The organism is Rummeliibacillus stabekisii (genome assembly GCF_007988965.1).
Classification (GTDB): Bacteria; Bacillota; Bacilli; order Bacillales_A; family Planococcaceae; genus Rummeliibacillus; species Rummeliibacillus stabekisii.
In genome coordinates this window covers 115,343-346,028 of sequence record NZ_BJVD01000002.1, presented here as the reverse complement: position 1 = coordinate 346,028, position 230,686 = coordinate 115,343, and the positions used below count along the sequence as shown (strand labels likewise).

The 230,686-nt window shown below is 38.1% G+C and carries 233 protein-coding genes, 1 tRNA gene, 3 riboswitches and 3 other annotated features (2 of these 240 cut by a window edge); of the genes, 174 read left to right on the top strand and 60 right to left on the bottom strand.

The window, feature by feature from the left end:
• Together RST01_RS07460 and RST01_RS07455 are read left to right on the top strand one after the other, a co-directional pair.
• Positions 1-247, top strand: partial view of an aldehyde dehydrogenase family protein gene (locus RST01_RS07460; RefSeq protein ID WP_147195722.1) — the final stretch only. 1,232 nt of this gene lie to the left of the window's left edge; only the last 247 of its 1,479 coding nucleotides appear in the window; its start codon lies beyond the left edge, outside the window; the stop codon is at positions 245-247.
• Between the two features lie 15 nt (positions 248-262).
• Positions 263-1,435 (top strand): saccharopine dehydrogenase family protein, encoded by a 1,173-nt coding sequence (locus RST01_RS07455; protein WP_066791524.1) that lies wholly within the window; start codon positions 263-265, stop codon positions 1,433-1,435.
• 159 nt (positions 1,436-1,594) lie between these two features.
• Here the strand turns inward: RST01_RS07455 and RST01_RS07450 are convergent, their stop codons facing one another.
• Positions 1,595-2,941, bottom strand: coding sequence for a polysaccharide deacetylase family protein (locus tag RST01_RS07450; RefSeq protein ID WP_147195608.1), 1,347 nt, complete (start codon positions 2,939-2,941; stop codon positions 1,595-1,597).
• A gap of 134 nt (positions 2,942-3,075) precedes the next feature.
• Between RST01_RS07450 and RST01_RS07445 the strand changes: the two genes are divergently transcribed.
• Complete coding sequence (locus tag RST01_RS07445; protein WP_066792061.1) at positions 3,076-3,816, top strand: threonine/serine exporter family protein; 741 nt, start codon at positions 3,076-3,078, stop codon at positions 3,814-3,816.
• Positions 3,817-3,828: 12 nt separating this feature from the next.
• Positions 3,829-4,290, top strand: a complete 462-nt coding sequence (locus RST01_RS07440) for a threonine/serine exporter family protein (protein ID WP_147195605.1) — start codon at positions 3,829-3,831, stop codon at positions 4,288-4,290.
• 99 nt (positions 4,291-4,389) lie between these two features.
• On the opposite strand, the gene RST01_RS07435 is transcribed toward RST01_RS07440, so the two are convergent.
• Positions 4,390-6,396 carry a sensor domain-containing protein gene (locus RST01_RS07435; protein ID WP_147195603.1) on the bottom strand — a complete coding sequence of 669 codons (2,007 nt, stop codon included), beginning with the start codon at positions 6,394-6,396 and terminating at the stop codon, positions 4,390-4,392.
• Positions 6,397-6,749: 353 nt separating this feature from the next.
• On the opposite strand from RST01_RS07435, the gene RST01_RS07430 reads away from it, so the two are divergent.
• The 4 genes from RST01_RS07430 to RST01_RS15970 all read left to right on the top strand — a co-directional run bounded on the left by RST01_RS07430 (position 6,750) and on the right by RST01_RS15970 (position 11,445).
• Positions 6,750-8,480: an ABC transporter ATP-binding protein gene (locus tag RST01_RS07430; protein WP_147195600.1), complete on the top strand. Its 1,731-nt coding sequence runs from the start codon at positions 6,750-6,752 to the stop codon at positions 8,478-8,480.
• Positions 8,473-10,296 (top strand): ABC transporter ATP-binding protein, encoded by a 1,824-nt coding sequence (locus RST01_RS07425; protein WP_147195598.1) that lies wholly within the window; start codon positions 8,473-8,475, stop codon positions 10,294-10,296. The genes RST01_RS07430 and RST01_RS07425 overlap by 8 nt, the downstream gene beginning before the upstream one ends.
• 15 nt (positions 10,297-10,311) lie before the next feature.
• On the top strand, positions 10,312-11,178 hold the full coding sequence (locus RST01_RS07420; protein ID WP_147195595.1) for a GNAT family N-acetyltransferase: 867 nt from the start codon (positions 10,312-10,314) through the stop codon (positions 11,176-11,178).
• Between the two features lie 129 nt (positions 11,179-11,307).
• Positions 11,308-11,445 (top strand): hypothetical protein, encoded by a 138-nt coding sequence (locus RST01_RS15970; RefSeq protein ID WP_158512613.1) that lies wholly within the window; start codon positions 11,308-11,310, stop codon positions 11,443-11,445.
• Positions 11,446-11,570: 125 nt separating this feature from the next.
• Here RST01_RS15970 and helD read toward each other — a convergent pair whose 3' ends face one another.
• Complete coding sequence (helD, locus tag RST01_RS07415) at positions 11,571-13,793, bottom strand: RNA polymerase recycling motor HelD (protein WP_184117558.1); 2,223 nt, start codon at positions 13,791-13,793, stop codon at positions 11,571-11,573.
• A gap of 89 nt (positions 13,794-13,882) precedes the next feature.
• Here helD and RST01_RS07410 point away from each other — a divergent pair, with 89 nt between their 5' ends.
• On the top strand, positions 13,883-14,638 hold the full coding sequence (locus tag RST01_RS07410) for a glycerophosphodiester phosphodiesterase family protein (RefSeq protein ID WP_147195593.1): 756 nt from the start codon (positions 13,883-13,885) through the stop codon (positions 14,636-14,638).
• 17 nt (positions 14,639-14,655) lie between these two features.
• Here the strand turns inward: RST01_RS07410 and RST01_RS07405 are convergent, their stop codons facing one another.
• Positions 14,656-15,678 (bottom strand): DUF2804 domain-containing protein, encoded by a 1,023-nt coding sequence (locus tag RST01_RS07405; protein WP_066791546.1) that lies wholly within the window; start codon positions 15,676-15,678, stop codon positions 14,656-14,658.
• A 177-nt stretch (positions 15,679-15,855) separates the two neighbouring features.
• Here RST01_RS07405 and RST01_RS07400 point away from each other — a divergent pair, with 177 nt between their 5' ends.
• The gene (locus tag RST01_RS07400) at positions 15,856-16,335 is read left to right on the top strand and encodes an amidase domain-containing protein (RefSeq protein WP_066791548.1); all 480 of its coding nucleotides are present in this window, start codon (positions 15,856-15,858) and stop codon (positions 16,333-16,335) included.
• A 118-nt stretch (positions 16,336-16,453) separates the two neighbouring features.
• Positions 16,454-17,023: a nitroreductase family protein gene (locus tag RST01_RS07395; protein WP_066791550.1), complete on the top strand. Its 570-nt coding sequence runs from the start codon at positions 16,454-16,456 to the stop codon at positions 17,021-17,023.
• A 45-nt stretch (positions 17,024-17,068) separates the two neighbouring features.
• Here RST01_RS07395 and RST01_RS07390 read toward each other — a convergent pair whose 3' ends face one another.
• A complete protein-coding gene (locus tag RST01_RS07390; RefSeq protein ID WP_371859439.1) occupies positions 17,069-18,451 on the bottom strand; it encodes a dipeptidase in 1,383 nt (460 codons plus the stop codon).
• Positions 18,452-18,597: 146 nt separating this feature from the next.
• Between RST01_RS07390 and RST01_RS07385 the strand changes: the two genes are divergently transcribed.
• Positions 18,598-19,833 carry a hemolysin family protein gene (locus tag RST01_RS07385; RefSeq protein WP_147195589.1) on the top strand — a complete coding sequence of 412 codons (1,236 nt, stop codon included), beginning with the start codon at positions 18,598-18,600 and terminating at the stop codon, positions 19,831-19,833.
• A 157-nt stretch (positions 19,834-19,990) separates the two neighbouring features.
• On the top strand, positions 19,991-20,536 hold the full coding sequence (locus RST01_RS07380) for an RNA polymerase sigma factor (protein ID WP_066791557.1): 546 nt from the start codon (positions 19,991-19,993) through the stop codon (positions 20,534-20,536).
• 45 nt (positions 20,537-20,581) lie between these two features.
• Here RST01_RS07380 and RST01_RS07375 read toward each other — a convergent pair whose 3' ends face one another.
• Together RST01_RS07375 and spx are read right to left on the bottom strand one after the other, a co-directional pair.
• Entirely contained in the window at positions 20,582-21,007 is a 426-nt protein-coding gene (locus tag RST01_RS07375) for a MarR family winged helix-turn-helix transcriptional regulator (protein ID WP_066791559.1), read from the bottom strand.
• Positions 21,008-21,031: 24 nt separating this feature from the next.
• Complete coding sequence (spx, locus tag RST01_RS07370) at positions 21,032-21,436, bottom strand: transcriptional regulator Spx (RefSeq protein WP_066791561.1); 405 nt, start codon at positions 21,434-21,436, stop codon at positions 21,032-21,034.
• 316 nt (positions 21,437-21,752) lie between these two features.
• Here spx and RST01_RS15965 point away from each other — a divergent pair, with 316 nt between their 5' ends.
• A complete protein-coding gene (locus RST01_RS15965; protein WP_184117534.1) occupies positions 21,753-21,923 on the top strand; it encodes a hypothetical protein in 171 nt (56 codons plus the stop codon).
• Between the two features lie 121 nt (positions 21,924-22,044).
• Here the strand turns inward: RST01_RS15965 and RST01_RS07365 are convergent, their stop codons facing one another.
• The 5 genes from RST01_RS07365 to RST01_RS07345 all read right to left on the bottom strand — a co-directional run bounded on the left by RST01_RS07365 (position 22,045) and on the right by RST01_RS07345 (position 26,328).
• Positions 22,045-22,311 carry a hypothetical protein gene (locus tag RST01_RS07365; RefSeq protein WP_147195587.1) on the bottom strand — a complete coding sequence of 89 codons (267 nt, stop codon included), beginning with the start codon at positions 22,309-22,311 and terminating at the stop codon, positions 22,045-22,047.
• Between the two features lie 162 nt (positions 22,312-22,473).
• The gene (locus RST01_RS07360; protein WP_147195585.1) at positions 22,474-23,139 is read right to left on the bottom strand and encodes an O-methyltransferase; all 666 of its coding nucleotides are present in this window, start codon (positions 23,137-23,139) and stop codon (positions 22,474-22,476) included.
• 244 nt (positions 23,140-23,383) lie between these two features.
• Positions 23,384-24,943: a ribosomal protection-like ABC-F family protein gene (gene abc-f / locus RST01_RS07355; RefSeq protein WP_147195583.1), complete on the bottom strand. Its 1,560-nt coding sequence runs from the start codon at positions 24,941-24,943 to the stop codon at positions 23,384-23,386.
• An 81-nt stretch (positions 24,944-25,024) separates the two neighbouring features.
• Entirely contained in the window at positions 25,025-25,216 is a 192-nt protein-coding gene (locus tag RST01_RS07350) for an SE1832 family protein (RefSeq protein WP_066791567.1), read from the bottom strand.
• Between the two features lie 35 nt (positions 25,217-25,251).
• Complete coding sequence (locus tag RST01_RS07345; protein WP_147195581.1) at positions 25,252-26,328, bottom strand: PseG/SpsG family protein; 1,077 nt, start codon at positions 26,326-26,328, stop codon at positions 25,252-25,254.
• A gap of 274 nt (positions 26,329-26,602) precedes the next feature.
• On the opposite strand from RST01_RS07345, the gene RST01_RS07340 reads away from it, so the two are divergent.
• Positions 26,603-27,166 carry an NADPH-dependent FMN reductase gene (locus RST01_RS07340; RefSeq protein WP_147195579.1) on the top strand — a complete coding sequence of 188 codons (564 nt, stop codon included), beginning with the start codon at positions 26,603-26,605 and terminating at the stop codon, positions 27,164-27,166.
• Positions 27,167-27,205: 39 nt separating this feature from the next.
• Here the strand turns inward: RST01_RS07340 and RST01_RS07335 are convergent, their stop codons facing one another.
• Positions 27,206-29,392 carry a DNA topoisomerase III gene (locus RST01_RS07335; RefSeq protein ID WP_147195577.1) on the bottom strand — a complete coding sequence of 729 codons (2,187 nt, stop codon included), beginning with the start codon at positions 29,390-29,392 and terminating at the stop codon, positions 27,206-27,208.
• A gap of 125 nt (positions 29,393-29,517) precedes the next feature.
• Here RST01_RS07335 and RST01_RS07330 point away from each other — a divergent pair, with 125 nt between their 5' ends.
• Complete coding sequence (locus RST01_RS07330) at positions 29,518-30,090, top strand: metallophosphoesterase family protein (protein WP_147195575.1); 573 nt, start codon at positions 29,518-29,520, stop codon at positions 30,088-30,090.
• 115 nt (positions 30,091-30,205) lie between these two features.
• Here RST01_RS07330 and RST01_RS07325 read toward each other — a convergent pair whose 3' ends face one another.
• Complete coding sequence (locus RST01_RS07325) at positions 30,206-30,475, bottom strand: 2TM domain-containing protein (protein WP_147195573.1); 270 nt, start codon at positions 30,473-30,475, stop codon at positions 30,206-30,208.
• Between the two features lie 278 nt (positions 30,476-30,753).
• On the opposite strand from RST01_RS07325, the gene RST01_RS07320 reads away from it, so the two are divergent.
• The 6 genes from RST01_RS07320 to RST01_RS07290 all read left to right on the top strand — a co-directional run bounded on the left by RST01_RS07320 (position 30,754) and on the right by RST01_RS07290 (position 35,134).
• Positions 30,754-31,317 (top strand): GNAT family N-acetyltransferase, encoded by a 564-nt coding sequence (locus RST01_RS07320; RefSeq protein WP_147195571.1) that lies wholly within the window; start codon positions 30,754-30,756, stop codon positions 31,315-31,317.
• Positions 31,318-31,357: 40 nt separating this feature from the next.
• Complete coding sequence (locus tag RST01_RS07315; RefSeq protein ID WP_244946668.1) at positions 31,358-32,110, top strand: hypothetical protein; 753 nt, start codon at positions 31,358-31,360, stop codon at positions 32,108-32,110.
• 303 nt (positions 32,111-32,413) lie between these two features.
• Positions 32,414-33,247 (top strand): alpha/beta fold hydrolase, encoded by an 834-nt coding sequence (locus RST01_RS07305; protein WP_147195567.1) that lies wholly within the window; start codon positions 32,414-32,416, stop codon positions 33,245-33,247.
• Positions 33,216-33,740: a shikimate kinase gene (locus tag RST01_RS07300; RefSeq protein ID WP_147195565.1), complete on the top strand. Its 525-nt coding sequence runs from the start codon at positions 33,216-33,218 to the stop codon at positions 33,738-33,740. The genes RST01_RS07305 and RST01_RS07300 overlap by 32 nt, the downstream gene beginning before the upstream one ends.
• 50 nt (positions 33,741-33,790) lie before the next feature.
• The gene (locus tag RST01_RS07295; protein ID WP_147195564.1) at positions 33,791-34,069 is read left to right on the top strand and encodes a hypothetical protein; all 279 of its coding nucleotides are present in this window, start codon (positions 33,791-33,793) and stop codon (positions 34,067-34,069) included.
• Between the two features lie 33 nt (positions 34,070-34,102).
• Positions 34,103-35,134: a S66 family peptidase gene (locus RST01_RS07290; RefSeq protein WP_147195562.1), complete on the top strand. Its 1,032-nt coding sequence runs from the start codon at positions 34,103-34,105 to the stop codon at positions 35,132-35,134.
• Between the two features lie 59 nt (positions 35,135-35,193).
• Here the strand turns inward: RST01_RS07290 and RST01_RS07285 are convergent, their stop codons facing one another.
• The 3 genes from RST01_RS07285 to RST01_RS07275 all read right to left on the bottom strand — a co-directional run bounded on the left by RST01_RS07285 (position 35,194) and on the right by RST01_RS07275 (position 36,717).
• The gene (locus RST01_RS07285; protein ID WP_184117533.1) at positions 35,194-35,745 is read right to left on the bottom strand and encodes a putative glycolipid-binding domain-containing protein; all 552 of its coding nucleotides are present in this window, start codon (positions 35,743-35,745) and stop codon (positions 35,194-35,196) included.
• Between the two features lie 104 nt (positions 35,746-35,849).
• Complete coding sequence (locus RST01_RS07280) at positions 35,850-36,047, bottom strand: DUF4083 family protein (RefSeq protein WP_147195558.1); 198 nt, start codon at positions 36,045-36,047, stop codon at positions 35,850-35,852.
• A gap of 88 nt (positions 36,048-36,135) precedes the next feature.
• Positions 36,136-36,717 (bottom strand): LOG family protein, encoded by a 582-nt coding sequence (locus RST01_RS07275; protein ID WP_147195556.1) that lies wholly within the window; start codon positions 36,715-36,717, stop codon positions 36,136-36,138.
• Positions 36,718-36,799: 82 nt separating this feature from the next.
• Here RST01_RS07275 and RST01_RS07270 point away from each other — a divergent pair, with 82 nt between their 5' ends.
• Positions 36,800-37,123, top strand: coding sequence for a MazG nucleotide pyrophosphohydrolase domain-containing protein (locus RST01_RS07270; protein WP_147195554.1), 324 nt, complete (start codon positions 36,800-36,802; stop codon positions 37,121-37,123).
• 76 nt (positions 37,124-37,199) lie between these two features.
• On the opposite strand, the gene RST01_RS07265 is transcribed toward RST01_RS07270, so the two are convergent.
• From RST01_RS07265 to RST01_RS07255, 3 genes are all read right to left on the bottom strand, one after another.
• Positions 37,200-37,649 (bottom strand): GNAT family N-acetyltransferase, encoded by a 450-nt coding sequence (locus RST01_RS07265; protein WP_147195552.1) that lies wholly within the window; start codon positions 37,647-37,649, stop codon positions 37,200-37,202.
• Between the two features lie 67 nt (positions 37,650-37,716).
• A complete protein-coding gene (locus RST01_RS07260; protein WP_147195550.1) occupies positions 37,717-38,436 on the bottom strand; it encodes a class I SAM-dependent methyltransferase in 720 nt (239 codons plus the stop codon).
• Positions 38,437-38,479: 43 nt separating this feature from the next.
• Positions 38,480-39,388: a DMT family transporter gene (locus RST01_RS07255; protein ID WP_147195548.1), complete on the bottom strand. Its 909-nt coding sequence runs from the start codon at positions 39,386-39,388 to the stop codon at positions 38,480-38,482.
• Positions 39,389-39,485: 97 nt separating this feature from the next.
• Here RST01_RS07255 and RST01_RS07250 point away from each other — a divergent pair, with 97 nt between their 5' ends.
• The 10 genes from RST01_RS07250 to RST01_RS07210 all read left to right on the top strand — a co-directional run bounded on the left by RST01_RS07250 (position 39,486) and on the right by RST01_RS07210 (position 48,630).
• Complete coding sequence (locus tag RST01_RS07250; protein WP_244946667.1) at positions 39,486-40,955, top strand: amidase family protein; 1,470 nt, start codon at positions 39,486-39,488, stop codon at positions 40,953-40,955.
• Between the two features lie 86 nt (positions 40,956-41,041).
• Positions 41,042-41,665: a YhfM domain-containing protein gene (locus tag RST01_RS07245; RefSeq protein ID WP_147195546.1), complete on the top strand. Its 624-nt coding sequence runs from the start codon at positions 41,042-41,044 to the stop codon at positions 41,663-41,665.
• 284 nt (positions 41,666-41,949) lie between these two features.
• Positions 41,950-42,576, top strand: a complete 627-nt coding sequence (locus RST01_RS07240) for a DUF7010 family protein (RefSeq protein ID WP_147195544.1) — start codon at positions 41,950-41,952, stop codon at positions 42,574-42,576.
• A gap of 278 nt (positions 42,577-42,854) precedes the next feature.
• Complete coding sequence (locus RST01_RS15960; RefSeq protein ID WP_184117532.1) at positions 42,855-43,031, top strand: hypothetical protein; 177 nt, start codon at positions 42,855-42,857, stop codon at positions 43,029-43,031.
• A 255-nt stretch (positions 43,032-43,286) separates the two neighbouring features.
• Complete coding sequence (gene ybaK, locus RST01_RS07235) at positions 43,287-43,769, top strand: Cys-tRNA(Pro) deacylase (RefSeq protein ID WP_147195542.1); 483 nt, start codon at positions 43,287-43,289, stop codon at positions 43,767-43,769.
• A 10-nt stretch (positions 43,770-43,779) separates the two neighbouring features.
• The gene (locus tag RST01_RS07230) at positions 43,780-44,499 is read left to right on the top strand and encodes a YczE/YyaS/YitT family protein (RefSeq protein ID WP_147195540.1); all 720 of its coding nucleotides are present in this window, start codon (positions 43,780-43,782) and stop codon (positions 44,497-44,499) included.
• A gap of 68 nt (positions 44,500-44,567) precedes the next feature.
• Positions 44,568-45,767 (top strand): glycine C-acetyltransferase, encoded by a 1,200-nt coding sequence (locus RST01_RS07225; RefSeq protein WP_184117531.1) that lies wholly within the window; start codon positions 44,568-44,570, stop codon positions 45,765-45,767.
• Positions 45,768-45,932: 165 nt separating this feature from the next.
• Positions 45,933-46,721, top strand: a complete 789-nt coding sequence (locus tag RST01_RS07220; RefSeq protein ID WP_147195536.1) for a carbon-nitrogen family hydrolase — start codon at positions 45,933-45,935, stop codon at positions 46,719-46,721.
• A gap of 253 nt (positions 46,722-46,974) precedes the next feature.
• Positions 46,975-48,231 carry a Y-family DNA polymerase gene (locus RST01_RS07215; RefSeq protein WP_147195712.1) on the top strand — a complete coding sequence of 419 codons (1,257 nt, stop codon included), beginning with the start codon at positions 46,975-46,977 and terminating at the stop codon, positions 48,229-48,231.
• 60 nt (positions 48,232-48,291) lie between these two features.
• Positions 48,292-48,630 (top strand): YolD-like family protein, encoded by a 339-nt coding sequence (locus RST01_RS07210; RefSeq protein ID WP_184117530.1) that lies wholly within the window; start codon positions 48,292-48,294, stop codon positions 48,628-48,630.
• 217 nt (positions 48,631-48,847) lie between these two features.
• Here RST01_RS07210 and RST01_RS07205 read toward each other — a convergent pair whose 3' ends face one another.
• A complete protein-coding gene (locus RST01_RS07205; RefSeq protein ID WP_147195532.1) occupies positions 48,848-49,483 on the bottom strand; it encodes a hypothetical protein in 636 nt (211 codons plus the stop codon).
• A gap of 239 nt (positions 49,484-49,722) precedes the next feature.
• On the opposite strand from RST01_RS07205, the gene RST01_RS07200 reads away from it, so the two are divergent.
• The 3 genes from RST01_RS07200 to RST01_RS07190 all read left to right on the top strand — a co-directional run bounded on the left by RST01_RS07200 (position 49,723) and on the right by RST01_RS07190 (position 53,001).
• Positions 49,723-50,661: an L-threonine 3-dehydrogenase gene (locus RST01_RS07200; protein WP_147195530.1), complete on the top strand. Its 939-nt coding sequence runs from the start codon at positions 49,723-49,725 to the stop codon at positions 50,659-50,661.
• 219 nt (positions 50,662-50,880) lie between these two features.
• Positions 50,881-51,819 carry a DNA/RNA non-specific endonuclease gene (locus RST01_RS07195; protein ID WP_147195528.1) on the top strand — a complete coding sequence of 313 codons (939 nt, stop codon included), beginning with the start codon at positions 50,881-50,883 and terminating at the stop codon, positions 51,817-51,819.
• A gap of 372 nt (positions 51,820-52,191) precedes the next feature.
• Positions 52,192-53,001 carry a hypothetical protein gene (locus RST01_RS07190; RefSeq protein ID WP_147195526.1) on the top strand — a complete coding sequence of 270 codons (810 nt, stop codon included), beginning with the start codon at positions 52,192-52,194 and terminating at the stop codon, positions 52,999-53,001.
• 219 nt (positions 53,002-53,220) lie between these two features.
• On the opposite strand, the gene RST01_RS07185 is transcribed toward RST01_RS07190, so the two are convergent.
• A complete protein-coding gene (locus RST01_RS07185; protein ID WP_147195524.1) occupies positions 53,221-53,922 on the bottom strand; it encodes a DUF421 domain-containing protein in 702 nt (233 codons plus the stop codon).
• Positions 53,923-54,120: 198 nt separating this feature from the next.
• On the opposite strand from RST01_RS07185, the gene RST01_RS07180 reads away from it, so the two are divergent.
• Positions 54,121-54,714: a DUF6241 domain-containing protein gene (locus tag RST01_RS07180; protein ID WP_147195522.1), complete on the top strand. Its 594-nt coding sequence runs from the start codon at positions 54,121-54,123 to the stop codon at positions 54,712-54,714.
• A gap of 115 nt (positions 54,715-54,829) precedes the next feature.
• Here RST01_RS07180 and RST01_RS07175 read toward each other — a convergent pair whose 3' ends face one another.
• On the bottom strand, positions 54,830-55,153 hold the full coding sequence (locus RST01_RS07175; RefSeq protein WP_066791620.1) for a YflT domain-containing protein: 324 nt from the start codon (positions 55,151-55,153) through the stop codon (positions 54,830-54,832).
• A 180-nt stretch (positions 55,154-55,333) separates the two neighbouring features.
• On the opposite strand from RST01_RS07175, the gene RST01_RS07170 reads away from it, so the two are divergent.
• On the top strand, positions 55,334-56,941 hold the full coding sequence (locus tag RST01_RS07170) for a long-chain fatty acid--CoA ligase (RefSeq protein ID WP_147195710.1): 1,608 nt from the start codon (positions 55,334-55,336) through the stop codon (positions 56,939-56,941).
• A gap of 328 nt (positions 56,942-57,269) precedes the next feature.
• A complete protein-coding gene (locus RST01_RS07165; protein ID WP_147195520.1) occupies positions 57,270-57,620 on the top strand; it encodes a VOC family protein in 351 nt (116 codons plus the stop codon).
• A gap of 142 nt (positions 57,621-57,762) precedes the next feature.
• Here the strand turns inward: RST01_RS07165 and RST01_RS07160 are convergent, their stop codons facing one another.
• Positions 57,763-58,251: a QueT transporter family protein gene (locus tag RST01_RS07160; protein WP_066791621.1), complete on the bottom strand. Its 489-nt coding sequence runs from the start codon at positions 58,249-58,251 to the stop codon at positions 57,763-57,765.
• A gap of 7 nt (positions 58,252-58,258) precedes the next feature.
• Positions 58,259-58,303: riboswitch (PreQ1 riboswitch) on the bottom strand.
• 139 nt (positions 58,304-58,442) lie between these two features.
• Between RST01_RS07160 and RST01_RS07155 the strand changes: the two genes are divergently transcribed.
• The 10 genes from RST01_RS07155 to RST01_RS07120 all read left to right on the top strand — a co-directional run bounded on the left by RST01_RS07155 (position 58,443) and on the right by RST01_RS07120 (position 66,454).
• Positions 58,443-58,940 (top strand): hypothetical protein, encoded by a 498-nt coding sequence (locus tag RST01_RS07155; protein ID WP_147195519.1) that lies wholly within the window; start codon positions 58,443-58,445, stop codon positions 58,938-58,940.
• Between the two features lie 49 nt (positions 58,941-58,989).
• The gene (locus RST01_RS07150; RefSeq protein WP_147195516.1) at positions 58,990-59,904 is read left to right on the top strand and encodes an N-acetylglucosamine kinase; all 915 of its coding nucleotides are present in this window, start codon (positions 58,990-58,992) and stop codon (positions 59,902-59,904) included.
• Positions 59,905-60,046: 142 nt separating this feature from the next.
• Complete coding sequence (locus RST01_RS07145; RefSeq protein ID WP_147195514.1) at positions 60,047-60,928, top strand: GNAT family N-acetyltransferase; 882 nt, start codon at positions 60,047-60,049, stop codon at positions 60,926-60,928.
• A gap of 234 nt (positions 60,929-61,162) precedes the next feature.
• Positions 61,163-61,300, top strand: coding sequence for an RAxF-45 family protein (locus RST01_RS15955; RefSeq protein WP_173668500.1), 138 nt, complete (start codon positions 61,163-61,165; stop codon positions 61,298-61,300).
• Between the two features lie 81 nt (positions 61,301-61,381).
• Positions 61,382-62,998, top strand: a complete 1,617-nt coding sequence (gene abc-f / locus RST01_RS07140) for a ribosomal protection-like ABC-F family protein (protein ID WP_147195512.1) — start codon at positions 61,382-61,384, stop codon at positions 62,996-62,998.
• 76 nt (positions 62,999-63,074) lie between these two features.
• Positions 63,075-63,239, top strand: coding sequence for a hypothetical protein (locus tag RST01_RS15950; protein WP_186806989.1), 165 nt, complete (start codon positions 63,075-63,077; stop codon positions 63,237-63,239).
• A gap of 70 nt (positions 63,240-63,309) precedes the next feature.
• On the top strand, positions 63,310-63,750 hold the full coding sequence (locus RST01_RS07135; protein ID WP_147195510.1) for a DUF4279 domain-containing protein: 441 nt from the start codon (positions 63,310-63,312) through the stop codon (positions 63,748-63,750).
• A 39-nt stretch (positions 63,751-63,789) separates the two neighbouring features.
• Positions 63,790-64,053: a binding site (T-box leader), on the top strand.
• A gap of 62 nt (positions 64,054-64,115) precedes the next feature.
• Positions 64,116-65,315, top strand: a complete 1,200-nt coding sequence (locus tag RST01_RS07130) for an MFS transporter (protein WP_147195509.1) — start codon at positions 64,116-64,118, stop codon at positions 65,313-65,315.
• 285 nt (positions 65,316-65,600) lie between these two features.
• Complete coding sequence (locus RST01_RS07125) at positions 65,601-66,155, top strand: GrpB family protein (RefSeq protein ID WP_147195507.1); 555 nt, start codon at positions 65,601-65,603, stop codon at positions 66,153-66,155.
• Positions 66,156-66,184: 29 nt separating this feature from the next.
• Positions 66,185-66,454 (top strand): hypothetical protein, encoded by a 270-nt coding sequence (locus tag RST01_RS07120; RefSeq protein WP_147195505.1) that lies wholly within the window; start codon positions 66,185-66,187, stop codon positions 66,452-66,454.
• Between the two features lie 35 nt (positions 66,455-66,489).
• Here RST01_RS07120 and RST01_RS07115 read toward each other — a convergent pair whose 3' ends face one another.
• The 3 genes from RST01_RS07115 to RST01_RS07105 form a co-directional block, all read right to left on the bottom strand.
• Positions 66,490-66,936 carry a hypothetical protein gene (locus RST01_RS07115; RefSeq protein ID WP_147195502.1) on the bottom strand — a complete coding sequence of 149 codons (447 nt, stop codon included), beginning with the start codon at positions 66,934-66,936 and terminating at the stop codon, positions 66,490-66,492.
• Positions 66,937-67,066: 130 nt separating this feature from the next.
• Positions 67,067-67,759, bottom strand: a complete 693-nt coding sequence (gene bshB2 / locus RST01_RS07110; RefSeq protein WP_147195501.1) for a bacillithiol biosynthesis deacetylase BshB2 — start codon at positions 67,757-67,759, stop codon at positions 67,067-67,069.
• A gap of 26 nt (positions 67,760-67,785) precedes the next feature.
• Positions 67,786-68,139: a YojF family protein gene (locus tag RST01_RS07105; RefSeq protein ID WP_066791641.1), complete on the bottom strand. Its 354-nt coding sequence runs from the start codon at positions 68,137-68,139 to the stop codon at positions 67,786-67,788.
• Between the two features lie 189 nt (positions 68,140-68,328).
• Between RST01_RS07105 and RST01_RS07100 the strand changes: the two genes are divergently transcribed.
• Positions 68,329-69,774 (top strand): magnesium transporter CorA family protein, encoded by a 1,446-nt coding sequence (locus RST01_RS07100; RefSeq protein ID WP_147195499.1) that lies wholly within the window; start codon positions 68,329-68,331, stop codon positions 69,772-69,774.
• Positions 69,775-69,857: 83 nt separating this feature from the next.
• On the opposite strand, the gene thiD is transcribed toward RST01_RS07100, so the two are convergent.
• Positions 69,858-70,691, bottom strand: coding sequence for a bifunctional hydroxymethylpyrimidine kinase/phosphomethylpyrimidine kinase (gene thiD / locus RST01_RS07095; protein ID WP_147195497.1), 834 nt, complete (start codon positions 70,689-70,691; stop codon positions 69,858-69,860).
• Positions 70,692-70,968: 277 nt separating this feature from the next.
• Here thiD and RST01_RS07090 point away from each other — a divergent pair, with 277 nt between their 5' ends.
• From RST01_RS07090 to RST01_RS07075, 4 genes are all read left to right on the top strand, one after another.
• Positions 70,969-71,706, top strand: coding sequence for a DUF4230 domain-containing protein (locus RST01_RS07090; protein WP_066791646.1), 738 nt, complete (start codon positions 70,969-70,971; stop codon positions 71,704-71,706).
• Between the two features lie 4 nt (positions 71,707-71,710).
• Positions 71,711-72,394 (top strand): uracil-DNA glycosylase, encoded by a 684-nt coding sequence (locus RST01_RS07085; RefSeq protein ID WP_147195493.1) that lies wholly within the window; start codon positions 71,711-71,713, stop codon positions 72,392-72,394.
• A 78-nt stretch (positions 72,395-72,472) separates the two neighbouring features.
• A complete protein-coding gene (locus tag RST01_RS07080) occupies positions 72,473-72,760 on the top strand; it encodes a YwdI family protein (RefSeq protein ID WP_147195491.1) in 288 nt (95 codons plus the stop codon).
• A gap of 18 nt (positions 72,761-72,778) precedes the next feature.
• Positions 72,779-73,159 carry a DUF423 domain-containing protein gene (locus tag RST01_RS07075; RefSeq protein WP_066791652.1) on the top strand — a complete coding sequence of 127 codons (381 nt, stop codon included), beginning with the start codon at positions 72,779-72,781 and terminating at the stop codon, positions 73,157-73,159.
• A gap of 73 nt (positions 73,160-73,232) precedes the next feature.
• Here the strand turns inward: RST01_RS07075 and gerQ are convergent, their stop codons facing one another.
• Both gerQ and RST01_RS07065 read right to left on the bottom strand, forming a co-directional pair.
• The gene (gerQ, locus tag RST01_RS07070) at positions 73,233-73,613 is read right to left on the bottom strand and encodes a spore coat protein GerQ (protein ID WP_066791654.1); all 381 of its coding nucleotides are present in this window, start codon (positions 73,611-73,613) and stop codon (positions 73,233-73,235) included.
• Positions 73,614-73,633: 20 nt separating this feature from the next.
• Positions 73,634-74,053, bottom strand: coding sequence for a cell wall hydrolase (locus RST01_RS07065; RefSeq protein WP_066791656.1), 420 nt, complete (start codon positions 74,051-74,053; stop codon positions 73,634-73,636).
• Between the two features lie 260 nt (positions 74,054-74,313).
• Here RST01_RS07065 and RST01_RS07060 point away from each other — a divergent pair, with 260 nt between their 5' ends.
• Positions 74,314-75,078: an HAD-IIB family hydrolase gene (locus tag RST01_RS07060; RefSeq protein ID WP_147195489.1), complete on the top strand. Its 765-nt coding sequence runs from the start codon at positions 74,314-74,316 to the stop codon at positions 75,076-75,078.
• Between the two features lie 43 nt (positions 75,079-75,121).
• On the opposite strand, the gene hemQ is transcribed toward RST01_RS07060, so the two are convergent.
• The gene (gene hemQ / locus RST01_RS07055) at positions 75,122-75,892 is read right to left on the bottom strand and encodes a hydrogen peroxide-dependent heme synthase (protein ID WP_147195487.1); all 771 of its coding nucleotides are present in this window, start codon (positions 75,890-75,892) and stop codon (positions 75,122-75,124) included.
• A gap of 238 nt (positions 75,893-76,130) precedes the next feature.
• On the opposite strand from hemQ, the gene lipL reads away from it, so the two are divergent.
• A complete protein-coding gene (gene lipL, locus RST01_RS07050; RefSeq protein ID WP_147195485.1) occupies positions 76,131-76,967 on the top strand; it encodes an octanoyl-[GcvH]:protein N-octanoyltransferase in 837 nt (278 codons plus the stop codon).
• 215 nt (positions 76,968-77,182) lie between these two features.
• Here the strand turns inward: lipL and RST01_RS07045 are convergent, their stop codons facing one another.
• Positions 77,183-77,827 carry an RsfA family transcriptional regulator gene (locus RST01_RS07045; protein ID WP_066791663.1) on the bottom strand — a complete coding sequence of 215 codons (645 nt, stop codon included), beginning with the start codon at positions 77,825-77,827 and terminating at the stop codon, positions 77,183-77,185.
• A 270-nt stretch (positions 77,828-78,097) separates the two neighbouring features.
• Between RST01_RS07045 and RST01_RS07040 the strand changes: the two genes are divergently transcribed.
• The 3 genes from RST01_RS07040 to RST01_RS07030 all read left to right on the top strand — a co-directional run bounded on the left by RST01_RS07040 (position 78,098) and on the right by RST01_RS07030 (position 80,290).
• On the top strand, positions 78,098-78,352 hold the full coding sequence (locus RST01_RS07040; RefSeq protein ID WP_066791665.1) for a YuzB family protein: 255 nt from the start codon (positions 78,098-78,100) through the stop codon (positions 78,350-78,352).
• 105 nt (positions 78,353-78,457) lie between these two features.
• Positions 78,458-79,756, top strand: a complete 1,299-nt coding sequence (locus RST01_RS07035; RefSeq protein ID WP_147195483.1) for an HD domain-containing protein — start codon at positions 78,458-78,460, stop codon at positions 79,754-79,756.
• A gap of 21 nt (positions 79,757-79,777) precedes the next feature.
• Complete coding sequence (locus RST01_RS07030) at positions 79,778-80,290, top strand: YwgA family protein (protein WP_147195481.1); 513 nt, start codon at positions 79,778-79,780, stop codon at positions 80,288-80,290.
• A 287-nt stretch (positions 80,291-80,577) separates the two neighbouring features.
• On the opposite strand, the gene thmT is transcribed toward RST01_RS07030, so the two are convergent.
• Positions 80,578-80,763, bottom strand: coding sequence for a 2-hydroxymuconate tautomerase (gene thmT, locus RST01_RS07025; protein ID WP_066791671.1), 186 nt, complete (start codon positions 80,761-80,763; stop codon positions 80,578-80,580).
• Positions 80,764-80,829: 66 nt separating this feature from the next.
• On the opposite strand from thmT, the gene RST01_RS07020 reads away from it, so the two are divergent.
• Positions 80,830-81,345, top strand: a complete 516-nt coding sequence (locus RST01_RS07020) for a YwhD family protein (protein WP_147195479.1) — start codon at positions 80,830-80,832, stop codon at positions 81,343-81,345.
• 246 nt (positions 81,346-81,591) lie between these two features.
• Here RST01_RS07020 and RST01_RS07015 read toward each other — a convergent pair whose 3' ends face one another.
• Both RST01_RS07015 and RST01_RS07010 read right to left on the bottom strand, forming a co-directional pair.
• Entirely contained in the window at positions 81,592-83,646 is a 2,055-nt protein-coding gene (locus RST01_RS07015) for a transglycosylase domain-containing protein (protein ID WP_066791676.1), read from the bottom strand.
• 144 nt (positions 83,647-83,790) lie between these two features.
• Positions 83,791-84,897 (bottom strand): GGDEF domain-containing protein, encoded by a 1,107-nt coding sequence (locus RST01_RS07010; RefSeq protein WP_147195477.1) that lies wholly within the window; start codon positions 84,895-84,897, stop codon positions 83,791-83,793.
• A gap of 252 nt (positions 84,898-85,149) precedes the next feature.
• Between RST01_RS07010 and RST01_RS07005 the strand changes: the two genes are divergently transcribed.
• From RST01_RS07005 to pyrG, 24 genes are all read left to right on the top strand, one after another.
• On the top strand, positions 85,150-85,590 hold the full coding sequence (locus RST01_RS07005; protein WP_066791681.1) for a YwiB family protein: 441 nt from the start codon (positions 85,150-85,152) through the stop codon (positions 85,588-85,590).
• Positions 85,587-87,254, top strand: a complete 1,668-nt coding sequence (gene argS / locus RST01_RS07000) for an arginine--tRNA ligase (protein ID WP_147195475.1) — start codon at positions 85,587-85,589, stop codon at positions 87,252-87,254. Before RST01_RS07005 ends, argS begins: the two co-directional genes overlap by 4 nt.
• Positions 87,255-87,411: 157 nt before the next feature.
• Positions 87,412-87,596: riboswitch (cobalamin riboswitch) on the top strand.
• A 157-nt stretch (positions 87,597-87,753) separates the two neighbouring features.
• Positions 87,754-88,716: an ABC transporter substrate-binding protein gene (locus tag RST01_RS06995; protein WP_147195473.1), complete on the top strand. Its 963-nt coding sequence runs from the start codon at positions 87,754-87,756 to the stop codon at positions 88,714-88,716.
• Positions 88,717-89,703, top strand: a complete 987-nt coding sequence (locus RST01_RS06990; protein ID WP_244946666.1) for a FecCD family ABC transporter permease — start codon at positions 88,717-88,719, stop codon at positions 89,701-89,703. It abuts the gene before it with no gap.
• A gap of 10 nt (positions 89,704-89,713) precedes the next feature.
• The gene (locus RST01_RS06985; protein WP_147195471.1) at positions 89,714-91,189 is read left to right on the top strand and encodes an adenosylcobinamide amidohydrolase; all 1,476 of its coding nucleotides are present in this window, start codon (positions 89,714-89,716) and stop codon (positions 91,187-91,189) included.
• A complete protein-coding gene (gene cbiB / locus RST01_RS06980; protein WP_147195469.1) occupies positions 91,190-92,146 on the top strand; it encodes an adenosylcobinamide-phosphate synthase CbiB in 957 nt (318 codons plus the stop codon). It begins immediately after the preceding gene.
• The gene (locus tag RST01_RS06975; protein ID WP_147195467.1) at positions 92,133-93,221 is read left to right on the top strand and encodes a pyridoxal phosphate-dependent aminotransferase; all 1,089 of its coding nucleotides are present in this window, start codon (positions 92,133-92,135) and stop codon (positions 93,219-93,221) included. The genes cbiB and RST01_RS06975 overlap by 14 nt, the downstream gene beginning before the upstream one ends.
• A complete protein-coding gene (locus RST01_RS06970) occupies positions 93,194-93,772 on the top strand; it encodes a bifunctional adenosylcobinamide kinase/adenosylcobinamide-phosphate guanylyltransferase (protein WP_147195465.1) in 579 nt (192 codons plus the stop codon). The genes RST01_RS06975 and RST01_RS06970 overlap by 28 nt, the downstream gene beginning before the upstream one ends.
• Before the next feature lie 13 nt (positions 93,773-93,785).
• Positions 93,786-94,550 carry an adenosylcobinamide-GDP ribazoletransferase gene (cobS, locus tag RST01_RS06965; RefSeq protein ID WP_147195463.1) on the top strand — a complete coding sequence of 255 codons (765 nt, stop codon included), beginning with the start codon at positions 93,786-93,788 and terminating at the stop codon, positions 94,548-94,550.
• Positions 94,523-95,122: a histidine phosphatase family protein gene (locus RST01_RS06960; protein ID WP_147195461.1), complete on the top strand. Its 600-nt coding sequence runs from the start codon at positions 94,523-94,525 to the stop codon at positions 95,120-95,122. Before cobS ends, RST01_RS06960 begins: the two co-directional genes overlap by 28 nt.
• Positions 95,074-95,472, top strand: a complete 399-nt coding sequence (locus RST01_RS06955; RefSeq protein ID WP_147195460.1) for a bifunctional adenosylcobinamide kinase/adenosylcobinamide-phosphate guanylyltransferase — start codon at positions 95,074-95,076, stop codon at positions 95,470-95,472. The genes RST01_RS06960 and RST01_RS06955 overlap by 49 nt, the downstream gene beginning before the upstream one ends.
• 17 nt (positions 95,473-95,489) lie before the next feature.
• Positions 95,490-96,080: a cob(I)yrinic acid a,c-diamide adenosyltransferase gene (locus tag RST01_RS06950; RefSeq protein WP_066791697.1), complete on the top strand. Its 591-nt coding sequence runs from the start codon at positions 95,490-95,492 to the stop codon at positions 96,078-96,080.
• Between the two features lie 5 nt (positions 96,081-96,085).
• Complete coding sequence (locus tag RST01_RS06945; RefSeq protein ID WP_147195458.1) at positions 96,086-96,574, top strand: ECF transporter S component; 489 nt, start codon at positions 96,086-96,088, stop codon at positions 96,572-96,574.
• Positions 96,571-97,257 carry a hypothetical protein gene (locus RST01_RS06940; protein ID WP_147195456.1) on the top strand — a complete coding sequence of 229 codons (687 nt, stop codon included), beginning with the start codon at positions 96,571-96,573 and terminating at the stop codon, positions 97,255-97,257. Before RST01_RS06945 ends, RST01_RS06940 begins: the two co-directional genes overlap by 4 nt.
• Before the next feature lie 290 nt (positions 97,258-97,547).
• Positions 97,548-99,695: a (Fe-S)-binding protein gene (locus RST01_RS06935; protein WP_147195454.1), complete on the top strand. Its 2,148-nt coding sequence runs from the start codon at positions 97,548-97,550 to the stop codon at positions 99,693-99,695.
• 188 nt (positions 99,696-99,883) lie between these two features.
• Positions 99,884-101,089 carry an acetyl-CoA C-acetyltransferase gene (locus RST01_RS06930; RefSeq protein ID WP_147195453.1) on the top strand — a complete coding sequence of 402 codons (1,206 nt, stop codon included), beginning with the start codon at positions 99,884-99,886 and terminating at the stop codon, positions 101,087-101,089.
• Position 101,090: 1 nt separating this feature from the next.
• Positions 101,091-101,942 (top strand): 3-hydroxybutyryl-CoA dehydrogenase, encoded by an 852-nt coding sequence (locus RST01_RS06925; RefSeq protein WP_147195451.1) that lies wholly within the window; start codon positions 101,091-101,093, stop codon positions 101,940-101,942.
• A 492-nt stretch (positions 101,943-102,434) separates the two neighbouring features.
• Positions 102,435-103,568, top strand: coding sequence for an acyl-CoA dehydrogenase (locus tag RST01_RS06920; protein WP_147195449.1), 1,134 nt, complete (start codon positions 102,435-102,437; stop codon positions 103,566-103,568).
• A gap of 59 nt (positions 103,569-103,627) precedes the next feature.
• Positions 103,628-104,764, top strand: a complete 1,137-nt coding sequence (locus tag RST01_RS06915; protein WP_147195446.1) for an acyl-CoA dehydrogenase — start codon at positions 103,628-103,630, stop codon at positions 104,762-104,764.
• 3 nt (positions 104,765-104,767) lie between these two features.
• Positions 104,768-105,394 carry a TetR/AcrR family transcriptional regulator gene (locus tag RST01_RS06910; protein ID WP_147195444.1) on the top strand — a complete coding sequence of 209 codons (627 nt, stop codon included), beginning with the start codon at positions 104,768-104,770 and terminating at the stop codon, positions 105,392-105,394.
• Between the two features lie 117 nt (positions 105,395-105,511).
• Positions 105,512-108,760: a fused isobutyryl-CoA mutase/GTPase IcmF gene (icmF, locus tag RST01_RS06905; RefSeq protein ID WP_147195442.1), complete on the top strand. Its 3,249-nt coding sequence runs from the start codon at positions 105,512-105,514 to the stop codon at positions 108,758-108,760.
• A 189-nt stretch (positions 108,761-108,949) separates the two neighbouring features.
• Positions 108,950-109,108, top strand: a complete 159-nt coding sequence (locus RST01_RS15945; protein ID WP_184117529.1) for a hypothetical protein — start codon at positions 108,950-108,952, stop codon at positions 109,106-109,108.
• Between the two features lie 213 nt (positions 109,109-109,321).
• Complete coding sequence (gene rpoE / locus RST01_RS06900) at positions 109,322-109,921, top strand: DNA-directed RNA polymerase subunit delta (protein ID WP_244946665.1); 600 nt, start codon at positions 109,322-109,324, stop codon at positions 109,919-109,921.
• Between the two features lie 162 nt (positions 109,922-110,083).
• Positions 110,084-111,676, top strand: coding sequence for a CTP synthase (pyrG, locus tag RST01_RS06895; RefSeq protein WP_066791718.1), 1,593 nt, complete (start codon positions 110,084-110,086; stop codon positions 111,674-111,676).
• A gap of 97 nt (positions 111,677-111,773) precedes the next feature.
• Here the strand turns inward: pyrG and RST01_RS06890 are convergent, their stop codons facing one another.
• The gene (locus RST01_RS06890; RefSeq protein ID WP_147195440.1) at positions 111,774-112,292 is read right to left on the bottom strand and encodes a DUF2529 family protein; all 519 of its coding nucleotides are present in this window, start codon (positions 112,290-112,292) and stop codon (positions 111,774-111,776) included.
• 796 nt (positions 112,293-113,088) lie between these two features.
• On the opposite strand from RST01_RS06890, the gene RST01_RS06885 reads away from it, so the two are divergent.
• The 40 genes from RST01_RS06885 to RST01_RS06690 all read left to right on the top strand — a co-directional run bounded on the left by RST01_RS06885 (position 113,089) and on the right by RST01_RS06690 (position 148,922).
• A complete protein-coding gene (locus tag RST01_RS06885) occupies positions 113,089-113,445 on the top strand; it encodes a response regulator (protein ID WP_147195437.1) in 357 nt (118 codons plus the stop codon).
• A gap of 107 nt (positions 113,446-113,552) precedes the next feature.
• Positions 113,553-114,407 carry a class II fructose-bisphosphate aldolase gene (locus RST01_RS06880; RefSeq protein WP_147195435.1) on the top strand — a complete coding sequence of 285 codons (855 nt, stop codon included), beginning with the start codon at positions 113,553-113,555 and terminating at the stop codon, positions 114,405-114,407.
• Positions 114,408-114,495: 88 nt separating this feature from the next.
• Complete coding sequence (fsa, locus tag RST01_RS06875; protein WP_147195433.1) at positions 114,496-115,143, top strand: fructose-6-phosphate aldolase; 648 nt, start codon at positions 114,496-114,498, stop codon at positions 115,141-115,143.
• Between the two features lie 14 nt (positions 115,144-115,157).
• The gene (murA, locus tag RST01_RS06870; RefSeq protein ID WP_066791726.1) at positions 115,158-116,450 is read left to right on the top strand and encodes a UDP-N-acetylglucosamine 1-carboxyvinyltransferase; all 1,293 of its coding nucleotides are present in this window, start codon (positions 115,158-115,160) and stop codon (positions 116,448-116,450) included.
• 93 nt (positions 116,451-116,543) lie between these two features.
• Positions 116,544-117,512 carry a class II fructose-bisphosphatase gene (gene glpX, locus RST01_RS06865; protein ID WP_066791728.1) on the top strand — a complete coding sequence of 323 codons (969 nt, stop codon included), beginning with the start codon at positions 116,544-116,546 and terminating at the stop codon, positions 117,510-117,512.
• A 359-nt stretch (positions 117,513-117,871) separates the two neighbouring features.
• A complete protein-coding gene (gene rho / locus RST01_RS06860) occupies positions 117,872-119,155 on the top strand; it encodes a transcription termination factor Rho (protein ID WP_066791729.1) in 1,284 nt (427 codons plus the stop codon).
• 163 nt (positions 119,156-119,318) lie between these two features.
• A complete protein-coding gene (rpmE, locus tag RST01_RS06855; protein ID WP_147195431.1) occupies positions 119,319-119,519 on the top strand; it encodes a 50S ribosomal protein L31 in 201 nt (66 codons plus the stop codon).
• A 304-nt stretch (positions 119,520-119,823) separates the two neighbouring features.
• Positions 119,824-120,417 (top strand): thymidine kinase, encoded by a 594-nt coding sequence (locus RST01_RS06850; protein WP_147195429.1) that lies wholly within the window; start codon positions 119,824-119,826, stop codon positions 120,415-120,417.
• A gap of 469 nt (positions 120,418-120,886) precedes the next feature.
• Complete coding sequence (gene prfA, locus RST01_RS06845; RefSeq protein ID WP_147195427.1) at positions 120,887-121,966, top strand: peptide chain release factor 1; 1,080 nt, start codon at positions 120,887-120,889, stop codon at positions 121,964-121,966.
• Positions 121,950-122,816 (top strand): peptide chain release factor N(5)-glutamine methyltransferase, encoded by an 867-nt coding sequence (gene prmC / locus RST01_RS06840; protein ID WP_147195425.1) that lies wholly within the window; start codon positions 121,950-121,952, stop codon positions 122,814-122,816. The genes prfA and prmC overlap by 17 nt, the downstream gene beginning before the upstream one ends.
• 45 nt (positions 122,817-122,861) lie before the next feature.
• Positions 122,862-123,470, top strand: a complete 609-nt coding sequence (locus RST01_RS06835; RefSeq protein ID WP_184117528.1) for a stage II sporulation protein R — start codon at positions 122,862-122,864, stop codon at positions 123,468-123,470.
• 108 nt (positions 123,471-123,578) lie between these two features.
• On the top strand, positions 123,579-124,613 hold the full coding sequence (locus RST01_RS06830) for an L-threonylcarbamoyladenylate synthase (protein WP_147195421.1): 1,035 nt from the start codon (positions 123,579-123,581) through the stop codon (positions 124,611-124,613).
• Positions 124,614-125,041: 428 nt separating this feature from the next.
• A complete protein-coding gene (locus RST01_RS06825) occupies positions 125,042-125,539 on the top strand; it encodes a manganese efflux pump (protein ID WP_147195419.1) in 498 nt (165 codons plus the stop codon).
• Between the two features lie 100 nt (positions 125,540-125,639).
• Positions 125,640-126,032, top strand: coding sequence for a low molecular weight protein arginine phosphatase (locus tag RST01_RS06820; RefSeq protein ID WP_244946664.1), 393 nt, complete (start codon positions 125,640-125,642; stop codon positions 126,030-126,032).
• Between the two features lie 3 nt (positions 126,033-126,035).
• Positions 126,036-127,328: a methyl-accepting chemotaxis protein gene (locus tag RST01_RS06815; RefSeq protein WP_147195415.1), complete on the top strand. Its 1,293-nt coding sequence runs from the start codon at positions 126,036-126,038 to the stop codon at positions 127,326-127,328.
• Between the two features lie 256 nt (positions 127,329-127,584).
• On the top strand, positions 127,585-128,028 hold the full coding sequence (rpiB, locus tag RST01_RS06810) for a ribose 5-phosphate isomerase B (RefSeq protein WP_147195413.1): 444 nt from the start codon (positions 127,585-127,587) through the stop codon (positions 128,026-128,028).
• A 23-nt stretch (positions 128,029-128,051) separates the two neighbouring features.
• Entirely contained in the window at positions 128,052-128,594 is a 543-nt protein-coding gene (locus tag RST01_RS06805) for a TIGR01440 family protein (RefSeq protein WP_147195412.1), read from the top strand.
• 28 nt (positions 128,595-128,622) lie between these two features.
• Positions 128,623-129,885 (top strand): serine hydroxymethyltransferase, encoded by a 1,263-nt coding sequence (glyA, locus tag RST01_RS06800; protein ID WP_066791741.1) that lies wholly within the window; start codon positions 128,623-128,625, stop codon positions 129,883-129,885.
• A gap of 419 nt (positions 129,886-130,304) precedes the next feature.
• Positions 130,305-130,934 carry a uracil phosphoribosyltransferase gene (gene upp / locus RST01_RS06795; protein WP_066791742.1) on the top strand — a complete coding sequence of 210 codons (630 nt, stop codon included), beginning with the start codon at positions 130,305-130,307 and terminating at the stop codon, positions 130,932-130,934.
• 23 nt (positions 130,935-130,957) lie between these two features.
• Positions 130,958-132,076, top strand: a complete 1,119-nt coding sequence (gene wecB, locus RST01_RS06790; protein WP_147195410.1) for a non-hydrolyzing UDP-N-acetylglucosamine 2-epimerase — start codon at positions 130,958-130,960, stop codon at positions 132,074-132,076.
• A 653-nt stretch (positions 132,077-132,729) separates the two neighbouring features.
• Positions 132,730-133,101 carry an ATP synthase subunit I gene (locus tag RST01_RS06785; RefSeq protein ID WP_066791744.1) on the top strand — a complete coding sequence of 124 codons (372 nt, stop codon included), beginning with the start codon at positions 132,730-132,732 and terminating at the stop codon, positions 133,099-133,101.
• 28 nt (positions 133,102-133,129) lie between these two features.
• Positions 133,130-133,843 (top strand): F0F1 ATP synthase subunit A, encoded by a 714-nt coding sequence (atpB, locus tag RST01_RS06780; protein WP_147195408.1) that lies wholly within the window; start codon positions 133,130-133,132, stop codon positions 133,841-133,843.
• Positions 133,844-133,920: 77 nt separating this feature from the next.
• Positions 133,921-134,136, top strand: coding sequence for a F0F1 ATP synthase subunit C (gene atpE / locus RST01_RS06775; RefSeq protein WP_147195406.1), 216 nt, complete (start codon positions 133,921-133,923; stop codon positions 134,134-134,136).
• A gap of 162 nt (positions 134,137-134,298) precedes the next feature.
• The gene (atpF, locus tag RST01_RS06770) at positions 134,299-134,823 is read left to right on the top strand and encodes a F0F1 ATP synthase subunit B (RefSeq protein WP_147195405.1); all 525 of its coding nucleotides are present in this window, start codon (positions 134,299-134,301) and stop codon (positions 134,821-134,823) included.
• The gene (locus RST01_RS06765; RefSeq protein WP_147195403.1) at positions 134,820-135,356 is read left to right on the top strand and encodes a F0F1 ATP synthase subunit delta; all 537 of its coding nucleotides are present in this window, start codon (positions 134,820-134,822) and stop codon (positions 135,354-135,356) included. Before atpF ends, RST01_RS06765 begins: the two co-directional genes overlap by 4 nt.
• A gap of 28 nt (positions 135,357-135,384) precedes the next feature.
• Positions 135,385-136,905, top strand: coding sequence for a F0F1 ATP synthase subunit alpha (atpA, locus tag RST01_RS06760; protein WP_066791749.1), 1,521 nt, complete (start codon positions 135,385-135,387; stop codon positions 136,903-136,905).
• 51 nt (positions 136,906-136,956) lie between these two features.
• Positions 136,957-137,817 (top strand): ATP synthase F1 subunit gamma, encoded by an 861-nt coding sequence (gene atpG / locus RST01_RS06755; protein ID WP_147195401.1) that lies wholly within the window; start codon positions 136,957-136,959, stop codon positions 137,815-137,817.
• A 47-nt stretch (positions 137,818-137,864) separates the two neighbouring features.
• A complete protein-coding gene (atpD, locus tag RST01_RS06750) occupies positions 137,865-139,280 on the top strand; it encodes a F0F1 ATP synthase subunit beta (protein WP_066791751.1) in 1,416 nt (471 codons plus the stop codon).
• Between the two features lie 24 nt (positions 139,281-139,304).
• Positions 139,305-139,709: a F0F1 ATP synthase subunit epsilon gene (locus RST01_RS06745; protein ID WP_147195399.1), complete on the top strand. Its 405-nt coding sequence runs from the start codon at positions 139,305-139,307 to the stop codon at positions 139,707-139,709.
• Between the two features lie 204 nt (positions 139,710-139,913).
• Positions 139,914-140,159, top strand: a complete 246-nt coding sequence (locus RST01_RS06740; protein WP_066791753.1) for a DUF1146 family protein — start codon at positions 139,914-139,916, stop codon at positions 140,157-140,159.
• 443 nt (positions 140,160-140,602) lie between these two features.
• Entirely contained in the window at positions 140,603-141,904 is a 1,302-nt protein-coding gene (gene murA / locus RST01_RS06735; RefSeq protein WP_147195397.1) for a UDP-N-acetylglucosamine 1-carboxyvinyltransferase, read from the top strand.
• A 687-nt stretch (positions 141,905-142,591) separates the two neighbouring features.
• Complete coding sequence (gene spoIID, locus RST01_RS06730) at positions 142,592-143,611, top strand: stage II sporulation protein D (protein WP_147195396.1); 1,020 nt, start codon at positions 142,592-142,594, stop codon at positions 143,609-143,611.
• 10 nt (positions 143,612-143,621) lie between these two features.
• Positions 143,622-144,281 (top strand): M23 family metallopeptidase, encoded by a 660-nt coding sequence (locus RST01_RS06725; protein WP_147195395.1) that lies wholly within the window; start codon positions 143,622-143,624, stop codon positions 144,279-144,281.
• 84 nt (positions 144,282-144,365) lie between these two features.
• Positions 144,366-144,647: a sporulation transcriptional regulator SpoIIID gene (locus RST01_RS06720; RefSeq protein ID WP_066791757.1), complete on the top strand. Its 282-nt coding sequence runs from the start codon at positions 144,366-144,368 to the stop codon at positions 144,645-144,647.
• A 155-nt stretch (positions 144,648-144,802) separates the two neighbouring features.
• Positions 144,803-145,801 carry a rod shape-determining protein gene (locus RST01_RS06715; protein WP_147195393.1) on the top strand — a complete coding sequence of 333 codons (999 nt, stop codon included), beginning with the start codon at positions 144,803-144,805 and terminating at the stop codon, positions 145,799-145,801.
• Positions 145,802-145,933: 132 nt separating this feature from the next.
• Positions 145,934-146,773, top strand: coding sequence for a flagellar hook-basal body protein (locus RST01_RS06710; protein ID WP_147195391.1), 840 nt, complete (start codon positions 145,934-145,936; stop codon positions 146,771-146,773).
• 24 nt (positions 146,774-146,797) lie between these two features.
• Positions 146,798-147,631, top strand: coding sequence for a flagellar hook-basal body protein (locus tag RST01_RS06705; RefSeq protein WP_147195389.1), 834 nt, complete (start codon positions 146,798-146,800; stop codon positions 147,629-147,631).
• A gap of 18 nt (positions 147,632-147,649) precedes the next feature.
• Positions 147,650-147,940, top strand: a complete 291-nt coding sequence (locus RST01_RS06700; protein WP_066791761.1) for a DNA-directed RNA polymerase subunit beta — start codon at positions 147,650-147,652, stop codon at positions 147,938-147,940.
• Positions 147,941-147,968: 28 nt separating this feature from the next.
• Positions 147,969-148,409 (top strand): 3-hydroxyacyl-ACP dehydratase FabZ, encoded by a 441-nt coding sequence (gene fabZ, locus RST01_RS06695; RefSeq protein ID WP_066791762.1) that lies wholly within the window; start codon positions 147,969-147,971, stop codon positions 148,407-148,409.
• Between the two features lie 123 nt (positions 148,410-148,532).
• Positions 148,533-148,922 carry a hypothetical protein gene (locus tag RST01_RS06690; RefSeq protein ID WP_147195387.1) on the top strand — a complete coding sequence of 130 codons (390 nt, stop codon included), beginning with the start codon at positions 148,533-148,535 and terminating at the stop codon, positions 148,920-148,922.
• 64 nt (positions 148,923-148,986) lie between these two features.
• Here RST01_RS06690 and RST01_RS06685 read toward each other — a convergent pair whose 3' ends face one another.
• Positions 148,987-149,421, bottom strand: coding sequence for a YwpF family protein (locus tag RST01_RS06685; RefSeq protein WP_307723578.1), 435 nt, complete (start codon positions 149,419-149,421; stop codon positions 148,987-148,989).
• Between the two features lie 298 nt (positions 149,422-149,719).
• On the opposite strand from RST01_RS06685, the gene RST01_RS06680 reads away from it, so the two are divergent.
• Positions 149,720-150,145, top strand: a complete 426-nt coding sequence (locus RST01_RS06680; RefSeq protein WP_147195385.1) for a single-stranded DNA-binding protein — start codon at positions 149,720-149,722, stop codon at positions 150,143-150,145.
• Positions 150,146-150,413: 268 nt separating this feature from the next.
• Here the strand turns inward: RST01_RS06680 and RST01_RS06675 are convergent, their stop codons facing one another.
• Both RST01_RS06675 and RST01_RS06670 read right to left on the bottom strand, forming a co-directional pair.
• Entirely contained in the window at positions 150,414-153,188 is a 2,775-nt protein-coding gene (locus RST01_RS06675; protein WP_147195382.1) for a DEAD/DEAH box helicase, read from the bottom strand.
• Positions 153,185-154,756: an SWIM zinc finger family protein gene (locus RST01_RS06670; protein WP_147195380.1), complete on the bottom strand. Its 1,572-nt coding sequence runs from the start codon at positions 154,754-154,756 to the stop codon at positions 153,185-153,187. The genes RST01_RS06675 and RST01_RS06670 overlap by 4 nt, the downstream gene beginning before the upstream one ends.
• 212 nt (positions 154,757-154,968) lie before the next feature.
• Between RST01_RS06670 and RST01_RS06665 the strand changes: the two genes are divergently transcribed.
• Entirely contained in the window at positions 154,969-155,436 is a 468-nt protein-coding gene (locus tag RST01_RS06665; RefSeq protein WP_066791767.1) for an IDEAL domain-containing protein, read from the top strand.
• Positions 155,437-155,871: 435 nt separating this feature from the next.
• Here RST01_RS06665 and RST01_RS16270 read toward each other — a convergent pair whose 3' ends face one another.
• The gene (locus RST01_RS16270) at positions 155,872-156,057 is read right to left on the bottom strand and encodes a sporulation histidine kinase inhibitor Sda (protein WP_066791768.1); all 186 of its coding nucleotides are present in this window, start codon (positions 156,055-156,057) and stop codon (positions 155,872-155,874) included.
• Between the two features lie 762 nt (positions 156,058-156,819).
• Between RST01_RS16270 and RST01_RS06655 the strand changes: the two genes are divergently transcribed.
• From RST01_RS06655 to RST01_RS06635, 5 genes are all read left to right on the top strand, one after another.
• Positions 156,820-157,533: an IspD/TarI family cytidylyltransferase gene (locus RST01_RS06655; RefSeq protein WP_066791769.1), complete on the top strand. Its 714-nt coding sequence runs from the start codon at positions 156,820-156,822 to the stop codon at positions 157,531-157,533.
• The gene (locus tag RST01_RS06650) at positions 157,530-158,555 is read left to right on the top strand and encodes a ribitol-5-phosphate dehydrogenase (RefSeq protein WP_147195379.1); all 1,026 of its coding nucleotides are present in this window, start codon (positions 157,530-157,532) and stop codon (positions 158,553-158,555) included. The genes RST01_RS06655 and RST01_RS06650 overlap by 4 nt, the downstream gene beginning before the upstream one ends.
• Before the next feature lie 2 nt (positions 158,556-158,557).
• Positions 158,558-159,706: a CDP-glycerol glycerophosphotransferase family protein gene (locus RST01_RS06645; RefSeq protein ID WP_244946663.1), complete on the top strand. Its 1,149-nt coding sequence runs from the start codon at positions 158,558-158,560 to the stop codon at positions 159,704-159,706.
• 142 nt (positions 159,707-159,848) lie between these two features.
• Positions 159,849-161,006 (top strand): aminotransferase class I/II-fold pyridoxal phosphate-dependent enzyme, encoded by a 1,158-nt coding sequence (locus tag RST01_RS06640; RefSeq protein ID WP_147195377.1) that lies wholly within the window; start codon positions 159,849-159,851, stop codon positions 161,004-161,006.
• Between the two features lie 224 nt (positions 161,007-161,230).
• On the top strand, positions 161,231-161,869 hold the full coding sequence (locus RST01_RS06635; RefSeq protein ID WP_147195376.1) for a LysE family translocator: 639 nt from the start codon (positions 161,231-161,233) through the stop codon (positions 161,867-161,869).
• Positions 161,870-161,921: 52 nt separating this feature from the next.
• Here RST01_RS06635 and RST01_RS06630 read toward each other — a convergent pair whose 3' ends face one another.
• Entirely contained in the window at positions 161,922-162,341 is a 420-nt protein-coding gene (locus tag RST01_RS06630) for a MarR family winged helix-turn-helix transcriptional regulator (RefSeq protein WP_147195374.1), read from the bottom strand.
• Positions 162,342-162,443: 102 nt separating this feature from the next.
• Between RST01_RS06630 and RST01_RS06625 the strand changes: the two genes are divergently transcribed.
• Positions 162,444-163,430, top strand: a complete 987-nt coding sequence (locus tag RST01_RS06625; RefSeq protein WP_147195372.1) for a YhdH/YhfP family quinone oxidoreductase — start codon at positions 162,444-162,446, stop codon at positions 163,428-163,430.
• 215 nt (positions 163,431-163,645) lie between these two features.
• On the opposite strand, the gene RST01_RS06620 is transcribed toward RST01_RS06625, so the two are convergent.
• Entirely contained in the window at positions 163,646-164,110 is a 465-nt protein-coding gene (locus RST01_RS06620; protein WP_147195371.1) for an SAM-dependent methyltransferase, read from the bottom strand.
• 185 nt (positions 164,111-164,295) lie between these two features.
• Here RST01_RS06620 and RST01_RS06615 point away from each other — a divergent pair, with 185 nt between their 5' ends.
• The 4 genes from RST01_RS06615 to RST01_RS06600 all read left to right on the top strand — a co-directional run bounded on the left by RST01_RS06615 (position 164,296) and on the right by RST01_RS06600 (position 168,799).
• Positions 164,296-165,390, top strand: coding sequence for a glycosyltransferase family 2 protein (locus RST01_RS06615; protein WP_147195369.1), 1,095 nt, complete (start codon positions 164,296-164,298; stop codon positions 165,388-165,390).
• A 170-nt stretch (positions 165,391-165,560) separates the two neighbouring features.
• A complete protein-coding gene (locus RST01_RS06610; RefSeq protein ID WP_147195367.1) occupies positions 165,561-166,739 on the top strand; it encodes a CDP-glycerol glycerophosphotransferase family protein in 1,179 nt (392 codons plus the stop codon).
• Between the two features lie 34 nt (positions 166,740-166,773).
• Entirely contained in the window at positions 166,774-168,168 is a 1,395-nt protein-coding gene (locus tag RST01_RS06605; protein WP_147195365.1) for a polysaccharide pyruvyl transferase family protein, read from the top strand.
• A gap of 259 nt (positions 168,169-168,427) precedes the next feature.
• A complete protein-coding gene (locus RST01_RS06600; protein WP_147195363.1) occupies positions 168,428-168,799 on the top strand; it encodes a hypothetical protein in 372 nt (123 codons plus the stop codon).
• 223 nt (positions 168,800-169,022) lie between these two features.
• Here RST01_RS06600 and tagD read toward each other — a convergent pair whose 3' ends face one another.
• Together tagD and RST01_RS06590 are read right to left on the bottom strand one after the other, a co-directional pair.
• Positions 169,023-169,412: a glycerol-3-phosphate cytidylyltransferase gene (gene tagD / locus RST01_RS06595; RefSeq protein WP_066791779.1), complete on the bottom strand. Its 390-nt coding sequence runs from the start codon at positions 169,410-169,412 to the stop codon at positions 169,023-169,025.
• Positions 169,413-169,437: 25 nt separating this feature from the next.
• Positions 169,438-170,595: a CDP-glycerol glycerophosphotransferase family protein gene (locus RST01_RS06590; RefSeq protein ID WP_147195361.1), complete on the bottom strand. Its 1,158-nt coding sequence runs from the start codon at positions 170,593-170,595 to the stop codon at positions 169,438-169,440.
• Positions 170,596-171,002: 407 nt separating this feature from the next.
• Here RST01_RS06590 and RST01_RS06585 point away from each other — a divergent pair, with 407 nt between their 5' ends.
• The 5 genes from RST01_RS06585 (at position 171,003) to RST01_RS06565 (ending at position 178,399) form a co-directional block, all read left to right on the top strand.
• Positions 171,003-171,824: an ABC transporter permease gene (locus tag RST01_RS06585; RefSeq protein ID WP_147195359.1), complete on the top strand. Its 822-nt coding sequence runs from the start codon at positions 171,003-171,005 to the stop codon at positions 171,822-171,824.
• A gap of 24 nt (positions 171,825-171,848) precedes the next feature.
• Positions 171,849-172,646 (top strand): teichoic acids export ABC transporter ATP-binding subunit TagH, encoded by a 798-nt coding sequence (tagH, locus tag RST01_RS06580; RefSeq protein WP_066791782.1) that lies wholly within the window; start codon positions 171,849-171,851, stop codon positions 172,644-172,646.
• Between the two features lie 60 nt (positions 172,647-172,706).
• Entirely contained in the window at positions 172,707-174,254 is a 1,548-nt protein-coding gene (locus tag RST01_RS06575) for a glycosyltransferase (RefSeq protein WP_147195357.1), read from the top strand.
• 249 nt (positions 174,255-174,503) lie between these two features.
• Positions 174,504-176,066, top strand: a complete 1,563-nt coding sequence (locus RST01_RS06570; RefSeq protein ID WP_147195355.1) for a glucosaminidase domain-containing protein — start codon at positions 174,504-174,506, stop codon at positions 176,064-176,066.
• Positions 176,067-176,191: 125 nt separating this feature from the next.
• On the top strand, positions 176,192-178,399 hold the full coding sequence (locus RST01_RS06565) for a glucosaminidase domain-containing protein (RefSeq protein ID WP_184117527.1): 2,208 nt from the start codon (positions 176,192-176,194) through the stop codon (positions 178,397-178,399).
• Between the two features lie 67 nt (positions 178,400-178,466).
• On the opposite strand, the gene RST01_RS06560 is transcribed toward RST01_RS06565, so the two are convergent.
• From RST01_RS06560 to thrS, 3 genes are all read right to left on the bottom strand, one after another.
• Positions 178,467-178,952 (bottom strand): tetratricopeptide repeat protein, encoded by a 486-nt coding sequence (locus RST01_RS06560; RefSeq protein WP_147195701.1) that lies wholly within the window; start codon positions 178,950-178,952, stop codon positions 178,467-178,469.
• Between the two features lie 252 nt (positions 178,953-179,204).
• Positions 179,205-180,155, bottom strand: coding sequence for a nuclease-related domain-containing protein (locus RST01_RS06555; RefSeq protein WP_184117526.1), 951 nt, complete (start codon positions 180,153-180,155; stop codon positions 179,205-179,207).
• Positions 180,156-180,601: 446 nt separating this feature from the next.
• Complete coding sequence (thrS, locus tag RST01_RS06550) at positions 180,602-182,515, bottom strand: threonine--tRNA ligase (RefSeq protein ID WP_147195699.1); 1,914 nt, start codon at positions 182,513-182,515, stop codon at positions 180,602-180,604.
• 49 nt (positions 182,516-182,564) lie between these two features.
• Positions 182,565-182,789, bottom strand: a binding site (T-box leader).
• A 56-nt stretch (positions 182,790-182,845) separates the two neighbouring features.
• Positions 182,846-183,068, bottom strand: a binding site (T-box leader).
• Between the two features lie 194 nt (positions 183,069-183,262).
• On the opposite strand from thrS, the gene RST01_RS06545 reads away from it, so the two are divergent.
• The 11 genes from RST01_RS06545 (at position 183,263) to RST01_RS06495 (ending at position 192,166) form a co-directional block, all read left to right on the top strand.
• Positions 183,263-184,258 carry an LLM class flavin-dependent oxidoreductase gene (locus RST01_RS06545; protein ID WP_147195349.1) on the top strand — a complete coding sequence of 332 codons (996 nt, stop codon included), beginning with the start codon at positions 183,263-183,265 and terminating at the stop codon, positions 184,256-184,258.
• Between the two features lie 197 nt (positions 184,259-184,455).
• A complete protein-coding gene (locus RST01_RS06540) occupies positions 184,456-185,412 on the top strand; it encodes a S8 family peptidase (protein WP_147195347.1) in 957 nt (318 codons plus the stop codon).
• A complete protein-coding gene (locus RST01_RS06535) occupies positions 185,409-185,594 on the top strand; it encodes a hypothetical protein (RefSeq protein ID WP_147195345.1) in 186 nt (61 codons plus the stop codon). The genes RST01_RS06540 and RST01_RS06535 overlap by 4 nt, the downstream gene beginning before the upstream one ends.
• A gap of 150 nt (positions 185,595-185,744) precedes the next feature.
• The gene (locus RST01_RS06530; RefSeq protein ID WP_147195343.1) at positions 185,745-186,362 is read left to right on the top strand and encodes a sigma-70 family RNA polymerase sigma factor; all 618 of its coding nucleotides are present in this window, start codon (positions 185,745-185,747) and stop codon (positions 186,360-186,362) included.
• On the top strand, positions 186,359-186,517 hold the full coding sequence (locus tag RST01_RS06525) for a YvrJ family protein (protein ID WP_084246991.1): 159 nt from the start codon (positions 186,359-186,361) through the stop codon (positions 186,515-186,517). Before RST01_RS06530 ends, RST01_RS06525 begins: the two co-directional genes overlap by 4 nt.
• 3 nt (positions 186,518-186,520) lie before the next feature.
• Positions 186,521-186,766 carry a helix-turn-helix domain-containing protein gene (locus RST01_RS06520; protein WP_066791792.1) on the top strand — a complete coding sequence of 82 codons (246 nt, stop codon included), beginning with the start codon at positions 186,521-186,523 and terminating at the stop codon, positions 186,764-186,766.
• 57 nt (positions 186,767-186,823) lie between these two features.
• Positions 186,824-187,069, top strand: coding sequence for a glutaredoxin family protein (locus RST01_RS06515; protein WP_147195340.1), 246 nt, complete (start codon positions 186,824-186,826; stop codon positions 187,067-187,069).
• 121 nt (positions 187,070-187,190) lie between these two features.
• Complete coding sequence (locus RST01_RS06510; protein ID WP_147195338.1) at positions 187,191-189,212, top strand: hypothetical protein; 2,022 nt, start codon at positions 187,191-187,193, stop codon at positions 189,210-189,212.
• Positions 189,213-189,356: 144 nt separating this feature from the next.
• A complete protein-coding gene (locus RST01_RS06505; protein WP_147195336.1) occupies positions 189,357-189,770 on the top strand; it encodes a hypothetical protein in 414 nt (137 codons plus the stop codon).
• Between the two features lie 85 nt (positions 189,771-189,855).
• The gene (locus RST01_RS06500; RefSeq protein ID WP_147195334.1) at positions 189,856-190,701 is read left to right on the top strand and encodes an ABC transporter ATP-binding protein; all 846 of its coding nucleotides are present in this window, start codon (positions 189,856-189,858) and stop codon (positions 190,699-190,701) included.
• 706 nt (positions 190,702-191,407) lie between these two features.
• Positions 191,408-192,166, top strand: a complete 759-nt coding sequence (locus RST01_RS06495; protein ID WP_147195332.1) for a phospholipase A2 family protein — start codon at positions 191,408-191,410, stop codon at positions 192,164-192,166.
• Positions 192,167-192,366: 200 nt separating this feature from the next.
• On the opposite strand, the gene RST01_RS06490 is transcribed toward RST01_RS06495, so the two are convergent.
• Positions 192,367-192,816 carry a hypothetical protein gene (locus tag RST01_RS06490; protein WP_147195330.1) on the bottom strand — a complete coding sequence of 150 codons (450 nt, stop codon included), beginning with the start codon at positions 192,814-192,816 and terminating at the stop codon, positions 192,367-192,369.
• 243 nt (positions 192,817-193,059) lie between these two features.
• Between RST01_RS06490 and RST01_RS06485 the strand changes: the two genes are divergently transcribed.
• Positions 193,060-193,131 (top strand) — tRNA-Cys (locus tag RST01_RS06485).
• 206 nt (positions 193,132-193,337) lie between these two features.
• On the opposite strand, the gene RST01_RS06480 is transcribed toward RST01_RS06485, so the two are convergent.
• Positions 193,338-193,730, bottom strand: a complete 393-nt coding sequence (locus tag RST01_RS06480) for a hypothetical protein (protein WP_147195328.1) — start codon at positions 193,728-193,730, stop codon at positions 193,338-193,340.
• A gap of 341 nt (positions 193,731-194,071) precedes the next feature.
• Here RST01_RS06480 and RST01_RS06475 point away from each other — a divergent pair, with 341 nt between their 5' ends.
• From RST01_RS06475 to RST01_RS15940, 8 genes are all read left to right on the top strand, one after another.
• Positions 194,072-194,599: a YceI family protein gene (locus RST01_RS06475; protein WP_147195327.1), complete on the top strand. Its 528-nt coding sequence runs from the start codon at positions 194,072-194,074 to the stop codon at positions 194,597-194,599.
• 126 nt (positions 194,600-194,725) lie between these two features.
• Complete coding sequence (locus RST01_RS06470) at positions 194,726-195,709, top strand: ring-cleaving dioxygenase (protein WP_147195325.1); 984 nt, start codon at positions 194,726-194,728, stop codon at positions 195,707-195,709.
• Between the two features lie 12 nt (positions 195,710-195,721).
• Positions 195,722-196,315 carry an NADPH-dependent FMN reductase gene (locus tag RST01_RS06465; RefSeq protein WP_147195324.1) on the top strand — a complete coding sequence of 198 codons (594 nt, stop codon included), beginning with the start codon at positions 195,722-195,724 and terminating at the stop codon, positions 196,313-196,315.
• 137 nt (positions 196,316-196,452) lie between these two features.
• Positions 196,453-197,073 (top strand): nitroreductase family protein, encoded by a 621-nt coding sequence (locus RST01_RS06460; protein ID WP_147195322.1) that lies wholly within the window; start codon positions 196,453-196,455, stop codon positions 197,071-197,073.
• 21 nt (positions 197,074-197,094) lie between these two features.
• On the top strand, positions 197,095-198,033 hold the full coding sequence (locus RST01_RS06455; protein WP_147195320.1) for a ring-cleaving dioxygenase: 939 nt from the start codon (positions 197,095-197,097) through the stop codon (positions 198,031-198,033).
• A 23-nt stretch (positions 198,034-198,056) separates the two neighbouring features.
• On the top strand, positions 198,057-198,665 hold the full coding sequence (locus RST01_RS06450) for a flavin reductase family protein (RefSeq protein ID WP_147195319.1): 609 nt from the start codon (positions 198,057-198,059) through the stop codon (positions 198,663-198,665).
• Positions 198,666-198,705: 40 nt separating this feature from the next.
• On the top strand, positions 198,706-199,311 hold the full coding sequence (locus tag RST01_RS06445) for an alpha/beta hydrolase (protein ID WP_147195317.1): 606 nt from the start codon (positions 198,706-198,708) through the stop codon (positions 199,309-199,311).
• A gap of 361 nt (positions 199,312-199,672) precedes the next feature.
• Positions 199,673-199,828 carry a YwzD family small protein gene (locus tag RST01_RS15940; protein WP_158512616.1) on the top strand — a complete coding sequence of 52 codons (156 nt, stop codon included), beginning with the start codon at positions 199,673-199,675 and terminating at the stop codon, positions 199,826-199,828.
• A 130-nt stretch (positions 199,829-199,958) separates the two neighbouring features.
• Here RST01_RS15940 and RST01_RS06440 read toward each other — a convergent pair whose 3' ends face one another.
• Positions 199,959-200,465 (bottom strand): sigma-70 family RNA polymerase sigma factor, encoded by a 507-nt coding sequence (locus RST01_RS06440; protein WP_244946673.1) that lies wholly within the window; start codon positions 200,463-200,465, stop codon positions 199,959-199,961.
• Positions 200,466-201,466: 1,001 nt separating this feature from the next.
• Here RST01_RS06440 and RST01_RS06435 point away from each other — a divergent pair.
• Both RST01_RS06435 and RST01_RS06430 read left to right on the top strand, forming a co-directional pair.
• Positions 201,467-204,358, top strand: a complete 2,892-nt coding sequence (locus RST01_RS06435) for a hypothetical protein (RefSeq protein WP_147195314.1) — start codon at positions 201,467-201,469, stop codon at positions 204,356-204,358.
• Positions 204,359-204,978: 620 nt separating this feature from the next.
• The gene (locus RST01_RS06430) at positions 204,979-205,275 is read left to right on the top strand and encodes a hypothetical protein (protein WP_147195312.1); all 297 of its coding nucleotides are present in this window, start codon (positions 204,979-204,981) and stop codon (positions 205,273-205,275) included.
• A 313-nt stretch (positions 205,276-205,588) separates the two neighbouring features.
• On the opposite strand, the gene RST01_RS06425 is transcribed toward RST01_RS06430, so the two are convergent.
• A complete protein-coding gene (locus RST01_RS06425; RefSeq protein ID WP_147195311.1) occupies positions 205,589-206,413 on the bottom strand; it encodes a nuclease-related domain-containing protein in 825 nt (274 codons plus the stop codon).
• 39 nt (positions 206,414-206,452) lie between these two features.
• The gene (locus RST01_RS06420) at positions 206,453-206,605 is read right to left on the bottom strand and encodes an HNH endonuclease (RefSeq protein ID WP_147195697.1); all 153 of its coding nucleotides are present in this window, start codon (positions 206,603-206,605) and stop codon (positions 206,453-206,455) included.
• Between the two features lie 584 nt (positions 206,606-207,189).
• Between RST01_RS06420 and RST01_RS06415 the strand changes: the two genes are divergently transcribed.
• Positions 207,190-208,359 carry an MDR family MFS transporter gene (locus RST01_RS06415; protein WP_147195310.1) on the top strand — a complete coding sequence of 390 codons (1,170 nt, stop codon included), beginning with the start codon at positions 207,190-207,192 and terminating at the stop codon, positions 208,357-208,359.
• 683 nt (positions 208,360-209,042) lie between these two features.
• Here RST01_RS06415 and RST01_RS06410 read toward each other — a convergent pair.
• Entirely contained in the window at positions 209,043-209,429 is a 387-nt protein-coding gene (locus tag RST01_RS06410; RefSeq protein ID WP_147195308.1) for a DUF1433 domain-containing protein, read from the bottom strand.
• A 276-nt stretch (positions 209,430-209,705) separates the two neighbouring features.
• Positions 209,706-210,083 carry a DUF1433 domain-containing protein gene (locus tag RST01_RS06405; protein ID WP_147195306.1) on the bottom strand — a complete coding sequence of 126 codons (378 nt, stop codon included), beginning with the start codon at positions 210,081-210,083 and terminating at the stop codon, positions 209,706-209,708.
• Positions 210,084-210,114: 31 nt separating this feature from the next.
• Between RST01_RS06405 and RST01_RS06400 the strand changes: the two genes are divergently transcribed.
• The 6 genes from RST01_RS06400 (at position 210,115) to RST01_RS06375 (ending at position 220,318) form a co-directional block, all read left to right on the top strand.
• On the top strand, positions 210,115-211,281 hold the full coding sequence (locus tag RST01_RS06400) for a Tle-like phospholipase domain-containing protein (protein WP_147195304.1): 1,167 nt from the start codon (positions 210,115-210,117) through the stop codon (positions 211,279-211,281).
• 1 nt (position 211,282) lies between these two features.
• A complete protein-coding gene (locus tag RST01_RS06395; RefSeq protein WP_147195302.1) occupies positions 211,283-211,693 on the top strand; it encodes a hypothetical protein in 411 nt (136 codons plus the stop codon).
• 639 nt (positions 211,694-212,332) lie between these two features.
• Positions 212,333-213,736 (top strand): hypothetical protein, encoded by a 1,404-nt coding sequence (locus tag RST01_RS06390; protein WP_147195300.1) that lies wholly within the window; start codon positions 212,333-212,335, stop codon positions 213,734-213,736.
• Between the two features lie 40 nt (positions 213,737-213,776).
• Complete coding sequence (locus RST01_RS06385) at positions 213,777-218,294, top strand: endonuclease (protein WP_147195299.1); 4,518 nt, start codon at positions 213,777-213,779, stop codon at positions 218,292-218,294.
• A gap of 534 nt (positions 218,295-218,828) precedes the next feature.
• On the top strand, positions 218,829-219,605 hold the full coding sequence (locus RST01_RS06380; protein ID WP_147195297.1) for a DUF7669 domain-containing protein: 777 nt from the start codon (positions 218,829-218,831) through the stop codon (positions 219,603-219,605).
• Between the two features lie 215 nt (positions 219,606-219,820).
• Positions 219,821-220,318, top strand: a complete 498-nt coding sequence (locus tag RST01_RS06375; RefSeq protein WP_147195295.1) for a DUF3993 domain-containing protein — start codon at positions 219,821-219,823, stop codon at positions 220,316-220,318.
• Positions 220,319-220,543: 225 nt separating this feature from the next.
• Here the strand turns inward: RST01_RS06375 and RST01_RS06370 are convergent, their stop codons facing one another.
• The 6 genes from RST01_RS06370 to RST01_RS06345 all read right to left on the bottom strand — a co-directional run bounded on the left by RST01_RS06370 (position 220,544) and on the right by RST01_RS06345 (position 228,103).
• Positions 220,544-221,578, bottom strand: coding sequence for an acyltransferase family protein (locus RST01_RS06370; protein WP_244946662.1), 1,035 nt, complete (start codon positions 221,576-221,578; stop codon positions 220,544-220,546).
• A 513-nt stretch (positions 221,579-222,091) separates the two neighbouring features.
• Positions 222,092-222,868 carry a hypothetical protein gene (locus RST01_RS06365; RefSeq protein ID WP_147195290.1) on the bottom strand — a complete coding sequence of 259 codons (777 nt, stop codon included), beginning with the start codon at positions 222,866-222,868 and terminating at the stop codon, positions 222,092-222,094.
• A 23-nt stretch (positions 222,869-222,891) separates the two neighbouring features.
• A riboswitch (cyclic di-GMP riboswitch) is annotated at positions 222,892-222,977 on the bottom strand.
• A 253-nt stretch (positions 222,978-223,230) separates the two neighbouring features.
• Positions 223,231-224,412, bottom strand: a complete 1,182-nt coding sequence (locus tag RST01_RS06360) for a NupC/NupG family nucleoside CNT transporter (protein WP_147195289.1) — start codon at positions 224,410-224,412, stop codon at positions 223,231-223,233.
• Positions 224,413-224,459: 47 nt separating this feature from the next.
• Positions 224,460-225,737, bottom strand: a complete 1,278-nt coding sequence (locus tag RST01_RS06355; protein ID WP_147195287.1) for a purine/pyrimidine permease — start codon at positions 225,735-225,737, stop codon at positions 224,460-224,462.
• 44 nt (positions 225,738-225,781) lie between these two features.
• The gene (gene deoD, locus RST01_RS06350) at positions 225,782-226,489 is read right to left on the bottom strand and encodes a purine-nucleoside phosphorylase (protein WP_066784006.1); all 708 of its coding nucleotides are present in this window, start codon (positions 226,487-226,489) and stop codon (positions 225,782-225,784) included.
• Between the two features lie 177 nt (positions 226,490-226,666).
• Positions 226,667-228,103: an AcpB/EbpR/MafR family transcriptional regulator gene (locus tag RST01_RS06345; protein ID WP_147195284.1), complete on the bottom strand. Its 1,437-nt coding sequence runs from the start codon at positions 228,101-228,103 to the stop codon at positions 226,667-226,669.
• Between the two features lie 155 nt (positions 228,104-228,258).
• Here RST01_RS06345 and RST01_RS06340 point away from each other — a divergent pair, with 155 nt between their 5' ends.
• From RST01_RS06340 to RST01_RS06325, 4 genes are all read left to right on the top strand, one after another.
• Positions 228,259-228,924 (top strand): DNA alkylation repair protein, encoded by a 666-nt coding sequence (locus RST01_RS06340; RefSeq protein WP_147195282.1) that lies wholly within the window; start codon positions 228,259-228,261, stop codon positions 228,922-228,924.
• Positions 228,925-229,009: 85 nt separating this feature from the next.
• Complete coding sequence (locus RST01_RS06335; RefSeq protein WP_147195280.1) at positions 229,010-229,444, top strand: NUDIX hydrolase; 435 nt, start codon at positions 229,010-229,012, stop codon at positions 229,442-229,444.
• A gap of 58 nt (positions 229,445-229,502) precedes the next feature.
• Complete coding sequence (locus tag RST01_RS06330; protein ID WP_147195278.1) at positions 229,503-230,072, top strand: hypothetical protein; 570 nt, start codon at positions 229,503-229,505, stop codon at positions 230,070-230,072.
• 419 nt (positions 230,073-230,491) lie between these two features.
• A protein-coding gene (locus RST01_RS06325) for a DoxX family protein (protein ID WP_147195276.1) crosses the window boundary here: on the top strand, positions 230,492-230,686 show its 5' portion. It continues 177 nt past the right edge of the window; only the first 195 of its 372 coding nucleotides appear in the window; the start codon lies at positions 230,492-230,494; its stop codon lies beyond the right edge, outside the window.

Sequence of the window (230,686 nt, the reverse complement as noted above, 5' to 3'; positions counted from 1 at the left end):
TAGCTCGATCTTCACACAAGACATCAACAGTGCATTCAAAGCTCAGCGCGACTTGGATACTGGTATTGTCTATGTCAATGCAGGGACGACAGGGGCTGAAATCCATCTGCCTTTCGGTGGCACGAAGGGAACGGGCAATGGCCATAGAGATTCTGGTGTAGCTGCATTAGATGTGTATACCGAATGGAAGAGTGTCTACATTGATTACAGTGGTAAGCTGCAACGTGCACAAATTGATACAGAATAGATAGGAGGAAACAGGATGAAAATTGCCGTTTTGGGTGCTGGTTTAATGGGGAAAGAAGTAGCTCGTGATTTAGTGAGAAATCCAAATATAGAAAAAGTCTTTTTAGCGGATTTAAACAAAGAACAAGCGAAGCAATTTGCTGATACATTGCAGTCAGAGAAAGTAGAAGTATTACAGCTTGATGCAACGAATGATGAGCAATTGAAGTTGGTTATGTCAAAAGCGAATGTAGTCATTAATGCACTTTTCTACACGTTTAATGAGCGTGTTGCAAAGACTGCCATTGAAGTAGGGGTCCATTGTGTAGATCTTGGCGGCCATATTGGCGGAGCGACAGACCAAATTTTAAAATTAAACAGTGAAGCCCAAGCGAAGGGTGTTACGCTAATTCCCGATTTGGGTGTAGCACCTGGCATGATTAATATCCTGTCCGGTTTTGGTGCCTCTAAACTAGATCACGTGAAATCTATAAAAATCTATGTTGGCGGCATACCTGTAGAGAAGGAACCACCATTAGAGTATAATGTGGTATTTTCACTAGAAGGCGTGTTTGATCACTATACAGATCCATCTCATGTTGTGCGTAATGGCGTTTTACAAGAGATTCCATCTCTATCCGAAGTGGAGCCTTTCTATTTTAAAGGATTCAATGGCTTAGAGGCATTCCATACTTCTGGCGGCTTATCAACATTGCCGGAGTCATATCCAGATATCCAAACATTAGAATATAAGACGGTGCGTTATACAGGCCATGCCGAAAAATTCAAGTTACTCGTTGATCTAGGCCTTACAAACAAAGAAACAGAAGTAACAGTGAATGGGCAGAAGGTCAAGGCAAGGGATGTTTTACGCGAGGTACTGGAAAGTAAGATTGGTCTTGGCGATAAGCAAGATGCTGTACTATTGCGTGTAATTGTTAGCGGTGAAAGCAATGAAGAAGCTGTTTCCTATGAATATGAAATGGTAACATACAGAGACCAGGTGAATAACGAAACGGCTATGGCTCAAGCAACTGCGAATACTATTGCGGTAGTTGCCCAACTAGTTGGCGATGGCACAATTGATAAAAGAGGAGTCTACCCGCCAGAAAAAGTGGTACCAGGTGAAGCGTATATTAAAGAAATGGAGCATCGAGGGGTAAAGATTACTGAAATCAAACATCGCTCAACAAATATTGTAAAGGGCTAGTACGATTGGGTCTAACCCTAAGAAAAGCCTGAAACGGATGAACGGATTGGTAAAATAATGAAGACCGAACAAATGTGAAAGTAAAGTGTAAATTTCACATAGTGTTCGGTTTTTTTATTAGCTTCTACGCTCTGCTTATTTAACTAGTTATCTACCATTCTAAGAATGCAATTCGGGTACCGTCACAAATGTATAGCCTCTTTTCTCAAGGTACGTTAAGACAGCATCTAGTCCCTGTGCAGTGGATAGATGTATATCGTGCATCAACACGATGGCACCAGGGTAGACATCCTTTTTCACTTGAGATAAAAGTTTCTTTGAATTAAGGTATTTCCAATCCAGCGTGTCTACTGTCCATAAAACAATAGGTTGGGATGATTGGGCTTGAATTCGTTTATTATAAGCTCCATAAGGCGGTCTTAAAGCAAAAGGCATACAACCAGTAGCTTTTTTTATCTCTGCATTCGTTTGATTGATTTGTCGTTTAACTTTTTTAATCGGCAATGTTCTAAGATCAGGATGAGAATAAGAATGGCTGCCAATTTCGTGGCCATCTGCGTACACTTTTTTGGCTACATTCGGATACTTATGGACTTGTTGTCCTAGCATAAAGAATGTGGCCTTAGCGTGATGCTTTCTTAATATGCGCAATACTTTAGGTGTTACCGTATTGCTAGGCCCGTCATCAAATGTCAAAGCAATTTTCTTTGCTGGTTGTTTCTTCTTAAAAGGTGGAGCGAGAATAGCGTTGGTGGTAGATGTTAAAGGGATAACATATTTTTTTATGCCCGTTATATTCTTAGAGAGCTCGCCTGGATTATAATAAATAATAAATGCGTTTTTTGTTAGAGCAAATTCTTGATAATTACCCCATATTGGCCGTGTGATATTTGTTACAGAAGCAGCATCGCGATGCGGTTTTATCAGGCAATCGGACATGATTTCGCCTTTAACAGTCCTAGATAAAACGCCAAGATTTTGCTTTGTTTGAATAATATCTTGCAATAAGATGACTTTTTTGTTTTTATAATCATACATAAATGTTTTTACACACTTCCTCTTCTTGTTGAGAGTTTGTGTTAAAACAAATGAATAATAGTTCTTTTTATAGATAATCATTTTAGTAGATATCGTTAATTTGCTCTTTTTCCCTTTAGTATCTGTTGTCATCTGGTTTATTAAATAATCGTCTCGCATTTTATCAACAGAGTCGGTAACATTTTGATTAAATGCTTTATTAGGCGTTTTAGGAAACTGAATCGTGTAGGCAACATCTTTATCGGCTGCTTTTGCTTTTTCAGTCACCAAATAAATGCCTTCATGTTTTGTTTGTTTTTGCGTTGTGTTGGATACTATGTTTAGTTTATCTTTAGGATTGCTAGCAGGAGCTCCATGCTTCTGGTTAATCAGTGTTTTAGATACAAAAAATATAAGTGCCAAGATTGCAATACCCATCAAAATAAGTATAGAAAGGTAATACTTTTTTGGGTGATCATTAGTAGTCACTCCCGTACTTCCTCCTTAGGTGTGATAGTTTTATTCTACCCTATTCGACAGGAAAAGTGAGCAGAAAAATGTTAAATCTAACATTTTTGTTTAAAAAAGATAATTGAAGTATGAGGTGAAAGGTATTGATCGAAATAGCACAGGAAGAATTAGCTATTGATTGTTTTTTGCTAGCTGGACGTTTGTTAATCCAAAGCGGGGCTGAAACGTATCGAGCAGAAGATACGATGCTAAGAATGGCCAGTTCCCAAGGATTCACAGACGCTCAAAGCTTTGTCACACCAACGGGTATCATTTTTTCAGCGGGTCACAAAAGACCCACTCGAATTGCACAGATTGCAAGCCGTACAACGGACTTAGAGAAAATTGCAGTAGTCAATGCCATCTCAAGGAGATTGACCTCCGGTGCCATTACTGTTGGGGACGCGTATGAAGAACTTTTACGTTTAGAGAGGACGAATTTATTCTTCCCTGTTTGGGTGCAGCTGATAGCAGCAGCAACATCTAGCGGATGTTTTTTAATTTTATTCAATGGTAAGTGGGTTGATGTGCCATCAGCTATGGCAATCGGTGCATTTGGCTATTTAATTTATTTGGCTATGCATTCTTTAACAAGAGTGAAGTTCTTTGCAGAGTTTACAGCATCCTTGTTTATCGGCGTAGCAGCCATGCTTGTGTTAAAAGCAGGGTTAGGAGCACAGCTTGATAAGATTATTATCGGCTCGGTCATGCCGCTAGTTCCAGGGTTAGCAATTACCAATGCGGTGCGTGATCTAATGGCAGGTCATTTTGTTTCTGGTGTAGCAAAAGGGATGGAAGCTCTTTTGACCGCCTTTGCAATCGGAGCCGGCATAGCGCTCACATTGTCATTTTAGGAGATGTTTTGAATGGATTGGGTATATCAAGGAGTGCTAAGTTTTATAGGGACAGCTAGCTTTGGCGTTATTTTTAATGCGCCTAAGAAAACGCTGTTTCACTGTGGGCTTGTCGGCATGTGCGGGTGGTTAATTTATTTTGCATTTATGCAAAAGGGTGTCGATGCTGTGTTTGCTTCTTTTGCGGGTGCTTTCTTAATCGCGATTGCTGCCCATTTGTTGTCACGTCGATTTAAAACACCTATGATTGTATTTAGTGTTGCGGGTATTATTCCTCTTGTGCCAGGGGGTCTTGCTTATAATGCAATGCGCTCGATTGTTGAAAATGATTACGTCGAGAGCACGCAATATGGAGCGAAAGTGTTTATTATTGCTGGCGCTATTGTTATGGGGCTCGTATTCGCAGAAGTATTAATGCAGCTAGTTTTCAGAGCCATTCGGAAAAGGAAGGCTAGGATGATCAAAGCAGGTTAATTCCGCATATCTGTTTGTTCTTTAGCTATCACTCATATTTCACATATAATAAAACAGCAATTGAGCCCATTTGAAATGGTCCAATTGCTGTTATTTTTTTTAAAACAACTTTTCAATGTCATCTGCATCCATTGGATAACCGACCAAGTAGCCTTGAATCGCATCACAACCATATTCTGCAAGAAGCTCTTTTTGTTCTTCTGTCTCAACACCTTCGGCTAAGACACCCATATGAATGGATTTGCCGAATTGTATCATGCCGTTAACAAGCTTTTGCGTTTTTGGCTGATAAGGCATGGATGATATAAAGGTTTGGTCTATCTTGAATTGAGAGAGCGGCAACATCTGCATGTAGCGGAACGAGGCATAACCTGTGCCAAAGTCATCAAGAACAAAACGGACACCATCATTATGCAACTGCTTCATTTGTTTAATAATTGATTTTTCTGCTTCCGCTTCCAATGCAAACTTTTCGGTAATCTCTATTTGCAACAATTCTGCAGGGCAATTTGTGCGTTCTAATATGCTACTGATCTGTTTGGCCATATTTTTATCTCGAAATTCGCGCACAGATAAATTAATGCTGGCCTTAATGTTTAGACCAGATTCTTTCCATTGTGCAGCTTGCATACACACTTGCTCCAACATAAAGGTGCCAATATTATTAATCAACCCTGTCTCTTCCGCGATAGGGATTAGAACATCTGGCGCTACTGTGCCTATTTCTTTATCATCCCAGCGCACAAAAGCTTCCACGGCTATGATTTCTCCTGTATTTAAATCGAGTTGCGGTTGATAAGAAACTTTTAAATCTTGTTGGTTAAGCGCAACGAGCAGCCTTTTCTCGATAATGGACTTCGTATATAAAGCCTTATGATCTGCTGTTGAAAGGCTGCCAATCTGTGCGCCCCCTTCCGCTTGTATTTTCTTTAATGCAGTATAGGATGCTTTCATCAAATGAGAAAATGAAATTTGGTCATTTGGATACTTTGAAATACCGCCGCTAATTGAAATAGGGAATGCGCCATGATTGATATAAATCGGATGCTGTTCTAAATAAGACAGGAACCCTTGAATGAACCATTCACCAAGCGGTGTTAGGACGACAAACTCATCCATACTGACACGTGCAATGACACTGTCTTGAAAATATTTTTTTAAACGTTGAGTAAATTCCTGCAGGGCAATACGGTCTGCTTGGTCATTATAAATTTCTTTCAAAGAGTAGAATTTGTCGATGCTAAAATAAACGAGACTAAAATGATTTCTTTCTTCTATCATCGACTCAACTACTTGCTCAAGACGATTGCGGTTCATTAATCCAGTCTCTTGATCAATATAAGCAAATTTCTCTAGACGTTCCTGTAATTGTTTTTTGTCTGAAATATTATTTTCTAACAAAATATAATGTGATGGGCCTTTTGCATTTTTTAGTGGGATTGCGGTTAAGTCGACCCAATAATGCTGTCCATCCTTTGTAATTTTTTCTGCCTCTCCATGCCACTGATTTCCCGTTTCTAGTGTCTTCCAAATATTATTGGCGAATTCTGTTGTTTTTGAATCAGAAGGGAAAAGCTGCCAAAATGATTTACCGAGAATCCTTTTTGGTGTCCATTTGCTTTGCTTTAAAAATAAAGGGTTCGCATAAGTAATCAACCCTTCTTGATCAAGTGCAGCCAACATAAAGGTCGAATCTAAATACTCATGTATGTTAGATATTTCATTGAGCACAAAATCAACAGCTTCTTCTTCGACTAATAAGAATTGGCAATGCACAAAGCTTTCGTCGTTAATCGATAATGTATTAAGAATAAGAGAGATTTGAATAGGGTCTCCCTTTTTCTTTTGCAATAATATGTTATTTAGTTGTATAGGGACTTCTGACTGAAGGATATTTAGCCATCGGTCTTTAAATGTATTGGTATAATCTTTTACTATAAATGGAGGTGGATTGCCTTCCAGCTCTATTTCTGTATAGCCAAATGCTATCTCAGCTCCACGATTCCAAGAGACGATATTTCCTTTTGAATTTAAGATCATCATAGGGCAGGGCGTCTGACGAGTAAGTGGATGTACAGTAGGGTTTACATGCTGGGTTTCTCTCATAAATTATATTTCTCCTTGGAATTTCTATATTTTCTATTATAGTAAATTGAAAGGTATAAGTCATTAGTAACAGGGTATTTAGAGAAAAGTATTTTTTTTGTGCCTTCGCATAGGAGAATTAAAATATATATCCCGAAATGTAAGACATTTGGTTTTACTTAAAGGTAAGTGGTTGGTTATAAGGGGGTATAAAGAAGAGTTATGAATAGGTATATTTAACTTACTCATTATACATATGTTATTAATAAATTGCTTATTGTGTCGCTTTAAAATGTAAAATCAATTTTATTTCGTAAATCGAACAGTTATGTGATAATAAATAAAACTCTAGAAAAGAAGGGAGGAGATTAATAGTGAAAACTATTATTGGCTTCATTAAAGCTTATAAAGTGCCGGCTAGCATCGCGCTTTTATTGATGCTCATTGAATTAATGGTTGAGTTGGCACAGCCACTGCTTATTCGGAAAATTATTGATGAAGGAATTGTTGAGAGCGATATACATACCATTTGGTTTTGGGGCACCATTATGCTATTGCTTGCGTTACTTGCCTTTTTTGCTGGGATTATTAATTCCTTTTTCTCAGGGTATGCTGCACAGAATCTTGCATTTGATTTGCGTACAGCTTTGTTTCGTAAAGTACAATCCTTTAGCATGACAACGTTTTTGCGCTTTCCGACTGCTAGCCTTATCACTCGGATGACGAATGATGTCACACAAGTACAGCAAGTATTTTTTATGAGCTTACGTGTTATGTTGCGGACTCCTTTGGTCGTTATTGGTAGTTTAATTATGGCTTTTTATATCAATCCATCGCTTGCTCTGTATCTTGTTGTAGGTGTACCTTTTTTGCTGATATTCATGTATCTTATGGTGAAAAAAAGCATCAAGCAATTCTCAGCGGTACAAAAGCGTGTAGACAGGATTAATACAATGATTCAAGAAAACCTTCAGGCGATTCGTTTAATTAAAGCCTATTTTAGAGGGAAATATGAAGGGTCACGTTTTGAAAAAGCAGCATTCCTTTTAAAACATGATACATCAAAGGCTTTGCGTTTGATGGAGTATATCCAACCCATTTTATTAATCGTTATGAATATCGCATTACTGGCGGTTTTATGGTTTGGAGCAGGGAAAGTGAGTACTGGACATGCAAAGATTGGTGACTTGGCGGCAATTGTCAATTATACCATGCGCCTAACAGGTTCCTTTTCGATGTTTTCGTTCATTATTATGCTCTTTTCAAGAGCAAAGGCATCTGCTGATCGCATGGAAGAAATCCTCTTGGCTGAAGACATGCCAAAAGAAAAAATACCATATAACGATGTATTAAAAGAAGATAAGGACGACGTTATTGAATTCAAAAATGTATCTTTCCATTACCCAGGCACAACAACATATGCCTTACAAAATATTTCTTTCACATGCAGAAAGGGCGAAAAAATTGCCATCATGGGTGCAACAGGTTCTGGAAAATCAACTATTTTTCAATTGCTTCTAAAATTCTATGATTGTTCAGAAGGTGAAATCTTTGTGAATGGTCGTAATATTACTGATTGGAAGGCAGAAGAGCTACGTCAATACCTAGGATACGTACCACAGCAATCTTTGTTGTTCACAGGAACAATTGCTGAAAATATGAGGTGGGGCGCAACAACGGCTACGCAGGAAGATATAGAGAAAGCTGCTGTTCAAGCCCAAATCCATACGTCCGTCACACGTTTCCCAAACAAATATCAAACAAGAGTGGGACAAAAAGGCGTCAATCTTTCGGGTGGACAGAAACAGCGTTTATCCATCGCTAGAGCCATTTTACGGAAGTCTCCTATTCTTTTATTCGATGATAGTACAAGTGCTCTCGATGTAAAGACGGAAGCAGCATTATGGGAAGAACTCGACACCATATCTGCTACGATGCTTGTCATTACTCAAAAAATCCAAACAGCGAGAGGTGCGAATCGTATTCTACTGCTAGACAATGGGGCGGTAGCTGCCTTCGGTACACATCAAGAATTGCTGGGCAGCTCAACGCTCTATAGCAAAATCGTCAGGTCTCAAGCAGAGGGGGAGAAATATAATGATTAAAAATTGGTTTCGGTCCTATATGTATGAGCCTGTTTTAACAAAAGAAGAAATTCAATCCTCCAAAAAGAAAAAAGGTTCAAAAGCGGCCAATTGGCGTAGGACACTAGGCGGCATTTGGAAGCTAGTGGATGAACAGCGCGGGTTGCTGATCTTCGTGCTACTCATGGTCATCGTTAGCTCGATTCTATCCTTGCTCGGCCCCTACTTGATTGGAAAAATCATAGATGATTATCTTGTAGAAAAGAGATACGGCGGACTCAAATCTATCATTGGCATTCTTGTCGCTGTATACGTTGGCTTGTCTCTGTCTCTGTTTTTACAAAATTATTGGATGATTGGCATCGCTCAACAAACAGTGTATCGCATGCGTACAGGTCTTTTTTCAAAACTCCAAAGACTGCCCATTTCGTTTTTCGACCAACGGCAGCATGGAGATTTAATGAGCCGGATGACCAATGACATAGATAATATTAGTTCAACGCTTAACAGCACCTTTATTCAAGTATTCTCGAGTACATTGATATTGATAGGTACTGTGGTTGTCATGGTTTCGATGAGCCCCCTCCTAACGCTCCTTACGATGGTGATTATTCCCATCATGTTTGTTTCCACCCGCTTCATTACACGGCGGACGGGAAGACTCTTTAAAAGGCAGCAAGAGGCGCTCGGTATGCTGAATGGAATGATTGAAGAAACGATTTCAGGTCAACGTATCGTAAAAGCCTTCTCTCAGGAGGAGCGTGTGATTGAAGACTTTACAGAAAGATCCAGTGAATTGCGGCGTATTGGCTACTGGGCAAATGTGTATTCTGGAGCGATTCCAAAAGTGATGAATTTCCTGAATAACGCAAGCTTTGCGATCGTGGCTGGCGCTGGTGGTATTCTTGCTTATAATGGATATGTTTCGATTGGTACCATTGTCGTTTTTGCGGAATATGCACGCCAATTTACAAGGCCTTTAAATGATTTAGCTAACCAATTTAACAATATTTTATCTGCGATTGCCGGAGCAGAGCGAGTTTTCGTCATTTTGGATGAAGAAGATGAGCAAGATGAAGCAAAACATCAGCCGTATAAAAAGATTCAGGGAGATGTTCGTTTTAAAGATGTCTCTTTTAAATATAATGCAGAAGAAGCAGCGTACACATTATCGCATATCAATTTTCATGTGAAAGAGGGTCAGACAGCGGCGCTTGTTGGTGCTACCGGGGCAGGGAAGACAACGATTATGCAGCTTCTTGCCCGCTTTTATGAAGCTCAAGAAGGCAGCATTCTGATAGATGGAGCCCCTATCTCTTCCTATGCAAGAGAAACGATACGAAGCCAGATGGCATTTGTCCTGCAGGAGCCATTCTTATTCCAAGCAACCATTATGGAAAACATTCGGTATGGAAATTTGGATGCAACAGATGAAGAGGTAATAGAAGCGGCCAAAAGAGCAAATGCCCATCATTTTATCATGTCTTTACCAGATGGATATAACACGGAATTAGCAATGGATGGCGGTGAAATCAGCCAAGGTCAAAAACAATTGCTTTCAATTGCTAGAGCCCTTGTAGCAGGACCGTCTATACTATTGCTAGATGAGGCAACAAGCAGCATTGATACGGTTACAGAATTAGAAATACAAGAAGCGCTTGAACGGTTGATGGAAGGACGCACAAGTTTCGTCATTGCCCATCGATTAAATACGGTGAAGAAAGCCGATGTTATATTTGTAATGGAGCAAGGACAATTAGTAGAGTCAGGCAGCAGGCAAGAATTAATTCAGAAAAAAGGCATATTTTATCAGATGCTGCAAAACAATAATGAATAGGGGACAAGGAAACTTATGGATATATACGTAATGAGGGCAACTTATCCCGTAGATGATGAGACAATTCAAGAGGTCAAAGATTTACTAGAAGCATCTCAGGAATTAAATAAAGATCTGTCGCTATTAATGAAAGAGGATCTTTGGAAGAATGCTGAATGCAAAGGGTTTATGATACTGGCATATAATGAACAGGACCAATTGCTCGGCGTCTTATGCGCAAGCGATATGTTTGGCTTCAACACATATGAATGGTCAATAGCAGTTCATCCGCAATTCCGGCGAATCGGAATTGGAACAGCCATTTTCCAAGCATTCGCTAATGCCCTTCTTGAAAGAGGTGCGATGGGCGATATGGCAGTTGCTTATCATGAAGAAGCGAGTGCTTTATTTTTAGAAAAACTGGGTTATGACTTTAGTTCGGCAGAAGCAACGCTACAGGCATTGCCCCAACATCATCCAGAAAATTGGAATAGAACCATCCGACCATATAAAGAAGATGACAAGAATAAGGTCATAGCACTTATGCAAGAGGGCTTTTCAGATTTACCTGAAGAGACGGAAGAGCTGATCTACTATAATACAAATACAGAAGGCCGAATGCTATACATGGTAGATGAGTTGGATGAGAGCGTTGCGACTGTGACGCTGGCAGAAGAAAGAGAAAGTCTTTGGATTACTGCATTTGTAGTGGGAGAAGAACATCAAAAAAGAGGGATAGGCTCTGAAGTCTTGCAATGGGTAAGACATAAAGCTTCTGAAAAAGGGATGGAATCTGTCCTTTTAGATGTAGAAGTAGAAAATCAAAACGCACTACGCATTTATCAGAACAATGATTTTACTATCATCCAGCAGATTGATTATTTTGTGAAAAACAATAAGTAATATAAAATATATTATAAATGTTCTGTAAATTTTAGGTTAAAATTAACACTAAAAAGGGTTAAATGGGATATACTTTGGGTAAGAGTCTTCATAAGATGGACTATCACATGCTTTTAGGGGGTTTTTGGTATGAGGCTACCTGCATTGCGTAAAGCGGAAGGCGGACACAAAAATTTATTAAGCCATGTACTTGGCAAAGTATTGCATTTTAGACCAGTTAAAACTCGCTTAAAAAAGAGCTATTATCCTATTCCTAATCGAAAGTAAACCTGCAAAAAGAAAGCTTGTGAATGAATTAAGGCTACATCTGTATACTCAGATGTAGCCTTATTTTTAACTTAAGGAACGCTCATTTAACTAAATTAGGCAACTTATTAAAAGTAATCTATAGATTAGTCTTCTAATAGTAGATCTTTCTTTTTAGGAGCAACCAAATGTAACTCATGCATGGCGCGTGTAAGTGCCACATATAAAAGCTTACGATCAAGTGCTGTATCATAAAAGGCTTCGTCAATCGCAGCAATGATAACGGCATCGAACTCTAGTCCCTTTGATAAATAACTTGGGACAATAAGTAGCGCATCTGGATCGATGGCTGATGACTCCTCTAGTGTCTGAATATGTAGGCCTTCTTTTGAAAGTACCTTCGCTGCTTTCTTGGCATCCTCCGCCGTTTTGCAAATCAATGCAATGGAGCGATGACCATTACCTCTGATTTCTTCATACAATTCCGCTAGTTGTTTAGGCTCCCATTTCTCCATTGGATGGAAAGCGGGCTCTTCTCCATGCCGCACAACAGGTTCAACGAGGGGAAGGTCCTCGTCCATTTGCTGAAGCACTTCGTTGGCAACATTCATAATTTCAATAGTTGTTCGATAACTCTTTTGCAATGTCTTATAGCTTGCGCGGGGAAAAAGTTCACGTACAGGGTCCCATTCAGTGAGAGATCGGTAACTGTGAATTCCTTGTGCAAGATCACCGACCATTGTAAACATGTCAGTCTCTAAGCCTTCTTTTAAAGCAGCTAGCTGGAACAAGCTATAATCCTGTACTTCGTCAATGAAGACAACTTTCATTTTCCATTCATCTTTAACGCCTTTAATACGGGCGTGTAAATAGTACAGCGCAGCAAGGTCTTCCAATGTCCAAGTTTCCTTCTCGTGCGCTTTTAAGAACTGCTCCTGCATTTCCTTCGTAAAGCTTGGAGCTAATTCCTGCAGAAGTACTGGGTCTGTTAAAAATGTACGGTAAAGCACTTTAATCTTGTATTTATCAAAGCGTTTCATATAACGGGAAACAACAGTCTTTGCTTCTTTCTCGACTTGCGGTAGTCGCTCATCACGCTCATCGATCCATTTGGTGACAACTTCTTTTCGTTTCGCATCATCCCGGATGCCAAAGATGGAGCGATCTAATATATCATCGTAGCGTTTTTTTAATGTGTAAATCAGCTGCTTTTTCTTTTGGCGAATATGGTTTTGTAAAACAGAACGAATTTTCGCGAGCCTTTTTTCTATGGGCATATATTGATAGTCTTCTAAAAAAAGTCTGCGTAGGTTTGATGCTTTCATCATGCGGAATTTTTCAATATAAATATCCTCAAATTGGTCTGCTATTTGCCATTCAAGTTTCTTAATATAACAATCCATTATTTCAAGATATTGCATCGTGCCTTTCATTCTTGTAATCCAGCTGTATTCCTCTACACTATGGATGGCATTCTCCAACTGTTCATTAGCGTTTTGAATTTTAACCTTGATGTTTGTGGCCTTTTGTACATACTCTGCAAAGGTCGTTTGACAAATTTGTCCTACACCAAGCTCTGGCAGTACATCCGCTATATAGTCTATAAATAGACGGTTTGGCGCCAAAATCATTAAATTCTGTGGTTTAAAATGTTCGCCCATTGTATATAAGAAATAAGAAATACGGTGAAGGGCTATCGTAGTTTTTCCACTACCCGCTGCGCCTTGGACAAGAATAGGCTGCTTTAAATGTGCCCGAATGATTTCATTCTGCTCCGCTTGGATGGTCGACACGATTTCTGTTAAGCGTACATCTGCTTTTCCAGCAAGCGCATCCTGTAACAGTTCATCGTTTGTTGTCAGATCAATATCGCGGACATCCAGCAGCTTGCCATTTTCAATTTTGTACTGGCGCTTTGAAAAGAGATGGCCCTTCAATTCTTCATCATTTACCATATAGGTAAGGTCACCTAAACGTCCATCATAATAAACATTGGCAACAGGTGATCTCCAATCTACAATAATCGGTTCTTGTGAATCTCGGTCAAAGAGAGAGGTCTTACCTATATATAGCTTCTCTGCAGGCTCATTTTCCTTTTGAAAATGAATTCGCGCAAAATAGGGTTTTTGTTTTATCGCTTCGAGTCCTTCTTTTTGGTTCTTTGCCATATCAAAGAACCTCGTGTTGGTTAATATATTTTGGTAGCTAAGACTGGAATCGAGATATTCCAAATCGGACATTGCAGAGCGAAGATTTGCTTGGGCAGCTTCAAGCTCACTTTCTGATTCATTTAGTAGCTTCTGCATATAATATTTCGTATAAGAAAGATGTTGTTCTTCTTCGTTGAAATCCGGATGTTTTGCCAAAATAAGGACCCCCTTTTTGCTTAAATAGGTACTGATTATTATATAAGAAAATAACTTTGTGAGAAAAATAATGATATACGGAGGTAAAACAATTGGATATTTTTGCGCATCGTGGCGCTTCGCGCTATTTCCCGGAAAATACCCTTCTAGCTTTTAAAGAAGCAGCGAAGATCCCAATATATGGTGTTGAATTAGATGTTCATCGGACAAAAGATGGCGTGCTAGTCGTACATCACGATGAAAAGATTAATCGAACTTCCAATGGGAAGGGATTTATTCATGAAATGGATTTTGCAGAGCTTCGTAGCTATGACTTTGGTTCATGGAAAGGGGAACAGTTCGCAGGCCAACAAATACCCACTCTCCATGAAGTATTAGACATTTTTCGTGTAACTCATCATATGATAAATATTGAGTTGAAAACAGATGTTTATAGCTACCCCGGTTTAGAAGAAGATGTCCTTCAAACCGTGTTAGAACACGACATGGCGGAGAGAATCATTTATTCATCATTTGATCATGAAATTCTTGAAAGATTGCTTGAAAAAGCAATACCTAATGAGGTAGGCCTTCTATTTTCAAAGGTTTTAATCAACTTAAGTGAATATGGACAGATGGCAGGGAGTAGTACTCTACATGTTTCTTTGATAGCAGCCAAACGCAATGCAGTGAAAAAGGCGATTGAACTAGGCAATCGCGTTAGAGTTTATACAGTCAACCGAACAGCTGATTATGATTTATTAGAGGATCTAGGTGTTGATGCTATTTTTACTGATGAGCCTGAGAAAATGTATCGCCATGCCTACGAAAAAAAATACCAAACGAAAAAAGAGAGTTCTTACGAGTAAGAGCCCACTCTTTCCGATTACCATTTGGCAATATGTTCTTCTACTGTTCCAAGCATCTGCTGGATCTTCATGCAACGACCATTTTCAAGCCGAATTTGACCGTTATAATAACCGACCATGTGGTGGAGTGAAGATGTCACTAACTTCAAGTCCTTGCTATCTTCTCTTTCAAAAAAAGGTGTAAATGAAAGCTGTACATCATCAGTAAAACGCGTATGAATTTGCCATGGCTCCATGTAATCCGATTTATTGTAATGGAAGATGACATCCTCATGTATTTTATGCAATTTGCCATCAAGGAAAAATGCGTTTTCCGTCATACCTGTGCCATCTGTCCACAAGCCGCCGAGATTTAATCCGATACGATGTCCTCTGCATTTTTGGGAGGCCATTGCACGGTTCCATGCTGTATTTCGAGGCCATACACCACGCCCGAAATCTAAGACAGCGAAACAATCTTCTTCATTAAACGTATAACTCTTGCTGTCTAACTTTACATAGCCATTGACAGGAAGTGAGAGGTGTTTAGCTGTTAGATGGAATGTTTGGCGATTCCATGGCACTACGACGTTTAATGATTCATCCTCTACCTGATGTTTTATTACTAAATCTGCATGCAAAAGGTCACCTTCAAAATTGGGAATCGTTACCGTCATATGCGTTTCGCCATTCGAAAACAATAATTGAAGTTTTAATTCTTCATTATTCAAATGTACTGTTTCTAGCACGCGCTCAGGCATTTTCAGTTTTTTTCCAAGCGGAATGGTCACAATCTTTTCGCAAAAACGCTGTGTTTCATATTCTAAAAAACGAACAGAACAAATCACAGCGTAATCTAAGTGAATAATGGAGGTAGCGAATAAGATGTCATCACCAAATATGTACCAATTATTCCACTTCTTCTTACGCATAAAATGACCCTTCAGATTGCCTAGAATAATAGGTTTTTTGGCATAACCAATCGCCGCAGGGTTGAGGTTGCCTTTTTGATCGCATAGGAGTGTTGCATCCACAATTTCTTTTTCTGCATGCTGAGTCAATTCAAACATCCTTTCAAACGTAAAATCAAGAGTAATAGAAAGCTTACGAGAGTTCTCAAGTAGTAAAGGACAATAAAAACAAGTTGTTTCCAGTATACCAAAAAAGTGTGAGTATCGTCGCCTCTCAAGAAATCATAGAGAGTTTTGATTCATAAAGTTAAATAGGAGGTATATTAAATGTATAACAGGCAAGCAGCTGTTGATTATGCAAATACTTGGTGGAATCGTCGGAATCCTGCATTCCCACAATTTAATGATGATTGTTCCAATTTTATTTCTCAATGTTTGTTTGCAGGAGGTGCTCCTATGACAGGTGCTCCTAATCGAGCAAAGGGCTGGTGGGTAAAGAAAGGCAATTGGAGCTATAGCTGGAGTACAGCCAATGCGCTTCGTTCGTATGTGGCTTCCTCAAAAAAGGGGCTTCGAGGCAAGAGGGTAGATAGTGCCAGTGATTTGAAGCTAGGGGATCTCATTTTCATCGATTTTGAGGGCGATGGTGTTATTAACCACTCATTGATTGTAACAAGTATTGTTAATGGCGTGCCTTATGTAAATGCTCATTCTTCGGACAGCTATCATCGTCTCTGGACTTATGAGGATTCCAGTGCATATACACCAAACATTAAATATTATTTTTATCAAATTTCAGTCGAATAATCTAGTAGTTGAGCCGTTTCAATATATGCTAGTTTGTGGTAAGTTAAAAAGGAATAATATACATACAAGTATATTAAATTAGAACAATATACTTAATTGCAATAGAGGAGTGATTATGATGACAGAACAGTCTTTATCGGTTAAGGAAGCAATCCGCAATCGTCGTTCCATAAAACTATTCAATGGCCAGCCGGTAGATCAAGAAGATTTAATGAATATTATTGATACAGCCGTTTGGGCGCCTAACCACGGCAATCGCCAACCATGGCGTTTGGTAGTTTCAATTGGTACAGCTATGGATTCCTTGATGAGCGTGATTCGTGACTTTGCAGTGCCGAATTGGAAGGAACTGACGGAGGAAGAAATCAATAAAAAGATGCTTAAGTTTACAACTCCAGGTGCATATGCTTTTGTGATTGTTCCACAAGATGTACGCCAGAAAGAACGCTATGAAGATTTTGCAGCAGCAAGCGGCTTTATTCAAAATATGCAATTGCTTGCTTGGGATTTAGGTATCGGCGCTTGTTGGAAGACGCCTAATTGGTTAGACAATCCAAAATTCCGAGAAGCATTAGGTGTTAAACCGGAAGAACGGATTATCAGCATGCTCCAATTTGGTTATTTTGATGATATTCCAAAAGAAAAGCCGCGCAAATCGGCTGAAGAAATTGTCACATTTTTTAAATAGAAAAAACCAACGTCTCCTTAGAGAGATGTTGGTTTTTATTTTGAATTACTTTTCTATATTTGCTATCTCTTCAAAATAGTCACTTACTACACGAAGTCCTTTATCAAAGTTATCCAAATGGAAATGTTCATTTGGTGCATGGAAGTTTTCCGTAGACAAGCCGAATCCCATCATAATGACGGGTGTATTTAATATTTCGTCGAATGCGGCAACAATCGGAATCGAACCACCTGCACGTATATACGCAGTTTTGGCATCATACTGTGTTTCATATGAACGACCAGCTGCTTGAATATATGGATGTTCGAGCGGTGTAATAAATGGTTTACCTTTATCAAATTCTGTAATAGTGATGTCAACACCAGCAGGCTTGTGTTTTTCAATATGTGCACGTAGCTGTTTAACTATTTCATATGGATCTTGGTCTGGTACTAAACGACATGTAATCTTCGCACCTGCTGTTGCAGGGATGACTGTTTTAATACCTTCGCCAGAGAATCCACCATATACACCGTTTATTTCTAATGTTGGGCGTGCCCATGTCCGTTCTAGGTAAGTGAAGTCCGTTTCACCAAACAATTCTTTCACGCCAGCTTCCTTCTTCGCGCCTTCTGCATCAAAGTCTAACACAGCGTAAGCGGCTTTTTCATCATCTGTAATCGGACGCACCTTATCATAAAATCCATCGACTTGAATAGTCCCATGTTTGTCATGGAATGATGCAAGAAGTTCCACCAATGCATGAATGGAATTTTGTATGCCACCACCGTAGATGCCGGAATGCAGGTCACCACTTGCTGAGCGCACATCAATTTGGACACCTGTCAATCCACGAAGTGCATAACAAACCGCTGGACGGCCAGGCGCATAAAGGGCAGTATCTGAAATTAAGACTAAATCAGCGGCCAGCTTCTCTTTATTCGAATCTACAAAGTCTGGGAGATGAACGCTTCCGATTTCTTCTTCTCCTTCTATCAGGAATTTCACATTTACAGGAAGCTCGCCTTGTTCCTTTATAAAGGCTTCGATCACTTTTACATGCATGAATACTTGGCCTTTGTCATCGCTTGAACCACGGGCATATAGTTTATTCTCGCGGACTTCAGCTTTGAATGGATCGCTTTCCCATAATTCTAAAGGATCAACTGGCTGTACATCATAATGGCCATAAACAAGAATCGTTGGTTTTCCTTCCGCATGTAGCCAATCACCAGTTACAACAGGGTGGCCGGCTGTTTCATTAATAGTAATATGCTCTAGCCCAGCTTCTTTCATTAAGTTTCCTAGATAACTAGCACAATCTTTCATATCATTTTTGTGTTCTGATAGAGAACTAATGCTAGGGATTGACAAAAATTGCTTTAACTCCTCAAGGTGTTGTTCACGATGCTCTGCAAAATAACTATCTAGCACATTTTCTTTTTTCACATGGATCACCCTTTTCTGAATATTCAATACCATGGCAATTATAGCATATAACTGCTTTTCGCTAATGAATCAGAAAATGATTGCAACTAAATAATGGTATATTGGGTAATATAAATGTACGAGGATATATAATGGGAGGAATTGTATTGGATTTTTTAGGCTTAATTATTTGTTTGCTTATTTCCTTTTTCTTTTCAGGAAGTGAAACGGCTTTAACAGCGATCAATAAAATAAAAGTCCAGTTGCGTGCGAATCAAGGGGATCGCATGTCACAAAAATTAAACCTTTTAATTTCACAACCTGATCGAATGATTACGACCATTTTAATTATTAATAATACAGTAAATATTTTAATGCCGACTTTGCTAACAATCATTGCTCTAAGGCATGGATGGCAAATATCTGTTGCGACGACTGTCCTAACTATCATCATTATCATTTTCGGCGAGGTCTTGCCGAAAACGATTGCAGTCACTTTTGCGGATCGCCTAGCATATGTGGTAGCGCCTTTTATTGCGCTGTGTGTGAAAATCCTTAGACCGATCACTTGGATTGTGCAAGGCTTTACCAATATGTTCATACGTATTCTCTCTAATGGTGCTGTAACAGAGGCTACATTGACGAAGGAAGAATTCCGTGGAATGGTCGATTTTGCCTCTACTGAAGGCGCATTTGACGAGATTGAATCAGTGCGTTTAAAAGAAGTACTGGATTTTCCAGATAAAGCGGTATCAGATGTATTAGGTACACACCGGACTGATGTTATCGGCTTGCCAGTTGAAGCGAAGTTTGAAGAAGTAAGGGACATCTTATTAGAGTATTCCTTTACGCGCTATCCCGTTTATGAAGATAGCATGGATCAGATTGTCGGGTTGTTTTATGCTCAGAAATTTGTGGAGTGGTCTTTAGACCCTAAGCGAAAACTCATGGATTTTATCGACTCCGATCCATTATATGTAGTGTCAACCGTAAGTATTGAGAAGGTTTTTACGCTCATGCTTACTAAAAAGAAACATATGGCAATTGTATTGGATGAATATGGAGGCACATTAGGAATTATTACGAATGAGGATTTAATAGAAGAAATGATTGGATTAGAAATAGAGGATGAATCTGACCAGGAAGAAGAATCTCTCGTTTATAAAATGACCGAAGATGTTCTCATATGTAATGGTCGGTTGGAAATTGAAGAAGCTAATCTCCTTTTTGATGTGGATATCCCGCAGGACCATGAGACAGTAGGTGGGTTTGTTTTGGAATTAAGCTTGCATATTCCAGGACCAGGCGAAGCGTTTAACTATCAGGACCTGCATATTGTGGTCAATGAAGTGGAGGATAATCGGATTACAAAACTCACGATTACGAAAAAGCAGGAGGAATAGTAAAAAGGAGTCTCAATTGCACACTAGATCCTGTATTACAAAAAATTTGCCCAAACCTTACACGTTTGTAATGTAAGTGAAAGTTAATCCGATAGAGTGAAAGCTTTGTATTTGCGAAAATATAAATAACAAAGCAACACCAACGGAGGAAATAAAAATGAACACTTTAGAAAATGTCTATGAAGAATATAATCGTTATATATATCACTTATGTTTAAAACTAACTCGCAATAAAGCAGAAGCAGAAGACTTAATGCAAGAAGTATGGGTGAAAGTAGTACGTTATGAATCATATATGGCTGAAGTGGAACATGTAAAAGCTTGGCTTACAACCATCGCCATGAATACATTCCGCGACCGTTATCGCAAGAATGTACGTCGTAGCAAATATATGATGAGTCAACCTGAAACATTAGACGTACCTGTTTTAGATTTGGTTCCCAATAATGAGCCTTCTACTGAAAAAGTTGTGGAGCAAGGTGTTATCTCTCAAATTGTCCAAGAAAAGATTGATCAATTGGATACGATTTACCGCAACACACTTTTATATTTCTATGTTAACCAGTACTCATTGGTTGAAATCGCAGGATTAATGAAAGTATCTATTGGTACAGTGAAATCACGTCTTTTCCGTGCTAAACAACGTCTAAAAGAAATCTTAATGTCAGATGAATCATCAGCTGAAGCCATCTTGCCAGCATAAAGCTTAAAAAACACCCGATCAAACAAAAGTTGATCGGGTGTTTTATTATCCTAATAAGCATTTGGCGAAGATTTTGCGTAAAGAATGAATTTCTTCTTCTGTGAGCATACCAAACATGCGATCAACAATCGCAGTAATATGATTATGGGCTGTTTCTAACAGCTGGTGTCCTGTTTCAGTAATCTCAAGCTGAGACGCACGGCGATCCGTAGTATTTTGCGTTTTAATAATATAGCCTGCTTTGATCAGCTTTGTAGTGAGAACAGTCACACCGCCTGAAGTAACGTGAAGTTTCTCAGCAAGGGTAGATGGACGCAGAGGACCCTCTGCGTCCAGCAAGTCTAATATAAAAATATGGCTCTTAGACAAGCCTATTGAATTTTGGCTATTCCATTCATTTGCCCATTTTCTTTCTAAAGAAGATACAATTTCAAAAAGGGAAGTAATGCTCTCTCTTCTTTTTTCATTCATTATTTTCATCTCCGACATATAGCATTAAATTTCATATGATAAGCGTTGCATTTCATATAGCTCGTATGCACGCACTTTACGTGGGATAAAGCGACGGATGTCCATTTCGTTATAGCCGACTTGAAGCCTTTTTTCATCTATCAGTATAGGGCTGCGCAACATTTTGGGATGGTCTTTTACAATATCATATAGCTCTTGAATCGACAATTGTTCTACATCGCATCGCAGATTTTTAAAATCCTTTGAATTTTTTGAGATGATTTCATCAGTTCCATCTTCTGTCATACTTAAAATCCGTTTGAACTCAGGAAGTGTTAGTGTCTCAGATGTGATACGTTTTTCAGTATAAGGAATTTCATTTTCCTTCAACCATTTGAGTGCCTTTTTCGATGATGTACAGCTAGTTTGCGTATAAATTGTCACAGTCATAGCATTTCCCGCTTTCTCATTTTTTATTATATATATATCTTATCAGTAAGATATATATAAGTCAATGAGATTTGGCAAAAGAATAGGAAAAATTGCGAAAAAATGAGCAAATTCATAAAGTGTTCATAAATTGTATAGGTAACCAATGAAAGGGGAGTTAGAGAAGGATAAGCAAGATGAGTACTGGAGGGTTTCTGATTTATTCAATATAACTAATGGGTCTTTCAGAAACAAAATAGGATATATTTGTATATTATTTTCGAAACAAATAATGTATGATAATTCTAACAAATTTCTTTGGAGGAGACAAAAAATCATGATTTCATATACAACCACATGTATTATTTGCAAACAGGATTTTGAGTTAATCGAAGGTACAAAGAAATATAAAGAACGTAAGAAAGATCGTGATAAAAAATTTTGGTGCGACGAATGTGAAGGTAAAATCAACACACAGGCTCGAAAAGGGTTTTTAGAAAGATATTGAAGTTGATGTAAGGGTGAAATGAAGAGAAGGAAATAGGATAGCTCTCTGATAACTTTATTAGTAGGGAATCCCCTAAAAGTTAGAATGTAAATTAAACTTTTAGGGGTAAATTTTAGGATATCTAAAAAATTGTAGAAATAGCAGGGATAATTCCGGCAATAAGTAATACTAAAAGATTTCCTACAATGCCTAACCTTTTATATGCTCCATTACTTCCTTTAAATCCAAAAACAAGCCCTATAATCGGCAGTACTATTGCGCTTGTTATTATTATAGGTCTAGAAAATAAGTCACCTACTATAAATGTTGGTACAAGGTATAATAAAGCGGAAATTAAAAAGACTAGTAATGATAATAAACCCAAACCTGTTGCTGAATTATTTTTCATAAATATTGCTCCTCTCTTATCGTATAAGGTAATTATATACATTTTAGGTAAATGTGGATAGTAACATTTATATAAATTACAATTTGATGAGAGGTAAATAAACCCCGTTCTAAATGAACGGGGTTATGTATAATTGAAGCCTTATATTATTTTGTAAGTGACTTATTTGACAACACTCATAATAAAACCGTCATAACCTTTACTACCAACCGTTTGTATAGCAGTAGACTCTAAGCGAGGATTATTTTCCAACAAATCAACGAATTCTCGTACTCCTTGAACCCGTTCATCACAGCTTTCTCCATCAACAACTAAGCCATCGCGTACGACATTATCTGCAATAATAAGCGCCCCTGGATTTGCTAATTCCAAAGCCCACTTCAAATATTGTGGATTGTTTTGTTTATCGGCATCAATAAAAAATAAATCAAACGAAAGGCCATCTGCTTTTAATTTTGGTAATGTATCGAGAGCTTCTCCTACCAACACTTCTACTTTTTGTTCACATTGTGCATTGCGAATATTTTCTTTTGCTACTTTTGCAAAGTCAGGACTAATTTCAAGGGTATACACTTTACCGTGGTCAGGAAGCGCGCGTGCGAAACAGATACTGCTATAACCACCGAGAGTACCAATCTCTAATACATTTTTAACAGCTTTTATTTTAGTTAATAAATATAGAAATTTCCCCTGTGCAGGTGACACATCAATTTCTGGAATATCTGCTTCTTTATTTTTTAATAACACTTGTTCAAGAGTTGAATCTAATGGCAATAATTTATTGCCAAAGTATTCATCTACCTTATTCCATGCTTCACTTCTTTCCATATGATCATCCCCGTTTGCAAATTTTTCGTTCTAAAATAGTATAACATTATTAATATTAAACAGATATTAGTATAACATTAATGATATTTAAGATTAAAAATAATATAACACATATATATTACCGCACAGTTATATAATTAAGAACAACCAATGAGGATGGAAACTAAGCGAACTAAAACAAAAAGACCCCCCTATATTAAGAGGTGGTCTTTTTCTTATTTATCCAATTTAAAATGCCCAACTATTATTGATGTCCTTGCGCAAACCACTCGGCTACGTTCCACACTTTTGTTACTAAGCCCTCATAGAATTCAGGTTCATGGCTGACAAGAACGATAGTACCTTTGTATTCTTTCATAGCACGTTTCAATTCTTCTTTTGCAACTACGTCTAAGTGGTTTGTTGGTTCGTCAAACAGCATCCAGTTACTTTCTTCCATCATGAGTTTACATAAACGGACTTTCGCTTGTTCTCCACCGCTTAGTTGGTTGAGCGGACGAGAGATGTGCTCGCTTTTAAGTCCTGTTTTCGCAAGCAATGCACGTACTGTTGCTTGTTCTAATGAAGGGAAAGCATTCCAAACATCATCAATCGGTGTAAGAGACCCAGCTTTTACTTCTTGTTCGAAATAAGAAGGGAAGATGAAATCCCCACGTTCTACTTTACCGCCCAGTGCTGGTATTTTGCCTAGCATGGTTTTTAATAATGTAGATTTACCGATACCATTCATACCTACTAACGCAATTTTTTCGCCACGCTCTACCTGGAAAGTAAGAGGTGGAAGTAGGGGCTTGTCCTTATCATAACCGATCAATAAGTTTTCAGCCTCTACTACATAGCGGCTAGAGCTACGTGATTCTTTAAAGAAGAACTCAGGTTTTGACGCAGTTTCAGGACGATCGATTCTCTCCATGCGATCCAATTGTTTTTGACGTGATTTCGCACGGCCAGTTGTAGAAAAACGCGCTTTGTTTTTTGCGATAAATGTTTCTTGTTTTTTTATGAATTCCTGTTGTTTTTCATATGCATCAATATGTTGGCGTTTATTGATTTCCGCAAGCTCTAGGAATTTTTCATAAGTGGCAGTATAGCGTGTCAGTTTAGAGAACTCCAAATGGAAGATGACATCCACAATGCCGTTCATAAATTCTGTATCATGCGAAATTAATAAGAATGCATTTGGATAGTTTTTCAAGTAATTGCTTAGCCACGTAATATGTTCTTCATCCAAATAGTTGGTAGGCTCATCTAGAAGCAATACCTTTGGTTTTTCAAGCAACAGCTTTGCAAGCAATAATTTAGTACGTTGACCACCTGAAAGGGCAGTAACGTCACGTTCTAAGCCAATTGCATCAAGACCAAGACCACGAGCTACTTCTTCAATCTTCATATCTAATGTATAAAAATCGCCTGCATCCAATGCATCTTGAATAGTGGCCATTTGTTCTAAAAGTTCTTCTAGCTCTTCTGGTGTTGCTTCAGCCATTTTAGCGGCAATCTCATTCATTTCTTCTTCCTTTTTGTAAAGTGGAAGGAATGCATCGCGCAATGTGTCACGCATTGTTTTGCCTGGTGTTAATACTGCGTGTTGGTCTAAATATCCGTAATGTGTGTTTGGCAGCCATTCGACACGTCCTGTATCGTGAATAAGCTCACCTGTTAGTATGCTCATTAATGTGGATTTGCCGACACCATTCGCACCAACAAGGCCTACGTGTTCACCTTCTACAAGGCGGAAAGAAACATCCTTGAAAAGGGTGCGGTCGCCAAATGTATGTCCTAGTTTATCTACTGTTAAGATCATGGTTTATAATTTCCTCCGTTTATGTTGTATATCTATTGAAATGTGGAATCAGCACAGCAAAAAACGCCCAATGCAGGCGCTTTATGCTTCATAAGATTCCAATTTTTTGTTTAGTTCTGCAAGCTGCTGCTCCATATCTGCGAGACGTTGTTCAGCTTTTTCAACCATTTGTGGATATCCTGTAGCTTCAAGCTTTTCAATGTCACCTTGTTGGCGGATATAGTCGCTTTTTAGTTCGGCTATTGTATATAATAGTTCTTCTTTTGTCGCCATATGAAAGCCCCTTTTGCATAAAGTAGTTCTTCTTTTTATTGTATCATATCGCTTGTTTTTTTGGCTTGTTCTTCTGATAAAAAGCCAGGGGAATTTGATGGATCGTTTCCAAAACTTTTAATAAAGGATTGGATATATTGGTTGTTGCGACCTACATCATGGCTCAATTGTTTGCGGATAGCATGTTCACGTCTGCCTTCATGTAAAAGAAACTCCATTACTGCATTTTGCAGGAGGGATTGCTTAATTTTCTTTCCAAGCCCCAAGTTAATAAATCCATTGGCTTCTGTCGGGAAAATATGCTGCATCTCTAGCTCGTCATAGCATACCACAATGCAGGGGATGCCCACTGTCGCTACTTTATATGGCGTGTACTTTGCTCCACAAATCACAATGTCCGCCTCACCTAATAATTCGTATAGTGCATGATCCTTGTGGATAACTTTTATGTTTTTACGACTTAAGGCCATTAGTTTTAATTCATCCACAGCATGGCTGTAGTTGGATTGGACAACGACCGATATTCTAATCGGGATTTGTAGTTGGAGCAAATGCCGAAGCACACGATAGCTTGTATTGTCTGGATCTTTTCCTTCAATAGAGACAACTATATGCGGCTTGTCCGCTGGTTCTTTTGCTTTTTTCTGAACGGCCTGCAACGACTTCGGCACTACATAAGAAGAAGGTCCAACTAAATAATGGGGGAGAAGCTTTTCACGCTTTTCCTGGTAAAGTGTTTGGAAGACGCAATCCGCGGCAGTACCACCCTCTCCAAAATCATCGAAATGAATGATAGTTGGTATGAATTCTTTCAATTCTTCTACAAATGGAACCTCTGAATTTCCACCATCATATATCACTAATTGAGGAGAGAGTTTTTTCAGCTCTGCTACTAACTCTTTCTCAGTTTGATAGCTAATGGGTTTAAAGCCTTTATTGATTAAGTATTCGATTGCTTGTTGATCGTGTTTGATCAGCAAGTTGGTATTTGATTTATCAAACATTGCAGCAAGCGTTGCAATTCGTTCAATTGGGTATAGGTTCATACACGAAGTTACAGCTCCAACAAAAACAGTCTTTTTCATTGATTCTTCATTATTTTGGTAGTTCATTATATCCCCATCCTTTCAGCGCTCTATTCAACTTATGGGACAGGGAGAGGTAATATGTATAGATTTCTAGTAATTGATGAACTTTTTGAAGAGTGCTAGCTTACGAATTTATTTGTTTAAATGTTGATCATATCCACTTCTAAATAAAAAATGCCAAAGAGCGACTTATTCAGCCAAAAGACTGAATTGTTCGCTTTATAGGCATACTACCTTATACTAGGCTGTCGTATTTGTTACAATACCTATAGGAATTTCGAATTGGAGGTAACAACAAATGAAGATTTTGCTTGTCGACGGCACGCTTCTTGGCCGCAAAACAGGTGCCATTTTAGAGCAAGTGGAACAATATATCAAAGAATTGGATGAAGGGCTAGAAGTATCTCAGCTACATCTGGCAGACTTTGAACATCAATTTGTGGATGGACGTCCATTTGATCAATATAATGATGATATGAAAAAACTCGTAAAAACCATTGAGGAAGCAGATGGCTATATTCTGGCTACGCCTATTTTCCAAGGGTCTATCCCAGGTGTTTTAAAGAATACATTTGATTTCTTACATCCAAAAGCATTGCGCTATAAACCAGTTTCTATCGTGGCAAACGGTGGGACTTATCAACATCACTTAGTTGTGGAAAACCAACTAAAGCCTATTCTTGATTATTTCCGTGCGTTAGTGACACCGAATTACGTTTATACACACGGAGATCATTTTGACTCAGATAACAAAATTATCGATGAGAATGTACACGAACGTCTTCGCGAAATGGCGCGTGTTTTCGTCAAATACTGCGAGCTAAGCAAAGATTTACCGAAAGAAACAATTGACCAGCATTAATAAAAAAATCCTTGGCCACTAGGGCCAAGGATTTTTATTTTAATCGAGTTTTAACCCTTTTAATGCTTCTGCTAATGCATTATTCACAGGTTCATCCTCTTTTTGGTTTTTCAAATACTTTTGGACTGTCCGTTTATCCACTTTTCCTTTTGATTCTTTTTCACGTCTTTGTTTAAAAGTGGATAGTTTCTCACGATATCCACATTTACATGTGAATATCTGCCCTTCACCTTCACCACGTAATTCTAACTTCTTATGACATTGTGGACAACGTGCGTTAGTTACGCGCGCTACATTTTTACGATGTCCACATTCGCGGTCTTGGCATACGAGCATTTTACCTTTTTTACCGTTCACTTCAAGCATTGGCTTTCCACAGTCTGGACAAGACTTTGTGGATATATTATCATGCTTGAATTTTTTGTTGCTGCTTTTAATTTCTGAAACGATTTCTTTTGTATGTTGCTTCATTTCATTGATAAATACATCTTTTTTCAGTTTGCCTTTTGCGATGAGCTCTAGTTTTTGCTCCCATTCCGCAGTTGTTTCAGGTGATTTCAATTCTTCGGGTACTAAATCAAGAAGCTGGCGGCCTTTACCTGTGATGTGGATATCTTTTCCGCGTTTTTCGATTAAGAAAGAATTGAATAATTTATCGATAATATCTGCACGTGTAGCTACTGTACCAAGTCCGCCAGTTGTTTTAAGCGTATCTGCGAGCTTTTTGTCATGTGTGTTTAGATATTTCGTTGGATTTTCCATAGCCGAAAGTAATGTCGCCTCAGTAAAACGTGCGGGTGGTTTTGTTTGGCCAGACGTTTGTGAGATCAATTTCACTTGCAGCGTTTCGCCTTTTTCAATGCGTGGCAGGAGTTGCTCTTTAATATCCTCATGAGTCTCATCTTCATCAAAACGGTTTTCGTATACTTCTTTCCAACCACTTGAAAGTATAGTTTTCCCTTTGGCAATAAAGTTTTCGTCCTTAATTTTCGCGCGCAATGTTAGCTGTTCATATTCATGGGCTGGAGATAGAACTGCTAGGAATCGTTTGATGACCAAATCATAGATTTTGCGTTCTTTGTCATTCATCGCAGAACGATTAACGTAAGCTTCAGTCGGAATGATTGCATGGTGGTCCGACACTTTTTGATTATCAACAAATGCTTTCGTTGCCTTAATTGGTTTGGTTAAAATCCTATTGGCAATTGTACGATACTCACCATTGCCACAAGCCTTTAGACGTTCAGGCAAAGTAGCAACAATGTCTGTTGAAATATAGCGTGAATCTGTACGAGGATATGTTAACACTTTGTGCTGTTCGTATAGTTTTTGCATGATATTTAATGTTTCTTTTGCGGAATAGCCAAACATTTTATTGGCATCACGTTGAAGCTCTGTTAAATCGTATAACCCAGGGGAGAATGTCTTTTTCGCTTTTTTCTCTACCTCTACAACCGTTGCACTTTGGCTGCCCAGTTTATTCACAATGGCATCTACTTTTTCTTTATTAAAGCTGCGTGAATTGCCTTTTTCGTCTTGCCAAGTCAGCTTTAAGTTATTGGCTGTGCGTGCTTCAATACCGAAGTACGTTTGCGGCTTGAAGTTTTTGATTTCATCTTCACGAGCTGCAACCATGGCGACTACTGGTGTTTGTACACGACCGCAATTAAGTTGCGCATTAAATCGGGTCGTCAAGGCACGGCTTGCGTTCAGGCCAATATACCAATCGGCCTCAGATCGGGCAACTGCCGCATGATATAAATGTTCGTAGGCTTTACCCGGTTTTAAATTTTGGAAGCCATCTTTGATTGCTTTATCTGTAACAGAAGAAATCCATAATCGTTTGATCGGCTTACGCACATGTGCTTTTTCAATAATCCAACGTGCGACCAATTCGCCTTCGCGTCCAGCATCTGTTGCGATGATAATTTCATTAACATCATTGCGGTTTAATTGTGTTTTGACCGTGTTGAATTGCTTACCGGATTGTTTGATGACAGTCAATTTTAGTCGGTCGGGCAGCATTGGTAAATCTTCTAAATTCCACGTTTTATATTTTTTATCGTAAGTTTCTGGATCGGCTAATGTCACAAGATGCCCTAATGCCCATGTGACAATATATCGGTCGCCTTCCAAAAAGCCATTTCCTTTTTTATTGCACTTCAATACATTCGCAATATCTCTTGCGACAGAAGGCTTTTCTGCTAATACTAAGCTTTTTGCCATACTATTCTTCTCCTTTAAACTTGTGTATGGTTACTATAACATAGTTCCAGGATTTGAAATATGGATGAGGACTATTGGTAACTGGAGTTCCTTAAATTGTTCTTAAAAGGAAGGGGGATGAATGCATGTATAAGATATTATTTTATTCTTTAATGGTTGTTTTACTTGGAGGGTGTAACATAGAAAACAGTAAAACTGACATGTATAGTGGGAAAGAGTTACATATAGGTGTAATCGGTGATATACCAGAAGTTTTTGAAAAAAATATAGAGTTTGAAACGATTTCACTTAAAGCTTTAAAAAACCGAACAAACTCTTTATCAAAAAAATTTGATGCCATTTTTATCATGCCTAAATTTTTATCAGATGCTGCAAATGATCAATACGTAGAATCCTATAAACGTTTAACGATTCCAACTTTTTTCATCCAGTCTACAAAAGCCCATGTGCCGTTTGTAAACAAAGATGTCACTTATGATAGCGCTCCTACAAGTACAATAGGTGGGCCAAATGACTATGCTACAGGTTATTTATTTACAGGATCTCCTAAAGAATATTCAGATGAAACCTGGAGATATGCTATGACAGAAGGAGCAAATAAAGAAATGGAAATCAAGAATGTCTATTCCAGAATCTTTAAGACAATTGATAGTGGTATCGTTAGTTTTCATCCAGAGGGTGAAAAAATTAAAAAGTAGAGCTTAATTATATGGTGTTAAATAGAAAAGGCCCTCTTCTTTGAGGGCTTTTTCAAATTATAGCTTATGTTAAGTACCTATGGACTTAAGGTGATGCAATTATTATAAATTAATTTTACTTATCTTTCTCCATATAATCTTTAATTTTACGTTCTTCCCACTCCGCACCAAACCTTCCTGATGAAAAAGTTGTTATGCCGTGTATAGCAACCCCAATACCCCAACCTCCTAACGGATATAAAAACCATAAATGACTTGAATCAGTGATGATGTTTATAAAGAAAAGCATAAGATTAACTAGAATATAGACCGTTAAATGAATGTAAAACGATTTTAAGTTTTCAACCCGCTTTTTAGCCCGTAAATAAATTTCATCATGCTCCATCTTCAAACGCCTCCTCCGTATTATTTTCAATTTTTAATTAATTTTACCATACATCTAAATGGTTTCTTGAAGTTATTCAAATTATCTTATGCACCGTGATATCCACGTATTATCCTAGAATCAAACTATAGTGGATAGTCGGAGAAGTATAGGCAAATTGATAACTAAAGGGTGATAGCAAGAAGGAGTCTAATAACTAATGTAGAAATAGTTATAGAGCAGGGGAAGCCGTTTTTTAAATAAATTAATGTTCAATTAGCTAAAACGGAGGTAGGCAAATGATATTAGAAACAAAGCGATTACTCTTAAAACCATATGAACATGAATTTGCAGATGCTATCTATTCAGTAGTGTCACAGGCGGAAATTGCGGACACAATGATTACCATTCCACATCCGTACCCAAAAGCACTTGTAAATAAGTGGATTGACTACTTACAACATAGTGCAAAACAAGGAACAGCTTTTGAATTTGCAGTTTTTTTAAAAGAAGACCCAGAGAAATACATAGGGAATTGCGGGTTGGTCAGTATTTCCTGTAGTCATCAAAAAGCGGAAATTGCCTACTTTATTGATAAAAATGAGTGGGGTAAAGGTTATGCGACAGAAGTTGCTTCTTTTATGCTCAGTTATGGTTTTGAAGTACTGGGCTTAGAGAGAATATATGGACACTGTATGTCTAGAAATTCTGCTTCTCGGAAGGTGATGGAAAAGGTGGGACTTCAATTCGAAGGAACATTAAGACATGATATTAAAAAAGGTGAAGACTTTGAGGATTTGGATCTATTAGGTATGACAAGGTTAGATTATGAAAAATTAAATGCCAAGGATCCTATACACTAGTTTCGGATAACTTGGCTAATTTGAAAGAAGGATCTTATTTTTGGAGAACAACATTTTAGAAAATATACATATCTTAAAACAAATGCATGAAGATGGACTTTTAGGCGGGGAAGTGATGCCTGAGGATGTGTTGATTAATGTAGTGAAAGAAGATGAATTACTAGATGTTTTAACTCTGGCAATGGCCTTAAATTATCAGAGAAACTCTTACTCGTTATGGGAATCTGTTGTTAAAGCGTATCAAGATCCTAAAACGAGCTGGATATTTAATCCGATTGTTGTCGCTAACAAAGATATTCATGAGCTTCGTGAAGCGTTGCTCCTACATCGTGTGGGCTTACAGCCAAACCGCCATCCTGATATTTGGCAACGTGTTGCAAAAGGTATAGTTCATTCATCGGAACAAGGAAACGTCCAAGGGCTGATTGAGTCAGTAGAATTCGACATTTCATTATTAAAAGAGATCGTGCAAGGCTCCAGGAAATCAGAATTCCCATACCTTTCTGGACCGAAAATATTTAATTATTGGTTATATGTTTTAGAATGTTATGCAAATGTATCCTGGAAATCACGGGAACTCATCTCTATTGCACCAGATACTCATATTCTAAAAGCCACTGTGAAATTAGGATTATGTACGGAAGAAGTGTTGAATGGAAGTGGAGATGACCGAATAGCTGTGGCGAATGTTTGGGTTAAAGCCCTTGCTGGAAGTGGATTAGCCCCTATTGATGTACATACGCCTTTATGGTTATGGAGCCGAGCGGGATTTCCTCCGCTTACTGTGATTTAAATAAGATAGGGGGAGAATGATGCTTATATTTGCAGATATTTTAATGGTAATAGCAACACTATTAATCTTTTTAAGTGCAGCTTTTTATTTACGATATCTCGAAAAGGTTCGAAAGCAAAGAGGACTTACAACCTTTGAAAGGACCCTATACATATTGATACAGATTGCATATATTCTATTTGCAATTAGCTTGTTGATAAGAGTTTTTAGTTAGTTTTATTCATACTTTCAATTTGAAGCTTTGAACTGTTAAATTATTAATTTTATTTGACTGAATTTTTAAATAAGAACGGAGGCTAAGCTATGGCATTAGGTTATTACGAATGGGGTAATCAAGACAATCCTGCACTTGTTTTCTTGCATGGAATGGGCTCTTCTGGTCTAAGTTTTGGGGAGCTAGCGAAACTTTTACAGAATGATTTTTACGTTATCGCTTTTGATTTACCAGGACATGGTGGAGAAGTTTCCTTGGATAATGAGAAAGAGTATTTTCCAGCAAGGATGGCTGAACGTCTAAGTAATTTTATCGATTCATTGTGGTTAACCGATGTCTATCTTGTTGGCCACTCATGGGGAGCCCACCTTGCACTTTATATGGCTGGATTGTATTCGGAGAAAATCAAAGGACTGGTGTTATTGGATGGCGGTTACTTCCAACAGGGCCCGGCTGGCGTTTCTCTTAATCAGCAGCTTACAGATGTAGGTGCTTTTATTGATAGTGTTTGCTTCGCTTCCTGGAATGAATTTCTTGACTCTGAAAGGGCTAACTCTTCACGTTGGTCGAAGGAGATTGAGGAGGGGTGTCTTGCACAAGCTGCTGAAGTTGACGGTGAAATTAGGCTATCCATATCTCCGTTTACAGCCAAAGCAGTGATGAAAGGAATGCATTTAGAACCAACAGCAGCTATTTTTCCAAAGGTCCAGTCACCAGTACTATTACTGCATAGTACGATGCCCAAGGAAATAGAAGAAGAACGACATGAGGCAATTGAATATTTGTTGAATGTAATTCCCCATGCAGAAGTTCAGGCTATTCCTAATACGAGTCACGAGATATATCGAGATGCACCCGAAATAATTGTTAGCAAATTAAAAGAGTGGTTCTATGGACAAACAAAATCCTGTGCCAATACCTAAACGAATACATATCATTGGTTCCATCGGAAGTGGCAAAACTACCTTGGCCAAGAAGCTATCTGATCAATTAAGCATTCCCTATTTTGAATTGGATAATGTTGTTTGGAAAAGGTTTGACACTGGAGATATTAAACGAAGCAAACAAGAGAGAGACGAATATTTAAGTAAAATAATTGCTACTGACAATTGGATTATTGAAGGGGCCCATCATAAATGGGTATCTTCCTGCTTTCAAAATGCTGATCTAATTTTATTTCTAGACATTAGCCTCCCAATAAGAAGATATAGAATAATCAAAAGGTACTTTAAACAAAAAATAGGCGTTGAAAAAGCAAATTATAAACCGTCTTTAAAAATTTTGAAGGATTTATATAACTACAATACTGTCTTTGAATATAAAAGTAAGCCAGAAATACTTGCTTTGCTTAGCCCTTATAAAAACAAGTTAATAACCTTAAAAAGTAATGCTGAAATTTTGAGAAACTTCCATTGAAGGTAAGAGAATATAAAATTGTAATTTTCTTTAGTGAAGGGAGAGAGCTAATGGCAATCTTTGTAGGGATATTAATTGCAATCGTAGGTGCTTATGTAGCTTTTTTGCTTAGTACAGGTAAGTCTAAAAAGAGAAAATATATAGTTTGGGGAATTATTCTAATGCTACTCATTTCACCATCCATCTCTTTTGCATTGGGCTTAAGTTTTGCAGTAATCACTAAAAGTGGATGGTCAGCATTAGTAATGCTTTATATTTTTCCTATTATGTTTCTAGCTGGTCTTATCGTATTTTTTATAGGTTTGTTTGAAAAGAAGACAGTCCATTAAAATAATAAAATCATGTGAAAGGGTGGCGAAATTATGTTAATTAAACCAAAGAAACTGCAACCGGGAGATCGAATAGCAACAGTAAGCCCTTCTTGGGGAGGTGCGGGTGAACCAGACCTTAGATGGCGATATGAACAAGGTGTAAAAAGATTAGAAGACATCTTTGGTTTGGAAGTTGTGCCAATGCCTAATAGTTTAAAAGGCGAAGACTATCTTTATAATAATCCGCAAGCTCGTGCGGAAGACTTGATGACGGCATTCAAGGATAAGGATATCAAAGGGATCATTGCAAATATTGGCGGTGATGATAGTATCCGCTTGTTACCCTATATCGATTTCGACGTTATTCGTCAGAATCCGAAAATATTTATGGGTTACTCCGATGTAACCATTTCACATTTATTTTGCCATAAGGCTGGGGTTTCCTCTTTTTATGGTCCAGCCATTCTAACTGATTTTGCAGAAAATGTGGAGATGGATCCATATACAATTGAATCGGTGAATCGAACGCTCTTTTCAAATGAAGTGATTGGTGAAATACTTCCGGCGAATGAATGGACGAGTGAATATGTAGAGTGGGCAGAAGGAAATAAAACACGCCGGCGAGCCATGCAGAAAAATGCAGGGGTTGAAGTTCTTCAAGGTTCTGGAATAGTGCAAGGACGTTTGATAGGAGGATGCATTGAGGTACTTGAATTTGTAAAAGGGACAGAACTCTGGCCAGAAGAAAAGTATTGGGAGAATAGCATCCTTTTCTTTGAAACCTCTGAAGAAAAGACAGCGCCGGATCTTATTAAATATTGGTTGCGCAACTATGCTGCCCAAGGCATTTTACAAAAGAGTAAAGGCATTATCTTTGGGAAACCTCAAGATGAAAAATATTACGATGAATATAAAGAGGTTATTCAATTAGCTATGAAGGAATTTAACATAGAAGATTTGCCGATTCTCTATAATTTAAATTTTGGCCATACGGAACCGAAGTTTATTTTGCCATATGGTGCATTGGCAGAGATAAATTGCGATAAAGGAACCTTCACCATTTTGGAAAGTGGTGTAGAATAATTTAGGAAGCATGCATTGAGATTTCGAATGCATGCTTTTTGATATTTTTTTGCTAGTCTTCAGTATTTTCTTTTGAATAGTTTTGGATATTCAATTACCAACCCATCTTTATCAACCTGAATAGTAGATTGAAATGAAGAGCTTCTATAATCAAACATTTGATAGTCTTTTTCTTCCTTGATTAGAGTATATACTTGTTCAACTTTTTTAAGAGCCAATTCAGGAACCTTGATATAAACCATTAGGAAACTCTGAGGTTTATTTAAACGCCAATCTACTCTATTTATTGGTAATGAATTAGTAAACGGTGTACAAGATATATCAATATCAATTGCTCCAGAGAGTTCAGGGATTTCGTTCCCATGTTCGTCAAACCATTGATGATTCTGATTACTTTCAAGATAAAGAGATTTACCAAGGTTTAATAAATTGATCTTCACATTTTTTGTAAACCAATTAGTTAATTCAATTTTATATTCTATTTTTAAGGGAGTATTATTTTCAATTGATATAATTGAACTTTTTGCTATGGAAGTATCTTCTGATGATTTTACCTCTAAGAATTCAGAACCAGCAGATTTTTTATTTTCCCAAATTGCGATTTGTTTCATTATATCCATCCTCCTCATTCGAATATCCACTTGTTTACAATGGTATTTTTCCGATCCTTATGTATACGCGGAGGAATCGACCCCGCTCCGGAAAGCTAACAGTCTTATTTATTCCTTTTATCTTGCTCTAATAGTTCAATTATTCTATCTAGTTTTTGCTCCACTTTTATATTGTTTTCTGCTCTTTTTCTTTGAGTAACAGACATTTTTCTAAAGAAGAGTGTAATTGATACAAAAAATAGGATTATTAGCAGAATAATAATCAACGTAGATACAACGTCACCGATGTTTACTATGCTCATGGTTGTTACCTCTTTCGCTATTATTCTTTCGTATCTGACCAATATACTTCATAGTTACCGAGCCTGTTTCAGTTTGAAAATAATCTTTTTAAGCTTGATTCTCTTTAATATAGGTTTTTATTGCTGGAGGGGTATATGAATGAAACTTTTCAATTAGTTTTGCTGGAGATGTTTCATTCAAAAGCATTGATAAGTATTTTTCTTGAAGAAATTGTTGTTCATTCATGTGGTTAAAGAAATTAATTAATTGATCATAATAATGATCTATATTTAATATCCCGCAAGGTTTTTGGTGTAGACCTAACTGTCCCCATGTAAATACCTCAAAAAACTCTTCCATCGTTCCTGGACCTCCAGGTAATGCAATGAACCCATCAGCCAAATCTGACATTTTTGTTTTTCTTTCATGCATAGAATCAACAATAATCAATTCTGTTAAATGTTTATGAGAAATCTCTCTTTCTTCTAGCATTTTGGGAATAACACCAATTACTTGGCCGCCTGCTTCTAATACCGTATCTGCCACTGTACCCATAATACCTACACTAGCACCGCCGTATACGAGTGTAATATTTTGATCAGCTAATTCTTTTCCTAAAGCGATGGCTCCTTCTTTGTAAGTAGGTAAAGCCCCCATACTAGAACCGCAAAATACTGCTACACTTTTCATAAGTTCCCTCAATTCTACAAGTTTTTATTATACAATTGTTATTATAGGGAATATTTGAGATTGAACCAAGGGGGATTAGAGTATGGATGTGAATGAATTTCAGCAATGGATTAACGATTATTATGAAGAGCGAGGATGGTCACAATTAGATATATTCATTCGTATTGGATTCTTAGCGGAGGAAACGGGAGAGGTTGCCCGAGCAATCAGAGCTCTTGAAATTGGACGCGATCGACCAGATGAAACTGAAAATACATATATTGAAAAGAAGCAGGAGCTTGTAAGTGAATTAGGTGATGTATTGGGAAATATCACTGATATCGCGAATAAATATGATATTAAGCTAGAAGATATTTTTAAAGTGCATCAGGAAAAGTTGGATGACAGGTATAAGATAAAAGGGTAATCTTGTGAATTCTAATAGTGAACTAAAGAGCCTTGCTACGTATTGATTGTATCAAGGCTCTTAACTATATTTTTTCCTATTCTAATTTCTTTACATAATCAAACAAAGTTAACGTATCCGTAACTTGATGTTCATTAATCTTTTTATAGCCTAACTTTTCATAAAAGTGATGATTTCTTGTGTTCAGATGAGGTGTATCTAAACTCCATTCTTTAGCTAAAGGAAATTCGGATTCAATAAGTTCCATAATGCGAGTGCCATAGCCTTTATTTTGTTGATTGTTGGATAAAAAAATTCGATTGAGCCGATATCTGTTGTTATTTAAATCTCTGATATCAATACCGCCGATAATTTCGCCATTGAGCCAAATTGTATAATGTAAAAAGACTTGTGTCTTCCTAAGTAATCGTTCCATTGGCTCGTTAACAGGGTTACTATCCTGGTCTTTGTATCGCTTTAAATCTTCCGCAAAGGACTCTTTTTGAATCTCTAAAAGTTTTGGTACTTCATTTTCATGGGTTCTCATTATTTTTAAATCCAACCTACAACTCCCCTTCACAAATAAATCAACAATTTGGCTCGTTAGCTATATGCTATCCTTTTACAGCATGAAAGATAAAAGATTTGGTGTCTGATGTGGCTTCGGTAAATGTCCAATCTCCATAAACATGGATTTGTGAAAATCCAACTTGTTGTAATGATTCTTGTATTTCTTCTTGAGTTCGGAATATTAATTGCATTTTTTTCTTAATGACTACTTCATTTGTACTTGCAACTTTGACGGTCTCATAAAAAGTAAATATATCACCTACAAATCCATCGTATTCCGTCCAAATTTCTAGTGGTTCGTTGTTCAACGGATTCGTTGCAAGATCAGGTGTCATATCTTCCTGCCACTGTTCCCATTCTTTGGCTAAGGGATTTCGTGTATCAAAAATAAAATGTCCGCCAGGTTTTAATGCTCGATATGCATCAGAAATGACATTCTGCCAACTTTCATCTGTAAGAAATACTTGCGCCACATTGGCCGTCATGATGACAGCATCAATAGCATTTGTTTGTAAATTGGAGCTATCCCCAACAATCCAGGTCACTTCCTCTGGATACTCTTTCGCTTTTGCATATTCGATTGCTTCTTCATTCGGATCAATCGCTGTAATATGATAGCCTGACTCTGAAAAATGGGTTGTTAATCTGCCCGTTCCACAACCCAGATCTGCTATGTATTTCACGTTTAATTTTTTCAACAGGGCCAAGAAGAATTCATTGTCTTTCCCACAGCCACTAAGTTGGTCATATACTAACGGAATCATGAATCTACCCACTTTCTACATCATGTTTATTTTGGCCATGATATCAAGAGTCTCGTTGTCCACGTCGGCCAAACTTTAAATCCTTTATTCTTATTTTCGTTAAAAACGGCACCTTCGTTTCAGATATAATAATCGCCCCTAAAATAAGAATCGCGCCAAACGCCATTTTAATGGTCAAGACTTCATGCAAAATGAGTACGGAAAAGACCATGCCCCAAAAAGATTCTGTTGAAAGTATGATGGCGGCTTTTGTATCTGTGGTGAACTTCTGGGCAACTGTTTGAAGCAAAAAGGCAGCGCTTGTAGAAAAAATCCCCAAATATAAAATAGAGAGTGTTCCGCCCATTTCAACCGTGTGGAAACTTTCCCCTTTGAAAAAGACAACAGCAAAACCAATAAGGGCAGCAGTCGTCATTTGGACTAATGTCAAAAGGATTGGATCAGCATCCTTCACAAATTTGGCTGTATAAAAAATATGGAAGGCAAAACCAACTGCACAGGCTAGTGTTAATAAATCCCCGATATTGATAGAAGAGGACAATTTCAGCGAGAGGACGCCGATACCAATAATGGCAAGGAATGCCCCAATGAGTTCGAAGTAATCCATCTTTCTTTTATACAAAAGTAAGCCGATAAACGGTACGATGACGACATTGACTGCTGTTAAGAAAGCATTTTTGGAGGGGGTGGTAAATTGTAGCCCGACTGTCTGAAGCGCGAAAGCCAAGTATAAGAAAGTCCCCAATATTGCTCCTTTGAAAATTGTTTCTTTGTTTATTCCTTTTAACTTTTTATAAAAAACAATGCCTAATATGACTGCTCCTATGAAAAAGCGAATCGCCAATATCTGATACGGCGTAAAATGCTCCAAGGCAATGGCACTCGCCACAAAGCCGCTTCCCCAGATAATCGCTGTAATCGTCAGAGCGAGTTCTCCTATGTATTTGCGCATTACTTCCCACCTTCTTTAATATTGATAGCTCTAAACATATCAGAAAATAAAGAGTATTGCTATAATGATTGGTAGAAAAGTTGCCGGGAGGGACGAGATGAGCACATTAACAAAAAGAGAACAATATAAAATGGAAGAATGGTCGATCAAACAAATTCAAGAAGCTTTGCAAAATGGGGAATTGACGGTTGTAGAGTTAGTGGAACGGTATATAGAACGGATTAAACAGTTTGATAGCAGCGGCCCTGCAATTAATTCAGTCCTCAACATAAATCCGGATGCATTAAACATAGCTGCTGATATGGATAAGGCGATGGGATCGGGGGGACAAGGTCCTCTTTTTGGAGTTCCTATTCTTCTGAAAGACAATATTGAAACAAAGGATCCGATGCCCACTACAGCAGGTGCAATTGCATTAAAGGATAACTATGCGAAGAAGGACTCATGGGTAGCGAAAAAACTTCGAGAAGCAGGTGCAATCATATTAGGGAAAACCAATATGAGCGAGTGGGCATATTTTATGTCTACTAAGGCACCTAGCGGTTACAGTGGAGTGGGTGGACAGGTTAAAAATCCTTATGGGCCGGAGAATTTCGAGGCTGGATCTGTAGGCGGCTCAAGCTCTGGCTCTGGTGCAAGTATCGCCTCTAATTTTGCGGTGGTTAGTATTGGAACGGAGACATGTGGTTCCATTCTGAATCCATCGAGTTTGAATTCCATTGTGGGTATCAAACCAACAGTCGGACTAATTAGCCGAGGGGGGATTATTCCACTCGCCCTTAGCCAAGATACGGCTGGTCCTATGGCAAGGACGGTAAGAGATGCAGCTATTACATTAGGTGTGTTAACGGGTGTTGATCCAGCTGATCCTATCACAGCAACAAGTGAAGGTAAGGCACTTCAGGATTATACAAAGCATCTCAAGATGGACGGTTTAAAAGGAGCTACAATTGGTGTTGATCCTCGCTTTTTGGATAGGCACGATGAAGAAACGACAGAGCTAAAAGAAATGTTGAATATAGCGATGGGTGAATTGCAAAACCTGGGCGCTGTTATAAAGGAAGTGGAGGTCCCTGAACATGATCTCAGTTCCGATGTCCTATCCTACGAATTCAAGCATCAAGTGAATCAGTATTTAAAGACAACCTCAGATTCTGTATCAGTGAAAACGCTAAAAGACATTATTGCCTTTAATGAAGAAGACCCTGATAACAGAATGAAGTATGGCCAAGATTTATTGATTGAGTCAGAGGGAAGAAGCGAGAGTCTAGAAAATCCGGTTTATCTGAAGCAACGCTCAGATGATGTGAAATTATCAGGAGAACTTGGCATTGATAAGGTAATGGAAGAGAATGGTTTAGATGCTCTGTTATTTTTAAGTGACTCTGGCGATGAATTGCCTGCCAAAGCGGGTTATCCTTCTATCACAGTTCCTGCGGGTTACACAAAAACCGGGCTTCCTGTAGGTTTGACGTTCTCAGGCTTGGCATTTAGTGAACCAAAGCTAATCGAATTAGCCTATTCCTACGAACAACAGACGAAGAGGCGCGTACCACCAAAGTTTTAAATGAGAAGGTCATGAGTGGATATTATTCATAGGGGAGGAGAATGATGAAAAAGAACTTTTTCCTGTAGCTAACGAGTGTTATGCTTTTGCTCACATTATTTGCTTGTTCTTCAAATGAAGTAAAGGAAACAAAGGAAGTCAAAGTACAAGAAATGGTTAGCTTTTCAAAGGAAAAACAAAACACCTTAAAAGTAATTTCTGATTCTCCGAAAGTGAAAGTTATTGTGAATGCTATCCGCCAAGCAAAAAAACAAAAGGGAATTGTCGATATAACAGACCCACAATATAGAATGGATACTGATCAAGACAGATACTACTTGTGGTTCAATGTGAATGGCTCTGCCACCATAATGAATGATAAGGATAAAAATACGATTTTTAATAGCAGACGCGAAAAATCTGGAAGATGTCATAAAGTGATACGTCTACTTCATGAAGAGAAAAATGAATCTAGAACAAAAGATAATTTAGACACTTTTATGGTTTTCAAGAAGGAATGGAGCATAATGAAAGAATATTTACTACACGAAAAATGGGATATCATTATTTTTATCTTTGTTTATTCTTACTGGTTATGTAAGCTCAGTTATCTTTATTGGAGGGCCAGCGACTTACTCAGGGCCAATAGGAGTTTTAATAGGATTCCTTTTAGTCCAAAGATGGAAGTACAAGAAATATTACAAATCCAAAAAATATTAATCAGTATATAGTTTGCCCTTAATCTCCGAGATTAAGGGCTTCTTTATGTTGACGGAAGTATACAGGTGAAATAGATGGAGATGTAGAATTATATAATTGGCTATAAAATATAATGTGAGAAGAGTTTGTTTTTTCTTTATTTAGAAAAGTACTGTGAGCGGAGCTAAAGCTTTAATCTAACTTGTGCTTATCTTCAATAAGATTTTCCCTTGTGGGGCACAATCCTTGAATAAGGATAAGCACTTAATTCATTTAAGGGCAATTTAAAGAAACATGTTGTGGAGGTGGAAATTTAATGGAGAGGGAGATTCGTGTGTCGGAAAGCGTTATTTCTAGAGCGGACATTCGTGGGACTGCTTCCGGGGTTATGTTTATGGCCTTTTTCGGGACAGTCTGGGCGGACGTTGGTATTGGAGGTTTGCAGGGCTTGGGTTCTATTTGGTTACTAATTCTTGCAATATTTATCGGTGCTACTTTATTTTTCTCGGGGATTGCATTGATTAGGAGTTCCCGAAAATTGGATAGTACAAATACCCATGGTTCTAAGAATGTCAATGTCAACAAGTGGTTTAATATTGTTTTTGCTACAGAATTTTTGTTGATTATTATTGCTGCTATCATTTGCAATACTGTTGGACATTTCGATTGGTTTTTTCCGATTATGGCTATAATTGTTGGGGTGCACTTCTTTCCTCTTGCTTACCTTTTCCAAGTCAAGGCTTATTATGTTACAGGAACGCTTCTTTGTCTGCTCGCGATTGTGACACTACTCTTTGTGCCTTTGAAGTCCAGTCTTGGACCGCATCAGATTAACACATGGTGGACATTGGTTGGCTTGGGTTCTATGTTGATATTATGGATAACCAGCCTTGTGATTTTGTCCGTGGGTAGGAGACTACTTAGGATGGCACGAGACCAATAATATTGTTACACATTGGTCGTTTTAGGTGAACATACAAAAACTTTGTTGCTGTTGTGGTTTTAGTTGTTACACTTTATTCCTCCAGAATCTAGTTTCAATTACTGAGACTATCGGTTTTCTATCGAGGTTGCAAGTTTAATTTTAAATAGTGGAAAATATTCTGGATCCCATTCGGCTATTTCCACTTTTCTGATATATTAATAGATGAAGATAAAAAAGCTCTTATTTGTAAGTGTATTCGACTATATAGGCATGATAAAAAGGGGGAGGGTGTTGCCATGCATGTTTCGTCACTTATGGAAAAACAGTATACGGATATAGAAAACCGCAAGAGGGCGCTTCGTCATAAAACAGCGGATGAGACTTACCGGAGAAACGCTCAATATCATAAGCCGAGATCATCTATTGAAACGTTGCTGAATTTTGACGGGAAAGACAGATCAGGAGCACAATGAAGAGTATACTGCTTCTGCCCGCAACCAAAAGGGCAAAGACATAGGAAAGAATAGCATCTGGCGCATACATAATGATCCTGTTACTCAAATAACGAATACATCTCTCAAGGAGTCTACATTTGAGCAAGTACCATCAAAGCAGCACATAAGGGAAAGAGCAATTTCGCGTTATACTTTTCAAACCAGCATGGCCAGACAAGGCTTTCAATTTGCTGAACCAACCATCTACATGTTCATTTAGGAGGGGAGATTGCTATGGCAAAACATAAGATACAAAAAACAAATGCCGTCCGTTTGTTGGATGGTCAAAAAATCCCTTATACGTTGACGGAATATGAAGTGGAAGACGGGAAGATTGACGGCGTAGCAGTAGCGCATAAGATTGGGCAGGCAGAAGAGAGTGTATATAAAACGCTTGTCGCAACAAGCGGCAAAGGCAATCTCTATGTTTTTGTCATCCCTGTAGCTTCTGAGCTGAATCTAAAGAAGGCAGCAAAAGCGGTTGGCGAAAAGAAAATAGAAATGCTACCTGTGAAAGAGCTTTTGCCGAATACAGGCTATATCAGAGGGGGCTGTTCGCCGATTGGTATGAAAAAGCAGTATCCTACATGGATTGATGATGCAGCAGAAAAACTAGATGAAATATTTGTTTCAGCTGGAAAGATTGGTATGCAAATTTGCTTGTCGCCGGAAAGTCTAGCAAAAGCGGCACATGCAAAATTCACATCTCTAGTTTAAAATAGAAGTAATGAATGAAGAAAGGCATGTTCATGCATGGCTTTCTTTTTCTAATGGTGAAAGAAGGGATGAAGTGAAGAAAGTAAATACGTGGCGTTTGCTGTTCTTTTTCGCTGGCTTGATGGTTATTGGGCTGGGGATTGCACTGACAGTAAAAGGCCAGCGTTTTGGCGTCGGTTCATGGGATGTGCTGCATATTGGCCTGTATCAACAGTTTGGTTTATCAATTGGTACATGGTCGGAAATAATCGGCATTCTCATTGTGACACTATCCTCGATTGGTATTAGGCGATGGCCGCATATAGGCACATTCCTTAATATGATTGTGGTCGGACTCTTCCTTGATTTCTTCAACTGGCTTTTGCCAGATCCGCATCACTTCGCTTTTCAATTAATGGATTTTATTCTCGGTACCATTCTCATCGCTATCGGTTGTGGCCTGTATATACCGGCCCATTTTGGGGCAGGGCCACGAGATACCGTGATGCTGTTGCTTGTTGAAAAACTCGACTGGAGCATTACTTCGGCACGTACCTTCATGGAATTCACTGTAGCGGTCGTCGGCTACTTCCTTGGTGGACCTGTTGGCATTGGTACCGTTGTAATGGTCTTCGCACTAGGGCCCATCATCCAGGTAGCACTTCGGTATAGCGAGAAGGCTTTGAAAAAATGTATGAAAATAGATGACGGTAAAAATAAGCAAGTAGAAAAAGAAATCATAGAGCAGTAGTGACTGGCATAGAAATGCAAAACTAAAAATAGATATGCTACAATACGTTATAGATATGCAGGAAAGGGATGAGGACTTTGTCACACGTACTTAATACATTCTTAAACGAAAATTTACAACAGCTTCGCGACCAAGGATTATACAACGAAATCGATGCCGTTGAAGGCGCGAATGGTCCAGTAATCCAAGTTAAAGGAAAAGAATTAGTTAACTTGTCTTCCAATAACTATCTTGGATTAGCGACAAATCCTGAATTAAAAGAAGTTGCCAAAAAGGCAATTGATAAATATGGCGTAGGTGCAGGCGCTGTGCGTACAATTAACGGTACGCTTGATTTGCATGTGAAGTTAGAAGAAAAATTGGCTGAGTTTAAAGGAACAGAAGCGGCTATTTCCTATCAATCAGGCTTTAATTGTAATATGGCTGCTATTTCAGCTGTTATGGACAAAAATGATGCCATTCTTTCAGACCAACTAAACCATGCGTCTATTATTGATGGCTGCCGCCTATCAAAAGCGAAAATTATCGCATTCAACCATTCTGATATGGAAGATCTTCGCCAAAAAGCGAAAGAAGCGAAAGAATCAGGCCTATATAACAAAATTATGGTCATCACAGATGGCGTCTTCTCAATGGACGGCGATGTGGCAAAATTGCCTGAAATCGTAGAAATTGCAAAAGAATTTGATCTGATTACATATGTGGATGATGCACATGGCTCAGGTGTAATGGGCAAAGGGAAAGGGACAGTTAAACATTTTGGACTTCAAAATGAGATTGATTTCCAAATCGGTACATTATCTAAAGCAATCGGTGTTGTCGGCGGTTATGTAGCTGGTAAGAAGAACCTAATCGACTGGTTAAAAGTCCGTTCACGTCCCTTCTTATTCTCTACAGCATTACCACCAGGTGACGTAGCTGCTATCACACGTGCAGTTCAAATGCTGATGGACTCTACAGAGCTTCATGACAAGCTTTGGGAAAATGGCGATTACTTAAAAGCCGGCCTGAAAAAATTAGGCTTTAATATCGGCCATTCAGAAACACCAATTACGCCATGCATTATCGGCGATGAAAAATTAACACAAACATTCTCAGCACGTCTTCTTGAAGAAGGCGTCTATGCGAAATCGATTGTGTTCCCAACCGTTCCAAAAGGCACTGGCCGTGTACGCAATATGCCAACAGCTGCCCATACAAAAGAAATGCTTGATAAAGCGCTAGCGATTTACGAAAAAGTCGGTAAAGAGCTTGGTGTTATTTCTTAATATCCTAAAATCTCGCCATTATGGCGGGATTTTTTTATGTTAAAGGACTGTCTAGTATCTCGTTTTTATATACTTTTTGATTCAGAAAAGATAGAATAATATGTATATTTTTCAGAATTGAAAGTTTACTATGGGGGCGAAAAGTTCAAACGGAGGTACGCAAACATGAAGATAGGATGCATTCAGTTAAATGTAGCATTTGGTGATGTGGAAAAGAACTTTAAAAGAGCTGAACAGTTCATTCGCGAAAGTGCTAGTAAAGGAGCCAAGCTTGTTGTCTTGCCTGAAATGTGGAATACAGGTTATGCGCTGAAAAAGTTAAATGAATTAGCGGATGATCATGGGGAAAGAACTAAGAAATTCTTGCAGGACTTAGCTGCAGAACTTCGCATCGATATTGTCGGTGGCTCTGTAGCAACAAAGAGAGATAATCATTTCTACAATACGATGTATGTTGTCGATAAAGAGGGCAAACTAGTAGGAGAATATGATAAAGTCCATCTTTTCAGCCTCATGGATGAACATTTGCATTTATCCGCGGGAAGCGAAAAGAACAACTTTGCTTTAGGCGACTTGCAGGCGGCGGGCGTTATTTGCTATGATATCCGTTTTCCAGAATGGCTGCGCCTTCATACATTAAATGGATCAAAGGCGTTGTTCGTTGTAGCACAATGGCCGACACCAAGAATTGATCATTGGAAATTGTTACTCCAAGCAAGAGCCATTGAAAATCAATGCTTTGTTATAGCTGTTAACCGTATTAGCAATAAGAAAGAAAACTTCAATGGACAGTCCATGATTATTGGGCCTTGGGGTGAAGTATTGTGGACGGGGAACGAGGATGAAGAGCTTGCTGTTATTGACGTGGACTTCTCTAATGTCGATAAAGTGCGAGATCAAATTCCTGTCTATGATGACCGGCGGCCTGATTTATACAAGGATATTCTATTGTGATTAAAGCGAGAGAAGCTATTTCTCTCGCTTTTTTACTTATTGTTAAAACCTGCCTCTTTGGATATAAACGTATATCCATCCTTTCAGTGAATATAATATATCCACAAACCCTTTCTACATTCCTCTCTCGTTATTTTTATCTAGAAAATAAAACGTTACATTTTGGTAAATGCTCTTTATGACTTGTCATCTCACTTGTCTCATTTTAGAATTAGAACAAATGTTCTTTATTGAATGGAGGGAGTTCGCTGTGCTGTATGAAAATATGCCAAATAAATCGATTATGTGTATAGATATGCGATGTTTTTATGCGAGCTGCATGGCGACACTCGCTGGTTTGAATGTGCTGAATGAAGCGGTTGCCGTTGTTGGTAATTTGGAGCAGCAAAGCAGCATCGTGCTTTCTGCATCTCCCATTGCGAAAAAACGTTTCCAAATAAAAACGGGCACTCGGTTATTTGAAATTCCGAAGCACCCCGATATCCATGTATTTGAAGCAAAGATGGAGTACTTTGTGCGTATGTCTGTTGAAATCACTAAGTTATTTACGAGCTATGTACCGAGCGAAGCGATTCATGTTTACAGTATTGATGAAAGCTTTATTGATTTAACAGGCACGGAGAAGCTATGGGGGGATCCAGAACAAACAGCGCGTGCCATTCAGGATGAGCTTTACAAGCAATTTGAGATTCCAAGTACTGTCGGTATGGGACCTAACATGCTTCTAGCAAAGCTTGCACTCGATTTAGAAGCGAAAAAAACAGGTTTTGCAAAGTGGGACTTTGAGGACGTTGAGAAAAAGCTATGGCCTGTTATGCCGCTGTCTGAAATGTGGGGAATTGGACGCCGCACCGAACGAACGCTAAACCACATGGGTATTTTTTCAGTGGGCGATTTAGCAAATGCCGATTTATCTGCACTCGAAGAGAAGTTCGGCATTATGGGCAACCAGCTTTACCACCATGCATGGGGGATTGATTTATCTACCGTAGGAGAAGCACCAATTGTCGAAGGCCAAATCAGTTTCGGCAAAAGCCAGATATTAAAACGCGATTACCATACGAAAAAGGAAATCTTCATCGTGTTGCTTGAGATGTGCGAGGATGTAGCCAGGCGGGCAAGGGAAGCTTATAAAGTGGGCCGCACCATTACATTGGGCATATCGTATAGCCGCGATGCTTTTGGCGGAGGCTTCCAACGCGCAAAAACGATTGATGAAGCGACCAATGATACAATGGCGATTTATCGTGTATGCCTGCAGCTTTTTGAAGAGCATTACAACGAACGTCCTGTGCGACAAATCAGCATTAGCATATCAAAATTAGAATCAGAACAGTCACTGCAGCTTAGCCTCTTTGATACAAAACGCTGGAAACGCCGCAAGCTCGGCGCCGCGATGGATCACCTTCGTGCACATTACGGTTCGACAGCTATACTTCGCGCCGTTTCGTATACAGAGGCAGGTACTGCGATTGGACGCGACGGATTGCTTGGAGGGCACAAGCGCTAAAGTCTGAGAGGATTTTACAGCTTATTAATGCGAGACGGGATAAAAAGGAGATGTGTGTTAGTGCTACGCGACCGAGGGAATATCAAGTGGACGGCTATGATGCTGCCAGAACACGTCCAACGTTTGAAAAACTGGCAAAGTGAATTAAAGCAAATCAAAAAACCTGCATATGACGAATGGACACTGCAGGCGTTAGAAGAGGAAGTACTACAAGCATACTACAGCAAAAAAGAAGTAATCGTAGAAGTATGGCATGATAAAACGAGCCGTAGCTTTACAGGCATCATTGCCGACCTTAACAGTGAAAAGAAAAAACTGTTAATACAAGATCAACATGCATTCTCTAAAAATCATTGGGTGGATGTGGACTGTATTATTCATTTGGAGATATTGGCGTGAGTGCCCCGAATCGAACCCGAGTGACCCAAATGTAGTACTAAGTGACTCAAATAACCAGTCGAGTGGTCCGAATCCGGGCATGAGTGTCCTAAATAATCGGTCGAGTGAGCTGAATTCAAGAGTGAGCGACCTAAAATGGAATGAGTGACCCGAATGGATCTCTGAGTGACTTAAATAACCAGTCGAGTGACCCGAAACTAGCCGTGAGTGACCCAAATCAATTATTCTTTTTTTCCATGTGTGAAAAGCTGTAATACAGCAAATACTTTTGCACGCCTCTTGCTTTTTTTATAGCTAGCGAAGAATGCTGGCCAAATTCCTCCTGATTAGCTTCTTTATAAGAAATCAAACTTTCAATCGACGGCACCATCCACTTTTCAGTTAACTGCGGCATCATTTCACGTGCGTTCTCGATATTTCCAAGCAGGGCCTCGCTGTGGGCAATCATATAGCTTTGATAAGGCTCTTTCTGAATTTGTTTTGCTTCAGTCAGCGCTTGATCGTAATGTTCTTCTAGTAGGGCAAGCAAGCATGCGTAATTATGTTTGATATAAGGCTGTTGATGGGTGGAAATTATTCGTTGAAGCGCGTCTTTTTGTTCTGCTAAGGATTCATGGGCGATGGCGTATGGATAGGCAAACAATGCTTTTTGCTTGTTTCTTTTAAGGAAGCGGTCGATTTTTTTAAGATTGTTTGTCCACCATAGTGCATTGAAGTGGGGATAAAGTGTAAACATAAATACATATAAGATAAGCAAAATAACGATTAGCCATGTAGGGATATCCATTAAAAGTAGAAAAGAGCATGCTAGGATAGCAAATAAATAAATGAGCGTTAATTTTACTAATTCCATTCGTTCACTCCTTTTTTCGTTTAGTATAAATGAAAATTCAGAAAAAGTCTCAGACAAAATCAGTAGATGAGCACTAGTTGTGCTTTCTAGAAATACAGTATATAATAAATCCGAAAAAACACTTTAAATAATAGGTATTAAGGGATTAGTTTGTACACTGTGAGAGTACAAATGTTTTCAGGAAGAGAAAATGTACTGTCAGAAAAAACAATTGTATGTAATAGAGGGAGGATTATACAATGAAAAAAATAATGATAACAGGCGCGTCTGGCCAAATCGGTTCAGAATTAGTGGCGAAGCTAAGAAAAGAATATGGTACCGAAAATGTACTAGCTACAGATATAAAAGAGAGTGCCAACCAAGCAGGACCATTTGAAAAATTAGACGTAACTGATGCAAAGCGCATGCATGAATTAGCGAAGAATTTTGAAGCAGATACAATCATGCATATGGCAGCGTTGTTGTCAGCAACAGCTGAAGAAAGACCATTGTTCGCTTGGAATTTAAACATGGGCGGCCTTGTGAATGCTCTTGAAGTAGCACGCGAATTAAATATGCAATTCTTTACACCAAGTTCTATCGGCGCGTTTGGCCCATCAACACCGAAAAATAATACGCCTCAAGACACATTACAACGTCCGACTACTATGTACGGCGTAAATAAAGTAGCGGGTGAACTTCTTTGCGATTATTATTTCACACGTTTCGGCTTAGATACGCGCGGCGTTCGTTTCCCTGGATTGATCTCCAATGTGACTCCTCCAGGCGGCGGTACAACAGACTATGCGGTGGATATTTATTATAAAGCTGTACAAGAAGGAAAATATACTTCTTATATCGCACAAGGTTCATATATGGACATGATGTATATGCCTGATGCATTGCAAGCAATCGTTGACTTAATGGAAGCAAATCCAGAAAAACTCATTCACCGTAATGCATTCAATGTAACAGCGATGAGCTTTGAACCAGAAGAAATTGCAGCTTCCATCCGCAAAGTAATGCCAGAATTTACAATGGATTATAAAGTGGATCCTGTACGCCAAGCAATTGCAGACAGCTGGCCGAATTCGATTGATCCAACAGCGGCAAAAGAAGAATGGGGCTTTAAAGCAAAATTTGATTTAGACGCAATGACAATCGATATGTTAAATGTATTAAAAGAAAAACTAAAATAGACTAGGCAAGGAGCAGCATTTTAAAATGCTAATCCTATATGAAAAAGAGGCTCGAAAAAGTGGCAAATCACTTTTCAGGCCTCTTTTTACTTATTCAGATTTTAATTCTTAAAGAAATATATTTATTAATAAATTAAAACCAATAAGGTAAATGGATATATTTATGATAAAGTATATCTTGAAACAAATACTATAAAGCTATTACAGGAGAGTCCTAACATGAAAAGGAAAATGAATTACATAATATTACTTTTAACGACCGTCTTTATAGTTGGTTGTACTGAAGGTGCATCCATTAAAGATAAAGAAACAAATTCACAAGAAGTAAACACAGTTGATACAAATAAAAATAGTGAAAAAGATGAAACTATCACTTCGGTTATTGGTGAAACAGTAGCAAAGAAAACACCAACTAAACCAAATAAAAAACTGTTCTCAGGATATAAACTTATTAAAGTTGATGGTGGTGATCTTTCTGGGTATCGAAAATCAAACGTCGTCGTTGACATTGGTTTTGGAAATCGTGAATATTGGGGATTTACGAATGAGCATGGGCAACTGGTTCGTGTTATTGCCGACAAAATTGTTCTACAAGATGACCGTACCGAACCAGTAACATCGTCTGGTAGATACTACCCTGATGAAGCAAAAGTTCCAGGTGTTGAAAGAGCAGATTTAGATGAAGGACATATCATTGCGGATTCTCTCGGAGGGGTATCAAATGCTTACAATATTACTCCACAAGAAAGTACACTCAACCGACATGGTGATCAAGCATATATGGAAGATGCCATTCGTAAAGCTGGCGGGGCTACTAACTTTGAAGCAATTATCACCTATCCTAATACGAAAACACAAATCCCCTCAAGTTATCAGTATACCTATACGATAAAGGGTGAGAAAATCGTTGATAAATTTAACAATGTAAACCCTGATAAAGTAAACAAATCGCTCGGTCTAACTGGCAATAAGACGCCCAATTCAACTACAACTCGTTCAAACAAAAAGAACGATATTTCTAGTGTTGATACAAACGGTGATGGACAGGTGACGATTAAAGAAGCAAAAGCAGCAGGTTATAGTATGCCCATAACAAGGAATCATTGGTTATACCCATATATGGATGACCGAGATAATGATGGTATGGTAGGGGAATAATCATCTAAGAATTGAAGACAAAATAAGTTTCAAAGAGGATAGATAAATACAGGCCATTATCGATTTTTATCCAAAAAATGACTAAACCTTGAGTATAAAGGGTTTAGTCATTTTTTATGGTTTCAAATTAGAACATGGAGGTTTATTTTACGCAAGAATAGCTTTATACAACTAACGTGTAGCTTTAGTAAAACATCAAGAAGGTTTGGCGATACAATGTGAAGTGTTACACTTAAACTAACGAGACAGTTTAGTTGAAGAAGGAACTTTCCTTCCATTAAAGAATTAATTAAGATAACATAAGTTTTTTGGGGATGGGCAAAAACCCAACGATGATTGTATGAAGTATATAATAGGAAAGGGGAAATGTGAATGAGGAAACTAAAAGTAACTGTTTTTACCTTATTACTGAGCATACCACTCGTCCTATTAAGTGGTTGCGTTAAAAATTCAAAACTAGTAGAAAAACCTATAGGAGATTATTTATCCGAAAACTACGGGATAAAGAATGAGGATTTTAAAATTCTTTCTACTAGTCAAGGGTTTGGAATTTCTGATATACAGACCAAAGTAGAAATAAGAAAACCATACCAAACTTTTACTAGTTTAACTGTAAACGAAAACTCACTTGAAATTGATGGAAAAACAAGTCGTGATGTTTTTCTAGAAATATTCAAAGGAGCTTATGTAGAACAACATCGTGATGTTTTGAAACAATCCGATAAGATAACAAAAAAGTATAACTTATTAAGTGAATTCTCCTTTAATAAAAAGACTCCAAAATTCTATTACTATTTGAGTGTAGATATAGATGAACAACAAGAAAAGGAATTAATTGAAAATTTCAAACGCGAACAAAAAATAAACACTGACAACATAATGAAAATGTTAAAAGATAGTAAACCTAGAGAACATGCTAATTATACAGGAGTCATTAATTTTAGATACTATTACAATACGTACAAAAATAGTAAAACTGTTCCCAATGCTCAAAGTATTGTGGATGATTTCGAGAAGAGCCACGTGCTAAAGGAGGGCATTTATAAGATAGCTGTTGAAATCATATATTCTAGCCCTCATAAAAAAAGCTTAGGAAGAACGGATAGTCGTAATAATAGTGTCATGTTTACCGTGGATGAACAAGGGAAATTTGAAATATTGAAAACAACTGTAGGTTCTTGATAAAATACGCCAATTGTCGTGTTTTAAATAAAGGGCGACTTTCCACAAGGAAGGTAGCTCTTTTTTTCTGATTACTATTCTTGTTCTATTACTAATAACCTGGTGGTACAAACCCACTTAGCCATCGGGCGCGATTCTGTAATAAGGATCAGCTCTCGTTTTCATTAACGGGCCATATAATAGGCTGGTTACATAAAAAAGAATCCAACTAAGGATTCTCTATTTAAGGAAAATTTGCAATTTATTATTTTGGTCGAGTGTTGCGAGTAAAACTTCATTAATTTCAACGTTATAAGTTGTCTTTATATTGTTTTTAAGGGTTTCTTCATTGTAGGGTGAATGATTTAACATCTTATAATTAATCTTCCCCTCTTTAATAATTGCATGTGGATATGAAAATGGTTGAGGTGTAATACTGATATCTGATTTCGTTACAGGTTGATGCTCTGGAGATAAAAAAAATGAAATCTCTCCATCTGGTTCCCATAAAGCTAAGGCAACCATTTTTAAATCTACAATACTTTGTTTTCTCATTTCAGATAAAACATCATCAACTGAAATTCTTGCTTTTTTTAAATTCTTCAAATTAATTTCACCATTCTTAACAAGAGAGACTGGCGGAGGTGCAACAAATTCTCTAAATGGGATAAACTTACTCATTAAATATAAACAAATTAAATAAAGGCTGACTAGAATAGACATTGAAACTAATGAACCTTTTAATCCTAACCCTTCATCTGATAATGGGTGAGCAATGACATTCCCTATTAATATGGCCATTGCAAAATCAAGTAGTCGTAGTTGGGAAATAGAACGTAACCCCATTATTTTGACTATAAGAAATAAGAAGAAAAAGGCGACAATTGCCCTTAGTGCCCATTGAATTGTAGAGAGAGATTCTTGTCCATAAAAAAAGTCCACAATGTCACATCCTTCGAAACTAATCCTTTTAATTTTCACCTAAATTTCAATAATTATTCGAAGGTATTTTTCTCTGTCTTAACATATCTTTATTCAGACTTTAACTGAGGGTGCAGTAATCACTATCTTAGTATTCAACAATCGGACACGATTTTAGTATATTTAAAAATACTCTTAATTCAGGAGGTATTTTAAAAAATGAAAAAGCTATTCGTTAGTATTTTTGTTGTAATTGTTTTAGCATTTGGAATTTTTGTTGCTATTCTATCAAATAATACATCATCCCATACTGTTAAAAAATCGCAAATGGTTAGTGTGGATAACATATCCATAAAGGAAGATGAGCATAGTAACATTAAAGATAATAATGAGAAAGATATTATAAGAGAAATAGATGAAGATCAAGTAGCGAAAGTTAAAGATTCTTCTTATCACTTGAATTTGGTTAAAAAACCCTTAGTAGAAGAAGTTGTTGAAGCTATGCACCAAATGACTCATCAAAAAGTAAGGTCGGAAGAGAAATGGGGAGCCATCCCAATGACACAAGAAAATATTAATGAAATTTATGTCATTCTAAAAAATAATAAAACTGATGGGGGGATAAAACAAAGTATTACTCCACTTCTAAAAATTGCTGAGCATTGGAAAGACGGTAATTTTTCACATATTGTTAAAGAACATAATTATCTTTGGGATAAATTAGGCGGAGATATTGGTGAAGCTTATGATGTACTGAGTGATGAACTTGAAAGAGAATTTATTCAAAATAATTTTCCTAGTTTAGAGAAATAAAAGGTTACCATAAAAAAGTTCCAATCATCGAAAGGATGACTGGAACTTTTTTGGCTTGGTTGATTAACCTAGCCGTGTTTTTTTTTAGGATGCTCAATTCATGAAGGGAAGGGAATTATTTTTTGTTAACTACTAATACAAGTTTGCCTTGGTCTAATTCTTTTTCGCCGGCATCTGCTTCTGCTTCGCTTAGACCTACAGCTTGCATTTCGGTGCGTAATTCATCACCGCGTTTAGCCACTAAGTTTTTCATGGATTTGAAGAAACCTTGTTCTTTCATACCCACCTCAGCTGTATCTAATGCATCAGCGATATCATCTTCGCGTTCTTGATAGTGTGCGAATACATAGACATCATCACGGCTGTAGCCTTGAGCTTCTAATTTTTCGATTTCTTCTTTCGCTTGTACTGCGTTTTCTACTGTAATTTTTGTAACCATTTAAAATTCCTCCTCTGTTGATTATATTTATGGTATTCCCTGAAAAAGAAAGATTAAACCTGCCCACTTTAAATTTACTAATCTAGTCAACCAGCATTCATTAAAAGCTCTTAACCAGCATAAATATAGAAAGAGTTAATAGATTTGAAAGAAGGTAGACAAAAGGGAGCTGGTAGAACAATGATGGGAACGCCATTAGTATTAACTGATTTTGTAAAAAGAGCAGAGCGCTATTTTCCAGAGAAACTAATTATTTCACGAACAGCTGAAAATATGATTCACAGAATCAACTATCGAGAGTTCGGGAGACGGACAAGGAGATTGGCGGAGGCGCTCACGAAGCTAGGTATGAAAAAAGGAATGAAGGTAGGTTCTTTTGCATGGAATCATCATCGGCATTTAGAAGCTTATTTTGCAGTACCTTGTGCAGGCGCCGTATTGCATATGATCAATATTCGTTTGTCACCTGAGCATATTGTCTACATTATCAATCATGCGGAGGACGAAATCCTATTAGTTGATGGCGATTTATTTCCATTAATAGAGAAGGCAATACCATTATTAACATCTGTAAAGCATATTGTCGTAATGCAAGACAACCATGAGCTATTGCCAACAGATTTGGAAAATGTCTATTCGTATGAACAATTGCTTGAAGATGCGAGCGATACGTATGAGTTTCCTGAGGACCTGGATGAAAATATGCCGGCTGGGATGTGCTATACAAGTGCGACGACAGGTTTCCCAAAGGGTGTAGTTTACACACATCGCAGCTTGGTGCTCCATAGTTTAGCGCTCGGCTTGGCAGATTCACTGGGATTGCGTGAAAACGATGTTTCGATGCCAGTGGTGCCAATGTTCCATGTCAATGCATGGGGTATGCCGTTTGCTGCGGTCAACTTTGGGACAACTCAGGTGCTGCCAGGTCCAATGTTCACGCCATCTCTGCTGCTTGATTTAATTGAAAAAGAGAAAGTTACCATCACAGCAGGTGTTCCCACTATTTGGCTCGGTGTTTTAAAAGAATTGGAACAAAATAAGAGAGATATTTCATCCTTGCGCGTGATTGTCTGCGGTGGAGCTGCTTCTCCAAAAGGGCTAATCCAGACTTTTGAAGAAAAATATAATGTCCCGTTCATTGTCGGTTACGGCATGACAGAAACAACGCCAATCGTTAGTTTATCCACCTATACGTCTGATATGCAGCATTGGTCTAAAGAAGACAAGCTCAATATTCGTGCCACGCAAGGTCTAACGGTTTCACTACTTGAAACGCGCGTCGTAAATGAACAAGGGGAAGTACCATGGGACGGCAAGACGATGGGGGAATTAACAGTTAGAGGGCCGTGGATTGCGGATGAATATTATAAAGATGAAAGAACAAAAGAAGCATTCAAGGACGGTTGGCTGTATACAGGTGATATCGCTGTGATGACGCCGGAGGGCTATATTAAAATCACCGACCGTGTGAAAGATTTAATCAAAAGTGGCGGCGAGTGGATATCGTCTGTGGATCTTGAAAATGCCTTAATGACACATCCGCAAGTATTCGAGGCGGCAGTGATTGCAATGCCTGATGAAAAATGGCAGGAAAGACCGCTTGCATGTGTCGTCTTAAAAGAAGCGAGCACCGCGACAAAAGAAGAGTTGCTAAGTTACTTGGAAGGCCAATTCGCAAAGTGGTGGGTGCCGGATGATGTAGTGTTTCTCAATGAAATTCCGAAAACTTCCGTTGGGAAGTTTTTAAAGGCTAAGCTTAGGGATGATATCCATGAGTTGAGAAAATAACAGGTACAAAAACTTTATTTTATATACAAATTAGCAATCCAATTAGCATTGAATTGGATTGCATTTTTGTTGGTATATTGAGGTTACCTATACAGAGCAGTTAGGATCGTACTTTTTTAGCGGAATGATAGAATTTATGGTCAATGTGATAGTTTGTTTGCAAATTAATATGCGAATTGTTACTTGTTAAAAATGGGAAGAAGTTACTGGTTATTTATATTAAATTGAAGGAAGACTTATTAAACTGTGGGGAAAAATGGTACAACAAGAAGGAAATAATTATGTGACCACGAATTAAATCTATAAAACGAAAATTTGGAGGTTATTTATGAACCCTATTTTAAATCAAATTGGTACTGTGTTTATTCCCGTGAGCAACATTGAAGAAGCTCGTAATTGGTATTGTGATATATTAGGCTTGCCAATAGATGGTGAAATATTATTTGGTCATTTGTATGTATTACCTATGAACGGTACAGGAATTGTATTAGATAGTAAGATTTATTCAGAAGACAATATTTTCAAAACTCCTCTTTTTCATTTGAATACGAACAATATAGAACAAGCTTATGAGTATATGAAGGGGAAGAATGTTGAATTAACCACAGAAATTGAGCATAACCACTGGTTTAATTTCAAGGACCTTGATGGGAATATTTTAATGGTTTGCAAATGTTAATCTATTGTACTAAAGAGTGCTAATGTATAACAAACTACTATATAAAAAAGCTCAGAGCTATTCTCTGAGCTTTTTTGAAGGCTAATTCGAATTTTGTACTTTAAAACCGAACACGTTAGTATTCCACATGTCCTTTTTCTAATTAATCTTCTATCAATTTATTAAAGTTAATGCGTTTATTAAGCCCCATCATTACAGGAATCCCAACAGCCATTACGGCAAGTTCACCTACAGCACATGTAAACCATGTGTAAAGGAAAGGAAGATCATAAAGAAGATGTAGTTCAATGGCGATTAAGAACATTGTTACTGTAAAGACGATTGTATTAAATATCATCTTCGCTAACTGTCCTTTAATAAAACGGATGGAAATAATCGTAATCGTAAGTGCTAACACAGATTGCCCAACACCAAAAGCTAAATCATATACGCCAAGTGGTGAAAAGAAATTAGCAATTATTACACCTACTACAATTCCAATCATATATTTCTTGTTAAAAACAACAAGATGGTTGAACATTTCCGAGATACGGAATTGTATCGCAGTAAATCCAAAAGGCGCGATCAGCAATGTAACGGCAACATAAAGAGCCGCAATAATACCACTGATTGCGAGAGACTTTGTTTTCATTATTGTATTCCCCCTAGTTTTTTTACGTGGGATGGTCTCGAACCACGTGTTTAGAGCAAATCATTATTTTACTCCTGTTTTGTCGGGTTGTCAAAACGCTTTTGCAAACACTCAAAGAAGCTCTTTTGCATAAGATTCGTTATAATAGAAGAACAAAAACAGCAGTGCCTTTGCTTTAAAAGGAGCATTTTATGGAGAAATATTTACCGAAAAACGTTTGCATTCTTTTTTTGCTTCTTGGCGGATTTGTAACAGTGCTCGGCGTGCTTACCCAAGTATCACATGAAACGCAGGCAGGAAGCTGGAGCTGGCGAGAAATTGTGATGGTTGTTGTCGGTATTGTAGTCTATTTCACTTTTGCCTTTACGGGTTTTTACTTTTTAATTACTCGTATTAAAAAAAGAGGAATCGCCTGGACTAAAAGAAGAGTTTCAATAGATTTCAGCAATCATGAATTGTATTGGCATGAAATCGAGTCCATCGTTTTGAAGAAATATCCGGGGATTGGTAAGGTAACAACGATTGTGACTAAGCCAGAATACCGAGATGAGATTCAACAACGTTTAGAAAAAAGAAAATCGGCAGTAGAGTCATTTGATATATTGTGGATTGCAGTCCAAAAGCCAAACATTATGCACCAAGAAATGATGAAAGCTTTTAAGCAATTTGAAAACCTCCATAGGGTATAAGCTACCTATATGGAGGTTTTATTTTAGGAACACGAAAGGAGTTTAGCAAATGAAAATCATAATAGGAGTCGACGCAGGGGGCACAAAGACGGAAGCAGCTGCTTTTGATTTAGACGGGAATCTATTGCATACAAGTATTTCGGGGTTTGGCAATGTGCTCATACATGAAGAAAGAGCACTTCATCATATAATGGAGGCAGTCGATGCCTGCCAATCTGCGCTTTCAAAAACAGAGTGTGTGCATTTATATATGGGCATTGCGGGATATGAAAGCTCATTAAATCAAGAGCTCATTCACCAACACTTCAAGAACTATTACAAAACAAAGGTAGATATAGTACAAGACAGCATCATCGCCCATGCAGCTTCTCTTAAAGGACAAGATGGTATCCTGACGATTGCTGGGACGGGGTCTGTTTGTTTTGGTGTGCACGACGGTATTCAAAAGATGACAGGAGGCTTTGGCCATTTGCTTGGAGATGAGGGGAGCGGCTATTGGATCGTCATTCAAGCATTGAAAGCCATGATTAAAGAGGAAGATCGGGGAGTAGCCTATTCATCTTTAACAAGGACAGTATTAAAAGAATTGGGGCAAACCTCTGTTCAGGACATAAAAGATTTTGTTTATTCCTCTCCTAAGGCAGAAATTGCACGCCTCGTACCCGTTATTGTAAAAGAAGCTGAAATAGGCGGTGAAAAAGCGCTGCAAATTTTAAGTGAGGCAGGAGAAGAGCTTGCCGAGATGACATGGAATGCATATAAAAAATTACAATACAAAGAAGAGGGAAAAGTGACTATTGCTATAAAGGGTAGTATTCTCGTTAATATTCCTTTTGTACAAGAAAAATTCACTGAAATTCTTCGCCAGCGAATCCAAAACGTTCAGTTTATAACAGAAGATATATCTTCTACGGCGGGATGCTATTACTTGGCGAAGTTAAAAGGTGAATCCCCTTCTAATTGAATGCTTTTTATATACACTCCAAAAGGTGCTAAGCTTGATGCATATGGTAGAAACTTCTCCGAATGATTCCCATGATAATGGAATTCTTCCAGAGAGGTGAGCATACCTAGTAAGGACGTATCGCTTTTAAGGGGGAAATAAAATGATAACGATTAAGAGGTTAGTAGATTGTACAATTGCAGATGCGGTAACAGCCTGGAACGATGGGTTTGAAGGATACTTTGTGGATGCAACCACTACTCCGGAAAAGTTTTTAACAAGAATGGTTATGGAAGATCTTTCACCTGCTTTATCTATCATCGCCTTTGAAAACAATCGACCAATAGGGATTGTGATGAACGGTGTAAGAATGGATCAAGGAAAAAAGGTTGCTTGGAATGGCGGCACCGGAGTTAGTAAGGATTATAGAGGTAAAGGGATCGGGAAATTACTAATAGAATCAACGCTCGCCATTCTACAAAAGGAGAATGTTAATATAGCAACACTTGAGGCGATAAGTGAAAATACGGTCGCCATTTCCGTCTATAAGAAGAAGGGTTATCTTGTGGAAGATACTGTAGAATTCTTAAATCTTAATGGGAAGCAAAAACAAAATCTAATTGGTGAGGTAAAAAGAAAATTTACGGTTGAACGAGTAGCGCTACAACAAATTGGTCAACTACCATTTTATAAATCGACAAATCCATGGCAGACCCGATGGCAAAGCGCGAAAAGTGGTGAGGGTCTCCTCGTAAAAGAAGAAAATGGTGATGTACTCGGCTACGCTTACTACAAAAAGAATTATAATAATCAAGGTGTCCATACAGGTACCACCATGTATCAGTGTGAGGCAAAACCAGAACGAGTAGACGCTGAAGTGATTATCTATCAATTACTCGGCTGTGTTTTTGGGGAATTTACAGATAATATCAATCGAACAGTTCCTAATTTACCAATGAATAAAAGTAAAAAAACCTATAATGCCTTAAGAAGGATAGGTTTCCAAACAACAGCTCAGCAAGTATATATGGTGAAAGAAATTTAAAGTAGTAAATATTATGTTAGATTATATTAAATAACGGGACTTATAAAAATAAATTATATAAGGAAGGGGGCTATTCAACTGGCGTATACCCTTCTATTCCTCTTTTATCAAAATGCATAGTATGGAGAGTCGAAAATCTAAATTCGAAATTTTTATCTATTTTATTCCATTTGGCGCTTTTTTTATTGAAATGTGTTAATATTAAAATAACTTTAGTGAACGGAGGTGAGAAGAATGGAAAAGTTAGCTATGGAAACAGGTGTAAAAGTAAATACAGCTATGTATTTTGCATCTGTTATTGCTTTTGATTTTGCTACTAACGGGACAAGTGTGCCCTTTTTTAGAAAAATTAATAGTGTTTTAGCTAACTAACAACATTCTTTTCACAATTTTTAAGGGAAGACTGCTTAGTTATAGCAGTCTTTTTTTATTGCCAAAGGGGAGCTTTAGAGTATGCAATTAAAAGTAGAAAATATAACAAAAATATTAGGTGGAAACACCATTTTTACCAATTTATCAGTTGAAGTAAATTTAGGTGAACGAGTGGCTATTGTTGGACGTAATGGGTGCGGTAAAACGACTTTATTTAAAGTGATAGCGGGAATCGAGCAACCAGATGAAGGGCGTATAGTAAAGACGAAAGGTCAAACAATTGGTTACTTGCATCAAATTCCGATGTTTAAGGATATTACTGTGTTCAACGTATTGTCCCAAGCATTCGAGCAGCTACATGAAATGAAGGCTCGTTTAACGGAACTGGAGCAAATGATGGCTATAAACATGAGCGAAAAGGTTTTAACTCAATATGGGGATTTATTAGAGCAATATCAATTAGCTGGTGGTTATGAAATTGAAGCAAAGATTGCTTCCATCTCAAATGGGCTGAAGATCACGCAGCTTTTGGAGCAACCTTTTGAAGCATTGAGTGGTGGTGAGAAAACGAAGGTAATGCTCGCGCAAATTTTGCTGAAGCAACCAAATATATTACTTTTAGATGAGCCAACAAACCATCTTGATTTAGCAGCTATTGAATGGCTAGAAGATTATTTAAACTATTTTAAAGGAACAGTATTGATCGTATCTCACGATCGGGCTTTTTTAAATAATGTCGTTAATAAAATATTAGAAATTGAGGATGGAGAAATTTGGGTTAGTAAAGGGAACTACGATCAATATGTGAGAAATAAAGAAGCAAAAATTGCTCAGCAGTTCGCTGAATATCAGGAGCAACAAAAAAAGATTCAAAAAATCAAAGAAGCAATACGCCGATTGCGTCAATGGGCAAATGAGGCATCCCCACCAAATCCAGATTTATATAGAAAAGCAAAAGTTATGGAAAAAATGCTCGAACGTATGGATCTGGTGAAGAAGCCGAGAGTTGAGCTGCAGATGAACTTACAGTTAAAAGCTGATGAGCGTTCAGGAAAAGAAGTTTTTTTACTCAATCACGTTTCACATGGCTTTGAAGAAGATTTCTTATTTATGAATGTACATTTACCAATCTTTTATCGGGATCGTTTAGCGATTGTTGGCAACAATGGGACCGGCAAATCAACGTTACTCAAAATATTACTTGGAGAATTAATACCAATAGATGGGGAAGTGAAGCAAGGAAGCAATTTGAAAATTGGCTATCTGGCCCAGCAGTTCGGACAATTTAATAAAGAAGAGCGATTAATTGAAGCCTTTCGTCGTGATGTTTCAATGACGGAATACGAGGCACGCCATATGCTCGCACAATTTTTATTTTATGGTCATGATGTGTTTAAAAAGGTAGAACAATTGAGTGGTGGAGAAAAGATGCGACTGAGATTAGCTCAGTTGATGGTTCAACAATGTAATGTGCTTGTGTTGGATGAACCTACAAATCACCTTGACATTGAATCGCGTGAAGCACTTGAAGAGGCGATTGAAAAATTTGACGGTACAATAGTAGCGATTAGTCATGATCGATACTTTTTACAAAAGCTGTTCACCAAAACAGCTTGGCTAGAAAATCAGCAATTAACATTGCATGATGGCCCATTTGAGTGGGCAAAAATAAAGCAGAAAAAGTTATACAACGAATAAAATTGAAAAAAATCTTTGTAAGAGGAATTCTTAAACCCTAAAATATATATACTACATTTTAGGGTTTTTCTATATAGTGGATGACCATTGGTTAGGAGAAAACAAGATTCATCCCTACTATACTAATCATAAAAAGATTAGAATTCGCCGCAAGAAAAAGGTGCCCACAACTGCCCATTCAATCGATTGGTTTTACATTGAAAAGCTAAAAGAATTTCATGAAGATTTAATGAAGATTTGAGAAAAAGGAAGTGTTAACTTAAGCTAACAAAAACATCGAACAAACTATAATTTTTTTGGAGGAATAACTGTTGGAGAAGACAAAAACACAGGTGAGGGTTTATTTAAGTATATTTGGCGATTCATTTCCCTTAGCAGATATTACTGAAAAATTAGGGATTGAACCTTCTAATACATATAGAAAAGGAGATAGAATTCCCAATCGCTCAAGCAAACTGTTGAGAAAAGAAACTTCGTGGGATTTAGATACGGGCTACCAAGAATCTTTTGATGTAAAAGAACAATTACAACAAATTATAATGCCGCTTCGAAATAAGGTATCCATAATTCAGGAGATTAAACAAACTTATTCTGTTGTATGTAAATTCTTTATTGTCATCATGATGGAAGAAGGAGATACCCCTAGGCTTTACTTAGATACGGACGTGATTAATTTTGCATCAAGTATTGGTGCTGAATTTGATATAGATTTATATGCAAACCCTTATGAAGATGATTTTTGTTTGGATTGAATTCTTGTTTTAAATAGTATATGATTTACAGAATTACATATAAAGGCTATGAAAAGAAGAGTAAACGCATGTACTATCTACAGAGACCTCTGGTAGCTGAAAAAGAGGGATAGGAAAGTCGTTGAAACAAGGCTTGGAGCTGTGCATTGGATTTGTTCGCTGGAATAATGATAATGCAACGTATTCTCACGTTACAGAGATAGAGTATCGCAGGTGAGTTATTCACAAAGCCGTACTCGACAAGGCCTCTGCAGCAATGTAGAGATGAACTGGGGTGGCACCGCGATATGACTCGCCCCCAAGATAAATATCTTGGGGGTGAGTTTTTTTATTTTGTTTTAAAAAAATAAAATAGGAGTGGTGACATGTTCAGATGGAAGTATCCTTTCATACTATTAGGAGGAATAGGTATTTCAAATGTGGGCGCTTGGGTTTATCTCATTGCATTAAACTTAATTATATTGAATAAAACAGGTTCCCCACTTGCCATTGCTTTATTATATATACTACATCCCATTGCAACTATATGTTCAAATGCTTGGGCAGGTAGTCTAATTGATCGGGTAAATACAAGGCGACTGATGATGGGATTAGATATTTTCCGAGCAATATGTATTGCGTTCATTCCATTTTTACCGTCACTGATTTATGTTTATATACTAGCGTTTATCATTAATATGGGAAGTGCTATTTTTCAACCTACCTCTATGGTTTATATGACTAAACTAATACCTGAAGCTGATCGGCAACGGTTTAACGCACTTCGTAGTTTTATCAACTCATGTGGCTCACTAATAGGCCCTGCCATTGCTGGGATGTTATTTTGGATGGGCACTCCTTATACGGCTATTCATATAAATGCAGTAGCATTACTGTTTTCAGCTCTAATTATAAAGATGCTACCTAATGTGGACTCGAGGCTTAAAGAAACAGAGAGGCAAAGAATTACATGGCAATTGATAAAAAAAGATTTTCGAGTTGTTTTTCATTTCAGTAGAAGTAATACCTATGTCGTAAAAATATATTTATTATTTAGTGGTACTACTATAATCATGACCGCAATAGATTCGCTCGAAGCAGCTTTTGCTAAAGGCGTACTTTCAATGTCAGACACCAATTATGGGTTTTTATTAAGTGTCTTTGGAGGCGGAATAATAATAGGTTCAATTATTAATTCCCTCTATTCAAAAAAACTTGCAGTTAATCTTTTAATAGGTATGGGCACAATTTCCACTTCAATTGGTTATATAATATTTTACAGTTCGGATGGCTTTTTTAGTGCAACGCCTGGTGTATTTTTAATAGGAATTGCTGTGACGTTTGCTAATACAGGGTATATGACTTTCTACCAAAATCATGTTCCTGTCGGGATGATGGGTAGATTTGAAAGCCTTTTTAGTGTGATGGAAGCAGGTTTTATTGTTGTTGTAACTGTTTTAATAGGCTTTGCAGCTGAATTAACTTCAATCCGGCCTGTAGGGTTAATAGGCTCCTTTGCCTTTCTCACTGTAGGGTTATTAGCATGGAAAGCTGTAACAGGTGAAAAGCGGAAGGAATACTTTTAAAAAAGTGCTTCTTCTTTAAATAGTTAATTATAAAAGGCTTGACCAATAAAATGATTGGCATACCTTTTGTGTTTCCATTTTAAAAGCTTATATAGAAAAGGAACTTCTGTATTTCAGGCTTTTCGAATATGGAAAAAGGGAGTAATTATATTATTAGGGTTACTATAGATTGAGGTCACTCAGGCGTGGATTCGGGCCACTCAAGCCCAGAACTATAAGTGTTTTAGCTGATTCATAAACTACAATAATAGCGTGAAGGTCTTTTATACAAAGAGGTGCCTCTTAATGAGAAAAGTTGAAGTGAAACCATATAACGAGTGCTGGAATTCAATGTTTGAGGTAGAAGTAAATTTATTGTATAAGATATTCGGTTCCGAAATCATTGATATTTACCATATTGGCAGTACATCTGTAAAAGGACTAAAAGCAAAGCCAATCATTGATATAATGCCTGTGGTTAAAGATGTAAATAGAGTTGATGAATTTAATATTTCTATGATGACTATTGGTTATGTGCCAAAAGGAGAAAATGGGATTGATCAAAGACGATACTTTCAAAAAGGCGGAGAGCTTCGAACCCATCACCTTCATTTTTACCAATTAGATAACCCCAATATTAAACGTCATCTGGCTTTTCGTGATTACCTGAGGTCACATCCAGATGTCGCTAAAAAATATGGAGATGTGAAAGTGAGCCTCTCCAAACGTTTTCCTTACGACATTGAGTCATATATTAAAGGAAAAGAGCAGCTAGTCTTGGAGATTGAACAAAAGGCAATTGCTTGGTATCAAAGCATAAAGCAACCAGACAGTAAAAATCCCCCTACATTTCAACTGTAGGCTATTACCGATCAGGAGAGAAATATTGAATGAATATATATATGTTGATTATAAGCTCCATATTTTTATTATTTATTGCAGGCAATGCTTTTTATGTAACTTTTAAAAGATTTAAAGAGGACGACGATTTTATTCTTAATACTTTAGATTGGATTGATTCGTTGTTTAGTGTTCTCTTAATCATTTCTGAGAAATTGACCACAACAAAATATCATATTGTGATCTTTAAAATGCTCTCCTTTATATTTGGGCTGATCTTTTTAGGCTTTACTGTTTTATTATGGTTTCTTTTTATTTAATCAGAAGTGATAGAAGCAAAAAAAGAAGCTAAGCTTTAACGGACGTCAATTGCAAAAGCATAACTTGCGCTGCCTTTCTCCCAACTTGCAGACACATCATACACATACATTCCTTTTTCTTGTGGCAAGACAATTGTATTTTTATTTAACTCCACATCTTCAACTTGGTTATTTGGAAGCCATTTGCTTACGGATATCGTATTCTTTTTAGGTTCGTTTTTAAATACTATTTTCAATTTGGATGAGGGAGAAGCAATCACAGGTGTGAGATTTTCGCTTTTAATGAGTTCAGGAGGAGGTATAGTATCAATACATTCACTGCTAATAAGTCCTTCCCAACAATAAGAGCCTCTGACTTTCGCAACATTTTCATGCCCAGCACGAATAATGGGGAGGGGTGGCTTACTATTAAGTAGGCTATTAACGTAAAAACCTCCGGCGATCACAAGAATCAATAAGAATGCCATTATTATTTTTTTCATAGATTACCCCTTTTTGAATATTATTCCAGTTAAATGTAACATAGGAATGGTATATTTCTCAATAGGGGATTCTTTGATTTAAAAAAGCCCAGTTTTCTTGTAAACTGGGCTTTTCAAAACGTATTAAAAGTTAAAAACTATCTTCAAAATCTTCATCAAAGCGATAGCTGTAGAAATGCTCGTTTGTAAACCAATTATTTTCTGCAGTTGCGCCTTCTTCTTTGCGTTTTTCTTCTTCTTGAAGCATCCAGCCTGTTTGTGAAATATGGGCTCTCATAGAGTTCATTTTTTCCTCGCGCACATCGTGAATATCATTAATAATATCCGGGTTACCCAGTTCTGCTACTGTGTTGTTGGCGAATGCCACGCAGTATAGTCTTGGGCGATCGCTCTCAGGCATGCGGCGTACAGCGCGGATGACAGCTCTAGCAGTCGCTTCATGATCAGGGTGAACCGCATAATTTGGATAGAAAGTGATGATTAATGAAGGGTTGAGTTCCTCAATTAAATTAGTCATCATGGCAACCATTTCTTCATCATCTTCAAATTCAACTGTTTTATCACGAAGGCCCATCATACGTAAGTCTTTGATGCCAATGGCTTCACACGATGCTTGAAGTTCCTTTTTACGGATTAATGGCAATTCTTCGCGTGTTGTAAATGGAGGATTGCCGAGGTTGCGTCCCATTTCTCCAAGAGTTAGGCAAGCATATGTGATAGGTGTGCCAGCTTTCGCATATTGCGCCAATGTGCCGGAAACTCCGAATGCTTCGTCATCAGGGTGTGGGAACACAACAAGTATTTGACGTTCAGGTTGTAACATATTCAAAACTCCTTTTAGTTTGGAAATTAATATGCGAATGGTGTTTCGCTGATTTCAAGCGCAATAGCTAATTTACCATCATAGCCATGGCCGGCCATAAGCAAACGATTTTGATCATCGAGCTCAAAATGCGTAATTCCTTGGGCATACACCCAGCCGCCATTCGATAGTTTTAAACCCACACGATGGGGTACATCAGGCGTCACTTTACCAAGTTCATAACGAATTAGTACATTGCGGATAAATGTGCCCGCATTGAATACTTTTTCATCGAAGTGAGAGGCATAAGCCCCATTCGTTGTTTCTAAGTGTATATAGACATCTTTATTCGCAAAGGAATTCAGAAGGTCCTGAAGTTTTTGTAGATTGACTGTTTCCATCTAATTATATGCTCCTCTCAAAAAGAGGCCTCATCGCTACATATAGCGATAAACTGCCACTGATTTAAGTACTACTATAGTATAGAGAAAAAAAGGATGAAATGCGATTCACACGCACTGTTTGCTCATTTAGTAAATGTTTATAAAAGGACAAACTATGGGAATACTAAGGGGTAGGGGGGTGAGTTTATGCACTTTACAACACCAGTTTTAGAGGAAGAAACAAAAATAACAAATGCTTGGATGACAGCTATGCTGCCATTTTCTTTTATGACCAAAAAGGAGATAGCGCTATCTGAGGAATTGCTCGGCAACGGCTACAGCTTTTTTAATCTCAATGATAAGAAGCAGCAATCTGAATTTTATGGTGACATCGAATTATCAAGTATTGCCCTTAAGCAAAATTTTTTATCCTACATAGAGCGGAGGCTGTTTCCGAAAAATATACGAGATGATGGTTTTCAGCGTTTCTCTAAGGAAATTTCGAAGACAGGTAGCCTCCAAATTCACGACAGACACTATCTTTTTACTATACTTAGCATTGATATTACCCTATGTCCATTTGGAATTGGCTTTGTATCGATTCGTGTGAAATTAGAGGATGTTAATTTATTTTCCGATGCACTTGATTTCATGCATCACTTTCGCATTCTAGAGCCTAAAACAAATAACCAATTAGGGATGGAAGTCCAATATGATGGAGAACCATTTACTTGTATACACGATTTTATTATGAAGCATCTTTGCCCTGAAATTCAAAAATATACGGTTCATGATGACCGTCGGGACGGTTACTTTGGTAGTCTTCCTTACTTTGAAGATGAGCGAATGCTTGTCACAAATTATATTGAGTTGGATGAAGATCAATTGCCAATTGAACAACTCTATAGAGCCAGCCAATTGGATGGGTACACGGAAGAATCTGTTCCCTTTATCTCTGCAGCTAATACAGAGCATATGGAGGAGTACCTAAAAACGCGTGTGAACACACGCTATATGCCTAAGTTATGTGACATAACAACAGAGCATGTCCAAACAACGATTGTCTATCGTGATACAACAGAGGCTTTTAGAGAAAAAGCAAGAGTTCGATTTATGGGCGTTCACTATTACACCATCTTACTTCATTACTTTTACAAATTAACACTACTCGAACTCTCCTTCCGGTATTGTGAGCTCGCTTGGAAAAAGGATGAAATTTATGTAGAGAAATTAATGCAGTTGATTACCATGTTTTCTTCTAAATATTACTTCCAAGAGGTCAGCAGCCGTTCATCAAGTCGTGAAATGTCGAAGCGCTTGAGAGAGATTTTTAAAATCGATGAGCTTTTCAGTGAGGTCTCTAAAACGCTTGATGCCCTTTATGTGAACCAGCAAAAAGCGGCAGACAAAAGGCAAAACTACTTGTTATTTGTATTGACGATGTTTACGGTTGTCTCGGGTATATACGGGATGAACCTGATTATTGAAGAATGGGACGGAAATTATAAGTGGTCGGAAATATTCCATTACAATATTTATGAATGGATTTGTCTGATAACAGCTGTTGGCGGAATTTTAATGACTTTCTTTTTATTATTAAGTACTTTCTACAACTATATAAGAAAAAGATTGCAGTTTTGGCTGAAATATTAAGCATAAAGACATTTTGTCCCAACATAGAGTAAATTAAAAAGCTTCCACCCATTTTGGAGTGGAAGCTTATTTATTGAAGAATACTACAGTTCTGTCACAGTAATTTCAGGTGCGCCATATACATTCTTCGCACCATGCATTACAGGACCGACATATTGATTTAATTTCCAGCCATGTGTAATTGCTGCAGCAACGAATTCTTTTGACTTAATAACCGCTTCTTTGACATCAAGACCATTTGCTAGATTAGCAGTAATGGCAGCAGCGAAAGTGCATCCAGCACCATGATTGTATGTTGTCTCAATTTTAGGCGTTTCTAATAAAAAGTGTTTTTCGCCGTTATAATACAAATCAAATGCCTTGTTTGGATCAATAGAGCGGCCGCCTTTAATGACGACATGCTTAGCGCCAATCGCATGGATTTTCTCAGCAGCTGATTTCATTTCATCAATGTTTTTAGGTGTTTTCATGCCAGCTAATTGACCAGCTTCGAATAGATTAGGTGTGGTAACTAAAGCAATCGGCAGCAAATGTGAAATCATCGCATCTACATTTCCTGGATTTAATACTTCATCTTCCCCTTTACATACCATTACAGGATCAATAACCACATTTTTAAGATGAGCCTCTTTAATCGCATCGCCGGCAGTAAGAATGACTTCTTCTGTTGATAACATGCCGGTTTTAACTGCATCTATTCCAGTAGAAAAGGCAGTTTTTAGCTGAGCTTTTAGAACATCAATAGGTAATGTATAAACACCATGTGACCAATTTGCATCAGGATCCATAGTAGCAATGACTGTTACAGCAGCCATACCGTAAGTGCCATATTCTTGGAAAGTCTTCAAGTCAGCTTCCAAACCAGCTCCGCCAGAAGCATCAGATCCGGCAATCGTTAATGTTTTCTTTAGTGACATGTTAAACACTCCTTCATAACAAGATAGGACATAGTGTAGGTTGTCCAATAATAAATGCCTCATAAATAATTTCTTTTCCCATCTATTATAGCTGTTAAACTGGCCAGTAAAAATAGCCAGAATGTAGAGAAATGAAAGGGTCAGAAAAGCTGCTAAAAGGATTCATTTAAAAATGATTTTCAGGAACTCTTAAATTTCGACAAAACGTCTACTAACCGCTAAAATAACAATAGTAGTATGCTAGATGGTAGAAAAAGAGTATAAAGGGAGGAAGTTTATGCCAAGAAACAACAAAAAGTTAACTCAATTGTTTAATAAGTATTATCGAGATAATGAACAGGCTGCGACTGTGGTGGAGGGAACCTCAATGCGACGACGCAGCTTTAGAAATATAGTAGTACTGGCTCTATTAAAAAATAAATATATGTGGGCCAGCCTTTTAATTTTATTAGTTATTTTGCTTGTACCTTTTGCTGCTTGGAAAATGATACAAGGAAGTACTTACCAAGAGCAGAAGGGCTCTTTAGTCGAGCGCATCCAAAATTTGAATGAATTAACGACAGCAGAGGCATTTACAAAAGTTATTATTGAAAAAGAGAACAATGAGTTATTCGGGAAAGAAATCGGTATCGATTTGCCAGGTACAAAGAGAGAGTTATTAGTAGTTGTTCCAGGTGGGGTTAAAGCCGGTGTGGATTTCGAAGATGTTTCAGAAAAAAATGTAAAGCTTGACCAAAAGAACAAGGAAGCAACGATTACCTTGCCTGCCCCAAAGATTCTTGGTGAACCAGAAGTAGATTTTGATAATGTGCAAGTATTCTCCAGCGAAGGTCTTTTTCGTAACAAACCAGATATGAAAGAAGCCTTTGGTTTAACGGCTGAAGCGAAAAGGGAAATGATCAAAGAAGCCAAAACACAGGGGTTGTTGAGTAGAGCAAAAAATAATGCCAAAAACTCTGTTGCAGATATGTTTGCTTTAGTTGGCTATGATGTGACCGTAAAATTTAAGGAGTGATACGATGCCAAAAAGAATCTTTGAAAACGATTGGCAAGAAATCGTCGGCGCAGAGTTTGATAAGCCTTACTATCAAAAGCTGCGCGATTTCTTAAAAGAAGAATATGCCACACATACCGTATACCCACCAATGGAGGATATATGGAATGCGTTCCGTTATACACCCTATCATAAAGTGAAGGTAGTTATGCTGGGGCAGGATCCTTATCACGGTCCGAATCAAGCACAAGGTTTAAGCTTTTCAGTAAAAGATGGTGTGCGAAAGCCGCCAAGCCTGCAAAATATGCTGAAAGAATTACACGAGGATCTTGGATTTGACATACCAAAGGATGGGTCACTGATTAAATGGGCAAAGCAAGGCGTACTCTTATTGAACACTGTACTGACTGTTCGAGCGCATGAAGCACATTCGCACAAAAATCAAGGATGGGAACAGTTTACTGACACTGTCATAGAAAAACTGTCAGAACGGCAAGAGCCGATTGTGTTTGTCCTTTGGGGAAAACCGGCACAGCAAAAGGAAAGATTAATTGATACTTCTCGCCATGCGATTATTAAATCACCCCATCCAAGTCCATTAAGTGCACACCGTGGATTTTTTGGTAGCCGCCCGTATTCTAAAATCAATAACCAGCTTCTCTCGTGGGGCGAAGAGCCGATTGACTTCAATTTGACAGATAGTGAGTAGAGACACCCTTCATCTCCACTTCGAAACATGGTAAAGTAATAGTAAAAGAAGTAGTAGTGGATAGGAGAGGGGTATACAATGATTTCTTATGATGCGGTCATCCGCGAACTAGAAAAACATATTCATCAAGCGGGCCAAAGAAGTAGTGAAGCTATGATGCGCGAAGAATTGTCCGCTATTCGAGCTTTATGTGACCTAGCGCTGCAAAGTGACAAATCACCGACACCTCATACCGTTATGCCAAAGATGATAGGGGAGACTGCATCAGACTTGTCCCATTCATCCGTTTCTTCGATTCCTAAATCGCTCACAGTCAATAAGCTGGAAGAAGAAGATGCGAACGGTGATTCACTATTTGATTTTTAGAAGGGATTGTCATATAAAATGAGTTTTTATATTTTAATTGGTGCTATACTCGCATTCTTAGCAGTAGCATTCGGAGCATTTGGCGCTCATGCGTTAAAAGACGTTTTGACAGACCACTATGCGACAGTGTATGAAACAGCCGTTCAATACCAAATGTTTCATGCAGTAGGTCTTATTTTGATAGGGATTTTAATGAGTAAAAGTTTATTTGGTCCCATTCCCTTGCTATCACGTGCAGGCATGATTATGCTGATCGGTACGATTGTATTCTCTGGTAGCCTGTATGTACTGGCAGTTACTCAAATTAAAGTGCTTGGCGCAATTACACCAATCGGAGGCGTCTTATTTTTAATTGCTTGGGTATTGGTTATGATTGCTGCAGTAAAGTTCGGTAAATAGTATTAGTCAATAATAAAAATGCCAAGTTTGTTTAATACTTGGCATTTTTTGGTGTGTTCAATCAGTTCATTTTTTAAGGAGTTTGGTCAAAATACTGTAACGGTTCATCGAATTCCGCATAATCAAAGTAAATCATCGGCATGAGAAAACGATGATTTGTTTTGATATCGCGTAAAATAACATGATCTCGTCCGGCAGCTTCAATTACCCCTCTGATAATGACCACATTTTGTCCTTGAGCTGTTGCATGCTCAAATGAAAAGTGGAAAGTTCCCGGCTTACTTCTGTTTAAACGCATAATATTTTCGATGTATGACTGCTCTCTGCCCAAGTGCAGACCCCCAGTTGCTGGTCCCTGGCTAGGAGTTGTCTGTACGGTGCCTGTTGGAATAGTCACACCGCCTGCTGGGTAAGTCTGTTGTTGATAGTTCGGTGTCCAATAATATTGAACCATTTCATCTTCCCTTCTTCTATTTATACTTGCGGGCAGTCAGCTTCTGTAGGCGCATAGAAACAATGCGATTTATATCGCCCGGTGTTCCATTGTCCATACCATTGCGCAGGGCAGTCGCCAGTTGGCTTAAAGAACCATAGTCCTCGGGTTGCTGGGTGAAAACGTTCTCCGTTAATGGTTCTTTGGGCTAAACGACGATCTTGCTCTCTTGCACGTTGATAAAAGTAGCTCTTCGTTGTAGCTTCAAAGCCACCCGGACTCTGAAAAACCATTTGTTGAAGATTTCTCACATCACGGAAATCTAAACAATCTGCAAGGACTCGATTGACGCCCACGTTTCCGACCATTAACATTCCTAGTTCTCCTTCGCCTTCAGCTTCTGCCCGCATAAGTCGTGCTAAAAGGTCAAGTTCTTTTGATGTACTTTTGATGACAGGCATAACATAACCTCCTCTTCTTTATATATGCGTAGAAGATAAAATAAGAACCACCATAAACGTATAATTTGAATAGAAGAGGGGAAATAATGTAAAACGGGAGATTAGGTGTGTGGAACCTGCTTTAGTCTTTTTTTCTTTATTCTTTATTCTTTATTATCCTGCGCCTCTCTGTTAATTTCCAAGCCTGTTGAGAAACGGCTTACCTGCTACTGATAGGTAAAATCCTCCAGAGAATGTTATATAGAAAGAAGTGTTGAGCCATGCAATTTGTCTTTGATTTAGAGGGAACAATCTGTTTTGAAGATCAGCCTGTGCCAGATTCAATTACGTACAGTTTAGAATGCTTGGTCCAAAAAGGACATGAGGTTATTTTTTCTTCGAGCCGTCCTATTCGCGATATGTTACCATTGTTGGCCAAAAGATTTCACGGCAACAAAATGATAGGGCGAAATGGGGCCATTCTCTGCCATAATGGAAACGTAAAGCCGAATGTTGTATTTGATGAAGAAACATTAGAGAGTATTCGGTTATTGATGAAAGAATATAAAGTAACTTATTTCATAGAAGGCGAGTGGGATTATTCATATACTGGTCCAGCTGACCACCCGATTGCTGAAACGATCGATCCTAATGGCCTTGGGGTTAATAAACCCTTAGATAAGCTTGAACATGTTGTAAAGATTACGATTGTCACGTCATTTAATATGGCGATTCTGCGTAAAAAACTAGATGAATTAAACGTGATTATCCATACACATTACCAACTAGGTATGCTTGATATCACACCATGTGGCATTCAAAAGTGGAAAGCATTAAAAAAGCTGGGCATTGAGAAAGGGGCATACATTACCTTTGGTGATGATGAATATGATATTCCAGTTTTTGAGCATGCGAAGCACAGTGTCATGGTAGGCGATCATCCGCTGTTAGCGTTATATGCGGATGAATGCATATCAAAGAATCAGCCAATTGAGGAGCAAATTGTAGAAAAGCTTGAAGAATTGGATCAGCGATTTGCCTATTAAAAAAGACCAGCCATCTCATAATATGAGAGCTGGTCTTTTCGTATTAATCTTTAATCGCTAAAAATTTCTCTAATTTTTCGTTGTCCATAATATTGCCGACGAAGAATTCACCGAAATCAGCATAGCGTGCTGACACTTCATCAAAACGCATTTCATAAATCAATTTTTTGAATTCCAATACATCATGTGCAAATAATGTAACGCCCCATTCGTGGTCATCGAAACCAATAGAACCAGAAATGATTTGCTTTACTTTTCCTGCATAGCTGCGGCCGATTAGTCCGTGGGAGTGCATTAATTTACGACGTTCATCCATTTCTAACATATACCAGTTAGCGCCTTTTTGGCGGCGTTTGTCCATTGGGTAGAAACAGATATGTTCCCAACGAGGCAATTCAGGATATAGGCGTGCACGCACATGCGGGTTTTGATATGGATCTTCAGCAGGACCATCATCTTTAGGCTTGCCTGCTAAATAGTTGGAAAGCTCCACTACTGAAACATAGGAATAAGTAGGGATTGTGAAATCAGCAATCGCAAGTTTATTAAATTCATTTTCAAGTTCTTGCAATTCTTCCATTGTTTCACGTAATGTCATAATTACGAAATCAGCTTTTTGTCCTACGATCGAGTAGAATGCATGGCTGCCTGTTTTGTTTTCGTCCGCTTCGTTCAGCTTATCAAGATATTGAATAAATTCATCAACAGCTGCTTTGCGTTCTTCTTTCGAAACTAATTTCCATGATGTCCAGTCCATTGCACGAAAATCATGCAATACGTACCAGCCGTCAAGTGTTTGTGCTGCTTCAATCATTGTAAGAAACACTCCTTTAAACTCTAAAATCAATACTCCCTCATTTTAACAGAAATAAAGCGAAACTTCACTTAGTGAAAGCTCTTCAAGCTACTGATATACTCTTTTATGAACGTTTTGAGGCAAGAGTCAGTATTCGTTAGCGCAGAGTGAGAGGAGAGTTTCTTTCACATCTTTGATTCATGTATTATTCGTGAGATAATGAAATAATAATACTAACCATGCAGGAGAAGAGAACATGAAAGATTATTTACATCAAAAAGTTTGGCGTTTTATTGATCAATCTATGAGTGGTATTGACCGTTCTCCATTAGAATCTTTTGCTGCTGATGATACATTATGCCAGTTAGTAGGGCAGGGACAATCTCCTGCTAGTGTGCGAACATGGGTGCATAACGATTCGGTAGTGCTGGGGATTCAAGACCATCGTCTACCTCATATAAAAGAGGGCATGGACTTATTAAGCAGTCGAGGCTACGTGCCAATCGTACGGAATTCAGGTGGCCTGGCTGTTGTGTTAGATCCTGGTGTCCTAAACATTTCGTTAATTCTATCAGAGCAGGAAGAACGGATTGATATTAATACAGGCTATGAAATTATGGTAGAACTCATCAAAATGCTCTTTCCACAAGTAGCTGACCAAATAGAAGCGTATGAAATTGTCGGCTCTTATTGTCCAGGTTCTTATGATTTAAGCATCAATGGAAAGAAATTTGCAGGCATCTCGCAGCGAAGAATGCGCCAAGGAATCGCGGTGCAAATCTATCTGTGCGTAGAAGGAAGCGGTGTAGAGAGAGCTGCATTGATCAAAGATTTTTATCAAGTCAGCTTGCGGGGGGAACAAACAAAATTCCATTACCCTGACATCAAGCCAAAGGTCATGGCTTCACTCAGTGAATTATTAGGCGAAGAGATTACAGTACAGCAAACGGTCATTGAATTGCAAAATCTATTAGCATTACTAAGTGACCAATTAGCCATCGGTCAATTTCAGGAAGAGGAAATTGAATTATATTCATTTTATTTAAAGAGAGTTTTCGAACGAAATCAATCAATGCTACCGATAGATGAGTAGAATACTGTCGATTTCCCGGGAAATAGGTTAAAAACTAGATATCATAAAGAGGCTTGGTCAGAACAAATTTAATAAAGTGTAGTGTGAAGTGGAGGACGGCGCGCCTCTTACAACATGCGCCGTCTGAAACAGAGCAAAAAGAATAACCGAACAAATGCGACAGTGAAAGTCACATTATAGTTCGGTTTTTTCTTTAGCTAAACTATTTCTTGGTATTATTCTTCAATTCCAACGGTTGGTACATCTTCTTTTTTCACAAGATTACCGTTGCGTTCCATTGTAAAGACAGGTGCGATATGTTCATCCTCTGTCCCAAGTGTCATAAGGCGTCTTGCACGATTCATTACTTGCATGAATTGCTCATAGTCTTTTTTCATGTTGCGGTGTTCTTTTTCTAAGCGTAAGACTTCTTTTTCTAATTGTGACGCTTTATCATTTGCAATATTTGCTAGGTGGCGCCATCTTGTCACCTCTTCATCATGAAAATCGCTCTGTTGCAAACGCATTAGATACGCAATGACTAAATCAATTGACATGGCAGATAGAGGGATGGACCTTGTTGTTTCACTATGTTTATCGTTAGGCAATAAGTAGAGACCAGCTGTTCTTCTTCGTACAGTAGTACCGTAGACTCGCATTCTTTCCTTGCGTTCTTTCTTTGCTGAAGATAGTTCTTTCTCATAGTTTTTGCGTACTACTGCATTCCAGCGGAAGCCACAAGCTGCAGCCGTACGGTTAAGTGCATCACCAGCTTCTTCAAAGGCCGTCAGCTGTGTGCTCCCTTCTTTTACGTGGCGTAAAACGGCTTCTGCCAATAGTTCGTCGTTTTCTGGTAACCAAGCATCTTGTCTCGTTTTCATTGTTTAAAACCTCCTATTTGTTTCATAGGATTAGCGTAGACAGTTTTACTATTTTTTATTCAATAACTTCTAATAGGTTTAAAAGAAAATGTCTTGAATGAGAGATAGAAAATACGATACACTATAATTAATATGAACTAAAAGAGCGTTATGACTTGAAAGCGGGAGAGTCCGCCTGCAGCGGAAATGCAGTATAGTAAGTATGAAAATTAGTTCATTTTTAGAATGATACTAACTTGAAATTGAGATATAGAAAGGGTTGGAGACAAAATGGCAAACGAATTTCGTGTTTGCGATGAGTGTCAAGCCGTTAATTTAAAAACATTAATACCTAAGTTAAAGACGGTAGATCCAGATGCAGTGATTGATATCAAATGTCAATCTTATTGTGGGCCGGGTCTTCGAAAAACATTCACAATCGTAAATAATCGTCCATGTGCAGCACATACAGAAGAAGAATTGATTCCCAAAGTAGTAGCTAAATTAAAGTCTCAAAAGAAGCTGCCAGAAAGTTATCAAGAATAAATATGTACAATTACTATTCCACCTTTCAATAAGGTGGTTTTTTCGTATATAATGGTGAAATATAGTGCATAATAGGACACTTTGGAGAAAAAGGGAGGTTCCGAATTGGATTATGCGACAAAAAAATTAGCGGAAGAAAAGGTGTTTAAAGATCCGGTACATCGCTATATCCATGTGCGAGATCAAGTGATTTGGGATTTGATCGGCACGAGGGAATTTCAGCGTTTACGACGGATTAAACAGCTCGGTACGACGTATTTAGTGTTTCATGGTGCAGAACATAGTCGTTTTAGCCATTCTTTGGGGGTATACGAAATTGTCCGCCGAATGGTAGACGATATCTTCATAGACATGCCAGAGTGGGATGAAAGCGAACGTCTCGTGGTTCTTTGTGCTGCATTATTGCATGATCTTGGCCACGGCCCTTTTTCACATTCCTTTGAACATGTTTTTGATTTAGACCATGAGGAATTCACACGAGCTATTATTTTAGGAGATACAGAGGTAAACCATGTATTGACACGCGTTTCACCTGAATTTCCGCAAAAAGTTTCAGACGTTATTGCCAAAACATATGAGAATAAACAAGTTGTCAGTATGATTTCCAGCCAAATTGATGCGGATCGCATGGATTATCTACAGCGAGATGCTTACTTTACAGGTGTCAGCTATGGTCACTTTGATATGGAACGAATCCTGCGTGTCATGAGACCAAAAGAAGAGCAGGTCGTCATCAAGTCAAGTGGGATGCATGCGGTAGAAGACTATATTATGAGTCGCTATCAAATGTATTGGCAGGTTTATTTCCACCCAGTTTCCCGCAGTGCAGAAGTAATCTTAACGAAGATTCTTCATCGTGCAAAAGACTTGAGCCAGGGAAACTATCAATTCAAGCAAGAACCTACACATTTTATGGCGTTTTTCCAAAACAATATCGAACTAGAAGATTATATTGCACTTGATGAAAATATTTTGCTTACTTATTTTCAAATGTGGATGCAAGAAAGTGATCCGATATTAAGCGATTTAAGCCGCCGTTTTATTAATAGAAAGTTATTTAAATATATAGAATTTGATCCTGCAAATGAATATGAAAAATTAAGTGATCTAAAAGAGTTATTTTATCAAGCGGGCATTGACCCTAAATATTATTTAGTTCACGATTCTATCTCAGATTTACCATACGATTTTTACCGGCCAGGAGAAGAAGAAGAGCGCGTACCCATCCAGTTGTTAATGCCTAATGGTAAAACGCGTGAACTATCAAGATGCTCTGAAATTGTTGAAGCTATTTCAGGGAAACGAAGATCTGATCATAAGTTATATTTTCCGGAAGAAGTATTGTTGCAGGATGGTACTCAAAAAACGCTAAAAAAACAAATATTAAAAGTACTGAGAGGTTAAGCTTCTCGAAAGGAGAAAAACGTGCTAGAAGAACATGCAAAAGTCGTACAATTTGTATCTTTAGCTGGAAGTGTTACGGGGCGAAAAAAGCTGCAGAAGATGGTTTATATCGCAAAAAAAATGAAGTTTCCTTTCAATGAGAAATACCAATTTCATATTTATGGCCCCTATTCGGAGGAGCTTACATTGCGTGTAGAAGAGCTATGCACAATGGGCTTTTTAACGGAAGAAATGGAAGATAAGGGGTCCTATGTGCAGTACACATATCAAGTGACTGATAAAGGAACAAACTTTTCGAATCATATGTGCGAGGAACAGCAGCATTTAAATGAAGTCGTAGAGGTACTAAACAGTAAAAGTGCCCGCTTTCTGGAGCTTGTTTCTACGCTATTGTTTTTTGATGAACTTCCGAAAGAAGAACGGATTCAAAAAGTACATGTGGTAAAAGGAAAATTGAAATTTACAGAGACAGAAATGAATGAAGCATTTTCACTTATTGAGGCATTAGAGGAAATCAAATTAAATGCAAATTAATTATGGAATGTGGACAAGGAATCTTGTTCACGTTTTTTTATAGCAAAGAAAACAGACAAGGGGAAACGTTTAGTCTTAGAAAAAGTACAAGTAGCATGGTTCCGCTCCAACCGGGGCTTTTCGCTTAAGCTTATGCCGCAGGAGTCACCGGCTTCCACTGCACAAATGTTATAAATTTTTTTGATGCAATATTTTAATAAAGTGGGTATTCGACTCGCAGATTCGATACACCCACTTCAATTAGCACATTCAATAAAATCTCATTCAATGTCTGTTTTAAATGCTTATTAGACTTCGCTTTTACGGACGCCGCCTACAGCGTAGTGTTCTTTTTTCATCTCTTCAATAATGATAGAGATATTTTCTTTTGGCGCATTCACACTTTCGGATACTGCGTCTGTGACTGATTTGACAAGCTGGTGTTTTTGTTCGTCTGTACGTCCTTCAAGCATTTTAATCGTTACGATAGGCATAAGAAGTCTCCTTGTGTAAAATGTAGTGTATAGTGGTAATCATAACGTATACGGAGGAATTATGAAATGGCAAATGAACAGCAACCGAAAAAAATGGAATTTACCATAATTAAAAACAATCCTACCGATGGCCACAAAGGGTTTGGAATTGGTTCCATCACACTTGAGAATGTCTCTCCGGTCATCATCGATGTGAATGAAAAAACAGCGGAAGTAGATATTGGTGCAATGCATGCAAGAAGTGCAGTCGAAAAGGGTATCAAATTTACAACAGACCGTAAAGATTCTGAAGGTGGCAAACCGTACTGGCTTGTATGGGTAACGATTGAACAAAAAGAGAACGGGCCATATTATGCTGGTGTGACTGCATGTGAAATGGTGGTCAATCGCGAAAAACGCAGAGGCTACAAAATACTGGCAGAGCATGTCAACAAAATGGATAAATCCATGAAAAGAAATATTATGATTGATGAAATGGATACGACTTCAAAACAGGTCCTTGGTGAGTTTTTGAAAAACTTTAATGAAGAGATGTGGAAAAATAGCAGCCCTTCATTACATGCTGATTTAGGCTTTGAATGATCCAATTTTTGTCGAACATGCGCTTTTTTCTGGCACTTTCTAATTACGTGGTTGAAAGTGTTCTGGAAAGGAAGTACACTAGAATTAAAGCTTGCAAATGTAAGCTAGGACATATGCTGTGCGAGAAGTTGTATGGTTCTCATTAGCCATCCCAAGGGCGAAAGGATATATGCAGTTATCTTGAAGCAGAAAACTTCCACCCCAAAGGTTAACGGACACCTTTGGAATGGAAGTTTTTTTAGTTTGTTATTCAAATAAAGAGAATGGGAACAGACTCCATGTTTCATCTGTTTCTTTTGTCAATTCATTAACGATAGAGGGATCTGTGCATTTTTTCTTGGGCATATCTTTTTTTTTGAGATATACTAATCGCTGTCTGCCACATGCTTTTGTAGCAATGCCCCCAGTTTCAACATCTATGATAGCGGATTGAACTCCTTTTGGTGCGATAAAAGGTTCGCTTGGAGTATCTTTCAGTGCCCCTTCCATAAAGTCAATCCAGATATGCTTTGTAGCTCGTGCATCTTCTTCACTTGAGAGCTGTTTGCCCTGGTCGTATCCGTTCCATACACCCGCTGTTAATGATGGCGTAAAGCCGATCATCATTTGGTCTGTCAGGGTTGTACCCGATTTTGCAGCATAAGGTCTTGTTTGTCTGTTGCGCAGACTTACACCTGTAGCAGGGGTATAGTCATTAAACACAGGGTCAAACATGCCTGTCATCAACTGAGTTAAAATGAAATTCTCATCTTTTTTCAGCACTCTTTTTTCTTCACGTTTTTCTTCGACTTCATAAATTAATTTGCCTTCGCCATCCTTGATAGAAAGCACGGTAATTGGTGATCTCTTAACTCCGCCTGCAGCAAGTGTGTTGTATGCAGATGTAATATCCTTCAGCGTCACTTCTGTTGTACCAAGTGCCACAGAAGGTGTATTTTGTAGGGTTTCACCAATGCCAAAGCGATTGAGCATTTGCTTGAATTTACGATGTCCTACTTCCTCATAGGTTTTTACGGCAAAAATATTGTCAGAGATGGCCAGTGCTTGTGCAAGCGAAATAGGGTGATTGGCAAATTTGCCATTTACATTTTTAGGTTCATACTCTGAACGTCCACCGTCATAGGTGAAGATCGTTTTTTCTGCATCCATAAACGTAATCGGTGAAAAATCATTTTCCAATGCCGTCGCATATAAGAATGGTTTAATGGCAGAACCTGGTTGTCTTTTCGCTTGGGTGACACGATTATAGGAACTCTCTGTATAATGGGTGCCTCCTACTAATGAAGTCACATATCCTGTTTTAGGATCCATGCTGACAAATCCAACTTGAAGACCAGAGTTTGGCATGTTTTTCTCTACAGCTTCCTCTGCAGCTTTTTGGTGGAGCGGATTTAAAGTCGTTTGGATGGTCCAACCGCCTTCTGCAATGTTCCGACCATTTTTCTCCAAAATCTTTTTAGCCTCCGCCCAAACTGTATCGACAAAGTAAGGAGCATTCATTTTATCGCTATCCCACTCGTCATATTTAAATGTTAAGTTTTCATTTTGTGCGCGTTCTTTTGCTTCTTCTGTAATCATCTCTTTATTTCTCATCAACGACAAGATTAGCTGCTGTCTGTTATGATTATTTTCTTCACTTGCCAGAGGCGAGTAGATGCTCGGCCCTTTCGGTATTGCTACCAGCGATGCAGCCTCAGGAAGTGTAAGTTCTTTTGCTGGCTTGGCGAAATAATAGCGGCTGGCAGCTTCAATTCCATACATACCATGACCAAAATAAACTGTATTCAAATATCCTTCTAGAATCTGATCTTTATCATAGAAAGTTTCTAATCGATACGTATAGAGGGCTTCATTCATTTTACGAAGCCACGTTTTATCGTGTGAAAGATATAAATTGCGGGCATACTGTTGAGTAATCGTACTAGCACCTTGCACTTTTTTCATTGCTTTCACATCTTGTACGATGGCGCCTGCAATCCGTGTATAGTCAAAACCATTGTGCTTATAAAAATTTTGGTCTTCAGTAGCAATCAATGCTTTTGTTACAAAAGGCGAAATATCATCTAACCCTACCCAGTAACGACGTTGTCCGGCAAATTTATCTCCAATTTGTTCCCCGCTAGTATCTAAAAAAACGGTTGCCTTAGGAACAGTTAAAGATGGAGCCCCTGTAATTTGAGCGTAAACACGGAGTGAGACCAGAGCAGTAATGACGCTTGAGGCACACACGACCATCAATATGACTAACTGCCGTAGTCGCAGCTTCTTTTTTCGTTGCTTATGATATTCAGCTCGGTTCATCCTATCGCTTCCTTTCCTATCGTTGAAACTAGTATGTGAAGAGATTGCACAAACTAAACGGAAAGAATAGCGCGAAATTTGATGAAAAACGAATAAATAGCAGGACAGATCTTAAAAATCTGAATACAAAAAAAGTGCCAATGGCTATTCGTCCATTGGCACAGGAGTTTTGTGGATTTGATTATAGTGTACGATTTGATTGTTTCCTTTTGTTGCTGCAAGTCGAAAGGCATCATGTGTGGATTGAGCGATTTCGTAAATCGATTTGCCGTTCTCAGGATAGTTGGCAATACCAATACTGACAGAGATAGAAGTACTCCGTCCGTCTTCTAAATCAACTGAAATCTTAGAGATGGATTTACTGATTTCATACGCATACTGCAAGCTAGTTGCAGGGGGCAAGTCTTTGCATATCAAGTAAAATTCTTCTCCACTAATCCGGATAGAGGTAGAACCAGGATGTTCTCTATTAAATTCTTTTAGCAATTCGCCAATCTTTCTTAAAAATTGGTCGCCCACCATGACACCGTATTTCATGTTAATCTTGCTGAATTGGTCAATGTCAATCAATAGCAGAGCGAACGGAATTTCGCTTTGAATGTAACGATCTATAATGCACTTACATTTTCGGATATTTGGCAAGCCTGTTAAAAAATCAGTTTCCACCATTTTTTCGATCGTATGAATTTTATTAAACTGATTATTTAAGAGACGTATTACAAAAGCAGTTATATATAGTGCTGGAACCGAAATAATGAATAATTGTACAGCACTTATCAACCAATTTTCTGCATGAAGTACAATGCTAGAAGCGTAAAAAAGAATGGAAAGCAACAAATAATAATGCAAATTCCGAAATTTAATCGGTTTCCACCAAGCTAGTAAGGCGAGAATAAGTCCTACTATGATGGTCAAAATTCCAGAATGGATGGAAATTTCCGAGAGACCGGAAATATATATGCGCGTTATGCCAATTAATGTTGCCGCAATACCCATAGAAATAGGGCCGCCAAGCCATCCGGATAACAACAAAAGCACATTCCGCAAATCGCCGTTTATTAGATATTCGCTCTTAAAATGGGTGGATGCTTTCATTAAAAGCAAACCTGTAATAGAAGCAGCAAAACCAACAATCCATGGATGGAATTCCTTATAGATGCCAGTAGATTGCTCAAGTAACTGATAGGCAAGGTAAAAGGAAATGACAAAAGTAAATAATAGCGAAAAATAAACTGCGTATTCAAGAAACACGTAATATCACCGCCTAAAGTCTTCTATCTATTATACCATTTACCTAGATAGCGAGAAGAAAAATTTTTTCAATCTGCATAAAGAAATGCTAAAATGTATTTTTATTCTGAAATAGATTTGCTTTGGACACATTGAGGGCAGGTTGGTTAAACTGACAGAAAGGGGTTCAATCGCAAGTTGTACCTTGAAATGAACTCCTCTCCTATCCTATAATAAAAAGGTTATATTAAGTAGAAAATGGAGGCATCACTTATGCCAGATGCTCTTTCAATACCGGTACAATTAAAAATAACTTCAACAATCACACAACAAGGTGAAAAGCCCGAGCAGATTGAGTTTTGGTCTGAGGGTACCCTTATGGAAAAACGCGGACAAATCTATTTGCAATACACCGAAGTGCAAGAGGACTCACATATACGGACAACATTGCGGTTTGGCGATAAGGATGCAATGATTATTCGCAATGGTGATGTTAAGATGCGCATGCCATTTGTCGTGGGAGAATCACAAAGGGGCCATTATCAAAGCCAATTTGGACAACTACCGTTATTTACTCAGGTGAAGGAAATGAAATACCATCCATCGGAAACTACGCACAGCGGCCGGTTTTATCTACAGTACGAATTAATTATCGGTTCCGAACATGCGGGAAACTTTATATTAGAACTACAGTACACGGAGGGAAATAAATGAACGCAGTAGAACAAGTGCAACAAGCCATTAAAGATGCGCTAAAAGCAGCTATTCAAAAAGCAGGCATCATTGAAGATGCGAGTTCTTTGAATATTCACCTTGAAACACCGAAAAGCAAAGAGAATGGTGACTATGCTACGAATGTGGCGATGCAGCTAACTAAGCTGGCTAAAAAGCCACCTCGTGCGATAGCAGAAGCGATTCTTGAAAACCTTGAAACAGAACAAACAAATATTGAAAACATCGATATTGCTGGCCCAGGTTTTATGAACATCACATTGCGCAAAGATTACTTAGCAGATGTTGTGAAGATGGTCTTAGATCAAGGCGTTAATTATGGCCGTACAAACACAGGCAAAGGGGAAAAGGTCCAAGTTGAATTTGTTTCTGCAAACCCAACTGGTGATCTTCACTTAGGACATGCGCGTGGCGCTTCAGTCGGCGATTCTTTGTGCAATGTGTTAGACTTTGCAGGCTATGATGTTTCTCGTGAATACTACATTAATGATGCTGGTAACCAAATCAATAAATTGGCGAACTCTCTTGAGGCAAGATACCGCGAAGCGCTTGGTTTGCCATTCGATATGCCTGAAGACGGATATCATGGGAAAGACATCATTGAAATCGCTAAAGAGCTTTCAGCAGAATATGGCCCTGAAATCCTTGATAAGTCAGATGAAGAACGATTTGAGTTTTTCCGTGAGCATGGATTAAAGCATGAATTCGGCAAGCTACAAAAAGATTTGCACGATTTCCGTGTGGATTTCGATGTTTGGTTCTCTGAAACATCACTTTACAAAGACGGAAAAGTGGAAACAGCTCTTCAAAAATTAAGAGATAACGGACATGTATTCGAACAAGACGGTGCCATTTGGTTCCGCTCTACTACATTTGGCGATGATAAAGATCGTGTATTAGTAAAATCAGACGGTTCTTACACTTATCTAACACCAGATATTTCTTATCACGAAGATAAATTACGTCGTGGCTTTGACCAATTGATCAATATCTGGGGTGCAGACCATCATGGTTATATTCCACGTATGAAAGCTGCGATTGAAGCACTTGGCTATGACCGTGATCGATTAGAAGTGGAAGTCATTCAAATGGTTAACCTAATGCGTAACGGCGAGAAAGTGAAAATGTCTAAACGTACGGGGAATGCAGTTACACTTCGTGAGTTGGTAGAAGAAGTAGGCCTAGATGCAGTACGTTATAACTTTGCCATGCGTGCAGGTGACTCTCATTTAGACTTTGACTTGGATTTGGCTGTTAAACAATCAAATGAAAACCCTGTATATTACGCACAATATGCTCATGCGCGTATTAGCTCAATCTTGCGCCAGAGTGCAGAAAAAGGGTTTGTACCATCAATCGAAAACCTTGACGCTTTGTCTACAGAAAAAGATATTGAGTTGTTGAAAAAAGTAGGCGATTTCCCGCAAATCGTAGCTGACGCTGCTCGTGTACGTGCACCGCACCGTATCGCCAACTATATTCAAGAACTTGCCGCAACTTTCCACCGCTTCTACAATGCTGAAAAAGTATTAGATGAAGAAAATAAAGACCGTTCAGAAGCACGCCTTGCACTTATCACAGCAGTACGCACAACGATTGCGAACGCGCTAAAATTGATTGGCGTTTCTGCACCGGAAAAAATGTAATAAATATAACTCTTAAAAAGCGGAGCCAACAACACCATATTGTTGCTCTGCTTTTTTGTTGATAAACGACTTCACCTAGTTGGAAATTGCCTAACTAGAATAATCTATTAAATATCTCTTCCTAATTTACAAAATATTAGATATAATAAAAAGAAATAAAATACATAGTTTAATCGGTCCCGAATAGAGAGCTATTTGGGTTAAAAGGGAAATCGGTAAAAGCCGATGCGGTCCCGCCACTGTAAGTGTGAGCAATTCGAGAATGCCACTGAGGGAAACTTTGGGAAGGTGCGATGCGCGATGATCACGAGCCAGGATACCTGCCGATTATAGAACACCGTTTATATCGACGAGGATTGATAGGTGCCATTATGATCTTTTTTATAATGCTGCAATCACCAAACCTCTCGTTGTGAACGAGAGTTTTTTATTTTGGAGAAAAGGCTTAAGACCCTTTTCTCCAACCAACAGTAATCTTACACACCAGGGGGAGTAAAAAATGAAGAAACTATGGCAGCTTGGTTTTATGCTTGTGATGGCATTTACATTGCTTGTAGGCTGCGGCCAATCCGATTCTAAAAAGCCGGAAGCAGAAAACAACAAAACTACGCAATCAGCAAACAAAAGTGCTACATATCCGATGACAGTAACAGATGATACAGGCAATAAAGTCGAATTTAAGCAAGAACCGACCAAGATGGTGTCTTTAATGCCGAGCAATACTGAGATTCTTTTTGCTTTAGGATTAGATGATCACGTAATCGGCGTGACAGATAATGATACGTATCCAGAAGCTGCTACTAAAAAAGATAAAGTAGGCGGCATGGAGCTTAATATTGAAAAAATTATCAGCTTAAAACCGGATGCTGTTTTTGCGCATGGCATGATTGCCGAATCTGCAAAGAGCGGTATACAGCAACTTCGAGATGCAGGTATTCCTGTATTTGTCGTTAAAAATGCCAGCAACTTCGAGGAAACATATGAGTCGATTAAAACAATCGGCAAAATTACAAATAGAAGTGCAAAAGCAGATCAAATCGTAGAAGATATGAAAGCGAAAGTAAAAGATGTACAGGCTAAAGTAGCAGATGTAAAAAAACGCAATGTATTCGTTGAAAACTCTGATGAGCCTGAGATTTATACAGCTGGTAAAGATACATTCATGCAAGAAATCTTAAACCTAGCGAATGTTAAAAATGTGGCAGATGATCAATCAGGTTGGTTTAAAATTGACCCTGAGGAAATTATTAAGCGTGACCCAGATGTATACTTAATCACATATAATTATGTACCGAATATCGTAGAGAAAGTAAAAAAACGCCAAGGATTTAAAGATTTAAAGGCTATTAAAAACGACAGAGTAGTACAAGTTGATCCGGACAAGACTAGTCGTCCAGGACCTCGCCTTGCTGAAGGGCTTGAGGAAGTGGCGAAAGCTGTTTATCCAGAGGCATTTAAATAAGTGAAAAAAATAGTAGTTGGATATCTCGTAACTCTTGCTATTCTTCTTTTGAGCATGGCTTTGGGGATATCAGCCGGCGCTGTTAAAGTGCCAATCAGTACGTTATGGGACAAGAATGCGGATGAGGTAGCATCGAATATATTATGGTCTATTCGAATGCCTCGTGTGATTTTAGCAGGACTCGTTGGTGCATCATTAGCTATTTCAGGTGCCGCTTTCCAAGGGTTGCTTAAGAATCCGCTTGCTGATCCCTATACGTTAGGAGTGTCATCAGGTGCCTCAGTAGGCGCCGTGATGACGCTCTTTTTCAGTCTTTCAGCACCTGTATTGGGTATGTTTACGTTGCCCGCATTCAGCATGATGGGTGCATTATTGACTATGTTTTTGGTTTTAGGATTTGCTAAGCTTGTAGACAAAGCGATGAAAATGGAAACGCTGATATTAACAGGCATAATCATTAGTTCATTTTTAAGCTCTATTATCTCTCTGATGATCGCGCTCACTGGCGAGGAGCTTCGACAAATTATTAGTTGGCTAATGGGCAGTGTATCGATGCGCGGCTGGCCATATGTTAAGATGATTTTACCGTTCGTCATAGTGGGCACGATTCTATTATGGCTGAACCGACGAGAGTTGAATGCCATGCTATTTGGCGAAGAACGGGCGAAATATTTAGGTGTCAATGTTAGAAGAAGTAAATTAACGCTACTGATTGGTGGATCGATGTTAACGGGAGCAGCTGTTTCTGTATCAGGCACCATCGGATTTGTGGGGCTAGTAGTACCGCATATGACACGCTTGCTTTTTGGTGCGAATCATCAGCATCTTTTGCCACTTTCACTGATGAACGGGGCCTCACTGCTCATACTTTGTGATTTAGTTGCAAGAACAATTATTGCGCCGACAGAACTGCCTATCGGTGTGATTACGGCATTGCTTGGTGCGCCGGTATTCGCCTATATCTTCTTTAGGCAACGAAAAGGATAGGGGGTACAGAATGCTAAACGTAAAAGATCTTACAGGAGGATATGATGAGAAACATCCAATTGTAAAAGGTATAAATTTTAGTGTGGAAAAAGGCCAATTCTTAGGGGTGCTTGGCCCAAATGGCAGTGGCAAATCTACGCTACTTAAAGCTATTAGCGGTACGCTCCCGTTCAATCAGGGAAATGTTCAGATTGAAGGGAAGAGTCGAGAGGAATATACGGCAAAAGAGCTTGCCCGCAAAATGGCTGTGCTGCCGCAACTACATACACAGGCTTTTTCGCATTCTGTTCGAGAGACAGTTTCGATTGGTCGTTACCCTTATCAGCATAGGTGGCTTTCCACATGGACGGATGAGGATGAATCAGCGATTAAAAAGGCGATGGAGTCCACTGGCATTCTTTCATACGAAAAACAGTTGCTTGAAAATCTTTCAGGTGGTGAGCAACAGCGTACATATGTGGCACAAGCACTGGCACAGAGTGCTGATTTATTGTTGCTGGATGAGCCAACTAACCATTTGGATATCGAACACCAGCGAAAACTGCTTGATATGATTCGCCTTGAAGTGGTCCAAAATGGATTAACAGTTCTGTCCATCTTCCATGATATCAATCTGGCAGCGCTCTATTGTGATCGTCTTCTCTTGCTAAATAAAGGAGAAATTTATGCGATGGGTGAGCCGCATGAGGTGCTAAAAGAACACTTTATAAAAGACGTCTATCACACGACTATATCGACCTATCCACATCCTCTTTTGCCCAAACCCCAAATGACATTAATGCCTGAAATAAAAGGGGAGAGGAAGGAAAGTGTTCCTATAAAAGCAGAAGATATAAAAATACGTGATGAGTATGTCGAGTTACATACAACTTCACCCCTGAAGGCTTTCTCCTCTGCCGTCCATAATGCAGGCGTCGGCTGGTATCAGTATTTCGTTAACCGGACGGTTGATGCAGAATATATGTGCGATGATGCGCATGATGAATTAAAAGAATACTTAATGGAGAAAGGATTTTCTCCTACAAATACAGTCGCCATGATGACTGCAGTGCCAGCTAAAAATGCGGTGGTACGGCAATTCACTTCCGACGAGACCGATATCGTTGTGGCAGTTACTGCTGGGGTGGGCAATGCAATCGATATTGCGAGCGCTTACAAAAGAGAAGATGTATTTCATGTAGGGACTATTAATATATGGGTGTTTATCAATGGCTCATTGACTGATGAATCGTTCATGCAGGGGATGATTGCTATAACGGAAGCGAAAACAAAGGCTATGTATACAGAACAAATTAAAGATGTTGTTTCTGGCACCATTGCAACAGGGACATCAACGGATAGTGTGCTAATCGCCGCAACGCAAAATGGTCCTTTTTATGAATATGCTGGAAGTGCAACCGCAGTAGGCAAGCTCATCGGTCGCGGTGTTTATGAAACCCTTTGTACTGCACTACAAGACTATAAAAAAGCGAAGGAGCAGGACTAAATGCTGGCACATTTAATTGCTTGTACGCTAGGGATCGTTCTTGACCGTCTTATTGGAGATCCTAAAAGAATGCCACACCCAGTAAAATGGATTGGCGGTTTAATTGGATGGCTAACGAAACGATTAAATAAAGGCGGATTCCGCAAAACGAAGGGCACGTTGCTTGTTATTTTGGTCGTAGTGGCAACTACTGTGACAGCTTATGCCGTGGTTGTGATTGCCTATCAAGTGGGCATCATTTTTGGCATCTTGGTAGAAGGTTTACTCATTTCATTTGGACTTGCCCAAAAAAGCTTGAAGCAAGCAGCGATGGAAGTATATGAGCCTCTTACTGCTGGCAATTTAGTACAAGCACGTATGAAGCTTTCATGGATTGTCGGGAGAGATACAGAGAAACTTTCGGAAAGCGAAGTCACACGAGGTGTGGTAGAGACAGTTTCTGAAAATACGAGCGACGGCGTGACGGCTCCATTATTTTGGGCTTTTCTATTCGGTGCAGCTGGTATCTGGATGTACAAAGCTGTAAATACGCTTGATTCAATGGTTGCGTACAAAAATAAGGAATTCAAAGAGTTTGGTTTTGTAGCAGCTCATACAGACGATGTCTTCAACTATATCCCGAGCCGTTTGACAGGATTACTGATCCTTTTAACGACGCAAAATGAGTCGAAGCATTCACTTTCTGAACGAATGAGGGGATGGTTGACTGATGCCAAGAAGCATCCAAGCCCTAATAGTGGTTATTTAGAAGCAGCGACTGCTTATCAGCTTGGTGTACAACTGGGTGGAACCAATTATTATAAAGGTGTTGTCTCCAAAAGAGCCACAATGGGGAAGAAGGAAGTAGAGTTAGCTCCGAGACATATTCAGCTAGCCGTAAATCAAATGTATACTGTCACAGCTTATTTTTGGCTACTCGGTATTATGATAGGAGGAGTTATGATTGTCATTGCCTAACCATGGAGCAAATCCACAATTGTTATACGGTGAATTAGCAATTCCGCTTCCAGAACAAATCATAGATTACAGTGAAAATGTAAATCCATTAGGGCCGCCTCTCTCAGTAGTAGAAAACTGGCAAGGCTATATGCACTTACTTTCTAGCTATCCAGAACCGCACGGCGAACCATTTTTATCTGCTATTGCAGCATATCATAGCATTCCGAAGAGCCGCGTATTGCTTGGGAATGGTGCGGCCGAGATTTTTTCATTGCTTGCTGGATACTTTCAAAGAAAATGTGCAATGATTGTTCATCCGACCTTTTCGGAATACGAGGCGACTTTAAGAGCAAACGGGACAGAAATCATCCATCTCTCAGTAGAAGAGATCGAAAATTGGAAGCTGCCAATAGGCCATATTATAGAAAATATGAAGCGTGCTGATCTGTTGTACCTTTGCACACCAAATAATCCTACCGGTGTACTGCCACCAAGGAATGAACTGGTGCACCTTTTAGAGGAAGGGCAAAAAATGGACTGCACAGTAATATTGGATGAAGCCTTCATCGATTGGATTGGGGAGGAAGCATCCATGATTTCGTACATAGAGGATTTTCCAAATCTAATCATTGTGCGCTCGATGACCAAAATGTACGCAATTCCAGGAATCCGGCTAGGCTATATGGTAAGCTCGCCTGCAATGATTGAAGCATTGCGCGAAAAAGCACCACATTGGCATATTAATGGCATCGCTGCCCATATAGGAGCAAAATGTATTGACGAAACGCAATACAGAGATAAATCCATAGAATACGCTAAAAAGTCGAAAGTGAGATTTGTACATTTCCTGCAAGAATTAGGATGCAAAACAACAAAGAGCATGACTAATTATGTTTGTTTTAAGCTTCCTCATCCAGATTTGTCTCAAAGATTTTTTCACGACATGCTGAACAGGGGCATTGTCCTGCGGCATACGGAAAACTTTAAAGGCTTGGATGGTAAATGGTTTCGAGTAGGAATAAAGAATGAACACGCGATGGCAGTTCTTCAAGAGGAGATGGAGGCATGGATCAAGCAAAACTCTCATTTATAACAGGCGGTGTTCGAAGCGGCAAAAGTGCGTATGCGGAGCAGCGATTAGTGGCGTTAGCAAAGGAAGTGCGAGCAAATCGCTTGGTCTACTTAGCAACGGGTGTAGCCTTCGATGAAGAAATGACAAACCGGATAGAGCGGCATAAACATGATCGGATAATGCAAGAGCATCAATGGGTAACCATTGAACAGCCCACGAATTTCAAAAAGGTATTGGTTCAGGTGAAGCAAGGAGATGCTATTCTTTGGGATTGCGTCACAACTTGGCTATCGAATGAATTCTATGAACAGAGTGAATCAGGCGTTTTTGCTTGGAAGCAAGAAGGAAGACTCAAACAGCGGATGGATGAGATGAAAAGCACTATTTTACAAATTCGCTCTATTGGAATACCTCTCGCCATCGTTTCCAACGAAATGTTAGATGAACCTCTTTCCACAAATCCTGAGGTACATCTATACCAGCAGACAATTGGCAGGCTCCACCAGTGGTTTGTCAAGAATGCTTCAGAAGCAATAGAAATTGATTACGGCTTTATACATAAATGGAAGTAGGGGGCGAATTAGAATGACAAATGGTCTGCTGCTTGCACTTCAATTTTTTTCAATTTTGCCTATTCATAAAGAAATTCCAATGACGAAAAAGACCGTCACGGCCATGTTTGTCGTTTTTCCTTGGCTGGGCGCATTGATAGGCTTTGTGTTGTCCATTGTCTATTATTTGTTGCATACATACACAGACATTAGTCCATTACTTTTAAGTTTTATTTTGATTAGCGGTTATGTCATTTGTTCAGGCGGACTCCATTTGGATGGATATGTAGATACAAGCGATGCCTATTTTTCTTACAGAGATAAGAAAAAACGATTAGAAATTTTGGATGATCCTCGGACAGGTGCATTTGGCGCTATATCATTGGTATTTCTAATCTTAGCTAAAATATTCTTTTTGGCAGAATTGCTCGAAAAGCCATCTTTTTATTGGATATGGCTAATTGCTGTTCCTTTCTTGTCACGATTGTGTATGTCAATTTATTTTATTTGTACACGTACATCTAAAGAGAAGGGATTGGCTCACTTTTTTAAACAACACTTACATATGAAATATTGGTTAATTGGAACAGCATGCTCGATGATTGCAGGAGGAGCCTTATTTATATGGCTTAGTGGAACATGGACTATACTTCTTCTGCTATTCATGATTGTGTTGGCTGCTTTGATCTATAGATGGTGGTCACTTCAGCAATTTAGCGGGAGTTCAGGAGATTTGCTTGGAGCTCTCATCGAAGGGATGGAGGCGGTTTTATGGATTGTCCTGTTGTTGTGCATCTGATACGCCATGCCAAAACAAAAAGCAACGACGAAAAGCGGTATATAGGCTGGAAAGATGAGCCCATTTTGAAAAGAGAAGAGCTGCCAGTAGTAAATAGGGAATATCCCGTTGTTTTCGGAAGCGATTTAGTGCGCTGCAAGCAAACGGCTGAAGCTTATTTTCCGGGTGCGGTTTATGTAGAAGACGAGGGGCTTAGGGAATTGAACTTTGGTCAGTTTGAAGGTAAAACCTATGAAGAATTAAAGGGAGACCAGCGCTATCAAAAGTGGTTGGCTGATTCAACTCAAGTAGCACCGCCGGATGGCGAAACATTAGAAATCATGACTAATCGCTGCCAGAAAGCTTTTAAAAAGTTGCCACAAGGCTTATCAGTGTACCCGCTCGTAGTGCACGGTGGTACGATTCGCGTTTTGCTGACGGAATATGCACCGCACGAAAGCCAGTTTTGGGATTGGGTAGTCACGCATAATGATATGTATACATTGGAGTGGGAGTCGAGAAGGGCTTTTGAGGAGGGAGAAAGATGCACGTTTTTATCGGTGGTGCCTATAACGGCAAACATGAGTATGTGAGAAATTGGCTCATTGAGCAGCATGAAAATGATGTAGCGTGGTATGAAGGTGTCCTGCCAAAAGAGCCCACGAACAAAACTATTGTCATTTCTCATTTAGAAAAAATTCTCCAATCAGATGAGGAAAAAGATGAATTAATACTCGCGAAAAAGATAGCAAAACAGTTACAATTATGGGAGAAAGAACATCAGGTGATTGTCATTGCAACCGAAATGGGGCGAGGAATTGTTCCTCTTAGCCGGCATGATCGAACATTAAGGGATGCGTGCGGAAGGCTTTATCAGGAGCTATTTAAGAGTAGTGAACATGTCACACGCATCTGGTATGGCTTGAGTGAAACTATTAAGTAAGAAAGAAGGGGATTTCAATGAATTTATACACACGTACAGGTGACAAGGGGAAAACAAGCATCATTGGCCGAAGAGTGGATAAGGATGATTTGCGAGTAGAAGCATATGGCACAATTGATGAATTGAATTCATTTATCGGCAAGGCAATGACTGAGCTAGATCAAGAGAAATTCCAAGATATCCTCGAAGATTTGCAAAATATACAAAATGAATTGTTCGATTGTGGCGGTGATTTGGCGAATGTAATGAAAGAGCGCCATTATAAAATGACAGATGAGCCGATCGAAGTTATGGAAAAACGAATTGATGTACTAATGGATGAGCCGCCATTACTTGAACGCTTTATCCTACCAGGAGGCTCACCTGGTGCAGCTACTTTGCATATTGCCCGCACTATTGCAAGACGGGCAGAGCGTTTGACTGTCACACTTTTCAAAAATTCCGAGGAAAACGATGTGCCGTTAGTTGTTGGACGATACCTCAATCGTTTATCCGATTATTTATTTGCTGCTGCCCGCGTAGCCAATTGTAGAATAAATGTTGCTGATATTGAATATATCCGTGGGGCGAAAGTATTTAAAAATGGCGGCCGTAAAGAGAAGGATTAATCCGCATGAAATTTCGTAGACTTACATTTACAGCGATGATTGCTGCTTTAAGTGCAATTGGCGCAATGATTAAAATACCTGTTGGCATCGGTTCGGCAGCGCTTGATTCAGCCCCTGCATTTTTGGGTGCTGCATTATTGCCTGCTCCGATTGCAGGCGTGGCTGCGGCGATAGGACATATGGTCTCTGCAGAGCTGAGTGGATTTCCTATGACGCTTCCATTCCACGCGCTGATCGCCATCGAAATGTTTACAGTAGTCTATGGTTTTGCTATGCTTCATCAACGAAATCATCATCTGCTAAAATGGCTGTTCGCTGTCATCGCAAACGGTATTTTAGCGCCGTTGCCGTTTTACTTTCTCATTTCACCGCAAACATACTATACTATTACACCCGGCATATTCATAGCTACCGTTATAAATGCCGTTATTGCGGGATTATGCTTACCGGCTATAACAAAAGTAACCGGAAAAGTGGGAGACACGTGTCGATGAGAAATGCTATACAACTACCAAATGGACTCATTGTTACAACGGATAATGCAGGAGCGATTGGGCAAAAAGAAAAAGATACAGTACATGTGCCAGATGAAATGGTCAGTTATTTTTCGGCTCGCGTGACTCTTTTAGAGCAATGGGCTGCCGGAGCTGAACCACATTCCATTCTTATGCATAACTTTAGCGGCGACGAAGTATGGATGCGCTATCTAAAAGGGATTCATCAAGTATTCGATGAGATAGAATGTTCTTCTCCACCCATAAGCGGAAGTACTGAGTCTAACATTGAAACGCTACAATCAGGCATAGCGATTACCATGTTAGGAGAACAAATCTATCAATCAAAAGCTCCAGAAACGCTCAAATGGTTTACATACGGCAAACCGCTTGTAGGAGAAAACCTACTGGCTGAAAAAGAAAAGGTTGCTTCGTTGAAATCTATTTACAAAGCTAGGCAAGGGAAAATAATTGCATCTGTATGGCCGGTGGGCTCGAAAGGAATAGCAGGAGAAATCAAACGCATTTTTGGTTCCAAACCTTTTACTTGCGCATGGGAACCTCACGCTTCAGCAGGTCCATCAACTGTTGTTCTAATTGGATTAGAGGATGAAAAAGTAAGTGCTGCCCAATCGCTGTTTGGTAAAATGCTCTTGCCGATTAGGTGGCGAGACAGCCTATAAGAATACGCCGAGAAATCATTCTTTAGATTTCTCGGCGTTTTTTTAGAGAAAAATTGATTGGGCGAGAGAAAATAAATATGATAGAATACTTAGACAAGTTGAAATATAACTTTCGCTTTCTAGAAAAAAGTTTACGGAAGGAGAAAATCATTTTCACAGAAATTCTAAGAGAATCCTAGAAATGTGATTGACTGAATGCTCATTCATATTTTACAATAGACAAAACAGAGTATTTTCAGAATTCTCTTGAGATAAAACAAAGGGGAGTAACAACATAAGGGGGGAATAACATGAATCCATTGTTGATTGTCAATTGGATCTTGTTTTTAGGGGTAGTCGCTTATGCTTTAGGTTTGTTTACGTATTTAGTAAAAACGCGTTATCAGTTCATTAAAATGGGGAAGAAAACCGAATTTGATAACAATGTTAAAGCACGGTTAGAAAAAATTTGGGTGTATGTTTTTGGCCAAAAGAAACTAATGAAAGACAAGAAGAGCGGTGCCATTCATGTCATGTTCTTCTATGGCTTCCTACTAGTTCAGTTTGGCGCTATTGATTTTATATGGAAAGGGTTAAAGCCGGGTTCCCATCTACCATTTGGGCCGCTATACCCATACTTTACATTTTTCCAAGAAATCGTCACCTTAGTGATTTTGGTGGCTGTTGTCTGGGCGTTCTACCGTCGTTATGTGGAAAAGCTAGTACGTTTGAAACGAGGATTTAAGTCAGGCCTTGTATTGCTATTTATCGGTGGCTTAATGGTATCCGTTCTTGTGGGAAATGGTATGGGCATGATTTGGCACGGAGAATCTGCAACATGGTCTGAGCCAGTCGCATCGTTGATTGCTACAGCATTTGCATTCTTGCCAACAACGGCAGCTATTGCTGTGTTCTTCGTTATGTGGTGGGTCCACCTATTATTCTTGCTGACTTTCTTAGTCTATGTGCCGCAATCCAAACACGCGCACTTAATCGCGGGACCAGCCAATGTATATTTCAATCCTTTGACACCGCCAGGGAAATTAACTCCGATTGATTTTAATGCGCTTGAAGATGAAGAGGGTGAATCAGAAGATGAGATGCCTTCATTTGGCGTAGGGAAAATAGAAGATTTTACACAGCTCCAATTAATTGATTTATACGCATGTGTTGAGTGCGGGCGCTGTACAAATATGTGTCCAGCAACAGGGACAGGCAAGATGCTATCACCGATGGATTTGATGACAAAGTTACGTGACCATCTTACATTTACAGGCGCTGTACAAACACATCAACAACCTTGGGTACCAAAGATGTTCTTTGGCCATACAAAAGGTAATCAACTAGCAATGGCTGCAGGAGCAGAAGGCGCTGTAATAGAAGATGTATACAGCCCGTCGTTGATTGGTGATGTCATTACGGAAGAGGAAATTTGGGCATGTACTACCTGCCGAAACTGTGAAGACCAATGTCCTGTTATGAATGAGCATGTTGAAAAGATTATTGACTTGCGACGTTATTTAACTATGACAGAAGGTCGCGTAAACCCGGATGCACAACGCGCGATGACGAACATCGAACGCCAAGGCAATCCGTGGGGTATCAACCGTAAAGAGAAGGAAAATTGGAGAGATGCTCGTCCAGATCTTCACATTCCTACAGTAAAAGAAGCAACAAAAGCTGGAGAAGAATTCGAATTTTTATTCTGGGTAGGCTCAATGGGGTCATTCGATAACCGCTCACAAAAAATTGCGTTGTCCTTCGCGCATTTGATGAACGAAGCAGGTGTGAAATTCGCTATCTTGGGCAACAAAGAAAAGAATTCAGGCGATACGCCGCGCCGCTTAGGAAATGAATTTTTATTCCAAGAGCTGGCTGAAGCAAATATCAAAGAATTTGAAAAAGCGGGCATCACAAAAATCGTCACAATCGATCCGCATGCATACAATATTTTTAAGAATGAATATAGTGATTTTGGTTGGAATGGTGAAGTTCTCCACCATACAGAAATGTTATATGAGCTGGTGATGAGTGGAAAAATTAAACCGCAACACGCAGTGAATGAAACCATTACATTCCATGATTCCTGCTACCTTGGCAGATACAATGATGTGTATGATGCGCCGCGTGAAATTTTAAAAGCAATCCCTGGTGTGAAGCTAGTGGAAATGGAGCGAAACCGCGATACAGCCATGTGCTGTGGAGCTGGTGGCGGACTTATGTGGATGGAAGAGCATGTTGGTAACCGAATCAATGTGGCGCGTACTGAACAAGCGCTAGCAGTTAATCCAACTATCATCTCGTCTGGTTGTCCATATTGCTTAACGATGCTATCAGATGGAACAAAAGCGAAAGAAGTAGAAGAAACGGTTGGCACATATGATATTGCTGAGCTACTTGAAAAATCAGTGTGCGGCGAAATACAAACTGTGCCGGAGCCTTTAGAAGAAACCGTTTAAAACGAGAAAAAATTAAAGTATTGCATAAATTTTGAAAGTTTTATAAACTTAACTCAAGTAAAAAAGAGAGAGCTAGAGCCCTCTCTTTTTTTCTAAAAGTTAATTGAGCGAGCGTTCAATCAAAATGTAAATACTCATCATTTCAATTTTTATGTAAGCGTAACCAATGACAAAAAGGGGTGTCAAACTTGCAAAAAACAGTGATTATTGACGGAGCACGTACAGCGTTTGGGAAATTCGGGGGAAGTTTAAGTTCTTTGGCAGCAAGCGATCTAGGGGGAGCTGCTATTAAAGAAGCATTAAAACGTTCAAATGTAGATGCAGAACAAGTAGATGAAGTCATTATGGGAACAGTGTTGCAAGCAGGGCAAGGCCAAATACCTTCGCGCCAAGCTGCTACTAAAGCAGGTATACCTTACACTGTAAAAACTGAAACAATCAATAAAGTATGCGCATCTGGTATGCGCAGTGTAACGCTTGCAGATCAATTAATACGGCTTGGAGAAGAAAATGTGATCGTAGCAGGTGGAATGGAGTCGATGTCTCAAGCGCCGTATTATTTGCCAAAAGCACGATTCGGCTACCGTATGGGAGACGGAGCTATTGTGGACGGCATGGTCTATGACGGCCTTTCATGTGCATTCTCACCAAATCATGTACATATGGGTACGTATGGCGACGAGACAGCGGAAAAATTTGGACTTACAAGAGAAGCACAAGATAATTGGTCACTGCGTAGCCACCAAAATGCTATTGCGGCGATTGAAGGCGGTAAACTAGGCGAAGAAATTGTTGCTGTTAGTATTCCACAACGAAAAGGTGAGCCGGTCGTAGTAGATCAAGATGAAGCGCCAAGAAAAGATACATCCATCGAGGTGCTTGGCAAATTGAGACCTGCTTTCACTAAAGATGGTGGAACGGTTACTGCAGGTAATGCCCCTGGCATTAACGACGGTGCATGTGCAGTAGTGGTAACGAGTGAGCAGTATGCAGAGGAAAATGGCTTAAAACCATTAGCAACTATTCTAGGGCACGCAGAGGTTGGAGTAGAACCAAACGATTTCCCGCAAACACCAGGATTAGTTATTAACAAGCTACTTGAAAAGACAGGTAAATCATTAGAAGAAATTGACCTTTTTGAAATCAATGAAGCATTTGCAGCAGTTGCGCTTGCCAGCAATAAAATTGCTAATTTGGATGAAGAAAAAGTAAATGTTAACGGCGGCGCTGTAGCATTAGGCCACCCAATCGGTGCATCAGGAACGCGCGTTATTTTAACTCTTGCATATGAATTACGTCGCCGCGGGGGTGGTATTGGTATCGCAGCTATCTGCTCGGGCGGTGGCCAAGGAGACGCGATTATGATCGAAGTACCGACAACGGAGGGATACTAAGATGGCGATAAAAAAAGTAATGGTCATTGGCGCAGGCCAAATGGGATCAGGCATTGCCCAAGTGTGTGCTCAAGCAGGTTTAGAAGTACTGCTAAATGACATTAGCGAAGAGTCGTATGAAAGAGGTATTGGCACAATTACGCGAAACCTGTCACGCAATGTAGAAAAAGGACGTATGGCAGAAGATGAAAAAGCGGCTGTCTTGCAACGGTTTACTAAATCATTGTCACTTCAGGATGCAAAAGATGTTGATTTGGTGATTGAAGCAGCTGTTGAAAACATGGATATCAAGCAATCTATTTTTAAACAACTAGATGTAATAGCACCTGAACATGCCATTCTTGCTTCTAACACATCTTCATTGCCTATTACTGAAATAGCAGCAGTGACAAATAGACCAGCACAAGTAATCGGCATGCACTTTATGAATCCGGTGCCTGTCATGAAGCTAGTCGAAATTATTCGTGGGCTTGCTACTTCTGATGAAGTATACAATTCGATTGAAGAGTTAACGAAAAAACTTCAAAAAGTACCTGTAGAAGTGAATGATTTCCCAGGATTCGTGGCAAATCGCGTTCTTATGCCAATGATCAATGAAGCGATCTTCACACTTTATGAAGGGGTTGCAACAAAAGAAGCAATCGATGAAGTGATGAAGCTTGGTATGAACCATCCAATGGGACCACTCACACTAGCTGATTTTATCGGGCTAGATACATGCCTATATATCATGGAAACACTATACGAAGGATTCGGCGACAGCAAATACCGTCCATGCCCACTGCTTAGAAAATACGTCAAAGCAGGCTGGCTTGGCAAGAAATCTGGAAGAGGGTTCTACGAATATAGTTAGTAGTAAATTGCAATTACATGAAAGTTTAAAAGAATACAAAGGGAATTCAAGAGCAGAATCTTGTTAGTAATCATGAGAGCACTAAAAGTATAGTTGCAGAGAATTGATAGCAAATATTTGATGTTAAAACTTTGTAGAAGTGGGGGTAGCGGAGACTCCTTAGGGGTTAGCGAGTCAGGTAAGACCCCACAGGAAGCGGAGCTGACGAGTAGGCTTACCACTCGCCCCAGGAACGCGCATCTGCCCGCACTTCGCCCTCATCTCAACTATTTTGATTTGTGAAACTATATGGAAGTGGAATTATCGGAGACTCCTTGGGGATTAGCAGGACAGATAAGACTCCGCAGTAAGTGATGCGAGTCAGTAGACTTATCGCTCGCCGCCAGGAAAGCGGAGTTAATTCCACTTTGATTCAAATCAGAGTAGTAGTAGAAAAATAGATATCTGTTTTTGAATGCATTTTAAATAAATGATGTAAAAGGGAGAGACATCATGAATCTACAATTCACGGAAGAACAAATGATGATGCAAAAGATGGTTCGTGATTTTGCAAGAGAAGTAATTGCACCTCAAGTCGATCAACTGGAAAAAGGGGAATTTCCACGCGATATCCTAGCGCAAATGGGAGAGCTAGGGCTTATGGGCATTACCGCGCCTGCAGCATATGGCGGGTCAGAAATGGATTTTACATCCTATATCATTGCCATTCATGAACTATCTAAAGTAAGTGCAGTCATCGGGGTGATTTTGTCTGTGCATACATCGGTCGGAACAAATCCGATACTCTACTTTGGCACAGAAGAACAAAAGAAACGCTATGTGCCAAAATTGGCTAGCGGGGAGTATCTGGGTGCATTTTGCTTAACAGAGCCATCAGCTGGTTCAGACGCAGGATCTCTTAAAACAAAAGCAGTAAAGCATGGAGATTACTACGAATTGAACGGCTCAAAGGTCTTTATTACAAATGGCGGTGAAGCGGATGTGTATATCGTGTTCGCCTCGACAGATCCAACACAGGGAACAAAGGGTATATCAGCGTTTATCGTCGATAAAGACACGCCAGGCCTTGTTATAGGGAAAAATGAAAAGAAAATGGGCCTTCATGGTTCTAAGACAGTTCAGCTAACATTTGAGCAAATGCAAGTTCCAGCAGAAAATTTGCTGGGTGAAGAAGGCGAAGGGTTCAAAATCGCTATGGCTAACTTAGATGTCGGAAGAATTGGTATCGCGGCACAGAGCTTAGGGATTGCTGAAGCGGCACTGGATGAATCTGTTCGCTATGCAAATGAGCGTGTACAATTTGGCAAGCCGATTGCAGCCAATCAAGGCGTTTCGTTTAAATTGGCGGATATGGGCACCGCTGTAGAAGCAGCGAGATTGTTAGTATATCGAGCAGCCCATTTACGTTCGCTAGGGAAGCCTTGTAGAACAGAAGCATCAATGGCTAAATTATTTGCATCAAAAACAGCTGTCGAAGTGACAACAGAAGCCATCCAAGTTTTTGGTGGTTATGGCTATACGGAAGATTATCCTGTTGAACGATATTTCCGCGATGCGAAAGTGACTGAGATTTATGAAGGCACTAGTGAAATTCAACGAATGGTTATCTCACGGAGTTTGGAATAGGTCGTTAGGTTTCACGGTGAAAAGATAGAAAGTAAATATCAAACAAAGGGGATTTGACAATGAACTTTACACTATCAGAAGAACATGAAATGATACGCAAAATGGTGAGAGATTTTGCAGAAAATGAAGTAGCGCCAAGTGCTGCTGAACGCGATGAAAAGGAAACATTTGACCGTGCAATTTTTGATCAAATGGCGGAACTTGGTTTGACAGGTATACCTTGGCCAGAAGAATACGGTGGTATTGGCTCTGATTATTTAGCCTATGTTATTGCTGTAGAAGAGCTTTCAAGAGTATGTGCATCAACAGGTGTAACATTATCTGCACACACATCACTTGCTGGGTGGCCTGTTTATAAATTTGGGACAGAAGAACAAAAGCAAAAATATCTTCGCCCAATGGCTGAAGGGAAGAAAATCGGTGCTTATGGCCTTACAGAACCTGGTTCGGGATCTGATGCAGGCGGCATGAAAACAACTGCAAAGTTGGATGGTGACCACTACATATTAAATGGCTCAAAGATCTTTATTACTAATGGAGGCATCGCTGATATTTACGTAGTATTCGCAGTGACAGATCCAGAAGCAAAAAATGGCACGTCAGCATTTATCGTAGAAGCTGATTATGAAGGTTTCTCTGTTGGGAAGAAAGAAAAGAAAATGGGCATTCGTTCATCACCGACAACTGAAATCATCTTTGATAACTGCCGTGTACCAAAGGAGAATATGCTTGGTGCAGAAGGTGACGGTTTCAAAATTGCAATGAAAACTTTAGATGGCGGACGAAACGGCATTGCAGCGCAAGCAGTAGGTATTGCACAAGGTGCGCTTGATGCAGCAACACTGTATGCCAAAGAACGTGTACAATTCGGTAAGCCAATCTCTGCAAACCAAGGGGTATCATTTAAATTAGCAGATATGGCGACTGCAACAGAAGCTTCTCGCCTGTTAACGTACCAAGCGGCGTGGCTTGAATCTAATAACCTGCCATATGGCAAACAATCGGCGATGGCAAAATTAATGGCTGGCGATACAGCGATGAAAGTAACCACAGAAGCGGTGCAGGTATTCGGCGGATATGGCTATACGAAGGATTATCCTGTAGAGCGTTTTATGCGTGATGCAAAAATCACTCAAATCTATGAGGGAACTCAAGAAATCCAACGCCTTGTAATCTCTCGTATGCTTTTGAAATAGTGTATGGAAAATGAACAAAAAAAACGGATTCATACCTCGATTAAGGATGAAGTCTTAATTGAAAAGAGGCGCACAGAGATGATTCAGGGCGCTGTTCGCCTCTTTAAAGAAAAAGGCTTCCATCGGACTACTACGAGGGAAATCGCCAAATCAGCCGGCTTTAGTATCGGAACGCTTTATGAATATATCCGCACAAAAGAAGATATTCTTTACCTTGTTTGCGACCGTATTTATCTTGAGGTTCAGCATCAATTGGGACCTTTCCAGCAGCGAGAAGCGAGCATTGAGGGATTGATTGAAGCGATTACGCAGTATTACATGCTTGTGGATTCAATGCAAGATGAAATGCTCGTAATGTACCAAGAGTCAAAGTCCTTGCCAAAAGATGCGCTTGATTATGTATTAGCGAAAGAAATCGAAATGGCTGGCATTTTTGAAAATTTACTGTCAGGATGCGTAGAACTCGATCAAATGAAATTTTCGCTAAAGGAAATTAAACTATTGGCACATCAAATTGTTATCCAAGGCCAGGCATGGGCATTTAGAAGATGGGTATGGCGCAAAGATTATAAAATAGAAGATTATATCAAAATGCAAACAAACATATTATTAAACGGTATGTTGAGCTAAGTGGAACGGCGCAAGGATGGAATACACAAACAGCAATGTGGGTGGATCACTAGCCTTGTCTTTTCTTTTTAATAAGGGATTGAGAGAAGTTTTGTTCAATAAGGGGGATTTATAAAAATGGTAAAAGCTGAAATCTATAGACCGAAGAATCATGTACGATTCGTCACAGCCTCTAGCCTTTTTGACGGGCATGATGCATCTATCAATATTATGAGACGCATTTTGCAATCTAGCGGTGTGGAAGTCATTCATCTTGGGCATAATCGCTCTGTTGAAGAGGTAGTAAACGCAGCTATTCAAGAGGATGCACAAGGGATCGCTATTTCCTCTTATCAAGGCGGCCATATGGAATACTTTAAATATATGTATGATCTGTTGAATGAAAAGAAAGCCCCGCATATCGGCATTTTTGGCGGTGGGGGTGGCGTTATCCTACCGAAAGAAATCAAAGAACTGCATGAATATGGCGTGAAAGGTCTATTTTCACCCGAAGACGGTATGAATTTGGGTCTGCAAGGCATGATTAATCAAATGATTGAAAGAAGTGATTTTTCTACAGTCAAAGAAGGTCTTCTTGATCAATTAGACGTACTTTCAACTGAGAAGCCTGAGTTGCTGGCACAGCTGATTACAGCAGCAGAAGAAGGGGATAATGAAGAAACAGCTACGCTTTTGGAACGTGCAAGAAAGCTATCTAAACATACGCCGGTTCTTGGGATAACAGGTACAGGTGGTGCAGGGAAAAGTTCATTGACGGATGAGTTGATCCGCAGGTTCTTACATGAATTTCCTGATAAAAAGATCGCTATCGTTTCAATTGACCCAACGAAGCAAAAAACAGGTGGTGCTTTGCTTGGAGACCGTATTCGCATGAATGCTATTTTTAATAATCGTGTTTACATGCGAAGCCTAGCAACACGAGATTCCCATACAGAGTTATCTTCAGCTTTAGGAGATGTACTGGATATTGTCAAAGTCGCTGGCTTCGACCTCATCATTGTAGAAACAAGTGGTATTGGACAAGGGGATGCAGCGATTACAGAAGTGTCCGACTTATCTATGTATGTGATGACAAGTGAGTTCGGTGCTCCTACACAGCTAGAAAAAATCGATATGATTGATTTCGCCGATTTAATCGTCATCAATAAATTTGAAAGAAAAGGGTCTGAAGATGCGCTTCGCCAAGTTCAAAAGCAATATCAGCGCAGCCATGAATTGTGGGATGAAAATCTTGATCATATGCCTGTCTATGGAACGATTGCGAGCCAATTTAATGACAAGGGAACCAACTCATTATTTGCAGCATTAATTCGAACCATTAACGAAAAATGTGGCTATGATTGGCAAACATCTTATGAGCAATTTGTTAAAACGCAAAAACAAAATGTCATCATTCCAAATGACCGCCGCTACTATTTGCGTGAAATCTCCGATACGGTGAGAAGCTATCATAAAAAGGCAGCACAGCAAGCAGATCTAGCGAGAAAACTATATCAATTAGAAGGCACGCTAAAGCTTGTCCAAGAAAAGCATGGCGAAGAAGCACTTGTTGAGTCTCTGAATCAACTAATGGAAGGTGTCAAAGATCAGCTTACTGCAGAATCTAAGCAAATACTGAAAAATTGGCATACGCTGAAAGAAAGCTATAGCGGCGATGAATTAGTAACGAAAGTGCGCGACAAAGAAATCCGTACATTGCTGACGACTACGAGTTTGTCAGGTCTCAAGATTCCTAAAGTTGCATTGCCGAAGTTCGAAGATTATGGCGAGATTTTGCGCTTTGTTTATGCTGAAAATGTGCCGGGTGCATTCCCGTATACTGCGGGTGTTTTTCCGTTTAAACGCGAAGGAGAAGATCCAAAACGCCAGTTTGCTGGTGAGGGAACACCAGAACGAACAAATCGCCGCTTCCATTATCTATCGAAAGATGACGATGCAAAACGCTTATCTACCGCATTTGATTCCGTGACATTGTACGGAGAAGATCCAGATGAACGGCCGGATATCTACGGTAAAGTAGGGGAATCAGGTGTCAGCATTTGTACGCTAGATGATATGAAAAAGCTATATGACGGGTTCAATTTATGTGCGCCTTCAACCTCTGTGTCAATGACAATCAACGGTCCTGCGCCTATTATATTAGCCATGTTTATGAATACTGCGATTGACCAACAAGTACGTTTGAGAGAGAGCGAGCTTGGCCGGACACTGACTGTGGAAGAGTTTGCGGAAACAAGAGCCAATACGTTGAATGTCGTTCGCGGTACTGTACAGGCTGACATTTTAAAAGAAGACCAAGGTCAAAATACGTGCATCTTCTCAACAGAATTTGCACTTCGGATGATGGGGGATATCCAGCAGTATTTCATTAATGAAAAAGTGCGGAATTATTACTCTGTTTCGATTTCTGGATACCACATTGCAGAAGCGGGCGCTAATCCAATTTCACAGCTTGCATTCACATTAGCAAATGGCTTTACCTATGTTGAATATTATTTAAGCCGTGGCATGAACATCGATGACTTTGCGCCAAACCTTTCCTTCTTCTTCTCAAATGGCCTTGATCCTGAGTATAGTGTAATAGGTCGGGTAGCGAGAAGAATTTGGGCTGTTACGATGCGCGATTTATATGGTGCTAATGAACGTAGTCAAAAATTAAAATACCATATCCAAACATCGGGAAGAAGTCTTCATGCACAAGAAATAGACTTTAACGATATCCGGACTACCTTGCAAGCGTTGATGGCACTGCATGACAATTGCAATTCATTGCATACAAATGCATATGATGAAGCCATCACAACGCCAACTGAAGAGTCGGTGAGACGCGCAATGGCCATTCAAATGATCATCACAAAAGAACATGGTCTCACTAAGAATGAAAATCCTCTGCAAGGAGCATTTATTATCGAAGAATTGACACAGCTAGTGGAAGAGGCAGTGCTTGAGGAATTCGACAGAATGAATGACCGCGGTGGTGTGTTAGGAGCAATGGAGACTCAATACCAACGTGGTAAGATCCAAGAAGAGTCTATGCATTATGAATCGCTGAAACACTCAGGGCAACTGCCGATTATTGGTGTTAATACGTATTTAAATCCAAATCCTCCTTCACAGGAGTCCATTAACTCGATGGAAATCGCACGAGCTTCTAAAGAGGAAAAAGAGACACAAATTGAGAATTTGCGAGTCTTTAAGGAACTCCACAAGGATGAAGTGGATGCTGCACTTAGCAAGCTGAAAGAAACAGCAAAAAATGGCGGCAATATTTTTGGTGAATTAATGGAAACAGTTAAGGTTGCGAGTCTTGGCCAAATTACAAATGCTCTATATGAAGTTGGCGGCCAATATAGAAGAAATATGTAGCTGAAACATTCCTTTCATTATTCTCACTTGAATTCTTGCTCTTTAGGCTTTACGAATCATAAAATCAGGAGTATGCTTTATTCAAACAACGTTTATTTGTTCATATGAGGAAGTGTCTAATCCTACGATTAGGCCTTCTTCTTTTTGACTTATATTGGATGGGACTATTGTTGAAGGAGTGAGAATGCAGTGAAAATCGCGATTCATTTCATAGTAATACTATTGTGCTTGATTTTGACTTATTTTACCTATGATAAGCAACTTGGCGCAGTCTCATTCCTGCTCTTAGCGATCTACCTTTTTGCATATGGCTATTACCGCTTACGCTTAGAAAAGAAGAAGAATTGATTCGTGCAACAATGAATATAAGATAATATAAGGATTCGTTGTGCCGTGAAAGAAGCACAAGTTGACTCAAAGTTATTGATAGTTATGGCTGCCCATACAAATCAGTCAGGTATTGGTTGTGGATTAAGTATCTGGCATAGTACAATACTGTTGAACTCTTGAACGATCCAAATTTGGTTCCTTAGGCGTGACAGCAGTAATAAGAAGTTCAAAATGGATATGATGTTTAGGACAAGAAAGGACGTGCATGATTTGAACCTTCGTGAATTAAATGAAGAACAATTAACAGAAGAATCATTAATTAATTTAGCATATGCAATTTTGGAGGAAAAGCACCAACCACTTTCATTTACTGAAATAATGCAAGCGATTGTAGACCTAGGTGCACGCTCAGAGGCAGAAATGAAAGCTGCTTCTGCTCAATTTTATACAGATATGAATATCGATGGCCGTTTTATTGCTTTGGGCGAAAATCGCTGGGGTGTTCGTGAATGGTATGCTATTGATCAAGTAGAAGAAGAAACAGCTCCAACTGTAAGAGTGCGCAAGAAAAAAGCAAAAGTCGTTGAAGAAGATGATTTAGATGACGACGCAGAAGAAATTGAATTTGAAGAAGACTTTGATGAATTCCTAGATGAAGATGAAGCTGAAGAAGAAGCGGTAGAGGAAGAAACATTTGATGCTGGTGATCTCGAAGATATCGATGAAGAAGAGTTAGAAGAAGATATCGATATGGATGACGAAGAGTTTGAACTAGATGAAGATGAAGATGACGATGAAGAAGATGAATTGGAAGAAAAAGAAAGAGACTAACTTCTTGACTTCTTTTGAGTTATCATTTAACCTTTTACTTGGGCTCCTTAAAAAAGGAGATTGACCGTGAAACTTCACGCTCCCCCTGCAAATTATTTGCGGGAGGAGCGTTTTTTGTTTTTTAAAAAACCTATCTTCAGCACTAACTAGGAGGAATTTTCATTGACCAAATATATTTTTGTAACTGGTGGCGTAGTTTCATCATTAGGTAAAGGGATCACAGCAGCATCACTTGGACGTTTGTTAAAAAACCGTGGAATGAATGTAACAATTCAAAAATTTGATCCATACATCAATATCGATCCAGGAACTATGAGCCCATACCAACATGGTGAAGTGTTCGTTACAGATGATGGCGCAGAAACTGATTTAGACTTAGGCCATTACGAGCGTTTTATTGATATTAACTTAGGTAAACATTCAACAGTGACATCTGGTAAAGTTTACTCAACAGTATTGAAAAAAGAACGCCGCGGAGATTACAACGGTGGTACTGTACAAGTGATTCCGCATATCACAAATGAAATTAAAGACCGCATCCAACGTGCGGGCCGCGAAACAAGTGCAGACATCGTCATCACAGAAGTCGGCGGAACAGTAGGCGATATCGAGTCATTGCCATTCCTTGAAGCAATTCGCCAAATGAAAAGCAATCTTGGAAATGAAAATGTCCTTTATTTACACTGTACACTTATCCCTTATATTGGTGCAGCAGGCGAGCTAAAAACGAAACCGACTCAGCACTCAGTGAAAGAGTTACGTTCATTAGGTATTCAACCAAACATTTTGGTGGTACGTTCAGATCGCCCAGTGCCAACAGAAATGAAAGAAAAACTAGCGCTATTCTGCGATGTAAAACCGCATGAAGTTATTGAATGCGTGGATGCAGAAAGCCTTTATGATATCCCGTTAAATCTGCAAGCGCAACACATTGATGACATTGTTTTAGAACACTTTGGCATTGAAGCACCACAAGCAGATATGGCTGATTGGAAAGCTTTAGTCGATAAAGTAAAAAGCCTTAAAAAGACAACGAAAATTGCACTTGTCGGAAAATACGTTGAGTTGCAAGATGCTTATATCTCTGTAGTAGAAGCATTGAAACATGCTGGATACGCACATGATACAGATATAGAAGTGAATGCTATCAATGCAGAAGACGTAACAGAAGAAAATGTAAAAGAATTATTACATGACGCTGACGGTATTTTAGTACCAGGTGGATTTGGTGATCGTGGAGTAGAAGGTAAAATTTTAGCAATCCAATATGCACGTGAAAACGATGTACCATTCTTGGGTATTTGTTTAGGCATGCAGCTTGCATCAGTTGAATTTGCACGCAATGTACTTGGGCTTAAAGGTGCACATTCAGCTGAATTGGATGCAGAAACAAAATATCCAGTCATTGCATTACTACCTGACCAAATCGATGTAGAAGATTTAGGTGGCACACTTCGCCTTGGCCTATATCCATGTAAATTAAAAGAAGGATCTCGTGCAGGTGAAATCTATAATGATGAACTAGTATATGAACGTCATCGCCATCGTTATGAATTCAACAATGAGTTCCGTGAAGCGATGGAAGCAGAAGGACTAGTCTTCTCAGGAACTTCTCCTGACGATCGTTTAGTAGAAATTATTGAATTGCCGGAGAAAAAATTCTTTGTTGCATGTCAATTCCATCCAGAATTCATTTCACGTCCTAACCGTCCACAACCGTTATTCCGCGAGTTTGTCGGCGCTTCTGTGAAATAAATGAAACAAAAGTAAAACCAGGCTGATACATTAGCCTGGTTTTTTCTTTGTTGTTTAGTTAAAATAATTTAAATATCTCCTAAGGGATGGCTTAGAATTATAGCCCATCCACCATTTCATCATAAGACATCTTGATCGCCTCATAGATAAACAGAGCTGTTAGCGTATGTGGTAAGACAATACGCTCGCCCAAATCATTCGGTAACAATCCTTTTTTAATATCCATAGAAATATACGTATAAGCTAGGTCGGCCATTTTTCCGGCATTTTCAACTTTCTCACTTGCCACAACTGCAAAGGGGATAAATGCATCGTATAAAGTTTGAGCTAACTTTAATGCATTTGGATCATGTGCGGTTCGTGCGAAGATACATACACGGTCAATATCCGTAATATTCGCTTCCGGGGTAAAAGGGCGCAATTGTTGGAAAGGTTTTGCAGCTTGCATAGCATTGACTTCTACAGCCTTTAGCTCATCAAAGCATGCAAAATAGACAAACCCTTCTCCAATTCCAGCTTGTGCAAGCAGACGGGCAGTTTCCTCGATTGCTTCTTCTTGGTCTGTAGCCACTCGCTTTAACAAGCCGCCGATTTGGGTAGATAACATTTTTAACATTCCATTCACCTCACCTTCATTATAAATGGGTATAATCCAATTGCAAAATAGAGCCCTGAAATGGTTCTCATATTGTGATATTATTTAATTTTTTTGTGTGAAAGAGAGTTTGTTAAAATAAAAACTTATCTAATAATGCAGGAAAATAAAAATAATGGGCGAATAGAGTATAATAAGGGGACAATAAAGTTTAAAATTGCAATATATACAAGTGCTAAAAAATGGAAAGATATTTTATCAATAGTTACTAATATATGAGTTCTACATTTCATTTAGCTCCTTGTTTAGCGAACTCCTAGTATTCTTATAGAGTTTGCTATTTTTGGTGTAGGAGGAATGAAACTGACGAGATTTGTATTCGGTACGCTGCTGAATGCAAATGTCTTGAATGATTTTGAATTTCCAATAAAGTGCAAAAAAGTAAAAGAAACAGAAATAGTTAAAAGATTTTAATTGTAATTAATCAAAATCATCAATATATCAACCATCGAAGGAGAGGTGAATTCTGCTATAAGGACAGGCAAAAACAACAGATAGGATATAAAAACTGCACGCTAGACTAGCATGAAAACACACATATATTAAGCTGTAGTTAATTGTTAATGGTATGGGACTTATTCGCTATAGTAGGTTTTATTTCTGTATAGATTGGGATTGGCCTTCGTTTGGAAAATAATGAAAAGGTGATTCTGAAAGTGCTTACAGGATAAATATACTGGCGGTTAAGAGTTTATGAAGCAGGGTATGTCTAGCATAGATAAATATATTTGCCTGTATTTTTGTAGCAGAAAGGTATATGAAAAAAATATTAATTGTCGACGACCAGCAAGGCATCAGAATGCTTCTCAGCGAGGTTTTTAAAAATGAGGGGTTTGAAACACTTCTTGCATCTAATGGAGCAGAAGCGGTACAAATATTTGAAAATAACATGCTAGACTGCGTGTTATTAGATATGAAAATTCCAGGTATGCACGGTCTGGAAATATTAAAAAAAATAAAAGAAACTTATGCAGATTTGCCTGTGATTATGATGACAGGAGACAGCGACAAAGAAGTGATGAATGAAGCTGAAAATTGCGGAGCAGATTACTTTTTCGCAAAACCATTTAATATTTTAGAAGTAAGAGATACTGTGATAAAAATAGTTGTGTAATAAGTATTGTCGGTAGTCAATGCTTATTCTTTTTGTTATGATAAGAAGGGAAATACTCAATATAACATAACACCATGTTACATTACATCCTAAAGGAGGATTTACTAATGGCTTTGGTTTCAATGAAAGAAATGTTAATTACAGCAAAAGAAAATAGCTATGCTGTAGGTCAATTCAATATTAATAATCTTGAATGGACACAAGCAATTCTACAAGCGGCAGAAGAAGAAAAATCACCAGTTATTTTAGGCGTATCTGAAGGTGCGGGGAAATATATGGGTGGATTTATTGCCGTTGTTCAAATGGTTAAAGGCCTAATGGAAAGCTATAACACAACTGTGCCAGTGGCAATTCATTTAGATCATGGTTCAAGTTTTGAAAAATGTAAAGAGGCGATTGATGCAGGCTTTACATCTGTCATGATTGATGCATCTCACCATCCATTTGAAGAAAACATTGAAATCACTTCAAAAGTAGTTGAGTATGCGCATGCACACGGTGTTTCTGTAGAAGCAGAACTTGGTACAGTAGGCGGCGACGAAGATGGCGTAATCGGCGGCATTAAGTATGCTGACCCAGAGGAATGCCGCAAGATGGTAGAAGCGACAGCAATAGACTGTTTAGCACCTGCATTGGGCTCTGTTCACGGTCCATACAAAGGCGAACCAAACTTGGGCTTTAAAGAAATGGAAGAAATCTCAAAACTGGCAGATCTTCCACTTGTACTTCACGGAGGAACAGGTATCCCTACAAAAGACATTCAACGTTCTATCTCATTGGGTACTGCAAAAATTAACGTGAATACTGAAAACCAAATTGCTGCTACAAAAGCGATTCGCGAATTTTTGGACAAGGATAAAGAACAATACGATCCACGTAAATTCTTAGGTCCTGCTCGCGAGGCAATTAAAGCCACTGTTATCGGAAAAATGCGCGAGTTCGGTAGCTGTCAAAAAGCATAAGCATATAGTTTAAATAGAGAGGAATGGGAGAAGGAACCGGTTTGAATCCGGGACTTCTCCATTTTTCCATCATTAGGAGGAAATAGAAGTGAAATTTTTTATTGATACAGCCAATTTTGATGAAATTAAGGAAGCACACTCATGGGGGATTCTTTCAGGTGTAACAACAAACCCTTCACTAGTAGCGAAAGAGAAAAACATCTCATTCCATGATCGTTTGAAAGAGATTGCAGATTTAGTAGATGGATCTATTAGTGGGGAAGTTATTGCTTTAGATGCAGAGGGCATGATCAAAGAAGGTCATGAATTAGCTCAAATCGCGCCGAATATTACGGTTAAATTGCCATTCACACCCGCAGGTTTGACTGCTTGTGCTGCGCTAACGGCAGAAGGAATCAAAACGAATGTGACGTTAATCTTTAATGCAAACCAAGCTTTAATGGCTGCACGTGCTGGTGCTACGTATGTTTCTCCGTTCTTAGGCCGCTTAGATGATATTGGTCAAGATGGTACAGAACTAGTAAGAGAAATTGCAGAGATTTTTGCTATTCACGAGATACCAACACAAATTATCGCTGCTTCTATTCGTCACCCACGACACATTACAGAAGCTGCTCTAGCAGGCGCACACATCGCCACTACACCATATAAAGTGTTGAAACAATTATTCCATCATCCTTTGACAGATAAAGGGATCGAAGGCTTCATGAAAGACTGGGCAAACAAAGATAAATAATTAAGGAGAATGAGATGGACGTGTATAAAATTGCGGGTGAAAAACCTCTAAAGGGCACGATTAAAGTCAGCGGCGCAAAAAATAGTGCAGTAGCCTTAATCCCTGCTTCCATTTTGGCCAATTCTCCTGTAACAATCGAAGGATTGCCAGAAATTTTAGATGTTTGGACACTAAAGACTTTGCTTGAGGAAATTGGCGGAAATGTAGAATTTGATGATGGTCGTATGGTTATAGATCCACGTTCTATGGTGGATATGCCGATGCCTAATGGCAATGTCAAAAAATTGCGCGCATCGTATTACCTAATGGGAGCTATGCTAGGCCGCTTCAAAAAAGCAGTTATCGGCTTGCCTGGCGGATGTCATCTTGGCCCTCGTCCTATTGACCAGCATATTAAAGGTTTTGAAGCCTTAGGTGCGCAGGTGACTAATGAACATGGAGCTATCTATTTGCGTGCAGAAGAATTGCGTGGAGCAAAAATTTACTTAGATGTTAGCAGTGTCGGTGCAACGATTAATATTATGCTGGCAGCAGTGCTTGCAACAGGCAAAACGATTATTGAAAATGCAGCAAAAGAGCCAGAAATTATTGATGTTGCCACATTGCTCACAAATATGGGCGCCAAAATCAAAGGAGCTGGAACTAACGTAATTCGGATTGAAGGCGTCGAAGAATTGCATGGCACGAACCATACTATTATTCCTGACCGCATTGAAGCGGGTACCTATATGATTATGGCGGCTGCTATTGGAGATGGCGTGACTATCGATAATGTTATTCCACTCCATTTAGAAGCAGTCACGGCAAAACTACGTGAAATGGGCGTAGAAGTCATGGAAGAAGAAGAACGAATTTTTATTCCTAAGCCTAAAAGCTTAAAACCTGTGGATATTAAAACGCTTGTATATCCAGGGTTTCCGACTGACTTGCAACAACCATTCACTGTGCTATTAACGCAAGCAAACGGTTCCTCTATCGTTACAGATACCATTTATTCCGCTCGCTTTAAGCATATAGACGAAATTAGCAGAATGGGTGCAGTTGCCAAAGTAGAAGGGCGTTCGGCCATTTTAACAGGTCCTACAAAGCTAGAAGCTGCTACAGTTACTGCAACAGATTTGAGAGCGGGAGCAGCACTTATTATCGCGGGCTTGTTAGCAAAAGGAAATACCGAAGTCCATGATATTTTCCATATTGAGCGCGGTTACAGCGATATTATTGCTAAGCTACAGGATTTAGGAGCAGATATCCATCGAGAGTCAATCGAAACAGAATCTGCAAACCAAGCGGCAAAGCGTTTTAACTAAAAATAATCAGGCACAACAAAAACTGTGTGCTATAATAGATTTAGTGTGAAAACGAATCAGTCATCAAGATGGAAATGGGAGGAACAGTTAAAAATGAAACGCAGTTTATCTATGGAAGTAGTTCGTGTGACAGAAGCAGCAGCAATCGCATCAGCAAGATGGATGGGCCGTGGCTTAAAGATGGAAGCAGATGATGCGGCAACAACAGCTATGCGCCAAGTATTTGATTCCATTCCAATGGACGCGGTAGTAGTGATTGGCGAAGGCGAGATGGACGAAGCGCCTATGCTATACATCGGAGAGAAACTCGGTTCAGATCCAGCTGGTCCTCAAGTGGATATTGCAGTCGATCCGCTAGAAGGCACAAATATTGTTGCACAAGGAAGTGGGAATGCACTCACAGTTCTTGCGATTGCCGACCGAGGCAACTTGCTTCATGCGCCGGATATGTATATGGATAAAATCGCAGTTGGACCAGAAGCCGCAGGTAAGATTGATATCGATGCACCTGTAATCGATAATCTTAAAGCGGTAGCAAAAGCGAAAAATAAGAACATCGAGGACGTAGTGGCAACACTATTAAATCGTGATCGTCACCAACCAATCGTTGACCAAATCCGTGCTGCAGGTGCTCGTATCAAATTCATCACGGATGGCGATGTAGCAGCAGCAATCAACACAGCGTTTGACGAAACAGGCGTAGACATTCTGTTCGGCACAGGTGGAGCTCCAGAAGGCGTTATTGCAGCAGTTGCACTAAAATGCCTAGGCGGAGAGCTTCAAGGAAAGCTTATTCCATCTAACGAAGAAGAAGTAGAACGCTGCCGTAAAATGGGTATCGCCGTTAACACTGTGTTAAAGATGGAAGATTTGGTTAAAGGCGATGATGCTATTTTCGCAGCAACTGGCGTAACAGATGGCGAACTTTTGAAAGGCGTCCAATTCAAAGGTGGGCACTGTACGACAGAGTCGGTTGTAATGCGTGCAAAATCAGGAACTGTTCGTTTTGTTGAAGGTAGACATAGTTTAACAAAAAAACCAAAACTATTTATGCAAGATTAAACTTCTATTTTACTTGGCCCGGCATTTGCCGGGTCTCTTCTCGCTAAAATTCCATTCCCAATGACAAAGTAGTGAAGCTTCACTCAGGTGCTTTCTTTACAATGAGTGTTAGTTCGGTTCCACTGTTTCTGCATCAACTCGAAATGTCTTGATGCAGAACCTGTGAACTCGATTGGTTCAATTAAGCCTATGACGGATTGGCAAAGTTTCGCTGCCCCAATCGGTCTATTACTGGCAGTTATGGCCCACCTAAATTCTCATTTACACCAAAGTGAAGGTGGGGCTGCCCGTTCGTGCGGGATAACTCTCATCCTCATTTCGTGATTTTTACAATATTAAACAAGAGTGGTGTATTGCCTATGACGACAATGACAATTTCTCAACTTGAAGATATGAAATTAAAAGATCTCTATGCGCTTGCTAGAGAATATAAAATTTCGTATTATGGCAAGTTGACAAAAAAAGAGCTGATTTTTGCAATTTTAAAATCTCGTGCCGAAAGTGAAGGTTATTTCTTTATGGAAGGTGTGCTTGAAATCATCCAACAAGAAGGATTTGGTTTCTTGCGCCCTATCAACTATTCACCAAGCTCTGAGGATATCTATATATCTGCATCCCAAATTCGACGTTTTAGCTTGAGAAATGGCGATAAGGTAACGGGGAAAGTTCGTCCGCCGAAAGAAAATGAACGCTACTACGGACTTTTACATGTTGAAGCTGTCAATGGCGAGGATCCAGAAGTGGCCAAAGAACGTGTATTTTTCCCTGCGCTTACGCCGTTGTATCCTGATAGACACATCAAATTAGAAACAACACCGTCAAAACTATCTACTCGTATTATGGATTTAGTGGCTCCAGTCGGTTTTGGACAACGGGGATTAATCGTCGCTCCACCAAAAGCGGGTAAGACATTGCTGATGAAAGAAATCGCAAATGCCATTACGGAGAAATACCCTGAGTCAGAATTAATTGTGCTATTGATAGATGAACGACCAGAAGAAGTAACAGATATTGAACGTTCAGTAAATGCGGATGTAGTAAGTTCTACATTCGATGAACTGCCAGAAAATCATGTGAAAGTCGCAGAACTTGTTCTTGAACGTGCTATGCGTCTTGTTGAACATAAACGTGATGTGATTATTTTAATGGATTCTATCACAAGGCTTGCTCGCGCCTATAACCTTGTTATCCCACCAAGTGGTCGTACGTTATCAGGCGGTATTGACCCTGCGGCTTTCCACCGACCAAAACGGTTCTTCGGTGCAGCTCGGAACATTGAAGAAGGCGGTAGTTTGACTATTTTGGCTACAGCTTTAATCGATACAGGCTCGCGTATGGATGAAGTCATTTACGAAGAATTTAAAGGTACAGGGAATTTAGAGCTACATCTAGATCGCAGCCTTGCTGAACGACGTATCTTCCCAGCTATTGATATCCGCCGCTCCGGCACGCGGAAAGAAGAACTTCTTATTCCAAAAGAACAGTTGGATAAGCTGTGGGCAATTCGAAAAACCTTCTCGGACTCTCCAGATTTTGCGGAGCGTTTCTTGAAAAAATTGCGTAATACAAAGACAAATGAAGAGTTTTTTGATACGCTAAATACCGATATGAAAGCTGCACGTAATGGCAAAGGACTAATTTAAATTCCTCGAATTAATTTGTTGCATCTTCTGTCGGGACTTGCTATACTATGGTTATTGCATTTCATACGTGTTGCATATACGGCAAACAAAAACTGGGTCGTGTAAGGCAACAGTTCGATAATACTCTGTTCCAGATGGTTCAGGGCGAGAGGAGATATTACACATGAAACAAGGAATTCATCCAGAATACAAAGAAGCTACTGTAACATGCTCTTGCGGTAATTCTTTCAAAACAGGTTCAGTAAAAGAAAACATCAACGTTGAGTTTTGCAGCGAATGTCACCCATTCTATACTGGCCGTCAAAAATTCGCGTCTGCTGATGGACGTGTGGATCGTTTCAACAAAAAATACGGTCTTAAATAAATCACTGAAAACTTCTAATACCTGCCTTGCGCCTATTGCGCGGCAGGTATTTTTCTTGCGGCATAGGCTATTTTCGTGTAGTATTAAGCACGTTGTTTAAGGAAAGTCACACTACAATTTGGTGAGGGCTTTTTTAATTCCTCTCTGATTTTGGTAGGCTTTTCTTTCACTAAAGAGAGTTTTTATCTGTTAAAACGAGAAAAAATAATCATACATATCACAAAATAGAGCGAAAAAAAAGAGCAGAAAAATGTCCTCTTTTTCGATATGATGATGGATATATGTTTTGAAAGGGGTCTACTTCATGTATGTAATGACTCAAAATGGCTGGATTGAAGTAATCTGCGGTAGTATGTTCTCTGGGAAATCAGAAGAGCTGATTCGCCGTGTACGAAGAGCGCAATTTGCAAAACAAAAGATTGTTGTGTTTAAACCTAAAATAGATAATCGCTATAGCGAAGAAGCTGTTGTAAGCCATAATGGCACAACGGTTATCGCTTATCCTATTTCACAATCTACAGACATGTGGGACTATCTCTCAGATGATGTAGATGTGGTAGCAATTGATGAAGCTCAGTTTTTTGGAGAGGATATTATTGCTACTGTTCAACAACTAGCGAATCATGGATATCGAGTTATTTTAGCGGGACTTGACCAAGACTTTAAAGGAGTTCCTTTTGGGCCAATGCCACAACTGATGGCGATTGCGGAGCAGGTAACAAAGCTTCAAGCAGTATGCAGTGTATGTGGATCACCTGCAAGCCGCACACAGCGGCTAATTAACGGACAACCTGCTAAGGCGGATGATCCTGTTATCTTAGTGGGCGCTGCGGAGGCATATGAGCCTCGCTGTAGACACCACCATGTTGTACCGGCAAGTCAAACACAAGTAAAGTGAAACGCTGTTAAAACTTGATCCGTTCAATCGATAAAGAGATGACAGAAAATGCCCGTCAACGGGTTACGAAGAGTGGCTGCTGGCTGCTCTTTTTTCATTTGCACTATAGGGATTATTCTGCAGAAATACAGCACTTCAGTCTTTAGTGTTGTGAAATTTAATGCCACTCAGTATTAAGCCTATATGGGATTAAAATAAATCATGAAATTTTCAAAAAAGTAGCATGCCTTGCTGTTTTTCTTTATACTAATAAATGGAGCACATAAAACAGAATCCTTTTTAGCAGCGTCGACAGGACCCTGCTTTCCTTCATAAAGTGATGGCCAATCATGGGATTTTGTTCAATCTCCGCTGATTGGTACGTAACACTAAAACGGACGCTTTGTGGACAGTTCGCTGAAACGGACTAACCATTGATCCGTAAGGACAATAAACTTACTACAGATACAGAAAGGTATTGGTGAAATATATGTTTGATCGCTTACAAGCTGTAGAAGATCGCTATGAAAAATTAAACGAACTTCTAAGTGACCCGGATGTTGTATCCGATTCGAAAAAGCTAGCGAAATATTCAAAAGAACAATCGGATATTCAGGAAACAGTAGAAGTTTACCGTGAATATAAATCTGCAAAAGAGCAACTAGCTGAAGCACGCGAAATGCTAGAAGATAAATTAGATGCAGAAATGAAAGAAATGGTAAAAGAAGAAGTAAATGAGCTTGAAAGTAATATTGCTGATTATGAAGAACGCCTGCGCATCTTATTAATCCCGAAAGATCCGAATGACAGCAAAAACGTTATTGTGGAAATCCGTGGAGCAGCAGGCGGAGACGAGGCAGCATTATTTGCTAATTCACTTTTCCGCATGTACAGCAAATATGCAGAAACGCAAGGCTGGAAAATTGATATCATGAACGCTAACCCAACTGAGCTTGGCGGTTACAAAGAGATTGTCTTTATGATCAACGGACAAGGCGCTTACTCAAAATTCAAATTTGAAAGCGGAGCACACCGTGTACAACGCGTTCCGGAAACAGAATCCCAAGGACGTGTTCATACATCCACTTCAACTGTTGTCGTAATGCCAGAAGCGGAAGAAGTAGAATTAGATCTGCAAGATAAAGATATTCGTGTGGATATCTACCATGCATCTGGTGCAGGTGGACAGCACGTCAACAAAACGGCATCTGCTGTTCGTATGACACATATTCCTACAGGGATTGTTGTAGCAATGCAAGATGAACGTTCTCAATTGAAAAACAGAGAGAAAGCAATGAAAGTATTGCGTGCACGCGTCTACGACAAATTGCAGCAAGATGCACAAAGCGAGTATGATGCAGAACGTAAATCAGCTGTAGGTACAGGTGATCGCTCTGAACGTATCCGTACGTACAATTATCCACAAAACCGTGTGACCGATCACCGCATTGGCTTAACCATCCAAAAACTCGACCAAATTATTGATGGGAAATTAGATGAGTTGATTGATGCTTTGATTTTGGAAGAACAAGCGAAGAAGTTGGATGCGCTAAATGACGCAGCCCTTTAAATACATTTATGAGGCCCTGAATGGGGCTTCTTCTTTTTTGCGGGAACATGGTCGAGAGGAAATTGCTGCAAGACTTCTACTGCAGCATGCATTAAATAAGTCACATACTGAATTATTAATCAGTATGAGGGAGCCTTTAACAGCAGAGCAAAACCAAGCGTATTGGCAAATGGTTGAGTCACATGCGAAAGGGACGCCAATCCAATATATCATGGGTTCAGAAGAATTCTACGGACGAACATTTACAGTCGATCCTTCCGTCCTCATACCGAGACCGGAGACAGAAGAATTGGTGGAAGAAGCGTTAAAACGAGCTCAGCGAATATTTGAAGACGGAGCAGAGATAAAGCTTGCAGATATTGGGACAGGCAGCGGGGCAATCGCTATCACGATGAAAAAAGTAATGCCCCTACTAGAGGTGACAGCAACTGATATTTCGCCACAAGCATTACAGGTAGCGGAGAACAATGCCAAACGATTGAGTGCAGATATATGTTTTTTGCAAGGTGATTTGACAGAACCAATCGTTCAACAAAAGTGGCAAATTGTTTTATCAAACCCGCCCTATATTGCTCATCAAGAGGCGGAGGAGATGTCTGAGGTTGTCTTAGATCATGAACCGCACACAGCACTCTTTGCAGAAGAAAATGGTTTAGCCTTATATAGAAAACTAGCAGAAACATTGCCAAGTATTATGGCAAAACCTAGTTTCATAGGATTGGAAATTGGTTATAAACAAGGTCCAGCTGTCGTCCAATTATTCAAAGATAGCTTTCCTGATGCCAAGGTTGAGCTATTAAAAGATATTAATTCAAACGATCGAATGGTTTTTTGTGAAATTGATGTATAAATAGTAATCTCTTTGCCCATGATAGTTTCATGGAGGGGATACAATATGCTAGAAGATTACTATACAATCAAACAACCTGAAATCGTGTCTTATGAATCTATTAAACAACCAAAAAAACAATCACAAGTGGCGACACTTTTATTATTCATAACATCTTTATTACTTATCCAATTACTGCTTCTTATTTTTCAAAGTGTTGCTACACAACAATATAGCGCGGATTTGGCACAGCCGAGATTCCGCCTTATTGCTAATAGCAACTCGCAAGCAGACCAACTTTATAAAAAGCAGATCTTAGAAAATATAAAACCGATTATAGAAAAAGAGATGGCCAATAGCTCAGGCTCCATTAACTTATCCACAATTGAAAGTGAGATCAAAAGAACGCTGGCACCAAAGATTGAGTCGGGCGAAATCAATGTCCAAACAACGAAAGCTTTATTTCCGCCAAAACGTGATGATTACAAAATGTATGCACAAGATGTCTATAAAGCAGTCGTTGTCACCATCGGCGCCGGGAAAGGCGACAATTGGTGGTGTGGTTTATTTCCTAAGGTTTGCTATAAAGATAAAGAAGTAAAAGAAGAGAAAAAAGACAAAGAAGAAGAAAAACCAAAGTTTTTCATCGTTGAATGGTTCAAAAAAATATTTTAGGATGAGAGTTAATCACAAAATTGTGCAAACTTGTCCACATTTCAGAGAATGTTATCAACAAATTGTGTATAACTTTCTGAAAAATAAGGTTTATCGGGAGGTAATCGAATGGAAACGCAACGGCTTGTTGTGGATAACAATGTGGAATCTGAAAAAAGTTATACACAAGCTGTGAATTTGTTAGCTGAAGGCGAGATTGTAGCGTTGCCAACAGAGACAGTCTATGGACTTGGAGCTGTCGCTACAAATGAAGCAGCAGTCAAAAAAATATACAGTGCTAAAGGAAGGCCGTCTGATAATCCGCTAATTGTTCACATCGGCACGAAGGAAGAGCTTAGTAAATATGTGGATAGCATTTCTGAAAAAGCGGTGAAGTGTATGGATGCATTTTGGCCAGGACCATTAACCATGATTTTCAAGTCAAAGCCAAATGTCTTTGCAAAAAGCGTAACAGCAGGCCTAGATACTGTCGGTATTCGGATGCCGAGTCACCCTGTAGCGTTAAAATTATTGCAAGCTTTAGGTATGCCGGTAGCAGCACCAAGCGCAAATCGAAGCGGCAAACCAAGCCCAACGGAAGCTATTCATGTGGAACAAGACTTAGCCGGAAAAATTCCTTTAATATTAGATGGAGGGGCGACAGGTGTTGGCGTTGAATCAACTGTCCTTGATCTAACAAAGGAAATACCGGTAATCTTACGTCCGGGTGCGATTACAAAAGAGATGCTAGAAGAAGTGATAGGGCCAGTTGAACAGCCTACACATATAGAGCAGGAACAAGGCGCCCCGAAAGCGCCGGGAATGAAATATACCCATTATGCTCCGAATGCACCCGTATACTTAATTGAAAGAAACAAACAGATTGTCCAAGAGGCGATTCAACAATTGCAAGCGAAGCATTATAAGGTAGCATTGATTGCACCGCCATCCCTCAAAGAGTTATCACCTGATTGGTTCTTTTCAATTGGTAACACACAGGATGAAATGGCGTCACATCTTTTTCATGCCTTGCGCGCATGTGATTCTACAGATGCACAGATAGTGCTGGCTACTGCTACTTCAACAGAAGGTGTAGGCGCAGCGATTATGAATCGCTTGGAAAAATCAGCAGGCGGCAAATGGTATACGCCAAACAATATATAATAAAGGGCGTTTCGAGCATACTGAAAGACTGAGTAGGTATTAAATTATTATTATCATTTGTACAAAAATTGAATTGTAGTGGAAACAACGGAGACTCCTGCGGCATAGCAAGACAGGCAAGACCCCACAGCGCAGCGAGGAGGCTCGGCGCTCACCCGTGGAAAGCGTAGTTGTTTCCACTACTTCTAAACCAAATGATTAATGATAACTAAGTTTTTGGTTTTTTGGAGGTCTTATACTTTTCGTGGGAGTTTTACCCGCGCCCTTGAGTTAAATTCAGTAAAATAAAAAATGCTTCTTATTATATAGGAAGCATTTTTTATTATTAAAAATTAGTACCCCCTTTTTTCTCCCATCCTCAATCTGGAATGAAGAAGAACTTCGTTTCATAGGATATAAAAGATTGTGGTAGAGAAGGGAGTGCTGTTTTGGCAGAAATACTTGCAGCTATATTTACAGCAATAGATGTGTTGACAATTTATTTGCTATTGCCAAATGTAAAATATCGCTTTTGGCTATCTCTATGGACAGGTGCCCTTCACATGTTGTTTCCTTTAATCGGTTTCCACGTAGGTGAATGGCTTGCATCCTATATATCGAGCTTAGCCCAAAATATTTCTGGTATATTATTAAGTTTAATTGGTGTACAACTATTACTAGCGGCAAAAGATCAAAGGCCAGCAACGATTCCGGTCGTCATACTGGCTATTACAACAAGTCTTGATACCTTTTCAGTGAGCATATCTTTTGGTATGCTTCAATTAAGGGAGACACTGCTTATATGCAGTATGGGGATTTTTGCCTTCCTATTTTCCTTTATTGCTTTAACCTTAAATAAGAAAATTCCAGTAGCTTTAGGTATATATCTACAGATGCTTGCAGGAGCTGCATTACTTTTGATGGGTATTTTTTCACTAAATTTATAAAAAATTTGAACATTTCGTCAGCGTTATACTATATAATGAAGGGTAAGAGTGCACGATGAGAATTTACTTTATTTGTACAGGTAATACTTGTAGAAGCCCCATGGCAGCAGCTATTTTAAAATCAAGAAACTTACCAGGAGTAGAAGTTAAATCAGCGGGAATCTATGCAATGCCGGGACAGCCAATGTCAGCAAATGCTCAGGCTGCGTTACAAAAGCATCACATAGACCATGATCATATTTCGCAGCCGGTGAATATTGAGGAACTACAGAGTTCACATTTGATTTTAACTATGACAGGTGGGCATAAAGAAGCGTTATTACAAGTATATCCTCAAATGGCAGATAAGACCTTTACTCTAAAAGAATATGTTTTAGATAGAGATGAAGATGTCATCGATCCATTTGGTGGAGACCTGGATACGTATTTAACAACATTTGAAGAACTGAACAACTTAATTGACGTACTTGAAAAGAAACTACTGGAGGAATAACCCATGGCAAAAAAAAGTGTGCAGCATTCTTTTGGGCTAAAAAAGAAACTCATTTTATTCGTCACCATCCTAGCAATTGTCACCTACAGCATTAGTTTTATCTTTATTGAATATGTGCAACCGCAATTTTTCCCGAATGTTAAACAATCGGTGTTTCAACTCATTACATATATTTTAGGTATTATTTGGTCTGGTATTTTGGCGGGCATTTTTAGCTCCCTATTAGTGAAACCATTGCAAAAGCTAGAGAATGTTGCAATAGAAGCAGCTGAGGGGAAAATTGGCAAAGATATTGATATGCCAAGAAGTTCAGATGAGATCCGTTCGCTGTCAGAGGCATTCCAAACAATGCTTGTGAGCCTTCGTCAAATGGTAACAAGCATAAATCAAAACTTCCAAACTACCAACGCAACTGTTTTAGACTTATCGGAAGAAACAGAACGTGCTACAAGACAGACAGAATCAATCGCAGAAACGATTTCACAAATTTCTGAAGGAGCAACCGGTTCTGCCATTGCGATTCAAGAGACAGCGGAAGCGTTAGAAGATGTTCGTTTATTAGCTGAAGAGGTAAATCAACGTGCCTTGACATCATCCAATCAATCTACTCAAATGATGGGAGAATTAAAGCATACGACTGACGCTATCAATGATTTGGTAGAAGGAATCCAAAAAATTGCTTCAGGGAATTCTATGGCGTTACAGGATATCCATCAATTAGAGCAAAATGCTTTGAAGGTAGAGCAAATTATTCAGCTTGTCGGTGATATTGCAGAACAAACGAATTTGTTGGCTCTGAATGCTTCTATTGAAGCAGCAAGAGCTGGAGAACATGGCAAAGGCTTTGCTGTTGTAGCTGAAGAGGTTCGTAAGTTGGCGGATGAAAGTGCCGAAGCGGTCAAAGGGATTACGCAGCTTATCCAAACCATTCAACTGGATGTACAAACTGTCGTTGGTAAGATGACCGAGCAAGTGAGCATTGCAGAAGGTGAAGTTGCTCGAATTTCAGAAACCACATCTGCAGTAGATGGCATGTCAACGAGGGTTGGTGATATGGCTGCTTCAATAGTAGAAATCTCTGAATTCGTTAGCAAGCAATTAAACAACATCGAAAAAACGGCTCACCAATCACAAGAAGTGGCAGCCATTGCTGAGCAAACGTCAGCAGGGGCAGTTGAAGTCCAAAGTGCTACGGACGAGCAAGTACGCTCTATTGAACAAATCGACCAACTGTCACATATGCTAAAAAAACAATCAGAAGATCTATATCAAATGATCCAACAATTCGAACGATAATCTGTAAGCGGGGAAATAAACTTTCTCCGCCTTTTTTTATGCCTAAAATAAACATGGATCCTAAACGTATCACCCCCCTCTAAATTGAGTGAAAAATATGTCTTTATACTAAAATAAATGGTAAACTAAAAGTGAAACTTCCTTCAGCTAGTAACGGCTGAAGATTAGATATACCGTTTTAATTTTAACGAGCATAGTAATGAATATATTCTCGTACGTACGAGATGAATAGCATAATGAAAAGAGGGGACTTCTTTTGAAAATCGCAATATCATCAGATCACGGCGGTAACAATTTACGCAAAGAGATCGTTAATCTATTAGAAGAATTAGGGATGGAATACGAGGATTTTGGCCCAACAGCTGAAGGTTCGGTGGATTATCCAGACTATGCTTTACCAGTTGCAGAAGGAGTTGCAAGCGGCAAATTTGACCGAGGCATCCTCATTTGCGGTACGGGCATTGGCATGTCGATTACAGCTAATAAAGTAAAAGGTATTCGCTGCGCGCTTGTACATGACTTGTTCAGTGCTAAAGCAACTCGTTGTCATAATGATTCCAATGTATTGGCTATGGGCGAAAGAGTGATTGGTCCTGGGCTTGCGCGTGAAATCGCAAAAACATGGTTATTGACTGATTTCGAAGGTGGACGTCATGAACGCCGTATTGAAAAAATTTCTACAGTAGAAGCAAAAAACTAAACAACAGATGAGAGGCTTAAGCGATGAACTTACAACAAATCGAAGATCAGCTACAAACGCTGTTAGCCGAATTTGAGCAACAAGTCCATTTTCGTGAAGGTCAACTGTTGGTTATAGGTTGTTCAACATCGGAAATTAAAGGGCAAAAAATCGGTACAGCAGGAGGCTTAGAGATTGCGGAAGCACTTTATAAGCCATTAAGCGCATTTTCCGAAAAACATGGTCTTTATTTAGCATTCCAAGGATGCGAACATATCAATCGTGCCATCACCATCGAAAGGGAAGCGGCAGAAAAATACGGGCTTGAGCCTGTATCAGTTGTTCCTGCTCAAAAGGCTGGCGGATCCATGTCAGCCTATGCATATCGCCAGCTGAAAGATCCGGTTGTGGTGGAAGAAGTTCTTGCACATGCAGGTATTGACATGGGCCAAACATTAATTGGCATGCATTTGAAAAGAGTAGCAGTTCCACTTCGTACTTCCATTACACATATTGGAGATGCGGTAGTGACAGTTGCAACGACTCGCCCTAAATTAATTGGCGGCGAGCGTGCTATATATAATTAAATTTTCATAAAACAGGGGGAAAAGGGTTATGGGAAATCTTGCAGCACAAGAAAAATCAATGATTGCATCACAAGACAAAGCAGTATTTGAAGCGATGGAAAAAGAATTCGCACGTCAACAATCAAATATCGAGTTGATTGCATCTGAAAATATTGTTTCAGAAGCTGTCTTAGAGGCACAAGGCTCAGTTCTAACAAATAAATATGCAGAAGGCTATCCTGGTAAACGCTATTATGGCGGTTGTGAATATGTCGATGTTGTTGAAAATATTGCACGCGACCGTTTAAAAGAAATTTTCGGTGCGGAATATGCCAATGTACAACCACACTCAGGTGCACAAGCAAATATGGCTGTATACTTCACAATCTTGGAGCAAGGAGATACAGTTTTAGGGATGAATTTATCTCACGGCGGCCATTTAACGCATGGTAGCCCAGTAAACTTCTCAGGCATCCAATACAATTTCGTAGAATATGGTGTGACAGAAGATACACATGTGATTGATTATGAGGATGTTCGCCAAAAAGCACTGGAACATAAACCAAAATTAATCGTAGCGGGTGCATCAGCTTACCCACGCGAAATTGACTTTGCTAAATTCCGTGAAATTGCCGATGAAGTAGGCGCTTATTTCATGGTGGACATGGCTCATATTGCAGGTCTTGTAGCAGCTGGAGCACATCCAAATCCAGTGCCATATGCAGATTTTGTTACTTCTACAACGCACAAAACATTGCGTGGACCACGCGGCGGTTTAATTCTTTGTAAAGAAGAATGGGGTAAAAAAATCGATAAATCCATCTTCCCTGGTATCCAAGGTGGCCCTCTAATGCATGTGATTGCAGCAAAAGCTGTAGCATTTGGTGAAGCGCAACAACCAGAATACAAAGAATACATCCAACAAGTTGTAAAAAATGCAAAAGTTTTCGGTGAAGCTCTTACAGCAGAAGGCATCAATATCGTTTCCGGTGGCACAGACAACCATCTATTGCTTTTAGATGTGCGTTCTTTAGGTCTTACTGGTAAGGTAGCTGAGAAATTATTGGATGATGTTCATATCACTGCCAATAAAAATACCATTCCATTCGATCCAGAAAGCCCATTTGTTACATCTGGCGTACGCGTAGGAACACCAGCAATTACTTCTCGCGGTTTCAAAGAAGAGGATATGAAAGAAGTTGCTTCTATTATTGCAGCGGTATTGAAAAATCCAGAAGACGAAGCTGTGAAAGAAGATGCCATTAAACGCGTAAAAGAATTAACAGACAAACACCCAATCTACTCTAAATAATCAGCCCGTAAATCCGGGATTCATACAAAAGCTGCTCTCACTATTAGTGAAAGCAGCTTTTTATTTGATCGATATTATTTATCCAAATAGTTTTTTAAAATTTGTTTAGAATTTATGCATCCAAAAGTCATGTTGTAACGTCATAACATTAAGAGAGCCCCATTTTGTGGGTAATGAGAATATAAAGTTAATAAAAAATATAAACGAATTACATAAGAACCTGCTATTTCTGTTATAATAAGCAGGATAAACTGAAACTACCAACAGTGTAGAATTACATTTCTGCAGATTGGCAGTTGCGATCGGGCTTTTCACACGCAGTAAGTATTCTCCTAAAAGCATTCTCTTCTGAGTTTATTTTAGGGTGATTAGTTGTGTGCAAAAGCAAGATAAATATATATAAGTAGGGAGAGAACACCTTGGGAAAAGTATACGTATTTGACCATCCATTAATTCAACATAAGCTAACATACATTCGTGATAAGAACACAGGTACAAAAGAGTTTCGTGAACTAGTAGATGAAGTGGCTACACTGATGGCATTTGAAATTACACGTGATATGCCAACAGAAGATATCGAAATCGATACACCAGTTACGAAAACAACTACACAAGTTTTATCCGGTAAGAAAATGGCAATTGTACCTATACTTCGTGCAGGCTTAGGTATGGTAGATGGGATGTTAAAATTAATTCCAGCTGCAAAGGTTGCGCATATTGGTCTTTACCGCGATCCAGAAACACTAAAACCTGTTGAATACTATGCAAAATTCCCAGCGGATATTGAAGAACGTGAATTTATTATTGTGGACCCAATGCTAGCAACAGGTGGATCTGCGATTGAAGCAATTGATTCACTAAAAAAACGTGGCGCTAAAAATATTAAATTTATGTGCTTGATCGCTGCTCCAGAAGGTGTAGAAGCTATTCATGAGCATCATCCGGAAATCGACATTTATATCGCGGCATTAGATGAAAAACTAAATGACCACGGTTATATTGTTCCAGGTCTTGGCGATGCTGGAGACCGTTTATTTGGCACAAAATAATGATTTCGCAAGGAGTGTTTTGATTGTCTAAAAAATGGAAAGTAATGACGGTATTTGGGACAAGACCAGAAGCAATAAAAATGGCGCCCCTTGTATTGGAATTGAAAAAGCATCCAGACAAGTTCGAAACTATTGTGACCGTAACTGCGCAGCATAGAGAAATGCTCGACCAAGTGCTGGAAACATTTCAAATCACCCCTGATTATGATTTGAACATTATGATAGAACGCCAAACCCTTGTTGATGTGACAACAAGGGGATTGGCAGGTTTAGATGCAGTTTTGAAGGAAGTAACTCCTGACATTATTCTTGTACATGGGGATACGACAACTACATTTATCGCAAGTCTTGCAGCCTTCTATAATCAGATTGCCATCGGACATGTCGAAGCGGGCCTTAGAACTGGCAATAAATATTCTCCGTTCCCGGAAGAAATGAATCGCCAGTTGACAGGGATTATGGCTGACATTCATTTTGCGCCAACTGAACAAGCGAAGCAAAATTTGTTGAGCGAAAATAAAAACGAACAAGCAATTGTTGTTACAGGTAATACGGCGATTGATGCGCTGCAAACAACCATTAAAGACAATTACACACATCCTATTTTAGAAAAAATCGGGAAAGATCGCATGATTCTGCTGACAGCCCATCGCAGAGAAAATCTTGGTGAACCGATGCGTCATATATTCAAAGCTGTTAAACGATTAATTGATGAATTTAATAATCTTCAAATTGTTTATCCGATTCATATGAACCCAGCTGTACGAGAAATTGCGAATGAAATACTTGGAGATGAATCAAGAGTTCATTTGATTGAGCCTTTAGAAGTATTTGATTTCCATAACTTTGCTAAAAGATCTTATATGATTTTGACTGATTCTGGCGGGGTCCAAGAAGAAGCGCCGTCGCTTGGGAAGCCAGTCCTTGTCCTGCGTGATACCACAGAGCGTCCAGAGGGAATTCAAGCAGGGACATTGAAGCTAGCCGGAACAAATGAAGAAACCATTTATCAGTTAGCAAGTCAATTATTGACAAATGAAGAGGCATATAATGGCATGGCACATGCTGCTAATCCATACGGAGATGGGCATGCTTCTGAAAGAATAGTTGAATTTTTATACAAATATTTAACAACAAAATAAAGTAGCTTTTCTATTGTTAGGAAAAAATGCAAATTGCTAGTTAAGACCAACAGAAATTGGTTGTTTGATTTGCTTTTGCATGAATGAATGATAATTTCCAGAACACCTTATAAACTTTTTAGAGTTTATAAGGTGTTTTTCTTATTTATATCATTTTTTTAATATATTATTATCGTTTCTTGTAAGAGTGTTTATAACTATGTTTCGAGGATGGAATTAAATCTACCATTCAACCAAAAATAGTAAAAGGATAATAATGCTTAAATATTTGTCTACTATTTGACAAATTAGGCATCTTGTGAAGATTTTCTCAATAACCAATTGACATGAAATATTCACTATTGTATGCTTACAAAGGGTAAGAATGATAAGGGTTTCATAGAAAAAACTCTTTGAAAATCTTTTGATACCAAGTTTCTACTAAATGTGCAGTGAAAATAGGTTTACTGCAGAATTTTAGCGGTTTTTGTACGTCTAGTCGATGTCAAAAGTAAAGCGGTTTCCTCTGGTCTATTTATCATATTTACTTTTTGTGAATAGTGTTATTTTGTCTATTGGGTCGCTAGTAGTATTTTACTACTTAACTGACATCTATTCGGTGGTCAGCTATTACTTCCATCATTCGAAAATAAGATTCAGGAGATTAAAGACCAATGCTTGAAATGCATCAGATTTTTGCACGGCAAAAGAAAATGTTATTTTTTTTGCTCGCATTTTGTGCGCTAGGCTGGGGCTTCACATCTTTTAAAACAGTATTCGCTGGTCTCATAGTAGGCGTGCTTTTTGGTCATTATAACTTTTGGATTCTAGTCCGAAGAATGGAAAAATTTGACCGTGCGTTAAGTGAAGAAAAAAGGGCTCCTGGTTTAGGTTCCGGCTTACGTTTTGCCTCTGGTTTCGCAGCGGCAGCAGTCGCACTTACGTGGCCTACATATTTTCACTTAGTAAGCGTTGTCATTGGGCTAATGATTCCGTACGTTCTGCTTTTAGTAGACAGGATCGTATTTCATGTAAAAAACCAATAAGCACAGTTGAAAGTGAGGTGAATACAAAGTGGAACACAACAATCCGCATTGGGAATTATGGGGATTAGATTTTAACCCGGCAAACTTATTAGTTTTGCTTGTCACAGCTTTAATTGTTTTTCTAATCGCTTTCATTTCTACAAGAAGCCTAAAGTTAAAGCCGACAGGCATGCAAAACTTTATGGAATGGGTTATGGATTTTGTGAAAAATATTATCAACAGTAATATGGACTGGAAAACTGGCGGAAGGTTCCATGTATTGGGCATCACGCTGATTATGTTCATTTTTGTTGCTAACATGTTAGGTCTTCCATTCTCAGTCAAAGTTAATGGATACTTATGGTGGAAATCACCAACAGCAGATCCTACTATTACAATGACTCTAGCAGTATTGATTCTCGTATTATCAAACTACTACGGCGTGAAAATGCGCGGTATGAGTAATTACATCGGGACATTCACAAAACCAATGTTATTCTTATTCCCTTTGAAAATTATTGAAGAGTTTGCGAATACGTTAACGTTGGGTCTACGGCTCTATGGTAACATCTATGCAGGTGAAATTCTACTAGGATTGCTTGCAGGACTGGCTACTATGTGGTCAGGTTGGGGCTTTGCAGCAGCAGCCATCCCAACATTAGTATGGCAAGGATTCTCCGTCTTTATCGGTTCAATCCAAGCATTTATTTTCGTTATGTTAACAATGGTTTATATGTCTCACAAAGTGAGCGAAGACCATTAAGTATAAATTTGTCTGGCATTTGCTAGGCAGCTGACAACCACAAAAATACAAACAATTTCCAAGGAGGAAAATTAACAATGGGTTTATTAGCAGCAGCAATCGCAGTTGGTTTAGGTGCACTTGGCGCAGGTATCGGTAACGGTTTAATCGTTTCAAGAACAGTAGAAGGAATCGCTCGTCAACCAGAAGCTCGTGGCGTTCTTCAAACAACAATGTTCATCGGGGTAGCATTAGTCGAAGCCCTTCCAATCATCGCGGTAGTTATCGCATTTATCGTAATGAACAAAGGTTAATCGTCTTTAACTGTTTTATCAAATGGCGAAGAAAATTCCATTTATTGAATCCTTCGCCATTCCTTTATGTCTTAAGGGAAAATGACTCAGAATGTATATCTTATACAAAGATTCAATCATAAATGATATGAACTCTAGGCTCTTGAAGGGAGTGAAACAATCGTGTTTTTAGACTATCTATTACTAGGTGAAGCAGCTCATCCAGGTGTAAACTGGGGAGATATTCTTGCAACATTAGTAGTCTTTATCGTCCTAATGCTTCTTCTGAAAAAGTTTGCTTGGGGTCCTTTGATGGGCATTATGCAACAACGTGAAGAGCAAGTTGCGGGTGATTTAGAGGCAGCTGAAAAAAGCCGCCAAGAAACGAAACAATTACTGGAAGAACAACGCAGCCTTCTTAAAGAAGCGCGTGTAGAAGCACAAGCGATTGTTGAAAATGCGAAGAAACAAGCAGATCTTCAAAAAGAAGAGATTGTTTCAGCAGCTCGCAATGAAGCTGTGCGTTTACAAGAATCTGCTAAACGTGATATCGAAACAGAAAAAGAAAAAGCCATTGCCGCATTGCGCGAAGAAGTGGTTTCGCTTTCTGTTCTTGCAGCTTCAAAAGTGCTTAATAAAGAAGTATCCGAAGAAGATAATCGTTCACTAATCGAAGAAACGATTGCGAAGGCAGGGGAAAATCGATGAGCCAATCGACTGCTAGCACTCGTTATGCAAAAGCCTTATTTCAATTAGCTGTAGAACATAAATTGCTGAAAGAAGTAACAGAAGACTTACGTGAAGTGAAGATTGCCTTCAAAGAGAACGGCGAACTTTTCCAATTGCTAGATTCACCACGTATTGGCGATGAGAAGAAGAAAGCAATCCTTTCTGAACTTTTTGCTTCTGTACAGCCAATTATTGTGAATGCACTTAAATTGTTAGTTGATAAAAAACGCATTCATGAAGTGGTCAATGTAATTGATGCATTTATCGAACAAGCGAATGCTGCACAAGGCATTGCAGATGCGATTGTCTTCTCGACTCGTCCGCTTACAGAACAAGAAAAGAAACGCATTTCTGCCACATTCGCAGGATTGGTAGGAAAAAGTGCGCTCCATATTACAAACGAAATCGAGCCAGGCTTAATTGGTGGCATTCGAGTTCAAATCGGAAACCAGATTTACGATAATTCTGTTGCAACAAAGCTTACAGGCTTACAACGTAAATTGATCGGTTAATCCAATAAACATTAAAGAGGTGACAAACGTGGGCATCAAAGCTGAAGAAATCAGTGGACTTATAAAAAAACAGATGGAAAATTACCAATCTGAAATGCAAGTTAGCGAAGTGGGTACTATCATCACTGTTGGTGACGGTATCGCTCGTGCTCACGGCCTAGACAACGTCATGGCTGGAGAATTATTAGAATTCTCAACAGGTGTTCTTGGTATGGCACAAAACTTAGAAGAAAATAATGTCGGTATTGTTATTCTAGGACCAGCTAAAGGCATCAAAGAAGGCGATGAAGTACGTCGTACAGGTCGTATTATGGAAGTGCCAGTTGGTGAAGAACTAATTGGCCGTGTAGTAAACGCATTAGGCTTACCAGTGGATGGACTAGGTCCAATTCATACAACAAAAACTCGTCCAATCGAAAGCCCTGCTTTCGGCGTAATGGCACGTAAATCAGTTGATGAACCACTACAAACTGGTATTAAAGCGATTGACGCTTTAGTTCCAATCGGTCGTGGCCAACGTGAGTTAATCATCGGTGACCGCCAAACAGGTAAAACATCTGTTGCGATCGATACGATCTTAAACCAAGCTGACCAAAACATGACTTGTATCTATGTGGCAATCGGCCAAAAAGAATCTACAGTACGTAGCGTTGTTGAAACATTGCGCAAAAACGGAGCTTTAGATTACACAATCGTTATCACAGCTTCAGCATCATCTCCAGCTCCACTTTTATACCTAGCTCCTTATGCTGGTGTATCAATGGGTGAAGAGTTAATGCTTCAAGGCAAAGACGTACTTATCGTTTATGATGATCTGTCTAAACAAGCAGCAGCTTATCGTGAACTTTCATTACTATTGCGCCGTCCTCCAGGTCGTGAAGCTTACCCTGGTGACGTATTCTACTTACACAGTCGTTTACTTGAACGCGCTGCGAAATTAAACGAATCATACGGCGGTGGTTCAATCACTGCGCTTCCATTCGTTGAAACACAAGCAGGCGATATCGGTGCATACATTCCAACAAACGTAATCTCTATCACTGATGGACAAATCTTCTTACAATCAGACTTGTTCAACTCTGGTGTACGCCCAGCGATCAACGCAGGTCTTTCTGTATCTCGTGTTGGTGGTTCTGCTCAAATTAAAGCGATGAAAAAAGTTGCAGGTACGCTACGTCTTGACTTAGCGGCATACCGTGAGCTTGAATCATTCGCTCAATTCGGTTCAGACCTTGATGCGGCTACAAAAGCTAAACTTGAACGTGGTCAACGTACAGTAGAAGTACTGAAACAAGATCTAAATAAACCAATCAAAGTTGAAAAACAAGTAGTTATTCTTTACGCATTAACTAAAGGGTTCTTAGATGATATCCCAGTGCAAGATATTGTTCGTTTTGAACAAGAACTATATGCATGGTTAGATGCGAATGACGAAAAAGGCGCCGGCGTTTTAAATCAAATTCGCACAACAAAAGGCCTGCCATCTGACGAAGATATGGCATCAACTCTTAATGCATTCAAGAAAACTTTCGCTCCTTCAGCAGAGTAAGATTTTTTGATGCGGATTGATAAAATAAAACGGTAAGGTGGTGAAATACCAGTGGCATCATTACGCGAAGTAAAACAACGCATTAAATCTACAACGAGTACAAGTAAAATCACAAATGCCATGCAACTTGTGTCTTCTTCTAAAATGGCGCGTGCCGAAGCAAATGCTAAAGCATATGTTCCATATATGAATAAAATACAAGATGTTGTTGCAGCGATTGCAGCAGGCACACCAGATGGCTCACATCCTATGTTAGTCTCTCGTCCGGTGAAGAAAACGGCTTACTTGATTATGGCTTCAGATCGTGGGCTTGCAGGTGCATACAATTCGAATATTATTCGTACTGCACTAGACGCAATGAACCGTCATGGCCATACAAAAGAAAACGTCGTGATCTTTGCTGTGGGCCGTGTTGTTCGTGATTTCTTTAGTAAACAAGGCTTCACTGTCGTAGGAGAAGAAATCGGTTTGCCCGATCAACCTTCATTTGCGGATATTAAACAAATTGCTCGTAAAGCTGTTGGTATGTTCACAGACGGTACATATGATGAACTTTATATGTATTACAGTCACTTTATCAGTGCAATTGCCAACGAACCTACGGAGAAAAAAGTATTGCCAATTACGGATATAACTCCGTCAAGCGCTACAGGGGCAAGCTACGAATTCGAGCCATCAGGCGAAGCGATTCTAGAAGTATTGCTGCCTCAATATGCAGAAAGCTTGATTTACGGCGCGTTGCTAGACGGTAAAGCGAGTGAACATGCTGCACGTATGACAGCAATGAAGAGTGCTACAGATAACGCTCATGAATTAATCAATGACTTAACAATATTGTATAACCGTGCACGTCAAGCGGCGATTACACAAGAAATTACAGAAATCGTTGGCGGAGCTGCGGCCTTAGAATAGGCGAGCTTCCCCACTGCTGTAATAGTTCGATAGGAGGGAATACAAGTATGAACACAGGACACGTTCTTCAAGTAATGGGTCCAGTTGTCGATGTCCAATTCGACAACAACACATTGCCAGAAATAAACAATGCGCTAACTGTAGAAATCAAACGTCCAAATGAAGAAGCTGTAACGCTTACACTGGAAGTAGCTCTTCACTTAGGTGACAACGCTGTTCGTACAATCGCAATGTCATCTACAGATGGCTTGCAACGTGGCGCAGCCGTAACTGACAAAGGTGCTGCTATTTCAGTACCAGTTGGTGAAGCAACACTAGGTCGTGTATTCAACGTATTAGGTGAAACAATTGACTTAGACGCACCAATCACAGCAGATGTTCGCCGTGACCCAATCCACCGCGAAGCACCTACATTCGAAGAACTTTCAACAAATGTTGAAGTACTTGAAACAGGTATTAAAGTAGTTGACTTATTAGCTCCTTATATCAAAGGTGGTAAAGTCGGCCTATTCGGTGGTGCAGGTGTAGGTAAAACTGTACTAATCCAAGAATTAATCAACAACATCGCACAAGGGCACGGTGGTATCTCCGTATTCTCTGGTGTAGGTGAACGTACTCGTGAAGGGAACGACCTTTACTACGAAATGAGCGATTCTGGCGTTATCAAGAAAACAGCAATGGTATTCGGACAAATGAATGAGCCACCTGGTGCACGTATGCGTGTAGCTTTGACTGGTCTTACAATGGCTGAATACTTCCGTGATGAAATGGGACAAGACGTTCTACTATTCATCGATAATATCTTCCGTTTCACTCAAGCGGGTTCTGAGGTATCTGCGCTTTTAGGCCGTATGCCATCTGCAGTAGGTTACCAACCAACGCTTGCGACTGAAATGGGTCGTTTGCAAGAACGTATCACATCTACAAATAAAGGTTCTGTAACATCTATCCAAGCTGTATATGTACCAGCCGATGACTATACTGACCCGGCTCCTGCTACAACATTCGCTCACTTAGATGCAACAACAAACCTTGAACGTAAATTATCTGAAATGGGTATCTACCCAGCGGTTGACCCACTTGCGTCAACATCACGTGCGCTTTCTCCTGAAATCGTAGGGAAAGAACACTATGATGTAGCTCGTCAAGTACAATCAACATTACAACGCTACAACGAATTGCAAGATATCATCGCAATCCTTGGTATGGACGAGTTGTCTGATGAGGATAAATTGATTGTTGGCCGCGCACGCCGAATTCAATTCTTCTTATCACAAAACTTCCACGTGGCAGAACAATTCACTGGCCAAAAAGGATCTTACGTACATGTAAAAGATACTGTACGCGGATTCAGAGAAATTCTAGATGGCAAGTACGATAAATTACCAGAAGATGCATTCCGACTTGTAGGTCCAATCGAAGAAGTAGTTGCGAAAGCAAAAGATATGGGCGTAGAACTTTAATACTAGGGACTTGGAGGAAAAAATATGAAGACAACTGTAGTCAACATTGTCACTCCTGACGGCCCAGTATACGATTCAGAAGTAAGCATGGTTATTGTGAAGACTGTAACTGGTGAAATGGGTATTCTGCCTGGACATATTCCAACAGTAGCTCCTTTAGCAGTTAGTGCTGTTCGACTTAAAAAAGACAACAGTATGGATGTTGTAGCAGTAAGCGGCGGCTTTGTTGAGATTCGTCCTGATAAAGTGACAATCCTAACACCTTCTGCAGAAGGTGCTGATCAAATTGATATAGCACGTGCGAAGGAAGCTGTAAAACGTGCTGAAAGCCGACTTCAAAGCAAGCAAGATGACATTGATTTCAAACGTGCGGAATTATCTCTAAAACGCGCGATGAATCGTATCAACGTTAAAGAGGGTAACATCTAAGTAATAAAGTGAAACTTCAATTGGCTGGGTTTTCTTCATTCCTTGCTGATAGTAAGTATTCTATTCGGGTTTTTGGAGACAGCGATCTCCATCTGAACTTTTTGATGATGGAAAGTCTTACTGCCCTTTAAGCCGGATAAAATTAACTTTTTAAGCGAGCAGGATATTCTGCTCGCTTTTTTACAAGTATTAAGGAGGGATGTTATGAACACAATTACAACAATGGTTGGCCAAAATGCACTAATTAGCATATGTTCACATATTTTCTTTATTGCTATTACCTTTTATGCATTGCAAGCATTTAGGGTGGAGAACATCTTTAAAAAAAATCATGTATTCCAAATACAGCTTGTTTTTATTTTATTGAGCATTGCCATTGGTGCAACTGTGTCAAATTTCTTTCTTGCAATTGCAGCATGGTCTAAACAATTGCCATATTTATTTAATTAAAGCTATTCTGTATGCAAAAGAAATAATGGCACAAACTGATTATACAAACATTCAATCCGGATGATGTATTATAATAGATGTATGCACTTATACAAATTTGATGCATCATACATTATTTCTTTTGCATAAAGCGTAACATTGCCTGGGAAATAAATTGTCGTAAGTTGTTTTATCCAAGAAAATGACGGGTACCTAAGTTGGGTGCGGAATTTTAGAAAATCTTTACACACTTCCAAAGTATTTTACGTAATATAGGAATACTATAGTTATTTATTCGTAGACTGCTAAAATAGTGTAAACGGTGCTTGTCTTTATCCAGAAAAAGCTGTATTATGTAATTTGCTTTGTTACTAATTATTTACAATGATGATTTAAAAAATGGATGAATTTGATGGACTGAAACATAAATATGGATATTTAGAATAAGTTCGGAGGGACATATTGTGGAGAAAATTGTTGTAAAAGGCGGTAAGGTGTTAAGCGGGAAAGTAAAAGTAGAAGGAGCAAAAAACGCTGTTCTACCAGTTCTAGCAGCATCGTTATTAGCATCTGAAGGAAAAAATATAATTAAAAACGTGCCGAACTTGGCCGATGTTTATACAATAGATGAAGTACTAAAAAGCTTAAATGTTCAATTATCTTTCTCAAGTGAGGAAAATATTGTTGAAATTGATGCTTCGGCACAATTATCATCTGAAGCTCAATTTGAGTTTGTACGCAAAATGCGTGCGTCTATTTTGGTGATGGGTCCGCTTCTTGCCCGCAATGGCTATGCGCGTGTAGCAATGCCTGGTGGCTGTGCAATCGGTTCTCGCCCAATTGATCAGCATTTAAAAGGCTTTGAACTAATGGGAGCTAAAATTTCTACTGGCCATGGCTATGTAGAAGCACACACAGAAGGCCGATTAAAAGGCGCTAAAATTTACTTGGATTTCCCAAGTGTTGGAGCGACAGAGAACATCTTGACAGCTGCTGCGCTAGCTGATGGTACGACAATTATCGAAAATGCTGCAAAAGAGCCGGAAATTGTCGATTTAGCGAATTTCATCAATGAAATGGGCGGTAAAGTAGTCGGCGCTGGTACGGATACAATCCGTATCGAAGGTGTTGAAACATTATATGGTACAATACATTCTATTATTCCTGACAGAATTGAAGCAGGCACATTCATGGTTGCAGCTGCAATTACTGGCGGAGATGTACACATTGAAAATGCAGTACCAGAGCATATGACAGCCTTAATTTCTAAAATGGTGGAAATGGGCGTCGAAATTGAGGAAGAAGGAGAAGGCTTGCGCGTCCGTGCAACACATCCATTAAAAGCAGTTGATGTGAAAACAATGCCACATCCAGGATTCCCTACTGATATGCAATCACAGCTTATGTCTTTAATGCTTGTTGCAGAAGGTGCAAGTGTTATAACAGAAACTGTTTTTGAAAATCGTTTCATGCATGTAGAAGAATTCCGTCGTATGAACGCGAATGCTAAAATCGATGGCCGCTCTGTTATGATTGATGGACCATGCAAATTGCAAGGTGCAGAAGTAGCAGCGACAGATTTGCGCGCAGCTGCAGCATTGATTCTAGCTGGCTTAGTTGCTGAAGGCATTACACGCGTGTCAGAACTGAAGCATCTGGACAGAGGATATGTTAATTTCCATACAAAATTAGCGGCTCTAGGTGCTGATATTGAACGTATCTCTACAGAAGAAGTCTTTGCCAAAGAATTGCAAGTTAATTCATAAAAAATGAAAAAAACTCATTGCATGTATGCACTGAGTTTTTTTATTTTGGGGAAATGTATAAGCCCTTAATCAGAGCCTGTGACCCCAGTGTCAGTAAAAGATCTTCGAGTGGTTCGAATAAGCGGTTGAGTGACTTGAATAGAGACCTGAGTGTCCTAAAAAGGAGCCTGAATGACCCGAATGGAGCCAGTGACCGTAAAAGCGCCTCGAGTGGGTCGAAAAATCAACTGAGTGACCTCAAAAGGAGCCTGAGTGACTCGAATAGAGGCCAGTGACCGTAAAAGTCCCTCGAGTGGGTCGAATAATCAACTGAGTGTCCTGAATAGCAGCATGAGTGACCTCAAAAGGAGCCTGAGTGACCCAAAAAGAGCCAGTGACCGTAAAAGCGCCTCGAGTGGGCCGAATAATCGGTTGAGTGACCCGAATAGCGATCTGAGTGACCCAAAAAGAGGACTGAGTGACCCAAATAGACCCGAGTGTCCGCAAAAGAGCTTCGAGTGGGTAGAAAAATCAACTTAGTGACCTGAATAGCAGCCTGAGTGTCCCAAAAAGAAGCCTGAGTGTCCCTAAAATCATTCCCAAGCCATAATCAACCCACCTCTACCTGTCCTAACCCCAACTCCAACAGTCAAACTGATGCCCCACCTCTTTATGCATAATCAATAAAAACCATACATATAATTCACTATGAAAAAAATACACCTATATATCCTCATTTCAATCGTCGCATTGTTTTTACTGCCAACTATTGTGATTAAACAAAAAGCCAAGGAGAAAGTACCAGTACAAACACACGTCGCACGGCCTTTAAAAAGTGGACAAGATACTGTGAAAGAAAAAGATGGAAGCTGTCCGATTACTATTCAAATAGTGGGCCAAAAGGAAACGTACCCGCTAGAAGAATATATAGTAGGAGTTGTGGCGGCAGAAATGCCCGCTTCTTTTGATTTGGAAGCTTTAAAGGCTCAGGCCATTGCGTCAAGGACATTTGCTTTAAAACGAACAAGCTTCGGCAAAAGTAAGATTGAACCAACTGTTTCTGCCCAGGCTTATGCAAGTCCTGCACAGCGCAAAAAAGATTGGGGTGCCAATTACCAAAAGAACGAAAAAAAGATCCGCAAAGCTGTACAAGCAACAAAGGGACAAGTACTTACTTATAAAAAGGATCTTATTACAGCTATGTTTTTCTCGACTAGTAATGGCCAAACGGAGAGCGCCAAAAGCTACAGTGGACAAGTGGTTCCCTATCTGCAGTCCGTAACTGTGCCAACAAGCGAAAAAGAATCACCGCGTTTTCACACCAACTATACATTCACGCTGATGCAATGGAATAACGCGTTCAATCAACAGTGGACGAAATCTCAAATCTACAATATAAAGATTGCACGGAATTCTTCGGGCAGAGTGAAGTATATAGCTTCGGGTACAAAAAAGTGGACAGGCAGAGAAGTGAGAGAAAAATTGCAGCTTGCTTCATCTGATTTCACCGTTGCTTGGGATACTGACACGAAAAAGGTCAAAGTCCAAACAACAGGATATGGACATGGTGTAGGTATGAGTCAATACGGAGCAAAAGCTCTTGCAGAAAAGGGGGCGAGCTCGAGCGAAATATTGCATCATTTCTATCAACACGTAAAAATAGAAAAATTAAAAAAATCTTCTTCTCTATGTTTAAACTCTCAAGCTATTGACAAGAATAGCAAATGAGGTGATGAACATGAGAGAGGAAAATAAAAAACCTACTCCACAAAAGAAAAATGTAACAAAACAACGCTGGTTCTGGCCAGTTATTTATGCAAGCTTTGCAGTATTGCTTGTTGCCGGTGTTTGGGGCTACTCAGCATTAACCAATTCTTCAAAACCATTGACAGGCAGCAAGTTAACAGCAACAAATGGTGCAAAGTCACCGACTGTCGAAACAAATGCACAAACGGAATCTTTGCAGTATCCATTTAAAGATGCACTTTTAAAAGACGCTAAAGTTGTACAGGACTATTACGATGTAGAAGCAAATGAAGAATCAAGAGCAGGCGCATTGCTTGTCTTTAACCAAACATTTACGACAAGCGATGGCATCTCTATTGCTGTCAACGGTGAAAGCTTTGATGTATTAGCAGCATTAAGCGGTAAAGTAGAAGAAGTGAAGAGTGATCCATTTATCGGGAATGAAATCACGATTTCACATTCGAATGGCATGACAACTGTTTATAGCTCTGTCTCAGATATCGCTGTTAAAAAAGGCGATAAAGTGGATCAAGGACAAGTTATCGGTAAAACAACTGATAACCAATACAACCCAGCTGCAGGAAATCATTTATACTTTGAAGTAATGCAAGAAGGCAAGCACATCAACCCAACAAGTTTACTTGCTTTTTAGAAAATTCAATTCACCCAAGTTCTAAGCATACGATTTTAAACATATGGTAAAGAAACGTTCGTACATTGTGGAAAGGAAGAGAATGTGCACGAACATATTCGCAACCGCTGTTTAAAACTCGGTTTTATGCTGAAGGAAACTAAGCAAACCGTAAGAGCCTTAGCACAAAAGACTGGTTACTCCAAAAGTACCATTCATAAGGATCTTACAGAAAGATTGATGCTGGTGAATGAAGAATTAGCGAAAGAAGTAAGCGAGATCTTAGCTTACCACAAATCCATCCGTCATATACGCGGTGGAGAAGCAACTCGGCAAAAATGGTTGACGCACCATGCCGATAATAAGACACCTTCGCAACAAGATTAGCGGGGGTGTTTTTTTTATTTTGAGCAGGTGGAAAACCCGCCAAAAAGCCCATAATATGGAGAAATAATAGATGTAATTGCGTATAGGCTATGCTAAAATATTCTAGATACATATATATATAAACGTGCGAAAGAACAGTTAGGAAAGGTGAAATTATGTTTTCGAGAGATATAGGAATCGATTTAGGTACGGCCAATGTGCTAATTCACTTAAAAGGGAAAGGTATCGTTTTGAACGAACCCTCCGTTGTAGCACTAGATCAAAAAACAAACGAAGTATTGGCTGTTGGCGAAGAAGCACGCAAGATGGTCGGCCGTACGCCTGGAAACATTGTGGCGATCCGTCCTTTAAGAGATGGTGTCATTGCTGATTTTGATATGACAGAGTCTATGCTTCGCTACTTTATCAATAAACTGAATATCAAAGGATTTATGTCTAAACCTCGTATTCTTATTTGCTGTCCTACAAATATTACAAGTGTTGAACAAAAAGCGATTCGGGAAGCAGCAGAGAAATCTGGTGGACGCAACGTGTTTTTAGAAGAAGAACCAAAAGTCTCAGCAATTGGTGCGGGAATGGATATTTTTCAGCCAAGCGGCAATATGGTTATTGATATAGGCGGAGGCACTACGGATGTAGCAGTCTTATCTATGGGCGACATCGTAACATCAGAATCTATCAAAGTGGCCGGGGATTTGTTTGACCATGATATCTTCCAATATATCAAGAAAAAATACAAACTCCTGATTGGTGAAAGAACAGCGGAGAATATTAAAATCACAATCGGTACAGTCTATCCGGAAGGACGCAATGAATCCATGGAGATTCGTGGCCGAGATTTGGTAACAGGTCTGCCAAGAACTTTAGAAGTCCATTCGCATGAAATTGAACAAGCTTTACAAGAATCCGTATCACTTATCATACAATCAGCCAAAAATGTACTCGAAAAAACGCCTCCAGAGCTCTCAGCAGACATTATAGACCGTGGGGTAATGGTAACGGGCGGAGGAGCGCTACTTCACGGCTTAGACCGTTTATTGGCCGAGGAAATTAAAGTACCTGTCTTCATTGCTGAAAACCCTATGGACTGTGTAGCGATAGGTACAGGAATAATATTAGAAAATATTGACCGAACACCTAAACGTATGAAATAATTAGCCGAAATAAAAAAATGATAGAATCAATAAAAATATACTAAGTAAATTTAATTTATAATATAAAGATTCAACTACGATACTCATTGACGAACGATTACTATATACATTCCAGCTGGAAGGATGAATGAAATGTTTCGTGGATTTTACACGGTCGCTACCGGCATGATTGCAGAGCAGCGGCGCACTGAACTATTATCGAATAATATTGCCAATGCTAATACTCCTGGGTTTAAAGCAGATCAATCAACTATCCGCGCGTTTCCGGATATGCTGATGTCAACCATTACAAAAAGCGGTCCTGCAAATCGCCAGAATGGCTATGAAGGCAGTTCCGTTAAACAAATTGGCGCGCTCGGTACAGGCACATACATGCAAGAAACGCTGCCAGACTATACGCAGGGCCAAATCACCGCGACAGATATGCCAACGGATGTAGCATTAGTAGACGGCAATCTCCCTGTAAACGAAGAAACGGGCACAAAGGGAGCGATATTTTACCGTTTACAAAATGAAGCGGGTAATGAGGCATATACACGTAATGGCAGCTTTACTCTTGATGCTGCTGGCAATCTAGTAAACTCACAAGGTTTATTTGTCCTTTCAGATCAAGGCCAAAAGATTAATTTACAAAGCGATGACTTTCAAATTCGAGAGAATGGGGATGTTTATGAGCAAGGACGAAGAGTGGCTAAACTCGGAATTGCCTATTCTGATGAACCGGATACACTAGCAAAACGTGATGCAGGGCTTTATTATACAAATAATGGTGATAATCTTCCTTCAGCTTATACAGTGAACGGTGTACAATTTTCAACGAAACAAGGCTATATTGAACGCTCCAATGTTGATTCAGCACGCACGATGACGGATATGATGACAGCCTATAGAGCATTTGAAGCAAACCAAAAGATACTTCAAGCATATGACCGAAGCATGGATAAAGCAGTCAATGAAATCGGCAAGGTATAAGCATTGGCTTTGGAGGGATATTAAGTGATCAGAACAATGGCGTCTGCTGCCAATACAATGGGGCAATTACAGCAACAGCTGGATACAATCAGTAACAACATATCTAACAGCAACACGCATGGCTTTAAAGCGAAGGAAACAAAATTTGGCGAACTGCTATACCAACAGTTCGATAATGATGATAAAGATAAAGCACCACGGCAATCACAGCCCGGTATCCGCATAGGGGTCGGAGCAGGTCTTGCACAAGCGCAAATTAATTCAAAACTCGGCACATTTCAACAAACTGGTCGAGTACTTGATTTTTCTTTGTCGAAAGAAAGACAATATTTTAATGTCTTGATGCCAGATGGCAACGCTACTAAAACTGTCTACACTAGACAAGGAGATTTTTATCTCTCACCAACAGATAATGGGAATGTGATGCTTGTCAATAACGATGGGTATCCAATTGCTGATTCTAGAGGAAATGCAATTCAATTGCCGGACGGCGCAAAAGAATTCAGCGTAACAGCAGACGGGAATTTAAATGTTCAGTATAATAATAGAAGTGTTAAAATAGAGTTAGGTGTAACTCAAATTCAAAAGCCGGAGCTAATGGAACATATTTCAGGCACTTATATCGGTTTGCCTGAGAACTTCGGTGAATTTGGTGTTCAAGAAGCTTCAGTGCTCCAAAATTTGCAAGGCGGAAACCGAAACCAAATCGCCATGCAAAATGGTGGTCTTGAAGCATCTAATGTAGATATTTCGAAAGAGATGTCCGATCTCATTAATACTCAGCGTTCATACCAATTTAACGCACGTACCATTACAATGGCTGATCAAATGATGGGGCTAGTAAATGGGATTCGATAAGTAGAGGAGAATTTTGTAATGGCAAATAATACAACAGAACAAAAAACTGAAAATCCAACTCGTGCCGCTAAAACTCGCAAAGAAGCGAAACAGCAAAAGCAAGCAGGTGTTGGAGAAAGAGACGGAAACTGGGTCACTAGAGGTATTTTATCCATCGGCATCAGAATCCTAATTGTTGTTGTTTTACTAGCTATTGCAGTCATCGCCGGAGCTATGATTGGCTATGGCGTTATCGGTGATGGCAACCCATTTGGCGTTTTTAAACCAGAGACTTGGGAACATGTCTTTGATCTTATGAACGGCAAATAGGCAGTTGATTTATAGAGGAGGAAGAGCATTGCTAACTGCAGAACAAATCCAACAAATATTGCCGCACCGCTATCCATTTCTTTTAGTGGACCGGATTACAGAAGTAGAAGAAGGCAAACGTGCTGTCGGCATTAAAAATGTATCAATTAATGAGCCTTTCTTTAATGGGCATTTCCCAGGCTATCCTGTAATGCCTGGCGTACTTATTATTGAAGCAATGGCACAAGTAGGCGGCGTTGCCTTATTGAGTTCAGATGACTTTAAAGGTCGTCTAGCCTTCCTAACAGGTATAGACAACGCACGTTTTAAACGTCAGGTAGTCCCTGGTGACCAGCTTCATATTGAAGTAGAATTCACAAGAATTCGCGGCACAATGGGAAAAGGCCATGCAAAAGCAACTGTGGATGGAGAGCTTGCTAGTGAAGCGGATATCCTATTTGCAATTGGACCTGCAGCTCCAAAAGAATAAAGTCCTGCTTTTAAAAAGTTTTTTTAGTTGTAAGGATAGTTTTCCTCTTTCCGTTCATACTATTCTTGAATCGCACACAGCGTGTCGTGGTTTAAGATTATATGCTGGAAGGAGGATTTTAGTATGTGGAGAAAATCAGCAGGCGTTTTAATTTGTACTGCCATTCTATTGGTTGGGTGCAATAACAAAAAAGCAGTAGAAGATACACGTACGGAAACACCGATGGAGGACGTCAACCGTGATGTTAACACTGGCAATACAGATGACGGCGTTACAAATGACGGTGTAAACAACGGCGCTCAAAACGGCAGTACAACAACTGACATTGAGCAAGGCGTGAACAATGGCATGACAGACGTTGAAGAAGGCGTCAATGATGTCACTGAAGATGTAGAACGTGGCGTTAATGATGTGTTGCCAGGCAACCAGCCAACACCTAATGACCGTATGGTAACAGATGATGAAGCTACAAACGGCAATAATGTACATCATGATAACGATGACAATAAATAGAAAGGGTTAACACCCTATAGAAAAAAGATGATTTCTGTTAAGAGATCATCTTTTTTTCGTGTTTTTATTTTAATTTTTTTCGATTATGTAAATCAGACTTGAATCGTTCAAGCAATACATTGCCCGTTAAGCCCTCTTCTACAAGTTCAAGCAATAGCTGCTCAGCGTACTGCCTTCTGTTGGAATTTAGTGTACCTTTCAACAAGACAGATACATGGCCAGTATCGGGCATTTCCGTAATGTTATGGACAACAACACGGAAGTAAGCAGGTTCATTGTCCGGATAAGAAATCACTGCACGGACGTCAAGGATGTCATCTGTCCCAAGATATTTAGCAAAATCGTCGGCATACTGAGCATCCATATACATCTCTAGAATCCAATATTTATGGCTATTTTCTTGATTGATAATAATCCCGTCTATGAGCGGGTATGACGTGAACTGATTTTCTTCTAACAACTCTAATGATAGCATTTTGAATGTCTTTATAATAATCACCGCCAATCTTTCAAAAAATATAGTATATGACACAAATGTTAGTTATGTTTGATGATTCCGAGAATTTTTGCTTTATTATTTGGTCTAGATAGTAGATGTCATTATTATAACATGAAAAAAAGCTAAAATAGATTTTTACGTTTTTTCCTGCATGAGGAAAACAGCATAACGCTCCGTTTCTCCAGAAACAAAATTGAATATCGAATCAAAATATAGGTTGAAATTTGTTTTCGCTATTTTGCTAAAACGTAGCCACTTCCGTATGATAGGTATAACTTAAGCGGGAGGAGGTGAAGGGGTGAATCAAGTTGCTCTTGTGGGGAGGATAACAAAAGATCCAGACTTGAGGCGATTAGCGGAAGGTAGGATGGCAACAAGCTTTACCATTGCCATAAATCGCAAGTTCAAAAATGCGAATGGTCAGGTTGAAGCTGACTTTGTATCTTGTGTTGTATGGGGCAAGCTCGCTGCGAATGTTGTCAAGTATTGCGGAAAAGGCTCATTAATTGGGGTTGGTGGCCGGTTGCAATCAAGGTCTTATGACCGTGACGATGGTAAGCGAGTATATTTAACAGAAGTGGTAGCGGATGAAGTTCGTTTTATCGCATTGAAGAACCGCGAAGAACATACACAAAAAGGAACTCAGAGGGCAACAACTCAAAATAACGTACCACAGGGCTTTGTATTACCGACAGAAGAAGTAGAAGGGTTGCCGATTGTATAATGCGGCAAAGGTTGTAATGATAGCTCCTATGGCAAGACCGCGCCAATGGGTTTGATGAATTGTTCTAAATAAAAAATTCAACCAAATGATCATCCACAGAACAATTCAAAAAAGGCTATTACAGGTACAGGGAAATTATGTGATGAAAGTAAAGCGTATTAAACAAATGTCTATGGGGAAGACAGCGGATGAAGTCATCGATTGTATGACTTTATCTGTACATAATAAAAAGGTTCTGCTGTAAATAGCAGAACCTTTTTTAATTTGGCTAAAAGTTAAATGACAATAAATCCTTGATCTCATTGTCATTTAGTTCCGTAATCCATTGGCTGGATTGGATTAATTCTTCCGACAACGATTGCTTTTCGGTTAATAATGTATCAATTTTTTCCTCTACCGTCCCAGTCGTCATGAACTTATGAACATGGACAAATTGGGTTTGGCCAATCCGGTACGCACGGTCTGTTGCTTGGTTTTCAACTGCTGGATTCCACCACCTGTCTGCATGGAGAACATGGTTAGCTGCAGTTAAATTCAGGCCTGTGCCCCCAGCCTTTAAGGACAAAATGAAAATGGGGAATTCGCCTTTTTGGAAAGACTCGACAAAATAATCACGCTGATTTTTTGGCATGCTGCCTGTTAAAAATGGCGCATCTATATCGTAGAGTTCTGTTAGACAATGCTGTATGAGCTGTCCCATTCCAATATATTGTGTAAAGATTAGGCACTGCTCACCATTGCCTGCAATATCGCCAGCCAGCGTAATAATACGATCCAGCTTCTCAGAGCGTTCCATCATTTCTTTGGCGTTCTCGAAAGGCTCCTTTAAATAAAGAGCAGGATGGTTACACAGCTGCTTCAACTTATTAAGCATCTTTAAGATAAGCCCTTTTCTTTCAAAGCCTGAGAGTGTCTCCAGTTTTTGCACCGTTTCTTGTATAAAGCTTTCATAAAGCACGGCCTGCTCCTCTGTCAGTGGGCAATATTCCCGTTGTTCCACTTTGTCAGGCAAATTGAGCATAAGGGCAGGATCCTGCTTGGTACGTCGCAGCAGGAACGGCTGGATTTTCTTACGTAAACGGTGTTTATGGACTTCTGAATCATCTCGCTCAATCGGCGCTATATATTCTTCCTGGAAGCGTGAAAAGCTGCCCAGATAACCTTTGTATATAAAATCAAAGATCGCCCATAGTTCAGATAATCGGTTTTCAACGGGTGTACCAGTCAATGCTATATGATGTTTTCCACGCAATTTTCGAATCGCCTTCGATTGTTTTGTGTGCATGTTTTTAATGTTTTGCGCTTCGTCTAGCGTAACATTTGACCATTCTATTTTTTCAAGCATTTCTACATCCTGGGTGATGGTACCGTAGGTTGATAACACAATTTGCGGTTTTTCACGCTGCAAATGATCGTAAAATGTTTGGTCCTTCAAACGTGTTGGACCATAATGCATATAGACCTTTAGGGTAGGAGCAAATCGTGCTAATTCTTTTTGCCAGTTGCCAAGCACAGAGGTTGGACAAATAATCAGAGATGGTGATGCTTCTTTGTTTTCATCATAGATATGCAGCAAATAAGAAATAAGCTGTACGGTTTTCCCGAGACCCATATCATCAGCTAAGCAAGCACCGAATTGTTGGTCGTGCATAAAGGATAGCCATTCAAATCCTTCTTGTTGATAAGGACGTAATTCTGCATGTAGATTTTGAGAGATGGGAACTTGTGGCAGTCCTTTTTTATCCACAAGTTTCTTAACATACTCTCGCAGGGACTTTTGCATTTCGAATTGGAAGAATGGATCATCTGCTTCCTCTTCTTCCTCGTCGTCAAGCGGGATGGTTAGCTCTTCCGGCAACTCTTGGAACAAAAGATCTTTCACTGTCCAATTCTCCGATTCGGCTTTATCCATCAGCTTGCGAATCTCTTGCATCCACTGTGCATCTACGCGTACCCATTCTGTACCAGCTCTGATGAATTCACGATTATCATTCACCATCTGTTGGAAGTCTTCCATTGAAATCTCTTGGCCATTTAAAGATAGCTTCCAGTTAAATGTTAAGATTTCTTGCAGGCCGGCAGCTGATTTATAGTTTGATGCAGTATTCGCGGTTGCCCGCACTTTGAAGCGAGAGTCCTTCAGCTCTTTCAGCCATGCAGGCAGAACAATTTCAAAACCTAATGCTTGAAGCCTCGCGAAATCTGACCGTAAAAACTCTCGAACATCCGCATCTTTTAACCGAGATGAAAGGAACTTCTCAGAGTCAACGTCTTGCATATATGCTTGATCTCTCAACAGGTCGATCATTTGCTGTTGCAACTGATGAATGCCGATTGCATAGTTCTTCCACTTTTCAGGAAGAGCATTTTCAATTTTCAAGGTACGTTTTCGCACTGGTGGAGCCCAGTAATTCATACTTTTCTTGCCTCGAATGACGGTTTCAAGATGCCATTCATCTTCGTTTTCTGCTGGCTCTCTTAGCCTCATGCCAACATAAATCTCATCCTCAACAGTTTTGGAATGGATAGGCCAACCGCCATTTCGGAAATAAGATAAAAGGGAAGGGATTTCTCCAATGGCAAGCCCCAATTCGACTAGCTTTTGGGCCAAGGCTGTATTCACTAATTGTGAAGCTTGTTCGTTAATTGGCAATTGGAGGGCAAGCTGGTCTTCTTGCACTGATACATAATCCCAAAGATCCTCGCTATACCAATATTTTGACGCAGTAGAAGCTGCCTCTATCCTTTCGTTTGAAGCCTTATCTGCTCCTTCAATAGAAATAAAAGGATGCCTTTGCTGGGCTGAGAACAGCTCGATGAATTCCAGTGGTGTCACTGTAACCGTATCGTCTGTATGGACTGCTGTTAGGCCATAAAAGGATGCCTCGTATTGATAAAAAAGGAAAGATAGCCACTCATCAACATTCATAGGTGTGCCGTGCTCATCAAGCGATTGGATCGTGTAGGACTGGCCATTTTCAGTTTTGATTTCCACTAGCAAGGTTTTCAAAAATGAAGCTGGCACTTTTGATTGTAATGTCATAGCTTGAGGTTTCCTTTCTCGATTTCTTCTTGCAATGCTCGCAGGCGCTTATATTGCTTTTTCGTTTGGTCGATGTATTGATTCCAAAACTCGTTCTTTCCGCTTTTTTTGGCAGCGGTCTTCATTTTTTTCCATACTTGTACTGCCTGTTTATAATGCTGACGGGATTTTTGGCCCAATTCATTCATCGCCAAAGAATGGTATAGCGGCAAAAGTACTTCCGGTTTTTGCTCTACGACTGTTTTGAGACCGCAATTTTCCAGATATCCGAGTGAGGAAGGGAAGCGGTGATGAAGTGCCGACCATTCAGTGAATCGACCGCGTTCAACTAAAAAGAGCGAATAGGGCTGCAACCCATACGTGCCTGCTGCTGCAAATAAAACTTCCGCTTCTTCGTCATTAAGATTGATATAAGAACATAGCCTATGGAAAGCCCCCACAAAGTTTGGGCGGTAACGAATTGAAATATGGTTATTTATAAAAGTATCTAAGTGAGGAAGCATTGTACGCAAAATCATTGAAAGTGCTTCATAATCGTTATTGTGTGCGGCAAATTGAGCCAAGTCGAGCCATAGCAGCAGGTCTTCCGAGTTCATCTTCGAAAGCTCACGACCTAGTTCCTCATAATTTTTCAGCATAATATAAAACATAGACTCTATGCTTTCAATACGAACATCATCCGCTACTTGCGTAGTTTGCCGGATTGTTTGTAGCTCATTCTCACGTCTCGCTTTTTCGTTAAACATTGATTCCCAGAAGTTCTTGTAAATCATTAAACGATGTCCAAAAAAGCCCTTTTCCTGCAAAGTAAATCGGCGAACCATCGCCTGAAGTGTATCGTAAAATGGATCTGTTGCAAAAAGACGGGATTTTGAAGAAGTCGTCCGTATATGCTCCCTAATATTTTCCTTTTCGTTATCGATAAAGCGAATGATATAGCCACCATAGGATTTATGGACATCTTCTAAGTGCTTCCACGTATGAATTACTAGTGCCATATGTGTGAAAAGCTTAAACAAACTTTGCCATTCGCGTTCGAGAGGCGTCTCACGAAAAACTTGGCGCTGCATATCTTGAAAAATACTCTCCAGCAAGTATGGAGTGAGCGATGTTTGACGAAATAAGTTGGCCTTATACACTCTTTCTACTAGAGCTAACCAAGATTCAGGCGACCGTTCATCTTTTAGGAGATGAAGCTGTGTAGATTTACTTCTGCGGAAGTTATCTAGCCAGTCTGATAAAGAGTCAATATATTGATACAGAACAAAAATGGCTGCCACTTTATGGCGGCACCATATTTCTCTTGGACAGTTGCATGATATGCGATCAGTATTCATGTTTAATTGAACTAGTGTTGGCATAGCGTCTTGCACCACAAATTGAATTGTATTTTGTGTTTCGCTAAACGTGTTGATTTTCACATAATTATGGCGCGCCAAAAAGGCTGCACGCCGTACTAATTCTTCATCCTCAGCATCGCTGGCATGAAGTTGTAAAGCTATTTCGGCCATTTGATTGCGTATAAAGCCTTCATATCTGTTGGCCACTTCAGAAATATTCATATTCATAGTGATCGCTCCTGAAAAAAACTTTCCTTTCATTATATCGCTATTTAAGGTCTGCCGTAAATGCCTTTGAACCGTTTCGCCAAAAGCCTTCATAATTGTGCAAATGAATTTAAAAACATTCAGAAAAGGCGACAAAGATTTTTGTGTCATGATTAAAGGTTACATGATATATTGTTAATAATCAGAATATTCCTTATAAGGAGGGGAATAGAATGTTGGAAGTGAAAAGAATGGAACCATTCTACACAAAGCGAGATGGCGCAAGGCTCAAAATGGTTTTTGCCTATCAATATTTCTCCATAATAAAGGACGAAGAAGTATTTCATTTCATCCCTATAGAAGGTAAGGAAATTGTGATTAATTTATCCACTTTGCGCATCGAGAATTTGTCAGAAGTCTTTGTATTTCAAAAAGGCAGCCGTTTTCTTCGATTGCCCTTACATGAATTGATGTTAACATCGGATGTAAATAAACATTTGGAGTTAATATTAGATGATCTTGAATTAAAAAGAGATGAACAGCTGAGCGCCCCTTCAGAGATGGATTTGCTGATAAAAGAACTGGAAGACATTAATCGCTTACAGTTGATTGACAAAGCACTAGCAGAGCGAGATGAAGAGTTATTCTATACTCTTGCAAAAGAGATCGCACCAATGGAGGACGCACAGGTTGAACAATAAGTTAAACAATTAAGAAGCACCTAATCTCTAAAGATTGGGTGCTTTTGCTATATAAAAAAATTATCTATTATAATTAGGGGAACATTATCCAATTAAGAGAAGGATAAATAGCAAGATTAATAGTATGGCGAGGAAACAACAATAAACCCATATGACGGCATCCATAAAGTCGAAACCTAAACGTTTCCACAACCCTCTCATCCCAATCCCTCCGTCTTCACACTGCCTTACTCATAGATATGAAGAGTTAAGACCTTTTGTGACTAATGACAGAAAGGGTCGATGGAATAGTGGTGTATATGCATTGGTGTAAAACACAGAATAAAAGAAGTTAAAAATAAAATTGAGTGAAGGACAATGGAGGAAATCATCAGACGGCAGGTATATGGAGTCAGTAACTGAACGCTACCGGAGTATAGGTAAGCGGTTACGGAGTTACTGAATCTCCATCAGGGATTCTTCATCAAACAACATATCCCTGCCCTGTGAGTTGGATAAGACTTTCCGAAGCACACGATGATGAATTTCTTCCTCAAGAATGCGGATGAATTCAGGGTTCAAATTGTTTCTTTTGGCATCTTTATATGCTTGAACCAATAATTTGTCTGATAATGTATCCATAAACTTCCCTCCTTCTTTTTTTTGAAAATGCTGGTTCTATATGGTCAAACGAAAGAATATTATTGTAGGTTGCTTGGGTGTACACCTAATTTAACAAATCGCTTCCAGCAAAACAATATGCCCTTTATCCACAAGAAATAGTGGATAAGGTGTGATTAAACTGTGTGGAAAAATAGGAAACCACTTGACTATGAGTGTGGACATTGTGTATAAACTTATCCACAGAAGACAGAAATATCGAAATTTGTCGAAAACTTTTTTATGAATAATAGTTCTATCATAAAGATTAGGTTAATTTATAACTATTTTGGTTCAATTGCTAAAGAAATGAAAGGTTCAAAAATAATTTCCAACACCTTAATAAATATCCAAATAAACAAATACTAAACCTTTTATAAGAAAATTTTCCAATTAATTTTTAAAAATATATAATTCGTTGAGCAGAGCTATCTGTTATCTCATACTCACCGAACTTACGTTTCATTATAACAAAGAACAAAGGTTCGATTCAATAGACAATGCATTGTTTTTATCTTTTGAGAGGCAGTATGAAGAAGATTTTGTATAACTAAGATGAAAAGAGCGAACCCTATCCTAATCTATACGTCATGTAAGAATGATCAAGCAATTTAGAGCTATTTGGCGCTAGTAGAACATACAATGAAAATATGCTACAATTAGTGCCAATACGACAAGGTAATAATGTAGCATAATGCATACCGGCTAGTGCCGGAATTTCAAATAAGAAGAGGTGCTATACAAATGATTTATGCTGGAATACTAGCAGGCGGAAAAGGCACGCGAATGGGCAATGTGCCAATGCCAAAGCAATTTTTACACTTAAATGAAAAACCAATCATTATCCACACAATTGAGAAGTTTATACTAAATAAAAAAATCGATACTATTATTGTTGCAACTCCAAAAGAGTGGATACGTCACACTACCGATACATTAGTGAAATATGGTCTAACAATGCCAAACATTAAAGTAATCGAAGGCGGCACAGATCGTAACGATACCATCATGAACATCATTTCATATATTGAAAGCGTTTCGCCGGTCAGCGATGAAGATATCATCATTACACATGATGCGGTAAGACCTTTCTTGACGCACCGCATTATCGAGCAAAATATTGAAGAAGGCTTAAAAAATGATGCTGTGGATACTGTTATCAGTGCGATTGATACAATTGTAGAATCAACAGACGGCGAATATATCTCGTCTATTCCAATCAGATCACATATGTATCAAGGGCAAACCCCACAAACCTTTAAAATTAATAAATTAAAGCAAATTTATAGTATGCTTAGCGAAGAAGAGAAAGAAATCCTTACAGATGCGTGTAAAATTTTTGCCATCAAGGGTCTTCAAGTCAAATTAGTGCGTGGTGAAACATTTAATATCAAAGTGACAACTCCGTACGATTTAAGTGTTTCCAACGCAATATTGAAAGGAAGTATGGATAAGTGATTAACCAAATTTATCGCCTCGTATCACCAAGACAAATTGAAGTCACTTACAAAGACAGCTCTATAACAGCGGAAAAAGTGGTTGTACGCCCTACACATCTTTCTATTTGTGCGGCGGACCAACGCTATTACACAGGAACGCGCGGCGAAGAAGCAATGAAGAAAAAGCTTCCGATGGCCCTTATCCATGAGGGTGTTGGTGAAATCGCTTATGACCCGCAAGATGAATTCCCTGTAGGCACAAAGGTTGTTATGGTACCGAACAAGCCTACAGAAGAAGATCCTTATATTAGAGAAAATTATTTGACTACAAGCCACTTCAGATCAAGCGGCTATGATGGATTTATGCAGGATTATGTATTTATCCGCCGCGACCGTTTAATTGTATTGCCGCAAGATATTGATATGAATGTTGCTGCCTATACAGAACTTGTTTCTGTTGCTGTGCATGCTATCACTCGTTTCGAAGAAAAATCCATTAAACGCCGCAGTTCATTCGGCGTTTGGGGAGACGGCAATCTTGGTTTTATTACATCTTTATTCTTAAAAACACTATATCCTGATTGTAAAGTGACGATCTTTGGGAAAACAGATTACAAATTAAATCAATTCTCATTCTGTGATGAAGCGATTTACATTAATGATATCCCAGAAGGCTATGAAATTGATCATGCCTTCGAATGTGCTGGAGGCAAGGGAAGCCAATATGCAATTGACCAAATCATTGATGTCATCAAACCAGAAGGCTCTATTGCATTGCTTGGCGTTAGTGAATATCCGGTAGAAATCAATACGCGCATGGTATTGGAAAAAGGATTAACACTTATCGGTAGCAGCCGAAGCGGTGTGGCCGACTTCCAACGTACAGTGGATATTTATAAAGAACATCCAGAAATCGTTGAATATCTAGCTACTTTAATTGGACAAGTCTTCCACGTGACATCTGTACAAGATGCGCTTAGTGCATTTGAATCAGACCTTTCTAATTCATGGGGCAAAACCATCATGAACTGGAAAATCTAAAAATGGGTATTGGCAGAACCATTCAGTACAAAATATTAGCGCTTTATAGGCTGATCTATCGATGCTGTTATCGTCTGGCATGCATGGGGAAGTCTGTAAAGTCAAATAAGGTTGTCATTCCTTTATATCGCCAAGACGAGCTTGAAGGCAACTTGAAGGCAGTATATGAAGAAATGAAAAAGACTCACCCAGAGCTGCAATTTCATATTATCAAGCCGAACAACAAGATTAGCGTAAAGTTGTTTAAGGAAATCAATATGATTGCAGATGCCAAAATTATCTTGTTGGATGATTATTACTTGCCGGTTTATTTAATCAATCCTCGAAAAGAAACAGATATAGTGCAACTTTGGCATGCAGCAGGCGCTTTTAAGAAATTTGGCTATAGTACGGTCAACACAAAGTTTGGTCCAAGTAGCAGTTATTTAGACGTTGTGCCAATCCATTCGCATTATACCCATGTATTCGTATCTTCTGAAAACATGATTCCGTATTATGCAGAAGCATTTCATATGCAGAGAGACCGTATTTATCCAGTTGGCGTGCCGCGCATTGATTACTTTAGCGATCAAGCATTTGTAGAAAAGACGCGCGATCAGATATTAAAGACCTTGTCTGAAAAACAGCGAGGGATGGTTAAAATACTGATTGCGCCTACATATCGCGCTGGAAGCAGCTCAAAGGAATCTGATCTCGATATCGTAGAAGAGTTGATCAAGACGGCCGGACATCTTGACAAGGACAAGCTAATTGTCTTTGTAGGTCATCCGTATATTGACCATAGTCATTTCGAGGTGCTTCAAAAAACGAGCAACATCATCGTTGACGGGCAGTTTTCTACAAATGATTGGATGCTTGTGGCAGATGCTTTCATCACTGATTATTCTTCGGCCATATTTGAATTTGCGCTATTCCACAAGCCATTAGCGCATTATGTACCAGACTTAGAAGCCTATACAAAAAATCGCGGGTTATATAATGACCTTCATAACATTTCAGACGGTGCTATTTTGAGAAGCAGGTCAGCACTGATCGATTGGATTAACAGTCGGCATACAGGCGAATCATATGATACCTCTCGCATGGTAGAATATAATTTTTCCCAAACCTCACATATTGCAAAGAGCATTGTTGAGCAATTGTTTAAATAAGCAGCAGACAAACATTTTCTTGTTTGTCTGCTTTTTTAAGGATTTAGGAGAATTTTCCGTCTTTTATAAATATAATTGTTCAACTATTCCGAATTGAACACTATAATGGAATGATAGAGAATTAGGGAAAGAGGGAATTGCTATGCCATTATCATTGAATCCACAAATCCATCGAATCGGTTTGCCCGGAATTCGAAAGTTTTCCAACCTTCTAGTAAACTTTCCAAATGCCATTAATTTAACCATAGGCCAACCTGATTTTGCGCCACCAGAGGCTGTAAAAAGAGCTGGTATCTATGCACTCGAAAATAATCTAACTACTTATTCCGTGAATGCTGGTTTAGTAGAACTTCGGAAAGCAGTCTCTACATTTTTAGCTGATAAATATCAATGCCAGTATGATGCAAATACTGAAATCCTTGTGACGAATGGGGCTTCTCAGGCAATTGATTCAGTGCTCCGTACGATTTTAGAGGAAGGCGATGAGGTTATTTTGCCTGCTCCTATTTATGCAGGCTATGAGCCAGTTATCTCGTACTCCGGTGCAAAAACGGTTTATTTGGATACGACAGACACCGGTTTTCAACCATCTGCGACCAAACTAAAAGAGCTCATTACCCCTAAGACTAAAGCGGTGATCTTTAATTTCCCATCGAACCCAACAGGTGCCACGATTACACCCGATCAAATGGATGCATTGGCAGAAGTGCTAAAAGAAGAGGACATCTACATTGTATCTGATGAAATTTATAGCGAAAATACATTTAGCGGGGAACACCGTTCATTTGGCTATTATCCCGAACTAAAAGATCGCCTTTTTCTTATTCATGGTTTATCTAAGTCCCATGCTATGACGGGTTTCCGTATCGGTTTCCTGCTTGCCGATGCTCCACTTATTCAAGAAGTAGTGAAAGTGCATTCCTTCAATGCTATCTGTGCCTCTGTTCCCAGTCAATATTCAGCCATTGAAGCACTGACAAATTGCAGGAATACGCCTGCCATTATGAATGAAAGCTATATACGACGTAGAGATTATGTATACAAAAGGTTAAAGGCAATGGGCATTGATGTACAGCTGCCAACTGGTGCATTCTATATCTTCCCATCCATCAAAAAATTCGGCCTTACTTCTGAAGAATTTGCTGTACGTTTACTGAAGGAAGCCGGTGTCGGTACCATCCCAGGTTCTGTCTTTACTCCGTATGGAGAAGGCTACCTCCGCATCACATATGCCTATTCAGATCAAGAATTGGAAGAAGGCATGAATCGTCTTGAACGTTTCATACAAACACTCTCATGATATGCGCTTATAATCAAAACTAGATAAGACAATTAAGAAGGACATCACTATGTGTTGCCCTTCTTGAAGTTGCTCCATATTTGTTTAATGTATATAGACTAAAAAACCCCCTAACTAGTATAATTTTGTATGAAAATTTAAAATAATGAATAATTATTTAAAAATATATGCTATATTAAAAATAGAAATATGTGGATGGAGAAAGTGCTGAAGGGAGTGTTTTTTTGAGTTTATATTTTACATATTTAATAGCTGGTCTTGCAATTGCAATGCCTGTAGGAGCTATGACGGTGGAAATGACGAAACAAGGTCTGAAAAAAGGATTTATGCAAGGATGGGCTGTAGGGTTAGGTGGAATGACGGTCGATTTCCTATTAATCATTGCCTTATATATGGGATTGGCATCTATACTTTCTATATCTTATATACAAATACCAATGTGGCTGATTGGTGCTTTTTTCTTAGCTTATTTAGGGTATGATTCTATTAAAAACTCAAATCAAGACATTGCACTTGCTGGTGATAAATCGAATGTATCATTTTTTAGCTCCTATCTTAATGGCTTATTCGTAGCTCTTTCACCAGGAAATCTTATGTTTTGGATTTCTGTTTTTGGCGCTGTACTTTCTGATTCCTATGATATGACTCAACCAACGAAATTTTTAGTTGTTGGAGCGGGGATATTAAGCGGAATTTTACTTCATGATATTGGTCTGCTTTCTATTGTTGCTGTAACAAGGAAAGTGATGAATCAAACCATGATCAAATGGGTATCGGTTATTGCTGGGTGTATTTTATTATGCTTTGCAGGGTATTTCCTAGTTGAGTTTGTGTTAGCGACAAAGAGACTACTAGTGAGCTGAAAAAAGGACAACACCTTTAATGTGTTGTCCTTTCTTAGACAGAATAAGTTCATTAGAAATCAGACTTTATTATAGCTTCTAATGCTTTTTTTAACGCTTCCGTATCGCTTTCAGTTAAATCTTGAAGAACCTTATCATTTAGCTTATTTGTGGCTACCTCTACTTCTTCTCTGATTTCATTCGACTTTTGAGTAGCTATGACCAAAACATTTCTACGATTGTTTGGATCTACCGAACGTTCTATTAATCCGGCCTTTTGCATTTTATCTAATATTCCCGAGACTGTAGGGGCTTCTAAGTGGACCATTTCTCCAATTTGCTTAGGGGATAATTGTCCTTCTCTCCACAGACAATTCAACACACCATATTGAGCTGGTGTCACGCCATATTCCTCTAATAGCTTGCTGAAGTATTTAAACACTTTATTTTGACTTACGCTTAGTAAAAAATTGATACACTCTTTTAATTCCATTAAATCTCCTCCAAATTGACATTACCTATAATATCATGGTAACTTTTGTAATGAAATAGTTTTGTATCAGAAGTATTTTGTAGCAAAAGGAGGAAGATATCTATGGATACATTCAAGGCAATAGTGGTAAAGGAACAAAAAGATCAGGTCATTTATGGGTTAGAGGATGTTCATATGGACGCTCTTTCTGAGGGAGAAGTGTTAATTAAGGTAGCATACTCTTCCATAAATTATAAGGATATGTTAGCCGTTCAAAAAAATGCAGGAGTGATACGGAATTATCCAATGATACCTGGTATTGATTTAAGTGGAACTGTTGTTAGTTCAACAGATAGCCGATATACAGAAGGTCAGAAAGTATTGGTTACAGGCTTTGGTACTGGAGTGAGCTATACAGGCGGGTTTGCAGAATATGCGAGAATACCAGGGGATTGGATTGTTCCATTGCCAAACAACTTAACCTTAAAGGATGCTATGGTTTTTGGAACAGCTGGATTTACGGCCTCCCTCTCTATCATGGCTTTAGAAAAGAAAGGCTTGGATGTAAACAAAGATGCTAGAATCCTAGTCACTGGCTCAACCGGTGGAGTAGGTAGCGTAGCTTTACAGATTTTATCTAAAATAGGTTACAAAAATATCGCTGCTTTAGTTCGAAAGGATTATCAGGCAGAGGTCGCAAAGTCTTTAGGAGCAACAGAGATCGTTTTTGCACATGAATTAGGGGAACTGAATAAACCGTTGAATAAGCAAAATTTTGACTTTGTCCTAGACACTGTGGGCGGCGACATTGCTTCTGTCCTCATTCCTCAAATTTCTTATGGTGGTAGTATGAGTATGTGTGGAAATGCAGGGGGTATAAAAATATCATCAACTGTGTTGCCATTTATACTGAGAGGAATAAGCCTTTTGGGCATTGACTCAGTAAATGTACCAATTGAAGATCGCCCTGCTGTTTGGGAGAGAATAGCCAATGACTGGAATATTTCTCAAACGACCTTAATAAATGAAATCTCGCTTGATGAAGTACCACAAACAATTGAAGCTATTAAAAATGGTCAGCATGTAGGTAGAACGATTGTTAAATTTTAGAAGTACTATCTAATTGTTTTTCAATAATTGTTCCGCTCCAGACGGCGCTTTCCGCGAGCTTGGCATCAATCTCCTCATGCAGGGTTTTAGCTCAAGCTTTTCCCACAGGGGTCGCCGTCTTCCGCTACAATTGCATTCAAAATTCATGTTGAATACCCGATACCCGTATACATCTTGTTTGTATACGGGTATTTTTCTTACACATTAATGAGGGTTTAATCTCCCCAATAATTTTTCATTAAAGAAACGGACCAATCCGGTTGTCTTACTTCATTTCTAGGCAAAAATTCCTTCATTACAGGCTTAATATCAATAATAGGTGTGCCGTCGATTGCATCTAACCCCTTTACAATGAAGGATCGCTGTTTTAGTTCAATCAGCTCAACGATCGTGACACCTATTTTATTCGGCCTGTTTTTTCCCCGTTGCGCAAAAATGCCGACCTCTGGATAATTTGTATTGTTTCTTGGATGTCTTGCTTCATACTGAATTTTATCGTCTGAAACCTTATCAAAGTAAAAAATGATTTCTAGATGTGAGAATTCATGAATGCCTCTTAGTAAGGCTTCATCTATATTTTCCACAAGTTCAATTGTTGATATGACTGGACCCCATTGATCATCCGCAATATCCTTTCTTGTATTGTTAACAAAGGCAATTGGTTCAATCGTATACTGCATATAGACCCCTCCTTCTAAATAAAAAATTCTCTCTAATTTAATTATATACGGACTTTTTATTTGTTAATTGTTTTTCTTCTACTTAAAAACCTAATGTTGCCTATAAAATCATTGATAAAAGATTATAAAATACTAAATTGGGATATAAGGAAAAAATGGATATACTATGAGTGGAGGTTTTGGATATGAAAAAAGTAACCGTAGCAGTTCCCGTGTATAATGCTGAACAATATATTGAAACATGCTTGAATTCAATTGTAGAACAATCTTTAAATAAAGATGAGTATGAGGTTATTGTCGTGGATGATGCATCAACTGACCGGACGCAGAGCATACTTGAGTATTTCAAAATGCGCTACCCATCGCTCATCCAAACAATTTATCGCAGAGAAAATTCGGGCGGTGCCAGTGTACCGAGAAATGAAGCAATCGCCATGGCGCAAGGCGAGTATATCTTTTTTGTCGATAGTGATGACTATTTGGGTGCAGAAGCCCTAGAAAGAATGTATGCATATGGCCATGCAAACAATTCCGATATAGTGATCGGTAAATATGTCGGCGTGAAGGGTAGGAAAGTACCGGAAGCTATTTTTGCCAAAGGGAATTTAGAGAAGGCAGAAATACTAGATGACAGCCTGTTCTATGCCTTGTCAGCCCTCAAAATGTTCAGATTAGAGAAAGTGCGTGCGTTGCAGCTATCTTTTGACGCAGATGCCATTGTAGCAGAGGACCAAGCATTCACAGTTGCCATGTATTGCAATACAGAGCAAATCTCAATTGTAGCTGATTATGATTGCTACTTTGTGACGAAGCACGAGGATGGACATTTATCGGAAAATGAACTAAATACAGATTTATATTTTCGTTTAATGGCTGACATCCTTCATTCCATATATCAAGGTTCTGTCGGAGATACAGAGTACAAGCATAAACTGGCGGGCAAATTTGTGACGCGCATGTTCCGACATGGACAATCAAAGGATTTCTTCAAGAACAAGCACATGACAATGGGACAAAAGAAAGAATGGCTTCTTGCCTTCTCACGTTTTATCAACGAGAACATGCCTGAGGAAGCAGACCAATACGTAACAGCTACATTTAGTGAAAGATTATACTATATTCGTGAAAATGATTTATATAAACTAACAATTGCGGAAAAGCTAAGAACCTTAACCACAGATGTCAAAAAGCTTAGAAAAGAAAATAAAGAGTTGAAAAAAGAAATCAAAAAGTTAAAATCAGAAAAGAAATCACAAAGCGGTAACAAAACAGAAGGATGAGAAGAATAGCACAATTTGTCGTGATTTAGTGGAATCCACTGGAACGAATGAAGAAAAAACTTTATAATGTAGAAAGTTATACGGCAAAAAGGTGTGGCGAATGAAGCGATTACAGAAACAACACAATGACGCCATAATATTTTCATTAAACGGTAAAAGAGGTACATGCATTGAAGAAGCTAAAAAAAGTGAAAAAGAAATTTCGGAAGAAACTAGATAGAAAATTCAAAAGAGAAATATTCCAAGCACTTTATAAAATGTTTTCTCTATTGCCAATCAATAACAACAAAATCTCGATTCTTTCAGATAGCCGCAAAACATTGAGCGACAATTTTCAATTTGTTTATGATGAGTTGAAGAGAAGGCATAATTATGAATATTATTTCTTGCTAAAAGAAAGTGTTAAAAAACGCAAAAGATATTTAGAAATTATCCAACTAGCCTATAATATGGCTACATCAAAAGTCATCATGGTCGATGATTTTTATCCAATGGTGTACCCGCTGAAAATCCGTAAAAATGCTGATTTAATTCAGCTTTGGCATGCAGTGGGCGCATTTAAAACATTCGGCTATAGCCGTGTCGGCAAAGTTGGTGGTCCAGATCCGAATTCCAAAAACCACAAAAACTATACAAAGGTAACGGTCAGCTCTTCGACTGTTGCGCCCTTCTATGCGGAAGGCTTTGGTGTTTCTTTGGACAAGGTTATTCCTACTGGGATTCCACGTACTGATGTTTTCTTCGATGAAACATACAAGAAAGATAAAGAAGAAATGTTGTATACTAAGTATCCGGAATTTAGAGGGAAGAAAATCGTACTCTATGCGCCAACTTTTAGAGGAAATGGCCAAAGCAGTGCACACTTTCCGATGGAGATGCTTGATTTCGATCGTATTTACGAAAAGTTGGATGACAATACCATCTTCCTAATCAAAATGCATCCATTTGTGAAGAAGAAAGTTCATATCCCTGCTGAATACAAGGATAAGATTCAAGATTTCACGAAATATCCAAGCGTAAATGATTTATTGTTTATTACAGACGTGTTAATCACAGACTACTCATCTGTTTGCTTTGAATACGCATTATTAAATAAACCCATGATTTTTTATTGCTTTGACCTTGAAGAATATATCGAAACGCGTGATTTCTATATTCCGTACCAAGACTTTACGCCAGGTCCGATTGTCCGTACCTGTGATGCCATGATTGATGAAGCAATTCAATTAAAAGATGTGAAAGCTGTAGATTATAAAACATTTACAGACAAATTCTTTGAGGATTTGGATGGCAAATCTACTGAACGTGTAGCGGATTTAATTGACGCTTGCATGGCTTCCAAGTCTTAACCCCCTATGAAAGAAGAAGGAGTGTTATCAACACATGAAGAAATATTTAATACGCTCAGGGATTACGCCATTTCAAACGTTTAGCCCCGCTGAGATGATTGTGAACAATTCAATTGGCGGAAATGTAGGCAACCTTATTTATGCATACAGTGTGTACCGTACATTAATGACGGATGAGAACGTAGAATTCGTGCCCGATTATTATAAAATCAACCCAAAAGATGCAGACTATATCAATGAAACGTATGATGCTTATCTAATTCCGCTTGCGGATGCATTCCGTAAAGATTTTGTGCCAACACTTCGCAGATATACACAGTTAATCAACAAATTAAAAATTCCTGTTTACGTAATAGGCGTTGGCTTACGTACAACATTCGATCCTAAACCGGATGATGAATTTGAATTTGACGAAGACGTAAAAGCATTTGTAAAAGCTGTATTAAAAAGATCTCCAATGATCGGGGTGCGCGGCCAAATTACGGCGGATTATCTGTCTCGCCTTGGCTTTAAAGACGGTGTTGATCATATGGCAATCGGGTGTCCATCTATGTACACGTTTGGCCGAGAGCTAAAAATCCGTGAGACGAATATTACGCCGGAATCTATGGTTGCTGTCAATTCGTCACGTCTTTCACCGAAAAATGTGTTAGATTTCATTACACGTAGCATGGATGAATTCCCAAATCATTACTTCATCCCGCAATGGCTGAAAGAATTGAGATTGACGTATATTGGCTATCCAGAAATTCCGAAAATCGAACATGGCAACTATCCAGGAAAAATTACAGATCCTGTTTATGCTAATAACCGCGTTCGCTATTTCCTAAACGTTCCTACATGGTTAGAATTCTTGCAACAAGCAGACTTTGCATTCGGCGCACGTTTACACGGCAACATTACGTCAACAATTGCCGGAACGCCAAGCTTGATGATTCCAAAAGATGGCCGTATGCGCGAATTAACTGAGTACCATCATTTAACACATGTATGGGCAAAGGATATTGACGACAACACAAACATTTGGGACTTAATTGAAAAAGTAGATTTCCATGAAGCATCAAAATATCAAGGTGAGAATTTTGATCGTTATATCGATTTCCTAAATTTAAGCAAAATCGATCATATCTATAAAAATGGCAACGAGCCAACACGCATTCCGCTTGATGAAAAGCTAGCTGGTGTTGATTTACAGCCACCTCTAGAACCTATTACAAGCTGCACAATTCCAGAAGCGGTAAAACGTTTTGAAACACTTTCAGAGCTTGAAAACAAAAATGCACCAAAAGCAAAAGCACCTTCAAGCGGCTCTGCTGAAAAACGCAGACTAGAAGAAAAAGAAAAACAAATCAAACACCTGCAAGGTACATTAAACCGTAAATCCGTTCGCACAGCATTGAAAATTGCAAACATGTTTGCGAAGAAATAAAATAAAGACTGCCCATTCGTTATGTGTGGGCAGTTTTTTTATATTATTTGATCGTCAATGATTTATCATTTACGACGAAATATTAAAAAGAAAATCGTAGTTATAATTTTTAAGGTAGGAAAAGATATTATTAAATGCATAGATTAAGATATAGATCATAGTAGGAAGTGTTGGAGAAGTGAATATTTAATTTACTCATCTTTTCAATATTGGTATTATTAACTAACAGAGGTGACCTGTGAGAAAAGGAAGTGTGTTTTTGGAAAAAATCACTTTTTTTATATTTAATATAATTTTAGCATTTATATTATTTTTCGATTTTTTTGTGCGAGGCAGTAATTTTATATTTGCATTTTTGCTTATTTTGTTAGTAGTAGTTCTAATATTGAATTATTATTTTTCTAAAAATGAAAAGTTTAGATGGACAATAGGTAAGAAACAGGAAGCGTTAGTAGAGGCTTTAATTGCTACATGTATGATGGTTTTAATTGTTATTTTTTATTTGTTGGGTGGACGTTCTCAGCATGGGGTGGATTCCACAGGATACGTTATTTGGATATTATATTTATTAACATTAGGTAAATTTTTTAAGGATTATAAAGAGAATATTCAGGAGTGGAATAATGAATAACACTCAATATCTTATTCATTCGCATTTTTGTTTTTTACTATATGTCTGAATAATATTGATAGGTTAAGGGAGTTCATAAAAACAATTTATAAGTAAATAACAGACAAAGAAAGTTTATACTAGTTAAGAGCTGTACTGATAGTTATTTTCACTTTAATAAAATGAGTAGAAGCGTCCTAGAGAACCTGCAACCAAATAAAAAACTGCAGAGACAGCTCTGCAGTTACTTTGTCATTAAATCATCTTTTATTTTCGTTGTAGAAATACCTTCTGTTCGAGGAAGGTAGATCACTTCGCAATAATCTTTTAGAAAATCAAATTTGCCTTCCCAGTCGTGGCCCATGACAAATGTGTCAATCCGATGTGTTTTAACATCGTCAATTTTTTGCTCCCATCTGTTTTCAGGGATGACTTCATCCACATACCGGACTGCTTCGAGGATGGTTTTTCGGTCCTCATAGCTGTAGTATGCTTGTTTACCTTTGATGGCATTGAATTCGTCGGTTGATACGGCAACGACAAGATAGTCACCAAGCGCTTTTGCCCGACGCAAAATATTGATATGGCCGACATGGAGAAGATCAAATGTGCCATATGTAATGATTCGTTTCACAGTAATGCCTCCATTCAATGCGCAACTAATTTCGCGCAAGCAAATAATCAACTAGCTTGCTGCTTGCGTGACCATCCGAGAATTGATTCCACGAAGCAGAAAATCGTTGAATGCGCTCAAGGTCAAATACATTATTTTGTAGAACGTATACAAGTTCATCGTCCGTTGATACGACTGGCCCAGGCACAAGATCCTCATAGTTGGTCCAAAAACCACGTTCCATCTCATATTTTTCCAAATCATATGGATAAAAGATTTGTGGCTTCCCAAGGAGAGCGTATTCAAATGGAATCGAAGAATAATCTGAGATGACGCAATCAGCTACACACAGCAAATCATTAATTGGTACATTATTTTTTACAGAGATAATTTGTGGATGATCCATCGCTGCCACATTTTGCGCCACAGCAGGATGCAATTTAATGATTAATAAATAATTTTCGCCAAGTTCGTTTATGATATCCTTAAAGTCTATCGGAATGCTTTGCGCATTGAGCTGCTGATCGCGGAAAGTAGGCGCATAAAGAATAATGCGTTTACCGATCATGTCGGGATATTCTTTGAACAATGCAATTTTCGCCGCTTCCATAGCATCCAGGTCATAGAAAAAGTCTGTACGTGGAATGCCTAAACGTAAAAACTGACCATCCTTCATCTCAAATGCGGATTTGAAAATTGGGACCATCTCGTCTGAGCCTACTACGACACGATTCATACGATTGTACACACGTCTAAAACGGCGTACTGCAGCGGGAGAGCGAAACAGCACGCTCGCATCCTGCATACCGAACTTCTTCACAGCACCTGCTGCATGCCATAGCTGGATACACTCTACATCTGGACGGAAATTCGTCACACTCAGAATAGGGAAATAATTATCAATTAAAATGGTCCGAGCTGTTGCCAAATGATAAAGACCTCTCACATAATCCATTATATTAGTTGGACTAAACGACAAAATCGCCTTAGCTCCGGTCCCTTTAAATGTTTCTTTACATTTAGAGGTACGCAGCACGATGAAACCTTTTTCCCCCCGCCTTGCCAGCTCATTCGCCACAAAGCACGCGTTGTCTCCAAAATCACATAATAATACAATTTTTTTCTTTAAAGGCATTAGATTAAACAATTCAAAAATACATTTATTTATAAATAAAAATAGTTCAATTAACCATTCTTTTCTCATTCATTCACCCAATCTACAAAAACTATCTATCCTGCAATGGTAGTACTATGCCACATATTAATAAATGCAGCTTAATAACACGCAACAATCAGTCAATAAAAAAATCAAAATGATTGAAGTTTATCTTTATAGTTACTGATTATAGCATAGTTTTGCCGACTTTTTCTAAAAAATACCGCGTGACAAATTTCTCAAAAAGATGTTATTGCGCTAACGGAATATTTTCCATTAATATGTTATACTATGTTGAAGTATTTTTCTTAATAAATATAAATGAATAGGTGTATTGTGGAACCTTCGATTGCCGCTAGCGTTAGCATTGTAGCGTAAGCGACAAAGCATGCGATAAGGGGCAGAAGCAGTATTCATTTAGGAAATCAAAACCACGAAATTGAGGAATTAACGAAATGAGAGCACTTATAAAAATTATAAAAGAACAATACCATTCTTTTTATTTAATAATGCGCTTGGCTAAATTTCAATTGCGCATCGACAATCAAAACAACTATCTAGGTTTTGCATGGGAAATACTTAATCCAGCGATACAAATGGCGATGTACTGGTTCGTCTTCGGCTTTGGAGTTCGCGGTAAAGAGAATATCACGAACGGCCATTCAGAAATACCGTACATCTATTGGATGCTCGCAGGGATATCAATGTGGTTCTTCATCAATAAGGCGATTCTAAACGGGTCAAAGGCCATTTATCAAAAATATACGATGGTCGCCAAGATGAATTTCCCATTATCCGTATTGCCTAGCTATATCATCATGGGGAAATATTACGGCCATTTAGCGCTTGTAGGCCTCATTATGGTTGTTTTCTGGATTAAGGGTTATTACCCAAGCATCTATTATATACAGCTAATTTATTTCTTACTGATGAGCTATATTCTCGCATTTGCGATTACACTCGTGACATCAACGCTCACTGTTGTTGTACGGGATATTCAAATGCTTATTCAGTCACTATTACAAGCGATGTTCTTCTTATCACCTATCTTATGGGATCGTTCTACATCGATGCCGCACTGGATTCAAAGTATTTTACAGCTTAACCCATTCTATTATCTAGCTAATGGCTACAGAGCCTCGCTTTTATATAATGACTGGTACATTGTAGAACACTGGCAGCTGACTCTATACAACTGGGGATTAATTCTATTCCTTCTGTTAATCGGTTCAACAGCGCACTTTAAATTCAGAAACCGCTTCTCTGACTTTATCTAAAAATGTATTAAAAGGAGAATTACCATGGCGGAATCCGTGATTATCAAAAATGTAACTAAAACATATCGTATGTATAAAACAAAGGGCGAGCAGCTGAAAGATCTTGTGTTGCCTGGAAAATCTGGGTCTGATTTTAATGCAATAGAAGATATCTCCTTCGCAGTCGAAAAAGGGGATGTTGTAGGCCTTGTAGGCATCAACGGCTCCGGCAAATCGACTCTATCCAATATCATCGGTGGTATTGTGCCGCCAACATCTGGCGAGGTGATCGTCGATGGAGAAGTCAATGTGATTGCTATCAATGCAGGCCTGAACAGTCAATTGACAGGCATCGAGAATATCGAATTCAAATGCTTGTTGATGGGCTATAGCAAAGAAAGAATTGCAAAAGTCATGCCTGAAATTATCGAGTTTTCAGAGCTTGGGGACTTTATCTATCAGCCTGTAAAAAAATACTCTAGCGGGATGAAATCAAAACTCGGCTTTGCAATTAGTGTGACCGCAGATCCTGATATCCTGATCATTGACGAAGCGCTATCGGTGGGTGACCAAACCTTTGCTGACAAATCGCTTGCAAAGATGAATGAATATAAAAAGCGTGGCAAGACCATCTTCTTTGTCAGCCATAATTTGTCGCAGGTTCGAAGCTTCTGTACGAAGATTGCTTGGATTGAAGGCGGCCACTTAAGAGAATTTGGGCCGACTAATATTGTCATGAAGAACTATTCCGAATTCATTAAGAAATATCATAAACTTTCGCCTGAAGATCAAAAGGCTTTCCGCGATAAATTGGCCAATCGCCGCAAACAGAACAACAAGTAGTTTTTCACGGATCGAGGCTAAAACTCGGTCCGTGTTTCACCTTAAAAGGATGTGAACTCAATGAAAAGAACAGTATTTATGACAACTTGGGGCATTAGTGATACGTTGGATGACACAACAAAAGAGTTATTACAGCGAGCATCCCTATTTGCAAATGACGAGTATTGTCCGGTTATTCTGACAATGGATTTCAAAATTAATTATGATGAGATTATTAAAGGGCTTTATGCTACAGGCTGGTTAAAAAAAGAGGTTGAAGTAATAAACGTTTTTGATTATTACCGCCAAAAGTTCTCTTCTAAAGAAGTGTCCGCTGCTCAAAAAGCCCAATATGAACAAAATATCAAAAAATATGAGGGCGACTACTGGGTACAAGATGGTGATACAATTGCACGTTATTTCCAAAACGGCAGTTATATCAAGTATAAGCAATGGGATGAGGATGGCGTGCTGAAGTTCATCGACTACTTCGATGAAAATCGTGTACGTATCCGAAAAGAAGAATACAATCCGAAGGGCTACAAAATTCGAGAGACTTTGTATCACCCAGCCAATAATAAAAAGAACCAAGAGCGCTTCTTTACGCCCGATGGCTTTTGTTACTGCACCAATTGGTTCAATTACCAAACAGATAAGCAGCAAGCGCTTTTCCTATTTGACCCTGCTCATAAAAAAGCGGAGGACTTTTCGAATCGAAAAGACTTTCAAATTTACTGGCTAGAAGAATTGTGCCGAACTGAAGTCGTGAAACCGGTCATCATTGTAGACGGCGTGTTAACTGTCAATCGTGTCATTCAGCTTGATGATGATTTAGCGTATAAAATTTATAACATACACCAAAATCACTTTGAAGCGCCTTACACATTGGGCAGTGACTATAATAAAGCAACTAAGCCAATACTTGATATCGTTTCTAAAGGTTTTCCAATCGTTGTGCCGACATCACAGCAACAGTTGGACTTGCACAAAGAGATTGGCAACAGAGGCAATATTCATGTTATTTCACCAAGTGTTGAAATGCCACGTGCTAAGAATGAAAAAAATTCGTTGCTTGTTTCGATGATTGCAGATTTTACGGCAGAAAACCGCATTGGCCAAGCAATCGAAGCATTCATGGAGGTCGCACGCGACATACCAGGTGCGAAGCTTGAAATTTACGGATCGGGCGAAGAAGAAGACAAGCTGAAGAAATTAATTAAAAAGCTTAAAGTCGCGCACGGTGTAAAACTTAAAGAACCTGTTCAAGATACAGATGCGGTCTACTCGAAATCAGCTGTCTCAATCGTTACAGCAGAAGCGAAAGGTTTCGTCCAAAGTATTCTTGAATCATTTGCCAACGGTACACCTGTTGTGGCTTATGACACCAACTATGGACCAGCTCAACTCATCCAAAACGAGGAAACCGGCTATCTTGTACAAGATGGAGAAATTGAGGCATTAGCAGATCGTATCAAAAAATTGCTTGATAGCCCAGAAGACAGACAACGAATGGGTAACAATGCACAGCAATTAGTGAAAGAACAATATACACCTCAAAGCTTCTATGAAAACTGGAAGCAACTAATTCAGAGCACTATCGAAGAAGATAAACAGAAACCATTGCTTTAGGGCGATGGTTTTTTGTATTAGTAGGTGCCATCATTTATTGCTAGTCTCGTGGGCTTTATAACCGCTCCTAGGAATTTTTTAACCGTTGCCATCAGATTAACAACCGTTCCCCGGAAATTTACTACCGAAATTGAATAATTTAAGTCTTTTTTCCCTCTTCAAACAACAAAAGTCACTACTTGCTGTTTAAATAGCTTCCATTTTCGGTTACAATAGCCATATCTAAAACATCCACCGAAGGGAGTACTCATGAATCAAACAGCAAAAGGATTTTTTTTAGTCCTAACTTTTATCCTCGGCATCACTATCACTATGCAAGTACCCGTAGGTGCAAAAACTGCATACAAGACAACGAAAACTCAGGAAGTTGCTCGTATTAAAACGACGTCAGCCAAAATTTATAGCAATCCAACGAAGCTCAAAAGCTTCAAGCTAGCTGCAAAGACACGTATGAGTAAAACTTATGAAGCCAACAGCAAAACAAAGATTGGCAAAACAACGTACTATCAGCTTTCACAAGGCAAAACTAAAGTTGGTTGGTTAGCGACAAAAGATATCACACGCCATAAACGCATCCTGCAAAGCACCAAGAAAACAACAGCATACATAGCAGGGACACACAACTCCTATAACATGCCATGGGGCACAACGAAGAACAAAGTATCATCACTAAGTAGCTCTCGTGCAAAAGAATTCAAAGCTATACGCATTGAAAAGATTGGCAGTACTCTTTGGTACAAGGGTACATTGAACAATAAAACGGTGTGGATTTCACAGAGTGCCCTTAAAACAAATCCATATACAGCACTCAATCTTAGAAAACCATCAAACGTTACTGCGAAAGAAATGCAAAACTTCTTAATCAGTAAAGGGAAATTACCAAATAATGTATTGTACAAGCTAGCACCAACTTTCATTACGTTACAAAAAGAAGCGGGCATTAATGCGCAATTTATGCTGGCGCATGCCATTCTTGAAACAGGCTGGGGAAGTTCAACCATTTCCCAATACAAAAACAATTATTTTGGTTATCAAGCCTACGATACCTGTGCATTAACCTGTGCCAAATACTTTCCCTCAGGCAAAGCTGGACTTAGCGCATATGCCTATAAAATTTATCGAGACTATCTAACAAGCTCTGGTGCATATTACAACGGTCCGACACTAATTGGCATGAATGTCCGGTATGCGACAGACCCAGAATGGAGCGACAAGATTGCAAACTTAATGGCTCAAATGAAATCGTATAGCAGTAGCTATTATAGTAAAAAAACAGCAAGCAATGTTGTTTTTAAAGAGCCAAAAGAGTACAACAACGTCATTCCGGTAGGGAAACCACAGCCGGATCAATTCCTAACAATGCCGGATGCGATTAAAGCGAAAGTGGATGTAGCGGAAGGTGCCCAAATCTACAGCCTGCCTTATGTTTACTCCGCACAATACGGCACCTATAAAAAAGGCAAGGCTATCACTTTAAAGGCCTACCACACAGATGTCCGTGATTTTACAAATACCAAAGGTAAAATGGTGCGCTGGTATCGCATTGACTACAGTGGCAAACAAGGCTGGCTCAGAAGCGATCAAATTGCGGTTGCGAATTTAGGCTTTACCAACAATCGTACTGCACTTCAAAACGACAAGTACACACAAGTGGCATCAGTTAATAAGAACGCATTGATCAAGCTGGTCAAAAAAGATAATAAATATGTTACAAAAACAGACAAGAAAAAAGTGAAATGGTATCAAATCTACAAACCAGGCTCTACAAAAAAACTATGGATTAAAAGCTCTAACCTGCAAATGTTCAACTAAAAAGTAACGAGGTTCCTTCTCTGGAACCTCGTTTTTATTTTGACACAATCTACTATCTATTAAATTCACAAAAATCATGATATAGTTAGTAAAAATCCATGATTTTACTAGAAAGGAAGTTTTATATGCCGATTCCCAAAACATTAGCTGCTTCGATGATTTCTGCAGCTATCCTTGCAACGACTGTTACAACGGCCATTCCTACTATTCAAGCAGATGCTAAAACGACTGTCAAAGCAAAAGTAAAACAAGGCAAAACAAGCCGACTTGGCAGAATTAAAACAGCGAAAGCCATTATCTATCCATCACCAACAGCTACAAAGGGGACAACAAGCGCTAAGCAGCTGCACCTGACATTTTATATAAATAAGAAAGCCATCTACAAAGATACAGCGTACTTTTTAATAAGTAATTACAAAGATCCGAGCAAACCAACTGTTGGGTGGGTTAAATCGAAAGATATTACTACAAGAACTCATACTATTGCTAAAAATAGCACAACTAAACGTTATGTGAAAGGGAATGGCAAAGCGTATACAAGACCTTGGGGAGACGAGCGTAATGTTATGTTTACAACTCTCACCAAAGACAAAAATACACTGTTCCAACCAAAAACAACCGAAAAAGTTGGCAATGACGTATGGTACAGTGGCAAATTAAATGGCCAAACGGTCTGGCTTAAATACAATCAGGTTACTACAACAAAACCATCAACAAGTGAACCAAAACCTGAAACACCAAAGCCAACCGAACCACCTAAAACAGAAGAACCAACCAAACCAACTGAACCAACTAAACCAGTCGAGCCGCCAAAGGAAGATCCTTCTTTTGAAACAACTGCTGTTGAAAAAATCGGCTCTTTAAAAAGTACGGCTAAAATCTATCAAGATCCAACTAAGTTAGTAGATGCCGAACTAGGAAGCAGCTATAGCAAGGAAAACTTCTATGTATATAAGAAGACAACTATCAAAAGTAAAACCTACTACCAAATTAGCCGCGATTCAAAACCAATCGGCTGGGTAGAAGAAGGCCAACTGAATCTGAAAAACATCACCTCATCAAGCACAACAAACCTAAAGTTATACCTGACTGGCTTCGGCTCAGCATATAATATCTCTGATGGAGATACAAATAACGTTGTCTATGAGAAACTTGATGCCTACCGTGCGAAAGCATTCACTGCTAAAAAGGTAGAAGTGGTAAACGGCAAAACGTACTACCAAGGATCGATCGGCGGTAAGACAGTTTGGATCAATCTTGAACAAGCAGGCAATAACTTTATAGCAGAAAACCTGCGCAAAACATCCAACATCACACAGAGTGAAATGCAAAATTACTTAATTAAGAAAAAAGGTGCTGCGATCACTTCCGCTACTCTTTACAAAATGATTCCGGCTTTCTTGGAAATTCAAAAAGAGTATGGCATTAACGCACAATTTATGTTTGCGCATGCTATCGTTGAGACAGGGTGGGGAAGCTCGCAGATCTCTCAATACAAAAACAACTTCTTTGGCTATCAAGCATATGATTCTGCGCCATTTACATGTGCGCTATACTTCCCTTCAGGAAAAGAAGGTCTTGCTTATTATGCAGAAAAAATTTACCAAAATTATTTGAGAGTTGGCGGCGTCTATAATAATGGTGTTAATGTGGCGGGCATGAATGTTCGCTACGCGACAGATAAAAACTGGGGACGCACCATTACACGCATTATGGAAGAAATGAAGCCATACAACTCTAGCTATTATGCTGCACAGCCAATCAGCACAATAGTACCGGCGCCAGTAAATAAAACATACGATCATATTATTCCTGCCAATATGCCACAGCCAAGTATCTTTAAAACATTTGATAAAGGCATTAAGGCAACAACGAATGCATCGACGAAAGTTTATTCAATGCCATATGCACAGCCAGCACGTCAACTTGGCACATTAGCAAGTGGCAAGAGCATTACACTGCTTGGCCATAATTCAGATGTGAAGGACATTAAAGACAGTAGCGGCAAATTCAAAGCGCGCTGGTTCCGTATTCAATATACAGATGCTAACGGACAAGCTACAGACCATGCATGGGTAAGCAGCGAAAGCCTCGATATCCAAAACCTAGCTGTTACGAACGGAGACGGCTGTAACGTCCGCGACAAAGCTTCAACAAAAGACTCTAAAATCTTAACTAAACTAAATGATGAAACCTACTTCAAACTCGTATTAGACAGCAAAAACAAACCTGTCACAGAAAAAGACGAAAGCAACACAACATGGTATCAGCTATATATTCCAGGCACCACTACGAAAGCTTGGATTAGCTCTACTATTATCACGAAGTTTTAAAGAAAACTCCGCCTATAAACAGGCGGAGTTTTTTTATGTTTTAAAATGATAAAAGGATGGCAATTGTTTACTTCCAAATCCGATCTAATTGGCCAGCATATAGTTCAATAGCTTTTTTGTAACTAAGAATTTCTTTATCATTAGTCGTCTGTATTAAACACTTTAATAATATCTCCATTGCCTGGCTATGTTCATTTAAATTATATAGCGTCATAGAATAGAAAGTTTTGAGTACCTGACTAGTTGGGAAAGCTTCGATTCCCTGTAGAAAGACATCTTTGGATTTTTCATATTTTCCTAAGGTTCTATAGGAGCTGCCTAAGCCTATGTATGCTTCTTCTAAATCCTTTGAAGGTAACCCCAACTGAATAGCTTTTTCATAGTAAGGAATAGCATTCACTTCGTCACCTAAAAGGTCAAAACTCCAAGCGCATTGATAGCTTAAGATAGCATCGTCAGGATATGTCATTACGAGTTTTAAAAGAAGTGCATTAGATGCTTTATACTCTCCATTTTTTCTTAAACCTAATGCTTTATTCAAATCAGTTTCCATTTGACCCTCCGAATAATTTGGCTTCATTCTCTTGATTAGTATCATATATAAATTCAGAAAATTAGCATATTTAAAGTTTACTGCTGTTGCCTGCAATTTTACAACCGCTTCTAAAGCTTTTACAGACGCTCCCATCCGATTTACCACCGCTCTTCATTAGTTAACTCACGACATTGAGCAATTTAAGTCCTAAGCTGCTCCTAAATAGAGGTAGTATTTCGAGCAAAATCAAATTAGCAACGCGCAAGAAGATCATTGATAAGTAGGTATATAGCGCGCATTCTTATACTTACCAATCTTCTGAAGCTTCATCTGACTTAATAGGCGGTAGGCTTGCCGAGGATTCGCTAAGCCAAGATATTGATAGCATTCCAAACTTGAAATAGAGGGATCAATCAATGAAAAATAGTCATAGATAGCCTGTACATGAGCATCGCGACTTGTGTGATGGCAATAGGGACAGTACCAATGCATATTTATTCTTCGCATATGCAATTTACGGCAGTTTGGACAAGCTACGCCGTTCAAAACGTCCTTTCTCGAAAGGTTATACCTCTGTAATAATGGATAAGGATTATAATCAGTATGCTGTTTCAATAAGGATTGGACGAGTTTTTCTATCTGCTGGGGTGACAATGGCTCTTTTTGTACCGGTATATTTCGAATATAGGGTTTAATATCATTTTTCAAAAGAATAGTATTAGCTGATGAAGTTAGTTCAATGAAGCTTGAGGAAAAAGGAAAAACTATCGCGCCGTAAATGGGGAGATTGATATAGTTGTGTAAAAAGAATACTTGAAGTTGGTGGGTGTATTCTTCCAGTTGGGGTTCTGGACTAGGAAATGCATGTGTTTCACCTGTTGATAAATGGCGCACCAATTGTCGAGGATTTTGTCTTAATTCTATCGTTCCTTTGATATTCTTTACCTCAAACACAACTGCAAAATTTGTAGTTAACAGCAAAATATCCATTTGTATTTTAGATTCCAATACAAGAGATAAGTTATGAAATACATAATACTTTTCAGGTGGATGCAACTGACCAAGAGTATCAACTATAATTTTCTCTCCTAAATCGCCAGCTTCTATATTTCTCCATTGCCTCTCCAATTCCTGTTTCAAAGGATGAGTCGCTGATAACCGATCACTCAGTTTTCGCAAGGAATCTAAATAATGGGTGGGTGCAAAAGGTTTAATCAACATAAAAATCACTCCCAAACTCAATTGTTTAAACGAGTATATAATATGAAGAAACCTGTGTAAAATGGCTGACAATATTACAAACATCAAATAAATATACACAAAAGAAAAGCATACTTGTAAAATATAGTGAATGCTAAATTATGGCCAACTATTGCAGTTGAAAATTTATTATGCAAATATCGACTAATAGCCACAATGCCTAGCTTCAATGCTTACCATCGTTCTCTGTTGATTTACCATCACTGAGGACACATTTACTACCGTTCATACTCATTTAACAACCGCCCTCTAGAAGTTTACTCCCCAAAAGCACAATTTAAGTCCCGAAGATACTCGCCCGTTCAGCAATTATGGAGATCGCTTTGGAAAAGAAATGGCTGTTATCAAAAATATAAATAAGTAAATTAATAAGGGGAGGACCAATATTAGGTTCTCCCTTGTTTGTTTTAAATGCTGCGGTCATTTATTTGCTTTACAATATTCTCTTTAAAATCCTTAAATGGTATACTGATTGATTGTTTTTCTCCGTGCTTTCGAACATTTACTGCGTTTTCTTTTAACTCTTCATCACCAAGCACAATAATATAAGGAATCTTTTGCATCTGTGCTCTTCTTATTTTATAGCCTAATTTTCCTTCGTCATCGTCAATTTTAACTCGTACCCCTAATTGTCTCAGCTGAGATTGGATTTTTAAGCAATAATCTAGGTGAACCTGAGAGACGGGGACAACTTGTACCTGTGTCGGAGCGAGCCAAACAGGGAAGGCTCCTGCAAAATGTTCAATTAAAATGCCTAAGAAACGATCGATGGAACCGAATACTGCGCGATGAATGACCACCGGACGAGCTTTTTCATTTTGTTTGTCTATATATGTTAAATCAAACTTATCTGGTAGCTGGAAGTCGAGCTGCACTGTAGCACATTGATGGCTGCGTTGAATGGCATCTTTTATGTGAATATCAATTTTGGGGCCATAAAAGGCACCATCGCCCTCATTGATTTTGTAAGGATACCCCAAGTTATTTAGTACGTTTTCTAAAGCTGTTTCAGCCCGATTCCAAAGTTCCTCGCTGCCCATTGAATCCTCTGGGCGTGTCGATAATTCAATTTCATATTCAAATCCGAATACTTTATACACATGGTCGATGATTTTTAACGCAAGAGTAATTTCATCTTCAATCTGTTCTGGTGTAACGAAAATATGAGCATCATCCTGGCAAAATGATCTAACACGTAATAAACCATTTAAGGCACCGCTAAATTCATGTCGATGAACTTGCCCGAATTCCGCCATGCGAATAGGCAAATCACGATAGGAATGTCGTTCATTTTTGAAAATGAGCATATGTCCAGGACAGTTCATCGGTTTTAAGGCAAAGCTTTGTTCATCAACCTGTGTAAAGTACATGTTTTCTTTGTAGTGATCCCAGTGACCGGATTGCTCCCACAATCTCTGATTCATCATGAGTGGAGTCCGCACCTCTTTATAATCATACTTAGTCTGTAAATTTCGTAAAAAGGACTCGAGCTCATTCCGTATAATCTGGCCATTTGCCAGATAGAAAGGCATGCCAGGTGCTTCCTCTGAGAACATGAATAACTCAAGTTCTTTTCCAAGTTTACGGTGATTTCGCTTTTCCGCTTCCTCTAGAAAGACGAAATAGTCACGTAGCTCATCCTTTGTTGCAAAAGCGACACCATAGATGCGTTGAAGCATTTTATTATTACTATCGCCTCGCCAATATGCCCCAGACACTTTTGTTAATTTAAAATGCTGGATCTTACCTGTAGAAGGTATATGAGGACCCCGACATAAATCATAAAAGTCATCCTGTTCATAAACAGTAACTGTTTCATCCTGTGGAATGTCTTCTAACAACTCAAGTTTTAATGGATCATGCGCAAATAACTGTTTTGCTTTCTCGCGTGAAACTTCCTTTCGTTTTATCTCCACGTTTTCATTAATGATTTGTTTCATAACCTTTTCTATTTGAGGTAAATCACTTGGAGTGATAGGGGAATCCAGCTCCACATCATAATAAAAACCATCTTCAATGACAGGGCCAACTCCAAAATGAATAGAAGGATATATACGTTTTAATGCGTGTGCCAATAAGTGGGCTGTTGAATGGCGAACCACTGCTATTCCTTCTTTTGAAGCTGCATCATATAAGGAAATCTGCGCATCTTCTGTAATCTGGCATCCTACATCTGTAGGTATCCCATTTACATAACCGACAATTGTCTTTTTAGAAAGACTTGGGCTAATGGAGTGGGCAATATCAGTTAGTGTTACGCCTCGCTCGTATTGCTGTTGTTTGCCATCTGGAAATTGAATTTGTATAAATTGATCATTCATCATGTTAAACACTCCTTTTTTATAATAAAAAAAACACACGCATCCCTAAACAAGGGACGAGTGTGTTGTTAACCCGTGGTTCCACCCAACTTTCCATACGCTAAAGAATAGCCTATGGCTCTGGTGCTGTAACGTAGCATAGACGGTATTGGATACTACATTCCCCAATACAGCTTAAAGGTGGTAAATTATTTTCCTAAGCTAGGAAGATTTCAGCAAAACTTCCCTCTCTGTAAACCGTAAAAATAATTCATGTCCTCATCATCGCTTTTAATTTTTATCTCAATCAATCGAATCCTGTTAAATACAAAAAAACGCACGCATCCCTAATAAAGGGACGAGTACGTTTTAACCCGTGGTTCCACCCAACTTCCCATAAGTTAGAAACAACTTATGGCTTTGGTGCTGTAACGTAGCATAGACGGTATCGGATACTAGATTCCCCGATACAGCTCAAAGGTGGTAAATTACTCTCCTGCGTTAGGAAGATTTCAGCAAAACTTCCCTCTCTGTAAACCGTAAAAGCAATTCATGTCCTTATCAGCGCTTCTTCATCAAGAATTAAATTATTATATATATTATGATAATTATTACTATTTAGCAACACCTATTTTAATTATGAACAATTTACCATCTTAACTTCCTCACCAATCCAATCATTTTACATCCCATTAAACTTCCGCTAGCATTATGACGTATAAATATCAGATTTACACAGATAGATGAAAAAAGGGAAGGATGAGTAATATGAGACTCTCTATTCTAGATCAAGCGCCGATTCCAAAAGGTGCTAAACCGGCACAGGCTTTAAAAAACAGCGAAACATTAGCGATTCTCGGCGAAGAGCTTGGTTATCACCGTATGTGGATGGCGGAACATCATAACGGGCAATCGCTTGCAAGCTCTGCGCCTGAAGTAACTGCAGCTCACTTGGCTGCTAAAACAAACCGTATTCGTATCGGCACAGGCGGCATTATGATGATGCATTACTCACCATTAAAAGTAGCGGAAGTGTTCAAAACATTAAGCGCACTGTCACCTGGCCGCATCGACTTTGGCGTTGGACGCGCACCAGGCGGAGATACTTATGCTATTTATGCGATGGCAAAAGGTAAACGACCTGAGATGACGGATCAATATAAAGAAATTGAAACAACACTTAAGTTGATGAACGATCAAAAACCAGGCATCTCTGTCTATGATTCAGTCGTGGCGACACCAGCGCGCGTAGAACTTCCTGAAGCATGGTTATTAGGCTCGACTGGTAATAGTGCCGTACGAGCAGGTCGCATGGGAATGGGTTACTCCTTTGCTCAATTCTTCAATGGTGGAATGACGAGAGAAATCTTCGACACATACCGCGCTAATTTCGAGCCTTCATACTTTATGGAATCGCCAGAAATTTTGGTGACATATGCGACAACTGTAGCGGAAACAAAAGAAGAAGCAGAATTCTTAGCAATGCCGATTGATATTTCTAGACTGCAGCTGATGCAAGGCAACTTAATCCAAACCTTGTCACCAGAAGAAGCGAAAGACTATCCATTAACTGAAATGGACAAAATGATGATTGAAGAAAACCGCAAATTGCATCTAGTCGGCACACCGAAGGAAGTAGGCGATATTATTCGTCGAGATCAAGAGCAATACGGCTTTGACGAAGCGATGTTCAATTGTAACCAATTCAGCATCGAAAGTCGAAAACAAAGCTACACGCTATTAGCAAAAGAATTATTGGATTAATTTATATCCATAGCAGAAGCAGGGCAAATATGAATAAAATAAGAAACCAGAAGCGCTGATTAATTCAGTTCTTGTGGTTTTTTTGTGTTTAAGTAATCTATAAATGCTCTAATTATTAAAATTATTGGATAGAAAGGTTGTAGAATACTTTACTCATATTTCTTTATTCTACAAAAGCTAATAAAAGGAGTCTTTCTATGAAAGATACAGAAGTTAAATTAATACCGAATGAAGCATTAGTTTCTATGAGTAATATGGAAGAAGTTATCCCAACAAACATTCTAGAAATAGGTGTTCAAACAAAATGGAAAAAGGGGTTTTCTGGGCAAGAGGTAGTCATTGCTGTTATAGATACGGGTTGTGATAGTAGTCACCCAGATTTATCTGAAGCGATAATTGATGGCTATAATTTTACGACAGAACATAATGGAAATCCTGAAAATTATAATGATACGAACGGTCACGGTACCCATGCAGCAGGTGTGATAGCAGCTGCGCAAAATAATAAGGGAGTTATAGGTATATCATTCAAATCCAAATTATTAATTTTAAAAGTACTAAATTCTGTTGGCGGTGGATCTATTGATAATCTAATTAAGTCTCTTGACTATGCTTCAAAATGGCGTGGACCAAATAATGAAAGAGTTAGAATCATATCTCTATCACTTGGTACAAAGCAAGCTTCGACGGAGCTCCACAACGCTGTAAAGAGAGCGATAAATAATGGAATATCAGTTGTAGTAGCTTCAGGAAATGATGGTGATGGAGAATTTAGTACGAATGAATATCGATATCCAGGAGCTTATGAAGAAGTGATTGAGGTTGGGGCAATCGACCAGAACCAAAAAATAGCACATTTCTCAAATACAAATGAGTATGTTGATCTCTATGCTCCTGGAGTTAATGTGTATTCAACATTTCTAAATCAACAATATGCGATTTTATCAGGTACTTCAATGGCTGTACCACATGTAGCAGGAGCGTTAGGTTTACTGATTGAAGAGCATGAATATAAACAAAATAAAAGGTTAAGTGAACAAGAAATTTATGACATTCTAATGCTACATACAGAGAATAGAGAATTAAATAATCATAATATAAATATTTTATCTTTATCTAAAAAACCTTTTAAAAGAAAGGAGGAAATCAGATGAATGATTCCTTAACAATTAAAGAATTGTTTGTTAAATGCTATTGTGAATATAGGAAAACACAAGCATACTTAACACAGTGCTTGGATAAATGCCCAGAAGAGGAGAGAGAATACTTAATAGAGCTTGTAGAAAAAACAGCCTCAACCTCTAAAAAAATAAAAGAATTTTACGAAAAGCATTAGATTTTATTGTAAAAAATGGTATAATTAAAAAGTAAATATTCAGACAAAAAGTAGAATAAATCTATTTATGACTATACATTGCTAGTCATTTTTTTACAACCAAAAATAGAACATACATTCTCTTTTTGTGTAGGTGTGGAGGTAATTATTATGGAATTTAACATGACAGAAGGATATTGTACGGATGCCCTTCAAAAGTTCAAGTTGGATAATGAGGAGTTTTTAAAAAATAATATTGTTCTTTCCTTTCTTAAAAATAAGGACCATGAGGATTTATTTGTTACTGCTATATGTAATCCAACTATTGAAAATGAGAAAAAATTAGACAATGCCTTTAGGAAGTTTTATTTTCATATTCGGTTTATTTCTTTTATCTCAACAGCTATATATTTTAATGCAGTCAACTTCGATAAAAAACATAGAAAGATTCAACAACGACACCCTTTAACAGTTGATAGACCTTTAGGAAATGATGAAGATGGCACCTTTAAAGATTTAATTACTGATGAAAAAGCGCAAATTCATATTGATCATATTATACAAAAAGAAAGTATTTTGGATTATCTCGAAGATCCACAGTTATGCTCAGCGGTTGAGAAGTTAACGGAAAAGCAAAAGGAAATAATCAATTTAGCATTCGTAAACGGACTCTCAGACACCCAAATTGGGAAGATACTGAACAAATCTCAACAATCTGTTTCTAAGACTAGAAAAAAAGCAATTCAGAATATAATACAGTCTTTAAAAGGAGGGAAAAATAGCAAATGACAGAAATCCCTGAATGGATTGTTATTTTAGGAAACTTTGGGTTTCCTATAGCCATAACAATGTACTTATTCGTTCGTTTTGAAAAGAAAATAGAAAATTTAGAAGCAGCTATAACAGAACTAGGACAAGTTATTAAAGAAACAAGGAGGAATTAATAGATGACAGTATTCTTATATGAGTTAGTAAAAGAATCACAAGAAAGCAAACATGCAATGCAATCATTAATTGATTTATTTGAACCTAAATTAAAAAAATCTCTTTCGCTTACAAGCTATGAAAATCGAGAAGATTTAGCACAAGAATTAAAATATACACTTATTAAATATATTCATGGATATCAAGTAGAGGAAACGCCGGGGTTTTATGATTTGAAAAGAAAAATAGAAAATAAAAGAGCTATGTGAAGAGCTTTAAATTATATGTAATCATAATTTCTATAATAAAACGGAGGGAAATTTTGTATGGAAATCATCGTCTATACTCAACCAAATTGTATATATTGCGAAAATCTCGTAAGCTTTCTTGAAGAAAAGAAAGTGAATTATAAAGAGATAAATATCCATAAAAGTATTGAGGTGTACGACGAATTCAGTCAACTAGGAGGGAGAGCTACACCTTATATCATTAAAAAAATAAATAATAAAATTGTTTCAAAGATTGTAGGATTTAATAAAAAAGAGATAATAACTGAACTTAATATTTCTTAATTTAAATTTTAGCAGGTAGAAAATTTATTTCTATCTGCTTTTTTCTATATTAAAGGGTTGTTATTTCATCAACGTTTTCCTCTTTATTAATTATTATGCTGTGTTAGAAAGGATGAGAAAATTGAAGGTTTTAAAAGTATTAACAGCTAGTAATTTAAAGATGCATAAGTATTTATTGTTAATAGGGTTAGCTAGTTTATTACTTTATGGGGGACTCATTGAATATACATTGCTATATAAAGCGAAAGATCCAGGTAATGCATTACAATTTTCAAGTTTTTTAATCCAGTCGGGTATGTTGTTTTTTCTGTTGATAGGATATCAATTAGCCACTAAGAATCTAACAAGCTCGCTATATCAAGTAGCAAATAAAGAAATGAGAAAATTGCATTGTATTAACATATCCTTTTTATTTATTTTATCCTTACTGTTTGTTTTAACTTTTATCATAAGTACTAACATTTATTATCACTGTATAGACCCTACTAACTCTTTTGTAAAAGAGAGTTCACTGTTCTTTTTGTATTATTGGTGGTTGCCTTTTATTATAAGTGCCCTTATAGGCTATATTTTTGGATTGAGTTTCTCTAGCAAAATAGTTTACGTGTGCATATTTATTGTTTGGGCACTTCTCTCACCTACAAATCTAAACTTTTTAAATAATTTGCTTGTTAACTCACAATTAATAGAGGTAGCCAATTGGCTACAAAATATAAATTTAGGTGTATCTAAAGTTGATGAGTTATATAATTCATTATTTAGCTTTGAATTTGATTGGTATAAAAAAGGTATGTTATTGCTCACCTTAATTTTAATTGTTATTTTACAAATTATCTTTTTGAAAAAATGGAGATTTCAGCAATTCAGTATTATCTTAGTGTTTGTTTTATTGTTGTGTTACAGTTCTATTCCATATCATTATTCAAAAAACCAATTACAAGATATACCTACTTTAGCAAAGGAATACGAATATTATAGAAATTTAGAAAGCACCCCCAAACAAAAATACTTTGATTATAGAATTGATAAAGTTAATTTGAGTATACAAAACACAAACTTATTTTCCGTAACGGCAAAACTTCAAATTTCTAATGTAAAAGATCCTAACATAGCTTTTACTTTATATAAGGGCTTTAAAATAAAGAATATTTCTTTAGATAACGGTAAACCGGTAAAATATTATCAAACCGGTGATTATATATACGTGAATCTTTCTGATATTAACAAGAAAAAAATAAATACATTGAAATTTACTTATTCGGGCAATGGCTCTCTGAGAAATCCATCAATTGGGGATGTCGTTTATCTCCCTCATAATTTTACTTGGATTCCTAGTAATCAAAGAATGCCTACCCACTATTTATTTAATCAGGGAGTTACAGCTGCTGCGATTAACAATTCGCCTAATATAGAGTATAGCCTGATACTCCGGGATAACCAGAGACGTTATTTTACGAATTTACGATATGAGGGAAAAGGGAGATACTATGGTGTAGCTAAAGGTGTAACTCTAATTACCGGAGAACTGACGCATAAACATGATAATAATATGGAAGTGGTTTATCCTAGCTCTTGGTTCCCTTATAAAGATGAGTTTAAACAGTATGTTACTCAATACAAAGAAGACCTACAAAGATACAATCGTCTTTTAAAAACAAAAAACAAAATACCCCAGAGAATTATATTGCTCCCTACTCTGGATCCGTTTATTTCTGGCATAAATCCACACTCTATTGGGGATGGAACTAATCTTATTATCCATTTGGACCCTAGTAAGTTTACAAGAGTGATACCTATTGAACAGGGGATTCCTTTTCAGATAGACAGTGCTTTTAATGAATACAATAGCTTAACTGAAAAACAAAGAATAAATTGGCTAATTTTTAATAGTTTTGTAGGCTTCAAAATCGGTAACAACTCTCATGCAGCAGAGTCATTATTTTATTTTTACCTTGAATCCATTCATAGTGCTTTGACACCAAATGAACAAAAAATATTAAATGTCCTAATAAATTTTAGAGAGCGACTTTCAAATGACTTCTTAAAAAAGTGGAAATATCTTATATGCGATAATGAAGAAGATGACTGGAAACAAATCCGGTCTTTAATCAAAGAGAGCTTACTAAAAGAGAGAAAATCGTAAAGGATTTTCTCTTTTTTATATTAGTCCTAAAATATACAGCTATTTTAAAAATAAGGTTGTAATAATAGCTCTATCTCTTTCTTTATATAATGTCAGCTGATACAAATTAATGCATTAATTTAAAAATGATGAGGAGGAATAGGTATGACAATGGTTTTAGAAAAGTTAAATGTCAAAAAGATTATTGTCTCAGGTGTACTTTTAATGAGTATGCTTATGGGAATCAATGCATTTGCGGCAATGGATAAATATTCAACTGCTAAATTGAACTTTGCTAGTAAAGCAATTGGGGACAACGTAAATATTTGGGATGGAAAAGCAAAGGTTACTGCAAAAAATGATACTGCAGGTTCTGAACCAACCTTTAGTGCAACAATTAAAAAATCTGTTACATTGCTACCAGATCCAACAACTTGGAATAAGAATATGTTTTCTAGAGGAAGTTTTTCTTCTACAGTTTCTATTTCTGAAGCATCCACCTATTATGCCCAAGCTTCAACACTTTCACCTTTAGGTATGGGGAATGTTCAAGTGCAATCACTAGACACTAGTTGGTAGAACATTAAAACAAGATGGACCATTAATTTAATTAATGGTCCATCTGTTTAGTATATAAGAATCTTAAAATAATAGGAGGTTCCTAATGATAAAAATAAGTAATTTATCTAAAACGATAAGAAGGAAAGTAATACTGGATAATATTAATGCAGAATTAAGCGGGATTACAGGGATAATTGGTCCGAATGGTGCTGGCAAAACAACTCTTATGGAGATTATTGCTTCTGTTCAGAAAGCGGATAGCAAATCAATAATTACTTATAACAATAATAATCGGAAAGTGAAAATTGGCTATTTACCTCAAAACTTTAATATCTATCCTAACTTGACTGTAGGCCAAGTCATTGAATTAATAGCATCTTTAAAAAAAGCTTACCATAAAGTCTATATTGAACAGTTAATAGATCAAATGAATTTAGAACTTTATCGAGATGTTAAATTAAAAAAACTATCGGGGGGAACTTTACAAAGAGTTGGTATTGTTCAGGCCCTCTTAAATAAACCAGATTATTTAATAATCGATGAACCTACTACAGGTTTAGATATTATTGAAGCAATTAAACTAAGGGAGTCTTTGCTGAGTCTGAAAGATGAGGTGGAGATTATAATATCTTCCCATATTCCAGAAGATATAGCATCGATATGTGATAATTTGCTCGTAATTAAAGAAGGTAAAAAAATATATGACGGGGATATTAATCAACTAATCTCAAAAACATCTAATACAACCTACGAAGGCATTATAAATAGGTCGGAATTGAATAGCGCAAACTCGATGGGAAGGTTAGTTCGGGTCGAACCATTGGATAGTAATCAAGTAAAGGTTAGATTGGTTACCAATAATCCATTAAATAATAATTGCTTTCATAAAGTAGAAGCAGACTTTTTAAGTGGTTACATAAATTTATTGGAAGGGGATTATAATGTCTAAAATTATCAGAATAAAGTCAATATCAGTCCAATCTTTATTAAGTATCATCGCTATAATGTTTTTGATTTTTTTCATCGCGATAATGGCTGATATTTTTAAGAGTGCAAATACTATCTTTCTTTTAATTCAAATTGTTTTTGTTCCCCTTTTTAGTATTCTTGTGCTTTTTCTTTTTTATGATCTTTTTGGGACAAGACATACTTCTTTTCTTCTAACAATTTACGATGATTTGGTACAAAGGATTTTTTTCATTTATTTCGGTCTGTATAGTATTTTATTATTAATACTTTGCCTTTCATTAAAGACTATTTATGAGGATTTCAATGTATTAGTAGGCTTCTCTTTACTGTTATCTCAAATATTGTTGTTTAGCAGTATATTTTTGTTTCTTTTTATGATTATATCTGACATTAGTATTACCATATCTTTAATGGCTCTTTATCTATCAATAGAATTAGCAACATTTGGTGCTAACCGATTATTATATCATGCATTTTATTTTAATTTACACACTCCAATGAGTTTTTCTACTATAATCAATATATTTATCATCAATCTTACATTAGGCTTGATAAGTTTTAGACTCTGTAAATCTATCGTTACTTTTAATTAAACTGAAATTTCATCCTGTGGTTGTATATTAGACGTATTCCTTTTCTTTATATAATGTCAGCTGGCAAATTAAAAATAAAAGGAGGTCCAACAAATGGAAGTTGGATATCATTTAAACCAAGAAGAGATTACAGCTTTAATAAGCAGCTTTAAACAGAAACAAAAGTTTCAAAACTTAATGAGGGAAATTAAAAGATACAGTGAATTAGATTTTGATACAGAAAAAGCGAAAGTGATTCAAGCCTTAAAATTTGATACGACAAAAGGGAAGCAAGTAATCACTGCTAAAGCACTGGTACTGCAATTTAGTGATAAAGTTAACATTCGGTATATTACACGATACTTAAATGGAGATCTTGAAACAACGAATGATTTTTTTGTAGGAACACTTAATCATAACAGCATTGAAGAACCAGAAAAAATTCTACAAACAGTTATGAGGGCAAGTGATGACAATGTTGTTTCTGTTATCAAAAATGAATTTGATGAAGAAGCAGTAGAGATGTCGGCAGAAGCAAATGAAAAATTTGAAGAAGAATTTAACTACGATGAAAATTATGAGCCAGGTCAATTAGTCGGACAAGTTGATGCTCAGAGTCCAATTAAAGGTTGTATTGCAGGCGGCTATATTTATTGTGGTGATTCGTGTGGAGGATACCCTGCATGTAAGAGTACAAAGAGTGGAGTAAATGGTCTGGATAACTGCTGTAAAACACATGATTGTTGCTACAACACCTATGGCGTAGGTTACCCGCATTGCTATTGCGATCAACAATTATGTGATTGCGCCCAAGCTGCTCCTTTTGCCAAGGCTAAGATACTCGTTGAGTCAGCATTCTGCTTTGTATGCTAGTATTCAAAGAATCTATAATGTTAATAAGTCGATGAAACGGTAAATAAAAATGGTTCTATACATCAATTTTGATGTTAGGAACCATTTTTTTATTTGCTCAAGCATACAAAATCAGAGATTACGGCATTGTATATTATTCGTACAATGTTTTATATTCAATGTAGGAGATGAATTTCAGTATAAGGATAGTATTTGATATTTTATTGAATAATGATTTCCCCAACATATTGAGCCTTTCCTTTATCTGAATTAAGATTAACTTCAATCAAATATTCGCCTTTTTCTTTTGGTACACTAAATGTTTGTTCATTTTTGACATCTAAATCAATCTTTTGTTGGTTCTTTGAAAGTACGATACTTATACCGTCGGGATCAAAATGGCCATCTTCAATCAAAAAGTCAACTTGTTGGCCACTCTTAAGTTTTATTGGTTCTTGTTTCTGGGCCAAGGAATTAATATCGTCCGTTTTTTTATTATATTTTTTATCATAATCCCATTTAACATTTGCTTTTGCTAATTCTGTCTCTTCACTAATGTTGTTGGGATCTACTAGTGAAACAGTTGGGGGAGAGAAATCGTAATTTTCGCCAAAACAACCTGTTAATAAAAGGGCAAGACATAAGCCTATAGCCCATTTTAATATCCTCATTATTGATTTTACACTCCTTTAAGTTTAAAAGTTACATTTATTATAACATTCTAACTCCAATTTCCATAACACCCTTATTAACACAAACTCGAATGCCTTATTTAGAAGGTTTCTACATAACGAATAGCTGATTGCAGAGTATGTATAGTTTGATGGTAATGGGTGATCCATTTCTTTATGTTTCTTAAAATTATGGTTGTGATTAAGGTGATATGCGTTTCTTTATATAAGGTAAGTAAGAATGGTGATATAGCCAAGAGGTAAGGCGAAGGTCTGCAAAACCTTTACACCACGGTTCGATTCCGTGTATCACCTTTATGAATAAATCCTATAATTTCAAGAAGATTTTATGAGTGTCAAATATTAATGAAAAAGGCGGTCCTGTCCTTCAGGGCTGCTTTTTTGAATTCAACTTGAAGATTGTTCTAATCAAAAAGCCTTTATAATATAAATAAAAAGCCGCATGTAATCAAACTTTTTACAGTTGATTACATACGGTTTTTAAAAAATTTTATGCCTTCTTAGAGGTAAGTTATACCATATAGAGTACCTCTCCCGGTTGTTGGGTAGGAATCGCTCGCCCTTCCCACTCTTAAAGCGTAAGTGTCACCAGTAATACTAAATTCTCCAGTATTTAATGTAGCACCCGGTTTTACTGTCCAAGATTTCACAACCTTCATTGCAAACTTATACGATAGTATGGAAACTTTGAGATCATTATTTCCTGTATTTGTAGCGGTAACTTTTGCGACGCCACCTAGAATATCAATACGTGCACTCTGCATATAACCAGCTAAAGGACTGTCATAGTTAACTGAAACACTGTTTGTCTCTTTTGGAATTCCTTGAGCGGATACTTCTTTATTGATTTCCTCTTTTTTAAATTGATCGTAATCTTTTTTCATACTCTTCATCCTCCTGAAATTTTTTGAATTACATGTAATAAAGAAGGCTAAGGGGGAAGATTTACAACCTTGCTTAGGAATTTATAAAATCAATCTAATATCGAATAAGTACCGTGAAAATCAATTTCTCACTATATTTCTTCCTATACAAAGGTTGCTGCGAGGTTTAAATTATGCTGAATTTAATTAATCTAAAAAAGTTTTTAAAACAGTATTGACAAGAGTTTGATTTCATGAGAAGATTATCTCGAATTAAAGATATTTGTTTTAAGTCTATTATTTTTTTAATATATATCTCGATTTCGAGACAGTTAGTATTTTCAGATTATATACAATGGAGGAGATTTAAAATGGCAAAATGGACAGTAGATCAATCACATTCAACAGTAGGTTTTGAAGTAAAACACATGATGGTTTCAAAAGTAAGAGGACAATTTGATTCTTATACTGCAGATGTAGAAGCAGCAGATTTAACAGATTTAACAACAGCAACAATCGCATTCAAATTTGATGTAGCAAGCATTAACACAAACAGCGAAGATCGCGACAATCATTTGAAATCAGCAGATTTCTTCGATGCAGAAAACAACCCAACTATCGACTTTACATCTACAAACATCGTAAAAGATGGCGATGACTACAAAGTAACTGGTGATTTAACAATCAAAGGCGTAACAAAACCAGTAACATTCGACGTAGAATACGGCGGTAAAGGTACAAACCCATGGGGCGTAGAAGTGTACGGATTCGAAGCGGAAACAAAAATCAACCGTGAAGAATTCGACTTAACTTGGAACGCAGCACTAGAAACAGGTGGCGTACTAGTAGGTAAAGACATCAAAATCAAAGTGGAATTAGAAATTAACCCAGCTGCATAATAAAAGCTTGTGTATGATGCTGAATTTAGTTGATATAAGTTCAGCATCATCTTCCAAACAAAAGCTCAAAAGCATTTTTTTTAAAACGATATCTCGAATTCAAGATAATTATGGGAGGGGTATTTCATGGATGCACTTAAAGGACTACATCACGTTACAGCTATAACAAGCAGTGCAGAAAAAATATATGATTTCTTCACTTACGTATTAGGTCTTCGATTAGTGAAAAAAACAGTGAACCAAGATGATATCCAAACCTATCATTTGTACTTCACAGATGATGTCGGCAGCCCAGGAACAGATATGACATTCTTTGACTTTCCAGGTATTCCAAAAGGGGTGCATGGCACAAATGAGATTTCTAAAACATCTTTCCGGGTTCCTAATGATGAGGCATTGGCGTATTGGGTAAAACGCTTTGATAAATTTGAAGTGAGACATACAGGAATCCAAGAGCAGTTTGGCAAAAAGACTTTATCATTCGTCGATTTTGACGACCAGAATTATCAGCTCATATCAGATGAATTGAATGAGGGAGTGCCAGCAGGGACTCCTTGGCAAAATGGACCTGTGCCACTTGAATTTGCGATTACTGGATTAGGACCTATTTTTGTCCGAACTTCTTTCGCTGACTACTTCAAACAACTGTTAGAGGAAGTATTCTTCATGAAAGAAGTCGCTAAAGAAGGCTCCTTCAAACTATTCGAAATGGGTGAAGGGGGAAACGGGGCTCAAGTAATCGTTGAAATGAACACCGTGCTTCCTCAAGCTCGACAAGGCTATGGCACAGTCCATCACACAGCATTCCGAGTGAATGACCGGGCTGACTTGGATGCTTGGCAACAACGTTTAGAGTTATATAAACTGCCAAACACCGGCTATGTAGAACGCTACTATTTTGGTTCTCTTTATACAAATGCTGCCCCTTCCGTTTTATTTGAATTAGCAACAGATGGTCCTGGCTTCATGGGGGATGAACCATATGAAACGCTTGGCGAAAACCTATCATTGCCGCCATTCTTTGAGCCAAAACGCGAAGAAATCGAAAAAATCGTAAGACCTATTGATACAGTGCGCAGTACTCGCACATTTGAAAAGGAATATTTATAGGGAAGTGAAATCATGGGATTTATGTCTAAATTATTTGGTACAAAACAAGAGGAGGAAGAAACAATGACAAAAGTAAATATCGGTATTATTTTAGGATCAACTCGTGAAGGACGTGTAAGTCCACAAGTAGGCGCTTGGGTAAAAGAAATCGCAGACAAACGCGGTGACGCGAACTACACAATCATTGATATTGCAGATTACAAATTGCCACTACTAGGGGAAGCGGGCGGAGATGCATCAGGTGCAGCTGCATGGTCAGAAGCTGTTGCAGCACAAGATGGTTTTGTATTTATCGTTCAAGAATACAATCATTCAATTACTGGTTCACTTAAAAATGCGCTAGACTACCTTCGCGAAGAATGGAACAACAAAGCAGCTGGTATCGTATCATACGGTTCAGTTGGCGGTGCTCGTGCAGCAGAACATCTACGTGGCATCTTAGGTGAATTGCTTGTAGCGGATGTTCGTGTACACCCAGCGCTATCATTGTTCACAGATTTCGAAAACGGTACAGACTTTAAACCAAAAGCTGTTCAAGAAGAATCAGTGAATCAAATGTTAGATCAAGTCGTTCCTTGGTCAAAAGCATTGTTCACTATTCGTTAATCTTTCTTTCATTCATATACATGCGCAGCGACTTGCGCATGTATATGTACATCATGAAAATTGAGCAAATCGCATCAAACAAGTTGATGGATGTGCTCAGTTGTTATGAAAAAAGGGATAGATAAGGGGATATAGAGATGACAGAATTCACGCAGTTGGTAAAAGAAAGACGGTCGGCAAGCAACTTTCTTCCGAATTATGAGATTTCACAGGAAGAGTTAGATGAAATATTTGGCCTAGTAAAGCTCGGACCCTCAGCTTTCAACCTTCAACACACGCATTATATAGTCGTGACAGACCAAGAGGTGAAAGAAGAAATAAGAAAGGCCGCTAATGGGCAGTATAAGGTCCATAGTGCATCAGCTGTCATCTTGGTGTTGGGCGATAAAGAAGCCTATAAAAAAGCAGCAGAAATTAATGAAGGATTATTAATACTGGGTATATTAAATAAACAAGAATATGACTTTGCAGTAGAAGGTACTGTTGATCTGTATGAGACAAGAGGACCTTCATTCCAGAGAGATGAAGCCATCAGAAATGCTTCCTTATCTTCTATGCTTTTTATGCTGGCAGCTAAGGAAAAAGGGTGGGACACTTGCCCGATGATTGGATTTGAAGAGGATAAAGTAAAAGAAATCCTGAATATCAGTGATCAATACGAGGTAGCATTAATGATTACACTAGGAAAAGAAAAAGTAGCGAGCAGACAACCAAGAGGCTATCGCAAGCCCGTGAATGAGTTCGTCACCATCGTTTAATAAAGAATTGGAGTGAGTAAAATGAGCAAAAAAACAATGGGTATTCATCACATTACAGCCATTGTAGGCCACCCACAAGAAAACGTAGATTTTTATGCAGGTGTATTAGGATTACGCTTAGTGAAAAAAACAGTCAATTTTGATGATCCGGCTACTTACCATCTTTATTTTGGCAATGACGGTGGAAAACCAGGCACTATCATTACGTTCTTTCCTTGGGCAAATGCGCAGCAGGGCGAAATTGGTGACGGACAAGTTGGGGGAACAGCATATGCTATTCCACAGGGGGCTTTGGCTTTTTGGAAACAAAGACTGGCTAAATTTAATGTACAATATACAGTGATGGAACGCTTTGGAGAAGAAGTCCTAGCATTTGATGATTCTCATGGCTTACACTTAGAGCTAGTTGAAAGAGAAGCAGGGGAAACAAATACATGGACTACCGGAGAAATCACACCACAATTTGCGATTAAAGGATTTGCCGGAGCTACACTTTATTCCACACATCCAAGCGAGACAGCTAAGTTAGTCGAAGAAATCATGGGGCTTGAAGTAGTAGGGCAAGAGGGGGACTATATTCGTTTCCGTTCTAGCGCTGATATCGGGAATGTCATTGACCTGAAACTAACAACAAATGGCCGTGGAATTATGGGTGTCGGAACAGTTCATCACATTGCATGGCGTGCTACTGATAACGAGGACCAATTAGATTGGCAAAAATATATCTCACAACACGGGTATGGCGTAACACCGGTTCGAGATAGGAATTATTTTAATGCCATCTACTTTAGAGAACATGGCGAAATCTTGTTTGAAATTGCGACAGATCCTCCAGGATTCGCACATGATGAATCACCAGAAACAATGGGTGAAAAATTAATGTTGCCTGAACAGTTTGAGCCTTATAGAGCAGGCATGGAGCGGAGATTAATTCCGATTGAAGTGAGAGAGCTAGATTAAGTCATATAAAAGGAATGATGGCGATGCGATCGATTGACCCAGAAACAATGGCTGAAAGAGAAAATTATAAATTTTTGACAGGAAGCATTATCCCTAGGCCGGTTGCATTTGTTACAACCCGTACGCAAGATGGAGTTCTGAACGGGGCTCCATTTAGCTACTTTAATATCGTTTCATCCAATCCGCCTATGATATCTCTGTCGATTCAACGGTCAGACGGGAAAATGAAGGACACAGCTCGAAATATCTTGGGTTCCAACGAGTTTGTTGTTCATATTGTGGATGAACACAATGTAGATAAGATTAATATTACAGCAGCTAGCCTGCCACCCGAACAAAGTGAAGTAGAGCTAGCAAACTTAACGCCTGTGGAAAGTACAAAGATTGCTGTACCGGGCATCAAAGAATCAAAGGTCCGAATGGAATGTGTACTGGAGCAAGCCTTAGAGTTAGGTGGCACAGATGAGCCTGGCTGTGACCTGATTATTGGTAAAGTCGTTCAATTTCATATAGAAGAGGCTATTTATGAAAAGGGAAGAATTAATCCTAGAGGATTAGCGGCCGTTAGCAGATTGGCAGGCCAATCCTATGCTAAAATTGGTGAGATGTTTGAAATAGAAAGACCAAAATAATTTTGGTTATGAGAAAAAGAACACAAGAGGAGGTTACAACATGAAGCACATATTTAATAAAGGAACCAACCCAAATAAACCAACATTTTTAATGCTCCATGGTACAGGTGGGAACGAACTTGATTTGCTGCCATTAGCAGGAGTCATAGATGATGAAGCCAATGTATTAAGCGTTAGAGGGAATGTCTTAGAACAAGGCATGCCAAGGTTCTTCCGCCGATTATCTGAAGGGGTATTTGATGAAGAAGATTTAATCTTCCGCACGAGAGAGCTAAATGAGTTTCTGGATGAAGCAGCAGAAAAATACGGCTTCGATCGAGATAACATCATTGCCATCGGTTACTCAAACGGAGCCAATATCGCAGCCAGTCTGCTATTTCACTACCAACATGCATTAAAAGGAGCCATCCTGTTACACCCAATGGTGCCGAGAAGAGGCATCGCTTTACCAGACCTAGCAGGAAAATCTGTATTTATTGGTGCCGGAACAAACGACCCGATCTGCTCTCCTGAAGAGACGAAAGAATTACAACAGCTACTGCAACAAGCCAATGCTAGCGTTGAGCTTCACTGGGAAAATAGAGGTCATCAATTAACAATGGGTGAAGTGGAAAGTGCTAAGGAATGGTATTTGAAGTTAGGTTAGAATCCTATTTATATAGTCTTTAGCTTCATTAAATGAACGAGATTCATTTAGTGGGGTTAAAGGCTTTTTTTCATGCGCTTATTAAATTGAAAAAGGGACAATCTGAAATTTACTGTCGTTCCTATGAGAAATACAACCGCTCACGAGGCGTTTACTAACACTCTCATCCAATTTACTGCCGCTAAGAAGAAGTATACTCAAGAAAAAAGACAAAATAAGTCCCCGCTTTCTATCCGTTAGCAAAACTCACAGATTTTGCTACCAATGATTAAACTCCAACAAAAATCTTCTAAAAAAAGTTTACCTATACAAAACATCGGGTATCTCCTCTCTATGAACAAAATCTAAAGGAGGAAGACAGATGTCACAAGAAGAAATGCAAATGAAGTTCAAAGAAATCCTATTATACGGTTATCAAAGAGGAAATGAAGAGGGTACACTCTCTGCTTCAGATTTAGTACAAGAGCTAGCGGATAAAATGAAGGACGTTCTATGGGTCGCAAATACACAAGGGTAATGATAACAAGTATAACTTCAAGCAACTTTTCGAAAATTCGCCAATTGCACTTACACCAAAAACTCCCTATAAACAGATCAACATAAAAGGCACCCTTAACAAACTCGTCAAAGGTGCCTTTTTTCATGCCTTAAATCTTAACGGTATTATTTTCTCGAACTCGTTTAATTAACCGACCACGACGCCTTTTTAAGGCAACGACGCTAGTACTATACTTCACCGAAAGTTCTTCATAGTCGAACCCTCTTATATAGTAATCTATGAGAAATTGCCGATCTTGTTCCTCTAGATTATTCAATAAACCTTCCAATTTACTAGCAATTTCATTGTCCAACTCCATAGGTAAGTGTATCTCCAGCTGGGAGTCTTCTTCAGGCTGATAGTGCGTCTCATAGCGGATCTCTCGTTTCAATTCATCTAGTATACTGCCATGAATGCACCTATAAGCATAGGGGGTAAAGTCGCCTTGTCTGCTGTCGTATTTTTGCCACGCCTGCCACAGAGCAATGCGAGCAGTTTGACGATAATGCTCATGATTTTTGTAGATTTTACATTTACGGATGGCAGCTGAAATCATGGGCTCGAATCTTGTCAGTATTTCTTCAAAATGATACATATTTGATTTCTCAATTCTCATTGTGCACAACGAATTATTCCTAGGTGAGTTCAGAATAGAATGTTTTCAGAAAGAGGTACAAAAGCTATTCTGTCGAATAATCGCGCCAAAAAGGTCGTTTGCTGGTTCCAAACGATTCAAATGGAAGCCGTAAACGACAAAAATGAACTATTTTAAGTTGGTGAGAAGAAAAATAGAGAAATCATTTTTTTACTTTATAAATTAAAACATTCTTCCATTGCCATAATAAAAATTTATCAAAATAATAGAAGGATAATCGTAAAATTGTTTTATAAAAATAAGAATTGCATGAATTATTCTTTCTAAAATAAAAGCGGAATTGTTTAGTGGAAATGAGAATCTTTTTGAGTTGCAGAGCATAATGTAGCAGGGTGGCCAGATTGAGGAAACTTATAAAATGGTTGAAATAGGGTAAGGAAGCAGGAAATCATGACGTATATAAAACAAAGGTCAATCACCAAAAACTTCTATGCGATAGAATAATATTTTAATAGGGAGAGGGTTTATAAATATGATTAGGTATATCTAAAGTAAGGAATGATATAGAGATATAATATTTGTACCAGACAAATGGTATATATATAAAGGAAGTTACTCATAAAAGACTAAACTATTTTATCTATAGATAAACCAATTTTAAATTAAAAAGTTATTTTTATACTTTACTATTAAATTATTACTTTATCTATTAACTACAAAATAAAATAAATAACTGTTAATAAGAAGTATATAAAATAAGACTATAGTTACAATGATGATATATTTTTGGTAAAAAAACATCATTTATAATATAAAAATGTATTTGTTAGAATATTCTTCACACATTTTTGTTATTTTTAATATTAAATTGACATTAACATTTTTTTGTTCAATATTTTTACAGAAAAAAAGGTGGAAAATTGATAGGATATAGTCGATAATAAGGACAAGCATGGTTAGTTGATAAGTCTATCAATGCGATTTAATGCTAATCATATCCAATAAGGGAGGATTTTCAATTCATGAAGAATTTTAAACTAGTAAAAACTACAGCTGCCCTAGCTCTTGGTGCTTCAGTAGTAACTGCTGCTGTCGTTCCTGGTGCTACTACTGCATCAGCTGCTTCTAAGTACAAAGTGTCAAACGGTAAATTAGTAAACGCTAAAACTGGTAAAGTTGTTAAAGGTTATGTAGTATTCAAATCTAAACTTTACTACAATGGTAAATTGAAAAAAGGTTATAAAACTGTTGGTTCAGGTAAAACAATCAAACTTTACTACAACGGTAAATTAAAAGAAGGTTACAAAACTGCAAGAAACAATAAATTGTTGTTCTTTAACGGTTCACTTAAAAAAGGCTACAAAACAGCTGGCAACGGCGAGCGCCTTTACAAAGATGGCCATTTAGACAAAGGTTACGAAGTATACGGTGATGTAGATAAAGATCCATCACTTTACTACAACGGTTACCTAAAATCAGGCTACAAAACAGCTAACAATGCAACTCTTTTATTCTACAACGGTAAATTAAAATCAGGCTACAAAACAGCTAAAGAAGGTACAGTTCTTTATAAAGAAGGTCGCTTAAACGAAGGCCTTGCACTAGTTGGCGGCAAACTATTTAAAGATTCTTCTTTAAATAAAGGTCTAGTAAAATACGAAGATAAATTCTACTTCGATGCTGATCTAGCTAACGGTACTTACGAGTACGAAGGCAAAGAAATTGCTATCGAAAAAGGTGTAGAAGTTGGCGCTAAAGTTAACTCTGTAGAAGCGATTAACGGTACTACTGTTAAAGTTACATTTAACAAAGCAGTAGACAAAACTGACGCTGAAAAAGCTAATGTTGTAACAATTAGCGATGTTGAACTTTCTGCTGGAAAATTATCGGAAGATGGTAAAACATTAACATTAACTTCAACTAAAGCTATTAAAGTTACAGATGCAACTGTAGTAGTTAATGCAATTAAAACTAAAGCTGACGATAAAGTATCTACTGAAAAATACGTAGGTAAAATGACTTATGAAGATAAAGTAGCTCCTTCAATCGTAAGTGTTGAAGCTAAAACAAACGGAACTGTAGCTAAAACTGCGACTGTTGAATTATCAGAACCAGTAAAATCTACTGTATTAGTTAAAGTGGATGGAGATTATGCTGCAGTAACTGCATTCACAGGTACTTCTGATACTTTAGAATTAACAGGCTTAAACCTTGAAGCAGGTAAAACACATACTGTTGAAGTAATCAATGCAGAAGATGCAGCGGGTAATAAAGTTGTGTCAACTACAGCTACATTTACAGTATCAGTAGATGCAGTTACTCCAGTAGCAACAGTATCAGCTGGTGCAAATGATAAAGAAATTTTAGTAACATTTAATAAACCAATGAACGTATCTAAAGTAGCTGGTATCACAGTTAAGGATGAAGCTCTTGCATCTGTAAATATTGGAGCAATTACTCCAGTAGCTAATACAAACGATACACAATTCACTATTGCTGTATCAGATGCTATCTTTGCGAATAAAGATAGCCGTACTTTCAGTGTAGTTTTACCTAAAGACATGGAAGATAAATTAGGTAACAAAACAGCTGATTCTGTACAAAAAGTAACTTTAACAAAAGATGCAGCTAAACCAGTAGCAACAGGCTATAACGTACTTAAAGATAAAGACGGTAAAGTTGAAGCAATCGAAATTAACTTTAGCGAAGGTTTAAGTGCAGGATCAGTTACAACTGGTTCATCATTACATGATGCAGCTTCTTCAATCGTTGATGCAAATGGTGTTCTTGATCAGACTACATTTGAAAACTTCAAATCTCAAGCTGTAAAAGCTGGAGATAAAAAAGTAGTATTTAAAACAGCAACTCCTGTAGCTATTTCAGGTCAATATGCTATCTCATTCAAAACTGACCTAGTAACTGACCTATCAGAAGCTGGTAACAAATCAGCAGCATTTAACTACACTATTGACTTTGGTCAAGGTCAACAAGCTACTGAATTTGAATTAGAATCTACTAAATTACCATCTGCTACTAATAATGTTATTACTGTAACATTCAAAGAAGCAGTTAAAGGTGGAGCAGTAGCAGGATCAGCAACTGATGTAGCTAACTACACATTAGGTGGAAAACCACTTCCAACTGGAACTACTATTACTCTTGATAAAGACCAAAAAGTAGCTACAATTAAATTACCAGCAGAATCTATTGCAAAAGACGATAAAGCAGCTGTATTCACAGTAGCTAACGTTAAGAATACTGCGGGTACGAAAACTTTAAAATCTTACGCAGGTACTGTAGATGTTAAAGATAATGTTGCTCCTAAATTACAATCTGCTCAACTATTAGCAGATGGTAAAACATTCGTTTTAACTTATGATGAAAACTTAAAATCTACTAGTGACATTGAAGGTGCATTCAAATTCACAGAAGATGCAAAAGATGTAACTGCTAACTTAACAGTTAAGAGTGTTACTGGCAAAACTATAATTGTAGAAGCTCAAAAAGCTGTTACTACTCCTGCAGTAAAAGCTCCTGCAACTGGATTCTATGATGAAACAGGTAAAGCTTATGCTGTAAAAGCTGGAGATAAAATTGGCACTGATTACACTTACTTCAATGCAGGTGATGTAATCGTACCTGAGTCTGCTCCTGAAGCTAATGATGCAAAAACAGCTACAACAGCTGGATTCTACGATGCAACTGGAACTGCTTACACAGTTAAATCTGGTGATGCAATCGGTGCAAACAAATATTATGCTAAAGATGCAGTAATCGTTGCTGCAGTTACTAACAATGTTAATTTCGATTTAACTAAAGCTGTAACAATCGAAACAGTAGCAGCTGCTGATAAAGTTGAAGATGCTGCAGGTAATGACCAAAAAGCTGAAATCAAAGTTACAACTACTCGTTAATTATAACTTTTGATAATCCACCCCCTTACCTTATTGGGCGAACGGATACAAAGACTCCTATCTTCTTCGGAAGATGGGAGTTTTTTTGTTTCATAGAAAGCGTTTTAATTCTCTTTTTAAATATATATTATAATTTTGAATTTTAGCTCTCATGTATTCGTATATGGGAGCTTTTTTCGTTAGGAGGGAATGCGAATGATTGCTCTTATAGCAATATACAAGTACTTAAAAAGCGAAAAAGGTAAGGGCTTTTAAGTAATCGCTTTACACGCCTATTTCAAGGTTTTAATAGAAAAGGAGAATCCAAATGGAAGAGATTTTTGTGAAGGAATGGATTTCTAAACAACTAAGACAGATATTTTATGTGTACCCACAAGCATCTAATGTAGCATTAGAGGTCATTGATTTAAAGCATCCAGTCTGAACAGTACATGCAAGTGATTAAAAATAAATGGAGCTTAAAGCTAATTAATAGTGCTTACTTGTATATATGATGATATTAGAGGTAATCACTGGGAAGCATATTTCATCTGTAAAGAAACGGGTGTTTTGTTTGAACTGTGGAAGAAGAATGATGAAGTAATAGCCTACGAAACCTACAAGTAAAGGAGCATAAGTACATGACATACAGCTACGAACGATTTTTAAATGGCATGGCATTAAGGACATCTGAACAAGTAACATTAAACAACATTGGTTACGAAACAATTGAACTTTACCGAGAGGAAATGGATGAACAATTCTTTACAGAAGAGGAGTTTAAGGTATTACCAGACGTTTGCATGGTAACAGCGATTAACTATTGGACAAAAGAACGTAATGAATACTTAATGATGGATGTTTACGATGAAAGTAACCAAAACCATGTCAAAACAATTTGGGTGAAAAACGGAGAAGTACAATTAGAGAATGAGTAAACTCACGACAAAACTAATCGAGATCTCACGACAAAAGTAAATTAACAGAATGATAAAAGGACAAGTTCATGTGACAGAAGGCATGGGCTATTTTTGTATGCAAAAAAACTCACGACATTATTATATAACTGTCGTAAGTTTCATTTTAGAAGGGATGATAGTATGAGATCAAAGGCTATTTTAATAATTTAAGTAAAATACTAACAGAAGTGGTGATTTTATAAAATGGGAATAAAGTATGGTTTAAAGGTTTAAAGTTAGAAGAAGTAATACATCAGATTTTTGGTTTGTATCATGACTTTAATTATTTATGCTAATTAAAATCCTTTTGATGCTCAAGACAATAAATCTTACCCTCGAACTTTTTATTAGATAAACAAAACGACTGAACTTTATCTGAAACTGTTTTTTGACAGATGGAACATTTATAGTCATTGATATTTGTGACTTTTTTAATTTTAATATTCTCAACGTGTTGCTTTCTAATTAAGGGATCTATAATATTTTCATTTGATAAAGTGTTGTATATCAAATTAACATCTTCATTTGAAAGAAAAGGCTCTTTATTTTGTAATTTGAGTACGGCAATTTTTCTATTGATGAATTCGGTCAGTTCAATATCATAAACTACTAGTTGGTTAGAGTTTATTTTTCTCAATTCTTCATCTAATTTTAATGTACACCGTTTTGTAAATGAAACTATTGAAATGAAGTTGTTGTAGTATTTTTCATTTACGCTATTTTTTAAAGCTTGAATATGACCATAGTTTTGTAATAATGGATTCATCATTTTAAATTTACCGTTAATTAACCACGTTTTTCTATTCTTTCCCCCATAAATAGTACCTTGATAATTCTTTGTTTCGATAACAAATATTCCGTATGGTGTAATGATAACATGGTCTATTTGTGAGTAACCTGTTGATGATTTATCATTTTTTAAAAGTAAATCACTATGATGCAAGTAATTTTTAGGGAATTGGTCTAATTGGATAGTAATTTTATATTCGCCAAGTTCTCCTTTTCGGTTAGCCCACTGCTGATTATTTTTATTACTCTCGGTAGACTTTGGATTTGGGGTAATATTAATTTCTTTACTACTACGCTTCTTTTTATTAAAGAGAAAGCTGAAAACCATGATGACCCTCTTTTCTCGAATAATGTTTTTCTATAGTGTTTATCTACTGTGTCCAAAGTGCAGCTCTCTATGACAATTTGGACAAACCGCAATGGCATTTTCAACTGTATCTTCTTCTCCATCTGCTAGCCTCTTTATATGATGGACTTCTAAATTGGGGGGGCGTCTCTTGCGTGAATTCCCTAAACAAATATTTACAAATTAGTTGTGTTAATCAATTTACTAATGGATTTTTGTAAACCATATAACCTATAAAATAAAACATTTGTAAATATATTCTACTATTTATATACTTAAAAATACACATTTTTCCTGATAAAATAACTAGATAAATTGACCGTTATATAGGGCATTATTTGCGTGAATTCAGATAGCAACGAAGTAATATTAAATTTGAACAATTTAATTAGGAGGTATATTTTTTAAAAATAAGGGCTGTATCAATGGAAAGCTTAGGGGAAAATGTGAAGGCAGCAGCTGGTGCTGTAATGGAGCAGGCTCCGCCTATTATCCATCAAGGATAATATAACGGAAAAATATTATTTGGACCTTTAAAAGCAGACATTTTTCATCACTGACTGTCCACGTTCCTTTGCAGAGGAAATGATTCAAAAATTTGTGAAGGAAGAAATAAATAGAATTATTGATTGTATTTTTACCTGAAACTCTGTTAAAACCAAATTAAGAAATAAGAACTAAAAAACAGTACTTATTCAGTAAGATATAGTATATCTTAAATAGATAAGTAATGTTTTGTTAGAAAGGAGGTAAAATGTTTGAAATCTATTATTCATTATTTTCACCCGTTAGTATGGATTATATTATGCGGCACCATATTTGCACGGACTGCAAGCTTTATGGCTATGCCATTTTTAGCTTTATATTTACATAATCACTTACATGCCTCTCCCTTAATTATAGGACTTACTTTAGGAGTAGGTCCGTTATTCTCTACCTTTGGAGGACTTTTTGGGGGCTATTTAACAGATCGGTTTGAACGGAAAACAGTCATTATCATAACAGTATTTGTTTGGAGTTTAACCTTTTTTGGTTTTGCTTTTACAACCTCTACCTCTATATTTGTCGTGCTGAATGCTGTTAATGGTTTATGTCGGTCATTTTTTGAGCCTGGTACACAAGCACTAATGGTTGATTTTACGGAGAATAATAAAAAACGTCGACTATTTTCTGTACGTTATACAGCTATTAATATTGCTGCTGTTATTGGACCGTTGCTAGGCGTTTGGATTTCCAATATGGCAAATGCATCGATTCCATTTATGATAACCGGGCTTATGTATGCAATGTATGGGGTATTTTTGCTATTTGTATTGAATCGTTATCAATCCCAGCAACAAACATTAAAATCAAAAGGTCATTTTGGTGCAATCTTTAAGACCATCGGTAAAGATAAAAAATTACTTCTATTAATTATGGGTGGTGTCTTAATTTCTCTCGGCTATTCCCAATTTGATTCTACCTTGCCACAGCTTGTCGATTTAAGGGTGGAGGATGGTGTGAAGCTGTTTAGTTATGTAATCGTTGCTAACTCAATTACCGTATTAGCATTACAGTTACCACTTAGCGTATTAACGGAGAAAATATCGATTTATAAGTCATTACAGATTGGCATCATTATTTTTTCATGTGGACTCCTCCTATTCGGCGTTTCAGAAAATAATTGGATGTTTATTGGGAGCATGATTATTTTCTCAATTGGTGAGATTTTCTGCTTCCCAATGATGAATGCTCTTATTGAAGAAATTGCACCAGCTGATCAGAAAGGCTTATATTTGGGAGCCGCTCAGTTAAAAAATATTGGCGGTTTTATTGGGCCAATTTTGGGTGGATGGCTCTTAGTTATTACCGTTGACTGGATGTACACTGTTTTGGCACTCGTCATGGCAAGTAGTATTTGGATATACAAAAAAGCGTTGCGGGATTAATGAAGAACTAACGAATTAACTTGCAAAAGCTAATCGTTGCCGGGATTTATTCCGTATAGAGTCAATTTGTTAATGCTGTAAAACTGCTTATTTAATATACCTATACAGCAAGTTATAGTGGCTTTAATTAAAGAACAATCGGGCGCGGTTCCAAAGTAATGGAACGGCGCTTTTATATTAGAAAACGACTAATGACAGGTGTAAGGCAAACGACAGTATTATGGTAAAGAAGTTGCCGAAAACAAGGTAAGTAATCAAGGAAAATCAAAAAACAAAGAGACACTTTCTGTTTAAGCAAAGGATAAAGCAAAAAATGCTAGTAAGACATTAAAAATAAAAAGTAAAAAAGTAATTAGAAGTTTCTATTTAATTAATTCTCTGCTAAAAATCTTTCCACGACAAACTTCTAACACATTTAAATAATGAAAATTATATACTTTTTCAAAGTTTTATCTCTTTCGATTAATCGGCGGTTTTCTCAAAGATAAATTCATTTTACATTATTAAACAAAAAGCATCTTACCTTTTTCAAGAAAAGAAAGATGCAAGTATTGAAAATATTAGTTTTCAATGAAATATAATTACATAAGATTATATAAAGGGAAGTGAGAAGACTATGGGAATTATTACATACAAATTTTGTGTGAAGCTATGGCCTCTAATTAATGAGAATACATAAAATTTTATTTCTTATTATTTTTTTCCTCTTTTATAATTTCGCTATAGGTTTTAATATCTACATTCATTAATTCATTTAATGAATCAGTCATTCCCAAGATGCTCTCAAAATTATGGTCATTAGTTTCCACGTGTGCTGTAAAAGATAATTTTTTGTCATTGTTAATATAACCGTTTATATAAGGTAAGCCTGTTGCAACTGTACCTTTGTCTGTGAAAGTGACCATTTTAAATTTTGGAACATTATACTCAAGGTATTTTTCTATTCTCTGTTCCTGCTTGGTAAAATACCATTCTTTTTCCTGTTGTTTATCATGATAATACAAAAAGAACCAGCCACCGCCGACTATTATTACTATTGAAATAAAGATATAGATATGTATTTTTTTCATAGCCGAATCTCCCTCAATTATTTGACGGTTTCCTCAAAGATAAATTAATTTTAATATTAAATAAAAAGCATCTCTCCTTTTTAATATGAAGGGATGCAAGTGAAAAAAGAATTTCTAAATACAATTATTGGTTAATTAAATTCCAAAAATATGGAATAAAATATACTGTTCATAAAAAACTTTTGATAGAATATAAATACAGAAAAATTTAGTTAGAATTAATCGATTATATGAGATGTTCACTTTTTCGAATATAATACGACGATTAGCTTTTTATTATTTATTGTGTTCTTCTTTCACAATTTCACTATAAGTTTTTACATCTACCCGAAATAAAGCATCTAATTCTTCAGGCATACCCATTCGTCCTTCAAAATTATGATCATTGGGTTGAACGTGTGCAACAAAATCTAACTTTTTATCATTATTTATATAACCTTCTAGATAAGGTAACCCCATCGGAGATACATCTTCTTTGGTAAAAGTAACTGATTTAAACTTTGGAATATTATAAGTTAGAAACTTTTCAACTCTTTGCTCTTGCTTTGTAAAATATTCCTCTTTTTTTTCTTGTTTTTCATGATGATACATGAAGTAACCTCCAATACTAATTAATAATAATATTGAAATAACTAAAAATATATTTTTTTTCATAAAATCCTCCTTAACGAAAGGTTGCAATAAAATGAAATTTAAAGAACAAACTAAAATAGAAGTTAAGAAAATTAATGATTATGATAATTATGCCCTTTCTGATGCGGCATATAACGATAGCTATTTTAAAAAAGATACAATAATATCAGATCCAACAAATGATTCAAAATGGAAAGTAATAGAGGAAATCTCCGACAAAAACGGCCTGCAAGCCTTTGCAGTAATCCCGGGTACAAAAGGAAAAGACAATAAAATCCATTACAATAATGATAACATAGTCATCGCTTTCCGTGGTACAGAACCTTTTGGATTTGATGGAGATGTGACAGCTGACGGTTATCAAGTACTTCTTGGTGTTAACATGAATTTGAACAAGAAAACCATGGACTCTATTGTACAAACACAGTTTAAATCTGCTTTGGAGTTTGTTCAAAATGTACAAACAAAATATAAACCTAAAAGTCTTACAACTACTGGACATAGTTTAGGCGGGGGATTAGCCCAATATACGGCTGCAGAAATGGGCTTGAAAGCTACGACATTTGCCGGACCCAATGTTTATGCTATTCTCAGTCCAGAAGCAAAGAAGAAAGTGGATCTAGGTCTTACACAACAAAAAATAAAAGACTATTCGCATTCAACAGACCCTATCGGTAACTTTAGTCATGGCGACCCCTGGATTGGAAAGAAGTTCTATGTAAAAGCAAATAAAAAAGTCAAAACATTGACGAATACTCTACTTCCTGGACATCCGATGGAAACTTTTGAGTCCGTTTTTTCTAGTAGTGGAGATATTGAATTTTTAGTACAGCCGGAAGATGTACTAGAAGCTGTCAAAACGTTCCGAAGTGCATCGGAAATTATCTCTACTATTCGAAAAAACTTAATGGAGTATTTAAACGAAGAGGAACAGCAAACACGTATGATTTATAATAATATGATGAGCAATGTTGCAGGTTCAGGAAAATACTCGTTAGTCAGCGAAAGTGCTGTGAAAGACTATTTTGATAAAAAAAGTATATCAAAGGAAGAAGGCGAGTATTTCTTTGTTTCTTTTGATCAAATGATGCAATTGGATCAAGACCTTTATAATTATCAATCAAAATTAAATGATTTTATTGAAGAAGTATCAAATGCCAACCAAACCACAATGGAATTAGATGAAAGTCTAGCCTATGCGTATGGAGGAGGGGAATAAAATGGATTCCAAATACTTATTAGAAATTGAAATATCAAACATCCATAAGAAAATTCAAGAATTTGATAATGAATTAGATGAGATACAAGAGGCTGCATTGGATTTACTAAAGTCTACCATGAAAAAGTTAGAGGGGCAGTTGCAAGAAATGCAGATGAAGCAAGAACTAAATGAACAATTTCAGGAACATATTAGTACTCATAAACAAAAATTAGAGCACATTGAAAGAAATGAATGTATGGAATTTCTGATTCAGCTGGCCAATGTAAGGAGTAACCTTAAATATGCTTTTGAAGGAACAGCAGGAAACGCAATCCAACAGGAATTCATACAAAAAAGCACTCAATTTCATAATTTAACAATGGATTTAAAATCGGTCATCAATACATGTAAAACAAATGGTTTATTCTAAAAAGTTTAGGAAGTAGCTCTGTAATAGGAATGTCATTTCTATTATATAAAATGTACATATAACATAGCCGTAAAACAGAGTTATCGTTAGATGCGCAAGGGACGGTAGGAGAACATAGCTTTTCTACAGTCGGAATTTTATGCAAATTAAGCATAGCGTTGTATTTGGCAAGCCTTTATAAATGATAAGCCATCTGAAATATAGAACAAAATTAAACCCCATAAGTGAAAACAACCTTTACCGTAAAGTAGAAAAGGTTGTTTTTTCTTATTTAAATTTAAAAGGCTTTTTAAATTTTCTTATCAGCAATCGATTTATTGGTTTAAAGGCAAGATTTTGGGCTTAAAGAGAATTATGATTTATTACTTTTTCAACTTCTCCAGCATTTATGACAGAACTACAAAACCTTCGAAATGAGAGTAACTATTTGAGAGATAGTATATCCCTTCTGACGCTAAATAATTGTATTAGCAAAGAAGCAATTTTTAAATAATATTACAATTGTTAATATTGAATATTTTTATAGCTAGAAAGTGGAAAAATCTATTTCTATAGTAAATAATTAAGATATTCACCAATTGCTGATTTTCGTGTAATTAGCTAAGTGAAAATAAAACCCATTCAGGAGGATTTTTATTTGTGACAAACTACAAATTTGTTAAACCTGCAGCAGCCTGTGTTATTGGTGCATCCCTATTAACTACTTCAATGATTCTTCCGGTTGTAGATGTTTCAGCAAAAACGGCTTATAAAGTGAATAGTAAGGGTAAGCTTGTCAACGCAAAAACGAACAAAGTAGTAAAAGGTTACAAAACGTACAAGGGCAAGCTTTATAAAGACGGCAAAAAGTTTACAGGCATTTATAAAAAGAAGTTTTACTACAAAAAGGGCGTTAAAGCTACTGGCACTTACAAAGGTGCGTACTACTCCAAAGGAATTAAAAAGGTAACAACCGGTCTTTATAAAGGAAAATTCTATAAAAATGGTGCTCTTAACGTCGGTCTTACTTTATACAAAGGTAAATACTACTTTAATGCGTCGTTAGCAAATGGTTCGATAAAAGATAAAAACGGGGAAATCAAATCCTATAAGAATGGTTTGGCTGTAATTTACACTGTAAAAACAGTGCCTACAGTTTATGTATTAGCTGATTACACGCTTGCTTCATCGGCAAAGGGCTCAAAATATACATCAGACGAGCCTGTAGTCATAGCTTCAACAAAAGCAAAGAAGACTACTTTAAAAAGAGAAAAAGGCGAATACACAGTTTCAGCTGCGCCTAAATTAGATGCTGCTTTCTTTAAAGACAAGAGTGGAAGTAGTATAACTTCCAAAACAGTTAATCGAATAGTTTCAATTACTGAAACAGGCGAGAAAATTTCTGTTCCGGTTACTTACTCGATTGAACCAGCAAAAACAATAAAAGTAGAAACGTTTAAAAATGGAACTAAAGAACAAACCTCAAAAGTGAAGGTATCTGGTAAAGTAACAAAGCCATATGGTCTATCAGATTTATTAAAAGCTATTGATTTTAAAACAACGGATCAATACGGGGTGCAATCAGAGCCGTTAACAGCTGCAGATGAAGTGACATTCACAGCAGTAACTGGAAAGGCTCAATTTACTAACAACACTTCTAAACATGCAACAGTACAAGCTGCCACAGCAGGTTCGGTCGTAAAGGCTACTGTCACGAAGGATGGTAAATCAGTAACAGTAGAATTAACATTTGAGCATGCATTTGATAACACTCCAAATAATGGAGGGGGAAGCGGCACTGAAGATGGCGTAAAGGTAGTTTCTCCAACAGAGTTTACTGGAACTTCTGAAAATCCAAAAGTTTTTAATGGCACAATTCAAGTAGACATCACTAATGTTGAAAAGTTAGAGCATGCCACTATTAATGGAAATTTGATATTAACAGGCCAACCTAAAGGCATTACATTTACATCGATTAAGGTAATGGGTCATTTAGATGCTTCTGGTGTCAAAGGCAGTAATATTTCTTTTGATGGCATTGAAGTAGAAGAAATTACGCTGTAATTCTTTAAGCAAATACTGATAAAGAAGGGGACTAGTTTAAATGAATAAAAGAAAATGGAAAAAGCCATTAAACGCGTTTTTGTCGACACTCTTAACAGCAAGCATCTTAACACCAGCCCTCCCCACATCGGCGGCTGCTACAGGTAACGCTTCGGAATTAATTATTTCTGAGTACATTGAGGGAAGTAGCAGCAATAAAGAAATTGAACTTTATAATGGGACTGGATCTACAGTTGATTTAAGTCAGTATTCCCTAGAGCTTTATGCAAATGGAGCTACTACCGCAACAGCCACATTAAAACTTAGTGGAAGTATTCAAGCTGGAGATACTTATGTTATTTACAATAATAATGCGAATGAAGCAATAAAGAGTAAAGGAAATCTTGCGAATGGTAGCGTTATCAATTTTAACGGGGATGATGCTGTTGTATTAAAAAAAGCAAACGCTGTCGTTGATTCACTTGGACAAGTAGGTGCGAGAGTCAATAATATGGCGGACTTAACATTAGTCCGAAAAGAGACTATTACATCAGGTGATACCGTTATTGATGATGCGTTCGAGCCTACTAAGGAGTGGGATAAACTTCCGATAGACGACGTGTCTAACCTCGGCAAGCATTCAATGGATGGTTCATCAGTAGAACCAGGAACCCCAGTTGAGATCAAATCAATTGAACAAGCAAGAGCGCTACCTTTAGGCGAAACGGTCACAATCAAAGCTGTGGTAGCTGCGAAACTTAAAAATACAATTTCTGTTCAAGATGAAACGGGTGGATTAGCCGTTCGACCAGCTACATTAGATGCAGCAGTGGGCGATGAAGTCACGTTGACAGGCACATTAGCTGATTACAAAGGATTATTGCAACTAGACGGGGCAAAAATGGTTGAAAAGAAATCCGATGTAGGGGCACCAACGCCTAAAGCTGTTACAGGGGCAGAAGTAACTGAGGAAAATGAATCACGCCTAGTAAAAGCTAAAAATATTAAAATTTTATCTGTGGAAGATGGCAGTACGTGGGCGAACTATACTGCGACAGATGGTACTACTGAATTTGTCGTGCGTGATGAGACAAAAACATTGAATTTAGCTGTTGGGAAGACCTATGACTCCATTACGGGGATTGTTCAGCAATTCGATAGCATATACCAAGTCATTCCGCGTTCCACATCAGATATCGTTGAAGATGCGAGTGTTGTTCAGCCTGTCACGCCATCAGTGAAAGCTGGAGCAGTGGCAAAAGGTACTGAATTAGCTCTAACGACTCCAACAGATGGAGCAACCATTTATTATACAACGGATGGAACAGAGCCTACGAAATCAAGTGAGGTATACAGTAAACCACTTACGATTCAAGATAAAATGACAGTAAAAGCATTTGCTGTTAAAGATGGTTTGAAAGATAGTCCTGTTGCTTCGTATGAATATACTGTTTTTGATTCAGCAGAAGGAATTCAAATTCATGATATTCAAGGAGAGTCACATGACTCACAAATGAAAGGTAAGACTGTTTCAGGAATTGAAGGTATTGTCACATATATTTATAAAATCGGAAGCGGCAACTACTTCCACATGCAAACGCCGGATGCTAAAAAAGACAACAATCCAAAGACATCAGAAGGGATTATTGTCTATACGGGTAACACAGCAGCGAGCGTAAAAGTGGGGGATCTTGTCAGTGTAAATGGTAAAGTAGATGAATTCCAAATTGACGGCTATGCTGACTCTAAAAAAGAGACGGATTTATCTGTCACACAGCTTAATGCACGCAACGACCAAGGCGGGAAGGTAGGCGTGTTGAAGAGCAATGTCACCCTTCCAGAACCGGTAGTTATTGATCGTAATAATCTGCCGTCTGAAGTAATTGATAATGATCAATTTACTCAATTTGATCCACAGGAAGATGCGATTGATTTCTGGGAATCTCTTGAAGGCATGAGAGTGCAGGTAGGAGATGTGAAAGCTGTAGGGCCTCAAGATCATGGTGATTTGGTGACTGTTCTAGAAGACAGAAAAACAGATACCATTCATGGGGGTGTCTTATATACAGAGGATAATGCAAACGCAGATCGTATTCAGTTTAAACTGTACGATAATACACAAGCGAGAGATTTTAAAGTGGCGACAGGCGATAAATTTAAAGGGCCTATTACTGGGGTAGTAAACTATGGCTTCTCGAATTACAAAATCTACGCTGATTATGAGGATATGAAAGCAAAACTTGTGGAAGGTGATTCGAAGCCAGAAACCACAACAATTGTAAAAGAGGATGACAAATTAACCGTTGCTTCTTATAATCTAGAAAACTTCTCTAACAATACAAAAGAAACCTCTGAGGACAAAGCTGGCAAATTGGCTCGCGCGATTGCATCAGATATGAAAAATCCTGATATTGTTGGTGTAACAGAGGTTCAAGATAACAATGGTTCTGCTGCAGGAGATGCTTCCGCAGATCAAAGCTATAAGCGTTTAATTGCTAAAATTGAAGAAGCAGGTGGCGTGAAATATAACTATGCTAATATTGACCCGGAAAATAATGCAGATGGTGGTGCACCGAATGCGAATATCCGTGTCGGCTTCTTGTATAATCCAGACCGCGTGCAATTAACGAAAGACATTCCAAGTGGTGATGCAACAACAGCAGTAGATTATAAAGATGGAAAGCTTTCATTGAATCCTGGACGAATTGATCCTACAAATCCAGCATTTGATAATAGCCGAAAACCGCTAGCTGCACAATTTGACTTTAAAGGTGAAAGTGTTGTTGTCATTGCGAATCACTGGAACTCTAAATCAGGAGATACACCATTGTTTGGCTCATCACAGCCGCCTAAATTGGTAAGTGAAGTTCAACGCCATAAAATTGCAACAATCGTAAGAGACTTTACAGAGAAAGTTAAAGCCGATAATCCAGATGCAAATATTGTCTCAGTTGGTGATTATAACGATTTCCAATTTACTGATTCGTTAAAAATACTGGAAGGTAAATATATGACGAATATGATTAATAAAGTGGAAAAATCCGATCGTTATACGTACGTATATCAGGGGAATTCACAGGTATTAGATCATATTTTGGTATCAAATAACCTAGCTAATTCGGCGAATATCGATATTCTTCATATTAATTCAGATTTCACTGACATGGCTGGTCGTGCGAGTGACCATGATCCAGTAATGGTACAGCTAGATTTAGCCGATAGTTCTGGCGGGGATGATCATGCTGAACAGATTGTTGCTGACAAATCGTTCAATTTTACAAAAACAAAAACGAAAAAGCTAACAATCGCTTCTCCAAGTGTTGGGATGAATTTTGTAAGCGGGAGTATTACAGAAGGAATCATCATTAGAAGTTCACAATATGCAGAGCTTAAAGGCCCAGGTTTCGCAGGTAAGGGCTTTGAAGGGGCAACGGTAACAGTCAAACCTAACAAGGCTGGTTTGATTGTCAACTTCTCAGGACTAGCATTAGAAAAAGTTATTATTGATGGTCCTAATGTCAAGGAAGTCAGAGGAGCAGAAAACCTAAAAAATATCGAGTATATAAACGGTGCGAATCCTGAAACAATTCAGTTTAGAGATTCAGAGGGCAAAAAAATAGAGCAGCCCAATAAACCAGCAGAAAACAATGCACCAGTAGCCAAAAAAGATTTTGATAATCAAACGGTGACAGCTGGAAAAAAGCTAAACTTTTCTTTGGCAGATTATTTTCAGGATCCAGACGGAGATAAACTAACCTTCAGTTCTACGATGGGCACGATTAACGGTTCAGAATTAACGTTAGATTTGCCTACTGGTACACATTTAGTGGCTGTTACAGCTTCAGATGGTAAAAAATCTGTTACTTCTCGTTTCAGCGTAACTGTGACAACTGCCAATGCAACGGACCAATATTATGGCGATGCTATCGGTAAAGAAGGGCAAGCGTTAAAAACGGCATTGCACGATATCATAGATGATAATAAAGTGCTTTCATACAGTGAAGTATGGGATGCTTTGAAAATCACTGATGAAGATCCAAAAAACAAAAATAATGTTATCCTTCTTTATACAGGTGAATCTCGCTCAAAGGATAGAGCCGGTGGCAATGCTGGCGATTGGAATAGAGAGCATACGTGGGCTAAATCCCATGGCAATTTTGGAACGAGCAATGGCCCAGGTACAGACATTCATCATTTACGACCAGCCGACGTTCAAGTTAACGGGGCAAGAGGTAATCTAGATTTTGATAACGGTGGAAATGCAATCAACGGTTGCTCTCTTTGTAAAAGGGATGGCGATTCTTTTGAGCCACCAAATGACGTAAAAGGGGATATTGCAAGAATGCTCTTTTACATGGCTACTCGTTATGAAAAGGGTGACAGAGTTGACTTAGAATTGAACGATCAAGTCAACAATGGAACAAACCCTTATCATGGCAAACTATCTGTTTTAAAGCAATGGAATAAACAAGACCCAGTAAGTGAATGGGAAAAACAACGAAACGAAAAAATATTTAACATACAGGGGAACCGAAATCCATTTGTTGATCATCCTGAATGGGTAGAAGCTATTTGGTAAATAAGAAATTCATGGTGTAAGAATTCAGAAGAGGCTGGGGCAGTGCGACCAAAGCCGAAGATGGTTATAGTTAGTTAAATAATGAAAGCCGAACTATTGAAAAATGCTGTACTAGCATTTGGATAATAGTTCGGCTTTTTTAATTGCACTATTTTTTCCTTTAGGGTATCGAATAGGTAAGAATATTAGTTTAGCTAAAATACTGTTCTTTTTTTATTGAACAAGCGATTAAAACCTAGTGAAAGTATCATATAAGGATATATAACCTTAAAAAAATCCTAACTGGTAATAATATGTGTAAAATGTAGGTTATTATTCACTTTATTTTTATAGTAAATTAATACTTATTACCTTATAATGAAAATATATAAGGTAATAAATACCTAAAAATGTGATGTTGGTGCGTACGGTTTTTTAAAACGAAGTTTAACTTTCTGCCGATAAAATCAATTCAATATAGTTTTTTACTTTTTGATATACCGAATATATCTTTTATTTTCTGGGAGACGAATTATAAGGGAGGATTTGTTTGAAATGCAGGATTTGAAAAATCAATTTAAATTTATTTGTGATATAAAACCTTTGAGAGACCATAATGGGAATGTCGAAAGTTTTGAGGTACATGTCGAAAATAATAATATTCAAGGGCTATCCTTGAATAAATATGGTCAGGGGCCGTTCTGCAAATTCTCTATCCCCAGTGATATACAGCAAGCGGGTTTATATGCAATCGCTTTAAATAATGAACTTGTCTATATAGGTGTATGCGAAAGTCTTTCGCGAAGATTTAATAAGGGATACGGCATGATTTCACCAAGAAAATGTTTTATTGGAGGAGAATCTAACAATTGTCGTATAAATCATCTAATTTATGAAGCGAGCCAGATAGCTCAAGAAATTAAACTGTATTTCTTGGAGACAGACAACAAATTTAGTATAGAATCAGCCTTAATTGCGAAGGTAAATCCAGTATGGAATATTTCGAGCGAAACAAAGCGATCAATAGTTTTGGAAAGTAAGAAGCTTGTAAGTGAAATCGTAAAATTAAGAGAATCAAGGCAGAAAACAAATTGTAGGGATGAGTTACTTTCAGCCGTCATTTCATTAGTGAAGGATAAAGGGAAAAATGAATTTACAATCAATGAAGTGATTGAGTATATGAATAAGTTAAATACGAAATATAAAGAATCAACGATTAGAACGCACATCGCATCGAGATGTTGTGTAAATGCTCCGAGACATCATGTAACTGTACATAATGATTTTAGACGGATAGGCAAGGGGGTTTATGAATTGAATATTCAAAAGTAATTATTGTATTGAAGCTTCTGTTGAATTTTTTTGTACTTTTTTCTAAAGGGTATTTAACTGTTGAAATGAGAATTTGTAAAAAAAGACTGCAATAATATCAAAAAAATATGATGTAATACTGTTTGGATTTATAGAATAATAGGTAGTGGAAATAAATGATAGATGGTTATTAAGGTAAGTAAGTGTTTATTTAATCTGAGAGGAGAATCTTAACAATGAAAAAAGGAATGTTTGCTATCTTAAGTGCCGTATTAGTCTTTGTTTTATCTTTCAATTCGGCAGAAGCAGCGCCAAAAATTACTATTGCAAAAGCAAACCATATCTACAAGCAGGCAAGTAATGCCCAATGGAGTATAAATAAGCCAGTAACAAAGACGACAATTTATAAACGATTAAATCCTTATTTTGAAAAGCGTTACATAGATGGTTATTTTAAAGCCAATTATACGGTGAAGACCAAAAAGAATGGTAAGACTTATTATGAAATCCCGCCAACGGACTTTGTTCCAGGTTTATTATGGAAAAGGACATTCAGTTGGACAAGTAAAACAAAAATACGCCAATATGAGAAAAATAGTATGGATTACTTAACAATTTATGAAGAACAACCTGAATACGGTTTAGATGATCCTCATACAATCTACTATAAGTTTCGTAAAAAAATAAAAAGTAAAACATATAAAGTTTATGATTATGCTAAGAATTACTGGTAAGAAAGCTGTTTCATCTATATTTAATAGGTGAAACAGCTTTTTGTTTAAAAAGGTGTGTAATTGTAAACAAGTAAAGAAATAATGGTTAATAAATATTCTTATATATAAAAAATCAAAGCCCTTGTAAAAGGAATGATAGAATTCCAATTCTCTGCAATTGTATATATTCCAACTTTCATGTTAGATTGATCAATTGCAAGTCCTTCTTTCATAAGGGCTTTGTTTTTATTGCCTAACTACTTTTTCTTGCTTCTTAAATCGTACATAAGAAATGGATTGAATTTTAATAAGTATCCATCCGAAGCCTTTCCAGGATAGGAGTACTGTTAAAATGGCTGCGAAACATAGATATATTTCTAACCAATGGTTAGGTGAAATTTTAGCTAAGTAGTCATTCAAGTGATAATGTTGATAAATAAATAGGATAAAACGATGCAAGAAATAAACTTGTAGAGATCTTACTCCTATTACTGTATACCATGTTTTTTTGTTAGGCATGATTGCCATAACGGCTAAAGAGACAATCGTCGTCACAATCATTAAACCTAGACGGATAAAACCACCCATGACCGGCAGGCCGGCAACTACATATGCATTACGACCTGACAATAGAGGACGTAAGCCATAAATCAGATCAATATTGAAGTAGATAAAGGCTATCGTCAATAAGAGAATAATGCCACTTGTTATGCGAACAGATTTTTTTTGTAAAAAACCCGCGAGTTTTTGCGGATTTGTATAGTAACCCGCCATAAAGAAAGGTAGATAGACTATAATTCGAGAAGCAACTAAAAAATCACCTACTTCTTTATCGTAGCCAACTAATAAGGCTAATACCGTAGTGCCAATGAGCACATACTTTGGTTTGAATTGATTTAAGAAGTAACCTATGCAAAGCCACGCTGCCATGGCAAACATGAACCATGATACGCCATCTTCAGAAAACATGGTTAAGTCATAGCTCTCACTTCCAAACCATACATGAAGCATAAGATACAGTACTATTTCCAATATAAAATAGAGCAATAAGAAAGTCAGTACTCGATCAATTCGAAATGGCGATTTATTAATAGTAGATTTACTAAATAAACCTGCTATAAAGATAAAGAGAGGCATATGAAAAATATATATAAAGAAAAATAGAACCTGCATATTACGAGAGATATCAGTATAGTAGTCAACGAAATGCCCGAGAACTACTAGAAAAATCAATAAAGCTTTTGAATTATCAAAAGTAAAAACTCGTTCTTTAGCAATCAATACGTAATTCCTCACTTTCAATTCAACTATCAAATATATTATGGATATAGTAGATAGTTTTTAAATTATAAAGCTAGTTTGCGCATTATTTCTTATTGGTTCTAAAACTAATTTAAAAGGCAAAATGGCGACCTAAAAAATAAAAGACCCATCTGTGAGAGTGGGACTTCTGAAAGAAAGTTAATGGTAAAAAGTATATTTAGCACAGTAACATTCTAAGCTTCTATCTAGGAGGTTTCTCTCGTCCTTCTAAATTTGATATTATTCTTGAGGTCACTACGTTAAATCTTAATGGCTATATAAGTATCTTACAAGGAAAATCATAATATTTTAATGAAAAGAGCGAAATTTTACTATACTGCTTTGTTTCTATTGGAGTAGATTTGTTTGAATTCATATTAAAAAGTCCTTTTATTATGTTTTTTTTCTCCATTCAAACTATTAAAGTGAAGCCATAGTTTTTCAGTGGAAATAATATAAAAAGCCAACAAAATTGTTGGCTTTTCAAGGATATTAATCTTCGTCCTCATCATTTTGATTATCATCATAGTCTGCTTGGGAATCATCGTGATCTAATGATTGTTTTTCAAATTCTACTTCTTTGCCATTTAAAAATTCTACTTCGGCTTCCATATCATATGAACCTTCCAAGTGTAACTCTGTTTCAATAATTGATTGCATTTCTTCTTCTGTTAACTCCGTGGTTGCTTCAAATTTCTTTACTAAGGCTTCAACCGTCGCTTTTGAAATGAATTTCTTACTTGCTTTTATTTTGGTATGGCCTTTTTTATATTCATACTCAGCCTCGAAGTCATCATCATCAGTCTCAATTTCTAGTTCGAATTCACGAACTTTTTTTGAGTATTCTACGCCATGCTTGTCTACTTCAGCATCGTCTTTAATTTTATCGTGATCAGAATCTGGATTGCTGGGATCAGTCCTAAGCTCTACTTCAGCTCTATTGCTTAATTTGTCACCATCCGCATCTTCCAAACCATCGTTTACATGATTTTTATCAGTGTCTGCAGATAAAGGGTTTAAGTGAAGTTGGTATTCCACTATATTTGGGAGACCATCTTTATCTTTGTCTTGTGAAGCGATATTTTTACCAGTTAACTTATACTTCTTTTCCCATTTATCAGCTATCTTATTTTTATTTTTGTCATGAGCCTGTGTTTTGTTCCCATGGCTTTTTTCTGAATGTCCCTTTGCATTTGCTACAGTCATTCCCTGTGACAGTAGCAATGTTGCTGCTAGTCCTACACTCCATGCTTTCTTCATGTTTATCATATACATTCTCCTTTTATAGATAATTCGGTAACTGGCTGGCTTAGTGTGAACCACCTTAGCCCCTATAGCTTTGCGCAACTATATTTCTATAGTGTTGCCTTGTCGTTGTCTATCTTGAACAGAAGAAACAGCAACAATTATCTATAAATATAATGAGTTTTTTGTATGTTGAATAGGTTAATAAGGCCTATTCTTAGAAATATTTTTTGAATATTGAGTTTACACTGCGATTAGCCTCATTTTTATTGTATAGAGATCATGCAGCATCAGCAGTAGTGTACTCTCTATACTTATATAAAAAAATAAACCTCCACATCAAATTGAAGTGGAGGTTGCGGGCTTTATTAAGGATGACATTTATCTTAAAAGACAATACCAATAATAATGGCCGATAATACACTTACCAGTGTAGCGCCATATAATAGTTTTAAGCCAAATCGTGCAACAACATTGCCTTGTTTTTCATTCAAGCCTTTTACAGCACCTACAATTGTGCCAATAGAACCGAAGTTCGCAAAAGAAATAAGGAATACAGAGACAATGGCTGTTGTGCGCTCGCTTAAATGGTCTTTCACTTTAACAAAGTCCAGCATTGCAACAAATTCATTGGCTACAAGTTTTGTGGCCATAATGCTTCCGGCCTTAACTGCTTCATGCCAGGGTACACCCATTAAAAAGGCAATAGGCGCAAAAACATAACCTAAAATCGCTTGAAAACTCATGCCGAATATACCGCTGAAAATACCATTAATTAAGGCAATTAACCCAACAAATCCAACTAGCATGACACCAACAACTATAGCAACTTTAAAACCGTCCATGATGTATTCGCCTAGCATTTCAAAAAATGTCTGCTTTTCGCCTTCTTGAATATGGATGATATCTTCTTCTGGTGTTACTTCATAAGGATTAATGATAGAAGCAACAATAAAACCACCAAATAAGTTTAAAACCAATGCTGCAACTACATAGCGGGGTTCTAGCATTGTCATATATGAACCGACAATTGACATAGACACCGTTGACATGGCAGAAGCACATAGTGTGTAGAGCCGATGTTTAGGCAAAAAGCCAATTTGGTTTTTGACCGAGATGAATACCTCATTTTGTCCAACGATGGCAGCAGCCACAGCATTGTAAGATTCGAGCTTTCCCATCCCATTGATCTTGCTTAAAACTAGCCCGATATATTTTATGATGAAGGGGAGTATCTTATAGTATTGCAATATCCCGATGATCGCTGACATAAAAACAATTGGCATTAAAACGAATAGGAAGAATGTATGGGCACCTTCATTTGCCATTCCTCCAAAAACAAAATTAGTTCCTTCTGCAGCATAGCCCAGCAGTTTCGAAAAGCTGTTTGCAAATCCTTTAATCAGAAATTCCCCAATGCTTGTCTTAAGTAAAAGAAATCCTAAAATGATCTGCAAAGCCACCATGACAATGATTGGACGATATTTGATCTTCTTCTTATTATTACTTGCAGCCCATCCTAGCAATAGAACTAAAAATAGCCCTACTATTGATATTAAATAATGCATTCTTTTCCCTCCTTATATAATTAAACTGTGCGAATTTAAAAGATTAGCTAGTGAGTTCGTCTCCACTTTAAAGTCTGTTCTAAGATAATCGCTAAAAGGCTTCCGCATATTAATCCATTATTTAAAACAGCAATAATAATGGGCGATAGTTCGCTAAGTGCAGATGTTGGGATGAACATTAAACCAATGCCAACCAGAAGAGAAATACCGCTAATAAAAGCTGTATATTCTTCATCGATTACCTTTTTTAACTCCTTCAAAGAGATGCCGAACATTTTTACAAAAATAACAAATGTGACGGAATAGCCTATAGGTGTAGGTATACTTGCTATAAGGCTCATAATGGGCGGCAATAAAGAAATGCTTACGACAATACTGCAGCCAATGATGAATGCAGCCCGATCTTTCATTCCTGTTTGTTCAACATAGCCCGCCGCACCTGAAATAGGTACCGAGCCAACTGCCCCCAAACAGCCGCACATTAATTGTGTTATACCTGCTACCAATCCAGCACGATTGTAACGATTATCGCTCTTTGAAACTGGAGAATTTACAACACTCTCCATCAAACGTAACGATGCAATAGCATTGGTGATTAGTAAAAGTGTTAATAATAAAGCTGTGGTAATGGTTCCGCTATCAAAGGTAGGCTGTCCGAACGGAAAAAGCTCAGGAAGCCTAATAATTTCGGTCTTATTAATCGTTATAGATACCTTGGTAAAGGCCAAAAATAGAACCCAGCCAATCATTATACTAAGAATAATTGAATATTGTTTGAGTATAGAGAAACGGCTATTGCCGAAAACAAATGTAAGAAAAACGACAATGACACACAACAATAATACTTTGCCATCCAATGCTGGATGGGTAGATGAAATGCCCAACATTCCTTTCATAAATGAGCCGCTCAATTGAAAGATAAGTAAAAACATATAAACAAAAGTAATAGTTGGGGTAAATAAACGGGCAACTTTATCCAGTAGCTTAAATATTGAAAGAATAATAAATACTAAGCCGCTGATGACCATTCCTCCGCATAATGCCTGCAAGGCGGCAATGTGTGAAGTGTACAAAACGCCAACTAAGCTTGCATAAATGGTGAATATGCTCCACCATAATCCAGCTGGCCCTTCATGGATGGGCAGCTTATGGCCAACAAGGGCTTGCAATAGGCCTGCTATTCCTAAAGCAATGATTGTATTTTGAATTAATCCTGATGTTTCGGCCGCTGTTAAATTATATAAATCTGCAATTGCAATTGGAGCTGCAATCGCACCAGCAACCATAAAGATCATCCACTGCAATCCAGATAATATAATCTTCATATTTTCACTCGATTCTTATAATATTGCTTCTATCTAGTCATCTACTAATCTTCGATAATAGTATTAAGGGCCACTTCAACCATCTCGTGGAAAGAACTTTCGCTTTCTTCATGTGTTAAGAACTCACCAGTTAATAATTGACTCCCTACAGTCAAAATAGATAATGCCTTTACACCATACTTAGCAGCCAATGTATAAAGAGCTGTGCTTTCCATTTCAACTGCCAAAACGCCAAACTCCATAAACTTATGAAGTCTATCTAATGTTTCACGGTAGAACTCATCAGAGTTGTAAATATTTCCGACGAAAACATTTACCCCTTTGCTTTGCGCATGTTGATATGCCTTCATTAGTAAATGAAAGTCTGCGGTTGGAGCAAAATTGCTTCCGTAAAAAATTTTCTCTGTCAAATTACTGTCTGAAGAAGCTGATTGGGCAATTACAATGTCACGAACCTGAATCTCCTTTTGCATAGCGCCACAAGATCCTATGCGCACTAATTTATTTACACCATAATCATTGATCAATTCAGTACCATAAATACTCATGGATGGATTTCCCATCCCAGTACCCTGCACTGAAATGGGAGTTCCTTTATACGTGCCTGTATAACCATACATTCCTCTTACTTCACTATAGCAATAGGCATTCTCCAAAAAGTTCTCAGCCACAAACCTTGCCCGTAATGGATCTCCAGGAAGCAATACACGTTCTGCTATTTCTCCTTTTTGCGCGCCCAAATGTCTACTCATATCAATTCCTCCAATAAATCTAATTTTTTATATAAACTCTAGTAAACGCTTCCATTTTCAATTAAAAAAGCTCAAAGTGATTCCAAGACAAACTTGGAACTACTTTGAGCATAAGGCTTTTAACTTTTCGAAACTAGATAAGAATTTTACTATGAATACAGAAAAAATTTGACCAAATTATCGTAGCAACTCTTTTCTTATATTCTCTAAGTCTCTTTTAGAAGGAATGGTGGATATGGTTACAACAGGTACAGCCTCTAAAGAAACAGGCAAGTTGCTAATGACAAAGTCAATATGATGCTGTTGTACCATCTCATCCGTCAATTCTTTCATTATAGATGTATCGATTATTAATTGGTCGCCAATTTCTTTTTTTATTAAATTGGCAATATAGTGCCGAATCGAAAATTCCTCTCCCATTATAAGAAAGGCCTTTTTACTTTTATAACGTAAACTTGAACGGACAAGCAAGGTCAATTTTGTTAAATGGTAATCATTATATAAAATGGATGGATGTAAAGCTTGCCACTTCTTCATGCAAATATCCAGTTCTTGATAAATCTGTTGACACTCTTTCTGAACATACATTGTTAAAACGCTTTTTGTCACCGCCATCCAGCCAGGAATGGCATTATCAATTAAAAGCTTCTCAAAGAACTTATATATTTCTAACTGGAATTGTTCTTTTTCTTCTATGTGCACATAGTAGTCTGTCAACAGCAAGATTAACTCATTGCCCATATGGAATTCCGGCTTATTTCTATATAATTCTATCTCTTTTCCTGGGGTCATTTCAGAGCCTTCATAGTAATGATATTGACTAAGGCTAAACTGTGATTGCATAAAATACACTTCGTTCTTTGGGAGTTCGACTAGGATTTTTTCTTCCATTTTTTCTGCTAATTCTTTTACCGGGATATGAAAGGAGCCTTCTTCCCAGGGATAATTATCTTCTTCAATAGTCACAAATTCACCTTTTGCCGCTCTCTGCAAAATGATAGCCACTAAAAAGGTTAATCGCCGTTTAGAATTAATAAAGTAAACTATATTTTGCTGACTTTCTAAGCTTGTTATAAGCTGTTGGATATATTCAAAGCTGATATTCTGAAAAGGCCACCCTGTGAATTTATATGCATTTTCATATAACTTCCAATAAAAATATCGGATATTTAATTCATTCCCTTTTACCCTTGGAGCCGAATAGGTAATCTGCAGTTTATACGGCTTTAAATCATTATTATTTAATTGCACAATTAACTTTTTTAATGATGAAGCACTCATAAATAAAAGCTCGGCAATTTCTTCTAAAGAGTGCTTGCCGCCGCTTGTAAACAATAAATTCATTAATCTGTAATAGATGGTTTGCCGGAAAATACTAGAGATGACTTCACTGATAGTGTTGCTTTGGCCATCACGTTGAAGATAAATCCCTTTTCCTCTCGATACAAGGATCGAAATATCAGATGGCATCTGCTTATTTAAACGTTCTGTTATTTTTCGAATTGTTTTATCAGAGCTTCCTAACTCCTTTTTAACCTCTGTTAAAGTAAACCATCTTTCCTCCGAATCGAGTAAAAGCAATAATTGGCGTGCTGCTATGTAATCTTTATCCAACTTCCCATCCCTTTCCAGTCAATCGATTGGCTTGTTTAGAAATCTTGATATTTTTAATTATAACAACAGATGCAAGGATCAAGTGATTAATAAGGAGTACAATGAGATAAGCTTTAAAGAAGGGAAATATAAATAACTTAGAGCAGGTGGCAGGTATGAACAGTTACATAAAACAACTGGTTGAATTATATAACCAACATAAGGATGAAGAATACGCGAACTGGTCACAAAATTATTTGCGCAATCAATTTCTGTTTTTAGGGATTCGAACACCTATCCGCAGAAAGCTGACGAAACAATTTTTGATCGAATATGGTGTTCCCGCAAAAGAAAACCTAAAAGAGATTATTCTTACATTATGGGATCTACCCGAAAGAGAGTATCAAAAGGCGGCGCTCGATATACTAGAGAAGGTAAAAAAGGAACTTACGCCTGATGATATGCCGTGGCTATGTTCTTTGTTGGTGACGAAATCATGGTGGGATACGGTGGATGTACTTTCGCCCCATATAATGGGGTATTTGTTTACAGCCTATCCACAGTTGATTTCTTCGTATGCAGATGAGTGGATTTTAAACGACAATATATGGTTACAAAGATCAGCATTACTGTACCAGCTTCGATATAGGGAACAAACAGACGAAGATCGCTTATTACACTATATTCGTACAAGAGCCGACAGCAATGAATTCTTTATTCAAAAAGCGATAGGATGGGTCTTGAGAGAATATGGGAAGACTAACCCTGATGCAGTAAAGGAGTTCGTAGCAACAAATCAATTAAAACCGCTTAGTAAACGTGAGGCCTTGAAAAGACTCTAGAGAAGATAAAGAAAAGTCCCCAAACACCGTTTTGGGACTTTTTTTAATGTTATAATATCGCTAGAATTCCAAATAGGAGGCTAAAATGAAAACTTTTGGTAAACGTAATTACGATTTAAATTATTGGAAAAGAACTGGAGCATATGCTGTTATTCAAAATGACCAACAACAATTCTTATGTGTCGAAGATTTGGATGGGAATTTATTTTTAGTTGGTGGAGGGATTGAAATAGATGAATCGCCTGAAGTTGCATTATTAAGAGAGAGCATTGAGGAAACAGGTCATGAAATTCGAATCGTTGAGCAGATAGGTAAAGCTGAAAGACATTGGGTTTCAGCAAAATATCCTCGCGACTCTCAGCACAATATCGGAATATTATACACTTGTAAACTATTAGAAAAGATAGCTGAACCAGTTGAAAAAGAAAAAATGCGCTGGGTTGATTTCAATTATTTAGAAAAGCATCTTTTCCATGAACATCATTTATACTTACTAAAACAGTATTTAAATATTTCATAATTTCACCTTAAAGCCAAGAATGATAAAAAAGTAAACTTACGAAGAAATGAGTGCTCCAATGAATATAGAAAAAGTTAAATTAATGTATGACAAAATAAACGTGGATAATAATCTTATAGCAATAGTGGCGTGTGTGTTTTGGGCAATTGTTTTAGTGGCTATATTAGTTGAATTTGTAAAAACGAAAAAGACAGGTGCAGCTATTGTAGGGAATTCAATTTCAATAGTAATTGTAATGGCGATTTTGATAACTCTAACAATGAATATTGTACAATCCAGAGATGCCATTACAGAGCCAGAGTGGAAAGTGAATTATTTAAAACCATATTTACAAACTAAATCAGTTACTAACATAGAATTAGAACATATTGAACAAGTTTTAAATAAGCCTAATCATTTAACGAATAGTGTTTTTGTTGAAGAAAAGAACGTCAAAAATTATTTTAAATTAACTTTTAAAAATAAAAAGAGTATTTATATATCAGCAAAAGTAAAAATGAGTAAGACAAATCAAAGCTATATGACCTTTAAAAAAATAAGTGCTGATATATCTCAGAAATATAATCAAAACACATACTTTGATCCGGTAATTTATGTTCAGAAGGGTTATATACCAGTTCATGAATAGGGGATGTAACTGGGAATGGATTCAGACAATAAGAAAAGAGCAGCATTAGCTGCTCTTTTTTATTGCTATCATACGTCTAATAAAGGATATAACAAAAAATAAAGCGATGAAAAATAACAGAGTAAAAGTTATATCAAAATAATTAATGTGCATTTAACATTCTCTCTTTTCCATACTATTTTTCTGCGCGAAGCGATAAGATAAATCAAAACAAATGCAGTTATAATAAACTCTGAGAATCGTACTCTTAGTTCGTTGTTTTGTATATTTACTGTACACTAAAAATTTACAGTTTACAACTTAAAAGGATATATTATCTACTGTTATGAACGGATAAAAATTGTTCTGTTTACACAAGGTGTTGTAAGGTAATAAAGAGTTACAATAAGAAGTAATATAAAGATGAAGGGAGTACGCAGATGAAAACTTTTTTTAGATCCATCTATTCGGTTATTTTATTTGGAGCAGGGGTCCTGCATTTCGTCCATGAACCCGGTTTCCGCAGAATCGTTCCGGAAATCCTCCCATTCCGTCGAGCTATTGTATTAGTGACAGGCGTGTTTGAGATTATCTTTTCTGTATTGCTTTGGGTGAAAAAAGGTCAAGCCATTACA

What these genes read in the sequence shown, in the direction of transcription:
- RST01_RS07295 (WP_147195564.1), top strand. Translation starts at nt 33,791, where the DNA reads ATGGCAATCTTTGTAGGGATATTAATTGCAATCGTAGGTGCTTATGTA.
- RST01_RS07105 (WP_066791641.1), bottom strand. Translation starts at nt 68,139, where the DNA reads ATGGAAACAGTCAATCTACAAAAACTTCAGGACCTTCTGAATTCCTTT.
- RST01_RS06835 (WP_184117528.1), top strand. Translation starts at nt 122,862, where the DNA reads ATGCTAGAAGATTACTATACAATCAAACAACCTGAAATCGTGTCTTAT.
- cbiB (WP_147195469.1), top strand. Translation starts at nt 91,190, where the DNA reads ATGCTGGCACATTTAATTGCTTGTACGCTAGGGATCGTTCTTGACCGT.
- RST01_RS06665 (WP_066791767.1), top strand. Translation starts at nt 154,969, where the DNA reads ATGTTGGAAGTGAAAAGAATGGAACCATTCTACACAAAGCGAGATGGC.
- RST01_RS06630 (WP_147195374.1), bottom strand. Translation starts at nt 162,341, where the DNA reads ATGGAATTAAAAGAGTGTATCAATTTTTTACTAAGCGTAAGTCAAAAT.
- RST01_RS06605 (WP_147195365.1), top strand. Translation starts at nt 166,774, where the DNA reads ATGAAGAAATATTTAATACGCTCAGGGATTACGCCATTTCAAACGTTT.
- RST01_RS06670 (WP_147195380.1), bottom strand. Translation starts at nt 154,756, where the DNA reads ATGAATATGAATATTTCTGAAGTGGCCAACAGATATGAAGGCTTTATA.
- RST01_RS07230 (WP_147195540.1), top strand. Translation starts at nt 43,780, where the DNA reads ATGAATGAAGAAAGGCATGTTCATGCATGGCTTTCTTTTTCTAATGGT.
- RST01_RS06710 (WP_147195391.1), top strand. Translation starts at nt 145,934, where the DNA reads ATGTTTCGTGGATTTTACACGGTCGCTACCGGCATGATTGCAGAGCAG.
- RST01_RS07065 (WP_066791656.1), bottom strand. Translation starts at nt 74,053, where the DNA reads ATGCCTGTCATCAAAAGTACATCAAAAGAACTTGACCTTTTAGCACGA.
- RST01_RS07085 (WP_147195493.1), top strand. Translation starts at nt 71,711, where the DNA reads ATGCCAAAAAGAATCTTTGAAAACGATTGGCAAGAAATCGTCGGCGCA.
- glpX (WP_066791728.1), top strand. Translation starts at nt 116,544, where the DNA reads ATGAAACGCAGTTTATCTATGGAAGTAGTTCGTGTGACAGAAGCAGCA.
- argS (WP_147195475.1), top strand. Translation starts at nt 85,587, where the DNA reads ATGAACGCAGTAGAACAAGTGCAACAAGCCATTAAAGATGCGCTAAAA.
- RST01_RS07075 (WP_066791652.1), top strand. Translation starts at nt 72,779, where the DNA reads ATGAGTTTTTATATTTTAATTGGTGCTATACTCGCATTCTTAGCAGTA.
- RST01_RS06430 (WP_147195312.1), top strand. Translation starts at nt 204,979, where the DNA reads ATGACATACAGCTACGAACGATTTTTAAATGGCATGGCATTAAGGACA.
- tagH (WP_066791782.1), top strand. Translation starts at nt 171,849, where the DNA reads ATGGCGGAATCCGTGATTATCAAAAATGTAACTAAAACATATCGTATG.
- RST01_RS06410 (WP_147195308.1), bottom strand. Translation starts at nt 209,429, where the DNA reads ATGAAAAAAATACATATCTATATCTTTATTTCAATAGTAATAATAGTC.
- RST01_RS07060 (WP_147195489.1), top strand. Translation starts at nt 74,314, where the DNA reads ATGCAATTTGTCTTTGATTTAGAGGGAACAATCTGTTTTGAAGATCAG.
- RST01_RS06885 (WP_147195437.1), top strand. Translation starts at nt 113,089, where the DNA reads ATGAAAAAAATATTAATTGTCGACGACCAGCAAGGCATCAGAATGCTT.
- RST01_RS07175 (WP_066791620.1), bottom strand. Translation starts at nt 55,153, where the DNA reads ATGGTTACAAAAATTACAGTAGAAAACGCAGTACAAGCGAAAGAAGAA.
- RST01_RS07360 (WP_147195585.1), bottom strand. Translation starts at nt 23,139, where the DNA reads ATGGAAAGAAGTGAAGCATGGAATAAGGTAGATGAATACTTTGGCAAT.
- RST01_RS07305 (WP_147195567.1), top strand. Translation starts at nt 32,414, where the DNA reads ATGGCATTAGGTTATTACGAATGGGGTAATCAAGACAATCCTGCACTT.
- RST01_RS15965 (WP_184117534.1), top strand. Translation starts at nt 21,753, where the DNA reads ATGATTTCATATACAACCACATGTATTATTTGCAAACAGGATTTTGAG.
- RST01_RS06700 (WP_066791761.1), top strand. Translation starts at nt 147,650, where the DNA reads ATGGCAAATAATACAACAGAACAAAAAACTGAAAATCCAACTCGTGCC.
- cobS (WP_147195463.1), top strand. Translation starts at nt 93,786, where the DNA reads ATGACAAATGGTCTGCTGCTTGCACTTCAATTTTTTTCAATTTTGCCT.
- RST01_RS06970 (WP_147195465.1), top strand. Translation starts at nt 93,194, where the DNA reads ATGGATCAAGCAAAACTCTCATTTATAACAGGCGGTGTTCGAAGCGGC.
- RST01_RS07160 (WP_066791621.1), bottom strand. Translation starts at nt 58,251, where the DNA reads ATGAAAACAAAGTCTCTCGCAATCAGTGGTATTATTGCGGCTCTTTAT.
- RST01_RS06435 (WP_147195314.1), top strand. Translation starts at nt 201,467, where the DNA reads ATGAAGAATTTTAAACTAGTAAAAACTACAGCTGCCCTAGCTCTTGGT.
- RST01_RS06480 (WP_147195328.1), bottom strand. Translation starts at nt 193,730, where the DNA reads ATGAAGAGTATGAAAAAAGATTACGATCAATTTAAAAAAGAGGAAATC.
- atpE (WP_147195406.1), top strand. Translation starts at nt 133,921, where the DNA reads ATGGGTTTATTAGCAGCAGCAATCGCAGTTGGTTTAGGTGCACTTGGC.
- RST01_RS07195 (WP_147195528.1), top strand. Translation starts at nt 50,881, where the DNA reads ATGAAAAGGAAAATGAATTACATAATATTACTTTTAACGACCGTCTTT.
- thrS (WP_147195699.1), bottom strand. Translation starts at nt 182,515, where the DNA reads ATGAATGATCAATTTATACAAATTCAATTTCCAGATGGCAAACAACAG.
- RST01_RS06765 (WP_147195403.1), top strand. Translation starts at nt 134,820, where the DNA reads ATGAGCCAATCGACTGCTAGCACTCGTTATGCAAAAGCCTTATTTCAA.
- RST01_RS06555 (WP_184117526.1), bottom strand. Translation starts at nt 180,155, where the DNA reads ATGTTGATTAAACCTTTTGCACCCACCCATTATTTAGATTCCTTGCGA.
- RST01_RS06490 (WP_147195330.1), bottom strand. Translation starts at nt 192,816, where the DNA reads ATGAGGATATTAAAATGGGCTATAGGCTTATGTCTTGCCCTTTTATTA.
- RST01_RS06940 (WP_147195456.1), top strand. Translation starts at nt 96,571, where the DNA reads ATGAGAAATGCTATACAACTACCAAATGGACTCATTGTTACAACGGAT.
- RST01_RS07125 (WP_147195507.1), top strand. Translation starts at nt 65,601, where the DNA reads ATGAGAAAAGTTGAAGTGAAACCATATAACGAGTGCTGGAATTCAATG.
- RST01_RS06830 (WP_147195421.1), top strand. Translation starts at nt 123,579, where the DNA reads ATGGAAACGCAACGGCTTGTTGTGGATAACAATGTGGAATCTGAAAAA.
- RST01_RS06915 (WP_147195446.1), top strand. Translation starts at nt 103,628, where the DNA reads ATGAACTTTACACTATCAGAAGAACATGAAATGATACGCAAAATGGTG.
- ybaK (WP_147195542.1), top strand. Translation starts at nt 43,287, where the DNA reads ATGGCAAAACATAAGATACAAAAAACAAATGCCGTCCGTTTGTTGGAT.
- RST01_RS06400 (WP_147195304.1), top strand. Translation starts at nt 210,115, where the DNA reads ATGAAATTTAAAGAACAAACTAAAATAGAAGTTAAGAAAATTAATGAT.
- RST01_RS06515 (WP_147195340.1), top strand. Translation starts at nt 186,824, where the DNA reads ATGGAAATCATCGTCTATACTCAACCAAATTGTATATATTGCGAAAAT.
- RST01_RS07280 (WP_147195558.1), bottom strand. Translation starts at nt 36,047, where the DNA reads ATGAGCATAGTAAACATCGGTGACGTTGTATCTACGTTGATTATTATT.
- RST01_RS07155 (WP_147195519.1), top strand. Translation starts at nt 58,443, where the DNA reads ATGGAGAAATATTTACCGAAAAACGTTTGCATTCTTTTTTTGCTTCTT.
- murA (WP_066791726.1), top strand. Translation starts at nt 115,158, where the DNA reads ATGGACGTGTATAAAATTGCGGGTGAAAAACCTCTAAAGGGCACGATT.
- RST01_RS06545 (WP_147195349.1), top strand. Translation starts at nt 183,263, where the DNA reads ATGAGACTCTCTATTCTAGATCAAGCGCCGATTCCAAAAGGTGCTAAA.
- RST01_RS07425 (WP_147195598.1), top strand. Translation starts at nt 8,473, where the DNA reads ATGATTAAAAATTGGTTTCGGTCCTATATGTATGAGCCTGTTTTAACA.
- RST01_RS06950 (WP_066791697.1), top strand. Translation starts at nt 95,490, where the DNA reads ATGAATTTATACACACGTACAGGTGACAAGGGGAAAACAAGCATCATT.
- RST01_RS15955 (WP_173668500.1), top strand. Translation starts at nt 61,163, where the DNA reads ATGGAAAAGTTAGCTATGGAAACAGGTGTAAAAGTAAATACAGCTATG.
- RST01_RS06540 (WP_147195347.1), top strand. Translation starts at nt 184,456, where the DNA reads ATGAAAGATACAGAAGTTAAATTAATACCGAATGAAGCATTAGTTTCT.
- RST01_RS07260 (WP_147195550.1), bottom strand. Translation starts at nt 38,436, where the DNA reads ATGATTCCGTTAGTATATGACCAACTTAGTGGCTGTGGGAAAGACAAT.
- RST01_RS07440 (WP_147195605.1), top strand. Translation starts at nt 3,829, where the DNA reads ATGGATTGGGTATATCAAGGAGTGCTAAGTTTTATAGGGACAGCTAGC.
- RST01_RS15960 (WP_184117532.1), top strand. Translation starts at nt 42,855, where the DNA reads ATGCATGTTTCGTCACTTATGGAAAAACAGTATACGGATATAGAAAAC.
- prmC (WP_147195425.1), top strand. Translation starts at nt 121,950, where the DNA reads ATGACGCAGCCCTTTAAATACATTTATGAGGCCCTGAATGGGGCTTCT.
- RST01_RS06495 (WP_147195332.1), top strand. Translation starts at nt 191,408, where the DNA reads ATGGAAGTTGGATATCATTTAAACCAAGAAGAGATTACAGCTTTAATA.
- RST01_RS07400 (WP_066791548.1), top strand. Translation starts at nt 15,856, where the DNA reads ATGTATAACAGGCAAGCAGCTGTTGATTATGCAAATACTTGGTGGAAT.
- RST01_RS07225 (WP_184117531.1), top strand. Translation starts at nt 44,568, where the DNA reads ATGAGGACTTTGTCACACGTACTTAATACATTCTTAAACGAAAATTTA.
- lipL (WP_147195485.1), top strand. Translation starts at nt 76,131, where the DNA reads ATGAAAGATTATTTACATCAAAAAGTTTGGCGTTTTATTGATCAATCT.
- RST01_RS06955 (WP_147195460.1), top strand. Translation starts at nt 95,074, where the DNA reads ATGCACGTTTTTATCGGTGGTGCCTATAACGGCAAACATGAGTATGTG.
- RST01_RS07455 (WP_066791524.1), top strand. Translation starts at nt 263, where the DNA reads ATGAAAATTGCCGTTTTGGGTGCTGGTTTAATGGGGAAAGAAGTAGCT.
- RST01_RS07150 (WP_147195516.1), top strand. Translation starts at nt 58,990, where the DNA reads ATGAAAATCATAATAGGAGTCGACGCAGGGGGCACAAAGACGGAAGCA.
- RST01_RS07100 (WP_147195499.1), top strand. Translation starts at nt 68,329, where the DNA reads ATGCACTTTACAACACCAGTTTTAGAGGAAGAAACAAAAATAACAAAT.
- RST01_RS06460 (WP_147195322.1), top strand. Translation starts at nt 196,453, where the DNA reads ATGACAGAATTCACGCAGTTGGTAAAAGAAAGACGGTCGGCAAGCAAC.
- RST01_RS07250 (WP_244946667.1), top strand. Translation starts at nt 39,486, where the DNA reads ATGAGCACATTAACAAAAAGAGAACAATATAAAATGGAAGAATGGTCG.
- RST01_RS06375 (WP_147195295.1), top strand. Translation starts at nt 219,821, where the DNA reads ATGAAAAAAGGAATGTTTGCTATCTTAAGTGCCGTATTAGTCTTTGTT.
- RST01_RS06585 (WP_147195359.1), top strand. Translation starts at nt 171,003, where the DNA reads ATGAGAGCACTTATAAAAATTATAAAAGAACAATACCATTCTTTTTAT.
- RST01_RS06565 (WP_184117527.1), top strand. Translation starts at nt 176,192, where the DNA reads ATGCCGATTCCCAAAACATTAGCTGCTTCGATGATTTCTGCAGCTATC.
- RST01_RS06575 (WP_147195357.1), top strand. Translation starts at nt 172,707, where the DNA reads ATGAAAAGAACAGTATTTATGACAACTTGGGGCATTAGTGATACGTTG.
- RST01_RS06475 (WP_147195327.1), top strand. Translation starts at nt 194,072, where the DNA reads ATGGCAAAATGGACAGTAGATCAATCACATTCAACAGTAGGTTTTGAA.
- RST01_RS06530 (WP_147195343.1), top strand. Translation starts at nt 185,745, where the DNA reads ATGGAATTTAACATGACAGAAGGATATTGTACGGATGCCCTTCAAAAG.
- RST01_RS07115 (WP_147195502.1), bottom strand. Translation starts at nt 66,936, where the DNA reads ATGAAAAAAATAATAATGGCATTCTTATTGATTCTTGTGATCGCCGGA.
- RST01_RS07200 (WP_147195530.1), top strand. Translation starts at nt 49,723, where the DNA reads ATGAAAAAAATAATGATAACAGGCGCGTCTGGCCAAATCGGTTCAGAA.
- RST01_RS07205 (WP_147195532.1), bottom strand. Translation starts at nt 49,483, where the DNA reads ATGGAATTAGTAAAATTAACGCTCATTTATTTATTTGCTATCCTAGCA.
- RST01_RS06455 (WP_147195320.1), top strand. Translation starts at nt 197,095, where the DNA reads ATGAGCAAAAAAACAATGGGTATTCATCACATTACAGCCATTGTAGGC.
- RST01_RS06715 (WP_147195393.1), top strand. Translation starts at nt 144,803, where the DNA reads ATGTTTTCGAGAGATATAGGAATCGATTTAGGTACGGCCAATGTGCTA.
- RST01_RS07300 (WP_147195565.1), top strand. Translation starts at nt 33,216, where the DNA reads ATGGACAAACAAAATCCTGTGCCAATACCTAAACGAATACATATCATT.
- deoD (WP_066784006.1), bottom strand. Translation starts at nt 226,489, where the DNA reads ATGAGTAGACATTTGGGCGCGCAAAAAGGAGAAATAGCAGAACGTGTA.
- RST01_RS06725 (WP_147195395.1), top strand. Translation starts at nt 143,622, where the DNA reads ATGAGAGAGGAAAATAAAAAACCTACTCCACAAAAGAAAAATGTAACA.
- RST01_RS06365 (WP_147195290.1), bottom strand. Translation starts at nt 222,868, where the DNA reads ATGATAAACATGAAGAAAGCATGGAGTGTAGGACTAGCAGCAACATTG.
- RST01_RS06425 (WP_147195311.1), bottom strand. Translation starts at nt 206,413, where the DNA reads ATGGTTTTCAGCTTTCTCTTTAATAAAAAGAAGCGTAGTAGTAAAGAA.
- rho (WP_066791729.1), top strand. Translation starts at nt 117,872, where the DNA reads ATGACGACAATGACAATTTCTCAACTTGAAGATATGAAATTAAAAGAT.
- RST01_RS07190 (WP_147195526.1), top strand. Translation starts at nt 52,192, where the DNA reads ATGAGGAAACTAAAAGTAACTGTTTTTACCTTATTACTGAGCATACCA.
- RST01_RS06745 (WP_147195399.1), top strand. Translation starts at nt 139,305, where the DNA reads ATGAAGACAACTGTAGTCAACATTGTCACTCCTGACGGCCCAGTATAC.
- RST01_RS06880 (WP_147195435.1), top strand. Translation starts at nt 113,553, where the DNA reads ATGGCTTTGGTTTCAATGAAAGAAATGTTAATTACAGCAAAAGAAAAT.
- RST01_RS06615 (WP_147195369.1), top strand. Translation starts at nt 164,296, where the DNA reads ATGAAAAAAGTAACCGTAGCAGTTCCCGTGTATAATGCTGAACAATAT.
- RST01_RS06570 (WP_147195355.1), top strand. Translation starts at nt 174,504, where the DNA reads ATGAATCAAACAGCAAAAGGATTTTTTTTAGTCCTAACTTTTATCCTC.
- RST01_RS06355 (WP_147195287.1), bottom strand. Translation starts at nt 225,737, where the DNA reads ATGAAGATTATATTATCTGGATTGCAGTGGATGATCTTTATGGTTGCT.
- RST01_RS06335 (WP_147195280.1), top strand. Translation starts at nt 229,010, where the DNA reads ATGAAAACTTTTGGTAAACGTAATTACGATTTAAATTATTGGAAAAGA.
- RST01_RS07350 (WP_066791567.1), bottom strand. Translation starts at nt 25,216, where the DNA reads ATGGCGACAAAAGAAGAACTATTATATACAATAGCCGAACTAAAAAGC.
- RST01_RS06925 (WP_147195451.1), top strand. Translation starts at nt 101,091, where the DNA reads ATGGCGATAAAAAAAGTAATGGTCATTGGCGCAGGCCAAATGGGATCA.
- RST01_RS07420 (WP_147195595.1), top strand. Translation starts at nt 10,312, where the DNA reads ATGGATATATACGTAATGAGGGCAACTTATCCCGTAGATGATGAGACA.
- RST01_RS07435 (WP_147195603.1), bottom strand. Translation starts at nt 6,396, where the DNA reads ATGAGAGAAACCCAGCATGTAAACCCTACTGTACATCCACTTACTCGT.
- RST01_RS06340 (WP_147195282.1), top strand. Translation starts at nt 228,259, where the DNA reads ATGAACAGTTACATAAAACAACTGGTTGAATTATATAACCAACATAAG.
- RST01_RS06910 (WP_147195444.1), top strand. Translation starts at nt 104,768, where the DNA reads ATGGAAAATGAACAAAAAAAACGGATTCATACCTCGATTAAGGATGAA.
- RST01_RS15940 (WP_158512616.1), top strand. Translation starts at nt 199,673, where the DNA reads ATGTCACAAGAAGAAATGCAAATGAAGTTCAAAGAAATCCTATTATAC.
- RST01_RS07340 (WP_147195579.1), top strand. Translation starts at nt 26,603, where the DNA reads ATGAAGATTTTGCTTGTCGACGGCACGCTTCTTGGCCGCAAAACAGGT.
- RST01_RS06645 (WP_244946663.1), top strand. Translation starts at nt 158,558, where the DNA reads ATGGGTATTGGCAGAACCATTCAGTACAAAATATTAGCGCTTTATAGG.
- RST01_RS07365 (WP_147195587.1), bottom strand. Translation starts at nt 22,311, where the DNA reads ATGAAAAATAATTCAGCAACAGGTTTGGGTTTATTATCATTACTAGTC.
- RST01_RS07130 (WP_147195509.1), top strand. Translation starts at nt 64,116, where the DNA reads ATGTTCAGATGGAAGTATCCTTTCATACTATTAGGAGGAATAGGTATT.
- RST01_RS07345 (WP_147195581.1), bottom strand. Translation starts at nt 26,328, where the DNA reads ATGAACTACCAAAATAATGAAGAATCAATGAAAAAGACTGTTTTTGTT.
- RST01_RS06535 (WP_147195345.1), top strand. Translation starts at nt 185,409, where the DNA reads ATGAATGATTCCTTAACAATTAAAGAATTGTTTGTTAAATGCTATTGT.
- RST01_RS06360 (WP_147195289.1), bottom strand. Translation starts at nt 224,412, where the DNA reads ATGCATTATTTAATATCAATAGTAGGGCTATTTTTAGTTCTATTGCTA.
- RST01_RS06380 (WP_147195297.1), top strand. Translation starts at nt 218,829, where the DNA reads ATGCAGGATTTGAAAAATCAATTTAAATTTATTTGTGATATAAAACCT.
- RST01_RS07265 (WP_147195552.1), bottom strand. Translation starts at nt 37,649, where the DNA reads ATGAGAACCCATGAAAATGAAGTACCAAAACTTTTAGAGATTCAAAAA.
- RST01_RS06985 (WP_147195471.1), top strand. Translation starts at nt 89,714, where the DNA reads ATGCTAAACGTAAAAGATCTTACAGGAGGATATGATGAGAAACATCCA.
- RST01_RS07290 (WP_147195562.1), top strand. Translation starts at nt 34,103, where the DNA reads ATGTTAATTAAACCAAAGAAACTGCAACCGGGAGATCGAATAGCAACA.
- RST01_RS07220 (WP_147195536.1), top strand. Translation starts at nt 45,933, where the DNA reads ATGAAGATAGGATGCATTCAGTTAAATGTAGCATTTGGTGATGTGGAA.
- RST01_RS06625 (WP_147195372.1), top strand. Translation starts at nt 162,444, where the DNA reads ATGGATACATTCAAGGCAATAGTGGTAAAGGAACAAAAAGATCAGGTC.
- RST01_RS07080 (WP_147195491.1), top strand. Translation starts at nt 72,473, where the DNA reads ATGATTTCTTATGATGCGGTCATCCGCGAACTAGAAAAACATATTCAT.
- RST01_RS07255 (WP_147195548.1), bottom strand. Translation starts at nt 39,388, where the DNA reads ATGCGCAAATACATAGGAGAACTCGCTCTGACGATTACAGCGATTATC.
- spoIID (WP_147195396.1), top strand. Translation starts at nt 142,592, where the DNA reads ATGAAAAAAATACACCTATATATCCTCATTTCAATCGTCGCATTGTTT.
- RST01_RS06620 (WP_147195371.1), bottom strand. Translation starts at nt 164,110, where the DNA reads ATGCAGTATACGATTGAACCAATTGCCTTTGTTAACAATACAAGAAAG.
- glyA (WP_066791741.1), top strand. Translation starts at nt 128,623, where the DNA reads ATGGGAAATCTTGCAGCACAAGAAAAATCAATGATTGCATCACAAGAC.
- RST01_RS06805 (WP_147195412.1), top strand. Translation starts at nt 128,052, where the DNA reads ATGAACTTACAACAAATCGAAGATCAGCTACAAACGCTGTTAGCCGAA.
- RST01_RS06890 (WP_147195440.1), bottom strand. Translation starts at nt 112,292, where the DNA reads ATGTTAAAAATGTTATCTACCCAAATCGGCGGCTTGTTAAAGCGAGTG.
- RST01_RS06740 (WP_066791753.1), top strand. Translation starts at nt 139,914, where the DNA reads ATGAACACAATTACAACAATGGTTGGCCAAAATGCACTAATTAGCATA.
- RST01_RS06675 (WP_147195382.1), bottom strand. Translation starts at nt 153,188, where the DNA reads ATGACATTACAATCAAAAGTGCCAGCTTCATTTTTGAAAACCTTGCTA.
- RST01_RS06920 (WP_147195449.1), top strand. Translation starts at nt 102,435, where the DNA reads ATGAATCTACAATTCACGGAAGAACAAATGATGATGCAAAAGATGGTT.
- RST01_RS07240 (WP_147195544.1), top strand. Translation starts at nt 41,950, where the DNA reads ATGGAGAGGGAGATTCGTGTGTCGGAAAGCGTTATTTCTAGAGCGGAC.
- RST01_RS06470 (WP_147195325.1), top strand. Translation starts at nt 194,726, where the DNA reads ATGGATGCACTTAAAGGACTACATCACGTTACAGCTATAACAAGCAGT.
- RST01_RS07005 (WP_066791681.1), top strand. Translation starts at nt 85,150, where the DNA reads ATGCCAGATGCTCTTTCAATACCGGTACAATTAAAAATAACTTCAACA.
- RST01_RS07375 (WP_066791559.1), bottom strand. Translation starts at nt 21,007, where the DNA reads ATGAATGAAAAAAGAAGAGAGAGCATTACTTCCCTTTTTGAAATTGTA.
- abc-f (WP_147195512.1), top strand. Translation starts at nt 61,382, where the DNA reads ATGCAATTAAAAGTAGAAAATATAACAAAAATATTAGGTGGAAACACC.
- RST01_RS06330 (WP_147195278.1), top strand. Translation starts at nt 229,503, where the DNA reads ATGAATATAGAAAAAGTTAAATTAATGTATGACAAAATAAACGTGGAT.
- RST01_RS06995 (WP_147195473.1), top strand. Translation starts at nt 87,754, where the DNA reads ATGAAGAAACTATGGCAGCTTGGTTTTATGCTTGTGATGGCATTTACA.
- RST01_RS06465 (WP_147195324.1), top strand. Translation starts at nt 195,722, where the DNA reads ATGGGATTTATGTCTAAATTATTTGGTACAAAACAAGAGGAGGAAGAA.
- atpD (WP_066791751.1), top strand. Translation starts at nt 137,865, where the DNA reads ATGAACACAGGACACGTTCTTCAAGTAATGGGTCCAGTTGTCGATGTC.
- RST01_RS07285 (WP_184117533.1), bottom strand. Translation starts at nt 35,745, where the DNA reads ATGAAACAAATCGCAATTTGGGAAAATAAAAAATCTGCTGGTTCTGAA.
- RST01_RS07040 (WP_066791665.1), top strand. Translation starts at nt 78,098, where the DNA reads ATGGCAAACGAATTTCGTGTTTGCGATGAGTGTCAAGCCGTTAATTTA.
- RST01_RS06640 (WP_147195377.1), top strand. Translation starts at nt 159,849, where the DNA reads ATGCCATTATCATTGAATCCACAAATCCATCGAATCGGTTTGCCCGGA.
- RST01_RS06690 (WP_147195387.1), top strand. Translation starts at nt 148,533, where the DNA reads ATGTGGAGAAAATCAGCAGGCGTTTTAATTTGTACTGCCATTCTATTG.
- spx (WP_066791561.1), bottom strand. Translation starts at nt 21,436, where the DNA reads ATGACTGTGACAATTTATACGCAAACTAGCTGTACATCATCGAAAAAG.
- RST01_RS07090 (WP_066791646.1), top strand. Translation starts at nt 70,969, where the DNA reads ATGCCAAGAAACAACAAAAAGTTAACTCAATTGTTTAATAAGTATTAT.
- thiD (WP_147195497.1), bottom strand. Translation starts at nt 70,691, where the DNA reads ATGTCACTAAAGAAAACATTAACGATTGCCGGATCTGATGCTTCTGGC.
- RST01_RS07015 (WP_066791676.1), bottom strand. Translation starts at nt 83,646, where the DNA reads ATGAACCGAGCTGAATATCATAAGCAACGAAAAAAGAAGCTGCGACTA.
- RST01_RS06385 (WP_147195299.1), top strand. Translation starts at nt 213,777, where the DNA reads ATGAATAAAAGAAAATGGAAAAAGCCATTAAACGCGTTTTTGTCGACA.
- RST01_RS16270 (WP_066791768.1), bottom strand. Translation starts at nt 156,057, where the DNA reads ATGGATACATTATCAGACAAATTATTGGTTCAAGCATATAAAGATGCC.
- RST01_RS06445 (WP_147195317.1), top strand. Translation starts at nt 198,706, where the DNA reads ATGAAGCACATATTTAATAAAGGAACCAACCCAAATAAACCAACATTT.
- RST01_RS07145 (WP_147195514.1), top strand. Translation starts at nt 60,047, where the DNA reads ATGATAACGATTAAGAGGTTAGTAGATTGTACAATTGCAGATGCGGTA.
- RST01_RS06505 (WP_147195336.1), top strand. Translation starts at nt 189,357, where the DNA reads ATGACAATGGTTTTAGAAAAGTTAAATGTCAAAAAGATTATTGTCTCA.
- RST01_RS06935 (WP_147195454.1), top strand. Translation starts at nt 97,548, where the DNA reads ATGAATCCATTGTTGATTGTCAATTGGATCTTGTTTTTAGGGGTAGTC.
- RST01_RS15970 (WP_158512613.1), top strand. Translation starts at nt 11,308, where the DNA reads ATGAGGCTACCTGCATTGCGTAAAGCGGAAGGCGGACACAAAAATTTA.
- RST01_RS06815 (WP_147195415.1), top strand. Translation starts at nt 126,036, where the DNA reads ATGGCAAAAAAAAGTGTGCAGCATTCTTTTGGGCTAAAAAAGAAACTC.
- RST01_RS06525 (WP_084246991.1), top strand. Translation starts at nt 186,359, where the DNA reads ATGACAGAAATCCCTGAATGGATTGTTATTTTAGGAAACTTTGGGTTT.
- RST01_RS06560 (WP_147195701.1), bottom strand. Translation starts at nt 178,952, where the DNA reads ATGGAAACTGATTTGAATAAAGCATTAGGTTTAAGAAAAAATGGAGAG.
- hemQ (WP_147195487.1), bottom strand. Translation starts at nt 75,892, where the DNA reads ATGATTGAAGCAGCACAAACACTTGACGGCTGGTACGTATTGCATGAT.
- RST01_RS07170 (WP_147195710.1), top strand. Translation starts at nt 55,334, where the DNA reads ATGATGGGAACGCCATTAGTATTAACTGATTTTGTAAAAAGAGCAGAG.
- RST01_RS07395 (WP_066791550.1), top strand. Translation starts at nt 16,454, where the DNA reads ATGACAGAACAGTCTTTATCGGTTAAGGAAGCAATCCGCAATCGTCGT.
- thmT (WP_066791671.1), bottom strand. Translation starts at nt 80,763, where the DNA reads ATGCCTATCGTAACGATTAAAATGCTTGAAGGACGTACAGACGAACAA.
- RST01_RS06945 (WP_147195458.1), top strand. Translation starts at nt 96,086, where the DNA reads ATGAAATTTCGTAGACTTACATTTACAGCGATGATTGCTGCTTTAAGT.
- RST01_RS07320 (WP_147195571.1), top strand. Translation starts at nt 30,754, where the DNA reads ATGATATTAGAAACAAAGCGATTACTCTTAAAACCATATGAACATGAA.
- RST01_RS06655 (WP_066791769.1), top strand. Translation starts at nt 156,820, where the DNA reads ATGATTTATGCTGGAATACTAGCAGGCGGAAAAGGCACGCGAATGGGC.
- icmF (WP_147195442.1), top strand. Translation starts at nt 105,512, where the DNA reads ATGGTAAAAGCTGAAATCTATAGACCGAAGAATCATGTACGATTCGTC.
- RST01_RS06440 (WP_244946673.1), bottom strand. Translation starts at nt 200,465, where the DNA reads ATGAGAATTGAGAAATCAAATATGTATCATTTTGAAGAAATACTGACA.
- RST01_RS07325 (WP_147195573.1), bottom strand. Translation starts at nt 30,475, where the DNA reads ATGGAGCATGATGAAATTTATTTACGGGCTAAAAAGCGGGTTGAAAAC.
- prfA (WP_147195427.1), top strand. Translation starts at nt 120,887, where the DNA reads ATGTTTGATCGCTTACAAGCTGTAGAAGATCGCTATGAAAAATTAAAC.
- RST01_RS06395 (WP_147195302.1), top strand. Translation starts at nt 211,283, where the DNA reads ATGGATTCCAAATACTTATTAGAAATTGAAATATCAAACATCCATAAG.
- RST01_RS06820 (WP_244946664.1), top strand. Translation starts at nt 125,640, where the DNA reads ATGGCAGCAGCTATTTTAAAATCAAGAAACTTACCAGGAGTAGAAGTT.
- gerQ (WP_066791654.1), bottom strand. Translation starts at nt 73,613, where the DNA reads ATGGTTCAATATTATTGGACACCGAACTATCAACAACAGACTTACCCA.
- RST01_RS07165 (WP_147195520.1), top strand. Translation starts at nt 57,270, where the DNA reads ATGAACCCTATTTTAAATCAAATTGGTACTGTGTTTATTCCCGTGAGC.
- rpmE (WP_147195431.1), top strand. Translation starts at nt 119,319, where the DNA reads ATGAAACAAGGAATTCATCCAGAATACAAAGAAGCTACTGTAACATGC.
- RST01_RS07330 (WP_147195575.1), top strand. Translation starts at nt 29,518, where the DNA reads ATGTATAAGATATTATTTTATTCTTTAATGGTTGTTTTACTTGGAGGG.
- RST01_RS06500 (WP_147195334.1), top strand. Translation starts at nt 189,856, where the DNA reads ATGATAAAAATAAGTAATTTATCTAAAACGATAAGAAGGAAAGTAATA.
- RST01_RS07275 (WP_147195556.1), bottom strand. Translation starts at nt 36,717, where the DNA reads ATGAAAAGTGTAGCAGTATTTTGCGGTTCTAGTATGGGGGCTTTACCT.
- RST01_RS07120 (WP_147195505.1), top strand. Translation starts at nt 66,185, where the DNA reads ATGAATATATATATGTTGATTATAAGCTCCATATTTTTATTATTTATT.
- RST01_RS06850 (WP_147195429.1), top strand. Translation starts at nt 119,824, where the DNA reads ATGTATGTAATGACTCAAAATGGCTGGATTGAAGTAATCTGCGGTAGT.
- RST01_RS07180 (WP_147195522.1), top strand. Translation starts at nt 54,121, where the DNA reads ATGAAAAAGCTATTCGTTAGTATTTTTGTTGTAATTGTTTTAGCATTT.
- RST01_RS07335 (WP_147195577.1), bottom strand. Translation starts at nt 29,392, where the DNA reads ATGGCAAAAAGCTTAGTATTAGCAGAAAAGCCTTCTGTCGCAAGAGAT.
- RST01_RS06405 (WP_147195306.1), bottom strand. Translation starts at nt 210,083, where the DNA reads ATGAAAAAAAATATATTTTTAGTTATTTCAATATTATTATTAATTAGT.
- RST01_RS06590 (WP_147195361.1), bottom strand. Translation starts at nt 170,595, where the DNA reads ATGAGAAAAGAATGGTTAATTGAACTATTTTTATTTATAAATAAATGT.
- RST01_RS06785 (WP_066791744.1), top strand. Translation starts at nt 132,730, where the DNA reads ATGCTTGAAATGCATCAGATTTTTGCACGGCAAAAGAAAATGTTATTT.
- RST01_RS07045 (WP_066791663.1), bottom strand. Translation starts at nt 77,827, where the DNA reads ATGAAAACGAGACAAGATGCTTGGTTACCAGAAAACGACGAACTATTG.
- RST01_RS06520 (WP_066791792.1), top strand. Translation starts at nt 186,521, where the DNA reads ATGACAGTATTCTTATATGAGTTAGTAAAAGAATCACAAGAAAGCAAA.
- rpoE (WP_244946665.1), top strand. Translation starts at nt 109,322, where the DNA reads ATGGATATGATGTTTAGGACAAGAAAGGACGTGCATGATTTGAACCTT.
- RST01_RS07380 (WP_066791557.1), top strand. Translation starts at nt 19,991, where the DNA reads ATGAACACTTTAGAAAATGTCTATGAAGAATATAATCGTTATATATAT.
- RST01_RS07270 (WP_147195554.1), top strand. Translation starts at nt 36,800, where the DNA reads ATGGATGTGAATGAATTTCAGCAATGGATTAACGATTATTATGAAGAG.
- abc-f (WP_147195583.1), bottom strand. Translation starts at nt 24,943, where the DNA reads ATGATCTTAACAGTAGATAAACTAGGACATACATTTGGCGACCGCACC.
- RST01_RS06960 (WP_147195461.1), top strand. Translation starts at nt 94,523, where the DNA reads ATGGATTGTCCTGTTGTTGTGCATCTGATACGCCATGCCAAAACAAAA.
- RST01_RS06450 (WP_147195319.1), top strand. Translation starts at nt 198,057, where the DNA reads ATGCGATCGATTGACCCAGAAACAATGGCTGAAAGAGAAAATTATAAA.
- RST01_RS07020 (WP_147195479.1), top strand. Translation starts at nt 80,830, where the DNA reads ATGGCAAATGAACAGCAACCGAAAAAAATGGAATTTACCATAATTAAA.
- bshB2 (WP_147195501.1), bottom strand. Translation starts at nt 67,759, where the DNA reads ATGTTACAACCTGAACGTCAAATACTTGTTGTGTTCCCACACCCTGAT.